This is a genomic window from Cohnella sp. GCM10012308, from assembly GCF_042649185.1.
Classification (GTDB): Bacteria; Bacillota; Bacilli; order Paenibacillales; family Paenibacillaceae; genus Cohnella.
The window spans coordinates 1-166,936 of sequence record NZ_JBHRYU010000015.1 but is presented as its reverse complement, the minus strand read 5'-3'; the positions used below and the strand labels follow the sequence as shown (position 1 = coordinate 166,936).

At 54.7% G+C, this 166,936-nt stretch carries 130 protein-coding genes, 4 tRNA genes and 4 pseudogenes; 30 read left to right on the top strand and 108 right to left on the bottom strand.

The window, feature by feature from the left end:
• A partial coding sequence (locus ACFOTD_RS17725; RefSeq protein ID WP_378121040.1) for a hypothetical protein occupies positions 1-313 on the top strand: 313 nt, incomplete at its 5' end.
• Between the two features lie 27 nt (positions 314-340).
• Here ACFOTD_RS17725 and metE read toward each other — a convergent pair.
• The 10 genes from metE to ACFOTD_RS17675 all read right to left on the bottom strand — a co-directional run bounded on the left by metE (position 341) and on the right by ACFOTD_RS17675 (position 13,613).
• The gene (metE, locus tag ACFOTD_RS17720; RefSeq protein ID WP_378121038.1) at positions 341-2,632 is read right to left on the bottom strand and encodes a 5-methyltetrahydropteroyltriglutamate--homocysteine S-methyltransferase; all 2,292 of its coding nucleotides are present in this window, start codon (positions 2,630-2,632) and stop codon (positions 341-343) included.
• Between the two features lie 169 nt (positions 2,633-2,801).
• Positions 2,802-3,707 carry a LysR family transcriptional regulator gene (locus tag ACFOTD_RS17715; protein WP_378121036.1) on the bottom strand — a complete coding sequence of 302 codons (906 nt, stop codon included), beginning with the start codon at positions 3,705-3,707 and terminating at the stop codon, positions 2,802-2,804.
• A 265-nt stretch (positions 3,708-3,972) separates the two neighbouring features.
• Complete coding sequence (gene efeB, locus ACFOTD_RS17710; RefSeq protein ID WP_378121034.1) at positions 3,973-5,208, bottom strand: iron uptake transporter deferrochelatase/peroxidase subunit; 1,236 nt, start codon at positions 5,206-5,208, stop codon at positions 3,973-3,975.
• Positions 5,209-5,233: 25 nt separating this feature from the next.
• Positions 5,234-6,433 (bottom strand): iron uptake system protein EfeO, encoded by a 1,200-nt coding sequence (gene efeO / locus ACFOTD_RS17705; RefSeq protein ID WP_378121033.1) that lies wholly within the window; start codon positions 6,431-6,433, stop codon positions 5,234-5,236.
• Between the two features lie 53 nt (positions 6,434-6,486).
• Positions 6,487-7,914, bottom strand: a complete 1,428-nt coding sequence (locus tag ACFOTD_RS17700) for an FTR1 family protein (protein ID WP_378121032.1) — start codon at positions 7,912-7,914, stop codon at positions 6,487-6,489.
• A 237-nt stretch (positions 7,915-8,151) separates the two neighbouring features.
• Complete coding sequence (locus ACFOTD_RS17695; protein ID WP_378121031.1) at positions 8,152-9,054, bottom strand: metal ABC transporter permease; 903 nt, start codon at positions 9,052-9,054, stop codon at positions 8,152-8,154.
• On the bottom strand, positions 9,051-9,974 hold the full coding sequence (locus tag ACFOTD_RS17690; RefSeq protein ID WP_378121030.1) for a metal ABC transporter permease: 924 nt from the start codon (positions 9,972-9,974) through the stop codon (positions 9,051-9,053). The genes ACFOTD_RS17695 and ACFOTD_RS17690 overlap by 4 nt, the downstream gene beginning before the upstream one ends.
• Complete coding sequence (locus ACFOTD_RS17685) at positions 9,971-10,708, bottom strand: metal ABC transporter ATP-binding protein (RefSeq protein WP_378121029.1); 738 nt, start codon at positions 10,706-10,708, stop codon at positions 9,971-9,973. Before ACFOTD_RS17685 ends, ACFOTD_RS17690 begins: the two co-directional genes overlap by 4 nt.
• A gap of 1 nt (position 10,709) precedes the next feature.
• A complete protein-coding gene (locus ACFOTD_RS17680; protein WP_378121028.1) occupies positions 10,710-11,669 on the bottom strand; it encodes a metal ABC transporter solute-binding protein, Zn/Mn family in 960 nt (319 codons plus the stop codon).
• A 957-nt stretch (positions 11,670-12,626) separates the two neighbouring features.
• Entirely contained in the window at positions 12,627-13,613 is a 987-nt protein-coding gene (locus tag ACFOTD_RS17675) for a metal ABC transporter substrate-binding protein (protein ID WP_378121026.1), read from the bottom strand.
• Positions 13,614-13,870: 257 nt separating this feature from the next.
• Between ACFOTD_RS17675 and ACFOTD_RS17670 the strand changes: the two genes are divergently transcribed.
• Both ACFOTD_RS17670 and ACFOTD_RS17665 read left to right on the top strand, forming a co-directional pair.
• A complete protein-coding gene (locus tag ACFOTD_RS17670) occupies positions 13,871-14,914 on the top strand; it encodes a permease (protein WP_378121024.1) in 1,044 nt (347 codons plus the stop codon).
• A 21-nt stretch (positions 14,915-14,935) separates the two neighbouring features.
• On the top strand, positions 14,936-15,841 hold the full coding sequence (locus ACFOTD_RS17665; protein WP_378121022.1) for a TIGR03943 family putative permease subunit: 906 nt from the start codon (positions 14,936-14,938) through the stop codon (positions 15,839-15,841).
• 78 nt (positions 15,842-15,919) lie between these two features.
• On the opposite strand, the gene ACFOTD_RS17660 is transcribed toward ACFOTD_RS17665, so the two are convergent.
• The 7 genes from ACFOTD_RS17660 to ACFOTD_RS17630 form a co-directional block, all read right to left on the bottom strand.
• The gene (locus tag ACFOTD_RS17660; protein ID WP_378121020.1) at positions 15,920-17,008 is read right to left on the bottom strand and encodes a HAMP domain-containing sensor histidine kinase; all 1,089 of its coding nucleotides are present in this window, start codon (positions 17,006-17,008) and stop codon (positions 15,920-15,922) included.
• Positions 17,001-17,699, bottom strand: coding sequence for a response regulator transcription factor (locus ACFOTD_RS17655; RefSeq protein WP_378121018.1), 699 nt, complete (start codon positions 17,697-17,699; stop codon positions 17,001-17,003). Before ACFOTD_RS17655 ends, ACFOTD_RS17660 begins: the two co-directional genes overlap by 8 nt.
• A 40-nt stretch (positions 17,700-17,739) precedes the next feature.
• Entirely contained in the window at positions 17,740-18,795 is a 1,056-nt protein-coding gene (locus ACFOTD_RS17650; protein ID WP_378121016.1) for a D-alanyl-D-alanine carboxypeptidase family protein, read from the bottom strand.
• A 174-nt stretch (positions 18,796-18,969) separates the two neighbouring features.
• The gene (locus ACFOTD_RS17645) at positions 18,970-19,884 is read right to left on the bottom strand and encodes a Crp/Fnr family transcriptional regulator (protein ID WP_378121014.1); all 915 of its coding nucleotides are present in this window, start codon (positions 19,882-19,884) and stop codon (positions 18,970-18,972) included.
• Between the two features lie 76 nt (positions 19,885-19,960).
• Entirely contained in the window at positions 19,961-20,917 is a 957-nt protein-coding gene (locus ACFOTD_RS17640) for a diacylglycerol kinase catalytic domain-containing protein (protein WP_378121012.1), read from the bottom strand.
• Positions 20,918-20,920: 3 nt separating this feature from the next.
• A complete protein-coding gene (locus ACFOTD_RS17635; protein ID WP_378121010.1) occupies positions 20,921-21,964 on the bottom strand; it encodes an SPFH domain-containing protein in 1,044 nt (347 codons plus the stop codon).
• Positions 21,965-23,019: 1,055 nt separating this feature from the next.
• Positions 23,020-23,952, bottom strand: a complete 933-nt coding sequence (locus ACFOTD_RS17630; RefSeq protein WP_378121009.1) for a helix-turn-helix transcriptional regulator — start codon at positions 23,950-23,952, stop codon at positions 23,020-23,022.
• Positions 23,953-24,093: 141 nt separating this feature from the next.
• On the opposite strand from ACFOTD_RS17630, the gene ACFOTD_RS17625 reads away from it, so the two are divergent.
• The 6 genes from ACFOTD_RS17625 to ACFOTD_RS17600 all read left to right on the top strand — a co-directional run bounded on the left by ACFOTD_RS17625 (position 24,094) and on the right by ACFOTD_RS17600 (position 34,438).
• Complete coding sequence (locus tag ACFOTD_RS17625; RefSeq protein WP_378121007.1) at positions 24,094-27,504, top strand: glycosyl hydrolase; 3,411 nt, start codon at positions 24,094-24,096, stop codon at positions 27,502-27,504.
• Positions 27,505-27,560: 56 nt separating this feature from the next.
• A complete protein-coding gene (locus ACFOTD_RS17620; protein ID WP_378121005.1) occupies positions 27,561-29,381 on the top strand; it encodes a sensor histidine kinase in 1,821 nt (606 codons plus the stop codon).
• On the top strand, positions 29,356-30,966 hold the full coding sequence (locus tag ACFOTD_RS17615) for a response regulator (protein ID WP_378121003.1): 1,611 nt from the start codon (positions 29,356-29,358) through the stop codon (positions 30,964-30,966). The genes ACFOTD_RS17620 and ACFOTD_RS17615 overlap by 26 nt, the downstream gene beginning before the upstream one ends.
• Before the next feature lie 127 nt (positions 30,967-31,093).
• Complete coding sequence (locus tag ACFOTD_RS17610) at positions 31,094-32,620, top strand: ABC transporter substrate-binding protein (RefSeq protein WP_378121001.1); 1,527 nt, start codon at positions 31,094-31,096, stop codon at positions 32,618-32,620.
• A 90-nt stretch (positions 32,621-32,710) separates the two neighbouring features.
• Positions 32,711-33,592 (top strand): carbohydrate ABC transporter permease, encoded by an 882-nt coding sequence (locus ACFOTD_RS17605; RefSeq protein ID WP_378120999.1) that lies wholly within the window; start codon positions 32,711-32,713, stop codon positions 33,590-33,592.
• A gap of 18 nt (positions 33,593-33,610) precedes the next feature.
• The gene (locus ACFOTD_RS17600) at positions 33,611-34,438 is read left to right on the top strand and encodes a carbohydrate ABC transporter permease (RefSeq protein ID WP_378120997.1); all 828 of its coding nucleotides are present in this window, start codon (positions 33,611-33,613) and stop codon (positions 34,436-34,438) included.
• Positions 34,439-34,466: 28 nt separating this feature from the next.
• On the opposite strand, the gene ACFOTD_RS17595 is transcribed toward ACFOTD_RS17600, so the two are convergent.
• The 4 genes and pseudogenes from ACFOTD_RS17595 to ACFOTD_RS17580 form a co-directional block, all read right to left on the bottom strand.
• Positions 34,467-34,874 (bottom strand): thiovarsolin family RiPP, encoded by a 408-nt coding sequence (locus ACFOTD_RS17595; protein ID WP_378120995.1) that lies wholly within the window; start codon positions 34,872-34,874, stop codon positions 34,467-34,469.
• 175 nt (positions 34,875-35,049) lie between these two features.
• Positions 35,050-36,282 carry an MFS transporter gene (locus ACFOTD_RS17590; protein WP_378120994.1) on the bottom strand — a complete coding sequence of 411 codons (1,233 nt, stop codon included), beginning with the start codon at positions 36,280-36,282 and terminating at the stop codon, positions 35,050-35,052.
• Between the two features lie 78 nt (positions 36,283-36,360).
• Positions 36,361-36,525, bottom strand: a pseudogene (locus ACFOTD_RS17585) (LLM class flavin-dependent oxidoreductase); the annotation flags it as partial.
• Positions 36,526-37,032: 507 nt separating this feature from the next.
• Positions 37,033-37,120, bottom strand: a tRNA-Leu gene (locus ACFOTD_RS17580).
• A 173-nt stretch (positions 37,121-37,293) separates the two neighbouring features.
• Here ACFOTD_RS17580 and ACFOTD_RS17575 point away from each other — a divergent pair.
• The 4 genes from ACFOTD_RS17575 (at position 37,294) to ACFOTD_RS17560 (ending at position 42,031) form a co-directional block, all read left to right on the top strand.
• Positions 37,294-38,448 (top strand): polysaccharide deacetylase family protein, encoded by a 1,155-nt coding sequence (locus ACFOTD_RS17575; protein WP_378120992.1) that lies wholly within the window; start codon positions 37,294-37,296, stop codon positions 38,446-38,448.
• Between the two features lie 103 nt (positions 38,449-38,551).
• Entirely contained in the window at positions 38,552-39,880 is a 1,329-nt protein-coding gene (locus ACFOTD_RS17570) for a spore germination protein (RefSeq protein ID WP_378120990.1), read from the top strand.
• Positions 39,873-40,958, top strand: coding sequence for a GerAB/ArcD/ProY family transporter (locus ACFOTD_RS17565; protein ID WP_378120989.1), 1,086 nt, complete (start codon positions 39,873-39,875; stop codon positions 40,956-40,958). Before ACFOTD_RS17570 ends, ACFOTD_RS17565 begins: the two co-directional genes overlap by 8 nt.
• A complete protein-coding gene (locus ACFOTD_RS17560; protein WP_378120987.1) occupies positions 40,955-42,031 on the top strand; it encodes a Ger(x)C family spore germination protein in 1,077 nt (358 codons plus the stop codon). The genes ACFOTD_RS17565 and ACFOTD_RS17560 overlap by 4 nt, the downstream gene beginning before the upstream one ends.
• 20 nt (positions 42,032-42,051) lie before the next feature.
• On the opposite strand, the gene ACFOTD_RS17555 is transcribed toward ACFOTD_RS17560, so the two are convergent.
• The 8 genes from ACFOTD_RS17555 to ACFOTD_RS17520 all read right to left on the bottom strand — a co-directional run bounded on the left by ACFOTD_RS17555 (position 42,052) and on the right by ACFOTD_RS17520 (position 51,335).
• Positions 42,052-43,182: a GGDEF domain-containing protein gene (locus ACFOTD_RS17555; protein ID WP_378120986.1), complete on the bottom strand. Its 1,131-nt coding sequence runs from the start codon at positions 43,180-43,182 to the stop codon at positions 42,052-42,054.
• Between the two features lie 157 nt (positions 43,183-43,339).
• The gene (locus ACFOTD_RS17550) at positions 43,340-47,347 is read right to left on the bottom strand and encodes an alpha-helical endospore appendage domain-containing protein (protein WP_378120984.1); all 4,008 of its coding nucleotides are present in this window, start codon (positions 47,345-47,347) and stop codon (positions 43,340-43,342) included.
• A 15-nt stretch (positions 47,348-47,362) separates the two neighbouring features.
• Positions 47,363-47,701 (bottom strand): alpha-helical endospore appendage domain-containing protein, encoded by a 339-nt coding sequence (locus ACFOTD_RS17545; RefSeq protein ID WP_378120982.1) that lies wholly within the window; start codon positions 47,699-47,701, stop codon positions 47,363-47,365.
• Positions 47,698-48,822, bottom strand: a complete 1,125-nt coding sequence (locus tag ACFOTD_RS17540; protein WP_378120980.1) for a glycosyltransferase family 2 protein — start codon at positions 48,820-48,822, stop codon at positions 47,698-47,700. The genes ACFOTD_RS17545 and ACFOTD_RS17540 overlap by 4 nt, the downstream gene beginning before the upstream one ends.
• Before the next feature lie 121 nt (positions 48,823-48,943).
• Positions 48,944-49,204, bottom strand: coding sequence for a hypothetical protein (locus ACFOTD_RS17535; RefSeq protein WP_378120978.1), 261 nt, complete (start codon positions 49,202-49,204; stop codon positions 48,944-48,946).
• Positions 49,191-49,538 (bottom strand): alpha-helical endospore appendage domain-containing protein, encoded by a 348-nt coding sequence (locus tag ACFOTD_RS17530; RefSeq protein WP_378120976.1) that lies wholly within the window; start codon positions 49,536-49,538, stop codon positions 49,191-49,193. Before ACFOTD_RS17530 ends, ACFOTD_RS17535 begins: the two co-directional genes overlap by 14 nt.
• Before the next feature lie 173 nt (positions 49,539-49,711).
• Positions 49,712-50,350 carry a YkoP family protein gene (locus ACFOTD_RS17525; protein ID WP_378120974.1) on the bottom strand — a complete coding sequence of 213 codons (639 nt, stop codon included), beginning with the start codon at positions 50,348-50,350 and terminating at the stop codon, positions 49,712-49,714.
• A gap of 175 nt (positions 50,351-50,525) precedes the next feature.
• On the bottom strand, positions 50,526-51,335 hold the full coding sequence (locus ACFOTD_RS17520) for a helix-turn-helix transcriptional regulator (protein WP_378120972.1): 810 nt from the start codon (positions 51,333-51,335) through the stop codon (positions 50,526-50,528).
• A gap of 136 nt (positions 51,336-51,471) precedes the next feature.
• Between ACFOTD_RS17520 and ACFOTD_RS17515 the strand changes: the two genes are divergently transcribed.
• Positions 51,472-52,959, top strand: a complete 1,488-nt coding sequence (locus ACFOTD_RS17515; protein WP_378120970.1) for an alpha-N-arabinofuranosidase — start codon at positions 51,472-51,474, stop codon at positions 52,957-52,959.
• A 72-nt stretch (positions 52,960-53,031) separates the two neighbouring features.
• On the opposite strand, the gene ACFOTD_RS17510 is transcribed toward ACFOTD_RS17515, so the two are convergent.
• The 8 genes and pseudogenes from ACFOTD_RS17510 to ACFOTD_RS17475 form a co-directional block, all read right to left on the bottom strand.
• On the bottom strand, positions 53,032-53,307 hold the full coding sequence (locus tag ACFOTD_RS17510; RefSeq protein ID WP_378120968.1) for a DUF6171 family protein: 276 nt from the start codon (positions 53,305-53,307) through the stop codon (positions 53,032-53,034).
• Between the two features lie 182 nt (positions 53,308-53,489).
• A tRNA-Leu gene (locus ACFOTD_RS17505) sits at positions 53,490-53,577 on the bottom strand.
• 98 nt (positions 53,578-53,675) lie between these two features.
• The gene (locus tag ACFOTD_RS17500) at positions 53,676-54,773 is read right to left on the bottom strand and encodes a GerAB/ArcD/ProY family transporter (protein ID WP_378120966.1); all 1,098 of its coding nucleotides are present in this window, start codon (positions 54,771-54,773) and stop codon (positions 53,676-53,678) included.
• Positions 54,774-54,812: 39 nt separating this feature from the next.
• A complete protein-coding gene (locus tag ACFOTD_RS17495) occupies positions 54,813-55,037 on the bottom strand; it encodes a hypothetical protein (RefSeq protein ID WP_378120964.1) in 225 nt (74 codons plus the stop codon).
• Positions 55,038-55,058: 21 nt separating this feature from the next.
• Positions 55,059-56,234, bottom strand: a complete 1,176-nt coding sequence (locus tag ACFOTD_RS17490; RefSeq protein WP_378120962.1) for a Ger(x)C family spore germination protein — start codon at positions 56,232-56,234, stop codon at positions 55,059-55,061.
• Positions 56,235-56,238: 4 nt separating this feature from the next.
• A complete protein-coding gene (locus tag ACFOTD_RS17485) occupies positions 56,239-57,765 on the bottom strand; it encodes a spore germination protein (RefSeq protein ID WP_378120960.1) in 1,527 nt (508 codons plus the stop codon).
• A gap of 186 nt (positions 57,766-57,951) precedes the next feature.
• Positions 57,952-58,251 (bottom strand): annotated as a pseudogene (locus ACFOTD_RS17480) (S-layer homology domain-containing protein); the annotation flags it as partial.
• 126 nt (positions 58,252-58,377) lie between these two features.
• A pseudogene (locus ACFOTD_RS17475) lies at positions 58,378-60,930 on the bottom strand (sugar-binding protein); the annotation flags it as partial.
• A gap of 2,383 nt (positions 60,931-63,313) precedes the next feature.
• Between ACFOTD_RS17475 and ACFOTD_RS17470 the strand changes: the two are divergent.
• The gene (locus ACFOTD_RS17470; protein ID WP_378120958.1) at positions 63,314-63,571 is read left to right on the top strand and encodes a tyrosine-type recombinase/integrase; all 258 of its coding nucleotides are present in this window, start codon (positions 63,314-63,316) and stop codon (positions 63,569-63,571) included.
• A gap of 316 nt (positions 63,572-63,887) precedes the next feature.
• Here the strand turns inward: ACFOTD_RS17470 and ACFOTD_RS17465 are convergent, their stop codons facing one another.
• The 3 genes from ACFOTD_RS17465 to ACFOTD_RS17455 form a co-directional block, all read right to left on the bottom strand.
• Positions 63,888-65,045, bottom strand: coding sequence for a hypothetical protein (locus ACFOTD_RS17465; RefSeq protein ID WP_378120956.1), 1,158 nt, complete (start codon positions 65,043-65,045; stop codon positions 63,888-63,890).
• Between the two features lie 433 nt (positions 65,046-65,478).
• A complete protein-coding gene (locus tag ACFOTD_RS17460) occupies positions 65,479-65,910 on the bottom strand; it encodes a hypothetical protein (RefSeq protein WP_378120954.1) in 432 nt (143 codons plus the stop codon).
• Positions 65,911-65,934: 24 nt separating this feature from the next.
• Positions 65,935-66,822, bottom strand: a complete 888-nt coding sequence (locus ACFOTD_RS17455; RefSeq protein ID WP_378120953.1) for a hypothetical protein — start codon at positions 66,820-66,822, stop codon at positions 65,935-65,937.
• 92 nt (positions 66,823-66,914) lie between these two features.
• Here ACFOTD_RS17455 and ACFOTD_RS17450 point away from each other — a divergent pair.
• Positions 66,915-67,067 (top strand): annotated as a pseudogene (locus ACFOTD_RS17450) (IS256 family transposase); the annotation flags it as partial.
• Positions 67,068-67,268: 201 nt separating this feature from the next.
• Here the strand turns inward: ACFOTD_RS17450 and ACFOTD_RS17445 are convergent.
• The 6 genes from ACFOTD_RS17445 to ACFOTD_RS17420 all read right to left on the bottom strand — a co-directional run bounded on the left by ACFOTD_RS17445 (position 67,269) and on the right by ACFOTD_RS17420 (position 74,428).
• Positions 67,269-67,925: a HEPN domain-containing protein gene (locus ACFOTD_RS17445; RefSeq protein WP_378120951.1), complete on the bottom strand. Its 657-nt coding sequence runs from the start codon at positions 67,923-67,925 to the stop codon at positions 67,269-67,271.
• 332 nt (positions 67,926-68,257) lie between these two features.
• Complete coding sequence (locus ACFOTD_RS17440; protein WP_378120949.1) at positions 68,258-68,875, bottom strand: hypothetical protein; 618 nt, start codon at positions 68,873-68,875, stop codon at positions 68,258-68,260.
• A gap of 549 nt (positions 68,876-69,424) precedes the next feature.
• The gene (locus tag ACFOTD_RS17435; protein WP_378120947.1) at positions 69,425-71,251 is read right to left on the bottom strand and encodes a recombinase family protein; all 1,827 of its coding nucleotides are present in this window, start codon (positions 71,249-71,251) and stop codon (positions 69,425-69,427) included.
• Between the two features lie 213 nt (positions 71,252-71,464).
• Positions 71,465-73,342 (bottom strand): C40 family peptidase, encoded by a 1,878-nt coding sequence (locus ACFOTD_RS17430; protein ID WP_378120945.1) that lies wholly within the window; start codon positions 73,340-73,342, stop codon positions 71,465-71,467.
• A gap of 18 nt (positions 73,343-73,360) precedes the next feature.
• Positions 73,361-73,768 carry a DUF6075 family protein gene (locus tag ACFOTD_RS17425; protein ID WP_378120943.1) on the bottom strand — a complete coding sequence of 136 codons (408 nt, stop codon included), beginning with the start codon at positions 73,766-73,768 and terminating at the stop codon, positions 73,361-73,363.
• Positions 73,769-73,996: 228 nt separating this feature from the next.
• Positions 73,997-74,428, bottom strand: a complete 432-nt coding sequence (locus ACFOTD_RS17420) for an RNA polymerase sigma factor (RefSeq protein ID WP_378120941.1) — start codon at positions 74,426-74,428, stop codon at positions 73,997-73,999.
• 786 nt (positions 74,429-75,214) lie between these two features.
• On the opposite strand from ACFOTD_RS17420, the gene ACFOTD_RS17415 reads away from it, so the two are divergent.
• Together ACFOTD_RS17415 and ACFOTD_RS17410 are read left to right on the top strand one after the other, a co-directional pair.
• Positions 75,215-75,757 carry an RNA polymerase sigma factor gene (locus ACFOTD_RS17415; RefSeq protein WP_378120939.1) on the top strand — a complete coding sequence of 181 codons (543 nt, stop codon included), beginning with the start codon at positions 75,215-75,217 and terminating at the stop codon, positions 75,755-75,757.
• A 386-nt stretch (positions 75,758-76,143) separates the two neighbouring features.
• Positions 76,144-76,482 (top strand): helix-turn-helix domain-containing protein, encoded by a 339-nt coding sequence (locus ACFOTD_RS17410; protein WP_139603220.1) that lies wholly within the window; start codon positions 76,144-76,146, stop codon positions 76,480-76,482.
• A gap of 53 nt (positions 76,483-76,535) precedes the next feature.
• On the opposite strand, the gene ACFOTD_RS17405 is transcribed toward ACFOTD_RS17410, so the two are convergent.
• From ACFOTD_RS17405 to ACFOTD_RS17225, 36 genes are all read right to left on the bottom strand, one after another.
• Positions 76,536-78,860, bottom strand: a complete 2,325-nt coding sequence (locus ACFOTD_RS17405; protein ID WP_378120936.1) for a VirB4-like conjugal transfer ATPase, CD1110 family — start codon at positions 78,858-78,860, stop codon at positions 76,536-76,538.
• Complete coding sequence (locus ACFOTD_RS17400) at positions 78,857-79,213, bottom strand: PrgI family protein (protein WP_378120934.1); 357 nt, start codon at positions 79,211-79,213, stop codon at positions 78,857-78,859. Before ACFOTD_RS17400 ends, ACFOTD_RS17405 begins: the two co-directional genes overlap by 4 nt.
• A 39-nt stretch (positions 79,214-79,252) precedes the next feature.
• A complete protein-coding gene (locus tag ACFOTD_RS17395) occupies positions 79,253-79,561 on the bottom strand; it encodes a hypothetical protein (protein WP_378120933.1) in 309 nt (102 codons plus the stop codon).
• Positions 79,562-79,585: 24 nt separating this feature from the next.
• Entirely contained in the window at positions 79,586-79,783 is a 198-nt protein-coding gene (locus ACFOTD_RS17390; protein ID WP_378120931.1) for an aspartyl-phosphate phosphatase Spo0E family protein, read from the bottom strand.
• Between the two features lie 162 nt (positions 79,784-79,945).
• The gene (locus ACFOTD_RS17385; RefSeq protein ID WP_139603215.1) at positions 79,946-80,785 is read right to left on the bottom strand and encodes a VirB6/TrbL-like conjugal transfer protein, CD1112 family; all 840 of its coding nucleotides are present in this window, start codon (positions 80,783-80,785) and stop codon (positions 79,946-79,948) included.
• A gap of 51 nt (positions 80,786-80,836) precedes the next feature.
• A complete protein-coding gene (locus tag ACFOTD_RS17380; protein ID WP_483862638.1) occupies positions 80,837-81,133 on the bottom strand; it encodes a glutamyl-tRNA amidotransferase in 297 nt (98 codons plus the stop codon).
• Between the two features lie 14 nt (positions 81,134-81,147).
• The gene (locus ACFOTD_RS17375; RefSeq protein ID WP_378120929.1) at positions 81,148-82,908 is read right to left on the bottom strand and encodes a VirD4-like conjugal transfer protein, CD1115 family; all 1,761 of its coding nucleotides are present in this window, start codon (positions 82,906-82,908) and stop codon (positions 81,148-81,150) included.
• Positions 82,895-83,086 carry a hypothetical protein gene (locus tag ACFOTD_RS17370; protein ID WP_139603213.1) on the bottom strand — a complete coding sequence of 64 codons (192 nt, stop codon included), beginning with the start codon at positions 83,084-83,086 and terminating at the stop codon, positions 82,895-82,897. Before ACFOTD_RS17370 ends, ACFOTD_RS17375 begins: the two co-directional genes overlap by 14 nt.
• Before the next feature lie 49 nt (positions 83,087-83,135).
• A complete protein-coding gene (locus ACFOTD_RS17365) occupies positions 83,136-84,041 on the bottom strand; it encodes a hypothetical protein (protein ID WP_378120927.1) in 906 nt (301 codons plus the stop codon).
• Entirely contained in the window at positions 84,038-84,991 is a 954-nt protein-coding gene (locus ACFOTD_RS17360; RefSeq protein ID WP_378120925.1) for a PcfB family protein, read from the bottom strand. The genes ACFOTD_RS17365 and ACFOTD_RS17360 overlap by 4 nt, the downstream gene beginning before the upstream one ends.
• On the bottom strand, positions 84,957-86,321 hold the full coding sequence (locus ACFOTD_RS17355; RefSeq protein WP_378120923.1) for a relaxase/mobilization nuclease domain-containing protein: 1,365 nt from the start codon (positions 86,319-86,321) through the stop codon (positions 84,957-84,959). The genes ACFOTD_RS17360 and ACFOTD_RS17355 overlap by 35 nt, the downstream gene beginning before the upstream one ends.
• Before the next feature lie 17 nt (positions 86,322-86,338).
• Positions 86,339-86,677 carry a plasmid mobilization protein gene (locus ACFOTD_RS17350; RefSeq protein WP_378120921.1) on the bottom strand — a complete coding sequence of 113 codons (339 nt, stop codon included), beginning with the start codon at positions 86,675-86,677 and terminating at the stop codon, positions 86,339-86,341.
• Between the two features lie 297 nt (positions 86,678-86,974).
• Entirely contained in the window at positions 86,975-87,136 is a 162-nt protein-coding gene (locus tag ACFOTD_RS17345; RefSeq protein WP_378120919.1) for a hypothetical protein, read from the bottom strand.
• Positions 87,137-87,214: 78 nt separating this feature from the next.
• Complete coding sequence (locus ACFOTD_RS17340) at positions 87,215-88,159, bottom strand: DUF3991 domain-containing protein (protein ID WP_378120917.1); 945 nt, start codon at positions 88,157-88,159, stop codon at positions 87,215-87,217.
• A gap of 98 nt (positions 88,160-88,257) precedes the next feature.
• Entirely contained in the window at positions 88,258-88,422 is a 165-nt protein-coding gene (locus tag ACFOTD_RS17335; RefSeq protein WP_378120916.1) for a hypothetical protein, read from the bottom strand.
• 14 nt (positions 88,423-88,436) lie between these two features.
• Positions 88,437-95,699, bottom strand: a complete 7,263-nt coding sequence (locus tag ACFOTD_RS34580; RefSeq protein ID WP_483862637.1) for a helicase-related protein — start codon at positions 95,697-95,699, stop codon at positions 88,437-88,439.
• A 13-nt stretch (positions 95,700-95,712) separates the two neighbouring features.
• On the bottom strand, positions 95,713-95,979 hold the full coding sequence (locus ACFOTD_RS17320) for a helix-turn-helix domain-containing protein (RefSeq protein ID WP_139603206.1): 267 nt from the start codon (positions 95,977-95,979) through the stop codon (positions 95,713-95,715).
• Positions 95,980-95,988: 9 nt separating this feature from the next.
• Positions 95,989-96,474, bottom strand: a complete 486-nt coding sequence (locus ACFOTD_RS17315) for a hypothetical protein (RefSeq protein ID WP_378120914.1) — start codon at positions 96,472-96,474, stop codon at positions 95,989-95,991.
• A gap of 24 nt (positions 96,475-96,498) precedes the next feature.
• Positions 96,499-100,332, bottom strand: a complete 3,834-nt coding sequence (locus ACFOTD_RS17310) for a DUF5704 domain-containing protein (RefSeq protein ID WP_378120912.1) — start codon at positions 100,330-100,332, stop codon at positions 96,499-96,501.
• Entirely contained in the window at positions 100,325-101,437 is a 1,113-nt protein-coding gene (locus tag ACFOTD_RS17305; RefSeq protein WP_378120911.1) for a stalk domain-containing protein, read from the bottom strand. Before ACFOTD_RS17305 ends, ACFOTD_RS17310 begins: the two co-directional genes overlap by 8 nt.
• A gap of 145 nt (positions 101,438-101,582) precedes the next feature.
• On the bottom strand, positions 101,583-102,206 hold the full coding sequence (locus ACFOTD_RS17300) for a WxL domain-containing protein (RefSeq protein ID WP_378120909.1): 624 nt from the start codon (positions 102,204-102,206) through the stop codon (positions 101,583-101,585).
• Between the two features lie 72 nt (positions 102,207-102,278).
• Positions 102,279-103,319, bottom strand: a complete 1,041-nt coding sequence (locus tag ACFOTD_RS17295) for a hypothetical protein (protein WP_378120907.1) — start codon at positions 103,317-103,319, stop codon at positions 102,279-102,281.
• Between the two features lie 20 nt (positions 103,320-103,339).
• Complete coding sequence (locus tag ACFOTD_RS17290) at positions 103,340-104,974, bottom strand: RCC1 domain-containing protein (RefSeq protein ID WP_378120905.1); 1,635 nt, start codon at positions 104,972-104,974, stop codon at positions 103,340-103,342.
• A 29-nt stretch (positions 104,975-105,003) separates the two neighbouring features.
• On the bottom strand, positions 105,004-105,978 hold the full coding sequence (locus tag ACFOTD_RS17285) for a hypothetical protein (protein ID WP_378120903.1): 975 nt from the start codon (positions 105,976-105,978) through the stop codon (positions 105,004-105,006).
• Entirely contained in the window at positions 105,965-106,513 is a 549-nt protein-coding gene (locus ACFOTD_RS17280) for a hypothetical protein (protein ID WP_378120902.1), read from the bottom strand. Before ACFOTD_RS17280 ends, ACFOTD_RS17285 begins: the two co-directional genes overlap by 14 nt.
• Positions 106,510-106,902 (bottom strand): hypothetical protein, encoded by a 393-nt coding sequence (locus ACFOTD_RS17275; protein WP_378120900.1) that lies wholly within the window; start codon positions 106,900-106,902, stop codon positions 106,510-106,512. Before ACFOTD_RS17275 ends, ACFOTD_RS17280 begins: the two co-directional genes overlap by 4 nt.
• A 66-nt stretch (positions 106,903-106,968) precedes the next feature.
• Positions 106,969-107,448, bottom strand: a complete 480-nt coding sequence (locus ACFOTD_RS17270; protein ID WP_378120898.1) for an ABC transporter permease — start codon at positions 107,446-107,448, stop codon at positions 106,969-106,971.
• A gap of 71 nt (positions 107,449-107,519) precedes the next feature.
• Complete coding sequence (locus tag ACFOTD_RS17265) at positions 107,520-109,589, bottom strand: hypothetical protein (protein ID WP_378120897.1); 2,070 nt, start codon at positions 109,587-109,589, stop codon at positions 107,520-107,522.
• A complete protein-coding gene (locus tag ACFOTD_RS17260) occupies positions 109,586-111,451 on the bottom strand; it encodes an ATPase, T2SS/T4P/T4SS family (RefSeq protein ID WP_378120895.1) in 1,866 nt (621 codons plus the stop codon). Before ACFOTD_RS17260 ends, ACFOTD_RS17265 begins: the two co-directional genes overlap by 4 nt.
• The gene (locus ACFOTD_RS17255; protein ID WP_378120893.1) at positions 111,448-112,281 is read right to left on the bottom strand and encodes a hypothetical protein; all 834 of its coding nucleotides are present in this window, start codon (positions 112,279-112,281) and stop codon (positions 111,448-111,450) included. Before ACFOTD_RS17255 ends, ACFOTD_RS17260 begins: the two co-directional genes overlap by 4 nt.
• A gap of 14 nt (positions 112,282-112,295) precedes the next feature.
• Positions 112,296-113,003 carry a hypothetical protein gene (locus ACFOTD_RS17250; protein ID WP_378120891.1) on the bottom strand — a complete coding sequence of 236 codons (708 nt, stop codon included), beginning with the start codon at positions 113,001-113,003 and terminating at the stop codon, positions 112,296-112,298.
• Between the two features lie 11 nt (positions 113,004-113,014).
• The gene (locus tag ACFOTD_RS17245) at positions 113,015-114,142 is read right to left on the bottom strand and encodes an SAF domain-containing protein (protein WP_378120889.1); all 1,128 of its coding nucleotides are present in this window, start codon (positions 114,140-114,142) and stop codon (positions 113,015-113,017) included.
• 42 nt (positions 114,143-114,184) lie between these two features.
• A complete protein-coding gene (locus ACFOTD_RS17240; protein WP_378120887.1) occupies positions 114,185-114,793 on the bottom strand; it encodes a hypothetical protein in 609 nt (202 codons plus the stop codon).
• A gap of 2 nt (positions 114,794-114,795) precedes the next feature.
• Complete coding sequence (locus ACFOTD_RS17235; RefSeq protein ID WP_378120886.1) at positions 114,796-114,966, bottom strand: hypothetical protein; 171 nt, start codon at positions 114,964-114,966, stop codon at positions 114,796-114,798.
• Positions 114,967-115,031: 65 nt separating this feature from the next.
• Entirely contained in the window at positions 115,032-115,982 is a 951-nt protein-coding gene (locus ACFOTD_RS17230; RefSeq protein ID WP_378120884.1) for a ParB/RepB/Spo0J family partition protein, read from the bottom strand.
• Positions 115,930-116,757, bottom strand: a complete 828-nt coding sequence (locus tag ACFOTD_RS17225) for a ParA family protein (RefSeq protein ID WP_378120882.1) — start codon at positions 116,755-116,757, stop codon at positions 115,930-115,932. The genes ACFOTD_RS17230 and ACFOTD_RS17225 overlap by 53 nt, the downstream gene beginning before the upstream one ends.
• Before the next feature lie 820 nt (positions 116,758-117,577).
• Here ACFOTD_RS17225 and ACFOTD_RS17220 point away from each other — a divergent pair.
• The 3 genes from ACFOTD_RS17220 (at position 117,578) to ACFOTD_RS17210 (ending at position 122,925) form a co-directional block, all read left to right on the top strand.
• Positions 117,578-119,551 carry an ATP-dependent nuclease gene (locus tag ACFOTD_RS17220; protein ID WP_378120880.1) on the top strand — a complete coding sequence of 658 codons (1,974 nt, stop codon included), beginning with the start codon at positions 117,578-117,580 and terminating at the stop codon, positions 119,549-119,551.
• A 58-nt stretch (positions 119,552-119,609) separates the two neighbouring features.
• Entirely contained in the window at positions 119,610-121,628 is a 2,019-nt protein-coding gene (locus ACFOTD_RS17215; protein ID WP_378120878.1) for a UvrD-helicase domain-containing protein, read from the top strand.
• Positions 121,629-121,692: 64 nt separating this feature from the next.
• Positions 121,693-122,925 (top strand): hypothetical protein, encoded by a 1,233-nt coding sequence (locus tag ACFOTD_RS17210; RefSeq protein WP_378120876.1) that lies wholly within the window; start codon positions 121,693-121,695, stop codon positions 122,923-122,925.
• A gap of 356 nt (positions 122,926-123,281) precedes the next feature.
• On the opposite strand, the gene ACFOTD_RS17205 is transcribed toward ACFOTD_RS17210, so the two are convergent.
• From ACFOTD_RS17205 to ACFOTD_RS17185, 5 genes are all read right to left on the bottom strand, one after another.
• Positions 123,282-124,214, bottom strand: coding sequence for a hypothetical protein (locus ACFOTD_RS17205; protein WP_378120874.1), 933 nt, complete (start codon positions 124,212-124,214; stop codon positions 123,282-123,284).
• 306 nt (positions 124,215-124,520) lie between these two features.
• Positions 124,521-125,243, bottom strand: a complete 723-nt coding sequence (locus tag ACFOTD_RS17200; protein ID WP_378120873.1) for a Cthe_2314 family HEPN domain-containing protein — start codon at positions 125,241-125,243, stop codon at positions 124,521-124,523.
• 311 nt (positions 125,244-125,554) lie between these two features.
• The gene (locus tag ACFOTD_RS17195) at positions 125,555-126,205 is read right to left on the bottom strand and encodes a hypothetical protein (protein WP_378120872.1); all 651 of its coding nucleotides are present in this window, start codon (positions 126,203-126,205) and stop codon (positions 125,555-125,557) included.
• On the bottom strand, positions 126,177-132,455 hold the full coding sequence (locus ACFOTD_RS17190) for an ATP-binding protein (protein WP_378120870.1): 6,279 nt from the start codon (positions 132,453-132,455) through the stop codon (positions 126,177-126,179). Before ACFOTD_RS17190 ends, ACFOTD_RS17195 begins: the two co-directional genes overlap by 29 nt.
• Before the next feature lie 50 nt (positions 132,456-132,505).
• A complete protein-coding gene (locus ACFOTD_RS17185; RefSeq protein WP_378120868.1) occupies positions 132,506-133,411 on the bottom strand; it encodes an ATP-binding protein in 906 nt (301 codons plus the stop codon).
• Positions 133,412-133,756: 345 nt separating this feature from the next.
• On the opposite strand from ACFOTD_RS17185, the gene ACFOTD_RS17180 reads away from it, so the two are divergent.
• From ACFOTD_RS17180 to ACFOTD_RS17170, 3 genes are all read left to right on the top strand, one after another.
• On the top strand, positions 133,757-134,350 hold the full coding sequence (locus ACFOTD_RS17180) for a hypothetical protein (RefSeq protein ID WP_378120866.1): 594 nt from the start codon (positions 133,757-133,759) through the stop codon (positions 134,348-134,350).
• Positions 134,351-134,601: 251 nt separating this feature from the next.
• Complete coding sequence (locus tag ACFOTD_RS17175) at positions 134,602-134,865, top strand: helix-turn-helix domain-containing protein (protein ID WP_378120865.1); 264 nt, start codon at positions 134,602-134,604, stop codon at positions 134,863-134,865.
• Positions 134,866-134,941: 76 nt separating this feature from the next.
• Complete coding sequence (locus tag ACFOTD_RS17170; protein WP_378120863.1) at positions 134,942-136,168, top strand: tyrosine-type recombinase/integrase; 1,227 nt, start codon at positions 134,942-134,944, stop codon at positions 136,166-136,168.
• A 43-nt stretch (positions 136,169-136,211) separates the two neighbouring features.
• Here ACFOTD_RS17170 and ACFOTD_RS17165 read toward each other — a convergent pair.
• From ACFOTD_RS17165 to ACFOTD_RS17115, 11 genes are all read right to left on the bottom strand, one after another.
• A tRNA-Leu gene (locus tag ACFOTD_RS17165) sits at positions 136,212-136,299 on the bottom strand.
• Between the two features lie 225 nt (positions 136,300-136,524).
• Complete coding sequence (locus ACFOTD_RS17160; RefSeq protein WP_378120861.1) at positions 136,525-137,223, bottom strand: carbohydrate ABC transporter permease; 699 nt, start codon at positions 137,221-137,223, stop codon at positions 136,525-136,527.
• Positions 137,224-137,354: 131 nt separating this feature from the next.
• Positions 137,355-138,146, bottom strand: a complete 792-nt coding sequence (locus ACFOTD_RS17155) for a carbohydrate ABC transporter permease (protein ID WP_378120859.1) — start codon at positions 138,144-138,146, stop codon at positions 137,355-137,357.
• A gap of 167 nt (positions 138,147-138,313) precedes the next feature.
• Positions 138,314-139,654 carry an ABC transporter substrate-binding protein gene (locus ACFOTD_RS17150; RefSeq protein WP_378120857.1) on the bottom strand — a complete coding sequence of 447 codons (1,341 nt, stop codon included), beginning with the start codon at positions 139,652-139,654 and terminating at the stop codon, positions 138,314-138,316.
• A gap of 105 nt (positions 139,655-139,759) precedes the next feature.
• Positions 139,760-141,337 carry a response regulator gene (locus tag ACFOTD_RS17145; protein WP_378120855.1) on the bottom strand — a complete coding sequence of 526 codons (1,578 nt, stop codon included), beginning with the start codon at positions 141,335-141,337 and terminating at the stop codon, positions 139,760-139,762.
• Positions 141,327-143,228, bottom strand: coding sequence for a sensor histidine kinase (locus tag ACFOTD_RS17140; protein ID WP_378120853.1), 1,902 nt, complete (start codon positions 143,226-143,228; stop codon positions 141,327-141,329). Before ACFOTD_RS17140 ends, ACFOTD_RS17145 begins: the two co-directional genes overlap by 11 nt.
• A gap of 102 nt (positions 143,229-143,330) precedes the next feature.
• Complete coding sequence (locus ACFOTD_RS17135) at positions 143,331-145,898, bottom strand: discoidin domain-containing protein (protein ID WP_378120851.1); 2,568 nt, start codon at positions 145,896-145,898, stop codon at positions 143,331-143,333.
• A 402-nt stretch (positions 145,899-146,300) separates the two neighbouring features.
• Positions 146,301-146,388 (bottom strand) — tRNA-Leu (locus tag ACFOTD_RS17130).
• 128 nt (positions 146,389-146,516) lie between these two features.
• Positions 146,517-146,789 (bottom strand): hypothetical protein, encoded by a 273-nt coding sequence (locus ACFOTD_RS17125; RefSeq protein WP_378120849.1) that lies wholly within the window; start codon positions 146,787-146,789, stop codon positions 146,517-146,519.
• 117 nt (positions 146,790-146,906) lie between these two features.
• Complete coding sequence (locus tag ACFOTD_RS17120) at positions 146,907-147,233, bottom strand: hypothetical protein (RefSeq protein ID WP_282907922.1); 327 nt, start codon at positions 147,231-147,233, stop codon at positions 146,907-146,909.
• Positions 147,234-147,342: 109 nt separating this feature from the next.
• On the bottom strand, positions 147,343-147,915 hold the full coding sequence (locus ACFOTD_RS17115) for a xanthine phosphoribosyltransferase (RefSeq protein ID WP_378120847.1): 573 nt from the start codon (positions 147,913-147,915) through the stop codon (positions 147,343-147,345).
• A gap of 222 nt (positions 147,916-148,137) precedes the next feature.
• Between ACFOTD_RS17115 and ACFOTD_RS17110 the strand changes: the two genes are divergently transcribed.
• Together ACFOTD_RS17110 and ACFOTD_RS17105 are read left to right on the top strand one after the other, a co-directional pair.
• Entirely contained in the window at positions 148,138-148,746 is a 609-nt protein-coding gene (locus ACFOTD_RS17110; RefSeq protein ID WP_378120845.1) for a hypothetical protein, read from the top strand.
• Between the two features lie 104 nt (positions 148,747-148,850).
• The gene (locus tag ACFOTD_RS17105) at positions 148,851-149,918 is read left to right on the top strand and encodes a YkvI family membrane protein (RefSeq protein ID WP_378120843.1); all 1,068 of its coding nucleotides are present in this window, start codon (positions 148,851-148,853) and stop codon (positions 149,916-149,918) included.
• Between the two features lie 50 nt (positions 149,919-149,968).
• Here ACFOTD_RS17105 and ACFOTD_RS17100 read toward each other — a convergent pair whose 3' ends face one another.
• The 3 genes from ACFOTD_RS17100 to ACFOTD_RS17090 form a co-directional block, all read right to left on the bottom strand.
• Complete coding sequence (locus ACFOTD_RS17100) at positions 149,969-153,379, bottom strand: AAA family ATPase (RefSeq protein WP_378120842.1); 3,411 nt, start codon at positions 153,377-153,379, stop codon at positions 149,969-149,971.
• A 121-nt stretch (positions 153,380-153,500) separates the two neighbouring features.
• Entirely contained in the window at positions 153,501-154,781 is a 1,281-nt protein-coding gene (locus tag ACFOTD_RS17095) for a metallophosphoesterase family protein (protein ID WP_378120840.1), read from the bottom strand.
• A 43-nt stretch (positions 154,782-154,824) separates the two neighbouring features.
• Positions 154,825-155,967 (bottom strand): glycosyltransferase family 4 protein, encoded by a 1,143-nt coding sequence (locus tag ACFOTD_RS17090; protein ID WP_378120838.1) that lies wholly within the window; start codon positions 155,965-155,967, stop codon positions 154,825-154,827.
• Positions 155,968-156,123: 156 nt separating this feature from the next.
• Here ACFOTD_RS17090 and ACFOTD_RS17085 point away from each other — a divergent pair, with 156 nt between their 5' ends.
• From ACFOTD_RS17085 to ACFOTD_RS17075, 3 genes are all read left to right on the top strand, one after another.
• On the top strand, positions 156,124-157,290 hold the full coding sequence (locus ACFOTD_RS17085) for a GGDEF domain-containing protein (protein ID WP_378120836.1): 1,167 nt from the start codon (positions 156,124-156,126) through the stop codon (positions 157,288-157,290).
• An 11-nt stretch (positions 157,291-157,301) separates the two neighbouring features.
• Positions 157,302-158,696: an RsmB/NOP family class I SAM-dependent RNA methyltransferase gene (locus ACFOTD_RS17080; protein ID WP_378120835.1), complete on the top strand. Its 1,395-nt coding sequence runs from the start codon at positions 157,302-157,304 to the stop codon at positions 158,694-158,696.
• 175 nt (positions 158,697-158,871) lie between these two features.
• Complete coding sequence (locus ACFOTD_RS17075; RefSeq protein WP_378120833.1) at positions 158,872-158,967, top strand: YjcZ family sporulation protein; 96 nt, start codon at positions 158,872-158,874, stop codon at positions 158,965-158,967.
• 78 nt (positions 158,968-159,045) lie between these two features.
• Here ACFOTD_RS17075 and ACFOTD_RS17070 read toward each other — a convergent pair whose 3' ends face one another.
• The 5 genes from ACFOTD_RS17070 to ACFOTD_RS17050 all read right to left on the bottom strand — a co-directional run bounded on the left by ACFOTD_RS17070 (position 159,046) and on the right by ACFOTD_RS17050 (position 164,607).
• Positions 159,046-159,855, bottom strand: a complete 810-nt coding sequence (locus ACFOTD_RS17070; RefSeq protein ID WP_378120831.1) for a Cof-type HAD-IIB family hydrolase — start codon at positions 159,853-159,855, stop codon at positions 159,046-159,048.
• A complete protein-coding gene (locus ACFOTD_RS17065; RefSeq protein ID WP_378120829.1) occupies positions 159,855-160,751 on the bottom strand; it encodes a pseudouridine synthase in 897 nt (298 codons plus the stop codon). The genes ACFOTD_RS17070 and ACFOTD_RS17065 overlap by 1 nt, the downstream gene beginning before the upstream one ends.
• 31 nt (positions 160,752-160,782) lie before the next feature.
• Positions 160,783-162,411, bottom strand: a complete 1,629-nt coding sequence (locus tag ACFOTD_RS17060) for an RsmB/NOP family class I SAM-dependent RNA methyltransferase (RefSeq protein WP_378120827.1) — start codon at positions 162,409-162,411, stop codon at positions 160,783-160,785.
• Between the two features lie 211 nt (positions 162,412-162,622).
• Positions 162,623-163,426, bottom strand: coding sequence for a GTP diphosphokinase (gene yjbM, locus ACFOTD_RS17055; protein ID WP_217593872.1), 804 nt, complete (start codon positions 163,424-163,426; stop codon positions 162,623-162,625).
• A 74-nt stretch (positions 163,427-163,500) separates the two neighbouring features.
• Positions 163,501-164,607, bottom strand: coding sequence for a quinone-dependent dihydroorotate dehydrogenase (locus ACFOTD_RS17050; RefSeq protein ID WP_378120825.1), 1,107 nt, complete (start codon positions 164,605-164,607; stop codon positions 163,501-163,503).
• 185 nt (positions 164,608-164,792) lie between these two features.
• Between ACFOTD_RS17050 and ACFOTD_RS17045 the strand changes: the two genes are divergently transcribed.
• A complete protein-coding gene (locus tag ACFOTD_RS17045; RefSeq protein ID WP_378120823.1) occupies positions 164,793-164,936 on the top strand; it encodes a hypothetical protein in 144 nt (47 codons plus the stop codon).
• A 10-nt stretch (positions 164,937-164,946) separates the two neighbouring features.
• Here the strand turns inward: ACFOTD_RS17045 and ACFOTD_RS17040 are convergent, their stop codons facing one another.
• A complete protein-coding gene (locus tag ACFOTD_RS17040) occupies positions 164,947-166,485 on the bottom strand; it encodes a L,D-transpeptidase (protein WP_378120821.1) in 1,539 nt (512 codons plus the stop codon).
• Between the two features lie 30 nt (positions 166,486-166,515).
• The gene (locus tag ACFOTD_RS17035; RefSeq protein ID WP_378120819.1) at positions 166,516-166,791 is read right to left on the bottom strand and encodes a hypothetical protein; all 276 of its coding nucleotides are present in this window, start codon (positions 166,789-166,791) and stop codon (positions 166,516-166,518) included.
• Between the last annotated feature and the right edge of the window lie 145 nt (positions 166,792-166,936).

The window sequence follows — 166,936 nt, the reverse complement described above, 5'->3', positions numbered from 1 at the left end:
AAAAGTCGCCATCGACCAAAAACGCAAACGGGACGAAGCAGGAAACTCCCCTGCTTCGTCCCGTTTGGCTATTTCGGCTTCATTTCAGCTTGTTGCTTCAACTTCAAAGGGCTTTTGGGACAGCCCCATTCCATCACGTGTCGCGCATCGGCAGAAAATACATGTACAAATGCAGTTTTTTAAACCGTCTAACTTTCGAGAGGATGGCGTCTTACATTGTCAACGAACGGCCGCGAAATGTATTCTTGCATGTAAAAAAGAGAGCGCCATCGCGCTCCCTCGATTATCTTTCTTTATATATATATATATATGATATAAGTTCTAAAACGCTCCGCAGTTCTTATCCCTGCTTGACCGCGTACCGTTCGCGGGCGGCTTCTGTCGCCTCTACCATGTTGCGCAGCGACTCGACCGTCTCCTTGCGTCCGCGCGTCTTGAGGCCGCAGTCGGGATTGATCCAGAACAAACCCGGATCGAGCACGCGAAGCGCGCGGTCGATCATCTGCGTCATCTCGTCCGACGATGGCACGCGAGGACTGTGAATATCGTAGACGCCGAGCCCGATGCCCTTGTCGTACGTATGCTCCTCGAAAATGCCGATCAACTCGCCGTGGCTGCGCGACGTCTCGATGGAGATCACGTCCGCATCTAGCGCGCTTATGGATTCGATAATATCGTGGAACTCGCTGTAGCACATATGCGTGTGAATCTGCGTCTCGTCCTTCACCGTCGAAGTCGACAAGCGGAACGCGCGCACTGCCCAATCCAGATAGTGCGCCCATTGCTCGCGCTTCAGCGGCAGGCCTTCGCGGAGCGCCGGCTCGTCGACCTGGATCATGCCGATGCCCGCAGCCTCAAGCGCCTCGACCTCGTCCCGGAGCGCCAACGCGATCTGGTAAGCGACTTCCTCGCGCGTCTTGTCGTCGCGGACGAACGACCAGTTCAGGATCGTGATCGGACCGGTCAGCATGCCCTTCACGGGCTTCGATGTCAGCGACTGCGCGTAGACGGTCTCGGCGACGGTCATCGGTTCCGGCAGCTCCACGTCGCCGTAAATAACCGGCGGCTTCACGCAGCGGGAGCCGTAGGACTGCACCCAGCCCTTCGCCGTGAAGGCGAACCCTGCAAGCTTCTCGCCGAAAAACTCCACCATGTCGGTGCGTTCGAACTCGCCATGCACCAGCACGTCAAGCCCGATCTCGTTCTGAATGTCGATCCACTCGCGGATCTGCGCTTGAATGAAGGATTCGTAGCTCGCAGGCGACAGCTCGCCCTTGCGCCACTTCTGCCGCGCGCCGCGTACTTCCGGCGTCTGCGGGAAGCTGCCGATCGTCGTCGTCGGCAGCGGCGGCAGCTGCCATTTGGCATCCTGGACCGAGCGGCGGGATTCGAAGACGCTCGCGCGCGCCGCCGGCTCCGACGCCAGGGATGCCATGCGCGCACGGACGCGCCCGTTGGTACGCGCGGAGGAGCGCTGCAGCGCGTCGCGGCTGCGTTCGGACGCTTCCAGATCGGCTGCGATCGCTTCGACGCCTTGGCGTCCGGCCTTGGCGAGCAGGACGAGCTCCGCGAGCTTCTCGTCGGCAAAGGCAAGCGCGCCTTGCAGCTCCGCCGGCAGCGCGGTCTCGCGCGCCGCGCTGACCGGCACGTGCAGCAGGCTCGAGGACGGCTGTACGACGATCCGTTCCGCCGCGACGGCGCCGCGGAGCGCGCCGAGCGTCGCCCATTTGCCGCGCAGATCGGCTTTCCAAATGGCGCGGCCGTCGATCAGGCCCGCGCCGAGCGTCTTGTCGGCCGGGAAGCCCTGCTCGCGTACCGCCGCGAGGTTGCGGCCGCCGTCGTGTACGAAGTCGAGCCCGATACCGTGAACAGGCAGCGAGACGACGAAGCCGTAAGCGTCAACCGACTCAAAGTACGTTTGCAGCATGATGGAAATTCCCGGCGCTTCGCCAGTCAACGCTTCATAGATGCGCCTTACGCGGGACAGGTCGTCCTCCGTCAAGCTCGTGGCCAGAATCGGCTCGTCCACCTGCACCCAAGCGACGCCTTCGGCTTCGAGCTCGCGCAGCACCTGCGCATACAACGGCAGGAGACGATCGATCCACGTGTCCAGCTCGCCGGCGGCATAACCTTTGGACAGCTTCAAGTACGTATACGGTCCGACGATGACCGGGCGGCCTTCGATTCCCAGCTCCGCCTTGGCTTCGCGATAGGCCGCAAGCGGGCGGTTGACCGTCAACTGCGGGCTGACGCCTGCGCCAAGCTCCGGCACGATATAGTGGTAGTTCGTGTTGAACCACTTGGTCATCTCGCTCGCCGCCGACTCGCGATTGCCGCGCGCTATCGCGTAGTAGGTCGGCAGATCGACTTCGCCGCCCCCGTAGCCGAACCGCTCGGGCACGATGCCGAACATCGCAGACGTGTCCAGAATATGGTCGTAGTAAGTAAATTCTCCGACGGGGATAACGTCGATCCCCTGGTCCCGCTGCTTTTTCAGGTTATCCAGGCGGATCTCCTTCAGCGTCGCATGCAGCGTCCCCTCGTCCAGCTTGCCTGCCCAATAAGCTTCCAGCGCTTTTTTCCATTCGCGGTCTTGCCCGATGCGGGGATACCCCAGATTGCCGCTCTTCATATATGCCTTCTCCTCTGCCTTCCAAATATGGAGCAAAGCGTCCGCGCCGGTCGATCCGGCACTCGCTTTGACTGCTAATTGAAAGATAGCACAGGGTTGTTGATATAGCGTAACTTCAAAATACTATGACCGGCTATAGCCGCTGGCTATATCAAAGACCGACGCGGGCTCACTCAACCGCGATCGCTTGCTGCAGCGCCTCGACGTAAGCCATGCCCAGCTTCGATAGCGCGGCGTTCTGGTGGCTGATCCAGCCGACATGCAGCGTCTCTTCGCTCGCGAGCGGCACCGGGATGATCTCGTTGCCGTTGAGATCCGCGCTCAGCACGCCCGTCGAGATGGTGTAGCCGTTTAGTCCGATGAGCAAGTTAAACAGGGTTGCCCGGTCATTCACCTTGATGCTTTTTTTGTGCGACAGCGTACTCAGAATCTCCTCGGAAAAATGGAACGAATTGTACTCGCCCTGCTCGAAGTGCAGATACGGATAGTCGTCGAGCTGGTCGATCGTCACCACGGGATGCCTCGCAAGGGGGTTGTTCACGCTGACGAAAATATGCGCTTTGGCGGTAAACAGGCTCGTAAACTTCAGGTTCGCATCGCGCAGCAGCCGCGTGATCACCTTGGCGTTGAACTCGTTGATGTACAGGATGCCGATCTCGCTGCGCTGGCTTTTGACGTCCTGGATGATCTCGTGGGTCTTGGTCTCCCGAAGCGCCAGCTCGTATTCGTCCTGACCGTGCTCGCGGACAAGCTGGACGAACGCGTTGACGGCGAACGCATAGTGCTGCGTCGACACGGAGAAATGCTGCGGCGCCGGCTTCGCGCCCAGATAGCGGTTTTCCAGTAGCTCGGCCTGCTCGATCACTTGACGCGCATAGCCTAGAAACTCGGCGCCGGCCTTCGACAACGTGATGCCTTTGTTCGTGCGTTCGAAAATCGTGATGCGGATCTCTTCCTCCAGATCCTTGATCGCGTTCGAGAGACTGGGCTGAGAGATGAAAAGGCGCTTGGCGGCTTCGTTCATCGAGCCGCGGTTCGCGACCTCGATGACATAGCGCAGTTGTTGAAGCGTCATGGCATCGTTATCCTTCCTGCAAGGGTCCGGTTTGCCTATCATCATACCACAAGGCAACGCGCCGCCGGCGCCTTCGAATCGAAAAAGCGGCAGGCCCGAAATGATTTACGCCTGCGTTGCGGCGCACTTTCGCGAATGTAGCTCTATCCGGTGTCTCATTGCCATAGCCCGCGGACTAAGCCGCTAACGCAAACAAAACGAAGCAGGAAATGCGCCCGCCTCGTCCTGTTCTATTAAGCTTATCTCATTTTTTTCAAATACAACCTTAGCCCTCAAGCACGCGCTGGCCAAAATAGAGGCCGGGCTGCAAGCCCGCAGGGCAGGCGAACATCGCGCTGGCCACGTGGGAAACATAAGCGTTCAAGGCGTCGCTCTTCTGCATCAAGCGGAGCATCGGCAGAAATTGCGTGTCGGGGTCCCGTTGGTAGCTGATGAACAAAAGCCCCGCATCGACGTTGCCTGTCCGTGGATCTACTTTGTCCGTATAGGAGTATGCGCGCCGGTGAATCTGCTGCTTGCTCTCCTTGGCCAATCGCACGTGCGATTGCTCAGGCAGCTTAACAGCGTCGACGGCATCGAATTCTCCCTTCGCGCCGAATGCCGCGCCGGATACTTTGCTTCTGCCGAAGGTCGCTTCCTGATCGGAGAGCGACGTGCGATCCCAGCTCTCCAGCTTCATCTGGATCTTGCGGTACGCCAGATAGGAGCCGCCGCGCATCCATGCCGGCTCGTCGCTCCCCGCCCATACGACGTCGTCATATCCCTGCGCGGAGTCGTGCAGTTGATTGGCCGTGCCGTCCTTGAAGCCGAACAGATTGCGCGGCGTCTTGCCCGGCGTCCCGCTCGCAAAGCCTTCCTGCATCCACTTGAGCGAGGCGCGGCCGGTCGACAACCGGATCAGGTTGCGGACTGCGTGAAAGGCGACCTGCTGATCGTCCGCGCATATTTGCAGGCAGATGTCTCCGCCCGAGATGCTCGAGTCGATATTGTCGCGGGCCATACGCGGGATATCCTTGAGATGCAGCGGCATGCCGCCTGCCGCTCCGAAGCGATTGACGCCGTCCCGGACGAAAAACGAAGGACCGAAGCCAATCGTAACCGTCAGTCTGGACGGCGGAAGCTCAAGCGTCTCTCCCGTATCGGTCGGCGGCACGAGCGGATTGTCGCCCAGGCTCATCGTACCGCCCTTCGCGCTCAGATCGCAAAACCGGGTCCAATCCTTGAGCATCGCGATCAGATCTTTTTTGCTGCCGGTCGTAATGTCGAACGCCGCCAGATACAAATACGTCTGCTGCGGCGTGACGATGCCCGGCTGATGGTCGGCGTACATCGGAATGATGTCTTCTTCCGATTGGGCGGAAGCCTTGGAGCTGTCCGCCTGGGGCTTGGGAATGCCAAGAATCGCGCCGATGCCCGAGGCACCGATCGCGATTCCGGCACCGACGGTGGCCGACAGCTTCAGAAAATCCTTGCGCGTCATGCCCGTCCGGTTCGGTTCCATAATAAGTCTGGGCTCCCTCCGTGATTTAGAGGATGGCGGCGGTTTGCGACATCAGTTCGGACAGCGCGCTGAGGCGGTCGCTGATATCGCGGATCTGATCCGTCGTCAACTCGGTATAGGCAACGTACTGGCCGTCTTTGATGAAGCCGGACAGCGCCTTTTCCATCTCCTGAAATGCTTGGTCGAGCTTGTCGGCCAATTCGACGTTGCTCTCGTTGAGCGCCGGAATAATCGACAGGTAGACCGTCTTCGAGCCGTCGACATTCGAAGCGAGGTCGACGAGATCGATATGCGAATAAAGCTCTTCTTCGCCGGTAATCTTGGAGGTAGCCGCTTCGTTCAGCAGCTCCATCGCGCCGGCGACGACCGTCTTGGGCTCGAGCTGAAGCTTTTGAACCTCGGCCTGCAGCGCCTTAACGTCGGTTATCAGCTGGTCTGCGAATTTCTCCTGACCTGCCAGCGAGTTGTCGACCCACAGCGCCTGCTCGATCTCGTGGAAGCCGGTCCAGGTGCTCGGATCGTCCACGTCGGCCAGCCGGGCGTCGATCTTGGGATCGAGGTCGCCGAAGCTCTCGGCGATCGGCTCGATGCTCTCGTAATAGACGCGCGCCTTAACGTATTCTGCCTTGGATTTATCGATGTCGCCCGCCTTGACGGCGTCGACGAATACTTGCGTCTGATCGGTCAGCTTGTTCGTCTGGTCGACGACGTATTGCTGATATTTTTTAACGGCTTCAATCAGCAGCTCGGACGAGCTGGCCGTCGAAGGCTTGGCGTTTTGCAGCTTCGTGAGCGCGTCGACGAGGCCGTCGGCGTTGGCCTTGAGCGCGTCGAAGTCGATCTTGTCGTACGCCGAAGCGGAGAAGATCGGCATTTCGTACTTTTCCACGTCCGTATACTCGAGCGGGAACGTTTGACGCACGGCGTTTTCGAACGAGAGCCAAGTTTCGTTAATCGTCTTGCCGAGGGTTTTGACGCCGTCCGCATCGTTCTTCTCGATAAGGCCTTGCAGCTGCTTGGTTTGACCGAGCATTTGAGCGGTACCCGTCTGAATCGCGCTGGATCCGTCGGCGCTTGCCGAAGCCGAGACCGGAGAAGCGGCCGCTGTCGAGGCCGGAACGGAAGCCGAAGCGGATGCGCCGTCGTTGTTCGACCCGCTGTTGCAGGCGGACAATGCCAGCATGCCTGCGATAGTAACAATACCAATAGACGTTTTCTTCATCATTATAACGATCTCCAGTCATCTGGCGCTACGCGCAAAATTAGGTTTTTTCAAACTTAGGAAAGAGGGACATCGCGACGGCGCCTGCTCTTCAGCAAGGACCAAACGACCGCGGCGCAGCCGCAAGCCAGGAAAACGAGCTGCGGCAAGGTGCTGTACCACGAGGGATACAGGCTGAGCGTCGAAAAATCGGGCAGCGCTTCGTTCACCGTAGACGGCAGCACGCCGGCCATCTGCAGGCTGTGAATGCCGGAGCCCATGAATTTGAAGCAAAGATAGAACACGATAAGGCTCGATCCGAGAAAAAACGGACGAATCGGCAAGCGCGATCCGGCCTTGACGATAACGAACGCGACCGCCGACAAAACGAGAAACCCGGCAGCGATGCCGGCGACCAGCTCCGCCGCGGACATTTTCCCGGACATGCCGATCAGGAAAATGACGGTCTCGAGTCCCTCGCGTACGATCGCGAAAAAGGAGAGCAGCGCGAGCGAAAACATATGCCCGCCGGATAGCGCGCGCGTACTCCGCTCGGCGAGCAGCCGGTTAAAGCGCTTGGTGTCCGAATGGCGGTGCAGCCAGTAGCTGACGTAGAGCAGCATCACGCTGGCGCATACGCCCGTCCAACCGTTGATGAGCAGATTGTTGTGGCCGAACGCGCTCGAGGACAGCAGCAGCACGACCGCGAACCCCGCGGCGATGCTCGCTAGGAGACCGGTGACGGAGCCGCCGACGACCCAGCGCTTTGCAGGCTTGGAGCCCGCCCGCTTGGCGTACATGAGCAGCGCGCCGACGACGAGCAGCCCCTCCAGCCCTTCGCGAATCGGGATAAGCGCCGCGTCCCACCACGAATACTTCGCATCGGCGAGCGGCGCCAGCCCTTCGATCAACCGGTCGATCACGGGAGCGGCAAGCGCTCTTTGATCGGGATTGCTCAAGTAGCCGTCCAGCATCACCAGATCGCGTTCGGTGTCGTTGTAAACTCGCTGCGATTGGCTCACGACGTCGCCTTCGACGGATAGCCATTGCTGCTGCAGCTGTTTGACCCGTTGCCCCGCCGCTTCCCAGTCCTGCTTCTTGGCCAGGTTGCCGGCCTCGCGAAGCTTGAGGATGTAGGTCGATAGCGTCATCTGGCTTTTCCCGCTGTTGTCGGCGTAGGCGCCGTCCTGCAGATTGATCACTGAAAACCTTAGATTGCCGGCCTGCGACGAGGCCTCGTCCATCTTCCCGCTTAGCATCGCGAGCGACAGGGCAGCGATCTGGCCGTCGATCTCCAGCGCAAGATCCAGCGACTGCTGCTTAACGGCGATCTTGTCCTTCGCCCACCATTTCTTGATCGCAGCCAGATCCTGCGCGGCCGCATCGGTGTCGCCGGCATCCAGGTGCGAGACAAGCGCTTCCGCCTGCAAGGACGCATCGGCAGCATGCGTCGAATCGGTCGCAGCGAACAGGGGTGCGAACGGCGCGAGCGCCCACCCGAGCATGGCAAGCAATACGATCCTTGCGAAAAGGGTCCTTGCGGAAGGCCGTCTATGCCGCTTCAATGTATGTGGTCGCCTCCATAAGCCTGGTTCCAAGCTATTTGAAAATGATTCTCAATATTAAGCATTATAGGAGCGTTCAATTTGAGTGTCAATGCATTTTAGTAGAATGAAAAAGGCTGCGTGGCGTCATCTTGCCGACGCGCCGCAGCCGCGGTACATTTTCGTTGTCATACGGGGTCAATCCGCGCCTTCTGCCGCCATCGGCTCGCGCTTGGAAGCCCTCACCCTCCGTAGCCGGGATAACGCGCCGTAACGAGGGGAGCCAAGGAAGCTCGCCGCGAACAAGAGGCCCGTGGCGAACGCCATCGAACCCGAGATCGACGTATCGAGCCAGGTTGCGATCCCGTAGCCGATCCAGGCGGACAAAGCGCCGAAGGCGGCGCCCAGCGCCAGCATAACGGACAATCGGTCGGTCCACAGGTAAGCGGCGGAAGCCGGCGTGATAAGCATCGCGACGACCATGATCGCGCCGACCGCGTCGAACGAAGCGACCGTCGTCACCGACACGAGCGACATGAACGCATAGTGCATCAGTACGGCGGGAATGCCGAGACTTGCGGCCAGCGCGGGGTCGAACGACGTAATTTTCCATTCTTTATAGAATGCGATTATCGCGGCAAGGGCGACCGCAAGCACAAGCGATAGCAGCGCGACCGCCTCGGGCACTTCGCCGACGAGCGGGAGCGTCATCGTTTCCCAAGGAATAAAGGTAATCTCGCCCATCAGCGTATGCTTGACGTCGAGGTGCGCGTTGCCGACCTGCGTGGCGATCAGCACGACGCCGACCGCGAACAACGTCGTGAACACGATGCCGATCGACGCCTCCTGCTGTACGCCGCGAGACTGGAACCATTGCACCAGCACGGCCGTCAGCAACCCGGCGCACACCGCCCCGATCAGCATGTGCACGCCGCTTAGCTCGCGCGTGACCATGTAGGCTACTACGATGCCCAGCAGCACCGTGTGGCTGATCGCGTCGGCCATCATCGCCATGCGGCGCAGGATGAGCAGCACGCCGATCAATCCGCAAGAGACACCGACAAGGGAAGCGGTCAGGAGAATCCAACCGGAATAGCTCATCGTCCCGCCCCCTCGCTCGCCGCGATCGGACCGGCTGTCTGTGACGACAGCCGCCGCCTGCTCGCACGCTGTCCGAGGTATAAAACGAGCAAGCCCTTGCTCGCACCGAAAAACAACGATACCGCGAATGTCGCCGATGCCGCCAGCACGATAAACGGTCCCGTCGGCCAGCCTGCGCCCATGGCGCTGAGCAAGGTCCCCGCGGCGCCGGCGCCGCCTCCGAACGCCGCCGACAGACCGACCGTCCATTTAAACGAGTGGGTCCAGTAACGGGCGCTGACTGCGGGGATGATCAACAGGGCCGCCATCAACACGACGCCCGCCGCCTGGATGCCGACGACGATGACAAGCACCAGAACCGCCAGGTAGATCCCGTTCATCAAGCGCACGGACAATCCGAGTCCCGCGGCGTAGGCGGGATCGAACAGGAACAGCTTCCACTCCTTGTACCCGAGCAGCGCGACGAGCAGGACGACTGCCGCAGTTCCCGCCATCAGCTTGACGTCGTCCGACACCATGGAAGCGGCCTGACCGAAGATAAAACTGTCGAGCCCGCTCTGGCTGCCGCCTGCAGTTCGGTTCACGAATGTCAGCAGCATGATGCCGAGGCCGAAAAAGACCGATAATACGATGCCCATCGCGGCATCTTCCTTGATGCGGGTCGACGAACGGATCCAATCGATCAGGAGCGCGCCGAGCAGCGCGCTGACGGCGGCTCCTGCGATCATGACGGGCAGGTTTTTGGTGCCGATCAGCACGAAGCCGACGATCACGCCTGGCAGCGCGGCATGCGACAAAGCGTCGCTCATCAGGCTCTGCCGTTTCCAATACGCGAGGCTCCCGATGATGCCCGCCGCCATCCCGAGGATCAGCGTGCTAAGGAGCACCCACTGCGCGTTGTGCGAGAGCAGCGTATTCATCCAGATTTCCCCTCCAGCCAGCGAAGCATGCCGCCGTAGGCCGCGCTGAGCGACTCGCGGGTAAAAGCCTCCGCCGTCGTGCCGTGGGCGACGACCGTCCGGTTCAGCAGCAGCACCCGGTCAAAGTAATCCTCCACCGTCTGCAGGTCGTGATGGACGACCATCACCGTCTTGCCCTGCCGCTTGAGCCGCTGCAGCGTATCCATAATCACCCGCTCCGTCACGGCGTCAACGCCCGCCAGCGGTTCGTCGAGCATATAGAGATCGGCATCCTGCGCGAGCGCCCGCGCCAGGAACACCCGCTGCTGCTGTCCGCCGGAGAGCTGGCTGATCTGGCGGCCCGCATAATCCGCCATGCCCATCTCGGTTAGCGCGCGCATCGCTTGCTCCTTGTGCGTCCGGCCAGGTCGTCGCAGCCATCCGATCTTGCCGTACAATCCCATCGTCACCACGTCCAGCGCGTCGGTCGGGAAATCCCAATCCACCGAGCCTCGCTGCGGCACGTAGCCGATGCGGGACTTGACCTTTCGGAAATCCGATCCGAAAAACGCAACTTCGCCCGAAAGCCGCGGATGCTGATCCAGCAGCGTCTTGAGCAGCGTCGACTTGCCCGCGCCGTTCGGTCCGACGATCGCCGTCAACGTACCCGGCCCGATTTCAAAAGTCACCCTTTCCAGCACCGCGTTTTTCCGGTACGCAGCGTTCAGGTCCGTTACCTCGAGCACCGTCGCCATATCAACCCTCCTTCGAGGCAAGCGCCTCGCCGATCGTGTTCACGTTGTGCCGGTACATGCCGAGGTAGGTGCCTTCCTCCGTGCCCCCGTCTCCCATCGCGTCCGAATACAGTTGACCGCCGAGCTGCACGTTAAGGCCCCGCTTCTTGGCCCCTTCGATGACCGCTTCGATCGACGCGGGATTGATGCTGCTCTCCACGAAAACGGCAGGTACGCCGCGATCGACCAGCAGGTCGATCGTGTCCTCGATGTCGGACAGGCCGATCTCGTCTTCCGTGCTGAGCCCCTGCAGGCCGACGACCTGCAGCCCGAGCAGGCGCCCGAAGTAGCCGAACGCGTCGTGCGCCGTGACGAGCACCCGCCGCTCCTCCGGAATGCGCTCGAGCTTTTCCAGCGCTTCCGCCTTCAGTTCGTCGAGCTTTTTGAAATATTCGGTTTTGTTCGCCTCGAAATACGCCGCATCGGCCGCGGAATATTTCTTCAGCTCCTCCGTCGCCGCCCCCAGCGCTTGCTTCCACAGATCGATGTCGAACCAAATGTGCGGATCGGTCGCGCCCTTCGGATCCTTCAGCAGCCGTTCCTTAGGCAGCGTCTCCCCGATCGCCAGCACCGGACGCTCCTTGCCGATCTGCTCGAACACCTTCACCATATTCGCTTCAAGATGAAGTCCGCTGTAAAACACGATGTCGCCGCTCTGCAGCTTCTTGATGTCTCCTTGCGTCGCCGCGTACAGATGAGGATCCACGCCCGGCCCCATCAGACTGTCGACTTCGACCCTGTCGCCGCCGATGACGGCAAGCGGCTCCGCGATCTGCGCGATCGTGGCCACGATTCGGATTTTGCCGGACTGCCCGCCCTCGACATCCGACTTCCCGCCATTCGCGCAAGCGGTGTTGATCAGAACGAAAATCGCTAAAAACAACAATACCATTGCAACTCTCTCCAGCCTTTTGGTCAGCATTGCGGTCCTCCCCGTAATGGTCGTTCCTCCTGCGGCAAAACCTTTACGTCAAACTGTGCGGCAATTGTGCGTACGGCAATTACTTGTACGACAACAATTTTGTTTCCTACGGGAAACTTTTGTTGTTATATACAAAATAATTACCCATGGGCAATTTGTCAATCCTTTTTTTGGGCGGTTTGTCCGGGAGGACGACCAATATCGCCGCTTCACAAGCGCCTTTCCTGTGCCTACTATGAGTAGCGCCACCGAGAGTAACTCCACTTTTGGCGCTTCGGCGTTGCTATCGGACTCAGCAGCCGTTATTTTCGAGTTTGCGCGCATGGGACGGATGTTTCGGACCGAGGAGCCGTTATTTGCAGAAAAGCGGGGCTTTTGCACACCGAAAACGGCGAATAACGGAACCTGTGTCCGCGGAACAGGATAAACGGGCGATTGGAGAAAAATAGAGGATCGTAGGTCCGCAACACTGTCACTCAGTAACATCGCAACCCTGCATCACGTTGCTCAACAGCCCACAATCCGACAGCCCGCAATCGGGTAACACTGCCGCCCAGATCGCCGCTCCACTAGCGCCTTTCCTGTGCCTACTATGAGTAGCGCCACCGCCAGTAACTCCACTTTTGGCACTTCGGCGTTGCTACGGACTCAGCAGCCGTTATTTTGAGATTTGCGTGCACGGGGCGGGGGTTTCGGACCGAGGAGCCGTTATTTGCAGAAAAGCGGGGCTTTTGCACACCGAAAACGGCGATTAGCGGAACCTGTGTCCTCGGAACGGAAAAAATGGGTGATTGGAGGAGAATAGCGGAACGCGGGTCCGCAGCACCCTCCCCAAAGAGGAAAGGTTTAGCGCGCCGGTCCCTGATTGTCGCGGTTCACAAAAAAAACGGGAAGAAGCAGCGTTTGCATCTGCCTCATCCCGGTTTGTTGCCGCCGATATTCCGACTTTTCGCTTTTTTACGCGTTTAACGCCTTCACCAGCGCTTCGAGGTTCTTTTTCATGATGCCGATGTAGTCGAGTCCGTCTTTCTTTTCCTCGTCCGTCAGCCCCTCCAGCGGATTCAGCACGTCCGTCTTCGCGCCGATCTCGTCAGCGACGGTCTGCGCGACCTGGGGATCGACCAGCGTCTCGAAGAAAATCGTCTTCACTTGATGCGCCTTCGCGAACTCTACGATCTCGGCCATCTTGCCGGGAGACGGCTCCTGCTCGGGCGACAATCCCGCGATCGGCACCTGCTGCAGGCCGTAGGCCTGGGCCAAGTAACCGAAGGCCGCGTGCTGCGTCACGAACGACTTTGTCTTGACATCCGTCAGTCCCGCCCGGTAATCCTCATCCAACGCCTTCAATTGGGCAATGTATGCATCGGCGTTTTTTTTGTACGTATCCTTGTTCGACGGATCCGCCTTCTCGAACGCGGCTTCGATCGCGGCGACCTCCCGCTGCGCCAAGCCCGGATCGAGCCAGACGTGCGGGTCCTCCGCGTGCTCATGCGCATGATCGTGCTCGTGCGCTTCTTCTCCCGCTTCTTCTCCCGCGTCTTCCTCTTCTTCCTCCGCCGTTCCCTCCAGCGTCGTCAGTCCTTCGCTCGCCCGCACGACGACACGCTTGTCGTTCGGCGCGCTCGTGAGCGCCGCATCGACCCAGCCTTCGACGATCCCGTTGTAGACGAACACGTCCGCTTCCTTCACCTTTGCCATATCCTGCGCGCTAGGCTCCCAATCATGCGGTTCCGATCCGGCCGGGATCAGCAGGGCGACGTTCGCAAGATCGCCCGCGACCTGCCTGCTGAATTCGTACATCGGATAAAAGGTCGTCACCACGCTCAGTTTGGCGTTCGCTCCGCTCGCTTCGCTTGCGCCGTTCTCCTCGTTTTTGCCGCAAGCCGCCAGCAGCAGCGCCAAGCTCGCCGATATCGCGAGCGTTTTTTTCATCGTCTTGTTCATGTTCGTCATTCCTCGTTTCGTCTATTTGTAATTATTACGATAACGCGATTAAAAAATACGACTTGTTATGTATTTGGTTCACGCCGTCTCCATATTGTAATTATTACGTTTAGCAAACGCAAGTAAAAATTCCAAACGTAACGACGACGCCATCTATTAGTCTCAAAAACTAGCGGAATATGCGTTCTTTTCAACAGAGAATCGCATACGCTGATAGCAGGAAGCACGATCGATTTCGGTGGACGAGGTGAAAAAGCATGACGAATGCAGCTTACAAATGGACGTTAACTCTATCGGCGGCGTTGACGCTGGCGCTGCTCTATTTGATAGCAACGGAGCGGCAAATGCCATGGCCGGCCTTCTTCTCCGGCATCGGCGCAGATCAATGGCAATCGGTCAAAACGGTGTTCGTCAGCCTCTTCCTGGAGGCCCTCCCGTTCGTGCTGCTCGGCGTCCTCGTCTCGACGGCGCTGCACTTTTTCGTCCCCGAGACGGCGCTCGCCCGTCTCATCCCGAGGAACCCCCTGCTCGGCGTGCTATGCGCCGGTCTGCTCGGCGTCGTGCTGCCCGTGTGCGAGTGCGGGATGGTCCCGGTCGTGCGCAGGCTGCTCCGCAAAGGGATGCCGGCCTATATCGGCATGACCTATATTCTGGCGGCGCCCATCGTCAATCCGGTCACGGTGCTTGCGACGTACAGCGCGTTCCGCACAACCCCCGAGATGGCGCTGTATCGGACCGTACTCGGCTTCGCCGCGGCGGCCGCCGTCGGCCTGCTGCTGTCTCGCGCACGCGGCAAGGCCGCCAATCCATTGAAACCGGATGCTGCGAGCCTGCATGCCGATGCCGCGGATCATAACCAGCATGCGTCGCATCGCGTACCCTCGTCCCGTTTACTCTCCTTCTGCTCGCATGCGGCCGACGAATTTTTCGAAATGGGGAAATTTCTGATGCTCGGCGCTTTCCTGACCGCAGTCATCCAAACCTTCGTCAGCCGCGGAGAATTGGTCGAGCTGGGCGGCGGCGTCTTCGGCTCGCACCTGTTCATGATGGGCTTCGCCTACGTAATCTCGCTTTGCTCGACGTCGGACGCATTCGTCGCCGCCTCCTTCTCCGGCGTCTTTCCCGCCGGCGCGCTGCTCGCCTTTCTCGTCTACGGGCCGATGGTCGACTTCAAAAACACGCTGATGCTGTTGTCCGCATTCAAAGCCCGCTTCGTGCTGCGCCTCCTCCTGCTCGTAACGGCGGTCGTACTCGCCGCGTCGCTGCTCGCAGGATGGCTGCTCAGCAGCGCTGCGAACTGATTGGATAAAGGGGATGACTTAATGACGCAACGAACGAACCGAAAAATGATCGCCCGTCATCTGGCGCGCGCCGTCGTACTCGCTGGCATCGGACTCTATGTGGCAAGACTGTCCGCGGTCGGCCACCTGGGTCTATATATCTCGCCTCGCATGGCCGTATACACAAAGCTAGCCGCTGCCGCCCTATATCTGATCGCAGCCGCGCTTGTCTATCAGGCGCTCAAGGAATGGGACGGCCAGCGCGAATCCGGCTGCGGGGAAGCTTGCGGCCATGCGCCGGCACCGTCAGGCTCCTGGCTGCGCCAGCTTCGCGCCGTCGTCCTGTTCGCGCTGCCGCTCGCCTTGTTTTTTCTGACGCCGGACACGACGATCGGCAGCGCAATGGCCGCCCAGAAGGGCATGAATCTGGGCGGTGGGGCCGCCGCGCACGCGAAAAATACCGATTCGGCATCAATCTCCGCGCCGCCTGGCGCCGACGAGCTGGACCGGCTGTTCCCGCACGATTCGCTCACCAAGCCGTACGCGGATTACGGCAAGCTGCTTTATGCCAAGCCGGAGATCGAGATCAAAGATTCGCGTTATCTCGAAACACTGACGACGCTTAATTTTTTTCCCGATTCATTCGCAGGACGCCGCGCGGAGGTATCTGGCTTTGTCTATCGGGACGATACGATTGGACAAGGACAGTTCGTGCTCGGCAGGTTCGCGATCCAGTGCTGCGCGGCCGACGCGATCCCTTACGGCATCGTCGTCGAATCGCCCGATGCGGCGAAGTACGCCAGCGACGACTGGATGACCGTCTCGGGCACGTTCGCCAAGACGACGATCGACGGCGCCGAAGTGCTGCTGCTCAAGGCGGATGCGGCAACCAAAATCGATCCGGCGAAGGATCCGTACGTGTATCCGGATATGGATTTTGGGGTCTAAACGGATAATTGGATAATACCGCCTTTGGCGACGCATTGCCGGCGAACACGCCGCTCGCGCATGTCTGCCGTAATCCGCTCACGTCACCGGCAGCCGCACCGTAAACCGCGTCAGTACCGCTCCGCTCTCCGCCTGAACCGTGCCGCCATGCCGCTCCACGATGTTTTTGACGATATAGAGCCCGATGCCCGTGCCCCCCTCGCGCTGCACGCGCGCGCGGTCGCCCGTGAAGAACATCTCGAACAAATGCGGCAGCTCCTCCTCGGGTATGCGGTCGCCGTAATTGTCGACGCGAATGACCGCCTCCCCGTCGTCCCATTCGCCGCGAACGTCGATGTAGCGCCCGTCTGCCCCGTAGCGGGCGGCGTTGCTGAGCAGATTTTCGAATACGCGCGCGAGCAGCTCCCCGTCTCCCTGAATGTTCAGGTCGGTGATCACTTCCGAGCGGAGCGTCAGCCCGTTTTTCTCGAAGATCGGGAACAGTTCCTCGCCCAGCTGGACGAGCAGCTCGCCGAGATTGATCGGCTCGCGCTTGACCGGCAGCATGCCGTAATTCATCCGCGTGATCTCGAACAGCTCGTCGATCAGCTTCTCGAGCCGCTGGGACTTCGTATAAGCAATCGCCGTAAAATGCCGGATCTGTTCGTCGCTCAGGTCCCCTGCCTGCAAAATGTAATTCAGGTAGCCGATGACGGAAGTGAGCGGCGTACGCAGGTCGTGCGCAAGATTGAGCACCAGCTGGTCCTTGCTCGTCTCGGCGAAGTCCCCGCGCGCGATCGCCTGGCGGAGCTTGTCGCTCGCCATATTGATGTCCTCCGCGATCGTCTGGAACTCGTCCTGCGAGGAGATGCGGACAGGCGTGTCGAAATCGCCGACGGCCAAGCGGTGGATGCCGCTCGATATCCGGTTGAAGTACGTGGCGTAGGGCTTGGTGTACAAAAAGAAAAACAGCACGGACAACGGGATAAAGATGATCAAAAACACGTTGATATCGCCGATGCTGCGCATAATGTTGCGGAACGCGTTCAAAGAATCGCCATAATAAGCATTCTGGCGATAATAAGACTGCAAGGCCCGATAGGCGAGATACGTGATGATGCCGGACGTCAGCAAGCTGAGTCCGAGCAGCAGGATCATTTTCGACCGAAAGCTGATGCCGCTAACCATTAAACGTATATCCCACTCCCCAGATCGTCTTGATCCACTTGTCTTTGTTTTTGTCCTCGCCCAGCTTCTTGCGCAGCGTCCGGATATGGACCATGACCGTGTTGTTGCCGACCTCGTAGTAGGCTTCGCCCCACACCTGCTGGAAAATCTGCTCGACGCCGAAAACCTTGCGCGGGTGGCTCGCGAGCAGGCATAAAATGTCGAATTCCTTGGGCGTCAGCTCGACCGGGTCGCCGTAGATGGTGACGCGGCGCTGATCCGGCACGATGGCGAGTCCGCCCGATTCGATCGCATGGGGCTCGTCCGCCCTCGCTTGATTGAGCCGCGTCGAACGCCGCAGCAGCGCCTGCACGCGCGCGACCAGCTCCATCGGATTAAACGGCTTGGTCATATAATCGTCCGCCCCTATGACGAGGCCCGAAATTTTGTCAAAATCCGAAGTCTTGGCGCTCACGAAAAGAACGGGCAGCCGATGCCGCTCGCGAATCTGCCTCACGACCTCGAACCCGTCTAGCTCGGGCATCATGATATCCAGGACCGCGAGATCGATCGCTTGCGTCTCGATGGCGCGGACCGCTTCTTTGCCGTCGTGCGCGAGCAGGATCCGGTAGCCTTCCTTCTGCAGATGCAGCGATATCAGATCCGCGATTTCCTTTTCGTCGTCCGCGATCAATATGGTGGTGGGGTTCATGTATTATCGCGCTCCTTCACAACCTACATTGTAGCGGATCCTATAGCGCGTTGCCTAATTCGCTATAGACGCTGACCGCATCCGCGATGTCGTATGCCGCCGTCGTTTTGCGATCTCCGGCGGCGCCGGTCGTGACGAGAATATACTCTTTGCCGTCCAACCGGCCCAGGCTGGCGAGACATAGTCCTGCCTTCTCGGTGTAGCCGGTCTTGCCGCCCAGAATCTCCGCGCCGTCGAGGCCGGACTCGCCGAGCTCCTTGAACATCGAGCTGCGCAGCGTGATGCCGTCCGGATGCAGGTCCGTCGGCTCCGTCGCGTGCCGCGAGGCGGTGAACACCTCGCGGAACGTCTCGTTTTTCAGCGCATAAGCGAGCAATAGGGACAGATCCTTGACCGTCGAATAATGCTTGGGATCGTGCAGTCCCGTCGCGTTGACGAAGTGCGTACCCGTCATGCCGAGCGCTTTGGCCTTGGCGTTCATGAGCGCCGCGAACTTCGCCTCCGAGCCGGCGACGCGCATCGCGAGCCCGACGCTGCCGTCCGCGCCCGAAGGGAGCATCGCGCCGTACAGCAGGTCGGTCCCGCTCACGCGCTCGCCCGGGAGAAAGCCCGCCATCGAGGCGTTCTGCTTGCGCAGCGTCTCGAACATGTCCGGATCGAGCTTCGCGGTTTTCTTAAGATCGGGAATGCGCTCGATAGCGACGATCGCCGTCATGATCTTCGTGAGCGAGGCAGGATAGACCCGTTCCTCGATATTTTTGTCCATTAGCACATGCCCGTCGTCCAAGCGGACGAGAATGGCATGGGTACTGTGCAGGCGGTCGGCTGCGAGTACCAGGCCCTTGCTTGCGGCCGCGTCCTCTTCGCTCGGCGCGGTACCGGCGGGCTGACCTGCTTCTTCGGCTTCTTGGCCGGCAGCACCGGCGGATATGGAGTCCGGGGCCGTGCCGGCATCCGCGGACTCGGGTCGTTCAGCCTGCGTCTTGGGCGGATGGCCCAGAATCGCGTCCGCCGCGCGAACGAGATCGGCCTTGTGCTCGATGGCGGCCGCTACGAATCCGACGATGAGCAGCAGAAGCAGCAATCGCGATTTCATTTTTCCGTCCCCCTTTTATTCCCGGACTACAGCATAGGACAAACATTTTAAACAATCCGGGGGACGGATATTAAATATTTCTTAAATCGCCCGCAAAAAGAAAGACCGCACAAGCCTCGCTCATGCCAGGCCGCGGTCCGTATGCGTATTTCCGTATGTATTCCCTTATATATATTAACGAAGCAGCGAACGCAGCTTGATGAGATTCAGCTCGAAGTAGCTCGCGTACATTTTGACGAGCTGCCGGTCCTCGAGGTCGTAGAGCACCTCGTTCAGCTCCTTGATCGTTACGCCTGCCATTTGAGACAGCTCGTGCCTGTCGAGCGGCATCTGGACGACGATCGTATGATCGCTCCGCTCGCCGAACCGGTTCGCCAGCTTGACCATGCTCTTGATCACCCTCGTTCGTACGTCGAAGAACATGAGGTCGGATACCTGGTCGTTGGTATCGCGCATGCGCTGCACGATCTCGGCCATGATGACGAGATTCAGATCGAAGTGGCTTTTTAGCATATCCAGGAAATGCTCCCGGGACATCACGACCAGCTCGGCGTTATCGAGCGTCTGGGCCGTCGCGGAACGCGGCTTCCCGTCGATCAGCGACAGCTCGCCGAAGCTGTCTCCCGCGTTGAACACGGCCAATATTTTCTCTTCGCCTTCCGGGCTCGTCCTGTAGATCTTGACCGTCCCCGACAGGACGATAAAAAACGAATCTCCCGGATCGTTCTCCCTGAACAAAATCGTCTGGGCGTCCTGCTCCCGCTTTTCCATCCGGTCGGCGAGCAGCGCGATATGCTCGGGTGCCAGGCTCGAAAATAACGGAATATGCTTCATCAGCTGCCTGAGTTTCGCTTTCTCTTCAAGCGCCCGTTGGGCAGGATCCATCTGACGGGATTTGTCCGAATCGTAGTCTCCCCCGGGCGCTTCGCCGTCGATATCGATCTCCCGGATCTTATGGCTCCGCAGCATCTGAATATGCTGCTCCGTAATCGTCGTGCCCTTGGCCAGGAGCTTGATCCCGCTGTCCGAGAATATGTCGATGCCGACCTTCATGCCGGCCTGCACATGGTTGACCAAAAATACCGCCACGCCCGCGTCACCTCTATCGCTTCATATAGCCTATTTATCGGAGAACGCGACTTGAACGATTAGCGTCAGCATAGGCCTATACGACCAGTCGCCCCTTCTTCTCCGCTACGCCTATCGACGCCCGTAGTCCCGAACGGAATTCCAGGTAATCTTCTTCGACGCCGTCACTGAAGATGACGCCGTCCTCGGGCATCTGCGACACCACTTCGAGCGCTTGACCGCGCTCGATGCGGCCATACACGAGCCCGGTACCGGTTGTCCGGCTCGGAAACGGCTCCCGGACCGCGAACCGGAGCCAGTCGCTTTCCCATTCAAGCCGCTGGGCATCGACATCCGCTCGTTCGACTGCAAGTCCGCCTCCGGCGATTCCGGCTTGCCTCGCGATACCCGTCGCTCCCGCCAGCACGCTCTTGAGCCACCCAGTGGCGCCTACGCCCGTCGATACGATGATGCCACTCGACGATTGCTGCTCTTCCCGTCCGCCCGCGGCGATCCGGTAGCGGGCCGATACATGCGTCCTGCGTCCGACGTAAAAATCGTTGACGGCGTATAGCGTCTGTCCGTCGCACAGCACCGCCTTCGCCAGCGTCACCTCCCGCACCAGGCGCCGCCCGGCGGCGGTATCCGTTACGATTTTCGGCACGTCGCCCACTTGAAACGGAAGAAGAATCCCGTCCCAGCGCCGCGGATCCGGATTGACGCCGATGAGCGGCTGGCCGTCCAGATACTTCAGCGTACCCGCCACTAATCCATCCTGGCCAAGCGCCACGACCGTATCGGAAGGTCCGAACAAATAATTGGGAACGTAGGTCCGATCCAGCAGCTGCACGATGCCCAATTCGCTCAGAGCTTGCCGGGTCCTTGCGAGCGCGCCGCGATAGACTTCGTCTTCGGCCAAGTAGTCGGAAAAGTCCTCGCCCATCGATTCGATGACGAACTGCGCCTGCCGGACGGAATTGTACCTGACGATCAGCTCCTCAAGACGCGTGCGCCGCTTGACGAGCACCAGCCGAATAGCTCTCGCTTCGCCCATCGATTATCTCTCCTTCCTGCCTGCCACCTTCGCCTCGCCGCCTTGAAGCAAGCCTTGCAGCAGATCGGGCGTTATATTCAACTGCCCGATCTTGTCCGCCTGACCGGCCAGATCCTGAAAGGCGATCGCGATCAACTGGCCCGGATTCATGCCCGCGCGGGTCAGCGACTGCAGCACCTGGTTATCCGCGCCGCCAAGCGCATTCATGACTGCGGTGAGCTCGTAGGCCTTCGCATCCGCCTCGGACTGCCTGTTGCCGGCCGAGCGCTCGAGCAGCGTCTTGCGCTCTTCCTCGTACGCCGTATCGAACTGCAGCTGCTCCTGCTGCATCTCGTTTCGCTTCTGCTGAACGAGACGCTCCGCAGCCAGCTGGCTCTCGCGGATTTGCTTCTTTTTGGCTTCGACGGCGATCTCCGTGCTGAGCTCGTTCTCGCGCACGATCCGCTCTTGCTCGATCGAGGCGTTGCGCCGCTCGTACACCGCTTCGTCGGCTCGACGCAGAATTTCCTCTCTGGCCTGCGCCTCCAGCGCCCGCATCGTCTCCTTGTTCGGCAGCACCGCCAAGATCGAAGCGCCCATCGCTTCGATGCCCAGCTTCGCCAGCTCCGGACTTGCCCCTAGTTCCTCGCGAATGGCGGCGGCCAGCCGATCGCCGGACTGTATCGCGTCCCGCAGCGGCATTCGCTCGAGATGACGCTTGACAAGTACCTTGACCAATCCGATGACGCGTTGGCCGAGCTTGGCCGGATCGTCGGACAAATACGTCTTTTTGCGCAAATTGTACGTGTAATCCAGCATGCGGGACGTTTGCCGGAAGTCCGCGATCCGGAACGTTAGCTGCCCCTGGACCGTCACGCTCTGGAAATCCCGGGTGATCTCCTCGAACATGAACGGCGCCTCGGTTGACGATACGGGCATGACCACGGCCGTCGTTGCGGGCGCATAGTAGTAAAAAGACAGCCCGAGCCCTTCTTTGACGACCTTGCCGCTGCGCACCTTCATCACGTACTCGCTGGGCTGGAACTTGACGAATCGGAATCCGAACATGGAGAATACCTCCGTTTATTATATTATCATTTTAATAATATCATTATGATAATTAATTGAACGAGCATATCTCAACCGCCAATTTTCCTTCTGTTCATCCGAATCGGCCCATTTATTCCGCTTCGCCTCCGCTTTTCCGCTCCAAACCTTCCTTTACTCTCGATTTCTTCCGTTTCCGTGCCATCAGAAAAAATGGTTATCGACGATTCATCCGTTAGCCGCTCCGCCGGGCTGCTCCGATGCGGCTCAGATGGGAGGGATCCGCTGGGCTTCGGCGAGATTCCGATGGGGCTTCGATGAGGCTTCGATGAGGCTTCGATGAGGCTTCAGTGGGGCTCCGACGGTGCTTCGATAAGGCTTCGATGAGGCTTCGATGGGGCTTCGATGGGGCTTCGATGGGGCTTCGATGGGGCTTCAACGGGGCTTCGATGGGGCTTCGATGAGGCTTCGATGAGGCTTCGATGAGGCTTCGATGAGGCTTCGATGAGGCTTCGATGGGGCTTCAACGGGGCTTCGATGGGGCTTCGATAGGGCTCCGGTGGCCCCATGTGGGGCTTCGATGGGGCTTCGATAGGGCTTCGATAGGGCTCCGGTTGGGCCCATGTGGGGCTTCGATGGGGCTTCGATGGGGCTTCGATGGGGCTTCGATGGGGCTTCGATGGGGCTTCGATAGGGCTTCGATGGGGCTTCGATGGGCTCAGATGGGCCGCCCCGATGGGCCGCTTCGATAGATTGGCCGATCGTCGCCCGCGTCGTTCTTTCGCCGCAAAGCCTGCAGATATACATCTTTTTTTGCCGGTATCGCCCCCGAAGGATCAAAAAGATGCGAAAATGCAGGTATTTTCCTCAATCAGCCAGTTTTCCGGCATGTACCGTGAATTTACCTGCACATTTGCAGACATTTCATCAAAGGTGGCGAGTCGATAGAAAATACATGTACAAATGCAGGCTTTTGATCCGTCACACTTCCGAAAAGCACCGGCATGCCGATAACGCGCTTGTCTAACTGCGAATACACCATAGCCGCCTACTACTCCTAACCCGAGGCCGGGCTTTCACCGCCAGGTTTCGTCGCGCTGCGCCAGTCCATCCTGCAGCTCAGGCTCGGGTCGCAGGCGGAACGCCGACGGCGACAAGCCCGTCGCCTCGCGGAAGCTCCGCGAGAAATAATGCACGTCTCCGTAGCCGAGCGACTCCGCGATGTCGGTTATCCGCTCCCCCGTCAGCAGCAGCCGCTTGGCCCGCGCGATGCGCTCGCGCCTTGTATATTCCTTGGGACCAAGCCCCGTCGCCTCTCTGAAAATCTCGGCAAAGTACGTCGGATGGTAGCCGCATAACTGCGCCAGCTCCCGGCTCGACAAGCTGCGCGCCGGTTCGCGGGCAATCGCCGCAAGCGCGGGCGCGATACGCCTCGCGGACGGATCGGGGCGCTCTTGCAGCTGCCGCCGCACAAGCGCGACCAACAGCGCTGTCATATTGCCGCGCATCGCGGCCTCGCAGCCCGGACGCTGCTCCCGGTATTCGTCGACGATCGGCCGGAACAGCGGCTCGAGCTCGGGCGCGTGCAGCACATGCGCCAGCGCGAGCGGCGGGCGGCCCTCGCCGGCGTCGATCCTGTATTCGACCGGCGGCTCATCGCGCTCCGCTTCGTCGCACGCGCGTATGGCGGACGCGGGATGCACGGAGACGGGCGTTCCGCCGTCCCAGTCGAAATGAATGCTGTAGAAGCCAGTCGGCTCGTTCGCCGCCGTCTCGATGCGGTGCGGACTTCCGCCGCCGTAGTAGGCGCAGCTGCCCTGAGACAGCGAATAACGATGCCGGCCAAGCGTTAGCTCCACGCGTCCGAACAGTACGAAGAGCAGCTGGCAATCGGGGATGACGCGCGGCCCCCAGACGAAAGCCGGCTCCTGCACGGCGCGCTCGGCGAAGTGAACGATCGGCCGGATCGACGCCAGGTCGATCGGCTGTACTCCTTTTGTCGGTTGCATCCGCGGCGCTCCTTCCCGTTATGGGCGTATTATAAAGCATCACCTGTCAAAAATGCACCTCATTCCCGGCGCGGCTGCAAAGACAGCCGGCATTCCGCAGGGTAAACTGGGCTGGAACATAGCCAAGGAGGTTGCATCCGCATGATTACATCTGCTTCATCCGCCATATCTTCTGCACCAGCCGATAAGCTCCGGGCGGGCTTCGCCGATCCCGCCGCCATCTACCGCCCCGCCCCGCTCTGGGTTTGGAACGATGACATGGAGCCCGAAGCGATTCGCTTCCAGCTGCGCGAGCTCGCATCGCACGGCTTTGGCGGCGCCTTTGTCCACCCGCGTCCCGGACTGATGACCGAATATTTGTCGGAGACGTGGTTCGAACGCTGGGGCGAGGCGCTCGAGGAAGCGTCCCTGCTAGGCCTGAAGCTGTACATTTACGACGAAAATTCCTATCCCTCCGGCTTCGCCGGCGGACATGTACCTTCTGAGCTGCCCGACTGTCTCGCCAACTCCGTGCTGTTCCACGAATACGGTCCCGACGAGGTCGCGCGCAAGCTGGAAAATTCGTCGCCGATGCTGAACCGTCCCGGCCACCCGATCAAGGCGTTTGCGGTGCGGTCGACGCCCGACCGGATGCCGGCCTGGGAGATCGTGCGCGACGTCACGCTGCTGCCGATGATGGATTGGCAAGCGCACGGCGACCGCTTCTGGGTATTCGAGCTCGGAACGCCGATGACCAACAACTGGCTCGGCGGCTTCGCCTATGCGGACCTGCTGCGGCCGGAGGTGACGGCGCGCTTTCTCGCCGTCACGCACGAGGCGTATCGCGAGCGCTTCGGCGACCGGTTCGGCTCGCTGATCCCCGCGCTGTTCACCGACGAGCCCGAGATCTCGCCCGGCAATTTGTTCGAGCACGGCTCGCCGCTGCCGTTCTCCTTCTGGTTCGCGGGCGAGTTCGAGCGACGCAACGGCTACGATCTACGCGATTATTTGCCCTATTTGTTCCGCGATGCCGCGATAGGCGGCGAGGCAGCGCCCGCCGTCGATGCGCCGAAGGTGCGGTTCGATTATTTTGAAACGATCCGCGAGCTCTGGGTGAATAACTCGGTGCGACCGATCTCCGAGTGGTGCGAAGCGAACGGCATCGCCTATACGGGTCACTACATCGAGCATCAATGGCCTCATCCGTTTCACCGCACGTCCCCGGCCGTCATGTCGCTCTACGCGTACATGCATTGGCCGGCCATCGACCTGCTCGAGACCAAGCTGCTCCGCGCCGACGCGGCAAGCACCACGTTCTTGCCGTTCGCACCGCCGGGCGACTCGCAGCGCGCGCAGGGCGCTTACAACGATCCCGCGGCGCTGTTGACCGTGCGCGAGGCGCACAGCGCAGCCAATCAGTTCGGCAAGGAGCGGGTGCTGTGCGAGGCTTACGGCGCCGGCGGCTGGGACTCTTCGTTCGAGGACTACAAGCGAATCGGCGACTGGCTGTACGTGCACGGCATTAACTTCCTTAACCAGCATCTGACCTACGGCACGATCGTCGGCGCGAGAAAGCGGGACCACCCCCAGTCGTTCGATTGGCGCCAGCCCTGGTGGGACGAATATACGCAGCTGAACGACTATTTCGGCCGGCTGTCATACGCGCTGTCCCAGGGACGGACGGTCAACCGGATCGCCCTGCTCAACCCGACGACGTCCAGCTTCGTCGTGACGGCCGAGGCTGTCGACGGGGATTCCGTCTACCAGCAAGGCATCGTCGACATGTTGGAGCTCGTGCAATCGTTATCCGACGGGCAATGGGACTACGATCTGTGCGACGAATACATCATGGAGGGACATGCCGACGTCGAGGCGTCCAGCCTTCGCGTGGGACAAGGCCGCTACGAGATCGTCATCGTCCCCGCGGCAATGACGCACATGAAGGCTTCGACCGTCGCGCTTCTGCGCCGATTCCTGGAAGACGGCGGCATCGTCGTTGCGGCGGGCCGGGCGCCGGAACGGGTCGACGGCGCACGCTGCGAGGACGCTGCGGAGCTCGCCCGCCATCCCGGCTGGCATTCGGCGGCAGATCCGGCGGGACAGCTCGCGCTGCTGTCGGCCTTCGCAGCGCCGCGCATCCGTCTCGCGAGCGAAGAATCGGCGCCGCCGAGCGGAATCGCGCATCTGCGCCGAGAGTTGGGCGACGGCTCATCCGTATACTTTATAGCCAACTCCCGCAGCACCCGCTTCGACGGCGAGGCGACGCTGCGCGGCCGGCGGGCCGAAATGTGGACTCCGCTGGACGGCACGGCGACAGCGCTCGGATTGTCGCCGGACGACGACGGCCGCTTGACGATCGCGTTGTCGCTGAACGCATCGGGATCGATGCTGCTGCGCGTCTTTGAGGATACGGCGCAAGAAGACGACGCGTTTGGCTTTGCGAACGTTGCGGCCGACGGCGACATCGCGGACCTGGCGGGATCCAGGGGCATCCGGAACGCAAACACGGAGACCGTAAGCACGGGGAACGCAAACACGCCGCCGGACACGGCGCACGGTGCGCCGCAAGCGCCTCCGCGCCAAACTGCCGCACCGACGCGCTTGCCGGTCGCGCTGTCCGCGCCGGAAATCGTGCCGGAGCGGGACAATGTGCTCCCGATTCTCCACTGCGACCTGTACGCCGGCACCAAGCAGTATCTCGGCATGCATACGGTTCACGCAGCCCGATTCGCATTCGAGCATCACGGCTTCGACAACAATCCGTGGGACAATGCCGTCCAGTTCAAGCGGCGGCTATTGGACCGCAATGACGCCTTCGACGAGCGGAGCGGAATAACTGCCGATTATCACTTCCACGTCGACAGTCCGGACGAGATCGGTCCGGTGCGTCTTGAGCTGGAGCGGCCCGCTTGCTATCGGATCTCCGTCAACGGCGTCCCTGTCGAAGCCGCCCCGGGTACCTCGCGGCTGGACCGCCATATGGGGGCCGTCGACATTACGCATACGCTGCAGCCGGGGCGCAACACGATTCGGCTGGAGGGCCGGCCGTTCTCGATCTGGATGGAGCTGGAGCCGCTTTATCTGTTCGGACAGTTCACGGTCGCGCCGAATCCGCAGGGCGGCTGGCGGCTGGAGGCTGGCAGGCCGATCGGACAGGGTGCATGGCTGGACCAGGGCTACCCATTCTACTCGGACGCCGTGCGCTACCGCTATACGTTCACCCTTCCTTCAGAGGCCGGGCGCGTCTTTTTGACCGCGCCGTCCTGGAATGGCGCCGTACTCTCCGCGCGGTTGGACGGCAAGCAAGCCGGTCTGCTGGGCTTGGAGCGAGGCGACGAGCTGGAGCTGACCTCCCTCGTGCGTCCGGGCGCCGCCCACACGCTCGATTGCCGGATCAGCGGCACCTTCCGCAATCTGCTGGGACCGCATCTCGACGCCGCCAAACTGCGCAATACGGCCTGGCCAGGCGCCTGGAAGCGCTCGCCGCTCGAGGGGCCGCCGCCGGCGGACAATTACGACTTGCTGTCCTACGGATTGTTCGCGCCTATTGAGATTTGGACCATTCCCCTATAACATACAACTATCGCAGGGCGGTAGAAGCGCCATCGAACGAAAGGACGGGGAGCGCATTGAAGAGAATATTGGCGTTCAAGCAGAAGCTGGTGCTGACCTACGTCATCTTCATCGTGCTTCCCATGTCCGTGCTCGGTCTGGGCGCCTACCGGCTTTACAGCCAGGCCATGGAGAATAAGGTAAGCGATTTCGTACAGCAAGTCGCCGTGAGCACGTCGTCGAATATCGAGATGTACATCCGCGAGCTTGAGCAGTTCACGCTTATGCCCTACTTCAATCGCGAACTGCAGGATATGCTGACGATTCCGTTATCGAACGAGGAGCAGACGAACAAAGATATCAAGCAGACGCTCGAACAAAACTTCAGCTTCTGGCAGTCGCAGCGGGGCAGCATCGAAAATATTACTTACTTCAGCAAGCCGGGCGAAGGCGCAAGACGCATTTACAGCCTCAGCTTTCAGCCCGGCCTTTCCATTGAGCAAATGCCGTGGTACGAGGCCTTCGACGGCTCCGACGCAATCGTGACCACCATGAGCCTTCACAGGCCCGAAGCCAATCAGCTCGTCCAAAACGGCGAACCGCTCCAGGTCTTCTCCCTGATCCGCAGAATCTATTACGCCACCACCCTGCTGAAAACCGCCGGTTATTTTCAGGTCGATTTTACCCTGGAGGACATTGAGCGCATCGTGAGCCGCGTCAACAGCGAGAAAAACGGATCCTTTTTCGTAATGGACGAGGACAAGCAGGTCGTGTACGCCGACGATCCGGTGAAGCCCGAGCTGCTGGCTTACGTCTCAGGTCTTCAAGCCGGCAGCGCCGGACCGCAGATCATCGACCTGGACAAACGGAAAACGATCGTCGTCCAGCATCCCGTCGGCAAGATGGGGTGGACCGTCGTCGGCTACGTCCCCGTATCCCGCATCGTATCCGGCATCGCGTCGGTCCGCAACTCCATGCTGCTGATCGGACTCGTCTGTATCGCGATCGCTCTGGCGGTATCCACGGGCATTTCCTACAGCATGACCAAACCCATCTATCGGCTGATCTCGCTTATCAAGCGTGTCGAGCGCGAAGACTTCCAGATCGAATACGACAACCCGCCGCGCAACGAGCTCGGGCAGTTGATCCGCAGCTTCATTCGAATGAGCAAAAGACTGGACGAGACCATTCGCCATCTGTACCAAGCGGAGATCGTACGCAAGGAAAGCGAGCTGCAGGCGCTAAGATCGCAGATCAATCCCCATTTTCTTTTCAATACGCTGGAGACGATTAAAATGAGGGCGGAGCTCGACGAAGCCGACGACACCGTCGACATGATCACGGCGCTCGGTAAGCTCGTCCGGTCGTCCCTTCAGTCCGGCAGCGACTTCATTACGCTGCAGGAAGAAAAGGATTATCTGATCAACTACTTCTTGATTCAGGAAAATCGCTACGGCGGACGCTTCGATATCACGGTTCGCATCGAGGAAGCGCTCTTGTCGAGTTATATACCGAGGCTGCTCGTGCAGCCTCTGATCGAAAATGCGTTCTACCACGGACTGGAGATGAAGCAGGGCAAAGGCAAGCTGAGCGTCAGCATCACGGCCGAGCCCGACGGCGTCAAGATTGTGGTGGCGGACGACGGGCTGGGCATCCCGATCGACCGCCTGCTGGAGCTGCAGCGACAGACCGGCGCGGAGACGCTGAAGCCGCTGCATGAAGGCGGCAGCATCGGACTGGTCAACGTAGCGGCCCGGATCCAGCTGTATTTCGGTCTACCTAACGCGATGCACATCGACAGCCGGCCTGGTCACGGGACGGAGGTTATTCTGCTGCTGCCCCTAATTGCAAGCGAAAGCGAGGTCGAACGCTATGTATCGCGTTATCATCGCGGATGACGAATCCTCGATTCGTCAAGGCATCCGCAAAATTTTGCAGCGCTTCGCGCCGCAGTGGGAGCTCGTCGGCGAAGCCGAGGACGGCGAAGCCGCCATGCGGGAAATCGTCCGGCTGCAGCCCGATCTGGTCATCCTCGACTACCGGATGCCCGGACTGACCGGCATCGAATGCTGCGAGCGGATCGCGGCGGAGGCACCGCATATCCACCGGATTTTGCTGACCGCCTATCAGGAGTTCCAGCTCGCCAAGCAGGCGATAGACCATGGCGTGGAGGCTTTCATCACCAAGCCGCTCGATCGCGCCGAACTGCTGCAGACGCTGGACAAGATCGCGCAGGCGATCGATCATGGACGCAGCGAGCGGGCCAGACTGGACGCCCTGCAATTGTCGCTCAAAAAAGCCGCGCCGTTCGCAGAAAAGCTTTACTACCAGCATTTCCTCTTCGGACAGGACGATCAGGAGCTGGTCCAGCTGCTCGTCGAGGCCGGATACGCGCCGCTCGGCGATCGCGGCGGCCGCGAGCTGATCGTCCTTGCCGTCAGTCCCGACTGGATCGAGCCGCAGCGATTCCGCCCTTCCGACGAGGAGCTGTTCCGCTATGCGCTGACCAAGTTCGTACAGGAGTGGTGTGCCGGAGACCCGCACTGCTATGTGCTGCAGGATCATATCGGCCAGGTCGTCGTCCTGATGAGCAGGACGGCCGGCGATGCCGCCTTCGTCTCCGAAGCCCGCGGCCGGGCCGAAGCACTTAAGCAGGCGATCGGGCAGAGCTTCGGCCGCGACGCGACGATCGGCATGAGCGGACTGCATCCTTTCGCGGCAGCTTCAAGCGCTTATCGCGACGCCTCGCTAGCCGTCACCTACAGGCTCGTATGCGGCGGCGGTCAGCTGTTGTCGCTGCCTGAGCTGCGCGACGACCAAAAAATGAATCTGTCCTCAGGCCCGGCGGAGCAGATCGAGCTGTCGCTTGCGCAGCTGCTGCTCGGCGACGCCGAGGAAGCCCTGGCGATCCTCGAAAGGCTGACCGGCGCCGACCGGATGATGCCGGTCGAGCTGCGCCGGATGACGACCCATTATTTGCTGCGTCTTGGGGCACAGCTGCGGCTGATGGATCTGGATCTGTACGCGATCAGCGGCAGGACGCTGGAGGACTGGCTGCAGGCGGCAGAGACGGCGGTGACGCGCGATACTCTGATGGGCATGATCGGCACGCTGCTACGCCAGGTCGCCCATACGATCGCCCAGGAGCAGAGCGAGCGGGACGCTCCGCTGCTGCAGCAGGTTCAGCAATATGTATTGGAATCGCTCGCCGATGGCGTCAGCCTCCAGTCCGTCGCCGACCGCTTCGGCATGAACGCCAGTTATTTCAGCCGCCGCTTCAAATACGAGACGGGAAGGAACTTTGTCGTGTTCCTCAAGGAATGCCGCATGGAGCGGGCCAAGACGCTGATCGAGGGGGGCGAGCGCAATCTCCAGGAGATCAGCGAGCTGATCGGCTATGCCGACCTCAAGCACTTTTACCGCGTATTCAAGGAATACACCTCGTACTCCCCCACCGAGTACAAAAGGCGGCACGGTTACTGAGCTCGGCAAGGTAAAAAAATTCATCCGAAAGTAAAATCTCTCCCACTACCGAGCGCAGCCGGCCTGAACTAAGATGAAGTCAGGAATGATCGCGCTTTCAAAACAATAGCATTCGAGGGGGATGTCCATGAAGACGAACCATTTCGCCAAAACCTCCGCAGCCTTGGTTGCGCTGGGGCTCGTGCTCAGCGCATGCGGCGGCAACAACGCCGAAGATGGACAAGCCGCTTCGACGGCACCGGCAGCGAGCGGTACCGCCGGCAGTACGGCCGGCAGCGCTTCCGGCGAAGCCGGGGGCTGGAAGGGCACAATCACGATTTACGCCCAGGTCTACACCCCCAACTCTAAAAACATCGCCGGCCTGAAGCAGCAGACGGCACTGCAGGATGTCGCCGGCGAATACGAAGCGGCGCATCCCGGCATCAAGATCGCGTTCGTCGACGAGGAATTCAAGGACTATACGCAAACGGTGCGGGTCAAGGCCGCCGCCGGCGAGCTGTTCGACGTCTACTGGGGCCAATGGGGGGATTTGAACAGCACGTTCCCCAAGGGCATCGCGGAGGACTTGACCCCCTACTTTAGCCAGCCGAACCCGTATATTCCAGGCAAAGCCACTTGGGGCGAGGCGATGAACGCCACCGTCGTGAACGAGACGAAGTCTCCGGACGGCAAGAGCTACAACATCAACGGAGACTATGTCGCGACCGCGTTTTTCTACAACAAGGACTTGTTCGCCAAAGCGGGCATCTCCCAGCCGCCGTCCAGCTGGTCGGAGCTGGTCGAGACGACCAAGAAGCTGAAGGACGCCGGCATCGCGGCGATGTCGCAAGCGCCGGACTACGGCTGGTTCCAGCGGCACTTTCTGTCCGACTTCTACGACAAGGAGTTCGAGCAAATCGCCGGCTTCGACCAGAACCCCGGCGTCTCCTCGCTGGACCAGAGCGTCGCGATCGCCAAGGGCCTGCTGAACACGTCCGACCCGCGCTTCATGGGGTGGTGGCCGTTGTTCAAAACGTTGACCGACAACTGGAAGCCCGACTATGTGTCGTCCGAACCCGGCGTCGTCGGCAACAACGCCCGCAACGACTTCTTGGCCGGCAAAACCGCTATATTCTACGACGGCAGCTGGCTCCCGGAAAACGCAAAAGACGCCAAAGTCGGCTTTGAGCTTGGCTCCTTCAACTTCCCGGTGCTGACGCAGGCGGATACGCCTTACACGACCGGCACCGACGCCTCCGGCGCGGTCGGCGGTCCCAACGCAGCCTTCCAATTTGCCGTAGCGACCAAGCAAGCCAACGCCACGATGAAGGAAGCCGGCAAGCAAGCCGCCGTCATCGACTGGCTGCAATTCGTCGGCACGCCGGCCAACCTCGAACGCATCGTCAACGAGCACGGCACCTTCGTTCCGACCTGGCCGGATACGAAGCCCGCGGAGAGCATGACCGAGCTCGCCAACCAGGCGTCCAATGAATTGAAGGCGCTCGGCGTCGGTGACTCCTCGCCGAACTTGAGCAAAAATATGCAGCGTATCTTCAACCTCTACTTGAGCGGCAACATCGATCTCGCCAAAGCCACCTCCGACGTGCAAAAAGAGCTGGACGCGGCAATCAAGGAATACCAATCCAAAAACAGCGTCGATCTGGGAAAATACTAAGGCGCTGCGCGGATGCAGAGAAAAGGGGGCCGCCGCTTCACAGCGCTCCCCTTTTTTCTTCCCCTGAAGCCATGAAAGGAAGAATGCCGCATGACCGGAAAAGCAAAGCTGAAAACCGCGCTGACCGGATACGCCTTTATTTTGCCGACTTTTGTTTTCCTGATCTGGTTTATGTACTACCCGGTATACCAGGCGCTGATCGGCGCCTTCACCGATTGGGACGGCTTCAATGCGCCGCGCTATATCGGACTGGACAACTTCGTCCGCCTGATCGGCGACGAGGTGCTGCGGCAATCCACGATCAACGCCTTGATCTGGGTCGTCCTGTCGATCGTGCTGGCCGTCGTGCCGCCGTTTCTCGTCGCGGAGCTGATCTTCCAGCTGAAGCGCGAGCGCGCACAATACATTTACCGGACGCTGTTCGTCGTACCGATCGTTATTCCCGGCATCGTCACCATTTTGCTGTGGCGGTTTTTGTACCAGGGAGACGGCGCCCTTAATCAACTGCTGGAGTTGATCGGACTCGGTTCGCTGCAGCAGCTCTGGCTCGGCAATCCGAATATCGCGCTCTATTCGATCATTTTGATGGGATTCCCGTGGATCAGCGCCTTTAATCTCCTCATCTTCTACTCCGGACTGCAGAGCATCTCCACCGAGGTGTTGGAGGCGGCCAAGCTGGAAGGCGCGACGGGCTGGAAACGCGTATGGCGGATCGACATCCCTTCTTCCTTCCCGCAACTGCGGCTGATTATCATATTGACCTTGATCGGCAGCCTGCAGAATATCATTCCCCCGCTCATCATGACGAACGGCGGTCCGGGCTACTCCACTTACGTGCCGATTCTGCATATGTACAACGTCTCGACCGTCAACGGCGAGTTCGGCTACGGCATGTCGATCGCGCTCGTTATGTTCGTCATCATCCTGCTGTTGACCCTTGTCAACATGAAGCTGGTCAAATCCGAATCCTGAGGACAGGAGGTCCAACCGATGCGCGCTCTCCGCCTGCCAGGAGCGGGGCAATTGTTGCTGCTGCTGCTGCTTGTGTTCAACCTGCTGCCCATTTACTTTATTCTCGAAAACTCCGTCAAGACGCCGCTCGAATTCGCCTCCAGCACGCTGTCCTTCCCCCAGGCGCTGCAATGGAGCAATTACAGCGTCGCCTGGGAGAAAATCAGCCTGTCGCTGTACAATACGTCCCTCATCATTGCGGCCAGCGTCGTGGCCATCGTCGCTTTCTCCGCGATGAGCGCCTACTCGTTTTCCAAGCTTCGCTTCCCGCTCAAAAACACGCTGTTCCTGCTGGTATTCGGCCTGCTGCTGATTCCGGGCTTTCTGACGCTGATCCCGCTATATTTGCAGATCAAAAAGCTCGGCTTAAGCGACAGCTATCTGGCGCTAATCCTTCCGTATATCGCCGGCGGGCAGGCATTCAGCATTTTTGTCCTTAAGACGTTTTTCGAACAGCTGCCGGACGAGATTTTCGAGGCGGCCCGCATCGACGGCGCCGGCAATATCCGCATCTTCTCGACCATCGTGCTGCCGCTCTCCGTCCCGATCTGCACCACGGTCGCTATCATCAATATCACCGGCCTGTGGAACGACTACCTGCTGCCTTCGCTGCTGCTCAATCGCGCCCATCAGACGGTCACGATGGCGCTCGTCGCGTTCGAGGCCGCTGCTGGCAACTACGGTCTCAGCGACTACGGCGGCATGATGGCCGCTTACCTGCTCGCCGCCATTCCGCTGCTGCTGCTGTTCTCGCTGCTGATGCGCAACTTCGTCGAAGGCATCTCCAGCGGGTCGATTAAAATGTAAGATGCCGCCGGATGCGGGGCTGGATAACCTAAATGCTCGGGCGTTCGAGCGCGACCGCTTTAAAATGTTGATTGCCTTCTGACGATGCGCCATACAAGCCCAAGAGGCTCGATTGGCGGTGCGGTTTCGCGAAGTAGCTCTGTACAACGTCTCTTGAGCTCAATTGACAACGCTGTTCCGCAAAGTAACTCTGTACAGCGTCTCTTGGGTTCGATTGACGACGCGGTTCCGCAAAGTAGCTCTGTACAGCGTCTCTAGGGTTCGATTGACAACGCTGTTCCGCAAAGTAGCTCTGTACAGCGTCTCTTGAGCTCAATTGACAACGCTGTTCCACAAAGAAACTCTGTACAGCGTCACTTGGGCTCGATTGGCGGCGCTGTTCCGCAAAGTAGCTCTGTACAGCGTCTCTTGAGCTCAATTGACAACGCTGTTCCACAAAGAAACTCTGTACAGCGTCACTTGGGCTCGATTGGCGGCGCTGTTCCGCAAAGTAGCTCTGTACAGCGTCTCTTGGGCGCTGCTGTTGAGGCCGGCCACTTGGTCATGTTTGCTGGCGAATAGCCCAATCGTCATTTTCATGACAATTGGGCTGGCCTTGTTTTATTGCGAAGCTACGTTGGATTGGCAGCATTCGCAGGCTCCCCTGCGGCTCTGCCCGTCCGCGCGGCCGCAGCCCGATCGAATCCGCTGGCATGGATGAACCAGGCCGCGCCAAGCAGGACGCCTCCGGTCAACGCGAAGACGAGCGAGATGCCAAAGGCGCTGCCCACGATGCCGCCGAGCAGCGGCCCGAGCACGAAGCCGAGCATATTCGCCGATTGGCTCAGGCTCACGGCTCTTCCCCGGAATTCGCTGTCGGCGAATCGCACGATCAGCGCGTTCAGCGACGGGAAGACGGCCGCATAAAAAAGCCCGTAGCCGAAGCGCAGGCCGGTGAAGGCCGCGACGCCGGGAACAAGCAGCTGCAGCAGGCTTCCGATCCCGCCGCCGACAAGGCCGACGATGAGCGTTTTCCCCAAGCCCCAGCGCCCGCCCATTCGTCCCCAGAAAGCACCGGTCATTACCGTGGCCAATCCGACCGCGGAAAATGCGATTCCCGAGCTAAGCATCGCATTGCTCTCGTCCGCGCCGAGTTCGACGACATAGAGAGACAGAAGCGGCTCCAGCATGTAGGTCGACACCGTGACGACAACGATGATGCCGTAAATACGAAGCAGCATCGGCGTCTTCGCCGCCTGCCGCAAGTTTTGCCGAATGGTCGTTCGGACTGTATCGCGACGTCGATTGGCTTCCCGGACTCCCATGACGGCCAACGCGGATAGGATCATAAGCGCACCGGAGAGGATGAAGCATCCCCGTAGTCCGATCCATGTACTGATCAAGCCGCCGGCCAGCGGTCCGATGATGCTCCCTGCTGCAGTGGAGGTCGACATGACGCCGAGCGCGTACCCGACATGTTTCTCCGGCGTATTGGTCCCGACCAGCGTCATGGATGCCGGATAGAAGCCCGCCATGATACCCTGGAAGACGCGAACGGCCAGGAACGAGATCAGATCGAAGACGAAGATGTTGGCGAAATAAGCGAGACCAAGCCCGATTCCAGAACGGATCAGCATCGGCTTGCTGCCGAAGCGATCCGAGAGCGAGCCCCAGAACGGCGCGCATAAGCCGCTCACCAGGAAGCTGATCGAGATCGCGGCGCCGGCCCACGTCTCGACATGCTGAGCTACGCCAAGATCCTGTCGCAGAAACAATGGGTAAAAGGGCGTGGACAGCGTGGCCGCCATGCCGTTGATAAACAGGCCGCACCAAAGCAGATACATGTTGTGTTTCCAATCGGGCAATGCGACGCCTCCTGTTCGTTATCGCTCTCCCATACGCCTGCTGGAGCGCCGGTGTCGCAGTGCCTTTTCCTTCGTTTGTCAGCTTCCGATACCGGCCCTCTCCTTCACAAACCGGTTTTCCCGGAAGGGCAGGCCGAGATTGCCGCGCAGCGTGTCGCTCTCGTATTCCGTGCGGAACAAGCCGCGCTCCTGCAAGATTGGAACGACCAGGTCAACGAAGTCTTCCAGCCCGCCGGGAACGGCTTCGAAAAAAAATGAATCCGATTGAATCTTAGGATGTCTCCACCCGCTCACATTGCCGCCCACGCCGTGAGCGCCGCGCCGAACTTGATCTGCCTGCGATCCGCCATTTCGATTCTCTCCTATTCACCCTATATTCCTATTATTTCAGTAGGTTTTATTCCATTGTACGTCTCCATGGAAGCGATTGACTAATTAATAAATCCAATTGATGAATTCAAACTTTAAATCGTAATGATCTTAATGGGATAGAGTACTGCGGTGGATATACTTAGCCAGACGCATTGTCCCCACCAGGCTACAAAGCCGAAGGGCCGCGCTCCGCACGAAGTCGCTGCAATATTTGAACCGTATTCGAATGCAGACCGCAGCCGCGCTTCTCGAGACCGGCACCGAATGGACCGTCGCGTAGATCGCCTCCCGCGTCGGTATGGAGCCGTCCTGATAAACAAAACAAAAAAGCTCTTGAACCGTCACAAGGACAATTCAAGAGCTTATTCATCGTTAAAGTGGTGCGGTCGAGAGGACTCGAACCTCCACGGGGGGTTAGCCCACTGGAACCTGAATCCAGCGCGTCTGCCAATTCCGCCACGACCGCATATCTGTCTTGTCTTGTTACTTCCGCAAGACGATAAATTAGATTATATAGGCCTGTTCAACAAAAGTAAAGCTTTTTTTTCGGTAACTTATCGGCGAGGTTTGTCGTCTTATACGGGTACCCATCAATCGGGCGCAATCACGCAAGCGGCCGGTTACGCGAGGAGATGCACCATGCGTTTAAAAGCACGATTTTTCGCATTGTCGGTCGTCCTGGTTCTGTCGATCGCCATGTTTAGTCTATTCTTCGTTCAAGCCTACCATAGCCGATTTCCATATATCCAACGTACGTTCTACGGTGCTGCAGGCACTGCGGTCGTCGCTGGGGAACATGCGAATGCCGATTATTCGCCCTATCCCGGCCTGAAGGCAGGCCATGCGCAACCCGACGGACATTTTTATCGCAATCGCGTGATCGTGCTCATGTATCATGACGTCTCGCCGGATCCGACGGACGTACATTCGCTGTCCGCAAGCAACTTCGAGCGTCAGCTTCAACTAATGAAGGACAACAATTTTCACTGGATCACGATGAGTCAGTACCGCGACTTTATCCTTCGCGACCGGCCCGTGCCCGAAAATGCCGTTCTGTTGACGTTCGACGATGGCTACGCGTCCTTTTATAAATACGCTTATCCGCTGCTGAAGAGGTACGGGGCGCCGGCTGCAAGCTTCCTCATCGTAGGCACGATCGGCAATCCGAAGATGCCTGGCGTAGAGAAGCTGAACTGGGACCAGGTTAAAGAAATGCACCGCAGCGGCATCGACTTTTACAGCCATACGTACAATCTTCATTATTACGCGCCGACGGACGCGCGAGGCAAGCACCCGGAGCCCGCCCTCTCCAGCCGACTATATTTGAAGGAAAAAGGACGCAGAGAGACGCAGTCCGAGTATGAAAAGAGGGTGGATGCAGACCTGAAGCAGGCTAACGACGTGCTGAAGCAGGAGCTTGGCGAAGACAATCGCGTACTCGCCTTCCCGTACGGCGCTTTCTCCGATCCGCTGCTGCAGATCTGCCGCAAGCGCGGCATCGACGTGACGCTGACCGTCAAGAGCGGCCTGAACAAGCCGGGACAAACAAACGGTTTCCGATTGAACGCGGGCGGTATGAGCAATAACCCTGAGCTTCAGCTCGCGCTGATGAAAGAGGCGGAGAAACGGCTCGGGCATACGCACTTCGATCGTTCGCCTACCTATAAGCGCTACGCCATCGCATCATTGACCGTCGCAGCAGCCGCCTTCGCTGCTTGGATTTACGTTGGCTTCGCATTGTTCAGGCAGCGCAGAGCATCGTCAGCCCCTACCAATCATCATTCTCACCACTAACGCTTAGGCAGTCGCAATGCGTCAGCGCCCCCTTATTCATTATCGAGCGTTTACCCGGTCCCTCTAAGGGGATAATGGAAAATGATCGCGAGGGGCGTGACGCATGAATCTGCCGGCTTTTTTGATGTCGAGACAGGAATTGGATTCGGATCTGTTCCTGCACAAAACCGTTTTGGCCTATCAACCGGTCGTACTGGCCGGTTACAATTCTCAGATCGATCTGCCGCAAACGCTCGAATTATTAAGGCAATTATCCTTGAATGCCGCCTCTGCGGATAAACCGCTGTTCGCTCTGGAGAGCGGAATCGGCATTCCCATGAACGATCCGAGCGAACAAGAACTGCTGAACGCGATCGCCGAAGGCAATCTCCTTGTTTATTCGAACGCGGGCGATCGGTGCATAAGGCTGGTCCCGGTCAGGCGGACGTTGTCCCGCCCCATTGAGGCTCCGACGACGGAGAACGTGCTTCGGGGCGCCATCAGCGCCTTCAACGAAGATCTGGATACGAACATCGGACTCATTAAAAAACACTTGTCCTCGGACAAGCTGCGGATTCGCTCTTATGTGCCGGGACGAGAACAGCGCAGAAGGACGGTTCTTCTCTATGTAGAGGGACAGGTTCCCGATCGGCTCATGCAAGCCATCGTGCAAAAAATCGAAGCCTCGCCGGAGCGTGACATTCCCGATCTGGAGGCTTTGTCAGATCTGCTTGGATTTTCAAAGTGGACGCTGATCACCCGTTACAATACGACCGAGCTCCCCCAGGAAGCAGCCTCCGCGTTGAACAAAGGCAAGGCCGTATTGCTGCTTGACCGGTTTCCGTTTGCGCTGATGCTGCCGAGTCTGGTTTCCGATTTGTTCGTCTCGCAAAGCGATCGCAATTTCCCTGCGTTTTTCAGAATATCCTTTCAGGTCTTGCGCGTTCTCGGCGTACTGGCCAATGTGCTGCTGCCCGGTTTATACGTAGCGCTGGTGTCGGTGAATCCCGAAGTGCTGCGAATCGAGATTGCCCTGTCGATCGCCGGCAGCCGCGAGGGCGTCCCCTATCCGGCGCTCGTCGAAACGCTGCTCTTGCTGCTGATCCTCGAACTGACGCTCGAATCCACCATCCGTCTGCCCAAAACGATCGGCCCGACCATTACGATGGTAGGCGGCATCATCTTAGGACAGGCCGTCGTTCAGGCCAATCTCGTCAGTAACGTTCTCATCATTATTTTGGCTGCCTCTACGATCGCCAACTTTACGGTTATCGGCTTTCAGAACGCTACGTCCATTCGGCTCTACAAGTATTTGCTGCTGGTTCTGTCGGCGATGTTCGGCGTATTGGGCTTGTTCGTAGGCATTGTCGTCATCTGCGCTTATCTGGGGCATGTCAGTACCTTCGGCATCCCTTACTTATCTCGCTGGAAAGCAGGACGCCGCTATGGATAAAAGCCGGCAGGTCATCGTCATGTGTCTGATCACGCATATGGGCCTGATCTTTTTCCTCTATCCCGCCGATATCATCGCCAGCCTCTCCGTCGGACATTGGAGCGCCGTGCTGCTTGGGTTTATCGTCCATATCGGTATGATCGCCATCTACACGAAAGGCTTAAGCTATTGCGCGCCGCGAAACGTCATCGACTTATTTCAAGACGCCGGCAACATATTTGCCTTTCTGCTGCTGCTGCCGCTAGCCCTTTACTTTGTCATGATGATCATCATCACGGTTCGCGCATACGCGGAGATCGTCACCGTGATCTTTCTGGGCAATACCCCGCTTTGGACGATCATGCTGCTATTTCTCGCGGTGAGTACCCTGATTTCCTTATGGGGCGTCGAGTCGCTATTTAGAACGGCCATGCTCGTTGCGCTGTTGTTTTTCCCCTTTTTAATTCTGGTCATCGTACTATCGTTTCAAAACGCGGACTGGCATTACCTGCTGCCTCTCATAGACCGCAAGGCCGCTAGTTTCTCCTACGTACTCCACCGTCCGTATTTGCAGAGCATGTTCGCTTTTGTCGGGGGATTTTTGTTTTTGGGCTTTATCCCCGCTCATGTTCCTTACCAGCGCCGCAAGATCGTTTTGTTCAGCTTCGTGCTGCTTCCGTTTTTTCTCATATCGGTATATGTGCCGCTCTTGACGTTCGGCGAAAATACGGCTTCCAAGTTCCCTTTTCCGTTTATCATGGCCGTGGATACGGTGGACGTCAGCTGGCTGATGTTCGACAGAGTGACGATGTTTTTCATGATCAGTCTTCTATGCTTCGTTATATTGTTCCTGGCCTTGGTCATGTGGGAAATGCTGCTGCTGCTCCGATGCGTCTTGCCTGCCGTAAAAGCGCCGGTCGCTAGCGCGCTGTTGGCGGTTTTCGTATTCATCGTATGCCTATCGGTCCCGAATTGGAGCGCCGTCGAGCAGATGTTCTGGTGGAATACGTACCTGCGCTTATACGCAGCCTTCGTTATTCCGCTGGTCACCTTCGCGCTCGGCTTTAGCCGACGCCGGAAAGAGGCGGTCGAATCATGAAAATGCGACTCGCCCGCCTGACGCTTGTTGCGCTGATCGTCGCCGGAACGACGGCCTTGACCGGTTGTTGGGATATTAAAGATATCAATCACCGCTCTCTGCCGGTCGTTATGGGCGTCAAACAGACCGGTCAAACGTATAAAGTACTGCTGCTCGTGCCGGATGCCCGCACTACCGAAACGAGCGCTAAAATCATTTCCGAATCCGGCAGCACTATCAATGAAATATTGGACGAGATCAATAAAAACATGGAGAACAAGGTCGACTTGCTCCATTTGAAGGTCATCGTCTTCGAACAATCCGTAGCGGAAAAGGGATTGGGGCAAAGCATTGAGAGCTTCATGCGGTCGCGGGATATCCCGAACAAAACGTTCACTGCGATAAGCGACGGAATGCTGGAGCCGCTTTTCGAGAAGCTGAGCGCTTCCTCTAAAATCGGCGGAACGGAGATGTACGATTTTTTCGAAAAAAACGCGGGATGGTCGCCGGAGGTCGTGCAGACCCGAATCTGGGAAGTGTTCCGCAGCATGGACTCGTACACGCGGGACGTCGTCATTCCCACCATCAAGCCCGGCAGGACGACGGCGATCGAAAGCAACGGCGCGGCGGTTATCAAAAACGGCAAAATGGTGGGCACCATCGATTCGGAGGAGGCGCTGCTGTACAATCTGTTCAAGGGAGCCGGGACGCAAGGCAAGATCGAGGTCATGCATCACGCGACGGTAAAAATAGAATCCGACAGATTGACGAACAGCAGCAAGCTGCGCGAAGGCCAAGCGACCATGAGCAGTTTGCTGCATTTGAAAGTAACCGTTCTGGAAACCGTGGGCGATCCTTCCGAATCCGAGATCAAACGGGAAATCGACGAGGAGTTATCGGCGCGTTTTCAAGCTATGCTCAAAGACGCTCAGACGAAAGAAGCGGACATTTTAGGTTTGGGGCAGCTTTTCCGGGGCAAGCTCTCCCGGGACGACTTGCAAGCGTGGAGAACGAAATATTATCCCTTTATGAAAATCCAATTCAAAGTCCATGTCATCATTCAAGACGAAGGACTGTTAAAAACGAAAAGCTAACGACGTTCGGCTACAAACGATCAGACGGTCAAAGCCACCGACGCGATCTTGTTTTTTCCCGTACGCTTGGCTTGGTACAGCAGCGCGTCCACATCCTCAAACAGCTTCTCTTTGGTGTAAGGGTTCGCGTAGCTTTTTAATCCGACGCTCACCGTCACGGCTCTGCCGTCCAATTCGGGATGATGCGACTTCGCGAGCTCCGACCGGATCCCGTCGACCAAAGTATGCGCCTCCTCGAACGATTGCTCGAACAACAACAAGGCGAACTCCTCGCCGCCGTAGCGAGACGCGATGTCGGCCGGCGATATGCGATCCTTGATCACGCGCGCGACATTCGCAAGAATGGTATCGCCGACGCGGTGGCCGAATGTATCGTTAATCGACTTAAAGTTGTCGATATCGATCAGAGCCAGATGAAAAGGCGCGCCTCTGTCCGCGAATTCCATCGCCTTATCGTAAAATTCATGGAAGGACATATGGTTGTACAGGTTCGTCAATGCGTCCGTCTTGGAGCGCTGCGACATGACCGTATTTTCCACCAGCAGCTGTTGTTGGGCGATCATCGCGGCTTCAAGATCGAAAACGAGATCGCGTCCGCTGATAATGATATAACTGGCGGCAACCGTGCTGAGCACGAAAAACAGAATGATGGCAATCAAGTCAAAAGCGGTAACAAAAGAACGGAACCCTGCATCCCACTGGTATAAAGCTCCGAACCCCGCGGCCTGCAGGACTGCCGTAAACCAGGTCATGTTCAACCTGAAAAACAAAATCGAGGCAAATACCGGCAGCAGCATGATCGCGGCGATAATTCGTATGTCCATATTTAAATGGACGATAATCATCGAGATAATCGTTCCCGCGAAAAAAATCGAATAAAAGGAATAACGTCCGGCCTTGAAAAGAATGAAGTGGGCGCATGCTGTGACACCGCTCATGAGCAGCGTGGGGTAAAGCAGAATATGTAAATAAAACTCATTCGCACTTGCCTCGTAAGGAAGGAAAAGATACGAAAACAGCTGGGCGAAGAAATGTGCGCCGATCACAAGCCAGTACGTCCATATGAACCATCGTACGTACTGCACCTGCCGCTGCTTTTCGATAGCCGCGAACGAGGGTCTGGAGAAATACCGGTTACGCTTATTTTTCATTTTACACCACACTTACCGAGTCTAGTTGCTGAAGGATGAATACTACATAGTTCGACATATTTCCTGCACTCCCTTCCATCGAATATAAATAATTTGTGTCAAAGAACCTGACGACGCTGTGCGCGCCGTCAGGTTTTTAGAAGACAGACATTCCAATTTAGGTCAATCGATGCATGGACCATACGATCCCGGCCGTCGAACCGCCTAGATTCAACGACGCCGTCAACCCGTTGGCGTCATAGAACAAGCCGATCACGTCTCCTGCGTTAAGCTGCACGTCCCCGGCCAACGTGACCGTGCCGCTGCCGAGGATCGCTCTTAGCGTAAGGAGAAGCGCAATATTAACGTTCAGGATCGGAAATAATCCGGTAATCAACGTCGTCGCTGTGGGCGAGGTCCGTCTGATGAAAAAAGAAGGGTTCACGCCCGCTCCCAGCGATATGGTCAGCGCAGCCGTGGTGCTGTAGTTAATGGTAGCTTTTATGGCGTATTGACCCGTCGTGGGCACCGTATAGTTGCCGGTCGTCGGATTAAACCCTGCGGTCGTGAAATAAGGACTCGCCACCGTGAACCCGGTCAGCTGCGAACTCGCCGTGATCGAAGCGAGGTTCGGAATGAAGCCTGAGAAGCCGTCGGTAGAGATCGTACCGGTGGAACCGGTAGAGCCGGTAACGCCAGTTGCTCCGGTGGTGCCGGTGGCGCCAGTTGCGCCGGTAGCGCCAGTTGCGCCGGTGGTGCCGGTCGCGCCGGTGGTGCCGGTCGCACCGGTTTCGCCGGTGGTGCCGGTTGCGCCGGTGGTGCCGGTTGCTCCGGTAGTGCCGGTCGCGCCGGTGGCACCGGTCGCGCCGGTGGTGCCGGTTGCTCCGGTAGTGCCGGTCGCGCCGGTGGCGCCAGTCGCGCCGGTGGTGCCGGTGGCGCCGGTGGCGCCGGTGGTGCCGGTGGCGCCAGTTGCTCCGGTAGCGCCGGTGGCGCCGGTTATGCCGGTGGCGCCAGTTGCGCCGGTCTCGCCGGTGGCGCCGGTGGTGCCGGTGGCGCCGGTTGCGCCGGTTTCGCCGGTTGCGCCGGTTATGCCGGTGGCGCCGGTAGCGCCGGTTTCGCCGGTTTCGCCGGTTTCGCCGGTGGTGCCGGTTTCGCCGGTGGCGCCGGTTATGCCGGTGGCGCCAGTTACGCCGGTCGGTCCGGTCGCGCCGGTGGCGCCGGTAGCGCCTGTTGCGCCCGTTACGCCGGTGGTGCCGGTTACGCCAGTTGCGCCAGTTGCACCGGTTTCGCCGGTGGCGCCAGTTACGCCGGTCGGTCCGGTCGCGCCGGCGGCGCCGTTAGTGCCGGTCGCGCCTGTTGCGCCCGTTACGCCGGTGGTGCCGGTTATGCCGGTGGCACCGGCGGTGCCGGTTACGCCGGTTTCGCCAGTTTCACCGGTGGCTCCGGTGGCTCCGGTTGCACCCGTTTCGCCGGTTTCGCCGGTCGCGCCAGTGGCTCCAGTTGCACCGGTCGCGCCAGTTGCTCCGGTTTCGCCGGTCGTGCCGGTTGCACCGGTTTCGCCGGTGGCGCCAGTTGCACCTGTAGTGCCGGTTGTACCGGTTGTGCCTGTGTTGCCAGTCGTGCCGGTGACGCCGGTTGCACCCGTCGCGCCGGTGGCGCCGGTTTCGCCGGTCGTGCCGGTCGCTCCGGTGACTCCAGTTTCACCAGTTGTGCCGTTGATGCCAGTTGCACCCGTGACGCCAGTGACTCCAGTGGTTCCGGTTTCGCCGGTCTCGCCGGTGATTCCAGTTTCACCAGTTGCGCCGGTTGCACCGGTGACGCCAGTGACGCCAGTGACTCCAGTGACTCCGTTTGCACCGGTGGCGCCAGTTGCACCGGTCGTGCCGGTCGCGCCGGTTACGCCGGTCTCGCCGGTTTCGCCGGTTTCGCCGGTCGCGCCGGTTTCGCCGGTGACGCCGGTTGCACCCGTCGCGCCGGTGGCGCCGGTTTCGCCGGTCGTGCCGGTCGCTCCGGTGACTCCAGTTTCACCAGTTGTGCCGTTGATGCCAGTTGCACCCGTGACGCCAGTGACTCCAGTGGTTCCGGTTTCGCCGGTCTCGCCGGTGACTCCAGTTTCACCAGTTGCGCCGGTTGCGCCGGTAACGCCAATGACTCCTGTGACTCCGGTTGCACCGGTGGCGCCAGTTGCACCGGTTAAGCCGGTCGCGCCCGTCGCTCCGGTGACTCCAGTGGCTCCGCTTAAGCCGGTAGCGCCGGTTGCACCGGTTTCGCCGGTGGCGCCAGTTGCGCCAGTGGTGCCGGTTTCGCCAGTTGCGCCAGTGGTGCCGGTTTCGCCGGTGGCGCCAGTTCCGCCGGTGGCGCCGGTTTCGCCGGTGGCGCCGGTCGTGCCTGCGGTGCCTGTGGTGCCTGTGGTGCCTGTGGTGCCTGTGGTGCCTGTGGTGCCTGTGGTGCCGGTGGCGCCAGTGGTGCCGGTGGCGCCAGTGGTGCCGGTCTCGCCTGTGGCACCGGTTACGCCGGTCACGCCGGTTTCGCCGGTCGTCCCGGTCGTCCCGGTCGCTCCGGCGGCGCCGATTTCGCCATTGGCCCCTGTTGTACCGGTCGCGCCAGTTGCGCCAGTTTCACCCGTTGGGCCGGTGGCGCCAGTCGCGCCGGTCGTGCCGGTCGTGCCGGTCGCGCCGGTGGCACCTGTTACGCCGGTCTCGCCGATGCCCCCAGTTGCTCCGGTGGAGCCGGTTACGCCGGTGGCGCCAGTGGCGCCGGTTTCGCCGGTTGTGCCGGTTGTGCCGGTGGCACCCGTCGCGCCAGTTTCGCCGGTCGCGCCGGTGGCACCGGTGGCGCCGGTCGTACCGGTTGCTCCTGTTTCTCCAGTCGATCCGGTAACCCCCGAGGCTCCTGTTACACCCGCTGCACCAGTAGATCCAGTTGAGCCAGCAGCTCCTGTAGCTCCCGTCACTCCAGTTTCTCCGGTTAATCCTGTCTGTCCCATCGGTCCGGTTGTACCCGCTTCGCCGGTAGCTCCCGTTGCGCCGATATCTCCGGTGATACCGGTGGCTCCTGTAGTGCCAGTTATTCCCGTGGCCCCAGTTGTTCCGGTCGTGCCAGCCGCACCTGTTGCACCCGCCTCACCTGTCGACCCTGTCGGTCCCGTCGCCCCGGTTACACCCGTCATACCGGTAGGCCCAGTTGTTCCGGTGGCCCCCGTTTCACCTGTCAGGCCGGTTGCTCCGGTTGATCCCGTCGGTCCCGTCAATCCGGTTGCGCCCGTCTCACCAATCGAGCCTGTTGTTCCTGTAGTACCTGATTCACCCGTGGCGCCGGTAAGTCCGGCTGCGCCAGTTGCTCCAGTAGACCCAGTAGCACCTGTAGCTCCCATAGTTCCCGTTATTCCAGTTTCTCCGGTCAGCCCCGCGGCTCCTGTTGCTCCTGTTGGTCCCGTCGGTCCGGTTGTGCCTCTTTCACCTGTTGCTCCTGTTGGTCCGGTCGAACCAGTCGCGCCAGCGGCACCCGTTGAGCCCGTAACGCCAACTTCTCCCGTTGACCCGGTCGACCCAGTGGCTCCTATACCGCCTGTGACTCCCACCGCGCCCGTCGAACCAGTCGCGCCAGTCAACCCTGTCGCCCCTGTCATGCCCGCAATCCCCGTGGCTCCTGTCTCCCCAGTCGCTCCGGTCGCGCCGGTCGCCGGAGACGCGCTCTCGATCCGCACGATAGCCGAGCCTTGCCTCACCTGGATATCCAACGTGTCGGATTCGAATATGAGTTTCTCGCCGGCGCCTACCGTCGCCGACCCGGTCGGACCGATCACGTTGAACAAAAAAGAACCGGGCAGCACGCCGCCTGCCGGCCCTGTCGTGCCAGCCGGTCCCGTGGCGCCGGTCGCGCCTTGCAAGATCGGAATCGAGAGTACGCTGTTCAGTTTGCCATGCAGCTCAAGCTCGGTCTGCGTCACTTCCCGCAGCGTATTTCGTATGCTCTCATTAATCGCTAGAAGTTCATCGATATTTGGCGCAGGCCCTTTGGCGCCAGGTAGCGTGCCGAGCACGTATTGGAGCTTTTCGCCTTCCGCGTTGATGATATGGCTTAGTCCAAGCTCTTCATAGGCGATGGAGGCCAACAGCAGGTTGAGCGCTTCCTCGCGGGACTGCGCGGCGGACGGCGTGATATTGGGGATATCGGAAAATGACATGCGGCTCCCCTCCGGTCATGGATTCCGATCCATCCGGGACCCGTAGATGCCGCCGGCGTATCGTTCCAGGATCTGATCGTACTTCATAAGATGCAGAACTTCCTTGGACACCGTCTCCTGCACCGTGCCCAACACCGAACATCGAACCGCCAGCAACCGATCCTCGGCAATGACAGAGTCCGTACGATTCGCAGTAAAAGAGGAAGTTGCAAGCTCAGCCAATTCGCTTTGACTGTTCAACAGATGCGCCAGCGCCATGTCTTCACGGGCCAGCGATGACAAAAGGACAGCAATCTGCCGCTCCAAGGCGCATTCTGCCGGATTCGTTCGTTCCCGATCGTCATGCCGCTTCATGTCTCATTCCTCCCCGCCTCGATCCGCGTCAGCCGGTTCGTCGCCTTTTCGTGATCGGCATGTATGGCCGCAGCCCGACCGTATGCAGCTGCCGCTTCTACGGAGTCCCCTAACAGCTCAAAGCATCGTCCCGTCAACTCGTAAGCGCGGAAGCTGCCGATTCCCGCCTCCGTAAGCTCCGGACCGCACCGCTCCCCCAGCGCCAGACAGTTCCTGAACGCCTCGACCGCTTCGCCATATTGCCCGTTACGGTATAAGATGACACCCTTGTAAAAACGCAAGCCCGCATCGTCCGGATACAACGCCACCGCGCGATCGATGCCGGGCCATGCGCCTTTTTCGCTTCCCGAGGCGAGCAAGATGGCGTATTTCAACCGGTAAAACGCGATCGGGGGCAATTGTCCGTTCTGTAATGCTCCGGCGATCGCAGCGTTGACAGCTGCAAAAGCATCCTTATAGCTGCCTGCGCCGGCAAGCTCGCCTGCTATGTGATAATCCGTCCACGGATCGGAGCAGCCGCTTTGTTTTTCCTTTTGCAGCATGAGCAGATTTCGCTCGCGCTTCTTTTTCAAATGCCGGATGTCGTCCATATATCCAAAGTGATGGATTCGCGCCGGAATCAAGGAGATCGCGTCATCCGCTACCGGCGCGCCGTCTCTGCGAAGCCGCTCGTGAATCGCGCCTTCGAATGCGTAGCCGCCCCCGCCGGGGAACAGCCTATGCTGCGCCATCCGATAAGCCCGCCTGGGATCCGGTCGGCCGGAGCCGATATAATGAAGCGTCTCGGCGTAGAGCAGTTGATGCCTGCTTGACGCTCTCACAAACTCGCGCAAGGCCTCCGCGTCTCGGGACTCCAATGCTTCATCCGCGTCCATCCACAAGCTCCAAGCCCCCGTCGCCTTGGATAAGCTGTAGTTGCGCGCCTCCGCGAAGCTTCCCGTCCACTTAAAGTCATATATCTCGGCACCATGCGCGCGCGCGACGGCTGCCGTGTCGTCCCGGGACCCGGTGTCCACCACGATCGTCTCGTCTACGATCCCTTTTACGCTGGCCAGGCACCGCGCGAGCGTGTCCGCTTCGTCCCGGACGATCATGCAGAGCGAGAGCAGCTTTTCGCTCAACCGTCCCACCCCCTTTTAAATGGAGTAGAGCGCACGCCTTTTTTTGTTCGGTCCGTGCGAGACGCTGACCAGATAAGGAGCCGCCCCGATTCATGAACGGCAGCCGCATGGCGCCAACCTATCAATCGATCAAACGATCGTAACGGTTTGCTATCGCCTCGTTCAATGCTTTTAATTGCCCGACGGACGCCTGCGCCGCGCTTAAGTCGAATGCCGCCGCGGCACCTTCGAGATGAGAAGCCCGGCTAAACGGACTTAACGCGTCCAGCGCCCTCCGGTAGCCGTCCAGCGCTTCAGCCAGCTCCCGATGAGCTGGCAAGCAAGCATCGCGGACTGTATTTTTGATCTCCGCGGAAAAAAACGCGGCCTCATTCATCGTCATCGTCATGGCCGCCCGAATCGCAGCGCTTGTCGCCGTGCTCCGACCTGTACAGGTCGAGCGTATTGTCGAGCTTGCGCAGCAGCAGCCATTCCTTCATGACGACAGCGTCCAGCAGCCGGACCGATTGCCGTCCTGCTTGCGCCATCAGCTCGCACCTGGCGCGGTGCGAAGCGGCGTGTTGTCCCTGGTGCGCGAGCGCCCGCATCTGCTCCGCCTCCGCGTTGAGCAAGTGCGCGAGCGCGGTTTCTTCCAGCGCGATCGACTTCAGCAGATCCACGACGACCTGATCCAAGCTGGGGCGGTACGGCTCATGCGGTATCGTAGGCATACTCATGGCTGTCATCCTCCTTCGTCCGCACGGTTGCGGAGAATCCGACCCGAACCGGCTATTTGATGGATATGGCTTCGATATTCCTTCATATGCGCCCATATAGGCATTCGTGTCGAAAACGAAAAAAAGAAGCCTATTGAATTCAAGGCTTCCGGAATGGCGAATCATTCTTTTATTTATGAAGCGGCGGGCTTGAAGCCGCCCACCGATCGCTTGAGCGATTGACGCGAATGAATCAGCTGCATCGGTACGAGCTTGTCCTTGCTCCCTTGCGTGCGGAGCCGGCCCGCCGGATGCAGAAATCTGAGCAGCGTCTGCAAATAGGCGGCAGTCCATCTCTCCATCGTGCGCGAGGGCATCGGCCGGCACTCGAAGCCCATTCCGTGTATGAGACCGCGGTGGAGCAGCGTCGTGCCCAGCAGCCCCTTGACCTTGGCCAGCCTGGGGTCGCCTTCCATCGCCTCGGCGATCCGGCTCAGCGAAGCGCGAGCCAGCCGGGCGGTCTTCAACGCGGCCCGATCCGAGCCTACCGTACCGGACAGCTCCAGCATCCGCCGATTGTCCAGGTGCAGCTCGCCAATGCGGTCTCCGTTCTCGATGCGCGTACCGTCCGCGCAGACGATGGGCTCGCCCGAATACCGCTTGACGAGCAGCTTGCACATGCCGTAATCAAGCTTGTCTTCGCTGCGCCACTCCATGCCGACCCATACGACCTTCTCCCATAATAGCCATGCCCTTTGCCTGACCGTAAACCGCGCGCCCGCCTCGGCTCTCCCGACGAGGCCCGGCGCTTCTACCCGCGTACTGCCGTTCATCCCGCTTCCTCCCTTATCCCTCGGCTCTGTCTCTATCATTGTAGCCTCGGCGAGGAATGCCTCCCATCGTCTTGCGTCGTGAACGGAAGCCCTGCTAAAGTCGTGATCTGCACTGGACCACGGTCGGGAGCGGCCAGGGTCGGCGTCGATCGGGGCGGCATGGCGGCGGGCAAATCTACTCCGTTCGTCTGCCGGGCGCGGCTGCGTCGCCTGCATGGCGGTAGTGCTTGGGCGTGACGCGGACATACTTTTTAAACTGCCGCATAAAATGCGTGTCGTTGTCGTAGCCGCATAGATTCGAAACTTCGGAGACGGACAGCCTGCTGTTTTTCAACAAATACTTGGCATACTCGAGCCTGGCCGCGATCATATCGGTCATGACAGGCACGCCGAAGAACTGCTTGTACGAGTGCTGAAAATAAGATTTGCTCATATTGACCCGGGCAGCCAGCTCTTCGACGGTCGTCCGTTCGTGCGGCGCATTGTACAGGGCGCTCCGGAGATCGACGAACGCGCCGTAATAGCCGCTTACTTTTTCCGGTAGAGGCGCAGCTTGCGTCGCGTTTGCCAGCTTCATTAAAAATCCGCGAAGCTCCGTGTCCAGGATACGCCCCGCCAGGCGCCCCCCGTTGCTCTGAATGCGCCGCAGCTCCATGACGCCACGCGAGATCTGCAGGGTATCTACGGCTTTGAGCGGCTCGTTCAGCGCATAATCGAGCTCGGCAAGGAGCTGCTCCATATCGTTGCCGATGCAATGAAACCAATCGTTCACGAAAGGCAGCTCGAGATGACGGTACAAATAAGGCGTATCGGGTCCGAATATGATGTGCATTCCCGGCTCCACGCTTATCGCGCGACCGTCGACGACGATCTCCGCGAGGCTTTTGAAGAAGACAAAGGCATAGTTGCCCGCCCCTCTCGGCCTGTCGATCGTGATCCCGTCCGGGTGAACGTAGTGATATCCACAGCTAAGCAGCTCAAGCATGAGCTCTCCTCCTAAAGCACGATCGGTTAGTTTTTTGGATATTATAATGGATGGTTCGCGCCGACTCAAGCCTCTATAATGAAGCTGAAACCGTGTTCAAGCAATCTTAATGAAGCAATTCGGAAGGGGTAGTCGCATGCTGAAGGCCATCGTGCATACGGACTGGACGACAGGGACGATTAACAAAAATATTTACGGTCACTTTTCGGAGCACCTCGGGCGGTGTATCTACGAAGGCTTGTGGGTCGGGGAGGACTCGCCGATCCCGAATACGGACGGCATCCGCAACGACGTGCTGGAGGCGCTGCGCGAGCTCCAGGTTCCGGTGCTGCGCTGGCCGGGAGGCTGCTTCGCCGACGAGTATCATTGGAGAGACGGCATCGGTTCCCGCGAGACGCGCAAGCATATGATCAATACGCATTGGGGCGGCGTCGTGGAAAACAACCACTTCGGCACGCACGAATTTTTCCGGCTGTGCGAGCTGATCGGCGCGGAGCCTTATATTTGCGGCAACGTAGGCAGCGGCAACGTTCAAGAGATGTCCGAATGGCTGGAATATATGACGTTCGACGGCGAGTCGCCGCTTGCCAACCTTCGCAGGCAGAACGGACGCGAGGAGCCTTGGAAGCTCAAGTACTTCGGCGTAGGCAACGAAAACTGGGGATGCGGCGGGCACATGCTGCCCGAATATTATGCCGATCTGTACAGGCAGTTCCAGACTTACTGCAGACAGTACGGGGACAACAAGCTGTACAAAATCGCCGGAGGGGCGAACTCGGACGACTACCGGTGGACGGATGTGCTCATGCAGAAGGCCGCCGGGCAAATGGACGGGCTGAGCCTGCATTACTATACGATACCGGGCACATGGGAGTCCAAGGGCTCTGCGACGGACTTCGACGAAGCCGGCTGGGAGAACACGATGCGCAAGGCGCTTCATATGGACGAGCTGCTCACCCGCCACGGCACGGCCATGGATCGCCACGATCCCGAGCGCCGCGTCGGCATGATCGTCGACGAATGGGGCACCTGGTTCGACGTCGAGCCTGGGACGAATCCCGGATTTCTGTACCAGCAGAGCACGATGCGCGACGCGCTTGTCGCAGCCGCTCACCTGCATATTTTCCATAAGCACTGCAATCGCGTCCAGATGGCGAACATCGCGCAGCTGGTCAACGTCCTGCAAGCCGTCGTGCTCACCGAAGGGGACCGGATGCTGCGTACGCCGACCTATCATGTGCTGAAAATGTACGCCGTTCATCAGGATGCCGAGGCGCTCGCCTTGCATGGCGAATTCGGCAGCTTCGGCTCGGGAGATGGCCAGCCGCTGCCGCATGTCGGCGCGACGGCTTCGCGGAAGGACGGCGTCATTCACGTAAGCCTCTTCAACATGCATCCCGCAGATGCGGCCGAGCTCCGGCTCGAGCTGCGCGGATCCGAAGGAGACTTCGAGATGGAAGGCCTCGTATTAAGCGGCGACGGCATAAATGCCCACAATACGTTCGATGCGCCGGATCGTGTCGAAGCAAAGCCGCTGGCAGGCATCAAGCGCGACGGCCAAGCCTACTTAGTCCCGTTGGCCGCTGCTTCGGTCGCGACGCTGCGTTTTAAGCCGCGCTCGTAAAACTTCTTCGTAAATCCGTAAAAAGCTCCATGCGCTTGAAAGCGCATGGAGCTCTATTCATTTACCGCACGACTAAACGATCCACCGCCGTCGCACGGCTGATTCAGGATGCGGGCAGCGCCCCTCCTTCAGACTTGCCCGCAGCCGTACGAGGCACCCGCAATGCATGCACGTCGTGCCATAGGCAAGACTGTCGCAGCTCGCGCACGCCTCCAGCCTGTTTTTATACTGGCCGTCATCAACCCGTTCGTCCGGTTTGATCTTCGACAACAAGCGGTCGATCTGGGCTTCCGTTACCTGCACGCTCGAATCGCAGCCCTTGCAGCCCGCTGACGTTTTTACGCTCATGCCGGGACCTCACGCCTTTCCCAAGTCGGTGCATATGTATCAGCTTATGATAGTCCATCAGACGGCTTAGCGCCATTCAACATACTGCTCAAAATACTGACCGATGCTGCTCTGGCACCGTTAGATGCAAAAAAGCTCGCATGCCGCCAAAGGGCGAACATACGAGCTTGAACTTATAAAGGTGGTGCGGTCGAGAGGACTCGAACCTCCACGGGGGGTTAGCCCACTGGAACCTGAATCCAGCGCGTCTGCCAATTCCGCCACGACCGCATATGAGCGTCCCGATCAAAAGCTTTTTTCTCAAGACGATAAATTAGATTATATAGGGAACGTACGCGAATGTAAAGTCTTAATTTCAATTTTTTCGATCACGAGTTCGCCCTCTCCTTCGCCGATGCGCGACGAACCATACCGATCAAGGCCAGACAAGCAGGAAACGCGATATAGCCGGACATGATATAGATGTTGCCCCAAGTCGAGATAAAGGTCAGCAGCGCCTGCATGCTGGGGGCGACCCAAAAAGCGGAAACCACTAGCAGTATACCTACCGGATAGACGAACAGCTTCTCGTCATTGACGCCGGTACAATATGCCGCCCCTACCGCAGCCGTGTAGTAGAAAAGGGAAATTCTAACGAACGTGCCGAGCACCCAGCTGGCCATGACCATCGCTTCGACGTGTTCGATAAAGTCCGCGACGCGGATGTAACGGGATGCCATAAGAAAAGGGTAGTAAAACTGCGCAGCGTCAATGCCGAACAGGAACAACACCGTCATATTGATGAGCACCATTGTCGCCGCTGCGGCGGCTACGCTCCAATAGCCCGTCCGGATCGCTTTGTCTCCATTAACTAAAGGCAGCAGAAAAGTAATCATGACAAACTGGCAAAACCAGCCCTGTACGACAACGATCCCTTTGATCACCGGCAATAGACCGTTTCCGAGCACGGGCAACATCTCGGAGACATCCATATCGGGGATCAGAAGGATGACATTGATAAGCAGCAGCGTCAGCACGACTGGCAAAAAGATCTGGGCGCAGCGTGCGATCGTCTCGATCCCGGCCTTGAGCGCCATGGCGCAGACGATCAGCATCGAAGCCATAAGGACAAGAATCGGCGTCTGTTGAAAGAAGTTTCCTGCAATGAACTCGGAATAATCGCGTATCGTCGCTCCGCCGATGTGCAGATGGAACAACAAAAAGAGAACGCCGGCAGCCCTTCCTGCAACGCGCCCCAGCACTGCTTCAATCACGGCAAAAAAATGCTTGCCCGGATATAACCGGTTAAGCCGGACGGCAGCCCATACCGGCACGAACCCGCCAAGCGAGGCGAATATAGGCGTCAGCCACATATCGCTGCCGGCCATGATCGTCGCGGCGGACGGCATGACCAGAAAGGCGGTGCCGATGACGGACAAATAAAGCAGTACGCCCATTTGCGCCGCAGATATATTTACCTTGGCCATCGCGTCTCATCGCCTCCTTTAGCCATACGCATCATCCCCTCAAGGAGCCAGCCATTTTCCCAGCGGCTCGAACCAAGGTCTTATCCAATCTGTCGGTCCGGGAATGCCCGGCACGAACATATACAGGCTGCACGATACAAGGCCAACCGCCATTACGCCCCCGTATGCCCACCGGTTATACTTGTCGCGCTTCAACTGCTTGACGTCCGCCCAGGCCATGGCTGCAGCCAGCAGCGCCAAGCCTGCGAGATATGCAATTTTCATTGAACCGTCGGCTCCTTCCGATCAATAGGGAACCGAAGTGTTCGATATGCCCGGACGCTTTACTTTCGTGCGGACCTCCACCTCGATTCGAATCTCCTTGAACGTGCGGTCCCAATCGTTCCGCGCCAGTTTCCATTGCTTTGGATAATGCTTGCGAAATTGCTCGGCGACGCCGAATATATCCGCATTGTATTGTCGCTGGCCGGCCTCCGTCGCTTCCTCGATGCGCGACTTTATGCTTTGCGAGGCAGCCCGTTCCACCGTTCGTACCCAAGCTTCGTTTAGAACGCTGCCTCCGGTCGTATTCTGCAGCAGCACGGCATCGTTCTCGACCTTCACTCGCACGGACCACCTGTCTCCACTGATTCGCGGTACAAGGACGGACCTCGAGCGAACGATACGCAGGGACACAGTTCCAGGCATGCCTTCGGGCACGAACGTGACGATCGCCTCCTTCGTATCGTTGCGGAGCCAGAGCAGGCCGCGCGTGAGCCGCATATTCAGCTTGCCGACGGATTTGCCGTTTTTAAATACGGTACTGCCCGTAATATAAGAAACGGTGTTACCCGGTTTCTCGTTGGGCTGATCGGGCAGTTTCTGGATGTAGGGCAGCACAGCCGCCTTCCCTGTGCTCCGCAGCATGTGCAGCAGATCGAACAACGAGACGTTTAATCCGATCTGCAAGATCGTCATCTCCCGAAGCGTCTCTGCAGCGTCCCTTTCGAGATTGGGCATAAGCCGGAGGGCATCGACCGCCATGCCTTCGCTCACGAACAGATTGGCGCGTTCCCTCGTCTGACGGGATCGAAGCAAAAAATCCATATCCTCTTCGATACCGCGTTCGGCACGTTTCTCGCCGAAGATAAATACTTCGTTATGCTCCCAGGAGAGCCTTCTGGACAATGTCGTCTGCAAGCGCGACGCGGCGTCCGCGACGGATATCCCCGTCGATTCTTTCACGATGGTCTGCGAGGTTCCGCTTCCCGAGCTTTGATCTCCTCCTATCGTTTGGCTGCCGCCCGCTTTTTTCGGCACGAAAATTTGCACGGACAGCTTAAGCCGTCCGTCCTCGACCTCGTCGAGCCCCGTCGCCATGACGAGGGCCATATCGTTGATCTCCATCCGGTCCCAGCAGCCCGCGGTCAGCGGAAGCAGCATCCCGAGGGCCAGCATGAAGAAGGCTTTGGTCCGCCTCATGGCTTCAACCGCCTTCGCGCTGCGGCGTCGGCCCATTCTTGGAAAGCCGGACGGCGTTTTCCTGCTGCGTGGTTGCCGGCCGTTCGCTGAGCGCCCATGCCGGCGCGCGTATGAACGTGTCTTTCCAAGGATGTCTGGCGCCTCGACGGAAAAAGACCAGATAAGGCTCTCCGAACGAACGCAACGATGCGAGATGAATGACGAGCGCGATCACGCCCAGGATCAAGCCGAGCAGACCGAGGAATCCGGCAAGCAGCATGACGGGGAAACGAAGGAGCCGAATCGAGATGCCCACCGTATAGTGCGGAATCATAAACGAAGCGATCCCCGTTAGCGCCACGACCATAACCATAGGCGGCGACACGAGCCCCGCCGCCGTAGCGGCTTGGCCGATGACGAGCGCACCGACGATGCTTACCGCAGAGCCCACCTGCTTGGGGAGGCGCACGCCAGCCTCCCGCAGCGCTTCGAAGGAGACTTCCATGAGCAGCGCCTCGACCAAGGCGGGGAACGGGATATCTTCACGCGATTTGGCGATGCTGAGCAGCAGCGTCGTCGGAACCATCTCCTGATGGTAGGTCAGAATCGCGACATATAACGAAGGGAAGAGCAGCGCCAGCAAAAAGAAAAGGTAGCGGAGCCACCGGATTACCGTCCCCAGAAAGAAACGCTGGTAATAGTCCTCGGGCGACTGCAGCAGCGCGAACAGCGATGTCGGAGCGATCAACGCGAAAGGCGTGCCTTCTACCAACAGCACTACTTTTCCCTCCATTAACGAAGACGCCCCGACGTCCGGCCGCTCCGTCGATAGCAGCTGAGGGAACGGGGAGAAGGTCTCGTCCTGTATCATTTCCTCGATGGTCGCGCTCTCGAGGACGCCATCGATATCGATACTTGCCAGACGGCGCAACACTTCTTGCACAAGCGATTCTTTGGCTGCCGTGTCGATATAGCAAACGATCACTCTCGTACGCGTCATTCGGCCCACCGTCATCGACTTCATTTTAAAGCTGGGCGTCCTCAGCCTTCGGCGCATCATCGACATGTTGACGTCAAGCGATTCGCCGAAGCCTTCCCTCGGCCCGCGTACGACCGACTCGGCGATTGGTTCTTCAATTCCTCGCTTCTCCCAATCGGCCATATTAAGAATAAGTCCGCCCTGCTCGCCTTCCACGAGCAAACAAGGCATCCCGACGAAAAGGCCCTCGACGAGCTCGCGTATCGTTGTCGCCACATGCGAATCCGCGATGGGCAGCGTACGGGCGATCCCGGACAAGCCGCCGCCGTCCGCATGCGACATCGAGATGAGCGGCGCCATCGCCATCTTCTCCAATTGCGCCTTATCCGACAGTCCGCACAAATAAATCAAGAGCGCATCCCTGTTTTCGCCTAGCGAAAACGGATGAAAGACGGCATCGGCGCAGTGGAGTAGAATGCCGTCCAGCACCGCTTTGTTCGCGTTCAGTTCTGCGGCGATCGGTCGATCCATCTCCGAATTTGCGTCGATCGGCGGGGAAGTGGATTCCAACATGTACAAGGCCTCCCGTCTTCAGTCGCTATAGCGTTTCCCATTTAGCTGCCAACTATTACCGAATGCTGCCTTAGCGGTATTGAGCGGTCGAATGATGCGAAAATAAAAAACCGGCGGCGCTCGAAGATCGTAGCTTCGAGCGTCCCTCCGGTCTTTCCAGCTTACAGAGTCAAATCAGCGCAAAGATCAGCTCAACGGCGAGGCATTCAACATATTCATCACCATTACGACCGCTTCGGCACGCGAAGTCCGGACGGACGGCCCGAAGCGATTGCCGCCAGTCCCTTGAATGAGTCCTTGCTCGGATGCCGCCGCCACATAGCCTTTCGCCCATACGGCGATATCCGCATCGTCGGCGAACGATGTCCGCGTCCTTGACGCGGCCGATGTGCCCGCGGCCCGCATCGCCATCGCCAGCGCTTCCTCGCGGGTAATGACTGCGTTAGGCCGCAGCGTCCCGTCCTCATACCCCTTCATGATGCCGGCTTGAACGGCCACGCCGAGCGCTTCCCGGCTCCATTCGCCGATCCGGTCCGCATCCTTGAATACGGTTCCGCGATCCGCTTCGGCTTCTGGCTTGAACGCCCGGACGAGCATTACAGCGAATTCTGCGCGCGTGACCGGCGTCCCTGGCTTGAAGCTGCCGTCTGCATATCCTTTCACGATGCCGAGTCCGGCCGCTTTTGCGATCGGGTCGGCCGCCCAATGGCCGGCAATATCGTTGAACGCAGCAGCCTCGGCAGGCCCTTGCCCGTCATCCGCACCCGCGATGCCCAGCACAGCGTACTTGGTGAAGTGATCCGTATCTGCGGCAATGACGCTTCCATCGACAGTGCCGCCGACCGGCACCCACTTGCCCGCCAACTCGTCATAATAGGCGACGACCGGCTTCCGTCCCTCAGTCAGCTTGGCAGGATCGAAGGCAAGTCGGATCGTGACCGGCTTGTCGAACTTGCCTTTCGTATTTTTCAGCAATTCGAAGACGGGACTGAGCAATTGATCATTGGTTCCGGGCAGGCCGGCATCGCCCGTCAGCTTTTCGATCGTAACGCGGAGCGCTTCCGTCGAAGCGCCGGCAGGCAGCATCAATTCGATCTCGTCGCCCAAGCGCGCCGTTCCGGCGCCGCCCGCGGCAATCGTCGCTTCCGTCTTGTTCGGGTTAGGCGCCGTCACCGTCGAAGTCTGGCCGCCGTCGACGGGTGGCCGCGTATCGTCCGCGAGCTCCAGATCGGCCCAGTTCGCCTGATCGTCGCCGTTGCCGACCCACATGATCTGTCCCCATTTGTCCGGACCATGCGTCGCCAGAAGAGTCATGCCAATCCGCTTATCCTTGGCAGGTTCGAACGGAAACGCCTGCATCTCGGACCAAGGAATGGCAACCTCCATGACGTAGCTATTGCCGCTTACGACCGAAGCTGCCTCTCCTTTATCGAACGAAAACTCCTTTAGCCCGGTATTATGACCTTCGCGCATATACAGATGGGGCTTGCCGTCGGGCCCGCTCGCCGTCATCATCACGGCATAGTCGCCGTCTCGGAACGTCGAGCCGTTTTTGTTGTGATCCAGGTCGAGAAACAGCATCGTCGAATCGGACAGGTACATTTTGCCGCCGGTTTCCGTGAATTGCAGCGCATCGCCCTGCCGTTGCTCCAGCAGGTACAAATAATCGTCGTCCCACTTGATCCGGTATTTGGCGTCAAGACCGTCGGCGTTGCTCCATACCTCGCCAAGCTTTTTCACGTCGTCAGATTGGGCGCTGATCTCGATGTCCTGCGCGTCGTCCCATTCGCCGGACCCGATTGCGCCGTCCACCCGGACGGCTGTCGCCGCCTTGGCCGCGCTGTAAGTAGCGGGAGCCTCGACGTTCCATCCCGAACCTTCCTTGTAGAGCCTATAGTACGTATACGGATCGACGACGTCGAACTTCAGCTCGGGATAATGATCCTTCACGTACTGTACGGCATCCGCCACGACGGTTGGCTTCGTCAGCACGAGCCGCAGATTATAGAACTGCTGCCCGCCTTTCAGGAGCGAGGCGAGCTGCTCGCCCATTTGGGCGGAGTCCTTCATCTCCACGCCAAAGCTTTGGACGAGCGAATACGGCGTGCCGTTCACGACATTAGCCTCGTAGCCTCCGTTCGTACCGACGCCGGCCGGAGACAAGCGGCTGTAAACCTCCTGCACGGGAAGCGGGACGGTCCAGGAATTGCCGCTGATCAGGAAGCCGGTAATATCGAGATCGAAGCGGTCGTAATATTCTCGATTATACTGCTCCCACGCGGAAAGGAAGTCCGGCAAGCCGTCCGGACGCTGGTCCGCCTGCAGCATCATCGGGTTTAAATAGCCCGCTCCATTGTCGCCGGCGACGATATAATCGTTGGCCGACATCGTCTCGTACAAGTAATTGAACACCTGCGGCGTTCGCTCCGACAAAGCCGGCGCGATCGGCCAGGCGAGCGGCAGCGTTCCCCGTTTCGGGTCGTCCCAAAATAGCGGCAGCACGCCTGAGGTCCAGGCGGCCGAATCGTAATCGCCCATGTAAAATGAAACATATTTACGGTCCGGTTCATAAGCCTTGCCGTTATCCCCCTTGTCGTTTGCCTGCCGCAGATCGGCATCCAACGGCACCTTCCGGTAGATCGAAGCGTTCGACAAGCCGATATAGCAGCAAGCGTCCGCGTCGAGCTGGGCGTTGTACTTGGAGGCGATATCGACGAAGGTCCATTCCGATCCGACGGGATCGAGGGCGGCCGACGGGTCGTTGTAGTTCGTATATTTGAGGAACCACGGCACGAAGCCGCCGATCGTAATAAATTGTCCCGCCGCCTGCCTGTTCTGCGAACGCAGCAGCTCGATCAGCGTGTCGTAGTCCGAGCCGACCGGCTGATCTTTGTCGTCGACCGGAACGCTGTTCTCGTCGGGGCTTAAATCGAAGAAAAACGCGCGGTTTGCGATATAATAGTCGGCGTTCGGGAGCTGCGAGTTGTAAAGGTCCGGATAAATGAACGTATTATGCGCGACCGGCTCTTCGACCGCGGATCCGCCGCTCCCCGGTCCGGCATGCAGAAAGACTTCGGACGGATCTTCGGAAGGCTGCGCTTCGTTCGTGACGGTTACGACCCTCTTCAGCGTTTCGCCGACCCATGCGACGCCGTCCCGCACCATCGTGGCGCCAAATGCGTACTGGCCGGCCGTTGCCGGCGCTTTGAGCTTAAAATGAAACGTCCGCCGCTCGCCGGCCTTCACTTCTTCGTCGTCGCCGAGGAAGACGCGCTGATCGGCCGGTCCGTTGGAAAATCCGCTGTCTACGCGCCATTCGAATTGATTGTCGACCGTCGATGCGAATCGATCGTTCATCGCCTTGACCCAGCTTGCTTCCCCAGTATTCTCGACCGTTACGGCAACGTCGATCTCCTGGCCGGTCTGCATTTTCGCCGGAATATAAGCGGAATACATGCCGGCATTCAGCTCGCCTCCGCGCGGCATATCCGGCACGGCCTCGCTCGTGACCTTGATCGTGCGAACGATCGAGGCTCCCATCCAGGCGATACCGTCGCGGACCATGCCTGCATCGAACACATAGCTGCCGGGCGTCGCCGGCGCCGTTATTTTAAAGCGGAACGTCTTCCGCTCGCCCGACTTGATTTGCTCGCCGCTGCCCAAAAATACCCGCTGATCGGTCGCTCCGTTCGAGAAGCCGCCGTTCAGGTCCGACCAGACGAATTGATTGTCCGCCTTGGAGGCGAGTCTGTCGTTCGTGTCCTTCGTCCACGTCTTCGACCCGGTGTTTTCGACGGTGACGATCGCTTCGGACTGCTGTCCGGCCGCAAGCTGGTCCGGAATATAGGCGGAGACGATGCGCGCATTCAGCTCCCCGCCTTGTCCGTTCACCCACGACATGCCGTCGATCGCATACGTCATCAGCTTGGCATTCGTCAGGCCCGTGTCCAGGTACAGCGTCTTGGCCCATAAATAGGCATCGTCCTTGGCGCTCCCCGTCGATTGCAGCGTCGTGTCCGGTATATTGCCACGGCCCGTGAATTTGCCGACGAGATTGACTTTGACGGGGAACAGCGCACGCTTCGCGACGACTTCGTCATAGACGCTCCCTTCCTCAGGGTCGTAACGGACCGGCAGCAAGTTTTCCACGCCCGCTATCGTGGACGCGACGTTTGCCGTTGCCGGCACGTTTTCATCCCACAGCACGATCCCGTCGACCCGGTCGGCAAACAAGCCGATCAGCGAGAACAGGTCCGCCGCCGATACGATGTCATAGCCAGCGAGGTATTCGCCTTGCTCCGTCAGCTTATCCATCCAAAACCGGTCCATGTCCATCCCCGCGTTTCGGGCCGCTGCGTTGATCTCGCCATAATAGTAAATATGCGGCGCATCCCGGTTGACGATCCCCTGGAGCGCAGTCGCCAGCTTGAGATAATCGTAAGCGACCTTCGAATCCGGCTGTCCCTCCACAAACGATTTCAAGTCATATTCGTAAAGCGGATTGCCGGTGACCGTCTGCGCGTTTGCATTCTTTACCAATTGGAAAGCGTTTGCAAAAATCATAACGAAAACAAGCAGTCCCGCTATTATATTGCGATTGATCATTGTAAGCCCTCGCCTTCTTCATCTTCCTTATCGTTTCCTCCGTGCAGCGTCATCCCGTTTATGCTCGCGTTGTGTGACCCGACATTTCCTCCCTTCTTTCTTTTTCTTTCAGGTCGTTTTTTGCAGCGCTTTCAAAGCTCTGTACCACCTTACCTCAAACTGCGGGCAACCGGAATTTTGGATTTTACAAAAAGTCATCAATATTTTAAGAGGTTTGCCTTGCGATCACGTTTCTCCGAACGACAAAAAGGCTTCCTCTCTGCTCGAAGAGCAAGGAGAAAGCCTGTCGTTGGTTGAGGTGGTGCGTTCGAGAGGACTCGAATCTCCACGGGGGGTTAGCCCGCTGGAACCTGAATCGCGCACGCTAAAGGGAACTGAGTGGAAATCATGTCCTTTTAGGGGAACCAAAAAACCGCAAAAAGCCTTATAAATCAAGGGATTTCGGCGTTTTCCATCGCCTTCTCCTAGTGCCACAAGGCATCTCGGGATATCATCAAAAAGAGCCCGAAATTGAACGTTTGAGAGAACTGGGAGAGAACGACACTCAAATCAGCCCTGCTCTACTACCATCGACAAATTTTAGTGGAGCAAATATTCATTTACTTTCTGATACGGAAAATTTAATCATATCTAACAATTATTTATTTGGACTTTTTCCAGTTGTCGTTTCTTCGACCTGTTCTATGGCTTTGTCCGGGCTTACAGTAATCGGAATCGACTCGGATTGCACAAAGAAGGAACGCCAATCGCCGTTCTCCAACAATTGTCCCTGTGTCATATGCAAAACCCGCTTTGACACTCTTCATGCAGAACACTTGCGCCGCGGCGCTCCGCTCGTATCTACGACTGCGCGGCGGACAGCAGCACGATGCCATGTGGATCTCAAGCAAAGGGCGGCCCCTTCAACCAGACACGATCAAGCATTTAATCATCAAGCACTGCCATGACGCCGGTGTACACGGTTCCGCCCAATGCCTTCCGGAGAACGATGGCCAAATCTTTCCTGATGAATGGCGGTAATGCTTATGCTTTGCAAGCCCTTTTAGGTCACAGCGACATCACCATGACCCGTCAATATGTGCCGCTCCAGCCCGCCGATGTGCGCCATCGGCACGAAACATGCAGCCCCGTCGAATCACTTCTTCGTTATGCCCAGAAATGCAAAGAAGAAAGGAAGATGTCTCATGAAAAGTTCCGATAAACGTCGTACCAATCTGTTCAGTGACATTATAGTTGGTGTCTAATTAACCTGATAAAATCAACTGTCTTGGGATTTTTACCTGCAGTGACGTTTACATTATAGTTGGTATTTGAAAAAAGCACTCTCATTACACGCTTACATTAAAGTTTGTTCTCCTGATTTACATTTTAGTTAGGACTCGAACTCCTAACTTCTTATCAAATGAGAATGTGATTTAAAATATGTTGGCACGCAATAAGTACTAATCTCAAAACATTCATCGTGAGCCTGAACTCTCTTCGTCATGTAAGTAATGCACCACGGCAAATTGCTTGATTTAGGGAATGAATAGATCATTAATATTTTCGATATAATTCGTCAACAAATCGTCATCAAATATACTTTGTTGAATAACCTCTTCAAATGTATTTTGATTAACAGGATTTATTATTAGTCCATGGCGATATACATTTAGGTGTATATTTTTTCCAGATGTTCTTACCTGGCCAACGGCACTGGCCAACTGGATATAGTTAGGGTTTGCGAGTAGTTTAGGACTGTTTCCAAAAGGAGTTGTCTTAAAGATTGTACGTTCCAAAAATGAATCTTCAACCCATTGACTGATAAAATAAATATTGTGTCCAGACACGCAACTAGAGGGATCAAACCCCTCGGTTAATCCTTCTGGGTCAAATTCTATTCCAACTGATCCGTTATGCTGGAATGTTGTAATATCATGCACACAATGCTCAGTATTAGATAATAAATCTCTCAGAACTAATGCACCATTTACTCGCTCGAAGGAAAAATGATATTCTCGGGACATCCCGCCGCTTACAAACCGCCCTCCTTCTATTTCTTCTCCAAACATTTGAAAGGCAGATCCGATCAAGCCGGAAATATTGAAAATAGGTGAAATACCTAGCTTTTCAAATGATGACGATCCGCATTTGACTAATATCTCCTTTATCTCATTTCGAAGTTTTTCTGCTGTAGGCTTTAATATGAATTCATTTACCTCAACATAGTCATCCAAATTTACTCGTAATAATCCTTCTATATTTGGAATATTTGCGCCGCTACCAATAACTGTGACTCCATCGGACACATGAGAAATCTGCAGTCCTCGCCCCGCTAGACCTCTAATTTGAAATACAATATTTTGATTTGTTACGGTATCAACATAGATGCCAAATCCTCCAAATAAACCAGCAGCAGAATATGGGGTTTGCTCAGTCATATTACGTAGAGAAGAGATTAGTGGTCCATCCTCGTCACACACATTAAGCAAGTTAACTTGATCTATTACTTGCCGTATTACCGGTACTACCATACTCCACATTACTACTGAACCCGCTGTGAAAAATGCAAGCCGATTATCAAACGCAAGAAACTTTGACATTGCATCTACTTGATTTGCTGTGTTAAAGGACACGCGGAAATCCGAAACAAATACGCATTTTTCTTGTTGTTTATAAGATATAAGTATAGTCAAAACCTCACCCCTTCATAAAACAATCTTTGATGGAATTACCATTTAAATCCGTCATAATCGGCAAACCGTTAAGAAATCTTACTACTCACTGAGACATGGCGAATACAGGACACTGATACTTTTACTATCTTATTACCTATATTATTGACTACTAATGATCCTTAGTTAAATCCCGGTGATTTCCAGATTATATCCGAAAAATCGGGTTCATCACTTCTAGAAGCGCTTACCATATTTCATTCTTTAAGCTTTCGACTAGCAGCAACAATACCGCGGCCATACGCCGTTGGACAGATCGGAGTATCCTGATTTCCCTTCAAGAGTACGCCCCAGTTCCAAAGGATTTCCTCAGCACAAAGCCCTCTTCAGTAATTCTCTCCCGAACCGGTAGTTGATCAATATCGATAAATGAGGACACTATGAAAAACATTAATTATTCTTTTGGTTTATCTTTAGAAACTCGTATGAGAGCTCGGAATTCCATTTCTTCAGTATCTTCTTCCTCGTTCCACCCATTAAGTTCTTCGAAAACTTCTATGATGGTTATGCAAGCCGAAATGAGTTCGAACCATTTCCAATCCTCATCGAAATCGGTAGTTATGCCGTGTACGATGAGGTTCCTTTCATGTGAATAATCAAAAGATAAGAAGCCCAATCGTTCGCCTAACCTCAGTTTGCCATGAGGACCCTTAAAAATTGGCGGCCAATCTTCGACGTCCAAAAGTTGAGGAAGTGATGTTTTTTCTTGGACTTCCTTATGGTTATCCATTTTCAATCTTTTGCTTCTCTTATCAAAATAGATATTGTGTTTTTCCGCAATCTGTCGAGCCAGATCCCATACAAGTCCTTCGTTCTCACGCAACATTAACGTTATGGCTGCGCGTTTGAATCAAGCTTTATAAGCATCTATTGCTTCAATGATAGCATCCGCATGGTTTTTATTGTCCGAAGTGAATTCACTATCGTTCAAATACTCTTTCAATCCATTCATTAAACCAGGTATGTGCTTCGTCATGATGGACTTATCATTCGTTATTTCAATTTTTCTATAATCACCCACTGGTAAATGCTGCATCCATAAAAAGCGCTCATCAATTACTTTTGGCGAAAACATCTCAGCAGGGGGGAAATAATCGTTGGAAAATAAATCTAATTGCCGCACTCTGAATGGTGACAACTTTCTGGAGATATAAGCTCTAAGGTTCTTTTCTTCTAAAGCCACTTTTACTTTTTTTATCCAACTTTTTAGGCTCTTCTTATTATTTAGGATAAGCATTTTCTTATAAGAATGATTTACAATAGTTACATTCTGGACTAAGTCTGTGTTCTGTCTTTCGACGTTTTTGTATTCCTTTAACAGCTTATCTAAGTATTCTTTTTGATCTTGACGAGCTTTGCAGAACATCTTGTAACTGAACATAAGGATGCTATCCCTATACTCGTAAAGCGTTGTGCTTTGGTCTTTTGAAAAAACAAATGCCAAGAACCGCTTAATATTGACTCGATTTATGTCCACGAATAATTTTCTAGTAGCTAAGAAACGTCTTATAACTTCATGAACAAACGTCTCTTCGTCATCACCTACATAGAATACAGATTCAGCATGATCCTTCATAGTGAAATGAGGGATAAACTCCGAATTGGTCAAACATGCTTCGCGTTCTTCATCAGTCAGACCATTGATGCAGTCTAGTATTACGATTTGTGCATTCCTGTCTCTTGGTAGGTTTTTCAATAGGTTACGCTTATCTTCTTCAGTAGCCTTTCTGAGCCTCATGGAAATTTTCCTTTCCTGAAAGTGCTCGCCGCGATGCATGCCGCGAGTGTGAACTGATGCAATACTTTGGCACGTATAATTGGATCGCTTGCATCTTCCCGACGGATGAAGCCCTGCTCAAAATGCTTTACCTGGCTACTATGGACGTTGTGCGCAAGTGGACGGGACGCATTCAGAACTGGGGACAAATCCTCCTCCGGCTCTCCGTCTTCTATCCTGATCGCATCGGCCAGCATTTGCCGTGAAAACTATAGAATGTAATACTTTTCGACTCCAACATATTTGACTATTGAATTGAGTCAAGTTATACTCTCATCATTAACGTCGTATATCATGAAAAAATCTGGTGCGTAGATCGTTCTTTTCTGCGTATAACCCTCAAACGCCTGATTCGTATATCTAAGCTGAAAAAATTAAAGTTAACTGAAGGTTCATACTTATTTGAACTACTCACTTATTCTGTTCCACAATCTTGTGTTTATATACATCTTTAAGTAACCTAATAGATGGTTATCGACGGTGTTAACTATTTCCTGAAAATCCTCTAAAAATTCATCAAGCTTTTCCGCAGACAGATAACTTTCTCCTCTCATTCTGACGTTGTGAGCAATATGTCCTCTGAATTCCACAAAATCATTTATTGAAATTTGATCTTCGCTGCTCAAACAATCTAGCATTTCTTCGTATCCTATCAATTTTTTACTAAGTTCTTTTATATTATGAACTTTAGGAGTGTTGAATCCTGAAATCTTTGGTTCAACAACCTCGTTAAGATATAACGTTTTCCAACCTCCATCTGCTAACTTTAATACTTTATTATCTTCTTTATGGTTTTTTACATAATTAGCTATAGTTTTTTTTACTTCCTCAGGTAGATCATCTATTTTCTCTAGTGTTGCAAAATGGGTAGCAATTTCTCTCACTATATCTTCTACATAAGTCTCCCAAGCCCCACATAATAGTAAAATTCCACTTCGAGACAAATGATCTAAACCCACTCTTCCACGCTTATTAAATATATCCCGTAATGACTTATAATCTCTTGAAATTTTTTTTACGTCTATAGTTCGTCTTTGGTAATCGCGGTATGAATACGATGGCATAAATGCACTTCCTTTTAATTATTGAACTTTCAGTTAACGTTTGTATGTTCCCGAACTCGGAAGTCTTAAGGAGAGGAACGCGACCGGGTGGCTGCATGTTTTGGAAAACGAAAAGTGCCGAGTTTTACAGTGGCGTCCTGAATCAAAATACAGCAAAGAGTAAATTTTTACGTGGGTTTGACATGGAGCACTCTAGGGTATGAATCCTTGCGAAAGGGCGAAGTCAAAGGCTTCGCAGGGTTGTCCAGCGTAAGGCGGACCAAGGAGCGAAAGCAACTCAGCTCGGAACATGGTGTTATTTGAAGTCCTCTCTCCATCGAATTGCAATCAAACTATTCTAAAAGTCCTTTATCTATAAGCATTATCCCTCGTCTGGCTATACCAGTTATTTCTATGTTTTGTTTTGATTCAGTTATCTTCTTAAATGTATCCTGATTAATAATGCAAATTGGATTAATAGACGGTTGTGCTCCGGTCTTTACTTTATTTGTATTGATCGGTCCACCATCAAATTCCAAACAAGACTGTAGAATGGATACCGGACAAACTTCCCAAATATGTTTACACATGTCTTTGATTTGTTCAAAACGATTGGCATTAAACATCCATCTATCTTCTTCCACTAATACATCAAACTCAGGAATAATTATTGAACTACGGATCTCGTTCCTACTGTAGCTCCAAAAATGTCTTATTTCACTAAAGGTATCACTCGATAATAATATTTGCTTGTAGTTATTACTAACATGTTCTTTATAGCCAAGTATGAACTTGTTCTCTAGATGTTTTTGATTCCATACAATGATTTCTTCTAATGTGTTTTCTTCGCTATTCCAGTATCCTGTTTTGAAAGGATATTTAGCGAAAATAGCCGAATAAAAATCACTTACAAATGTGCTATTTAAATCTTGGTAAGGAAACGCCAATTCTATAGAAAAATAAGATGGCAAAACTATTTCTCCTTTTGATTTTTAGTTTTCAAATATTACTTACATTATTTTGAATAAATGGATATTTTACATTTCGTTTCACTAGCCCTAGAACAGATAATCTCAACACTTCACTTTTAAGGACCTAGTATAACATGTCAAAAATCATTCTTGGTCTCCCACCGGTTTCAGCTCAGCCATTGCTGAAACCTAAGCTAGTGTTCTGCCCCAATCCGATTCATGTGTTCCCTTCGCGACGATAGTACGATCTGACACTCAGATAAATCTACCATTCCATTCATATTAACACGGTAAAACACAATTGGAAATATCAAACAAAAGGGATGAGTTGAAACCAACCTTGCTCTGCTACCTCCCTGTGCTTACTCTCGCTTTTTACAATATTCTGCCTACATACAACAAATGTCATTTATTCAGAGCTTACTCACCTAAACGTATTTCAACATATCATCCCATGATGTTTGAGGGGAGGTAGATTTGCTGAGATATTCTATGACTATGAATCAATGCAAACAAAGAGGAATCCTGCGAATTATCTGAAGCCTAGCATCATTTGAGATTGCCTTTCCCGTTCTCAACCTCACGATGTATAAGTCTTTGTAATTTATCAGCTATAGTTCCACTTCCGAGATAATTGCTACGCACAGCATACTGTGTTCTACCAAGTTTAATATCGCACTGCTGCCCATAATCAGAATTTTGACCATCACTCATCATAATATCTCCTTGAGTCGTCGAGTCGGCAGACAATAACTCGCTTCTTTGGTATAGACTGAACCTGTAATAAATCTCAATGTGTTGCGTTCGCTGGCCATTTAATTTCATGGCGTCAAAAACAACAACCTTGTCGATCAATTCTGTTAAGATCAGCTTTGTTAATTCCTTTACATCAGTGTATTGCCCTACCGCCTCCTGAAAAAGTAATGAACTTTCAGGCCCGCCTTCGACCTGCTGTAATTGCTCCTCCAGCCATAGGATGCGTTCTTTTATTTGAATCTGCTTTTCTATAAAATCTCGTGATAATATCGCATACTGATCATCTGACACCCTACCTAATGCATTATCCTCATATAATTTCCGCAAAATGGTCTGTAACTCGATGTCCCTTTTTTCCAATCGCTCTTGTTCTTTAGTCACAGCTGCCAATTGATTCTTCTGCTGAATTTGATTCTGCTCCACCAGCATGTCCACAAATTCTTGTTCCCGTTCTTTAACCATTTGAGCATGGTGACGAATATCCGCCAATAAGATGTCGTAGAGATCCACATAGCTAATATAATGAAAGGAGCAATACATTTTACCTCGTACCCGAGACTGATTACAGGCGAAGCTGCCGCGTCCACCCTTGCCCCCATTAGTCTTACTACTACCCCCACGGGCAAAAGACAGCCCACGCCCACAGGTCGAGCATCTCAGCAGCCCCGCAAAAATTTGATGCACGCCATCCTTCGTCGCTCGCTTCCTGACTCTAATTACCTTCTGAGCAAGCACAAAAGTTTCCTCATCTATGAGCGGCGTATGCGTGTTAGGCACCTCAATCCATTCCTCCTGCGGAACAGCAACCACTCGTTTCTTTTTGAAGGAAGGCTTGGTCGCCTTATGGCTGACCATATGTCCCAAATGAACACGGTTTTGCAGAATCACTTTAATTGTCGTTGCCCCCCAATCATAGGGGTGCTTGAAATTGACAACCTTCAAATAACGTTGGTGTTTCTCGGCCAAATAGGCGCGTGGAGTCAGAATTCGATCTGCACGAAGCATTCTACTGATCTGAAAGGGACTGCATCCCTCCACCGCTAAGCGGAAGATTCGCCGTACAATTGCTTCTGTCTGTTCATCCGGCACCAGCTTATGCTTATTCTGCTCGTCCTTTCGGTAGCCATAAGGAGCGAAGGCACCGGTGTAATCACCGTTCAAGGCTCGCTGGCGATAACCGCTCTTGACCTTTCGACTCGTATCGCGGACGAACCATTCATTGAACAGATTTCGCAGCTCCATAAAATCATCTTCACCCTTGGCGGTGTCGATGCTTTCACTAACGGCAATAAATCGCACATGATGCTCAGGGAAGAACACCTGAATGCACAGGCTCGTTTCGAGCTGGTTCCTTCCCAGACGACTCAGATCCTTAACCAGCACAATGTCGATCTCCCCAAGCTCGATATCCCGCTTCATCCGCTGAAAATCGGGACGATCAAAGTTAGTACCACTCCAACCATCGTCCGTATACACCTCCACCACATTAAAGCCGTTTTCCTTCGCATAACGCTCCAGTAAAATCCGTTGATTCTCAATGCTCATGCTCTCGCCGCTCTGGTCATCATCCCGGCTTAAGCGACGATAGATCGCGGTTCGTCTAGCTGGCGTCTTTTTCATGTTAAGTCCTTTCCTAGCAATAAGTCGGCTGATTTCAGTAAATGGGTTGTCGAAATATACAATAGCAATAAATATGTCGATTGAGCAGCTAAGTCGCTAAAAACTGCTAATGTTCACCGTCAACCTAAAAGGATACTCCAGCAGGGAGAGGGGAATCCCCTCTCTCTCCATGTTCTTATGCTGTTTATCTTCTGCGACTTCTTAATACCAAAACTATATTTGAGCATATGGTCTTCCGTACATCACTTGAAGATCGGCGTCGAACACATTCCGATAGACAACCTGTAACCGGCTGGAGGAGGCATCGATAACCTTGCCTTCACCCGCATAAATGCCAACATGCGTTATATCCATAAACCTCCCGTTTGGTTCGTAGCTCCAGAAAATCAAATCGCCCGCCATTAGCTCATCGGAGGTTAGTGAAAGCCCGTTCTCCACGATAAACCGCGCCTGTTCGGCCGCTGTTCTGGGCAATTCAACGCCTAACTGTCGGTATACCCACTGTACAAGATAACTGCAATCCGTATAACGATCCTGTCCTGCTTTTAGCTGGCTGTACGGATCGCCCAATCGGGTCAACGCCAGCTCGACAGCCTGGCTTCCAAGCATACCGGTGGGCAAATCGGTGATCATCGCTGCAACCTGCTCGGTGGTTAACCCGGTATCGCCGTTCTTTCCCAGGATATCCATCATCATGGGACGAAATTCTGCCGACAGAAGCTCCTTCATCAAATCGGCCTGTTCCGTTGAAAAATCATAGAGCGCCGCTTGTTGTTCTGCTGTCCGTGCCGAAATCGACAGTTGCAGGACACGTTCCTCTTCCGTCACCGATTGTTCCTCCACACTTCCATCGCTCTGTTCAACAGCGACGGTCCTCGTATGCTCCAATGTTTCAATGTGCGAGTCGATCCGGTTCATATCCCAAAACACAGCCTGAAGCAGTTCCTCCCGCTGGTGATCCATAGTGACTACATCCATTCCAGCCGCTCTGTCAGTTGAGGTCTTAACCGCATAAACAGCCACTACATCCGTCCAATTATCAATTCGGCTATTGTCTGCACTGCCAACAAATTGGATTTCGACGCGATCCACTTTTCCAGCAGCTTGCTGCATGCTCGCTATGCGGGCGGAAAATACGGCATCAATCTCATCCACGATCTGAACCATTTTTTTCGTATCGGGTTCTGTGTTTTCGTCAGCGACAAAAATACCGAACGGGGAAGAAAGCAGCGCGGCTACAATCATGATGATACACAGCAGAATAATAATCGAACTGCTGATCCCCAGCATGGCCGACAGTCCTTTGACAAGCAACGCAATTGCTCGGATCAGCAATTTAACCATTCGGAGATTCATCTGAGCGGCAGCACGCGACCACTGGATCGAATGGCGCGCTTGGATGGCAGCTTGAATCATCCCCTGCTGTTGAGTTGAACGCTTCTCCCTCTGGCTTGTTCCCTGACCGACAGAACGGCTTACTTTTATGGAAGGAGCTACGCCTTTTAAGGAAAAGCGTTTTTGACGAATATTTCTGTTCCTTTTCAAAGTTCCCGAAAAGGACGGAGCGGTCCCGACCATATGCTTCTGCCGCGGCGCATAGACTTTTGATTTTTCGTCGTAACTGCGTTTGGGTCTTGGAGGATTGGGGCCAATTCCCTTCTTCTTGTCGGCCGGTTGTCTCCTTCTTACATGCCGGGCTGTCTCTTCAACCTGGGGGAGTGTTCTCTTTCGCTTTGCCAGTCTCGGGCCTTTTCCATTGGACGGCATTCGTCGCAAGCGGACTCGAATCATGGTTTGTTGCTGTGTATCCGCCCTAATAGCTGGGTCACCATGATGGAAACGGAGATGCGAACGCCAGCGTCGATTGATTGTCACTAACCTCGTTATCGGAACTCGGATCACCGTTCTCACTGTTCGATGGGCGGCTGCATGGATACGACCCTGTATCCGCTCCGAGGAAGAAGAAGTGCTTTCATTATCCTTGGAACGGGCCGTATGTTTCCGTACAGCTACTGCCCGCGTCAGAACGCGGGCCTGCTTGTTTATCCGTTTGATGGACTTGACCATCATCCTGATTTTTATGGTTTTCAAAGCATTCTCCTCCTTTCCTTACCGGCTGCGTTCCGCCTTGGGCTTAAAGGAAGGGACATGATTGCGGCAATAATCGGGATAGCGGAGACGGATCGCTTCAAAGAAGTAGGGGGCAAAGCCACAATCGAACAACTCGTGCGGAGTGGAATAACGTTCCTCGCCGTCTTGGCTCCAGCCATTCCAGAGATTGAATGCGAGTCGGCAAGTTCGGATCGAGCTTCCCGTTTGCCACGAGGCTGACAAGCTTTCCGGCCTGATGCCGCCATTGGAAAAATCGAAAATATCTCGAATATGTGCGCGGGTGTCTTTCGAAATGCCTAACGTATAAAATAATGATCGATGATAACTATCCATACATTGACGTTCATCCAACATGCGATAGTAAAAGGATTCGTGTGCGGTATCCCGGAACAAGACTGGCAGCATACGATTTCTCCTCTCAAAATGAATTAGGAAGCAGAAAAGTCCAAAACCATAGCGACCTTCTACTTACCGTTTCATTTTGGAGTTCAAATCGGGCAGCAATCGATAAAACTTTTTTAAAATTCCGGCTGCAAAATAACCTCGCGGGCACAAATGCAGTACTGTTGCCGATAACAACATGCGCGGCCAACAGTAGCCGCGCATTGTTACTTGCTTGTTCAATTATTAATCCTACGATTCTTGCTCGCTCTTCAACAATCGGGCCAATTGCTTCAGCCCCCGCTCTATGGACTTTCGCACCGTGCTCTCATCCATCTTTTCCGCTCGCGCTATCGCTACCTTGCTCAGACCCAGCACATAATGCGCATAAATACGCCGCGCCCATTTGTCCGGCAATTGACAAAGCGCCGCGTACAATTCTTCGTTGGCTGCCTTTTGCATGACCAACTCTTCGGGCGAAATTGAGCTGTCCTGGGCTTCCTGTTCAATTCCGTCCTCCCGATCCAAAGAGAAATACGCCCGATTCCGATATCTTCTCAAAATGTATGCGCTTTCAGTTAATTCGAATTGTCTCATCTCAAATGCCAGTTCCTCCTCTACCTCAACCCAAATATCGCTCTTGTAGTAGGGGTAGATTTCTCGCAAATTGATTTTTATTTTCATTGGCTTCTCCTTCCGTTTTGGCTTTTGGAGCAACCAAAACGGAAGGAGGGGAGCGGCAGCCTGTACTGCCCATCAATCGGTCCTTCACTTTTGCACAAATACAAAAAAGACCTTGCCATAGAACGCCCCGTAAATTGAGAGCGCAATATTTCGGCAAAGTCTCCAATTTTTTTCGACGAAAAATTCCATCAGAGTTCAGTCCAGCCGCAGGAACCAGACACGAAATAAAAAAAATCGTACAGCCTATTCGATAACACCGCATACCGGATCAACTCCTGCCACCAGGCAACACCGCCGTGTTAGCAGGTCCCGAGCTGTCCAAGTGCTGACCGAGATGAGTATGATGTACTAGCGAAATTTCGCATAAGTGTCCGTCAAATAACCACCCTTTAAGAACTAGATCGAGGTCCGGATTGAAAAAACAGATTCAAAAGTCCCCCTACTAGAGTTGATGCTCTAGAACTGCAAGATCACATGAATAACAAAAATTGTCGTAGAGTTCGAATGGGAGTGGGAGAAGGAAGTTCTTGTGCAAATTCACTTGTTGAATGTGAAATAAGTCCCAATACCTTTCAACAAATTCCATCTTTGGGTCTAGTTCGGAAAATGGCGAAGAATGGTAAAATATTGAACACAGTTAGTCTTTTATGGCTATCTGTCACTCGTTCAATAGACTCACAAAGTGAAGGAGGGATTTTGAAGATAAACCTTTCATTCGTTCCTGGTCGTTCTGTCCAGCGCCATAGGCTGTTGGTCGTACCAGTAATAAAGGAGGGTGCGTTCGCCATGAGGGTCGGAATTAGCAACGAAGATTTTTTTGAGGAGATTTTTCGCGTGTATTTTCAACGCATCTTTCATTATTGTAAAAAGCTAATGAAAGGGTGTCCGATCACATTAGTGGAGGAATGTGTACAAAATACGTTTTTGCAGGTTCAAGCGAACCTGTCCAAGCTGCGAAATCATCCCAATGTTGCGGGATGGCTTTATGTCACCTCCCGAAATCAGGTGAATGCCATGTACCGCAAGCTCTATCGAAAGCAAAAGCACGAGGTTGCCTTGAGCGATCATTTGGCGAATCGCTTGGCAGCATGCAGTCAGGAGTTGTACGAGGTTCTGCTTTCAACGCTGGATTTCAAGGCGATGGCTCATCACGTCCTGCAGCAGTTAAGCCCTGCGGAAAGTGAATTTTATATCGATTATTTCAAACGCCACCTCTCGGTGCGCGCGCTCAGCCAGAAGTACAATGTATCCGAAACGGCGGTCACGACCCGAATCTATCGCTTGCGGAAAAAAATTCGAAGTACTGCCCGACAAACACTATTTGGCTAATGGACTTGAAAACAATCTCCTCCATATAAAAACGGGAGGAACATGGCAAAATGCCACTGTTCCTCCCATTTTGTGTTGATCAACCGGACTACGATTTGTTGTTTCTGCGATGCCGACTCTCGGCGTACATGGATAGCAAAAGAGCAGACACCCCTAAAGCAGAAAAAATCAGCCGACACGCAGGCGACATGTCCAAAAAAGTCAAAAGCAATGACTCCCCTCCTTGCGGCCTAAAACGGATAATAATGGATCGTCGTTCAACTCATGGAAGATTATACTCTATGCACACTCAAGCTACAAATATATCGAACAACTATAGTTTTAAGACTCTCCACCCCTCTCGACCTGTGCTCTACACTTTAGAATAGAGAGGTTGTGGTGTCGCTATGGTTACTTTTGCACAGACCGTTGGAGCCAAGATACGCCTGCATCGGATGGCTCAAAATCTGACGCAGGACAAGCTGGGCGAGCTGATCGGCATGGCTGGCAGTTATCTGGCTCAAATCGAACGCGGCGAAATCAATGTCAAATTGCAAACGATTGAAAAGATAGCTTCCGGTTTACATATGTCGGTTCATGATTTATTTGGCGATCAGGCGGGCAGCTTGCAGGAGAATCGCTGGATATGGGAAAGTGTGCTGCTGCTCTTGCAGCAGGACGAGGCCAAGCAGCGGCAAGCCCACCGTATCCTCAAAGCGCTGCTGACCGAGGAAGAAAGCAGCTAGGGACGGTATAGACGGGGAGCGGCCTGGATTCCAGCCGCTCCCTTGCTTTTATTTTATTCGCCCGGCTTCGTCGTCATCAGCTTGTACAGCATCGTATCCCGCGGGAACTGATCGGAGAAGGGAACCAGCGAGCTTCCAATCTTCATAAGACCGTTCCCGGCGTCCACATTGGTGATATAGGAGAGCTGCAAATCCGAAATGTTCAGCAACTCAGCCAGCTCCTTGCGATCTGTGCTGGACTGGTTGAGCATCACAATAAATTCGCTGTTGGCCAGCATCGTCCTTGCGGTATGGCTTTGCAGCAAATCGTCCACGTTTTGCGTAATGCCCGTGCAAAAAGCGCCATACTTTCGAACGCGCTTCCACAGTGCGTACAGAAAGTTGGCGCTGTATTCGTGCTGGAACAATAAATAGATTTCATCAATGAAGATAAAGGTGCTCTTGCCCTTCACCCGGTTCTGCGTAATCCGGTTCAGAATGTTGTCCAGCACGACCAGCATGCCAATCGGAAGCAGTTGCTTGCCCAAGTCCAGAATATCGTAGCAGATCAGCCGGTTATGCACGTTCACATTGGTGGGCTTGGCAAAGGTATTCAGACTGCCGGAGGTAAACAATTCAATGGCCAGCGCAATCTCCTGCGCCTCCGGCTCCGCCTGCTTCAGCAACTCAGCATGAAAGTCCTGCAGCGTCGGCGGCTCGCCCCGATAGTTACTCTGCAAAAAGCTGCGATAGACGCTGGCGGTGCATCGGTCGATCAGCGATTTCTCCTTGGCCCCGAGCTGAAACCCGCCCATCAACTGCTCACACAAGGACAACACAAACTCGGATTTCAGGATGATCGGATTCGCCCCATCTCCATACTGCCGATTCATATCCATCGCATTGATATGATTGGACGAGGTGGCCGAGATATGGATCGTTTCGCCGCCGAGCGCCTTCACCAAAGCCGAATACTCCCGCTCCGGGTCGATCAGGATCACGTCATCGTCGCTCGCCAGCACCTGATTGACGATTTCACGTTTCGCCGTAAAGCTTTTGCCGGCACCGGGAACTCCCAGAATAAAGCTGTTGCCGTTCAGAAGCTGCTTGCGATTGGCGAAGATCACATTTTTGCTGATGACATTCTGCCCTTGATAGATCCCGCCCGGATGCATGACCTCCTGCGCGCGGAACGGGATAAAGACCGCCGTGCTTTCGGTCGTCAGCGTGCGAAGGGCATGTACCTTGCGTACCCCATAGGGAAGCACCGTATTCAGACCATCCATTTGTTGAAACGTGAGCGGCGCAAGCTGGCACAGATGCTTGCGGGCCGTGGTAAGCAGCGCTTCGGTGTCCTGGTCAAGTTGCTCCTTGCTGTCCGCCACATGCACCATCGTGAGCAGTCCGAACATCATCCGCTGATCGCGCGTGGTCAAATCGTCCAGAAATTCCTTGCTTTCCTTGCGCTGCTGCTCCATGTTATAAGGGATAACTGCTGAATAATTGTTGTTCTTGTTCTGCCTCCGTTGCCAGTTAGTGATGTTGGTTTCCACGCCGAGCAACCGGTTCTCCACCTCGCGCACCGCTTCGTCCGTCGGGATTGGAATCACATCGAGAGACAGCAGCAGATTCCGGTTCAGGTCGCAAAGCTCGGCAACCATGCTGTCCTTGATGTAGCTGGCGTATTCCCGCAAAAAAATAACCCGGCCATAATGGTCGCCCATCCGAAAATGATCCCGCGCAAACTCCAGCGTATCCGGACAGATATAGTCCTTGAAATCATGCCCCTTGCGCATCGTCTCTGACAAATCGAAATGGAAACCGGCTTCCTCGCCAACGCGGTAAAAATCATGGAGCCTGCGCAAGCGATCCGTCGCATTCAGCTCAAGGCACTTCGAGCCCAGCCGTGAAAAATGCCCCGCCAAATCGGCACCGATACGGGCAAAGTACTGGCGAGCCTCCTCAATGCTCTTTTTCGCTACAGACATGGTGATGTATTTTTCCTGATACGTATCGTTGGAGCCCGTCGCTTTATCAAGCAGCATGCGATTGTACTCTTCCCGGTAGGGGTCCAGCCCATCGTCCCGCAACGGAATGAGAATCGAGTCGGCCAAATCTGCCCGATTCAAGCGGCGATTATTGATTGTGATTTTCGTGGTCGCTCCGCTGTCCAACGAATTGAGCAGCTCGCCGTACGCGAGGAACATTGCTTCCTTGTCTTCACGGGAAGCTACGGCATAATTAATATCTTCAAAGCGAAACGACTTGGAAAATTTCGTGCCAACCAAAAAAATCCCGTCCGGCCAAATGGCCCGGATCGGGATCGTTTGTTGAACGCCTTTCGGAACGACAAACCGTTCCTTGTCCTGGCTGATGATGCGCTTTAGCGTTTTTATCATCGCGTCTCCTCCAAGCCGCGCTGCCGCAGCTTCCCCCGCAGCGCTTCATAGTAGCTGTTCGTGGGATGAAAGACAAGCCGCCTTGGCATCAGGAACTCCGACTTGATATACGCCCAAAGCCATTGCTCGGCGGTCATCCCATGGTGCTGGATGAAGCCCAGCGCAGCGCAAGGGGCGGCTCCCAGGACGCACAGCCAGCTTACCGTTTCGACGCCAAGATGGCTGCGCAGTCCAAAGTACAGACCAATCGCCGCTCCTACCGCGAAGACAGAAAAAAAGAACTGCCGCAAGGACAGTCCGAAGAACAAGCTTTCCGTATAAGCCCGGATCTCCCGGTTAATTTTCACTTCCATGGTCATCCCTCCCGGAGAAGGGGCTGTGGCTGGCCGAAATCATACACCCGGCGGTTCCTTCCCGTCCCGCCAGAGCGACGGGTAGAGCAGCGCTACGGCAAGCTGGATACCCTCCTGCATACCGCTCAAATAAATCTTCTCATTGATGAGGGCTTGCTTTAAGCCGTGCCGATCCTCCCACTCCGAAAATTCGGCCATCCGCTCGGTGTCGATTCCGGCAAACAGCACCCGGAAAGCCCGCTCCTCCTCCATCTTGATTTGCTTCAAATCGGAATGATGCTCCGCCTGCGCGGCCGCCTTGTCCACTCTCTGTTGAATTACTTGCCGAAACCACGGCGGAAATTCCATATGCGCTCCCCCTCACGACCAGGCCTACCGTTCCAGCCTATTCCGCCGCTGCTTCATCCGTTGACAACGAACAACCAGTTCATCGACCTTCTGACTGAGCGCCTGCATTTCCCGATGTTCGGCCAGCGGAATCGATTGCAGCGCCAGTTGCCGCCCCAGCTCGTTCAACCTCTTTCGTTGCGATTCTAGTTCATCTTCCAGCTCTCGTTCCAGCTTGTTCATGGATTTGACCTCCTCTCGGAGAGCCGACACAAATCAGCAACAAAAATATACATAAATGGTACTTGCGATTTCTCTATATGTCAAACCTGCAAATGTAATAATAAATTGAACAAATAGAATATAGTCAGATGAGGGGGAGCCAACAATTTTCAAACGAAAAACCTACAACCCCATCATTTCTCGTACCACGCGATCTGCCATTTTGACGGTTCCCACCAGTACGAGCATGTTAAAAATCAGTTCGCCAATGTAAGTCCAAATCATCGTCACGGCTCCGGTGCCCTCCGCAACCGCAGGTGGCGCTTCGGCGAAGGCCGCGTAAATGATGCAAGCAAGGATGATAATGGCTCCTTCCATGCAGGCGGCTGCATACCCTTTCAGGAAGGAGGTGCCAATCCGTTGGCTTGGCTCTCCGGCGAAGGACGACAAGGGAACAGGCGCGATGGCCGTATACAGATAGATTCGGAAGAAACGCCCATAGACTGAAAGAATCATAATGAAGGACAGAACGGTAATGAACAGACTGCCGAGCAGCGTCACAATCCAGAGCGGAATGCTCTCCCAAAACCCGACATCCTCAATCGCCTGGGCTATCGTCCCCGGCAAGGAAATCGACTCCATCGCTCCGAAGCCCGAGTGCCCCATAATCGTAGAAATAATGCCTTGCGTGATCTTGAACAACCCTATCATCAATTCCAAGCCGTAGGTCACAATCGCTTTGGCGAGGATGAAGCGGATAAACAGCTTAACCGCCAGCTCCGGTCGTTTCAGCTCGGCAAAATTCCCCGCCGTTTTCATCACGCCGACCACGAAAAACAGCACCAGCAGGGCTAGACCCGTTGCCTGCAGGGCGCCGTGAATATCTGTGACCACACGCCAGATGGTGCCGCCCTTAAACGCTTCGGGCGACTGCGTGACAAGCTGCCAAATCTCATTCATCTTCTCGTTCCAGGTGTTCAGCGCATTTTCCAGATTGTCCTCGATCCAACTGTTCTTCGACATGGCTTCACCCTTTGAAACGGAGGGAGATGCGCTCCCCTCCGGTAATCAGTCTCAACCGGCAATCAAGGCCAGGATTTCCTTCGTAAACGTAATAATGACGCCGCCAGCCAAGGTTAAAAATCCGTTGGCCCGTTGGGACGGATCGTGGGATTTGAGCGACAAGCCGATCTGGACGATGCCGAAACCTAAAATAATCATGCCGACCGCCCGGATCAGACCAAAAATGAAATTAGAGAAATTATTGACCGTTTCCATCGGATCGCCTTCGGCATAAGCCGTCGTGGCTCCTGCCACACCCAGCATGAGCAACATGCCGAAGATCAACAACCATTGCGTTTTACGCTTCAATGCCCATCATCTCCTTATAGGAATTGCTCCTCCAGCTCATGCTCGGACAACAGCTCATAATCACCTTCCTCGTGCAGCATTACGGACCGCCAATCCAGCGCATGCTCTGTGCCGCCGTGACGGTAGGCCTCACCGGCTCCATCCGTCGTCAGCGCCACATAGGGATGGCCCACCACATCGTACTTCCCGTCCAGCACCGGCCGCTCGCCGCGAATAAACAAAATGGCATAGCGGTTGTCCAGCAACCGTACCTCGTCCGGCGTCAGCAGCTCCCGACCAGTCTGCTGATAGTTAATGGAATAGCTGCCGCTGCGCCCTTTGCTGAGTCCATACGTGTTCGTATCGAGCGTCTCCTTGCCAAGCAACTCCGACACATACTTGTGGGTGGATTGCTCATTGCCGCCGAGATACAGGAACAGATCACAGTTGCCGACAATCGATTCCCATTCATCTTTGTACAGCGCCTTGAGCTGCGCCAGGTTTTGCAGGATGATCGACACGGATATTTCGCGGCTGCGCATCGTCGAGAGCAGCTTGTCAAACTCGGTTGGCAACGCGACGTTCGCAAACTCGTCCATCACAAAATGGACATGAACGGGCAAGCGCCCCCCATGCCGATAATCCGCTTCATACATCAGACACTGAAACAACTGCGTGTACAGCATACCGACGATAAAATTGAAGCTGCTGTCGTTGTCGGGAATGACGGCAAACAGCGCCGTCTTTTTCGTGCCCATGACGGACAAATCCAGTTCATCCACCACACTCATGCTGGCAATGGTCGGCAGATTGAACTTTTCCAGCCTTACGCCAAGGCCAATCAGGATGGACTTTGCTGTTTTGCCCGCCGCGAGCTTGAAAATATGGTATTGCTTGACGGCCAGATGCTCGGGGTCGCGCATGGATAGCCGCTCGAACAATTCATCCAGCGGGCTTTGATACGTTTCGTCTTCTTCACGAACCTCCGCGGCCGCAATCATTTCCATTACCATCGGGAAATTTTGCTCCTCCGGCGGTGCTTCATAGAGTAGGTAAAGCACAAGCGCCTCCAGCAGCGCCGTTTCGGAGCGTTCCCAAAATGGATCGTTCGTATTGCTGCCCTTTGGCGTCGTATTGCGAATGAGATTGGTTACCAGCTTGAGCACGTCTTTATCGTCCTTCAGATAGGAAAACGCATTGTATCCGTGCGAAAGCTGCGGATTGATGAGATCCAGCACCTTGATGGTGTACCCCTCCGAACGGAGCAAGCTGCCGGTATCACGCAATATCTCACCCTTCGGATCGAGAACGACCAAGGATGTATGGCTTTGCATGACATTCGGCTTGGCATAAAAGCGCGTTTTGCCGGCCCCCGAGCCCCCGACCACCAGCACGTTCAGGTTTCGGCGGTGCTTGCGGCCATCGAGGCCAACTCGAACGTGTTGTGTCAGGATTTTGTTTTGCTCTGGCTGTTTGCTGCGATATTTGGCATTGATCTGCCTCGCTTTGCCCCAGCGGGCGCTGCCATACTCCTCGCGCTTGCGATAGTTGCGCAGCGAGGACACATACACGCCGATACTGACGGCATAGGCCAGCGTAAAGAGCAGCAGACTGCGCGGCGTAGCCGCAACCCAGCGGATGCGAAAGGGATGTTCCACCGCCGCGCTGAGCTGCAACAGCAGGGCCGGCAAACCGTCCGAAAGCGCAGGGGCGGCTTGCAGCGCCAGCCAGACCACCGGCAATAAAAAAACCGCCACGAGTACAAGCTGACTCGTCACGGTTTTAGCGCGCCGCATGCTGGCTCCTGCGCTTTGTCTTTTGATAGGGGGCGTCAATGGCCTTCAGCAGCAGCTCGTCCACGGCATCGGTCGGTCGTCGTTCCCCGATCAAGCCATTGCGCAGATTGTTCAGTGCGTTGATGACTATACCGTGCTCATAGTGATTCAAACAAAGTATGCGCTCGTCCTCTCTCATCGTCCTTCCTCCCACATCTTGGTAAAGGTCGTCTGCCTGACGAGTCACGTCAACGAGCCGTATCGTTTCGACTCGGCTGCTGCTGCCGCATTTGACCCAGCATGTGGAACATCCGGCCGTTCATCGTGTGTGCCGTGTCCCGAATGACCGCCAACTCCGAGCGAATCTGTTGAGGCTCCAGTCCATTGAGCCTTTCGATGGCTCGGTTAAATCGGAATTCGCTAGTCTCCACGCCAAACTGCTTGCTCAGTATATAAGCCACGCTATGCGCCTGGACGTGGTGCTCCGAACGGCTGTAGTCAGCTTTGCCCGTATCCATTTCCGCATGCGCCAATTCCTGCGCAAGCGAGCGGAAAATCTCACCGGCCGACAGCCCGCGGCGAATGACAATTTGTCGTACATCCGGCTGATAAAGCGCATGCATATCCGCTGCCAAGGCGTCGCCCATCTGAATCGGAACTGGCGAACGGTGCATGAGCGCCTTGATCCGGGTACGTTCGTCCGGCTGCGCAGGCCGCTCTGGTTTCTCGCCGATTACCTGGGCAACGTCAAACATCTTTTTCGGGTTATAGTTTACCGCTGTGCTTCCATCTTCCCGCTTGTATTCCTCTCCCGGCTCCAAAATATAAAAGCCGGTTTCTTTGCGGCGAATATGGAAGCCCATCGCCTTCCAGCTCTCAAAATCGGCAATGCGCGTGGCTTCCGACCGCTGTGCCAAAATAAGCAGCGCATTGGAAACACTGTATCGGCCAAAGCGGCTTTGTACATCCAAATACTGCTGAAGCCGTTCGGCGGTTTGCGAAACGGCTTCCGTCGTCGCATCAATCGTGTCGTAGGTCCATTGGCGCAACTCCTGCTTTTTCTGCACCCAAGCCTCTTTGTCGAAGGGCTGGTTTTGCGGAGCGGCTGACACCCGACGCGGCTCCGGACGGAATAAATCATCCCACTCGCTCATTTGGTTTTCCCTCGCTTTCGACTGCTGCGCTTCGGCGGCTCGGCCTGTGCGGTGACGGCCCCGCTTGCCCTGCCCCTATCCTTTCGTTTCGGCAAGCCCGGCTCCCGTTCTTGCTGCCGTTGCTGTCGCAGCTTTTCCGCCGCGCGGTTCTCCTCCCGAATTTCGCGCAACAATTGCCGCACAGACACCTTCGCCTTCGGTTGATCAAGAATCGTTTCGGATGCCCCGTTGTGCGCGTAGGTAGGCGCGGACGGAGAGAGGGGTTCCGCTAGGTTCCGGCTCTCGGCTTGGCGGGGCAGCAGGGGCCGCTCCGGCTCCGCCGCTTCGGCCAGCGGTTCCTCCTCGTCTACCGGTCGCTCGACTTCCAGCACTTCGTTTTCCTGCTCCGCCTCCTCTAGCCGCTCCGGCTTTCCCAGCAGCTCGTCCAAAAAATCCTCGCTGATCGCCGCTTCAGGAGCCGCTGTCTCCTTTGCTTCCGGCTCAAGATGCTCCACCGTTTCCATCGCTCGTTCCGCGTCCATGCTGTCCGGTTGCTTTTCCTGGCGGGCTTGTTCAATTTCCTGCTTGATGCTGGCGGTATCCACCGTGGCCAGCCGGAAGCGCTCCACGATGCGGTTGATCTTGGAGGCATCCTCGGCGCGCACCATCACATCGCACAGACCGTCCACATTCTTTTTGTCTCGCAGCGCGCAGTACAAGACACCATAGCGCTTTGCTTCCTTGCAAAAGGTGGGCAAGTCCTCATTCCGAACGGCAAACACCTTCAATTCCTTCCCGCTGCGAAGCAAATTCTCAAGCCGCGTGCGGCCGCGCGTCTGTTTTTGGCCCTGCAACACCGCGTACAGATAAACCGCCAGATGCTTAGCGCCTTCGCCGGATATTTTCGCCATCATTTCAATACCGCGCAGACTCATGCTAACGACCTGATCGGCCGCCTCGTTTCCGCTCATGGGCTTCTACCTCCTTGCCGAATGTTCCATCACGATGTTGCAGCTTGTCTTTGATCGTATCGGAGCGCGCCAAAATGCCCTCGCAAAGCCTCACCTCCTTTCGAAGCTGGGCCAGTCGACGGGAAAACGTGGCAATCTGCTCGCGGTAGGCTTCGATCTGCTCCGGCTGTCGGCAGCTTCGCAAGCGTCTGCGACAGATTTTGCGTTCAGTCCGTTTCTCTTGCATCTCGGCCTGCCGGGCCTCAGCAAAGCTAACCAATTGCACGTGACTGGAGATGTGATAACGGCAGAGCAGTTTCGTTTGTTCGATAATAACCGCCAAATGACGCAAGTCTTCACGCAGCAAAAAAGACGCTCGCCTCGGGGACGAACGGTAACGGGGCAGAACTCCCATCGCGTATAAATAACGCAGATACAGCGCTCGAAGACCGGAAAGCTTCCGATAGGTGGCCGTGCGTGTCCCCAGAACCATCACGGCGCGTTTGCGACGTGGACGCGGTACGGCTGCTTTTTTCTCAGACAAGTTGCTGCCCAAAATTCGTTGCTTGATCGCTTCCTCCGCGTAGGCTTCGCCAAGACCACGCAGCCGTACAAACCTCTTTTTGCCTGGCGGACGAACAGCCAGGTGCTTGACATGAGTTTTAGTGTCGTAGCCCTTTGCTTGTAAAGCCGCATAAAATTGGCTCATCGTCCTTGCCGCGGCGACAGCAGCATCCACATCCTCGCGAATGGTGCCGCGCCATGTCGGCTTGCTTTCCTGATCGGCCCGCCATTCCCCGTAATGCTTCACTTTTCCGCGCTCCGGCTGCTCGATGACGGACAAGGCATGTTCCCGGCACAGCCGGTCGGAAGTTTGCCGCATCAGCGAGTAGGACGCCTTATTGTCGTAGTAGCGTTTGCCGTCCACGAACGAGACAGAATTGAGTACAAAATGATTGTGCAAATGATCTTTATCCAGGTGCGTGGCGACGACCACTTCAAACCGTTCTCCCCAAAGCGCCTGCGCCAGTTTCACGCCAATCGCATGCGCCAGCTCTGGCGTGGTTTCCCCCGGAGCAAAGGACTGATACCCGTGGAAGGCGACAATGCCGCCCGTCTTCTGAAACCGCTGCTTGGTGCGCTGCATTTGCTCATAGGCGCTGCCGGGATCGCAATTGATTCCCCTCACATAAAGCTGTCGCTCTGTTTTCGCGTTCGAGCCTGTATAGGCAAGCGTCTGCTGCAAGCCGTCCGCTGCCATGCGCCCCTGATGCGTTTTATCCGGATTGAAGGCGTAGTTCAATACACGCTTCAAACGATCGGTCACATCCCATATCGCAGTCGCAGCCATTGCCTGTCCCCATCAACTCAAGAGGAAGATTGGCGCGGCTCCGGCGCTGTCACCGCTTCTTGTATCTGTTGGACAGCGCGGCGCAAATCATCCGCTTCACGCTGGAAAGAAGTGCGGTCCAGATGACCGGTCGCATGTGCCTTCGCCGCAAGCTGGTTCAGGTTATTGCCGATGGCATGCAGCTCGCGTAGCATGGTGTAATAGTCTATCGAAGGTAGCATTTTGGGGACATAGCCGTTGATTAAGGCACGAAGATAAGCTTCGCGTGACAGTCCCGACTGCTTCGCATGCTTTTGAAGCTTGCGATCTTCTTCCTGATTGACCCAAACTTGAATACGGAGGCTTCGTTTCCGCATACAGAGGCTCCTTTCCGAAATGAAGGTACTCCTGAGAAATAAGGCATCTTCATAGAAACTCATTCTTGATAAATCCACCATTCGATAAAAAAACGTCGATCCGTCGGGAGGGGGTCTTAGGGGCGAAGCCCCTAACAAGCGAATTTGGGAGACCAAATTCAGTGCTTGCTGCAACGTTACACGTTGCCCCAAGGCACCTGCCGGGAAAAAGAGGGGGGACCGCGAGCAAACAAAAAGACGCCGTGCGAACAGTGTCTTCGTGAAAGCATCATTCCATTCAAATCGGCCATAACCGACTCAACGTTCCTTCAGATTGATCTGGTTACGTAGATCACTCATGACCTGATGATGGTCATATCGCGTCTTGTCGCTCAGCGCTTGCTCCTCTGCCTCCATAAGTGCTCGGACAATCTTTTCCTCATCCAGACATGGCTCACCCTGCTCGTCCGTCGGTTTCATCCGCTAACCTCCAATCCCCTGAAATGGTTACCTTCTTATTATGGCTTGCGAGGAAATCACAGGCCATTGTACGACGCCCTAACGAGAGGCAGCCTCACGCTGTTTTCTATACGCCATCAAGTCGTCGTTTACATCTTTCCTTGCGGGCGGCGCATTCACAGTCAAATACGTCTGACCAAGCTGTTGTTGAATCATCGCCGCAGCTAATCGCCCCGGCTCATCATTGTCCAAATGAAGCGCTAGCCGTTGAATTTGCGGATAGCGGTTTAAATAGGAAAGGAGCGCAACTGGAATCGCTGATTTGTCCTTATCCACAGCGGGGCCTTGTACACCGGCAAGCGACAAGTGATGATCTTGACTCCAATCCTTTCCCTGGAGCTGCGCCAACGTACAGTACGACAGCAGGTCAATGGCGCTTTCAAACAAATGCAGTTCGGCACAGTCGCCGTCTGCCGGAAGCGAAAAGGCATACCGCTTATCGCTGCCCGGCACTTCCCCCATATAACGAGTGCTCGTCGTTCCGCGAATTGCGGCGTAGCGGGGAGTGTGCTGTTCATCAAAACCGACGAATACCGCATTGTGATAATTCCGGCTCTCGTACACGCGGCCTGACTGTATGCAAGCATCGAGGATGTCATGGGCAATCCCTCGCTTTCGCAAGTAGGCCACGACACGCTTGGCATCCTCATAAGGCTCAGGAAGTTCGAATCGGGCAGGGGGACTCGCCTGTAAATCGGCTTGTGGTTCGGGGGAAGACACCGGAGTTTGCTCGTCGATATGCAGCACAGCATCGGTAAACGTCATTCCCCGTACCTTTATGAAATAATCCAAGGCCGAACGTCCGCCAAAGCCTCGAGCCCACCAGAACCATTTTCCGTTGGATATTTTTAAGCTGCCGTGGGTGCGCGTCGTATAAGCATTTCGCGAACAGCGCACCAATTCGTAGGGTTCGAAATATTGCAGGTACGTCAGCAAATCCCATTGCTTAGCACGTTCGATCTGCTCCTTGCTCACATAGGCCATCGACTCGCTCCTTCCGTCAACATCTTTATTCCACACCAATAAAGCCTGCTACCGGGTGGCAATAGACTTGTCAGTTTCAGCTTATTCATTTTAACGGGCTAAAAGGCCCCCATTTTTTTCAGGTACGCATAACAGTCCGCGCGTCCTTTCCAATAGAACGCCATTCGCTCCATTTGCTCGGTTTCGTCCGGCGTCATGCGAACCTCCAGCCATGCCTGATAGTCCTTATCAATTGGAAAAATACCGGCATCGCCGTCCATCATGGCTTTGATAAATCTCAGCGTTCAGGTTCGTTCGTTCTTCTGCGCTCCGGCTGCTCCGGCTCATCCTCCGCCATGTCGGAATCAATCGTCTCGTTTTCCCGCTTATCCATATTCAGCAGCGCGTTCAGCTCGGCAAGCCGCGCCGACTTAACTTGCAGCTCATCCTCCTGCTTGAAGGGCGTTGCAATTTCCGCCTTCGCCGTTTCCATCTGCTTCCGAAGCGTGACAAGCTGGTCCTGACTGTAGGCAAGCTTCTCCGGCAGCGCAACAAGCGCATTGTTCAGTCTCGTCAGGTTTCCCGCTGCATCGGCCCCCAAAGATACTGTATGACCCAACGCGCCGCGCAGCGTCGCCTTGTATTCCTTGTTGAAGCTGTCGAACGAAAGCCACAGCGAAAAGCCCTGATAATAGCCGATCTCCTGCGGATCGGGAGAGGTCATCCCCTTGCAGGCATCGAGCAGCGCCGCCCCAGCCGATGCGCGTTCCTTGTACATAAATTCCTTGACCCTCATCCCGGCAAAGGCAGCTTCCTCGCCGCTTTCCTTCACGCCGTCCTGACGGCCATACAAGGCCACATCCTGCTCGTACCCGGCTATCCGTTCCTCCGTGGACTTGATCTGCTGCGGCAACAGCTTGAGCAGCCGGTCCTCCAACGCATACCGCTGGCTCAGATGGTTGGCCTTGAGCAGCTTGAGCTTGGAAACCTGAATGTCCAAATCCATCTTTTCTTTGATATACGGGTTACCGGTCGCCAGCGCCTTCACCTCAGCATAGGAAAGAGCCGCCTCGTCGATGTCCTCGGCGGAACGAACCGGCGACTTGCTCGTCATGATCTGCGAAATAAAGCGCTGCTTGTTTTCAAGCGTCTGGTAGAGATAGGCATCAAACGTATTCTCTGTGACGTAGCGATATATATGGGCTTCGCTGTTCTGATTACCCTGACGAATCACGCGACCTAACCGTTGCTCCAAATCGCGCGGTCGCCAGGGACAGTCAAGGTCATGAATGGCAACCAGCTTCGTTTGCACATTCGTACCGGCCCCCATTTTGAACGTCGATCCCAACAGAATGCGAACCTGTCCGGCTCGCACCTTGCCAAACAGCTCCTTTTTCTGCGCGTCCGTATTGGCGTCGTGAATGTAGACGATCTCCGCCTCCGGAACGCACTTCTCCATCAATTTGCGTTTGATCTCATCATAGACGTTGAAGGTGCCGTCCGCCTTGGGCGTAGACAAATCGCAGAAAACCAGTTGAGTGAGCCGCTGCTCCTTACCTTCCTGCCAATGCCGATAAATGTTATCCGCGCAGGCGCTGATCTTGCTGCCCTCGTCATCTGGCAGCAGCGGATTGGACAGCCGTTGATCAAGCGCCAGCTTGCGCCCGTCGTTGGTAATGAGCAGCATATTGTCCTCATGCGGCTCGACAGCCTTAGCTCGAACCTGCTCCGCGCGGCGGGCAAGATCGGCGACCATCTCCCGTTGAAACTCGCTTGGCGGTACCGCGACATTATGAAAATGTGCCTGCGGCACCGGTAGCTGGAGCATATCCGCCGTTTGGATGTCGGCCACTTCCTTGAACATATTCATCAGTTCCGGCAAATTGTAGAACCGGGCGAAACGCGTTTTCGCCTGATACCCCGTCCCTGCCGGAGCCAGTTCAATGGCCGTAACGGTTTCGCCGAAGGTCGAAGCCCAGGAGTCGAAATGCTGCAAGCCTTGCTTCTGCAAGCTCGCATACTGCAAATAGCGCTGCATCGTATACATTTCCGTGATCGAGTTCGAAATCGGCGTCCCGGTGGCAAAGATGATGCCCCGGCCATCGGTTAGTTCGTCCAAATACCGACACTTCATGAACATGTCCGACGACTTCTGAGCTTCGGTTTGCGACAGTCCGGCCACGTTGCGCATTTTGGTATAAAGAAACAAATTCTTATAAGAGTCGGCTTCGTCCACAAACAGCCGATCTACGCCCAGTTCCTCGAACGTCACCACGTCATCCTTGCGGCTCGTATCAGTCAGCTTTTCCAGCTTGATCTGCAGCGTCTTTTTTGTCTTCTCCAGTTGCTTGATTGCGTAGCGCTCGCCCTTGGCTTCCTTCAATTCCCGAATACCGCTGGTAATCTCGTAAATCTGTTCTTCAAGCTGCTGTCGTTGGCGCTCCATCGAAATCGGAATCTTCTCAAATTGCGAATGCCCGATAATAATCGCGTCATAATCCCCGGTGGCGATGCGGGCGCAAAACGTTTTGCGGTTTTTCGTCTCAAAGTCCTTTTTCGTCGTCACGAGCACATTGGCCGACGGATAAAGCTGCAAAAACTCGGCGGCCCACTGCTCAATCAAGTGATTCGGGACAACGAACATACTTTTGTTGCACAACCCCAAATGCTTGCTCTCCATCGCCGCGGCAGTCATCGCGAACGTTTTGCCCGCACCGACGCAATGGGCAAAGAGCGCATTGCCGCCATAGAGCGTGCGGGCGACCGCATTCACCTGATGCTGTCGGAGCCGGATTTCCGGGTTCATTCCGGTAAAGCGGATATGGCTCCCGTCGTACTCGCGCGGCCGAATGGTATTGAACCGGTCATTGTACAGGCGCGTCAACCGTTCGCGACGCTGCGGATCTCGCCAAATCCATTCGCCGAACGCCTCCTTCATCAGCTCCTGCTTTTGTTGGGCGATGGCCGTGTCCTTCCGGTTCAGCACCCGCTTTTCGACCCCGTTTTCGGTCACGGTATCGAAAATGCGCACATCCCGCAGATTGAGCGTATCCTCCAGAATTTTGTAGCCGTTGATCCGGTCGGTGCCGTAGGTGACGTTGGCCTTGATGTTGTTGCTTCGGTCGTCGCTCTTGCCGCGCACGTTCCACGCCGCCGTATAGTCGGAATATAACACTTGAATGGAGGGGCGGAACATCGGCGGCGTATCCAGCAGCTCGAACATAAAATCGCGAATCACGTCGGGAGGCAGCCAGGTCGCTCCCAACCGGACATCGATCTCGGAGGCCGTCAAATCCGGGGGCTGCACCGCCTCCAGCGCCTTGATGTTTACGGCGTACCGCTCGGCATCATAGCTTGCGAGCTTCTTGGCGATAAGCAGCTTGTCGCGTACAGGACCGGACAAATACGCGTCAGCCGTTTCGTAGAGTGGCCCTCCGTTCTCGTCCATTTGCTCGGGATTGGGGAAGATGACACCGCGCAAGTCCTGTACCAGCTTATCCTCGGGAATGCCGGTCAACTCGCTCATATAAGGCAAATCGACCCTGGCCTTGACGCCAATGGACACCGCCAGCGCCTCGGAGGCGGTATCCACTCGCTCGACCTGCGTCCGTTGCCGAATTGTGCGTTTCGTGAACATGTCCGCCTTGCGCAGCATGCGACCTTCATCGTCGAGAATTTCCAGCGAACAGAGCAGAAAATAAGAGCTGTCGTCCGAAAAGGCGAGACTGTTGGCGCGGCTGTTTATCAGCCCGTACTGCGCCGCGAAGCGATCATATTGCACGTTCAATTTGCGCTGCTGCTCGCGGATCGCTTCCTCGCTGCCATCCTCGGTCTGGTATTCGATCAACTCTCGCACAGTGTCCCGAAGCTGAATCATGCCCTTGATGCGACCCGCCGCCGTCGCGGAGGTTTCCACCGGGTGCATGCGGCTGTTCTCGCGAAAATAGATACGCCCCTCCACCAACGCAAAGCTGAAATTGCGCACGTTCGGATCGGCCGGCAGCGAGGCGACTTCTTCCTCCGGCTGTTCCTCGCGTTCCGTTTCCACCCATTCGGCGTGGATGTTGGATAGCGCTTCGCGCAGCAGTTCGTCGAGCAAAGCATCCGGGAACGGGCGGCAGGTGGTTTCCTCGCGATTGCCATACATCCGATCATCGAATGCCATTGTACCCAACACCATATCCGGTTGGGCGGCAAAGTAGGCGTTGATCGGTACGCCGTCAGCCGTCTCAGCCAGCGCCAGCCACGGCTCGCTTTGCTCGCTGACGGTCACCATGCGGTCCCGCTTTTGCAAAAATAGAAGGTCAGCGGTCACTTCCGTTCCGGCATTGGCTAGAAACGCATTGCTTGGCAGACGAACCGCGCCGAGAAGTGCCGCCCGTTCCGCGATGTACCGGCGCACGGCCGGATTTTGCTTGTCCATTGTGCCCTTAGAGGTAATGAAGGCGATAATGCCGCCGGGCCGCACCTTGTCGAGCGTTTTGGCAAAAAAGTAATCGTGAATCAAAAACTTGTGTTTATCATATTTTTTGTCCGCGACGCCATAGCCGCCGAACGGCACATTGCCGATGGCAAGGTCAAAGAAGCTGTCCGGCAGACTCGCCCGCTCGTATCCGCTGATCGCAATGGACGCCTTCGGGTAAAGCTGCTTAGCGATGCGCCCGGTTAAGCCGTCCAGCTCTACGCCAAACAGCCGCGAATCCTGAAACGATTCCGGCACCAATCCAAAGAAGTTACCAATCCCGCAGGAAGGCTCCAAAATGTTGCCGTTGCGAAAGCCCATCTGCTCCAGGCATTCATACATCGCCTGAATAACGGTAGGAGACGTATAGTGGGCGTTCAACGTCGAAGCGCGGGCAGATGCGTATTCCTCCGGGTCCAGCAGCGCTTGCAGCTCGGCATATTCGCTCGTCCATTGGGCGTTTGCGTCATCAAACGCCTGCGGGATACCGCCCCAGCCCACATAATGCGCCAGTACCGCTTGCTCCTCCGCATTCGCTTGACGATTGTCCTGCTCCAACTGTTGGAGCAAACGAATCGCTTCCACGTTGCGGCGGAACTTTGTTTTAGCGCCCCCGTGGCCCAAGGCATAATCCGTAATGCGGTAATTGTTCGCCGATTCACGAGGGCGGGCAGCGGCCTCGGAAGCAGGCGCTTCGTCTTGTGCCGATTGCGCCGACGATGTTTGCTCCGGTTTTGCTGATTCTGCTGGTTCTCTCGGCTCTTCCGATTCATCCGTTCGTGCATCCGTTTCACCGGTTTCCCAAAACGCTTCCGCTTCGGACAGCGGTTCATCCGTCAGCAAATGATCGTTGAGCGGATTGTCGAGCAGCAGACGTTCCAGTTCCCCGCGGCTCAATTCCTTAGAGAACAGCGGGAACTGCTTATCCTGCAACCATACCTTGCGTGCCTCCAGTTGCACGATCTCATATTCATCCGCGCCGATGAAAACCGGACTGCCCTCGGCATACGCATGGCGCAGGTTTTTCCGGTCGCGTGGCGGGGCATCGGGTGGCGCGAGCGGCGACTCCGGCGACGGAAGCCGCCGTTCGCTCATTTCGGCTTCGCGCTGCCTGCGTTGCTCCTCCAGCCGCTCGGCATAGGCAGGCAACTGCTCCGCTTCCAGGCGATTCAGATAACGCCCCGCGGCCAGCAACTCGCCGATCCGCTTCTGCACCTTCGTCCAGGGCAGCACCAACCTATCTTCCTGTGCTGCTCGAAACCCGCGTGCCAAGGCAATGCCCTTGCTGTCGTGATGTTCGTGGATATTCGTACCGGTCAACACGGGAGCGCGGCCGCCTGTCCCGTATTCCCGTTTCAAAAACTCGATATTGTCTTGCGCCGACAGCGATTGCTGAAAATGAAGGGCAATCCGCAGCTTGCCGTTCTCAACGCCGCTGCCGTTTTGCAGGACGGCATCAATCACCGCCTGCGGCCAGACAAAGGAAGCGGCTCGTTCCTCCGCGGCTTCCTCAAGCCACATCGTTTGCTGTTGAACGGACGGCTCCGGCTGCTGCGTTCGGTCCCATTCATTCAGCAACAGCATGCTGCGGATATGACCTACAATCACGCCCCAATCGTAGAAGCCTTGCGCCATCCAGTCGTCCGCTTGGCCCGTCCACATATGCAGCACATTCTGGTAAGGCTCCACCCCGAGCCAGTTGTCCGGCTCCAGTTCCAGCTCCGTTCGTCCCGGGGGAAATAGGCTCCTGACATACAACGCGCGTTCGCGCGGATCGTCGCTGCCATCAAAAAAAGCTGCGATCTCCGCCTTGCTCTGCAAGAGCGGCGCAGTTCGCAGCATGTCGTTGATCTTGTCCGTGTCATGAAAGAACGGAAGACGGTTGTCCTCCGTTCCCCGGTCGTGCCATCTTAACGATACACCAGCTCGGTCAGAATCAGTTCCTCCGCCTGTTGCTTCAGATTGTTCATGTGGCCCGTCCAGCCCATCGGGTCGGTCGCTTTGTCCGGGGCTGGGTGCTGCTCCAGCAGCTTTGTCAGCGTCCGCTCGATCTGCTCTTTCGCCGTCCGGTCGATCTCCGCCAGATGCGTGTTCAACTGTTCCGAAAGCATCAGGTGAGCGTAGGTGCCTTTGCGCTCGGTTTTCAGAAACGTCTTGCGCAGCAGGCCGTATTTCCCGATGCTCATCTGCTCGGGCTGCGCCAGATCCGGCAGCAGGTAATCCCCATTCAGCGTGTACGTCAGTTCCATGTTCGATCATCCTTTCGCGTGGTTTATCCTCATTGTGCGGGATCGATTCCGGCGTTGCAACGGTGCGGGGAAGCGGACGTTCCTTGTCTCGGCGTACCTCGCGGCGCAAGGCCCGCACCGTGGTTTCGATTTCCCGCAGCATCGTTTCCGCCACATCGCTGATCGCCGCGCCCAAATGCGAAAGGGAGGGCAAGGTATTGAAATACCCGATACCGGACAAGTCGTCGCTACTGATATAGTGGGACGGCTCCTGGCCGCAGCGGGCCATCACCATATAGGCGATGGCCTGTTGCGCAGCTTCCCGGAACAGCAACTCGACATGCAAGAAATCCAACTCTTCGAGCAGGCTGTTGTCGCGCTCGGCGAGCAGCAGACGCACATAATCGGCGCTGTGATCCTCCACCGCGTTCCGCGCCGCGGCCAGCAGGGAGGCGTGCAATTCCATGCCCGGCTCCCGTTCGTGACCGAAGGCGTTCTCCAGCGTTTCAAGCACTGCCTCCGTATCCGCCTCGTCCATGCGCCAGAGCGGCACGGCGCGCGACTGGCGGCTTTGCGTATCCGATACGTCAAACACATGGCGCAGTCCCAGACTGCTGCCTCGATCCTCAATCAGTGCGATGCCCTTCGCGCCGCGCTTGACCCATCGGTTCAGCTTGTGGTTCCAAACCTCAATCGGGGCGCAGGCGGTGGCGTCAGGGCGCTGCGCGTAGATCAGCAATTGATCCTGAAACGGATACTTGTAGTTCCATGCGGCGGTCCGCAGGAAATCGGCCCATCGTTCGGTATCGCTTACCACAGCATGCGCCGTGCGGGCCGACAGCTCAACAATGCGCTGCAGCTTGGCTGTCACATGGGCACCCCCTTCACAGAAGCGTAATTTTGTTGGTCAGCCGAATGCCTTCCTCAGAATACCGGGAGGTGCGATGAATCAGCCCGCTTTGCTCCAGACGATGCAGATTGCGGCGAATGGCAGAGGTGGAGAGTCCGACCTCTGCCGCCAGACGGCGGGAGGACAGCCACACCGTTCCGTTTCGTCCGCCCGCCAAATCGAGCAAATAGCTGTACAGCAGCTTGGCCGCCGGGGGAAGCGAGGCTTCCGCCAGCAGCCGATAACGCGTTAGATCGTTCATGGCGTCCTCCTATCGGTGCGGCTCCGTCTTGTTCTTCTGCGCGGCGGGAGTGGAAGTGACTTGCCGCTGCTGCTCGGCCACGCGCTCCGGGCGCGCGTAGCAATACAAGTAGAAGTTGTAATCCCCGGCAAAGGGAAAGCAGCGCAGGAAGTAACGGTGCTCGGGCGTCTCCATGCGGAAGCCGTATACATCCGTGCTCCATGCGCCCTTGATGCGTGCCTCCGGGTGCTTGCTGCAAAAGCGAAGCATTTGCTGACGGCTTTTCAGCACGTCCTGATCGCCGATGGCTTGAAACACCTTGCCCAATTCTTCCTTAAAAGCCGTCGTTTCAAAGGGAGATCGCCGGGGAAACCAGGTCACCCAAAATTCCTCGCCCGAGCGCCCGAAATCCCCGCGCAGGTGGCCAATGCAGCTGCGCCCGACTTCGTCATCGGCAGACGCGGAATAAAAATAAGCCGCTTCCTCGCTAGCGGCGCTTTGCAGCTTTTCAAACATGTCCATTCCTCCCGACTGATGAAGTTAATGGGTGCCGCCTGTTCCAAAATCGTCGTAGCTGGACAAGTCCGCATGATAGAATGCCACATCGCCGTCCAGCAAAGTGAACTTGGCTCCATATGGATCGACAAAGCTACGACTAAATCCCTCCAACTGCCATTGGTTATCCAGCGGCGCATTCTTGTACTGCAAATGCGGTTGACTGGTGTTCCGGTTGCGGATGGTTTCGATATTGAAATTGACAACAAGGTATCCGTCTCGCAGAAAAATTGGAGATTGGTCATCCAGCTTGTGCGTGCGTCCATACTCGGCCACATCAAAGCCCGCAGGCACCGCGTACGGCGCGGCGGGCAGGCTGTATTCGCCACGCCAAAGCTGAGCGGCCGCATTGGCCCGCGCCGCATCGACGCCGCTTGGCACCTGCATGCTGCCGATGAAGGTCCGTAGCTGCTGCGGCAGCAGCATGCCATCGTAGCTGCCAATATAAATCTTCTTTTGCGCCGCATCCTTCAAAAATTGCTGCACATACGCAGCCTGATTGCTCGTCGCGCCATTCAGCCTCCAGAGGGAATTGGCGGTATTCGTCAGTTCTTGCCGCGGCATGTTACGCAGCCGGGTATCCAGCGTCACCAGCCGCTGCTCCGTGTCCTCCGCAGACCCGATGCGAATAAACCGTTTGTTGCCTGAATGATAGTACAGGTCCACCGGCTGTCGGTTTTGCCCCTTCTTGTCCACGAAATAGAAGGTCGGCGTGATCAGGATGCCGTCGCCCGAACCGAACATATTGCCGAGCGTCTTCACCTCGAACTTGAAATGATAGCCCGTCTTTATTGCCACGTTTTTCTTGCCGCTTTCCGGGTGGCTGCCCGGCCGGATCGGCAGTACAAAAGGGGCGGAATTGCCCCGCGCCGTGCCGTCGACGCCGTTCGGCCCGACCCAATAGCTGTTGCCGGTTGGCGTAGCGCTCCCCTTGGCCGTGCGGAATACCGTCTCCCACTGGTAGTCCGCAATGTCGGTGATGCGGAAATCGAACAACCGCCCGATCACCTCGACCGGCACCACCTGTGTCGCCACATGATGGTTTACTTCCAGATTGGCATTCGACTGCGACGTAAACGAGGCCGGACTGTTTTCGGCAAAGGAACGGAAAAGCACCTCATAATTCCCTTCATCTACCCATACGGGCAGAAAAAACGTCGTTTGTATCTGACCGACCGGAATCGAGGTCCAGGTTTCCTTCGGGATAAGCGTGGTGCCGTCGGCCTTGTACACATCGAAGGGGAAGCGCACCTGCTTGTCCCGAATGTACTTGGCGTAGTCCCGGGTGCCATAGCCCGTAATGTCGCGATGCTGGCCGCTGGTCGGAATCGTGACGGTAAAGGGTCGGTTCAGGATGAGGGCCGAGCGTCCGGCAGTCGGCACCGTTTTCTGGTTGTGGGATTGATCGTTAGACACCGCGGCGAAATTGACGACCGGCGTATGCACCGTTACAGGGTTGATGCCGGAAATCGGAAAAGTTTGCTTGCTTCCGCCGCCAATGCCTTTAATCAGGGAGTAAGCGAGCGTTCCGCTGCTCGGCTGAGACGATTTGTTGCTCTTGTTCGAATCAATAATAAAGCCGCTGCCATACAGCACGTTTTGCCCGATCATTGGCGCAGCCGGAATCGTCCCCGGAGTTGGAGCGGTTTCTTCTACCGCGCGATTGTCCATAATGGTTTGCCCGTTAAAGACAAGCGAGTCGCTGCGCACCTTAATTTTCCCGATTGCCTGCTCCGCTTCCGCCTTCCAATTCTCGGAGGGCACGGAGGGACGGCTGGAGCCGCCGTTCAGCGACTTTCCTGGCAGAATGACATTGCGATAAACCGGATCGGTTACATGTGCGGACGGCGAAGCGTCATGGTCGGCCGACACGTTTGGCGGTGTGTACCCGTTCGGTTGCAGCGTCACCTTGCTACCCGGCAAGGCATAATTGGCTACCTCTGCTTGCTGCAGGCCGTATACCTCCAGCCGGTCGATCAGCCAATAACTGAACTTGCGTTCCACCGTATAGCTTTGCGTGACCGTTTGCGTATCCGAACGCGATACCGAAACGGTCGTCGGATGGCCTTCGCTGTCCGGCGGGCCGGGGATACGCTCAGTCCAAGACAACGAATACGTGCGGCTGACGGTGATCGGATACTGCTTCGTTCCTTTGATCTCCGTAAACTTGTTGCGGTATAAGTAAGATTTGGCGCTCGCATTGACGTACAGACTTTCGGATGTTGGGATGCCCTTGGTCACATCAAAGCGCTCCGCGCCGCGCGCATCCGCCTTGATGACCGCTGTTGCGGAGGCATCCATGGCTTCGCCATTCTGCTCCGAACCGGTCTGCGAGGTATCCTCGCCGCCATTGATGGTCACCGTGTGATCGGAGGTGGAATCTCCCGTTTGGCCTGCCGCATCCGTCACGACGACTGTGATCTTCACCGTGACGCTATCGCTACTGCCGAGCGGGATACGGATCGGCAGCGATTGGCTGGCCGACTTGCCGTTCAACGCACAGGTTTGTTGACTGGCACTGACCAGTTGCGCATTTTCGATGCGCGTGATTTGGTACGACTTGAGCGGGTTCGGCGACTTGGCTTCAAAGACAAACTCCCCGGTGACCGCCGTTTCCGAGGACGATGCCTCTGTCGGCGCGTCGATGCGGGAGGTCACCGTCACGGGCGAAGGCACCTTGTAGATGCCGACAAAGTTGGAGCCGCTCTGGCCGACGAGAATGGAGCGTTCCCGCAGCTTGCTGTCGCTCTTCTCCTGAATAAACAGCTTCTCCGACGGATTGCTGTTGCTGGTAATATAGGAGCGAATGATCTCATACGTTTGCCCGCCCTTAGTGATCGTCGCCTCAAAGGTGTGATGGGCTTCCTCTCCGGCCGCAAATTCTCCCTTGTCCACCTCCTGTAGTACCGTTCCATCTTCCTTTTGGTAGATGGCCTTCACAGGACTGGCGGCTTCCTCATATTCGGCAATGACGTCCGAACCGCCAAGCGCCACCGTGAAGCTGCGAATCCGAACTTTATCGTTGGTCTCGGGATTTTCCTGCAACCACTTCTTCTGCGTCGTATCCTGTTTCGGGGTCATGTAGGAGCGCACAATTCGATACGTTTTACCGCCGTCGGTCAAGGTCGCTGGAAACTCGTGGTCAATCGTTTCCCCGATTTTATACTTGCCCTTCAAAAACGTCACGTCCGGATTTTGAATGACCCGGCCATCGACGGTTTTGGCCACTGCATCCACCGGAAATTCAGCGCTGCGGTATGGAATATGGAGGCCGAAATAATCATCGAGATCGTCTGGATGCAGCCAGCCCTCGGCCTGCTTGATGCCCGATAACGTATAAAAGGGACCTTTGCGGACCGAACCGTCTCCATTGATGGAGACCATGATTGCGTAAAAGTACAGATCGTCATTGTCCTGAATTCCATCCATGCCTGCCGCCCAAAGCCGCTGAGTAACGGCTGTTTCCGGCACTTCATAAAAGCCGGTTAGAGGTTGACCGGGAATGGGTGGATTGGGGCTTTGCCCGGTCTGAACAATTTCATCATCCGAAAAAATGGCATGCGGCCTGCTCCTCGGATCTGCGCATTGTTTCCCTGATGCAATTTGCAAACACAACTGTTCTCTGCTCACAACCCAACCAACCGTCTTGTAACGAATAGAAGTGCTTGCCGCCGTGCTGGTGATCTTCAGTTGCACAATTCCGTCTCGTATCGTAATATCTGGCGCCGCGTAGGATGGATCAGTCTCAAAAAATGAAAATAAAAAAATGCACGCCATAAGCGTGCATATCCAACGTGTAACCCTTCGCTTCTTATTCATCTTTTTCAGCCGCCTTCACAAACATATAGTTGGAGAAGAGACTGGCCGTTGGAGAGACTTTTAATGTGCTTCCCCAGTCTCCGCCGACATTGGTGCTCATCTGAATATCGGTATACCCTTCATACCATTTTCCTTTCTCAAAACTGTGATCGTTCGGGAACCATTGATCGTACAACAGACGCTCCGATTTATCATAGGAAACAAAGCGAAGCCGGAAATGAGCGCGAATGTTATCGGAGCCAAATCCATCATAAAAGATCATGCTCGGTTCCGGGTCGAGATACCCTTCTATGTGGATATGGTTTTCCTTTACCCAACTGACATATTCTCGAATGCGCCGCAATTCTCCATCCGAATTTTGCATCTTGGTTGCGAACAGCGCTTGCGCCCAAGAATCGTCAATTGTCCGATAATCCACATTTAGCCAAAGGCTCCCGAATGTCTTGACACGTTCTATCCAAATATCCTTGTTTTGTTTGCTATATTCGGCTTGGCTCGCAACGGTCGCTGACACCTTGCTTCTTTCCTCATGATGATAAGGATACGCCAGCTCGTACATCTCATTCGGAATATCCGCCAGAATGTAGGGGTAATCCGCTGCGTTGCTCGGCAGATCGGTGGTGCGAATCAATCGGCCCCACGGATCGGTCTTGCCATCCAATGGTTTTGTGGAAAGCAGCACCGTATTCGTTTTGCCGTCCCACTCCACCGCCACGCCGAGAATCTCGCTGACAAACCGCAGCGGGACAAAGGTTCGACCGCCTTGCATCACCGCCTGGGTATCGAAAGCTACGTCTTCGCCATTCACCGTTGCAACCTTACTGCCAATGGTCAACCGAATACGCTGATCGTCCTTTTGAATCGGAACCGATTGGCTCTCCGCCTCCCAGCCGACCTTTGCGCCAAGCGCCTCCGCTACAAATCGGACCGGCACCAATGTCCGCTGGTTGTCATCCACGAACGCCTGCGCATCCGGGAACCAAAGCTTCATCCCATCCATCATGACACCGACAAACGTGGGTGGTTTGGATGCCGCGCTCGCCGTCAGCGCAAAACCGTTCACCAGCACGGCCATCATTAAAACAAACAGGATTCGTTTTTTCAACCGCTTCACTCCTTCGCGTATGAATCTTCTATTTGGTAAAACTTTCTTGTCCCTACATGATAGGGGATCACGTTGTAGCTTGTCCAGATTGCAACCGGAAAACGGCTCCCATTCTATTGAAGGAACAGGAGCCGTTCCGTGCGCCTTATACGCCCGAGCCGAGGGTGAAGGTCAGTGTTGCCGTATAGGTTGTCGCTACTGTGCCGACCGTATCGTTCACATGATAGCTGCTGGAGCCGCTGCTTACCGAAGCGACCGTAACGGATTTCGGCACTGCCAGCGAATAGGAGACGCCAGCGGTATACTCGCCCATGCCGTAGCCCGGAGCGGCCTGCAGCAGCTTGAGCGGTGTGGAGGACAGCGTACCGTTATATGCCAGCGGCCCGTGGGTCGGATCAACCGCTTGACCGCTCAAGGCCACGACCGGCGTGCCGACAATGATTGAAACGGCGCTGGCCGGAATTTTGACGGTATACGTCCCCGTGGTCGTCGGGTCGGGCAAGGAGCCGCTCACAAAATCAGTGGACGAAACGGATACCGACCAGCCGGCACCGCTGCCGCGGCTGTCTCGAACGGTAATCGCATTGGAGGCTGTCGAAATCTGATTTGCGGTTACGTCCAGCGTGACCGAGCTGAAGGAAACGGTCGTTTGCGACGATTGATTCGTGCCCGCGATGATAGACACCGTTTCGGCATGGGCGGCGGCGGCAGGAAGCAAAAGCGCCGTTGCCAAGGCAAGGGGAAGCAGCTTGCGCATCAATTTGAACATGGATCAGTTCTCCTTTACCAAATAAATGAGTGATCTATATGAACATGCCGCGTCCGGCCGCAGCATGGGATTTTAACGCGGTTCCTTGGAACGCCCTCTGTCTGCTCGCCTGCGCCGCCACGTTACGATTCCCAGCAGGAGCAGCAGTCCGGCATACACATAGATGCGCGACGAGCCAAGCCACGGCGAAGGCAACGGAGAGCCGTCCTCCGCCACTTCAATGATCTCGCCGGAGGATGTCGTGCCCCAATGGGTACGCTGTGCCTCATCCAGCACCTCGAAGGGCAGTTCCTTTTGCTCCGTCCTTCCATTGACCGTCGTGGTGACCTCTGCGAGATAAGCGCCCTGAGCCAGCGGCCGACTCAGCTCTGCCCGATGCTGCGCCACCGTCCCCGCATAGATGGAATCAAAGTGAGCATCCAGCTCCAGCACCGGCTTGTCCTCGTCCTGGCGTTTGACCTGCACCGTCATTTCCGGCTTGGACAGGCTGCCCCCCTCGTTCATCAGCAGGATGGATAGAAAGGCGCGCCCATTCTCCAGCCCATATGTGACCGAATGCGGAACCGCCTGCGGCGGATTTGCCTCGTCCAGCTCATAGCTCAGCACGACCTGCAAGCCGGTCTTGCGAACCATGCGGGTCACAAATTGCGTTTGTTCGTTGTCCGACGTTGTGAGCGTCTGCCCCTGATCGTCGTAAACAGCGATCACCGAAACGTATTGCCCCGGCTCGACATGCTCCGGGATGCGCATGCTCACGGTATAGCTTTGCGTCTCGCCCGCCCGCAGCGTGATCGGGCGATCCGGTGTCGTATACCAAGCCGACGAGCCAAGCTCCGGGTCGTCCGGTAGCGTAAAATCCTTGCCTCCGCCCAACGCAGGGACGGCATCGGCCGTGTAGAGCAGGGCCGTGATGTCCTTGTCCGTTGGATTGGTGACCTCCACCGTATACTCGCGTTCGTCTCCGGGAACGATCTCTTCCACGTAAGCGCCGAGCTGCGGCTGGATGCGCGCCGGGTCGCCGCTTACGATTAATTGTTGCCCCTCCGCTGGGGCCGAAAATCCCGTTGCAACGCAAAAAACCGTTGCCAGCAGCAACAGTCGAATCCATATCATGCGTCATTCGCTCCTTTGGTTTAGAGTCCACTGGTCAGCGTCAGGGTGAGCGTACATGTATATGTTCCGGCCAACAGGCCGACCATGTCGCCATGCTTGTAAAAAGAGGAACCCGCAGCCTGCACAACCTGTACGGTCTCCGGCACCGCCAGAACCAGAGACAAATCCGTAATATAGATTCCCGTGCCGTAACCGGCATCCGCCTGCATGATCGGGACTGCGGTCGCCCCCAGTGTTTGTCCCGGCAGGTGCCTGGGGCCGTGAACGGCGTCCACCTCCATGCCGCTCATCACCGTAATCGGCGCTTGCCCGTTTACCGTCAGGCTAGAGGCTGGAAAGCTTACGGCCAGCGTGCCGTCTCCGGTTGTCGGATCAGGTCCCGACCTGTAGAACGGCGTGGCGGACACGCTCAGCGTCCAGCCCGCATTATAGCCGCGCACATCCGCAACCGTTATCGGCAAGGCAGCCGAGCTGTTCAAGGAGGATGGCAAAACCACTGGCGAAAACGAACCGATGCCCTTGGAGTTCACCAGCAATCCTATCACCAAACCGGGGACGGATCGGGAACCACCGTTATATCCAAGCACACTGCCCGAGTTATTTCCCCAGCTATAGAGCAAATCACCGGTTGTTCCGGCCAGCACAAAGTCGGACTTCGTGCTGCCGACAAATTGCACGTCCTCCAACTGAACGCGAACCGGCGCGTGGCGATCTGTGCCCGTCCCGTCTCCCAGCTTGCCGCCCCAATTCGAGCCCCAGCCCCACAGCTCACCATTCGCCAGCCTCGCATGGGTGTAATCGCCACCGGCATGAATCGAAGCGACATTCGATAACGCCGTAAACAGCGTCGGTTCATAGCGTCTGGCGGTATCGCCAAAGCCCAGTTGCCCATACGTATTCACGCCCCAGCACCAGATTTGACCGTTGCTATCCAAGGCAAAGGAGGAATCGTTTCCTGCCGACACGCTGACGATGTTGACCAGGGCGCTCTGCCAATACGGCGTCGTCACCGGCGGCCCGGCTCCGCCGTTGCCAATGCCGCCATAGCTGTTGCTCCCCCAGGCGTACACCTGACCGCTCGTTGTCACGGCCAAGCTGTGAGCGCCGCCAGCCGCGACAGCCCGAACCGCAGCCAAACCCGATACCTGCACCGGGGACGTTTTGCCGATCGTTGTTCCGTCGCCAAGCTGCCCCTGCTGATTCTCTCCGGTTGCCCATAACGTCCCGTCCTGCCGGACAAACAGCGCAAAACGGATACCGGCGTCCACCTGAGTCACGCCGGAGAGCGAAAGCATTGTCGGCTCATTTCTTTGCTCCGTGTCGCCAAGGCCAAGCTGCCCCTCCGCGCCGCGTCCCCAAACCCACACGGTGCCACCGGTTTGCAGCGCATAGCCCGATGTCGCGCCGCAAGCAATACCTGTGATCTGATGCAAGGATTGAATGCGGGTTGGAAACGAAACGAATCCACCGCCGGAATCATAACCTAATTGTCGCTGCGGATTGCTGCCCCACGACCAAACCGTTCCATCCGATTTTAGCGCCAGGGCAAAATCGCTGCCGCCGCAAGCCTGGGTATATACAGGCCCGGCCGCTTGCGCGGCGGGCATTTTGACGGCAAGACACAGCAGAATCGCGATTAATACGCGTATATACACATCGGACAGCCTCCTTTCTTGAATGCGAGCTATGATGTGCAGGGCAGCGGCATATACCCTTTGCGGGCCGCAGTTTGCTCGCTGGCAAAGACCTCCTCACGCGGGTAGTCATAGCTGCAGGAGCTGCGGAAATACACCTTCATCGTGCCCTTGCGTGCGCCGATAATGGACTCCTGCTTGAGCACCCGGCTCCCTCCCAGCGCATAGTTGTTGTACTGTTTCGCGCCTATCGGAACGCCCTGCAAAAACGCGAGAACGCCTACGTCGTCAATGCTGTTGCTCCAGTCCTCGTCCGGGATCAGTGGCAGCGTAAACACGTATGAAAATCCGGATCGGGAGACGACCTCGTTGTATTGGTTTATCCGGTACGCCAGCTCGTCCTGCATGGCCCGGACAATCGTGCTGCGGCGAACCTGTTCAAAGCGTTCGGCATCCTGCAAAAGTGGAATCGACGTTTGTTGCCGAATGTCCTGCCGCAAGCCCTCGTGCCAGCTTCCGCTTGCCGCGTCGTAGGCCAACACCTCCTGATCCAGCGTAAACGACAGGCTGTTGCCCGCCGTATCCGCATAAGCATACGGCTGCTTCGCTCCCCAAACCGGCTTCATGATCGTTTTTCCGTCCGCTCCCGTCCATTCCTGCTCGCTGTAGACGTAGAAGCCGTCATACCCGATGATGACAAGAGCGGGAATGAAGCGATGCAGCATCCCCTGTGCCACCGGATCGCCCGTAACGCCGAAGCCCGCATCAAGCGTTTGGTAAAACGCCGCAACCGCGTCTTCCTTATTGAGCGCCATCCGTTTGTCCGAGCCGTACTGCGCCTCTTTCTGCTGGCTGGCGTTGCCGATCAACTGGCTGGCTGCATCGTCCACCGCCGCATCCAGCGCGGCGTCATACCGCAATTCGGCCAGCAGCGTCCGGCGCAGCGCATCCGTCTCGATGCGGTTGATCGTCGCAAACGGAAGAAACAGCAGCGCGCCGACAATGGCCCATTCAATCCATCGCATGGCGCACCGTCCCTCCGTAGGGAATGACGATCTTTTCATTCGGGCTTATCGTGTTGTTCAGCATGTCAAAGATCAGCGTCCCCGCCGTCCGGTTCGTGTTGACCACCATAACCGAAAAGGAATCGCCTACCCGCATCCGGTATCGGCGGCTCGGATCATCCTTGGCCAGCGTATTGTTGGGGAACAGCACCGGCAAAATCTGCGCGTTGTAGAACGAATCGTAGTGAATCTCGTAGGTGCCGCGGAACGTTTCCGGCCGGGTCGGGTCCTCGTAGACCGGCACATAGGTTTTGCCGCCATGCTCCATCTCGACGGCAAAGCTGTTGCCGGTTGCCGCCAACGCGGCCATAAAATCGTTGTACATCGCAGGTGTAATGCCTCCCTTGTCACGCACCGCATCCACAAATGATGTCGTCGCCCGCATCGCCACCAGCTCGGAAATATCGTCCTGTTGGTCGAAGGCGGCGGAGAGGGGATACAGGTAAAGCAGCAGGAGCGCGATCAGCACCGCAAACAGCTTGAGCAGCGTGTTCATGGCACCCGCCTCAAGACCAGACGCAGCAAACGCCCCTCCGCATCGCGTTCGTATTCAGGCACATATTTCTTCTGCAAAGGAATGCCTGCCATGCGAAGCTGCTCACGTTCCAGCGGCGCTGCGTACCGCATACCGTCCACGAGCATTTCCGCATCGCCTTCCTCCAGCCGAGCAAGCGCGTGGAGCACCTCCGCGCCGCTCATTGTGCCGTCGCCGACCGTTGGATTTGCGGTCTGGTGCAGGCTACGATCTTGGGCTTGGCCGGAGACGTAGGCTAACGCATTCAGCGAAGCCCCGTTTTGAAACAGCAGCAGGCCCGTTCCCACCGCCATCAGAAATGCCAAAAAAGTGACACTCATCTCCATCATCGTTCTCGGGGCGTAATCCATCCAGTTTTCCTCCTTTCAGACGGAAACGTCCGGTTTCCCCGGACGCTTCCGGTTCTTCCTCCGGTCTTACTGCTGCCGGAACACGATGCCGCGAATGACATTGCTGCTGTCCAGCACCAAATTCGCGCGGAACTTGCCGCTCGGGTTCACGTAGTTGATGTCCGCCTCGTCCACTGTCTGCGCGATCAGGCCCGGAGCCACTCCGACGACGGTGCCGTAGGTCACGTTGTCGAGCGGCACGCTCGTATTGATTGTTTTGCCGTACCATTGCCCTGCCGGGTTTTTGCCAGTGTAAATCTGAATGCCGAATTGATCGACATCGCGGAATTTGCGCAACGCGTTGACGACCTGGCTGCCTGACAGCGTCGTATTGTCGTACACGGTAAAGGCCGTTTGCGACAGCTCGGTTTGAATGTTGCTGAAATTGCTTTGCGCCGCCTTGGTGGAATCCTGGGCCGAAACAAACAGCACCACGGCCAAGGTAATCAGCGCGATGGCGAGGAAAATGCCCGCCGCCATCACCAACGCTTTTTGTGCGTTCGACATGGATTTCGCTCCTTATGATTGGGATCAACAAAAACCTTCCCCGAGAAGAAAAGGAAGGTTAATCGCGCCGCTTACTGAATGCGTTGAAGCTGCTCGTAGTAAGCGGTCATTTGCTGCAGGCTGACAACAATGAGCGGGATCACCAAATACCCGAAAATCAGCGTCATTAAGGGGGTAAAGCCAATCCAACGGCCCCAGCCTGCCTTTTGTTCAATCAACTGCTCGTACTCCTGCTTGCGCTGCTCCCGCGCAAAAGCCTGCTCCGCTTCCAAGTCGTCGAATGCTTGGCGGATCGTCAAATGCTGCGACGCGAGTTCCAGCTTCTGCACCGTCCGCACGAACGGCAAAAACGGTGCGTCCTCCTTGAGCTGCGCCAGCGCCTGCTCCTCGCCCTGCTCAAAGTGGAGCAAGCATACCTGCAACGGCTCTTTGAACACACGGGCGAACTGCTCCATCCAGATGAGCAGTTGCTCGACCGACATGCGTTCCATCCCGGCCAGCATGGCGATCACCGCCTGCAACTGATCGACCTCGTGCTTCATCTCCATCCGCCGCATGCGCCGTTCAAACCATCGGATGCCGACGGGCAGCGCATACCCGCCCCAGCCTGCGGAGATGGCCAACAGCACCTCCCACCACAGCAGACGCGGCCGCTCCAATTTCTCCAGCTTCTCGATCACCCGCCGCGCGGTCAGGCGAAGCTCTTCCTCCTGTTCTCCGTTGACTGTCTGCTGACGGAGCAGGTTCATGACCATGCGTTCGTTGCGCGGCCTCACCTCCTTTACTTGTTCGATGATGCGGCGGTCCAGCGCCGCGGCTTCCCGCGCCTTGACTTCTTCCTCGGCCGACAACTGCCCGAACAGCATTCCCGGCTTGACCGGCGCATTGAGCAATTGATGGCGCTCTGCGGCATGCAGGGATACGAACAGCCCCAGCACAGCAGCAAAGGCCAACGCGCCCGCGACCAGCCGCTGCACATAAAACCATTCCAGTCGCAGCGGCGATGCGGTGTCCTTGAGAAGCCGGGTCACCCGCTTCGCTTCCCGCGAATCGGGAGCCGGCCCCAGCCGCTGCACGAGCCAGCGCATCCAGGGCCAGCCATACACGCGTTTTTCCCAGCGGTTACGGCTCGTATACCGAGCGTCACCATCCAACTCCGCAAGCGCGCGGAGCAGCGCATAGGACAGCCAGACGACCACGAGCAAGGTCAACTTCGCCAGCCAACCAAGCGCTCCGGCGTAGAAGGCATCCATTGAAGGAAAGAAGTGGCTCGCCCATGCTTCAATCGGGCGGGTAAAGAGCAGCGGCACCAACGCAATCACTGTCAGTCCTTGCAGCAAATAGCTGAGCTTCTCCCGCCGCAGCAGTTCTAGACTCAGCTCGCCGGACAGCTTTTCCAGCCCCTTGAGATACACCGAGCCGCTTTCCGTTTGTCGGTCGCCATGCTCTTTAATGAGATAAGACAATCCGGCTAGCCCCTGCAAATAACGATTGGGGGCCAGCTCCACGTATTGCGCCAGCTTGTCCTCCGCATCGCTGTCCGTCAGCATGTTGTACAGCTCTTGTCCGTGCAGCGCCATTTCATAGGGCGCGCCGTCCGCCGCCTCATAGATCGCTTCCTCGACCATACCGTGGCGATGGTAGTGATGCCGCACATCGCCGAAGAACGTGCGAAGCTGTCGGAGCAGCCGCAGCTCCAGCCGCTGCACGCCCATGTCGGCCAACACGCCGTGGCCTACCCACAAGCCGAGCAGCAGCATGCCCCAGGTGAACGGATCGCGCACCATGACGGCAAGCGGGATGACGAGCAAGAGAAGGATGCTCCATACCCGCAAAGCAGACTTGATCGTTTCCAGTCGCAGCTTCCACTCGTCGCCCAACCGAACGATCAGGAGCCGCTTGCGCAGATGATGCAAATAGGCACGCAGGATCGGCACCTGCTCGCACACGCTGTACAACTGTTGCAGGAAACTGTACATCGCTTGTCTGCGCGACGCCTGTCCAGGCTTGCGCAGCGATTCGTAGCGCCGAATGGCGGCAATATCCGAATCGCGTCGGGACAGCCATAGGAACGCCGCCACCGCCATCAGGAACAGAACCGTCGATATGCCGAGCAGTGGAGAGAGCCATTCCCGCATCATGACTCATCCTCCCAATGGCTGTCCAGAAAGGCATCGAAGACAGCCTGATCCGGGCCGCTCAAATAGGTTGCCATGTCCCGGCGGCTTTTCTCGGACAACGGATGAACAGCAACATACCGTCCTTCCCGGTATTCGATCAAGTTCCGGGCAGTGTACAGCGGACGATCCGTCGAGCGTCGGAAAAATTCCAGCACCGTTTCCATAAAGGCGGCCAGCCGCACATCCTTGGTCATCTTGCCGGTGAAGTCAGTCGGATAGTCCGCTTCCTGCGGCACCGGCATACATTCCGTAATCCGTTCAATGTATCTTCGCCCGTCCAAGTCGCGGCGCAGATGAATGTCGAAATTGACGACGCTGACGACCTGCTGCTCCGCCACGCGCTCGCTGCTGAACACGCCGGTCTTGAGCAGGGAATTGCGCAGCGACAGCACGAGATCGCGGAACGTTTTTGCGTGGTGGGTGAACAGCGTAAACAGGGATGCGACCTGCGCCATTTGCACCATCCAGGCCGCAACCGGGTCGGTCGCCACCTCGCCCAAAATGTTCACCGAGCCGTCCGTTTTCTTCTGAATGTCCAGTCCTTGCTGGCCAGTAATCGTTTCCGTTTCGCGCAGGCTAACGATGTTGCGGTTCGGGTAAATCTTGCGCAGTTGCAGCTCAAAGCTCATTTCCTGAACCCGGATCGGCAGCACGGCCGGAATATGGCGCACCATCGCCATCAGCAGGGTCGTCTTGCCGCTGCCCTGCGCACCGGTGATCGCCGTAATCCGCGCACCCGCGACCAAATAGCGGATGAGTCCGATCGGCAGCTCCGCATTTTCGTCTTGAATCAACTGCTCCAGCGTGGCACTCTGCACATCGAATTTGCGCACAAAAAAAGCCCACGATTCCGCAAACCGGGGGCGCAAGACGACGACGCGCGAGCCGTCGCCCATTTCATTGACCTTATAGCCGTTGGCCTCGGACAACTGGCCGGGAAAATTATGCTTGTAGATGATCTGACAGACGCGGCGCAGCTCCTGCTCCGAGCCGAACGAGAGGAAGCTCAGATGAATGGACTTGCCCTTGTAAAACAGCCAGACGCTATCGTGCGAACGGGGCAATGCCTGCCATTGCACATCCTCCTCGAACGCCCATTCGCCCTCCCACATCAGCGGCGGCAAACCGGACACCCCGCCGGAAACGCCGTCGATTCGCATATCGCGCAGCTCGTCGATGACGCTAAATCCCTTGTAGTGCTGGTAAATCCGCTGCACGACAATGCGCAGCTTATCCTCCACTGTCAACTGGGGAGCGCTTTGAGCATAGATGCTCTGAATGTCTTCCTCCGTGATCCGGTAAGCCTCAAGCTGCCCGTCGTCATCGAAACGTTGCCGATCCAGCTCATACGCCTGAAGCATCTGCTCCAGCGCCCGTAGCCCGAATTGCTGCCTGTAGCGATCCAGCAGGATGTCAAACTGATCTTGGGCAGTGAGGGCATCCGGCTGATGGAACGGCAGCAACAGGTTCAGGTGTTTATCGTCCAATTCGTATTGCTGTATCAGCAAATCGGCGATTACCTGCTTCACGTATTCCTTGTCCCGCAAATCGCCGGAGGTGCAGCCGCGCAGTGCCTTCTTTAGCTCTGCCCGCTTGTTCTTGCGGCGGCGGTATTCTTCCTCGGACAAACCGAAATCGCTGAGGTGGCTCGTTGTCATTTCGTGCAAGGTGTCTTTGACGAACGCCGTCATCGCTTCCAGCGTGTACAACACGGTCTCACCATCCGTTCGCTCCGGCAGGCGGCGGCTCATGCGCATATACAAGAAAAATGCCGCCAGCAGCAGAAGCGCAAGCACAAGCAGGGTATTCAGCAGCGTCATCATGGCGTGTCCTCCTTGCCGCCGAACAGGGGCCGATTAGCGCCAGTCCCCTCCATCAGCGCATGCGCCAGAGCGCGCACTTGCCGGACAAAGCGATGGTTCTCGTGCTGGCGCGACAGGCTGCGATTGCGGAACCAATACGGGAGCCCCTCTCCTTGCTGCACCGCATCCAGCCAGCCGGTATTATGCACGACCGGAAAGGCCGGCTGCTGCCAGCGGAATCGGCGCTGGAGATTGTTTACAGTAAGAGCCGATGCCGGATCGAACTGTCCAAACACCAGCATCGCTTTCCGTCCGTTTAACCGCTCGATTTCCGGCGATTGAAAAAAGCGTTCCAGCAGCAAGCGATTTTGCGGCAGGCAAACGACGACGAGATCCGCCCGATTCCGAAGTGTCTCTCGCCAGCCCGAAGCCCGCCCGCTGCCGCCGTCCAGCAGCACCAGATCGTAAGCGCGCTTGGCCGTATCCAAAAGCGGCTCCAGCCATCGCTCCGCCAGCATGGCAAAGCCTTCGTTCGACTTTGCCGAGCCATGCAGCACGTCCAGCCGTTCCCGCAGCAGCGGCTGCGCATAATCCCGCAGCATCCTCGCTTCCAGCTTCCGGTTTTGCAACAGCCGCAGCAGCGCGTCGATGCCGCTATCCGGCAACCGGGACGGATTTTTTTCCGGCTGGTAAAAGGCCCGCTGCACCGCCTCATCCTCCTCGCGAAGAAGGCCGAGGAGCAGCAGCCGGGCCGAGTATTCCAGCCCCAAACACGCAGCCGTTGCCAGCAGATTGGTTGTCGTTCCGGCCTGGCCGGGGAAAGGACTCCAAAACACGACGATCATTCCCATGTGCGTTCTCCTTTCTACCAGACTCGCCATCGCTTTTGGGCCATCGCCCAAGCGCGCCGCGCGGCCTTGGCGTCGCATTCGGCAAGCTGTTGCAGCATCGAGAGCAGCCCCTGCCGAAACGCTCCGCTCACGCCGCGAAGGTCAAGGCGGTGTTGATGCTGGTTATGCACATCAACCGTGGCATCACGTTCATCCAGCGGGAAGTGAAAAGAAGGCTTCAGCCACTCCACATGGCGCAGCCGCGTTTCCGCCTGCCACGCGGGCAGTCTGCCCGGCAAGGCCGGAGACAGCCATTCATAAAAAGAGAGCGGCGCTTCCGCTTCGTGCAAGCACAAGCGCAGCAGCAGCTCCTCATTTTTTTGCAGCGACAGCCGCTTGCCGTCCCAGCACCATATCCGTTTTTCATAGCCGGGTAAATCGCGGCCCGTTACCATTTGCGTATGGTCGGTGTCGAGCAGCAGCACATCATAAGCGCCTGCGGTTCCCGCCTGTTCCAGAGCACGCTCCAGTTGCATGGCTGTCACATAGCCGTAGGCCACATCCATGTCCTCAAACTCCTGCACGGCGCTGCCGGTGAACGCAGGCGGCAGATATCCCTGGACGGCTTGGCCCATCGTGGAATCCACGAGCAGCACCTTCTGGCCCAGGCCGGTCCATAAACGACCGAGCGCCAGCAGCACATGGCTTTTGTCCGCCGAGCCGAGAAATACGATTTTTTTCATAGCCGTCTCCCTTACTGATTTAAGATATCCTCCCAACGGTCTTCTCCCGATGGGGCATTTATTTCCGGGGTTGCTTCCGTTTCCGTTGAAGCCGGAGGGGCCGTAACGGAACCTGTCGGGACCGAAGGAACCGACGGTTGCTGCGGTGTCTCCTCGGAAGCCGGTGGCTGTCCCGCCCCCGAAGTGGTGTCGTTGGGTGCCATCGTCTCCGAGTTCCCGCCCCCTAATGGCGTCTGCGTCTCAAACATGGCATTGCCTTGCCGGATGGTCGCCCGCTCATTTTGCAGTTGCTGCTGGACCGTGACATTGCCGCTGGACGCCCTCAGCTTGTCCGATTCGCTGACCGCCTTCAAATTGGTGTCCAAGGTTTGGCGCAGATTGCGAGCCAATTCCGTTTCGGCCGTCTCGAGCAGATTGGGATCGATCTTCATCAAATCCAGAACCTTCGGATTGGCAGGGTAGTTGACGACAGCCGCCTCCTGCAAGCCCGGCTCGACGTAAGGCAGCGCGTAAAGCCGCGCGCTCTGCAGATACGCATCAATGATGGCGCTGGAGGCTTGCAGAATGTCCTTTTCGTTCATTTCCAGCCAGACCACATTGCCCGACAACTGCCGCACCTTCTTTTTGGACAGCAGCACAAAGTCTTCACCCGTGGGGAAGCCAATTCGCACGTCGATGAACTGCTCGGCCTTGAGATTGGAGGGAAGCTGAATCACCTGAAATTCCTTGAGCCGCACATCCTTTGGAACCGGCTGTCCCTCGTACAGCAAGGAAGCGAGCAGCGGCGTTCCCGGCTCCAGCGATACCTTGGCATGCTTGCCGATAATCTCCTTCCGATTGGTCAGAATACCGGACGGAAGAAGCTCGGCGGGCATCGGAACCGCCTTGAGATCATCGGCTGTCAGCACAGCGCCAGCTGCAACAGTCCGGCTTGCTACCCACGCCTCCCTACTCTTCCTTTCCTGTTCCTGCTTCAACGTTTCAAGCTGCTGTTCATAGTATTCTTGCAGATGTTGCTGCTGTTGCTTCTGCTCGACATGCTGCACCAGCATGTAAACCGCCGCCGCTACCAGCAGCGCCATACTAACCGCAATGGCCCCAATGACCAACGTCTTGCGGTTGCGAGAAGTCCACGACATCGAGAACGACTCCTTTCTTCATTGGAAGGGATTGGACTTTCCTTAGCGGGCTTCGTCTCGCGACCGCGGCTTCTGTTGCTTCTCTGCTTGAAGCAGCGCCAGCTTCTCGGCTGCCCACGCCGGTGTATGCTCCGGTTTCAGGAAGCCCAACAGGTCTTCGCGGTTATAGCGGCATTCATCGCCGGAATAGAGCCTCATCGCGAAAACTGCACGGCCGCGTGAATGTCCTGATGCGCCGAAGCCGCCAATCACCCAGACCACTTGATGATCCGCCGTGCGAAACTCCGGTCGCAGCCTTTCCGGGCGAATCACAACCAGCCTGCCGCTCAGTTCATCCTCGCCCTTGATGGGCAGGCAATAGGCAGATAGAACCGGAGCCATTGGCTCTGGAAGGGCCGAACGCTCGGTCTGGAGCTTCTCGATCTCCCACTGCATCAGCTTGGTAAATTCCTGCATCGCCTGCAGATAGTCCACATATCCTTCTGCGCCATAATACTGGTCGATGCCAAACAAATTGTTCTGGTCGCAGTAGCAGACCAAATAGGGCTTCTCGGGATTCGTCGCGTCGATGCCCAAAATAACCTCGACCCGGCCAACGGGCAACGCCTGATAAACCTCGTAGTCGCCGGCCATTCGTTTCTCCTGCTCCATCGTCAGTCCCCCCGACTTCGTTTGCGTTCAGGCTTCTTGGGCACCGTACCAACGCTTTGTGCCTGCTTGCTAGACGGCCGTTCTTCCTCCTCGGACGGCTCGCTGTTTGTAAAGCCGGGCTTTTCCTTCATCAGCCGCTCATATTTCCGTCGTTTTCCTTCGGTAAAGTCCATCTTTAAAGCTCCCTTCTGCAAAATGGGCATAAAAAAAACCTCTGTCTGAGAGACAAAGGGCTGTATTAACGGTCGTGTTCCCGTTCTCGCTGTTTCCGGCGATACCAGTTTTCCAATAGTTGCACGAGCAGGTCTTCCTTTTGCTGCTCACTGAAATCTTGCGGAAAAAACTTGTCAATTCGTTCCTTGCGAATCGTCAGTTTTTCTTTCTGATTGGGTTTTTCCTCCGTCATAATGCCAAGGATAACGTCTCCGTTCAACTTACCATCCTGACTCAGCTTCTTCATGCGTTGTGCCTGCGCCAGCGAAGGCGTACAATCCTCGGCTTGCATCGTTTCCAGCAGGGCTTGCTGTTCTTTCTCGGCCAAGTAAGAGATTTCAACGGCAGGACTAAAAGCAATTTGCTTGTCGTCTACCATTTCGAGAATCTGTGGAACGAGTTCGGTTAAGCGGATATAGCGAGATATTTGATTTTTACTTTCTCCGACTTGTTCAGCCAGTAATTCTCTTGATTCTTTTCCGCCCAACTTCCGCCCAAGTTGGGCGGAAGTTATATCGGTACGTTGCCCCTGCCTTTTCATGGCTTCCAGCTTCATTTTGTATGCAAACGCTTTCTCGCTAGGTGAAACATACTCCCGCTGTAAATTACTGTCCACCATAATAATGGTCGCCTGATCGTCGTCCAGTTCGCGTACAATGCAGGGGATCGACTCCATACCGGCCAACTCGCTCGCCTTTTTCCGACGATGCCCGGCAACCATTTCAAAGCCGCCGTCCGTTTTGGGCCGTACCAGAACGGGCACCAGCACCCCGTATCGCTTCACGCTTTCCGCCATTTCCAGCATTGCATCGTCCGCCTTTACCTTGAAGGGATGATCGAGAAAGTCGCTAATGTCCGACAACGGGATTTCTTTGATTTGTTCCTTCTGCTGGGTATTCCGGGCTTCTTCTGTTGTAAACAAATCATCGACTGTGGTCAGCTTTATGCTGGCGCGCCGGTCTTCTTTCGCCGTCAATGCCCTGCACCTCCTTCGTTAATGCCACATAAGCCTTGGCGACTTGCCCGTTTGGGTCATGCGCATAAATGCTCTTGCCGCGAGCGCTCGTTTCCGCCGCGCGAATGGAAAGGGGGATTTCCGTTTGAAACACCCGCAGCTTGTCCCCATAGTCCCGACGCAGGACGAACGAAATATCTTTCGCAAAATTGGTGCGACTGTCTACCATCGTGAGCAATACGCCATCCACCACGAGCTTTTTGTTGATCTGGCGGCGAACGCGGGCAACCGTCTGCAATAACTGCGTCATCCCCTTTGCGGGCAAATAATGGGCCTGGACGGGAATAATGACGCTATCTGCCGCTGCCAAAGCATTAATCGTCATCATGCCCATGCTCGGCATACAGTCGATCAGAATGTAATCGTAGTTATCCGTTACAGAATCGATGTACGTGCGCAGGATGGTTTCTCTGCTCATCGTATTGACTAGCGCCACTTCAACGGCCGACAACTCGATATTTCCCGGCATCAGGTCGATCCCTTCGTGATGCTGCAAAATACCTTCTTGCGGATCATAGCTTTCTTCCGCCATGCATTTTTGCAGCATCGTCGCCAGCGATACTGGAAGATTGTCCGGCTCTTGGAAGCCGAGCGAATCCGTCAGATTTCCTTGCGCGTCGGCGTCGAGCAGCAATACCTTTTTTCCTTCCGCCGCCAAACCAATACCCAGGTTGACCGCTGTAGTCGTTTTGCCTACGCCGCCTTTCTGGTTAGCGAGAGCGATCACTTTGGCCATGTATTCAAGTCTCCTTTCAATAGAAGAAAGCCGGTCGCTCTGAGGAATCTGAGCACCGGCTTTTCAAGAGTATCTATATAAAAAGAGAACACCCCGCAAGGATGGCCTCTTGGATATTCGACCTCATCGTTACTTTCATGCATGCCTGTAAGAATCCTTGCGTTCTTGGTCAAGCTTGAACACTGCTTTTACGGCAAAAATGTTCGACATATGAGAGGCTTCTTGCATGTACTGAACGATTGCTAAGCTCTCACATGATTACGGGTTGCTCAATTATCTTGGAATCGCGGAGTAGGCTAGTTCGAATTTGAGCATGAAAAATTTATCCGGCGGACAGCGGCTGACTGTCCTCATAGGCGCTCAATTGCACCTCCCCCAGGATCGCTGCAGGCCGCCCCCATTGCGATGAGCTGTGGCTGGACGGAAGTATCATAATCCCGCCATGCAGATCATCGCCGAAAATGGAACCACCATTTCGCTATGCTTCACGGAATCGCTCTCATGTTATCCTGCATCTTGAAAAGGCATACAGAAGCAACATGGTCATGGCGCGTTTGCATACTGGCTTTCCTCTGAGGCTGCATGGGGAATGTACCGGACAAATTTGTATGTAGTTTTCAAGGAACAGAGCGGAGGGACAACGCTCCCTCTACAAGCCGTTTCATTTTTCGGGCAAAATCGGGTAGTTTGAAAAAAAGATTTTTAGAAAGGGGATCTTCGGCAGCTATTTAGAGGGAATTTGCGTTCTCCTGTCGAAATATGGAATATCAGACATACGGCGGAATACTGCTAGCTACGAGGGGAATGGAGATGAGTTGAAATGTATCTTTCTGAATTGAAAATTGAGAATTTCAGGATGTATGGCGAGGGAGATCAATCATTTGTTCTCCCTCTTCATCCTGGATTGACAGCGCTTATTGGTGAGAATGACGCCGGAAAAACAGTTGTTATTGATGCTCTTCGTCTCGCGGTGGGGACTCGTGATCAAGATTTTATTAGAGTGGACGAAGCGGATTTTCATCTGCCACGAGACAGCCACACACGTCGAACAGAGATTAGAATTCGATGCAAGTTCGATGGCTTGACACTGCAAGACAAGGCAGCTTTCGCGGAATATCTTACCTATGAAGATCGCAGAATTACAAAAACGCCTGTTTTATTTGTCAATTGGAAGGCACTAAGAAATTCAAGACAAAATCGATATACTTCAGTTGAAATTAGATCCGGTTTTTCTGGCGACGGACCGCCGATCGATCCTGAAGCAAGAAATCTACTTCGCGCTACATATTTGCGCCCGCTCCGCGATGCTGAGGGTGCTCTTTCATCAGGACGTAGTTCACGGTTAGCGCAAATTTTAAAACATACAAAAGAAGTTAAAGAGAATGGGAAAGATTTCAACTCTGATGAAGGGCTCGAAATTAATCCGCGTGAACTGAGTATTCTAGGTATCGGAGATTATACAAATGAATTGCTTGCTGAGCATCCAGCAATAAAAAAAGTCCGAGATCGACTCAATACCGATTTTTTAGAAAAACTTTCGTTTCACAAAAATAAATTGCAAAGTTCAATATCGGTAAGCGGGTTTACAAGTAGTTTAGATGTTCGATTACGCCAACTTCTTGAAAAACTAGAGCTTGATTTGCATGATGAAGGTATGCCCAAACCACCACCAAGTCGTGGGCTCGGATCAAATAATCTCCTTTTTATGGCTTGTGAATTATTATTGTTGGATTCACAAGATGAAACATTCCCTCTGCTCTTAATTGAAGAACCAGAAGCTCATTTGCATCCACAGCGTCAATTGCGTGTTATACAGTTTCTTCAGGAAAAAGTAAACGAATCACTTTCTAACGGCCAAAAGATGCAAATCATTATTACAACTCATAGTCCTAACTTGGCATCTGCAATTGATTTGGACAATCTTGTATTGTTACATAATGAAAAGGCATATCCTTTAGCACTCGGACATACACAACTCGAACGATCCGACTACGCATTTCTCAAACGATTCCTGGATGTCACGAAATCTAATTTGTTTTTTGCTAAGGGTGTAATTATTGTTGAAGGTGATGCAGAGAATATTTTATTGCCTACACTTGCACGATTGCTAGGTCGGGAATTTACAAGACATGGTGTCTCTATAGTTAATGTTGGTGGAACGGGACTACGACGTTTTGCTCGTATTTTCCAACGCAAACAACCAGATACAGAAGGAATAATGAATATTCCTGTTGCTTGCATCGCAGACTTAGATGTTATGCCAGATTGTGCACCGTCAATTATCAAAGGTTTGCATTCAAAAGAAGATTGGCCTGAAATTTCAAAACGTCGGTGGCGCGTAGAATGCGACTACACCTTAGAAGAACTCCAACAACATCGTGAGACTATTGTATCGAAAGCTTCAGGTCAGCGAGTTGCTACATTTGTTGCTGATAAATGGACACTGGAATATGACTTAGCTTATTTTGGCTTGGCCCAGGAGATTTGGATTGCTGCTCACCTAGCTGATGCAGATGAGCAAATCCATACAGGGAAAAAGACCAGTACAGCGGTCATACGTGCTGCAATCAAATCTTTTATTGCATTTAATAAAATGGATATATCCGTACCCGAAAAAACGTCGTATGTATATAAGTTCTTGTTAAGGTCCTCAGTTTCCAAAGCCACCACCGCTCAGTATCTTTCTAGTATTTTGGAGGCAAGACAAAGAAAAGGGCGACTTTCATCAGATTCTTTACGATCAAAGCTACCACCCTATCTTATCGATGCCATTAATTATGTAACTTCTGGCTAAAGTAAATGCATAAATTTCTAATTACTTAAATATGCTCTTGGATTGCGAGGGATCGCTTATGATTGGATCATCTCTAATAAATGAACTTCATGTATCAGACGATGATATTTCATGGGTCTGTAATCTATTAAAACTGCCTTCAACTGCGTTTTGCGGCGAGGATGGAAACGATCCTCGCCTTGAAATCCTTAAATCAAACGAAACATTAGATGTAGAAGCTTGTCCTGGAAGTGGAAAGACTACTCTCTTGGTTGCTAAACTAGCAGTTCTCGCCCGAAAATGGACGAGTACAAAAAGAGGACTTTGTGTTCTTTCACATACTAATGTGGCTCGACGAGAAATAGAACGTCGTTTAGGCAATACCACAGAAGGAAAACGACTGTTGTCCTATCCCCATTTTATTGGGACCATCCATGGCTTTGTGAATGAATTTCTGGCCATTCCCTGGCTTCGCTCTAAACCATACCCAATCAGAATGATTGATAATGAGGTGTGCCAAACAAAGAGATGGAGAAAGCTCCCAATTAGAACTCAAAGAGCTCTAGAGTACAAACATCATAATCAATCAATTTTAAGGATTCAAAATGTTGACTTCAGTATTGGAGATGTCAGTTGGGGAAGAAATTCTCAGCTTGGAAAAAACACGGATACTTATAAAGCTATACAAGATGTGTGTAAATCCACAGCAGAAGAAGGATTTTTCTGCCATGATGAAATGTTTGTCTGGGGCAAAGAACTTCTTGAAGACATCCCGGATATCCGATTAGCTTTTAGAGAACGTTTCCCGTTTCTATTTATTGATGAAGTTCAGGATACCAGCGAACTTCAATCAGCATTGCTTTACCAGCTCTTTATGGAAGGGGATTCCCCGGTTACACGACAACGCTTTGGGGATAGTAACCAAGCCATTTTTCAATATCAAGATGAGGCTCATGCCACCACAGACCCTTTTCCCGTTCAACGAATTCGTAGGGATATTCCTAACAGTCATCGTTTTGGCCAGAATATTGCCGATTTAGCTAACCCGTTGGCTCTTCGTCCACAAAATCTAGTGGGATGTGGACCTTCCAGCAAAATACCTAAAACCGCCACAGAGCATTACAATGCAATCTTTCTTTTTAATGAGGAGACGATAAGTAATGTTATACCAACCTTCGCTGAATATTTATCGGAGTTGTTTTCTGATAATGAACTAAGGGCTGGAACATTTGCTGTGGTTGGTGCCGTTCATCGTCCAGGAAATGCTGATGATCAGCTCCCCCGTTTTATTGGTCAGTACTGGCCTGAATATGATCATGAACTCACACCCACAGAACCAACACCCAAGACTTTCATTCAATATATTTTTTCGGGACGAAAATGGAGTGAGTCATCGGGGGAAGTCTATCACTTAATTGAAAAAATTGCTGAAGCAATTTTACGTTTAATAGGGCTTTCAAATCCAACTATGCAACAGGCTACTCGTAAGCGAAAACATCAACTATTGCTAAATTTATTATCAGAAAAGGTTGAGGGCTTGAATTTGTACATTTATCTTGTGAATTTCTTTGCTGTGGAGGGAAATCTCCCAACGATAAACCAATGGTATGGAAGATGGGTCGATATTATCAAAAAGATTGCTTCTTCGGTATTAGATGGACCAGTTGATGAACAGGTAGCAAGTGATTTTCTAACATGGAGTGTTACTGCTGAGCATAGCGAGGAAGTCGCTACTCCATCGCGAGATAATTTATTTCGTTATCCTGTTGATAACCCAAAGGTGCTCATTAAAGTAGGTTCAATACATTCAGTAAAAGGAGAAACACATACAGCAACACTTGTTTTAGATACTTTTTATCACGAACACCATTTAGTAAAATTGAAACCTTGGATACTGGGTACAAAATCAGGAGGACAACGAGAAGGAAGTCGTAATCTTTATCGATTGAAGCAGCATTACGTGGCGATGTCCCGTCCCAGCCATTTACTATGTCTTGCTATGAGAGAAGACGGTTTTAATAACGAAGAATTGACACAACTGAAAAACACAATTTGGCGTCCTGCTCGTGTTACTTCTAAAAAGCCAGAATGGATGTGACAGTTGAAATATGATTTGGTTAAACTCCCTACAAAACACTGTTGAAAAGAAGCCCATTGTAATCATGAAATTTGAAAGTGATGAATGGGAGCGTCTAAAGGAAACGCGAAGAGGGGTTAATGAATTTACTGTAGCACGTCCTCACTCGATTATCGATGCAGTGAGCGTACCTACAGTCTGCTTGATACAAGGAAACAATCAGGATGGTTCAACTTGCTTATACATTGGTTTGCTTGACTCTCGAAAAACAATAACTACCTTGGATTCCCGATTAAAAATTAAACGCTCACTGCCAATAAACCCCAACACAATTTTTGAGCTAATCCAGTTGGTAGCAAAAAAAAATCATAAAAGCTATTTGCAAAAAAAACTTGATACAAACGCTCCTGTGGTCTTACTCTCTCCCAAGTTAAGCAGTTACTTGATTAGGAGGATTGCATCTATTGAAACAAACCTCGGACCTATGCGAACCGTTGCTGAATCGCTATCTGTTCCTAAGGCATTTGATGGCCCAATAGCTTTACAAGAAGATGCAGTCCGAATGGCTCTAAAGGCATTTGGATTATCAACAAGTGACCAAGCTCAATCTTTAGAACTTGTCGAGGGAAAGAATACTTCTTTGGCAAGGGTTAGTATTACCGAAGACTCGGTAATTGAGCATGACGCTCGAAAAATCTCTGGCTACGATCTTGCTCAAAGTGACCTTACAGGTCGCGCTATATTCAAAAAAGATGGGCAATGGCTCGAAGTCTTCACAGCCAATCGCAGACCTTTGGAACATGTATTTGGTGTTGATTTGATTTATCTAAATGTCATAAAACAAAATATTGTGATGATTCAATATAAGATGTTGGAACCAAACAGAACTGCAGGTAATTTCGATTGGATCTACAGACCGGACGTACAGCTAAATGAAGAAATGAAAAGAATGCAGAAATTTAATATTGATCACGCTCCAGGTAAATTTGAGTATAGACTGAACCCTGGAATATTTTACCTAAAGTTCGTCAAACGAGATGGTTCCATGAAAAATAGTAGTATCATCACACCCATAGAGCATTTTGAGAAAATATGTATAGACCCTTCATATAGGGGACCTAAGAATGGTCTAATTATAAGTTATGACAAACTGTCCGGATGTTACCTACGCGAGAGTACATTTCTCGATCTAATTCATTCGGGTTACATTGGAGGTCACTCTACAACCACTAATCATCTAAGAACATTAATAGAAGAAGTGCTTAAGAATGACAGAGCAGTCGTCGCGGCGATTCAAAGTTCAGTGAAAATAGAGTAATATTAGATCTCTTAAGTGGGATATAGTTATGTCCGGGAGATAAATGTGGTTAGCAAGAATACTCGGTTTAATTAGGGCTTACTGCACGAATAGAAATTCCAATGTTTACAAGTGTTTAGCACCTCTTGTGTCGAAATTAAGTATAAGGAAAACGGGGACTTATTCGTTGCACTTGGAGGCGTCGAATTGTAACAGCGAACCGAAAGCCAAATGATTCTGCCAGCCCCCTTCCTTCCGTTCGGCGGAAAACTCGCAGAAGATAACCGTTGGGTGTTGCTCGCTCAAAACCGCATTTTTGATGGGCCAAAAATGGTTCGCATAATACATTGTTAGGCGGAGTCAATGGCTTCTTCGATCTATAAAAATAAAAGTTCTTCAAATTCATTAATTGACAGTATCCGATCACACTCTATAAAGTAAATTATAATTCTTGATAGCAAATCTCTTACTTCTATAATATGTTCTTGTATCTTATCCTCAGTTATCGCACTTCCGTGAACCGCTTTCGATCTGAAGTCATATAATTTCTTAATTTTTTGATGTAACTCGTATCTATTCCTGCCTCTTGCTTCAAGTAAGGAGGCTATTTGTGCTGATAATCTAAATCTTAGTTCAGATTGAACACCAAAGATCGCTTCGATTCCTGACCAGAGTAATGCAATAGTCATTCTTGTATTATGTTGTAAATGATGTGTTGTTAGGCTATCTATCGAAGTTCTAAATCTAGTGTCGGAGAGTAATTTAGCAAAGTTAAGATAATTATTATTAGTCCATGAAATATCATCAGATGAAATACTAGAATCTATCGAATGTCTTCTAGCTTTTGGATAATCCTCTATCACCCTAGTTTTAACCGATTTTTTTGGAGCTGCTGCAATGGTAGACCAAGAACGATTCAAAGCAACAGGAACAATAAAATCAACATTTGCCTTAATCCTTAAAGATGTGATAATCCACCAAGCAATATCAAAAACCCTCTCGTTGTACACCTCATTTGCTTTAACAAACAGTTCGTAGGACAAATCTCTTGAGTATCGTCCAACCAAAGAAACTTGATCACTTCGTTCTAACGCTGAAGCCAATTCCACCTCACCTGGGGGTTCAATAATCTTCTGAATTCTGCCGACTTCTAATTCCATTAATTCAAAAGCAGCAACAAAACCAAATAATCCGAAATACCAACCATCTTCACTGTATCTTACCTCCTGCGATCTTGATTCAGCACGAGATCTACGACTATCGAAGTATTGAAGTGATTCTTTGATTTCTTGAAAGTCCTTCTCTTTCATTTAGGGTTCCCTTCCTGAATTACTTGATATATTTTTCTCAGTTGAATTCGTTCAACACAGCATTACGTATTTCATATAATTCTCTCTAAACCAGTAATCTCTATATTCCGCTTTTTGTACAAAATCAAAATCGATATACTCACTAAACCCGACGCCTCTCGCCTTATTGACCGTCCCTAGGTTGCCAGTTAAGCTTCGCGAAATATTGCAATTTTCTATGGGTCTATCAGCTTTTAAGCTCAACACCGTAAGGAAGCAAATATCTTTCGAGTCCGAAGCATTTGCGGTGTTATGTGATGGTTCACTTCAGTCATTTAACACACTATTAATGACCTCTATAATCACTTCGTCTAACCAAATAGTCGCCTGTTTATAGTCTTCTAATACCCTTTTTAAAAGTAAAGATGGATGAGTTTTTAGGTTCAAATCAAAATTAGATAGCACAGTTTCATCAGGTGAATTACGATGAGTCATTTTATTTCTATAGTTATTTACTTCTTTATGATTTCCAATCCATCTCGTATTCCCTTCATAATTACCATCAGGAGTTTCGTTAAAGTAATCAATTAAGCTCTGAGCAGTTACTTTTGCAATTGAGTTTTCTGATTTCGAAAGCTTCTCAAAAAATCTATAATAATGAATTTTATTATTGTCTAGATCGCATTGATACAACAGGTTGTATATTTGAGCCAATATATCCCACAAAGTAGCTATTCTAAATATCCCATTTTCTATATAATAATATGCTTTGAATTCATCTTCAGAACCAGACTTAAACATTGAAAAACTGTCATAAACGTCTGTATTGTAAATTAACTCAATTGCTTTCTCAAGAGAATAGTTTATCTTTTTACATAGATTCAAGAAGGTTATTGTTAATGCTTTATATTCAAAAATAATGCTATACTCATTATCTCCCATTATACCCATAACCACTTTATTGTCCCCAAATTGCATCCCAAACTCATATTTATCAAAGTCAATGTCAAAAAGTTGACTTTTTAAATACTCAATTTCATGCTCTCTCATTAATAATCCTCCAAATCTTCTATCATCATTGTAACTAACTGTCACATAACTTGAAATTTACGTAATAATTCTCTCTAAGTCAGAAATATCTGTATTTCGCTTGTTATACAGATCTGGAGAAATGAACGCCTACCATGTTGCAATCAGACTTCCCGTGGCTCCAACTCAACCGTTACCGACTCTCTCGCCAATGCCTTTGTACCATTCTCATCTTAACACGACAATTGGAAATATCACACAAAAGGAGGTACAGGAATCAAATCAACTCTACTACCTCCCTGTGTTCCTATACACTTGATTGTTGCTAGACACTAAGCATCCTTCGACATAATTTCAAGTTCTCTTTCGAAAATTGCCATGAGCTTCTTATTAAAATCATTAAATGATTGAAGCTGTTGAATTCTCGAATTAATCAGCTCTCTCTTATTACTCTCACTCGTCATCTCGTTATCTAAACCATCCTCGGTTAGAAACTTCACAATAACCGAGCTTTCCTTTTTATCTAAACCAACAGTGTTTTTAATCCAACTCTTTGTTTTATCGTCAGTTGCACATAATGCTGCTTGTTTGAAAACATAATCGAGCCAAATTCTAGCGACTTTATCAATGCCTGACGCAACATCTAGCCAATATTTCACATCCTCTGACACGTTTCCTTTAGGGGAATCATCAAGATTTGCCCAAAAAAATGGTTCGTCCTTTTCTGGGTCCAGTCTTTCAAGCGCTCGAAAAATGGGTTCAAAATTTTCAAAAGGACGTCGTCCACGAGGAAAACTCTCTTGATGTTCCCATAGTTTTAGAATAGTTTCGAAACAGTTCTTCTCTGCAATAGCTTTACTATTTGCAGTTGCAGTTTCAGCAACAACTATCTGCTCAGCCACATAGTGAGCCATCCAACGAGCAAACGTATCGACACTGTTATCTAAGCCAAGTTCAGTGACTAACGCCTTTCCCAAATTCATAATACGATTCCGAGCTTCTAAGTCTTCCATCGGCTGAGAGGATAAAAAGCTTGTTGCGCGGCGGGGTATACTCGTCACTGTGCTCCCTCCTCGTGTACGGCTTTTGCTTGTATTCTCGATCAATCTGGACTTCAAAGATAATCTCACACTTAAAAATACTACATACTTTCCGCAAAAAAGAAAGGGAAGCACTGAGTCGATTTCCCTTATTCGATGGATCTTGATCCGGAACTGATCTACTGGCACTCCAAATCTCACAGTTTACACACGGATCGTTACTTTCTGGAGAAAACCACATTCGCTGTTCGTAATCACACGTTAAATTCATTTTTTCAACAATTGTTTGTCCAATTACATATGGTGGAAAGTCTATATCTGCTGCAAGAGGATCAAAACGATCTAGACCCGCAGAAGTGTCAGACCTCAATACCCAACCTTTAAGTTCAAATGGATATTCGGTAAATTCCATATCCTCCTCCTGATACTCAGGGAGTTTGAAATCATGAGGGCTTGAACATGCGATTAATGCATTCATTAATGATTGTGAACCTTCAGGTAAAACAAGCGCGCTGGTAACATAAGAATGTGCTTTACGCTCACTATCGCTCACATCCCTAGAACCATATACATTTAACCAAATCTCTCCATCTCGTTCGAAGACGACTTCATCAAAAAAATCATACGTTGATACTTCAGACTTCCAGTTTTTATCATCTGATTTCAACAACCATTCTCGCGGAAAAAGTGGCACAGGATCACGTCTGTCAGAAAGCCAATATCCATCTTTTCGTGTTAACACATGCCGTTCGAGCCAACTTCCCCACTCATTTTCACGCCATTCCCTTTGATGAACGATGGGCATTTTCTCTAAGACCTTGGCTGCGACTACAAACATCGAATGATAGGAAAGATAAAAACGATAATTATCTATGTGAGGGTAACTGTAATGACTATGCCAAGTTCCTCGCCCATTTTGTTCAGAACGCCATAACGCAGCACGTGGATCGTTATCGTTCTTTATTCGCCACTCCTTGACGATAACTTCCGTTGCCAGTTCCTCAACCTGTTTTGACTTTAGGCCAAATACATCACCAAGTGGCTCAAACCAATAACTATCAAAATCATACCCATGATGAAATTTCAAACTTTTATCAATCAGCCCAGCACGATGCCAGTAGCTGTCGAATAAATCATTATAACCGACATTCTTAATAGGAAATGAACTGACTCCTACTTTATTCAGTTGCTCAACAGTATCGCCATTATAGGTTCCTGGATAAGCCCTCTCGATATTTAGAGCAACTTCACTAGAAAACTTTTGAATAAGAACATGAACAAAGTCCCCCAGTGCATGTCGAAGGAAAACCGCATGATGTTTCTTTATGATTGATGGCTTACTAATAGATACCCGTGCAATCGCTATTAACAAATACAATCGCGCATGTAAACTATAAAAGGGAAGTTTATTATTGCCATAGGCATCCACTTTATTTCGCTCTAACCACAGAATTAAAGCATCGATCTCTGCTTCACAATCTAATGCTGCTAATCTGCGCACCGCGTGCGCGGCTCGCCATCGTATTTCTGCTCGAGGTGATCCTAGAGCCGCCCAAATGAATCCAGCAAACGCTTCATTTTTTTCTAAAGGCGGTACCAGCCAATCTGACCAAGGACCATCTGCAAATTCATCATCCACATGCAATTCGAAACGGCTTAATGCAAATGCAAGTGTTCCTTTCGCTTCCTCCGGTGAGATTAGACTTGAAGCCATTTGTGCAAACCCAAAGAACGTGCTGGCATTTATCAGATCCCCACTAGTGGACAAGCCTTCAAATATCCCCTTTTGCATCGACTCCTTAGTGTGTTCATCCGTATAAATCTTCTCTACAAAAAAGTCCAATGTGCCTCGTTCAGTGAATCGATAGGCAAACCGCCGCGCAACATCTTCCAGTACACCAGACCATATTCGCTTGACACTGACTTTGTTCATCCACTCTTGAGGTACAGTGGAAAGTGCAGCTTGAATGTCATATATATCAGCACAATCCACCAATACTATTTCGTTTAAGACTTTGACCGCATCGCTATTATCAACGCGCGAATACAATTCATTCCAAAAGTCGCGACGATTATACGGTCTAGCTGTAGCTTCATTGAATCGATTTAACGCAATTTGGATTCCCGAATATGAAGTTAACTCCACACTATCGAATATATTTTCAAAATTAGTTTGTTGTTCACTTTGGTGAACAGTGTGGGGGTCATTTTTTACCTTTTTTTCTGTCCTTGATTTATGGTTTTCAGCATGAAAAGCAATTATCTTGTCTAATTTATCACTCTTCATACTATGTTTCCGTGCTACCCTTTCAAGAATACTCCAATTCGTTTCTGAAGCTTCACTAAGTTCAAGGTCATTTATCACTGCCTCCAGTATGCTTTGACGCTTTTTTTCGTCCTGTTCATTCTCTATGCAAAGTTCCGCAAAGCCGGCAATTCCATAATCAACAAAAAAGGCAGACAGCGACCATGCGACTGAAGGAGAAATGGATTTACTTATTACGATTTCTTCGGCTAAAGCTGGAAGCTGCCGATCAAACCATCCGACTTCCCGATCACGCCATCGACTTAATGCAGCCAGAGCTGAATGAGGATTCAATCTAACGCAAATTTCAATAGCACCGTTTCGATCCCAATGCTTCTCACGTACAACGTTCTCTCCAATCAGTTCAGCACAACGAATAAACCGATATGCATGTTCCGGAGACACGTGCTCGCTTTCCGCACTACGGTTAGCCAACGCTACTAACGCCATCCATCTTTCGACGATTTCATCTCCAAATTTTGAAACAGCTTCTATGGCATCATTAAAATAAACTGCAGCATCATCCATGTCGGCAGAAAGGACCGCTCGAGCCAGGTCGATCAGCAGCTCGGCCCTTGTTTCGGTTTCCAAACTTGAATCTGAAATAATCTCATTGATAGCGGCTTGTTCCAAATTGATTTTTATTCCCGAAAGATGTTCATTACGTATTGCCGAGCGTAAAGCTCCAATTCGATCTTGAATGAGTATTTGCCGGTTTTCTTTCAAATGATCCACAAAATATTGATTTACTTGACTGGTATCTGCTTTGGATAAATACATCAATACTTCTATCTTTACTCTAGATATTTCATAAGGAATAGCGTCATATCCTTGATATCTTTGGCCGTGAGCTTTTGTTGAAAGACTATTTGCATTCTCTATCGCTTCAGACATATTTGAGTAATCATTCAATAAAATGCGTATGCGGACAAAGTACCACGGTAAAAGCCTTCCAACTATTCCCTTAAACTCTTGCACACTTTGATCAAAATTGCGTCCTTTCCTTTCTTCCAGAATCATACTCGGAATTAGATTATTTATATCCAGTTCAAAATTATTTAAGAGTGCACATTTTAAGGCTACAGCTCTTAAATAAGCTTCGCGCTCTATTGATTGATGATTACTTGTAAGAGCCATTGGAGCTCGTTCTGGACTATAGTGCCTAAGTACTCTAAGTATTTGTTCCTTAGGTAATTTATTGGCTGCACATACTTCCAAAAAAGATACAATGGCCGAAAGGGTTGTATCGTTATAGGCATATTCCGGTCTTGGTATACGAGCCGGATCTGATGTAAGTAAAATTAAACTTTCTTTTAAACAGGATGCATGAGGAACATAGCCCACTTTAAGTAGCTCGTGTACCGTCGCAATCACTAAGTATTGTTCACGCGGAGCAACCTTTATCAAGCTTTGAGCCACTTCTAATTTCCCAGCATCAATAAGCCGCTTCACAAACGGTCCTGTTATTCGGTAAGTGACATTGTTAGGGCTCCAGCCCAAAAGGAATTCCGCAGCATCTTCTATTCCGAATAGATGAAAATGGGCATTTGCCAACTCTACAATATCATCATATTCTAGACGTTCTTGGTTGAATTCTTCTTTTCTTTTGCGACGTTCTTCAAAATACAAACGAAGCCAATTGTGTGCTGCCCTAATATATCCCCTTGCTTCTCCTTTTAAATGCGGTACGGTAGCCAAAAGAGACGCCGAGTATATGTTGCTGGAGCCGTCCCATTTACCTCTTATACTGCGTCGAAATGCGTATTCTTGCACCTTCTCCACACTTTGCAATGGCGCAATTAAATCAACGTTCTTTCTCAGTATTTGAAGTTGTCGATTCATCCCTGCGGTTTCTTCACCCGCACGAACTGCAAGCTTAATTGCATCTGCATACCGTTCTTGCCTTAAAGCAGCTTTATATGCGAACTGTAACCGATACAACCGAATGCTTCGTACGTCAATTGGATTGTTTTGGGGTAATAGTCGATCAGAAAGAGCCAGATCCATTAACTCATCATAGTTTCCCGACTGTAAAAGTAAAGAAGGAAGTGCCGTAGCCACATACGAGCTGCCTGCAGCAAGTGGCCTCAGGTGATCGACGTAACTATTTATCAATTCCTTTGAAGCGGCGAATTTCTCTCTGAACCAAGTTTCAGTTGGCTCATCTCTAAATTGCACGGATGTATCTGAAATCCAGAGCGGTCTCCCTAAATCCGCCACAAAGCTTCTGACAGTTGCTTTATCCGTTTCAGCTGCCGCCGCGAGTACATCTAGAGGTATGAATGGCGGCAATGTAGCAAGACCACTACAAATCGATTCAATATATTTCTGATAATCCTGGGGATGCCTATCTACAACTGTAGCAATAGCAATATCAAGCTGATTACTAATTTGATCTTCAACCGTTGTTCCCGAAGGACCAAGGCTTTTTAAAACCTCCGTCAACGTACTATGCCCAGCATTTAGTGCATTCGCTTGAACACGGGGATTCGCACTTGTTAATCGATGAAATTCTTGACCGTCATCGTGTGAAGCGTGTGAAAAGAAACTTCTCAGATGCAATAATGATTCTTCTTCGGAAAAGGCAGGTAGCTCAAATTGCGGGATAGATGCTTTAGGACGCAATAGATGTATTCGTTCTGTTCTACATAAAGCAACCAAAATACAACCTTCAGGAATCGATTCTCGCATTAGTTCATGAACAAAACACGGCTCATTAACTTCCGCTGCAGCCATCTCTGCATTATCAGCTGCATCCAGAAGGATAATCATCTGTGCATCATTCTTGGTTTTCTTCAACACCTCTAACGTAAATGTAAGTCTATCCAGAAACTTTCTCATAATATCTTTTTCACTCGCACCATGCTGTACAATTAACGGGTCACATAATCCTTGTGCCGCTAATTCGTTTACGATCTGGACCAATGCATCACTATGCTGATGTCGATGCTCACTTCGATTTCGATAGCGCCCTCCCCCAAAACAATCATATATGATACCAATAGAGCCGGTTGGTAACATCTTTACAACTGTACGCGCAAAAACAGTTTTTCCAATACCACCTGAAGCATGGACGATCACCGGCGAAGTCTGGCTCATCATGAGATTAAGCAATTCGTTATACTGAACTCTCGGAACCATTTCTCTCAGCTCTTCAAATTCAGGTGGAGCAGGAAACAGTTCTCTCTCCGATGTTACCTCAAAATATCTAAGGACTTCTTCACGAACAATCGGCTCCTTGTTATGAGGCAACGCCTTCTCTTGAACTAATGAAGTAATATGATTAATTTGAGAATTGTTAACGGTTCCCGCGAGTAGTTGAGATATCTCCACGCGAAGTTCATGCTTTTGAACGTTATAATCTCCTTCGCTATCAGCAAACTCAAGATTCAAACAAAATTTCTTAAGCTCATCATCTTGTAAATTCACGTATTTCGAAAGTGTATTTAAAAAGCGCTTGTCGACTTGATCTCCACTTATAACGTTTTTTATGTTCTCTTTTACTTTTTCGGAAACTGGTCTGTTTGAAACCAACACAAATGATATGTTTACAGAAGCCATTAAATTATCTTTAATATGTTCATTGTAACGCTTAGCAAATCCCTCTATAGTTCCTTTTAAATCGCTCAGATTAAAGGACTGATCCTTTCTAACGGTTGTGTGTTTCAGTTGATAATAAAATATTCTATCTAAATTACCTTCCAATGAATTTATATATTCTGATACATCAATGACATACTCTCCTGCCATTTCCCGTTCTTTTGAGCCCTCAATAAATATATGGCGAATCAGTGATTTAGGAGATATCATTCTAAGGCAGCGACGAGCAGCCCAGCGGTAGTGAAAAACATCACCTGCCCGTGAATAACGAACCAAATCCTGATCCACTGTCCCTGCCCCCTTAAAAGAATGTATTAATATCCCTTGTAATGTTATTGTTAATTTCTGATCCTACGTTTTAAATGAACCTTATGAAGGACATTTCCTCTTGCCCAAACTTGCCCGTCATTCAATTCTGCCCGATACTTATTACCAAGTGTATCTTCCAGTAGTAATTCAAAATTAAAAGTCTCATTTGTATATCCATTTTCATTTAAACCTAATGTTACGCAATTTGTAGAACCTAAATCCACAATTAAAAAACCTGTTTTTTCGGAGAACCTGGCTAATTCTATTTGAAAATCGACACCTTCATAATGATCGAATCCATATACCTGATGCTCTGTTAATACACTTCCTGTAGAATCTTTAATAAACAGTTTCCCATAGTCTATTAGTATTGGTAGGCTTGTTAAGTTCCGCAAGGACAATTTAATTGATGCGTTACCATCACGATCATTGATTGAGCTTAGTAATGGGTCTAGAAAAGTAATCTTGAATTCTTCTCTGTTTGAGTAAAATAAATCAAAATCGCTTCTAACAGCTAAAGTGTTTATACTTCCTTTTCTTATAAAGCAATGACCGCTATGCAGGTTTCTGTAATCTTTTTTCATCATGTATGGTTGTTTAGTATTATTATAAAATTGAAACACTCCCAGTTTTACTTGATTAAAGTCTATGATTAGGAAGTTAAAGTTAATGTAGGGATCCACATTTTCAAATATAAACTGCTGATATTCTGCACAATCCTTGATCTCCGTTGGTGGGATACCTACAACCTCTCTTGAAAGCCCTGGTGTATCCTTCACTCCAATTATGATGTATTTGTCACCGGAATAATGCGAATTTGCCATTGCAATAAAATCTTTTAGTAAAGAAACTTTATCACTATACTGCTCAGCCTTGAAATCAAGATACTCGCTCTCTACACCATTCAGTATGAGTTGTGATAATAATTCTTCCATAATTACTCCCTCACCACTTTGCATTATTTCATCAAAGATTATCTACACTGGTATTGAATAGAAACCAGGTTATCTACTCTCTATTTGAATTACCGCAGCACTGTCTTCAGATATCGATTAAAATATCGTCTACTAGAAAAGACCTAGAATGATTTATAACTAACGAACTAACTTCTATACTCCAAAGTTCGACACAGCCCTTTGTTATTCCTCCCTAATATCTCCATTTCTCTACTCACTGCTTCATGTGGCTGTTTGCCACATCAAATGCAGGAAATCTTCTTACTTTCGTCGAAGTACATTGAATGTTAAAAATTATTCTAAAAAAGTTTTTAAGAGGTGCAAATGAATAAAAGTGTGGCCATTTTTGAAAATATGCTAAAATCACAAAATACTCATATAAATTTGATTGAAAACTTCACTCATCTTAGAGGATATCATGGTTGCCGCCCTACTTCTGTAGAAAGCTATTATCAAAATGGAATAATACCCATTGAAAAAGAATTCGCAAAGCAAGACGCAATCATTCGTTTGTGTAATGAACAAGTTTCAGTAAGCAAAGTATTGAGTACGTTTGAAACAGCTTGGAGTACACTACCTCCTTCAGATAAATCAGTGTGGCTTACATTTTCTCAAGAAGAGCTTATAAACTTTTGTGGACATTATTTAATCTACGGGAGTGAATTCCTATGCGGGATAGCAGCACAATTATTCTGTCAACATAATTTAAAGAAAGTCGGCACACCTACTATTTTCTTCTGTGACATCCCACTTTCAAACATTCCAGTAAATTATTTATCAGATATTGAGCAGAAATTTAGAAGACGGGACGCATCTGGTGGTTTTCGAGTCAATAATAAAGTACTGCCTAAAGAAATAGTCGGTCATTCACACCCAACCTCTATTCCCGACCCAATAAATGGTGGCATCTATCATTAACATCGACTCACTATAACGTTGGAATGGCGAAAAGCCTTATAGGACGAGGGGCTTCGGCATTTCGATGGGCCAAAAATGGTTCGCATAACACAGAGTATTACGAAAGACCACCTTCATTCTGAAAGTGGTTTTTCGATTTTTTCTCTTGATTACCCGATTTCACCCAAAAAATGAACAGGATAATGAAGGCTTATATATCGCTCACTCCAATTTGTGAGAAAACTTGAATCAACCAATTAAGGAGAACCTTCATGTCACATGAGGAGAATCAATCCATTTTAGAATCTGATCCGTATCTTCTCCTTTTTCAGTCCATGCCTGATGTCGTAACGGTCGAGCAAATGTGTATGATGCTAGGAGGCATTAGTACCAAAACGGGCCGTAAATTACTCCAATCGGGGCGTATCGCTCATTTTCGCATCGGTCGGTTTTACAGAATTCCGAAACTGAGCATCATAAATTATTTACGGGAAATCATTACCCCCAGCAATTGCTTCGATGCTTTAAAGCATTGAAATATCTTTTCATTGCCTGTTATAATTAAAGCGTCGATGGTAGGTTGCCGGGGCTGCTATCCTGGAGGGATATGAAATGGTAGCAGGCCACTTGCAAGAAAAGAAAGGCAATTATTACATTGTTCTGAATTACAAGGATGAGGCGGGCAAGCGAAAAACCAAGTGGATTGCAACAGGGCTGCCAACCAAAGGGAACAAGAAGAAAGCGGAAGCAATGCTTCAAGACGCACGGAAGAGTTTTGAAACTCCTTCAGAATCCGCTGATAAGGAAGCTACGGTCATTGAGGAAAAAACAACACCAGCGGAGGATAGTCCAGCCGGTATTCTTTTCGCCGACTTTATGGAGCAATGGTTGGAAATGATGAAGCATCGTGTCGAAGTCACGACTCATGCCGCATACACCTTTGGTGTTAATGGTCGCATCGTTCCTTACTTCCGCGAAAAGGGCTTACGACTACAGGAGATTCAACCAAAGCATCTGCATGACTTCTACCAGTACGTATTGAAGGAATTCAAGCTCTCTACAAGTACCGTCCAGCACTTCCATGCTTATATCCGTCAAGCGCTGCAACACGCGCTTAAAATGGACATGATCTTAACCAATCCGGCTGATAAAGTCGAGCGGCCCAGAAAGAGCCACTTCACAGGGAGCTTCTATCGGGATCAGGAGCTCCATGAGTTATTCGAAGTAGTAAAAGGCGATCCCATCGAGCTCGCCGTTCTGCTGGCCGCTTTCTACGGGTTGAGGCGCGGTGAAATCGTCGGACTCAAGTGGCAAGCGATCAATTTTCAGAATCAGACACTAACGATCCAGCATACGGTCATTCCCGTATCTTATGAGGGTAAACTAATCACGGTCGTTAAGGACCGAGCAAAGAATAAATCCAGTCACCGAACGCTCCCACTCGTTCCAGCATTTCAGGAACTACTTCTGCGACTGCTGGAGGAACAACAGAGAAATAAGCTGCTCTACAAAAAATCGTATTCCGATGAATACGCAGATTACATCTATGTGAACAAGCTGGGGGAGCGAATCAAACCGGGGTATATTACGCAACACTTCCCGATTGTACTGGAGAAACACGACTTGCGCAGAATTCGGTTTCACGATCTTCGGCATAGTTGCGCCAGCCTTCTGCTGGCAAACGGTGTAGGGATGAAGGAAATTCAAGAATGGTTGGGGCATAGTCATTACTCCACAACAGCAAACATCTATGCTCATCTGGACTACAGCTCCAAAATGTCGTCGGCGCAGGTCATTAGCAACACGTTGCAAATTCCCGGCATGCAAAAAAGATCTTGAACACCGTCTAAAGAGACGAATTCAAGATCTTAGATATTTAAGGTGGTGCGGTCGAGAGGACTCGAACCTCCACGGGTGATTAGCCCACACGGACCTGAACCGTGCGCGTCTGCCAATTCCGCCACGACCGCAAATTTTCGCCTCAGCCTGTGTCTCGGATAAAAGAGAGAACTACAGGAGAGAATTTAAAAGTGTAAAGCTGATAAAACCGCGTAACCACGGGCATCTCGGAGAAATACAAGCGCCCCACGCACAAGTACCTGAATCCAGCGCGTTATAGAAAACCAAGTGAACCGTCTTCCGCCAGCAAGAAGGGAACATTTGCTGCTTGATCGGAGCTTCTGTTCAGTAAGCTCTCATCCCTTGACAGCGCCCGCCGTCATACCTTCGACGATGTATTTTTGCGCAACGGCATAGGCGACGATAATCGGAATCGAGGCGATGATTAATACGGTAAACACCTTTTCCCAGGAGGTATTGTAGAGTGAATTGAAGGCATATACGGACATCGGGATCGTGTACTGAGACGAGCTTTTCAAATAAAGCAGCGGTCCGATAAAATCGTTCCATACCCCGAGCAAGCTAAAAATCGATGCGGTGGCAATGATCGGCGTGAGCTGCGGAAATATGATTTTAAAAAATAGCTGCCAGACCTTGCACCCGTCGATAATCGCCGATTCGTCCAATTCTCGCGGGACCGTTTTTATAAAGCCGGTAATCAGAAATACAGCGATCGGAGCGCCTCCGGCAATGTAGATGAGGTCGATGCCGACAAAGGTTCCGTAAAGCCCCAGCGCCTTTAGCGTGTAAATCGTGGGAATCATAAACCCTGAAGGGATAATGCCGAATACAAAATAATTGTACGCCAGCTTGGTAAGCGACGATTGCCTTCTGTCAATAATAAACGCGGTCATGGAGGCCAGAAATAGCAGACTTCCGACGCTTGTTGCGGATATGATCGTGCTGTTTTTCAAACCCCGAAATAAATTCGCTTCCTTGAACACTGTCGCATAGTTATCGAATCGAAGGCTGCTCGGCCAATTAAAGTTCAGCATCGTTGCTTCCCCGGGAGATTTTAGAGAAGTCAGTATCGCAAAATAAAAAGGGATTAGGATGACCAAGCTTAATAAAATCATGGACGTTTCGCTTAAGCGAAAGGCAAGCCGCAGATTGTTTCTCTTATTCATTATAACTGTACCTCGTTTTTCCTTAATACTTTAAGTAACGGAAACGCCAGTAAACAAACGATAATGAATAAGACCAAGCTAATAGCTGTCCCATAGGCGTACAATTGATTGCCCATCTGGAAATAGACTAGAGAATTGATTACGTATGCCTGATTTCCCGAGAGCAAGTACGGCAGATCGAAAACCTTTAAGCTGCCGACAAGCGACAGCACCATGCTGATCGTTACCGCAGGCGCAATAAGCGGCAGCGTGATATGTCTGAAGTTTTGCCAGGCATTCGCTCCGTCGATCCTGGTTGCTTCCTTTAATTCGCCGGGTATCGATTTTAAGCCGGCCAAATAAATCGTGGCGGTAAACCCCAGAAACATCCAGATGTTGATCGCGCTGATGACGTAAATGTTGATGCTTCGATCTGTCAGCCATGGACGAATGAAATCGCTCATTCCGACGGCCGTCAGGAAACGGTCGAACGGTCCGCCCGGATAAAAAATAGCGGAAAACGTAAAGCAAATGATCAATGCGCTGAATATGCAAGGAATAAAAAAAGCGCTCCTGATGAACCCCTTGAATTTAAATGGCAGATTAAAAACAAGCGCGAGGAGCAGGCCGAAAATATTCAAGAAAATCGTAACTGCGAACGCATATTTAAACGTGTTCGCAAAGGCCATTCCTTCGCTTCCCGACGCGCCCATCAGTTTGGTTTGCGCATAAATATTTTCAAATTGATACAAACCGACGAATTTCACCTTGAAGATGCTTCCGCTTGCCGCCGTCCAATCGGTAAAGGACATGAACAAGCCCATGATTGCCGGAATTAAGGAAAAAACAGAGTAAATCACGAGCAAGGGAAGCATATAGCGATAGGCATAATATCGTTTGGTTATGATGCTGAAAACCACCTTTTTTGTCCTCGAGAAGAGTAATCGGAGGATTACTCTTCTCTGCCGACCGTTTAATATTAGAAGCCGGGAATATGGTTATCTTTGCCCGATTTTATATATTGCAGCTGCGCCTCCTGCAAAGCCTTGTCCACGGATTTGATGCCCAGGATGACGCCCGGCAGATCGAACCCGATATTGATGCCCGGCGTGACCAGATTCGAATAGAAAGGAACCGTGTTCCCCGCTTCAACATACTGCACCATTTCTGCCGTTCCCGGATCGAGCGTCGCATCTACGCCATTATATGGAGGCAAGGATTTTAATTTGCTGTAGTAGCCGTTCAGCACTTCATCCGAAGTAAGGAAGCTGAGGAAATCCTTTGCCGCATCTTCATGTTTTCCCTTGGCAATCGCAATGCCCCGTGCCAGATCGACCGGGACTACAGAATCGTCATCCCACGGCAGTCGGAACATCCCGATAAAGTTTGCGGCATCCGGGAACTTTTGCAGCACTGCCGGTATGAAGGAGTCGAACTGGGTAACCATAGCGGCCTTCCCTTGTCCGAAGGCGGCAATTTCCATGTCATAGGTAGCGGAAGCCGCATCCTTATTCATGTAGCCCTTCTCAAACAGCTCATGCTGTCTGGTCAACAGCTTTTGCGCCTCGGCCGACTTGGTAAAATCAAACGTACCGTCATTCATCTGCTGAATGGCGCCTTTCTTCGTAAACTCATTGGCGAAACCGATGAAATTATAAAGCAAAGGCGGCCAGCTATCCTTCAAGCCTTCGACAATGGGCGTAACCGAGGCATTTTTCAATTTCTCGCACACCGCCAGAAATTCCTCATAGGTCGTAGGCACTTGAATGCCGTTTTGTTCAAATAGCTGTTTGTTGTAAATGACCCCGACCGTATTAAAGCCGCCTACAGGCACTTCATAAACCTTCCCGTCGGCTTTCAGCCAAACCCCGCTATCCATAATCGATTTCGATATTTTCCCGATATATGGCTCGTTGGACAAGTCGACCAGCAATTGATCCGCTTTCATTTGTTTCAACGAGGCCTCGCTGCTGTAAAGAAACAAAATGTCCGGCAATTCGTTCACTGCCGCCTTCGTGGTCAGGGCATCGTTAAACGCTTGACCGCCGGGCGTAATTTGGACATCCAGCTTATTGCCGGATTTCGCTTGGTACTCGTCCATCACCCATTTAATCGAATCGTCGTACCAGTCCTTGTTGATAATGACGCTTAAGGTAACGCTTTCTTTTTTGGCCGGCGCAGAAGCCGTTTCTTGACTCGGCGAACTGTCGCCGGACGCAGAGGAGCTAGAAGCGGCGGGCGAGTTTTTGCTGCAAGCTGTCAGCGCCAGGGATGTGAGTAAGGCAAGAATGACCATCCTGCTAATCATTTTTTTGCTCATTTTGACCCTCCATTTTATAAAGTGAGTGGGCAAGCTTGCCACTGACTTCAGTATAAGAAGTATGTTTGATTCGATAAATGGAGGATCTCGACTCGCCTGTTTGTATTAATCTGCAGCAGGCTGACCGTTCGTACATAACACAAGCCTGTACTCGCTCGGGGTTTTCCCCGTTATCGACTTGAAGACGCGGCTAAAATAATATTGATCGCTGAACCCGGTCATTTCCGCAATATCCTTCAGCATTATCTCGGGATAATCCTTCATATAGGTTTTCGCCTTATCGATTCTCAGCTTGATCAAGTAATCGATTAGCGAATTTCCCGTCATTTTTTTAAATAATTTGCTTAAAAACGACTCGGTTACGCCAAAAATCTCTGCCGTTTCCTGAAGCGATATTTTCTGATCCAGATGGTTGGACAAATATTCCATTACCTTTTCCGCCATCCGTTCGTATTTTTGCAGATCTGTATCCGCTTCTGCTTGTCCGTCCGGTTTTAGCAGCGCAGGAATCATACTTAAAAACTCTGCCAGCAGAAGGTCCATCCGGTTGCACAGCAAAAAAACTTCATCAAGCTTCTCTTCAAAATGCGAAAGCGGGCGTTCCCTCATGATCTCGCTATTGTGATAGCAGATTCTGATCACTTGCGTGAAATGGCTCTCCAGCATCCGCTTCGTCACAGACCTCGTGTTCCAGGCCTCGAATTGTTGGATCAGCTCACGCTGAATCAGCTCGGCTTTCCCGCTTCTGCTGAACAGAGTCAGCTTCTTTTCCAGCTCCGGGCGCAAAATAACCGCGTCCGCCCCGGCTGCATTGGCTTGCGTGTCCGTTAGAACTTGACTCGCACCTACAACAGCGCGCTCCAAAATGAACTGTCTTAGCTTGTGCACGGCGGCTGCGAGTTGATTTTTCTGAATGTCAAACGGTTCAAAAGCAATCGTTGCATAATCCTCGCCGCCAACCAATTTTTCTAAAATATCATTTGCAAATGTATGGAGCCGCTGCTCGCTCTGCTTATCCGGGCGCAAAATGACGATTTTTTCGTTCGGAAATTTCCCGTCCAAAATCCAATACTTGTGCTTATTGTTGATTAGCCTGTTTTGCAATAGCTCATCGAAATTCAGATCCCACATCAGATGATGAATTTTATAGAGATACTCCTCTGAGCCGCGGAAATGGGTTAAAGGATTATTGATGCAAATAAAGGAAATTTCATAGCGATCCGATTCAAGCCTCTCCAGCATGGAAGCATCGGCATTGAAATTGATGACTTTATTGAAAATATTTAAAGATTGCTGATGTCTTAGTTCGATCAGCTTGGCTTCCAGCTGCCCAAGCGCCTCCGCCAGCTTATCGAATGACAGCGGTTTCAATAAATAGTTTTCAACGCCGAGTCGGATCGCTCGCTGGGCATATTCGAACTCATCATAGCCGGTGGTTATGATACAGTGGATATTCAAACCGCAGCTCTTTAATTTTTTGATTAGTCCCAGTCCGTCCAAAATCGGCATTCTAATATCCGTAATCAAAATGTCCGGCCGCAATCGCATCATTTCTTCGTAAGCTTGCTCGCCGTCGAATGCCTGCCCGACCACTTCGTACTCGCTGCCGAGCCGTTGAATATTTTTGACCAGATTCCTTAACAAAGGCGGTTCGTCCTCTGCAACGAAAACTTTATAGCTCATCCAAGCTCCCCCCAAAGGTAACGGTAAGTCCGCCTTCATCATTATTTTCAAGCTTGAAATAAAAGGAGTTAAACATTTCCTTTAAGCGGATCAACGTGCTTGTCAGTCCCAAGCCCGGCTCTTCTGTGCTCTGGCCGGCATTGCCGTAAACTTTATTCCGGATCAGCTCGATGCGGTCAGAAGCTAGACCGCACCCGTTATCCGCGACGCTGAGCTCCCACCTTCGTTCCTCCAGACTGCCGCAAATGGAAATTTTCCACGGCGGTCTGCTGCTCTTGAAGCCGTGATTAATACAATTTTCAACCAACGGTTGCAGGGTCAGCTTGGGCAGCACCAAGTTCGACATAGCGCTAGGAATATCGATGTCATAAATCAGATGATCTTCGTATCTGAACTTCATCAGCTTGAGGTAATCAATCGTATAATCCAATTCAAGCTGCAAGCTGACCTGATAATCGGCAAGTTTAGTCACATATTTTAACATGGAGGATAGCTTCCTGCACATGTCGGAAACATGCTCCATCCCATTCTCTTCACTTGTAGCCGCAATAACCGAAAGCGTGTTATACAAAAAATGCGGGTTCATTTGGGCCTGCAAAGCCATCCAATGCGCTTTGGCCTCTTTGGAACGCACCTCTATGTTTTCGTTCATCGTCTTATTCAGGCGAAATCGTACCTCGTTAAAGGCATTGTATATTTCCGAAACCTCGATAATACTGGTCTCCAGCCTCGAATCCGCGGACTCATTTTGCAAATTCGACAAATCCGTTTTTTTAATCATTCGGTGCAGCAGCTTCATGGGGTACGTTACGCTTCTGGAGATGAAGTAAGAAAAGATGATCGTTGCAGTTAGGATGACTACCAGAAATGAAATAAACATAATCCGAAATTTGTGGGCATCCCCATAAAGCATATTGTCTCCGACTGCAAAAATCGTCGTCCAGCCCGTGTAATCAGAATGATTGATTAAGAGCGTTTCATATTGTTTCGTATTCGGATTTAGCACATGCCTCTGATCGGTTGGTTTGGCAGCCGCCGATTCCATTAAATAGGCAAGAGAATAACGGTTGTCGACAGCCTCGTCAGCGCTTGTGCTGGCCGGAAAGATTAAATGACGATCGTCGTCAAACACGTAAAAGGAATCGGCTTTGTCTGCCGCCACCAGCTTCATCATGCTCTCAAGCTTCGAATAACGCTGCTGGGTCTCAATGATGCCAAATTTCGTACGGCTTACGGTATCGGTAAATGCTCTCGCCAAAGAGATGACCAGCTCCGGGTCATCGTTCCACTCGCTGCGATGGGGGCCCAGCATCACTTTGCTGCCATTTTTCTTGATCACCCCATCGATCCAGGCCGTGCTTGCAATTCTTCGCAGCATTTCTTGCGGATCCACCGTACTGCTTGTAGGCGCCCCAAAAAACGTGCCCTCTTCATTAAATAACACGATCTCATCCGCTTTCATTTCCGGCCCGTTAATAGAGTTGATTACATTGGCGATATTGCGGTCTTGCAGAAGCTCATAAATATTGTATTTCCCGTCCGCCGCCCCTTTGTCGAAAGGGTTAAAAAAGAAATAATCGCTCATAAAATCGGTTCCGGGCTTGGGGACGTCGGAAATATTAAAGCTGTTTTGCAAATAGTAGAACATGTCGCTATCATAATAAACCCGCGAGAACAGTATATTGCGGGACAGATTATCCATATCGCGGACAAATAAATCCAGTTGATTGGAGGTGGATTTTACAAGGTTGTTATACGTGCCTAAAACATTGTTTTGAATAACGGAGGAGGTATAAATAAAAAAGGAAAACCCGGAGACCAGAGAAAAGATGATAATGGTCGTTATCTGGCTCATAAACAACTTTTTCTGGAGACTCCGAAACTTAAACATGAGCAGATCCTCCAATAACCGATCTCCCGGCATGAAATCGCAAAGCCGGACAAGCCGTTTTTCCGGCCTGTCCGGTGCCTTTTATGAGTCGAAAACCACGCTTTATTTTAAGACCATCTGCGCGATTTGCAGCGCATAGTTATTAATGCCGTCGTTCGATAGCTTTGTCGCATATACTCTGAAATACTGGGCGGTTACCGGACTTGTGAAATTAAAGGCTTGCACGCTGCTTCCCGGGGCCGGATAGCTGGTAAAGGACATGCCCGAGATATCGGTCCAGGTCGTGCCGTCATTGCTCGATTGAAGCTTGAAATTAACCGGGAAGCCAAAGCCGTCGGGACGAGGGGTGAGGCTGATTCCCTTGATCTGCTGCACGCTGCCCAGGTTAATGCCGGCCCATTCGGTGAATGCCGCCGATGCGTGAAGCGAGCTGGAATAGACGGTATTGACGTCATAATCCAGCATTCGATACGATTCCCAGCCCGGATACGCTGTGGAGTGAAAGGTCGACACCGGCAGCGTGTAAGCCTGAATCTCGCCAAGCTGCAAATAATGGCCTCCGAACGAATCCATCCCCAGTGAAGTGGCGTAGATCCTGATGTACCTTGCGTTGAACGGCTGGGGATAATCGACTACGTATTTCCCCCAGGTATCGTCGTCGATGATCGAATAGGCGTATGTTCTATAATCGGTATCAAACCAGGTCGTTGCATCGTTGCTGATTTGAATCTTCAAATTATTTCCGTACTGGGGTGCGTTTTGATTATCCGGCAATCGGGACGTAATGACAAGCCTGCCGATGTTTTTGTTGGAGCCGGCATCTACATAGATCCATTCCGTGGCGGTCGCAGCATTATGGGACTGACTGGAGTAGGCAGTCGTCACATTCCCGTCTACCGCTTTACTGGCCTCCCAGCCCGTTAATTGGGAGGAAGCCGCGGCCGTCAAGCTTATCGCAGAATAGACTTGGGGAATCGCGCTCGCCTGGGCGCTTGCACCGCTCGTCCCGTTGGCATTGACGGCTTCCACGGCGACGTAATACCTCGTCCCGTTCGTGAGGCCGGTGATGCGATAAGGACTGGCGGTGACGCCCGTGATGGTTGTCGTGTAGACACCGGATGCCGTGCCGTATTTGACATTATAGCTGGCAGCCGCCGAATCCGTTTGAAATTCCAAGCGGATCTGCCCGTTATTCGGCTGTACGGAATAGATGTCCGGCTTCGCAGGCAGGTTGTTATTGGATAGCGAAATGGGATTGAGATGCAAGTTCCATGTGCCCCATGAAGGGCCGTAGGCGTATCCGATGAAATTGTTTTTCGTTATGTCGATATGGCCTAATTTGTCGCCGCTGATGCCGCTGTTATGGAGATAAGGCTGGAGATCGACGGTTCCCATATTGGAAGGATGAAAGCTGAGCCCGTCCGTCGACTCCCATATTTTCACATAGGATTTCGGACCCAGCCTGCGCGCGGTATTGACCGCAATGAATTTCCCGTAAGCGTCCACATATTTAACGTCAAGGGAATCCATGCCCTGATCCTCGCGCTTTAAAAGTGCGACTCCGTGATCGGTGAGGCTTCCCGGCCAATTGGAATTGGTCGTTGATGCGGTTTTAAGCATGGTTAGGGTAACAGGTCTGTTATTGGCATCCCGGGTGACGAGCGAGTAGTAAATGTACAGGGTATTGTCCAGAACGACAAAGCTCGGTTCGCCGGCTCCGTAATAAATGGGGTCCCCGGTGTACTTGATAAAGGAAACCGGGTTGCCGCCCCAGCCGCTGCCGTTCCACTTCTCCCACGGACCTGTAGGCGAAGTGCCGCGGGCTACATATACTTCGTTGGCGGTGGCCCTATTATCTTTGGTGGAAGTATAGCCCATATAATAGTAGCCTCCGAATTTAACGACCCCCGGATCGCAAGCGGCGTAATGGTCGTCGCTCAAAAGCGTAGGCGCCAAGGCGACGCTTTCCGTTCCCCAGGTTGCGCCGCCGTCGGTCGAGCGCTTGGTTCTAATATTGTCCCAACTATTATAGTTGATCTGCACCTCATAATCTCCCGTTACCGTCGAGCCGTTGAAATAATTGACGTTGCCCGCTGCATGGCTCCCTTCATATTTCCAAACGCCGACGCTGTTCACGGTATTGCTGAAGGTCCATAAGTAGGTTCCCTCGTATAAGGTTTGAGTCTCCAAATTGATATACGAATTATCAGGAATATTGGAAAAAGCTTGCGTTGCCAGCGGGGTGCCCGACACGGTCGTATTATAATCCGTATTCCATTTAAACAGCTTCAGGGTTCCGCCGGAGGCGGTATTGTGCCAAGTCGGAATCAATACCTGTACGCCATGGAAATCCTTCGTCGTCGTAAACTTCTGGGCCGCGACATCGGTACCCGCCACTGCAATCGCCGAATGAACGCCTGTTCTGGTAAAATTCTCGTATAAAAAATAGTAATTGCCGGGGGAACATGTCCACATATCGATACTGCCGTCATCGTTCACGATATAGGCCGGCCCATATCTGTAATCCCCCGGCCCGCTTGTCCAGATATCCCAGCCTGCCGAAGATGTCGCACTCACCGCCGCATTCGCTTTATGTTGAGGAGCGAAGCCGATCAGCAAAAAAAATACGGCAACCCATATCATATTAGTCGCATATCGCTTTCTAATCATTGTACAACCTCCCGCAATCGATTTTTAACGTGAATACGCTTTCAATTATTGCCTACTCAGCTCCTCCCTTTGAGAAATCAATGGGCAGGCCCGCCATCGCCTTAAGTATAAAAAGCGTGTTTGCTTTAATAAATGGACAATATCAACTCGATGATTTGTATTATTTTGCAGACTGCTTTGTTCAAGATCGCACTCCGTTTCCTATGCGGACTATATTTACGCGGGCGCAACGGTCGGAGCATCGTTATTGCTCCGCAACAGCAAACATCTATGCTCGTCTGGACTACAGCTCCAAAATGTCGTCGCCGCAGGTCGCTAGCAACACGTTGCAAATTCCCGGCATGCAAAAAAGATCTTGAACACCGTCTAAAGAGGTGAATTCAAGATCTTAGATATATAAGGTGGTGCGGTCGAGAGGACTCGAACCTCCACGGGGGGTTAGCCCACTGGAACCTGAATCCAGCGCGTCTGCCAATTCCGCCACGACCGCAAATGATCTTGCCGTGAACGATGTACGCTTGTCCGTTAGTGGCGCCGCGCCTTATGTTCCGCAATCACGAGACTCATAATAGCACGGCCCGGGAAACGAAGTCAAGCATGTCCTTAAAGTTCTAATTTTCAGTCATTTGCATCGTCCGGCTCGCCGATATCCTCGAGATCGAAGGGCGCTCCGTCAAGCGCCGGCGCCTGTCTCGGCTCCGATGCGGGACCGATTGCGTAGCTTCGCCGCAGCTGTACGACACGGCGGTTGGGTCTGCGGATGAGCACGTAATCGTCGTCCCACGCCACGACGATGCCGCGTACATCGTTGATCTGCAAAATGTCCCGCACGACGCGGACCTTGATTCCCTCGACCCGGTATTGATCCAGTTGTTCGTCGCTGATTGCCATGACGGCCTCCTTGTTCTTATGCTTAAAATGTATAATGCTTAAATTCTATAAAAAAACAGGACCCGGACGAGACGGCCGTCTCGTCCGGGTCCTCCCGCTATTCAACGCTGCAGCTGCTTAGCCGACATGCTCGCGCGATTCGTTGGTCTCGTACCAGTAGTCGAGCACCTTGCTCGACATGACGCGGCCTCTTACGTACTCGGCCTGACGCTCCGTGAATTGCTCCGTCCACGTGATCTCCAGCTCGTCGCACAGCTTCACGATCGTGAGAAGCTCCGACCAAGCGACGTATCGCTTGTACCAGAAAAATTGCGGATGTTCGATCATATAAGGATACAGGTCGTCGAACTCCGTATGCTTGCAGTCGAGCGCGCGCTCGAAATGGATCTTGGCTTGCTCCAGCTTGTCGACGAAAAACTGCTGCGACACGTTCATGTCTCCCATTTGCTGCTCGCCTCCCTCTGCACTTAGCCTTATTATAGAACAAATGGCAGCCCGACGGGAAGACCTCTCTTTAAGGTTGGGCTTGGGATTATCTTACAAAGATAAGAGACTAGTCCTCGAACGTTATGGCGTTACCTTCCAATGAAGAGATTTTGACGAGCGATTCGACCGGGTAGCCAAGCTCCCGCAGCGTCCTGCCGCCTGCCTGGAACGACTTCTCAAGCACGATTCCGATGCCTGCCACCGAGCTGCCAGCTTGTTCAAGAATCTTCAGCAAACCTCTGGCAGCGTCTCCGTTGGCGATAATATCGTCGATGAAAAGCACCCGGTCCTCGGCCTTAAGCAGGTGTCGCGATACGAGCAAGTCGGTGACGATGCCTTTGGTGAAGGACGGCACGCGCTCGCAATAAGCATCGGGCTCGTTAAGCAGCGTCTTCTTGCGGCGGGCGAATACGAGCGGCAGGTTCATCACGAGCGCCGTAGCGAACGCGACCGGAATGCCCGACGATTCGATCGTCACGACCTTCGTAATGTCTTTCCCTTCGAAGCGGCGCGCGAATTCCTTGCCGAGCTCCATCGTCAGGCCCGGATCGACGCCGTGATTGAGCAGCGAGTCGAGCTTCAGGACGCCTGCGCTTACGACGGTCGCTTCCTCTAAAATCCTTTGTTTCAAAATATCCATGACATTCTCCCCGTCCACTCTTTTCCGAATAAAATACCATATCCCATCGCGTTCACGCAACACCGGCCGAAGAGCAAATATTTCTGGGCCCATATACCTCCATCGACTTCCGCCTGCGACGCAAGGCCTATGCGGAACTGCTCAAATCCGATGCATAGAGCAACTTTATCTGCATCAAGCGGGTCAAACTAAATATAGAAAAGAATGTAAGGCGGTGTCCGAATGTACAACAGCAAACGCAAAGAGCGCCACCTGCTTCTCGGCGCGCTGGCGGCCGGCGTCATGCTGCTGTCCGTCGCATGCGGCAGCGAGCAAGACGTTCCGTCGGCGGCAACTTCGCTCCCCTCTGCCGAACCATCGATCGCATCCTCAAGCCCGACGCCCGAAGTAACGATTCATGCGCTTGGCGGCGAGCCGTCCCATACGCCCCAAGCGGCAAGCCAGCCGGAGCCCAGGATCGGCGGCATCTCGCTCGGCATGACGCTGGCGGACGCCGAAACCGAGATTGGCGGACCGGCAAGCGACAGCTATACGCTGCCCGACGCGGGACACAAGGTCGAGCTCCGGGAATACGACGGATTAACGGTAGGATTCGATACGTCCGAGCATGTCGTATATGTAGAAATTACGTCGGCCGCCGTTCCCTCCGGCCTGCCGAACGTCGAAGTCGGCAGCTCAACCGAAGACGCCGCGCGGAGCTTGTCTCTGAAGGCGACCGCGTCCTCCTCGTCGATGACCACGGACGTCGACGGCGGCATCTTGCGTCTGGACCTCGATCCCGTCGCGGACGAAGTCGTCACGATCAAGCTGATCGGCTCGGCCCTTGTCTAACCGTTAGCCTCCCATCCTTTCCCCCAGGCTTGTCATGGCGCGTCCGGCACGCTCATAGACTGAGAGTGGACAATCATGGACGAGTCGGGGGAGGTCCGCCGAAGATGAGGCGATGGGGCTTAAGCCTGCAGGTTGCATTCACGTTCATCGGCACGGTCGTCGGCGCCGGGTTCGCTACCGGACGCGAAGTGCTGCAATTTTTTACGCGGTTCGGCAATTGGGCCGGTCCGATGATTCTCGTATCCACCGCGCTGTTCGTCTGGCTCGGCGCCAAGATGATGCTGATGGCAGCCTCCATGCGCGCCAGATCGTACGAAGACTTGAACCGGCACCTGTTCGGACCTAAGGCAGGCGCATGGATCAGCCATCTGATGCTGCTCGTGCTCCTGGGCGTGAACGCAGTCATGCTGGCAGGAGCCGGATCGCTTTTTTCGGAGCATCTGAACCTGAACTATCAGAGCGGCCTGCTCATTACGATGACGGCGTGCTTCATATTGCTGCGCAAGGGCATGAGCGCGATTCTTGCCATCAATACGCTGGTCGTACCCGTCATGATCGTATTCACGGCCGTGCTCGTCATCGAGACGCTGCGGGGACCGGGCGCCGACCGCTGGATGACGATGCCGATGGAGCTGTCCCCATGGGCGGCCATTCTGTCTCCCTTTCTGTACGGCGCCTTCAACCTCTCGATGTCGCAGGCCGTGCTCGTACCGCTCGGCTCGCGGATCGGCGACCCCGTCGTCCTGCGCAGAGGCGCGTGGATCGGCGGCATCGGCATCGGCGGGATGCTGCTCGCCGGGCATCTGGCGCTCTCTTCGCGCATGCCCGGCGTCGAGCAGTTCGAAATTCCGATGGGCGGCATCGCGAGGGAAATCGGACCTTGGATTCACTGGATTTTCGTGTTCCTGATTTTCATGGAAATATTCACGACGCTCGTCGCGGACATTTACGGTCTGTCCCTGCAGCTCCAGGAGCGGGTGAAAATTCCGCTCAACGCGCTCGTCGTCCTGGTGCTGCTGCTCTGCTTCATGGCCGGCCAATTCGGCTTCGGTCCGCTGCTGACGACGCTTTACCCGATCTTCGGCATGCTAAGCCTTGGCTGGGTGATGCTCATGGGCAGAGACCGGGTGCGCCCCGCGCCGCCTCCCGCCCCGCCGGAAGGCTTTTCTTGAACCGCGCCGCTTACTTAAGTCGGATATCCTTGATATGAAAAATTCCGCGTCTAGGAGCCGCTCAGGCCGCTTCCCTGCGCCGTCAGCTCCGGCAGCTTAAGCAGACGCGAGCCCGGCATGCCTTCCGTGAGCGTATCGGCTACATGCCTGTGACAAGTAAACAGCAGAATCTGCCGGTTATGGGACAGCTCGTTCAAGACGTTCACGCAGCGCTTAAGCCGGATCTCGTCGTAATGAACGAACAGGTCGTCCAGGAGCAGCGGCAGCGCCTGTTCGCGCGAAGCGGCGGCCGCCAGCGCAAGCCTCAGGGACAGGTAGAGCTGCTCCTGTGTCCCGCGGCTCAGGAAGGCGCTGCCGACGATCCTGCGATCCGCCGTCTCCGCGAGCAGATCGGGCATGTCGCCTGGCGCCGCGATGCGCGTGTACCGCCCTCCCGTGAGCGCCTCAAAGTAAGCCGAAGCTTGCCGCAGCACGGCAGGCTGGCGTTCTTCCTCGAACGTGACGCGCGTCCGCCGGATGAGCTCCGCCGTCGTTGCCAGCAGCGCATACCGCTCCGCCAACCGTTCCAGCTCGGCTTGCATTTCCTCCAGCTCGAACGACGTCTCCTCCGTCTCCGCTTCGCGGCGAAGACGCTCCAGCTGCTCGGACAAGCGTCCTCGCGCGTCCAGCGCCTCCGCCCGCTCCGCTTCGCAGGCGCTCACCGCCTCGCGCGCCTCGTCTGCCAACATCGCCAGCATGCCTTCGTCATTCGCTTCCAGCAATCTAAGCAGCGACTGCAGCTCCGCTTCGCCGCGGCCGGCGGACAGCCGAAGCTCGGCTTCCGCGCGCTCCCGGCGCAGCTCCCGGCGGCGGCCGTCCGCGTCGAGGCGCAGCGCGTACGCGTCTTCGCTGTCCGCGCCGGCCGCGCGGACGACTGCTAACGCGGCAGCCTCCGCGGCCTCGAACGCGGACACTGCGGCGGCCTCCGCCTCTGCCGCCTGCCGAAGCCGCTCCTCCAGCCCGCGGGCCGCGGCAGCCTGCTCCAGCTGCTCCCGCGCTTCGCGGTGCAGCAGCTTCACCGCGAGCGCCGCGTCGCCGCCGCTATGCGCAGCGGGCGGACATTCCGCGAGCAGCGCCGCGGCAGCCGCCTCGAACGCGTCGCGCTCCGCCCGCAGCGCATCGGCCCGCGCCGCGAGTCTGGCCCGCTGCCGCAGCTGCTGCAGCGCCTGCTCGGCGAGTTGGCCGAGCTCGGGGAGCGCGGCCGGCTGCAGCTGGGCGGGCAGCTTGCGCGCCGCCAGCCACGCGGACCAGTCCGCGCGACCGGCGCCGATGGCCGCCTCCGTCTCCGCGAGCTCGCCTTCCACGCCTGCCAGCTCGCGCACGAGCGCCTCTCGGCGCGCCTGCCGTTCGGCGTGGCGGCCTTGCTCCGCCTCCGCTTCCCCGAGCCGATCCAGCTCCCTGTAGACGTTGTCCCGCAGCCGGAGCCGAAGCTCGCCCGCGGCGCCGGCTTCATGCGGCCCGTCGCCTAAGTCGCCTCCGGCAGCTTCGCGTTCCTGCGAAGCCGCCGCTTCGGCTTCGGCCTCGCGCTCCCCAAGCAGCAAGCGCAGCGCTTCGCCGGCCTGCCGCCGCGTTCGCTGCTCCTCCTCTCGGGCTGCGGATAACCGCCTTAGCAGCGAAGCCGCAACGGCGGGATCCGTATTGGCGCCACCTGCAGCGCCCGGCTGTCTCCGACCGGCCCATGCCGCGGTGCCCGCCCCCAGCGCCAGCACGGCCGCAAGCGCCGCATAGGCGATCCGCCCTTCCTCCGATGCGAGGGCAGCGATCAGGGCAGCTGCGGCACCAGCGCCAAACAGCAGTGCGATCGCGTATGAAACGCTAGCGCCAGGCGCGATGCCGCGACGACTCGCTCTCCCCCTGCCTCTGCCGCGTCCCGCGGTCCGGCTGCCGCCTCCTCGGCTGGCTCGCATGCTCGCCTCGCCGTCATGCCCGTATATGAGAACGTTAGCCGCCGAAGCGTTCGCGTCGATCCCCGCCGCCTCTGCGGCAGCAGCCGCCCAGGCATATTCGCGCCGCGCGGCTTCCGCAGCCTGCAGCGCGTCGTCAAGCCTATGCCAGGCATGCAGCAGTCCGTCGCGCGTATCCGGCTTAAATCGGCCAGCGCCGCGCTGGCTCGCAGCAGCCTGACCGGTACGGCGCTCCGCCTCCTGATCGAATGCCGCAAGCTGGCGGCGCAGCCGCTGCGCCTCTGCGGCCAGCAGCTCGCGTCTTCGCTCTTCTTCCGCCAGGCGCTCGCCGATGACGCGCGCCTCCTCGCGCTCTCCGAGCGCGGCGACGGCCTCCGCGTCCGCCGCCCGCCAGCCCGGCCCGAGGCGGAGCAGCGCGGCGGCAGCCGCCTCCTCCGCGAGGCGCATGTCCGACTCAAGGCCGGCCAACTCGCCCCGCCTCGCCTCAAGCGCGTCGCCGCGCAGATCCATCGCCGCCAGCTCGCCCGCGCGGGCGACCAATCGCTCGTCCCATACGAGGGCGGCATACGCCGCCTCGAGCCGCCCCCGCTCTGCCGCCGCCTGCCTCGCGGCGGCGCCCGCCAACGCTTTGCGCTCGCTAAGCTGCCGCCATTCCGCCGCAGCCTCGGCCGGCAGCGGGTCGGCCGAGCGGATCGCCTCGGCGAGCGACGCCGCGATCGCTTCTTCTTCGCCGCGGAGCGCGGCGGCGCGCAGCCACCATTCGCGGCCGCCCTGCGCCCCCTGCGCTTCGGCGGCTTTGACGCGGAGCTGCGGCAGCGCGCGATCCAGCTCTGCCGCGCGCTCGTTTAGCGCCGCTAGCCGTTCGAGCGCTTCCTGATAGGCGCCGAGCCCTTGACGGCCTTGCCGAAGGCGGCTCTCCAGCTCCCGGATCCGCGCCAGCAGCTCGCCCATTTCCTGTACGGAGCCCTTCGGACGGTACAGCCGATCCATTTCGGCCCGTAGCCGTTTGCCTGCCGACGTCAATGCCGCGCCGCCAGCCATGCCTGCGTGGTACAGAAAATTGCCGATCTCGTCGCCCTTTAGCGAACGAAGCTCGTGCAGCTCGTCCAGGCTGACGGCGTACAGCTGCCTGAACAGCGTCTCCGACACGCCGCCGAGCAGCAGCCGCTCGATCTCCGCCTGCGTGAGCCGTCGTTCGGCGCCGTCCGCTTCCCGCAGCGTCGCGACAGGCGCGCCTTTGCGCTGCGGGGCGTCCGCGTACCGCTCGAGAACTCGCTGGCGGCCCAGCTCGTCCCGCAGAACGAGACGTCCGCCGTGACGGCCCCCGCCGACGGGCTCGCCCCGCTCGGGCAGCTGCGCGCGCGTCGCGAAGCCGTAAAGCATGCTTCGCATGAACCGAAGCAGCGTGCTTTTGCCCGCTTCGTTAGGTCCCCAGACGACCGTCGTCTGCGCGTCGAACCGAAGCTGCACGCCGGACAGCGGACCGAAGCCGTCGATATGCAGTTCCTCTATGTGCATCGCTTGCGCCTCCCTGTCGGATTACGCCCGGTTCTCTTCAGCGGCAACAACTGCCATGCTTGCCACGCTAGGCTTCCCGTACGCATCTGCCATGCATGCCACGCCCGGCTTCCCGCACGCGTCATTCGCCGCTATCCCGAAGCAGCGCCGCCGCCAGCTCGCCAGCGCGCGCGATCAGCTCGGACCGCTGCGCGTCGCCGCGCCCGTCCAGCCACTGCCGCAGCTTCGGATGGTGCCGCAGCGGCTCGGCCGCTTCGCGCAGCAGCGCCCTCGAAGCGGCCGGATCCGACGCGGAAGCGGCGGAGAGCCGCAGCAGCTCGCCCAAGAACCCGTCCTCGGGCGACGCGACCTCCGCGCGCGAACCGCCGCTTGCCTCGACCGCAATACGCTCGACCCAGACCCAGTCGTCCCGCTCGTCGGGCGCCCCCAGCCAGCTCCTCAGCTCGCCTTCCCATTCCTCCGCCTCGCCGTCCCGCAGCAAGCGTTCAAGCAGCGCACCGCTGCCCGTTAGACGCAGACGAAGCACCAGGGGTCTGCCTTCGGCTTCGCGGCGCGCGTCTTCGGCGGCCTCGAGCAGCCTGTCCTGAAGCGCCTGCTCGCCGTCTTCTTCGCCGATTCGCACCTCGCGCACGAGCCATCTCACTTCCGACAGCTCGCGAAACGATAGCGCGATGCGTCCCTGCTCCGAGACGTCGACGCGGTACGCGCCTTTCGGTCCCGTTTCGCGGATGCTCCGTCCCTGAATATTGCCCGGATAGACGACATGCGGGTACTCGTGCAGCACGCGTCGATCGTGTATGTGCCCGAACGCCCAGTAGTCGAAGCCGGACGCCGCCAGCTCCGCGAGCTTGCACGGCGCATAGTTGTCGTGTCCTTCCAGGCCGTCGATGTTGCCGTGCAGCACGGCCAGATGAAAAGGAGCGCCTTCGCTCACCCGGTAGCGCAGCGCAAGGTTGTCCTTGACCGCCGACTCCATATAAGAAATTCCGTATACATGCGCCGCCAGCTCTCCTTGGCGCGTATAGGCCGGCCGGCAGCCGACCTCCTCCGTCCCGAACACATGCACCGAAGCGGGCCAATCGAGCCGCGCGGACCGTCCGCCGGACGGATCGTGGTTGCCGTGCACGACGAACGCCTGCACGCCCGCCTCCGCCAGCCTGCCCATCGCCTTCTGCATGCGAAGCTGCGCGCGAAGCGAACGGTCGGCCGCGTCGTACAGATCGCCCGACAACACGAGGAAGTCCAGTTCCTCCCGCAGCACCGTCTCGACGAGATTGTCGAACGCGTTCAACGTGGAATTTTTAAGCCGCTCGCGGACCGCAGAAGGAACTTTGGACAGTCCGCGGAACGGACTGTCCAAGTGTAGGTCGGCGGCATGCATGAACCGAAATGGCGGCTGCATCCTCTCAACTCCAATTTCAAGATGGTTCCCGGCGCCCTTCGCCTCAGGTCGTCTCTTCGACCGGCGGACCGAGATCGATATAGATTTTTTTCAGTTCCTGGATGACGCGATTGAGCGAATACGTCTTTTTGGCCTTGTTCCAGGCGGCGCGCGCCAGCTCGTAGCGGTAGTGCGGATCGAGAATGAACTTGTCGATGGCGTCCGCCAGCGCCTTCGGGTCTTCGCCCGGGACAAGCAGGCCGTTGACGCCGTCCTCGATCTGCTCGGCGATGCCGCCGACGTCGGTGCCGATCAGGGAAAGCAGGCAGAGCGCGGCTTCGGCGAACACGGAGCCAAAGGCTTCGGCTCGCGACGGGAGCACGAAAATATCGAAAAACGGCAGCATTTCCTCGGGATGAAGCATGTATCCGTAAAAAATCGTGTCGTCGTATATGCCCTCCGCTTGCGCCAAGCTTTCCAGCTCTGGACGGATCGGGCCGTCGCCGATAATGTGCAGCACGAACTTCCGGTCCTTTTTGCGAAGCTCGGCGCAGGCCTTGATGAGCAGGTCGATGCCCTTCGCCGGGACGAGACGGCACACCGTAACGATCTGGGCCACCTCGTTGTCGTGGGAGATCGGCTTGAAGCGGCGTTCGTCGTACCCGTTCGGAATGACGCCGACGAGCGCCGGACTTTTCATATAGGCGCCCATATAGCCGGCGAACGATTGCGATACCGTCAGCATTTTGTCCGTTTTGGCCTCGAGCTCGCCGTAAAGCGACGTTAGAAACCGGTGCTCGGGACCGTTCGCCGCGATGCGTCCGTTCAGGATCAGCTCGCGCTCGAAGCTGGAGTGCACGGTCATGACGAGCGGCGTGTCCGGGTAAATCTTCCGAAGCGCGAGCGCAGCGACGGGATGGTGCGCATGGATCAGATCGTAGCCGCTCTTCAGCCGCAGCTTGGTCCACCATACGTAATCTTTTAGCGTCTGCATATATTTGTCCACGACCGGGTTGCCCGCATAGAGACGCCAGTCGAACGTATCGAATTCAAAAGGTTCCTGCCCCTTGTTCCGGATTCGCTTCGGAATCGAGAACAGCTCTATATCCCATCCGATCTTGCGGAAACGCTCGCCGATATAGGGCACCATGGAAGATACGCCGCCCGGTTGCTCCGGGGGGAAAAACAACGCCTGTAAAATATTCATCGGCGATTCCTCCTTATAGCCCTACTATCTCGTATTGTCTAAATTATGATATAGTGGAACATATGTTTCTGCAAGCGAGGGCAGGCGCCGTCGGTCCGAAGCCGCCGGCCGGCACCGCTTCGCGCGGATTCTAGGACCGGATGCAAGGGGATACGCATGGACGTTCAAGACTTCTGGAACAATCGCGAGCTGCTGTTCGCTTCCTCTTCCGCCGCATCCGCCGTGATCATCGGCCTGATGATGTTTATGGCCTACCGGCTGATCGCCGGCAATCGCAGCAGCGCTTTTCGGCTGCTTCTGCTCGCGCTGTCCATGCTCGCCGTCTATCACGGACTGGCGCTCGCCGACGGCTTGAATCTACTGGAGGGGCGTTCGGTTCCCCAACTGAGCGGCATCCTTTACATAGCCGCGTTCGTTGCGCTTAACTTCGCCTTCTTCGAATTATACTACAGGAAGCGGGCGCGCACGCGCGCCTGGTTTTACGGCTTGCTCGCCGTCGGCGTCACGATCGCGGTATGCAATCTGCTGTCGGCGACGGGACAACCGGTCGCCGGGCTGGCGGACGCGGTAACCCGGGAACGGACGAACCTGCTCTTGGCGCTCGAAGACGGCTACGTGCTCCTGCTGTCGGCCCTTTTCGCGGTGATGTTCGCGCCTCATCTTAGGCAGCGCACGCGTTATGCCGTCAGTCTTTGCTTTGCTTTTTTCGGGCAGCTCGCCGCGTTTTTGACCCGCGATTTCGGCGCCAGTTCGCCTATTCTCGATCTGATGTCCGCCATATTGCCCGTGTTCTATTATATCGTTCTGTTTATGATTCTTTTCGAGCGCGTCGTGGAGCTGATGCAGACCGCATACCGGTCCTCCATTACCGATGGATTGACCGACTTGTACAATCGGCGTTTCTTTACCGCCCGTCTGGAGAAGTCGTTGGAGCATGCGGGTCAAGACGCTGTCGGCGCGATTTTTTGCGATATCGACGACTTCAAGAAGCTCAACGACACCAAGGGACACCAGGCTGCGGACGTCGTCCTTAAGCAAGCGGCCGCTATCCTCCGAGAGGAGACGGAAGGCATCGGTCTCGCAGGCCGCTATGGCGGCGAAGAGCTGGTCGCATTTGTCCATTCGGCCTCTCCCGACGCCTCCGCCGTGGCCGAGCGCATCCGCTCTCGCATCGCCAAAGAGACGATCGTGACCGTGAGCGTCGGCTGCGCGCTGTCTAAGCCGGGCGTCAAGGCCGAGCAGCTCATGAAAAACGCGGACGAAGCGATGTACCGCTCCAAACGCTCGGGCAAAAACCGCGTATCGTTATACGATCAACTGTAAGGAGCTATCACATGCCAGCGCTGCCTTCAACCTATATCGAACGAATTGCCGCCCAGCTGGGCGAGGAGACAGGCGCCTTTCTGCGCAGCATGGAGGCGCCCCGTTCGTACGGGCTTCGCCTTCATACGATCAAGCTCTCCGCCGCGGACGACCATCAGGCATGGCGATCGCTTGCGGCCGAGTTCGGGCTCGTTCCCGTTCCATGGTGCGGGACGGGCTTCACCTACGACGGCGCGACCCGGCCCGGCAAGCATCCGCTTCATCATGCCGGCCTCTATTATATTCAGGAGCCGAGCGCCATGATCGCCGCGGAGCTGCTCGACCCGCGGCCCGGCGACATCGTGCTGGACCTGGCCGCGGCACCGGGCGGCAAGACGACGCAGATCGCCGCCAAGCTTCAGGGCGACGGTCTGCTCGTCGCCAACGAGATTCATCCGGGCCGTGCGCGCATTCTCTCCGAGAATGTCGAACGGCTCGGCATCGCGAACGCCGTCGTCGTGCAGGCGACGCCCGGCGAGCTCGCGGGACGTCTGCCCGGAGCCTTCGACAAGATCATGCTCGACGCGCCTTGCTCGGGCGAAGGCATGTTCCGCAAGGAGCCCGAAGCCTGCGCGGAATGGTCAACGGACGCAGTGGCGATGTGCGCGGCGCGGCAACGGGACATTCTGCCCGACGCGGCCGCTATGCTTAAGCCCGGCGGCAGGCTCGTCTACTCCACTTGTACGTTCAACCGCGAGGAGAACGAGGAGACGATCGCCTGGTTTTTGGCGGGGCATCCGGCATTCAAGCTCGTCTCGACGCGGCGCATGTGGCCGCAGCGAGGGGAAGGCGAAGGACACTTCGCCGCCGTGCTGGAAAAGGCCGCCAGGAACGAGAACGATCCCGGTCAACCGGAAAAGAGACGCGCCAAAGGCGGCAAAGCGCCGCGCGCCGACGCCGCAGGCGCACTGTCCGCGCTTAAGCTTTACCAGTCGTTCGCCGCGCAGTCGCTGCCGGGTTACGCTTTGCCCCCGGCGGGCGTCCCGCTGCTGTTCGGCGAGTCGCTGTATTGGTACCCGCAGCCCGAAGGCTCTCCGCTTCCGGCCGAATCGCTCGGCGGGCTTCGGACGCACCGGCCCGGCCTTCACCTGGGCGACATCAAAAAAGGCAGATTCGAACCTGCCCACGCGTTGGCGCATGCCGTCCGGGCAGATCAAGCCGCGCTGACGCGCGATTATCCGGCACGCAGCCAAGAAGTCGTTGCCTATTTGCGCGGGGAAGCTTTGTTCGACGAACAGGGCGAACGCGAAGGCGCGCCTGCGCTCGGATGGGGTCTTCTATGCGCGGACGGTTACCCGCTCGGCTGGTTCAAGGCGAGCGGCGGCCAGCTGAAAAACCATTATCCCAAAGGTCTGAGAATGAATTGAACGCGAGCGCGGGACAAAAAGATCCGCGCCCAAAATAAAGGCGACCCGGGCATCTGTCCAATCCGCACCGGCAATTTGTCATACTATACATTATTCCGAGCGGCGACGCGGCAAACGGGAACGAAGTTCCCGCCGCTCCCTCGGAGCCCGATTGAATGACAAAGGAGGAATTCGCATGTCCGGTGTTGCAGGTGGCTACGGTTCGTCCGCTGCGTTCGTTCTGGTGCTTTTCATACTGCTCGTGATTATCCTTCGCGCAGGCTTCTTCTAATCCCCATGTCCTTTAGCAACGCTAAAAAGCCGGCCCTCGGGCCGGCTTTTTCTCTTTATCCGCAGCTTTACCGCGACGTTACCGCGAAGGCGTCGATGCGCCTGCCAGACAAGCCTCGAGCACCAGCGCGACCCCGTCCTCGTTGTTCGAGGCCGTTACCGCGTCCGCGACGGCTTTGACCTCGGGCGGAGAATTGTCCATCGCTACGCCGTATCCGGCATACTGCAGCATGCCGACGTCGTTATAATAGTTGCCGATCGCCAGCACCTGCTCGCGCGGGATGCCCCGCTTTTCCGCCCATTGCTTGAGCGCCGTTCCTTTGGAGGCTTCCCTGTGCTGAAGGTCGATAAAGTAGTCTCCGCTTCGGATCGTCTGCAGCTCGTGGCGCCACGCTTGCCAATGCGCCTCCAGCTCGTCAAGATCTTCCTTGGGTGCGAACAGGGATATTTTGACGGTCCGGTCGGGATAACGGTCCTCCCGCGACCTCAAAATCGGCTCGGATAGCATACGCGCGTACATGGACGCGGTCTGCTCGTTTAATTGCTCCACGTAGATGTCGAACGCCGTATTCAGATCGAAGTGAATGCCGCGCTCTCTGCACAGCGCCAGATAGCGGTCTATCTCGTCGGCGCCGATCGGAGACTCCTGCAAAATTTCACGGGATTCGCCGTCCACGATCGAGGCGCCATTGTGGGTGATGACCGTCCCGGACAATCCGAGCTGCGCCAGCACCGACAGCGCGCTCGCCGAGCCTCTGCCCGTGCACAGGACGATCTCGGCGCCTGCGGCCGCGGCCGCGGTTACCGACCGCTTCACTCTCGTCGTCAGCTCATGGTCGTCGTTAATAAGCGTGCCGTCGACATCCAGCGCGATCAGCCTGTATTTCATTAAGTTCGGTCCTCCGTTTTCTTGTAATTGCGCAAGCGTTCGAGCTCGTCCTCCGCCAACTCCCGCCACTGCCCCGGTGCCAGCGTCTCGTCGAGCGGAAGCGGCCCCATCTCGGTTCTGCGCAAATAAAGCACTTTTTTACCGACTGCCTCGAACATCCGTTTAACCTGATGATACTTGCCTTCCGCGATCGTCAGCTCGATCCAGCTCAGGGGTTCGCCTGCGGCGACCGCTTCCTGCCAGCTCGTCCGGTTCGTCAACAGCGCGGGGAACGTATCGAGGCGCCCGATCGCCTCGTCCATCGTAAAAGTAGACGACGCCCGCATGTTACCCGCGATGCCGTCGGCGGCGAGATCCGCTTCAATCTTCGGACTTGAGAGCACGCGCAGCGCTGCCGGCAGCGTCACATAGCCGTCGTCCAGCGTCACGCCCGTGGCGAAGGTCGCGATGTCTTCCGAGCCGACGAGGCCGGCTACGAGCGCCAGGTAGGTCTTCGGCACATGCTTGCGCGGAGACAGCAGATCGTGAGACAGCTTGCCGTCGTTCGTGAGCAGCAGCAATCCCTCCGTGTCCTTGTCCAGACGTCCGACCGGAAAAGGCGAAAACACGCGCAGCTCTTCCGGCAGCAGCTCGAGCACCGTGCGGTCGCGATTGTCCTCGGTCGCGGACACGAAGCCGGCCGGTTTGTGGAGCATGACGTATAGCGTATCGCGGTAGACGATACGCTCCCCTTCCAGCACGACCTCGTCCGCGTGCGGATCGATCTGCATGCCCGGTTCCTTGACGCGGGCGCCGTTTACGGTCACCGCTCCTTTACGGACGAGCGCCTTCAAGACGCTTCGCGTACCGTAACCGAGATTTCCGAGCATTTTGTCCAATCTCATTTTCGTTTTCATGGCTTCTCCTTCGTTTCCGTCAAGAAAATCGCTACATCTGCCGCCAACCCGGCAGCAATTCGTTTTTAAGCGTCGCTCCGTCCCATCGGCCCCATCCAAGCGGATAACCGTCCAGGCAGACCAGCGCCCAGCCCCGCTTGTCCGCCGCCGCCGGCTCGCCGTTAAGGCCGACGACCTTCGCTGGTGCCGGCTGCAGCGTTTCTCCCTTTAAATACCGGATCGCATCCTCGTCCTCGCCCGCGAGCTGCAGGCAGAGCGCGGCCTGGTGTGGCTTGAGCCCCATAGCAAGCGCTTGGGAAGGCTCGAACCGGTGCTTGGTCGCCAGGCCGAGCAGCCAGCCTCCGCGCACGAGGCGCAGCCCCTGCATGTCCCCCGCGAGCTCGGAGACGGCGTACACGTGGTCGCCCTTGATCCGGATCGTTCCGGGCGGCTTCCAGCCAGGCAGGCTTTCCCGCAAAAACGCCTCAAACCGCGCGACCGTATCGGAATCTCCGCCCGCGCGATCATGAAGACTTGCCGGACGTCCGCGCCCGTTTGCGTCGGCCCCGCGCCGATCCGTTGTCGTCCGCTTCCCGCGCTTCGCATCCTTGACCGATGAGCCGCCCGCATTACCGCCCGCCTTGCCCCTTTCCGCGGCTGCGATTCCAGCGGATTCGCGCTCCGGCGACGGTTCAAATACCGTCATGCCCGTCTGAGCCGTCCGTTCGAGCAGCGCGGCAAAATGGCCTTCGCCGCGTACGCGATGCGGCCACAGCCTTACCGTCCCGGCCAAGCGCGCCGCACGTTCAGGTCCGAGCGCGGCGGCTTCCTCCGGGCTCAGCCATTCGGGCCTGCCCGGCGCGAATCCCCATTCCGCGGGCGATTCTGTCGCCACGACGTCGAAGTCCGGATGCGCGGCTAAAAATCGGGCGATCGTCCCCTCGTTTTCCACGGGAGAAAACGTACAGGTCGAATAAACGAGACGTCCGCCCGGCGCGACCAATCTGGCCGCCTCCCGCATGATATCGTCCTGCATGGCCGCATATCTGGCCGGGGCATCCGCGTCCCACTGCCGGACCATGTCCTCGTCCTTGCGGAACATCCCTTCGCCCGAGCACGGCGCGTCCACAAGCACCCGGTCGAACGTCGCGCCGAATGCCGCCGCCAGCTTCGCAGGCGCCTCGTTCGTGACGACAGCGCCGCTGATGCCCGCACGTTCGATATTTTTTGCCAGCGCCTTCGTGCGCTCCGTGGCCAGATCGTTCGTCACGAGCAAGCCCGTGCCGCGCATCTTGGCAGCCAGCTGCGTCGACTTGCCGCCTGGCGCCGCGCACAGATCGAGGACGCGCTGCCCCGGCTGCGGATCGAGCAGCTCGGCGGGCAGCATCGCGCTCGGCTCTTGTATATAGTAGAGACCGGCGTAGTAATAAGGATGCTTGCCGGGGCGCTCGGTCTCATCCGTATAATAAGCGCCTGCCGCCCATGGCACCGGATCTCTGCCCTGAACGAAGGACCGTCCCGCCGAAGGCTTGCCCGCTTGCCCGAAGGCGCCGGGCTCGTCCTTCAGCCCGTTCAGCCTGATCGCCGTTTTCTTGGGCTCGCCGTAGCTGTTCAGAAAAGGCTCGGCCTCTTCGCCCAGCAGCTCGCGCATCGTATTCACGTATTCCTTGGGCAGCGCCATCGCCGCCTCCTTCTCTCCGCCTGTGGGAGCAGCATTTCCGACGTTTCCTCGTATAAAAAAAGAGAGCCTCCGGGCCGCATGCAACCGGCCCGAACTCTCCTTTAAGCCTTGCCCGGCCATGAGCGGCCGGCAGGCAGTCCGCACCGACCGCAACCGCATCGCGCTCGCAAAAATCCTCATGCCTGCGAGGCGGCGGCGCGCGGCCAGACCGCTACTGGCTGCTGTTCTTGCCCGCCCTGGCGAGCGCCGCCTGAATCTCCTGCGACAGCTCCGCCAGCGCCCACATATCCTCCTGCTCCCACAGCTCGTTGAACCGCAGCTGGAACTGCGCAGCCTCTCGGACGCGGCGGAAGAAGTACAGACCCTGGATATCGTTGAGCACCTTGCGCACGATGCCCGACTTCTCTTCGAAGTCCTGCTGGGCATCCACGATCTCCTGACGGATGCTCGACATCTCGCGATCGAGGGCGAAGGCGGCTTCGGCGGCTTTGCGCAGGCGCTCCCTGACATGCTCCGGCAGCTGCTCGCGGTATTTATAGTTCAGGGAATGCTCGATCGTCGCCCAGAAGTTCATGGCGAGCGTGCGGATCTGGATCTCCGCGAGCACCGGCATCGAGCCCAGCGAAGTCTGCACGGGATATTCGACGATGATATGGTAGCTCCGGTAGCCGCTGTCTTTATAATTCGTAATATAATCCTTTTCGTAGACGAGCCGCAGATCCTTGCGGATCCGGATCATGTCCGCGACTCTGTGAATGTCCTCCACGAATTGGCACATGATGCGAATGCCCGCGATATCCTCGATACCCGTCTCGATCTGGTCGATCGGTACGCTGAGCCGCTTCGCCTTTTCCAGGATACTCGAGATCCGCTTGACCCTGCCGGTCACGAACTCGATCGGCGCGTATTCGTCGCGGGCCTTCAGCTCGGTGCGCAGCGACTTCAGCTTGATCTTAAGCTCCTCTACGGCCTGCTGGTAGGGCAACAGGAACTTGCTCCAGTCTCTTCCGTCCATACGTCTACGCATCCTTTCCTGCCGCATTGCCGCGCTATCGTGTTACTTGCGAACGGATGCCTTCGCAGCCGCGACTAACGCCGGTGATCGGCGCCGACCGCCTGGGTGATCCGGGTGAATCCGTCTTGCTTGAGAAGGCGCTTCAAGCCTGCGGCGATCTCTTTGACGACGCCCGGGCCTTTGTAAATCAGCGAAGTGTATACCTCCACCAAAGACGCGCCGGCGCGAATCTTGTCGTAGGCGTCCTGCGCCGTGAAAATGCCGCCCGACCCGACGATCGGCAGCCGGCCTTCAGTCATGCGGTACAAGGAGCGGATCACTTCCGTGGAGCGCTGCGTGAGCGGGCGTCCGCTGAGGCCGCCCGTCTCGGTCTTGTTCGCGTGCGTGAGCCCTTCCCGGCCGATCGTCGTGTTGGTGGCGATGATGCCGGAGATGCCGCTCTCCAAGATCGCCTGCGCCATGTAGGAGAGCTGCTCCTCGTCATTGTCCGGCGCGAGCTTGACGAGGATCGGCTTGGGCAGCTCGCCGTGCGCGGCGGCTTGGATCTCCATCTCTTCCTTGACCGCGGCCAGCAGGTCGCGCAGCTCGTCGCCGTGCTGCAGCGCCCGCAGATCCGGCGTATTGGGCGAGCTGATATTAACGACGAACAGATCGCCGTACGGATACAGCTTGGCCAGACAAGCCCGGTAATCGGAAGCCGCGTCTTCATTAGGCGTCGCCTTGTTTTTGCCGATATTCACGGCCAAGGGAACCTTGCGCTTGCCAAGCCGCGAGAGCCTAGCCGCCATGGCGTCCGCGCCCTCGTTGTTGAAGCCCATCCGGTTGATGAGCGCCTCGTCGGGCGGCAGGCGGAACAGCCGCGGGCGATCGTTGCCCGGCTGTCCCTTGGGCGTCACGGTTCCGACCTCGAGGAACGACAGGCCGACGCTGCCGAAGCCTCGGACGGCCTTCGCGTTTTTGTCGAGTCCCGCCGCGAGTCCGACGGGATGGCGGAACTGGAAGCCGAGCAGATCAACGGTCAGCTCCGGCGATTCCGGAACTCCCCATATGCCGGATAACAGCGCCGGCACGCCAGGAACCCGGGAAGCGGTGCCCATGCCGTCTACCACGAGGTGATGGGCGTCTTCGGGATCCATTTTGAAAAACAGGGGTTTAACCCACTTATACAAGCGTTTCAGCATCCTTTCAAATCGCGGCGTCAAACGGATAAGCCGCATAAAACCCTCGCGTATCAGTTTAGCCTTTTCTGCGCCAAAAGAAAAGGGAATATCGCCCTCGCGAGCGCCCGTTTCATCTGGCGTTTTAAAGATCAAGCGTTTACAATAGTAGCATATGTCGATTATGTAAATTGGAAAGGTTGATTCCCATGAGCGCGCCAAAAAAACAAGCACCGATTCACCGCAAACCTGAGGTCAAGGAGCAGGTCAACAAGCGCGGGATCATCATCGCGGGTACCATTTTCGGCGTCATCGTCATCGCGGTGGCCGTTCTCCTGATCGTCAATCCATAGGGAGCAACCGTTAACTTAGCCATTCGTATTTTTTGGAGGGGTTGGTCTCGTTCTGCGCGGGCTTCAGCTTGAAGCGCTTTTCCGGCGCGCGCAGTTCGACGGGCAGCCCCCCTTTGCTTATCGTCACCTTCGTGCCTATCTGCACCAGATCGAACAGCTCCTCGACGTCTTCCTTGTTCATCCTCGCGCAGCCGTGCGATTCGTCTTTGCCGACGCTCGTAGGCTCGTCCGTGCCATGAATCGCATACAGCGTGTCCGACAGCGTCATCCCTCTGCTTCCGAACGCTCCCGTCGCGCTGCCGTTCGGATTTCTTACTTTTTCGGTAATGACGAAGCTTCCTTCCGGCGTCGGCGTATCCTTCGCGCCGAGCCCCACTTCATAATTACGCAGCAGTACGCCGCCGCTGATCACTGCCAAGCGATGTCTCGTCTTGTCGATGACGATCTCGATCGGCTGCTCGGCAAGCGATGCCAGCGTGCCCGCCGGCGCTCCGTTGCCTGCGGCCGGCCCCGTCTTATTGGGCCATCCCGCCCGCGCGCCCGCAGGCGCAGTCTTGGCCGCGAGCGCCGCCGACAGCTCGCCGAACCATGCCGTCTGCTCGGCGTTCCAGCCCGACATGGTATTGGCGGGGTAGGCTGCCGCCAGATCCTTGGGCGAAGCCGGCCACTTGCCCGTGCGCTGCTTGTAGGCGATCATCGCCGACCGCAGCACAAGCTTGCTTTCCTGCAGCGGCTTCCAGGCAGCGATCCGCGCCGCTGTCGGCTTGGCGTCCTGCGCCGTGCCGCACGGACACCAGCCCGAATCGTACCAGTCGACGCTCGCCGCCGCCCGATTGGCTGGCGCAGAGACCTGCGCGATCGGAGCGCCGGCCTTCACCCAATCGATCCATTTGCCCAGTCGCGGCGACTTGAACAAAGTCGAAGGTCCCGCCTGATCTTGCGCCAGGAGCAGGTCGCCCAATACGGCCTGCCCGGCGCCGTCCCGATCGGCCGCGGCCGCCATCAAGCCGACCGGCTTCGCCGAGCCGCCGCCTTGTGCTGACGTTGCGCCTTTGCCGCCGCTTGCTTGATCCGTTGAAGGCGAGGCTTGGCCTGGCGATGGCCGGCCTCCCGCCGGAACGGCCGTATCGGTCTGTCCGGCGGCGCTTGCCAGCTCCGTCTCTTCCGGCGCGGCCGCCCGTTCTGCGTATGCGAACACGCCGAGAACAAGCAACGCTGCTCCGCCCGCCGCCGCCAGCCAGCCGGCACGCCGCCTGCGAACGGAGCTTGCCTTGGCTGTTTTGCCCGGGGGAACCGCGTTCTCCCCCGCGCTCAGCTGCGGACTTTTTTTGGACTCGAACGCTTCGTACACCGCGCCGGCTTGCGCAAAGCAATAGTTCGCCTTAGCCTCCTGTCCGCGGGACAGATACTGCTTGCCGAGTAAATACCAAGCCATTTGGTTATTCTCGTGCTTGAGCAAATAATCCTTGATCGGGAGCGCATCGTGCACGTCCGGCCCGAGCTCGTAGAACTGATTGATTTGTTCCTCGAGACGATCGTCTTTAGACATTATCCTTCCCCCCCGCTATATCCGCTATCGTTAATGTCGGTCCGACGCTGCATTCGCGTTAGGCCTGGCGGATAATCGGCCATCCGGCAGGTCGACATTCCCCCGCCAGCGTCGTTTTTTCGCCGCAAAGCCTGCAAATATACAGCTTCTTTTCTGATGTCGCCGCATTTTTCCCCTTGCTTTAAAGCCTGCGAATATACAGCTTTTTTTGCCGATATCGACCCTTCTGTGCAAAATAGATGCCATAAGGCAGTTATTTTCTGCCATCAGCCCCATTTCCGGCATGCGCTTTGAATTTACCTGCATATTCTCCTAGGCCCCCTAATCAAATTGGAGTCCCCCCCTACAATGTTTTAAACTAGGGATGAGGGAGATGAGCGGGATGGGAAAAAGGTTAAAGGAAGAAGCACGGCTTAGAATTGTTAAGGAAGCATTGGCTGGCGTTAAGGTG

What these genes read in the sequence shown, in the direction of transcription:
- ACFOTD_RS17690 (WP_378121030.1), bottom strand. Translation starts at nt 9,974, where the DNA reads ATGAATACGCTGCTCTCGCACAACGCGCAGTGGGTGCTCCTTAGCACG.
- ACFOTD_RS17155 (WP_378120859.1), bottom strand. Translation starts at nt 138,146, where the DNA reads ATGTCCTTTACCGATTGGACGGCGGCAAGCGGAAGCATCTTCAAGGTG.
- ACFOTD_RS17510 (WP_378120968.1), bottom strand. Translation starts at nt 53,307, where the DNA reads ATGAGCGTAAAAACGTCAGCGGGCTGCAAGGGCTGCGATTCGAGCGTG.
- ACFOTD_RS17680 (WP_378121028.1), bottom strand. Translation starts at nt 11,669, where the DNA reads ATGCTGACCAAAAGGCTGGAGAGAGTTGCAATGGTATTGTTGTTTTTA.
- ACFOTD_RS17120 (WP_282907922.1), bottom strand. Translation starts at nt 147,233, where the DNA reads ATGGGAGACATGAACGTGTCGCAGCAGTTTTTCGTCGACAAGCTGGAG.
- ACFOTD_RS17425 (WP_378120943.1), bottom strand. Translation starts at nt 73,768, where the DNA reads ATGCTGCCAGTCTTGTTCCGGGATACCGCACACGAATCCTTTTACTAT.
- ACFOTD_RS17285 (WP_378120903.1), bottom strand. Translation starts at nt 105,978, where the DNA reads ATGCGATGGATTGAATGGGCCATTGTCGGCGCGCTGCTGTTTCTTCCG.
- ACFOTD_RS17445 (WP_378120951.1), bottom strand. Translation starts at nt 67,925, where the DNA reads ATGCCATCGTATTCATACCGCGATTACCAAAGACGAACTATAGACGTA.
- ACFOTD_RS17180 (WP_378120866.1), top strand. Translation starts at nt 133,757, where the DNA reads ATGAATAAAAGTGTGGCCATTTTTGAAAATATGCTAAAATCACAAAAT.
- ACFOTD_RS17410 (WP_139603220.1), top strand. Translation starts at nt 76,144, where the DNA reads ATGGTTACTTTTGCACAGACCGTTGGAGCCAAGATACGCCTGCATCGG.
- ACFOTD_RS17615 (WP_378121003.1), top strand. Translation starts at nt 29,356, where the DNA reads ATGTATCGCGTTATCATCGCGGATGACGAATCCTCGATTCGTCAAGGC.
- ACFOTD_RS17420 (WP_378120941.1), bottom strand. Translation starts at nt 74,428, where the DNA reads ATGAAAATAAAAATCAATTTGCGAGAAATCTACCCCTACTACAAGAGC.
- ACFOTD_RS17560 (WP_378120987.1), top strand. Translation starts at nt 40,955, where the DNA reads ATGAAAATGCGACTCGCCCGCCTGACGCTTGTTGCGCTGATCGTCGCC.
- ACFOTD_RS17470 (WP_378120958.1), top strand. Translation starts at nt 63,314, where the DNA reads ATGACGCCGGTGTACACGGTTCCGCCCAATGCCTTCCGGAGAACGATG.
- ACFOTD_RS17630 (WP_378121009.1), bottom strand. Translation starts at nt 23,952, where the DNA reads ATGCAACCGACAAAAGGAGTACAGCCGATCGACCTGGCGTCGATCCGG.
- ACFOTD_RS17145 (WP_378120855.1), bottom strand. Translation starts at nt 141,337, where the DNA reads ATGAGCTATAAAGTTTTCGTTGCAGAGGACGAACCGCCTTTGTTAAGG.
- ACFOTD_RS17495 (WP_378120964.1), bottom strand. Translation starts at nt 55,037, where the DNA reads ATGAAAATTGCATATCTCGCAGGCTTGGCGCTGCTGGCTGCAGCCATG.
- ACFOTD_RS17080 (WP_378120835.1), top strand. Translation starts at nt 157,302, where the DNA reads ATGCCAGCGCTGCCTTCAACCTATATCGAACGAATTGCCGCCCAGCTG.
- ACFOTD_RS17455 (WP_378120953.1), bottom strand. Translation starts at nt 66,822, where the DNA reads ATGAGGCTCAGAAAGGCTACTGAAGAAGATAAGCGTAACCTATTGAAA.
- ACFOTD_RS17150 (WP_378120857.1), bottom strand. Translation starts at nt 139,654, where the DNA reads ATGAGCAAAAAAATGATTAGCAGGATGGTCATTCTTGCCTTACTCACA.
- ACFOTD_RS17460 (WP_378120954.1), bottom strand. Translation starts at nt 65,910, where the DNA reads ATGTTGCGTGAGAACGAAGGACTTGTATGGGATCTGGCTCGACAGATT.
- ACFOTD_RS17365 (WP_378120927.1), bottom strand. Translation starts at nt 84,041, where the DNA reads ATGAGCGAGTGGGATGATTTATTCCGTCCGGAGCCGCGTCGGGTGTCA.
- yjbM (WP_217593872.1), bottom strand. Translation starts at nt 163,426, where the DNA reads ATGGACGGAAGAGACTGGAGCAAGTTCCTGTTGCCCTACCAGCAGGCC.
- ACFOTD_RS17500 (WP_378120966.1), bottom strand. Translation starts at nt 54,773, where the DNA reads ATGGCCAAGGTAAATATATCTGCGGCGCAAATGGGCGTACTGCTTTAT.
- ACFOTD_RS17390 (WP_378120931.1), bottom strand. Translation starts at nt 79,783, where the DNA reads ATGAACAAGCTGGAACGAGAGCTGGAAGATGAACTAGAATCGCAACGA.
- metE (WP_378121038.1), bottom strand. Translation starts at nt 2,632, where the DNA reads ATGAAGAGCGGCAATCTGGGGTATCCCCGCATCGGGCAAGACCGCGAA.
- ACFOTD_RS17160 (WP_378120861.1), bottom strand. Translation starts at nt 137,223, where the DNA reads ATGCTGAACTTTAATTGGCCGAGCAGCCTTCGATTCGATAACTATGCG.
- ACFOTD_RS17090 (WP_378120838.1), bottom strand. Translation starts at nt 155,967, where the DNA reads ATGAATATTTTACAGGCGTTGTTTTTCCCCCCGGAGCAACCGGGCGGC.
- ACFOTD_RS17435 (WP_378120947.1), bottom strand. Translation starts at nt 71,251, where the DNA reads ATGAAAAAGACGCCAGCTAGACGAACCGCGATCTATCGTCGCTTAAGC.
- ACFOTD_RS17340 (WP_378120917.1), bottom strand. Translation starts at nt 88,159, where the DNA reads ATGGCCTATGTGAGCAAGGAGCAGATCGAACGTGCTAAGCAATGGGAT.
- ACFOTD_RS17360 (WP_378120925.1), bottom strand. Translation starts at nt 84,991, where the DNA reads ATGAGCGGAAACGAGGCGGCCGATCAGGTCGTTAGCATGAGTCTGCGC.
- ACFOTD_RS17535 (WP_378120978.1), bottom strand. Translation starts at nt 49,204, where the DNA reads ATGACGATGAATGAGGCCGCGTTTTTTTCCGCGGAGATCAAAAATACA.
- ACFOTD_RS17355 (WP_378120923.1), bottom strand. Translation starts at nt 86,321, where the DNA reads ATGGCTGCGACTGCGATATGGGATGTGACCGATCGTTTGAAGCGTGTA.
- ACFOTD_RS17070 (WP_378120831.1), bottom strand. Translation starts at nt 159,855, where the DNA reads ATGAAATACAGGCTGATCGCGCTGGATGTCGACGGCACGCTTATTAAC.
- ACFOTD_RS17715 (WP_378121036.1), bottom strand. Translation starts at nt 3,707, where the DNA reads ATGACGCTTCAACAACTGCGCTATGTCATCGAGGTCGCGAACCGCGGC.
- ACFOTD_RS17255 (WP_378120893.1), bottom strand. Translation starts at nt 112,281, where the DNA reads ATGGGAATGATCGTCGTGTTTTGGAGTCCTTTCCCCGGCCAGGCCGGA.
- ACFOTD_RS17660 (WP_378121020.1), bottom strand. Translation starts at nt 17,008, where the DNA reads ATGGTTAGCGGCATCAGCTTTCGGTCGAAAATGATCCTGCTGCTCGGA.
- ACFOTD_RS17635 (WP_378121010.1), bottom strand. Translation starts at nt 21,964, where the DNA reads ATGTTCGGATTCCGATTCGTCAAGTTCCAGCCCAGCGAGTACGTGATG.
- ACFOTD_RS17060 (WP_378120827.1), bottom strand. Translation starts at nt 162,411, where the DNA reads ATGGCGCTGCCCAAGGAATACGTGAATACGATGCGCGAGCTGCTGGGC.
- ACFOTD_RS17175 (WP_378120865.1), top strand. Translation starts at nt 134,602, where the DNA reads ATGTCACATGAGGAGAATCAATCCATTTTAGAATCTGATCCGTATCTT.
- ACFOTD_RS17570 (WP_378120990.1), top strand. Translation starts at nt 38,552, where the DNA reads ATGAATCTGCCGGCTTTTTTGATGTCGAGACAGGAATTGGATTCGGAT.
- ACFOTD_RS17370 (WP_139603213.1), bottom strand. Translation starts at nt 83,086, where the DNA reads ATGAGAGAGGACGAGCGCATACTTTGTTTGAATCACTATGAGCACGGT.
- ACFOTD_RS17260 (WP_378120895.1), bottom strand. Translation starts at nt 111,451, where the DNA reads ATGATGACGCTGCTGAATACCCTGCTTGTGCTTGCGCTTCTGCTGCTG.
- ACFOTD_RS17675 (WP_378121026.1), bottom strand. Translation starts at nt 13,613, where the DNA reads ATGAACAAGACGATGAAAAAAACGCTCGCGATATCGGCGAGCTTGGCG.
- ACFOTD_RS17300 (WP_378120909.1), bottom strand. Translation starts at nt 102,206, where the DNA reads ATGTTCAAATTGATGCGCAAGCTGCTTCCCCTTGCCTTGGCAACGGCG.
- ACFOTD_RS17065 (WP_378120829.1), bottom strand. Translation starts at nt 160,751, where the DNA reads ATGAAAACGAAAATGAGATTGGACAAAATGCTCGGAAATCTCGGTTAC.
- ACFOTD_RS17320 (WP_139603206.1), bottom strand. Translation starts at nt 95,979, where the DNA reads ATGAACGATCTAACGCGTTATCGGCTGCTGGCGGAAGCCTCGCTTCCC.
- ACFOTD_RS17335 (WP_378120916.1), bottom strand. Translation starts at nt 88,422, where the DNA reads ATGATGGACGGCGATGCCGGTATTTTTCCAATTGATAAGGACTATCAG.
- ACFOTD_RS17605 (WP_378120999.1), top strand. Translation starts at nt 32,711, where the DNA reads ATGACCGGAAAAGCAAAGCTGAAAACCGCGCTGACCGGATACGCCTTT.
- ACFOTD_RS17515 (WP_378120970.1), top strand. Translation starts at nt 51,472, where the DNA reads ATGCTGAAGGCCATCGTGCATACGGACTGGACGACAGGGACGATTAAC.
- ACFOTD_RS17275 (WP_378120900.1), bottom strand. Translation starts at nt 106,902, where the DNA reads ATGGATTACGCCCCGAGAACGATGATGGAGATGAGTGTCACTTTTTTG.
- ACFOTD_RS17350 (WP_378120921.1), bottom strand. Translation starts at nt 86,677, where the DNA reads ATGCGGAAACGAAGCCTCCGTATTCAAGTTTGGGTCAATCAGGAAGAA.
- ACFOTD_RS17095 (WP_378120840.1), bottom strand. Translation starts at nt 154,781, where the DNA reads ATGCAGCCGCCATTTCGGTTCATGCATGCCGCCGACCTACACTTGGAC.
- ACFOTD_RS17195 (WP_378120872.1), bottom strand. Translation starts at nt 126,205, where the DNA reads ATGAATTTGGGAAAGGCGTTAGTCACTGAACTTGGCTTAGATAACAGT.
- ACFOTD_RS17525 (WP_378120974.1), bottom strand. Translation starts at nt 50,350, where the DNA reads ATGAACGGCAGTACGCGGGTAGAAGCGCCGGGCCTCGTCGGGAGAGCC.
- ACFOTD_RS17240 (WP_378120887.1), bottom strand. Translation starts at nt 114,793, where the DNA reads ATGGAGCAGGAGAAACGAATGGCCGGCGACTACGAGGTTTATCAGGCG.
- ACFOTD_RS17700 (WP_378121032.1), bottom strand. Translation starts at nt 7,914, where the DNA reads ATGCTCGGGTGGGCGCTCGCGCCGTTCGCACCCCTGTTCGCTGCGACC.
- ACFOTD_RS17295 (WP_378120907.1), bottom strand. Translation starts at nt 103,319, where the DNA reads ATGATATGGATTCGACTGTTGCTGCTGGCAACGGTTTTTTGCGTTGCA.
- ACFOTD_RS17050 (WP_378120825.1), bottom strand. Translation starts at nt 164,607, where the DNA reads ATGCTGAAACGCTTGTATAAGTGGGTTAAACCCCTGTTTTTCAAAATG.
- ACFOTD_RS17210 (WP_378120876.1), top strand. Translation starts at nt 121,693, where the DNA reads ATGAAATTTGAAAGTGATGAATGGGAGCGTCTAAAGGAAACGCGAAGA.
- ACFOTD_RS17185 (WP_378120868.1), bottom strand. Translation starts at nt 133,411, where the DNA reads ATGGAAGAATTATTATCACAACTCATACTGAATGGTGTAGAGAGCGAG.
- ACFOTD_RS17395 (WP_378120933.1), bottom strand. Translation starts at nt 79,561, where the DNA reads ATGGAATTTCCGCCGTGGTTTCGGCAAGTAATTCAACAGAGAGTGGAC.
- efeO (WP_378121033.1), bottom strand. Translation starts at nt 6,433, where the DNA reads ATGATGAAGAAAACGTCTATTGGTATTGTTACTATCGCAGGCATGCTG.
- ACFOTD_RS17650 (WP_378121016.1), bottom strand. Translation starts at nt 18,795, where the DNA reads ATGAAATCGCGATTGCTGCTTCTGCTGCTCATCGTCGGATTCGTAGCG.
- ACFOTD_RS17415 (WP_378120939.1), top strand. Translation starts at nt 75,215, where the DNA reads ATGAGGGTCGGAATTAGCAACGAAGATTTTTTTGAGGAGATTTTTCGC.
- ACFOTD_RS17565 (WP_378120989.1), top strand. Translation starts at nt 39,873, where the DNA reads ATGGATAAAAGCCGGCAGGTCATCGTCATGTGTCTGATCACGCATATG.
- ACFOTD_RS17035 (WP_378120819.1), bottom strand. Translation starts at nt 166,791, where the DNA reads ATGCAGGTAAATTCAAAGCGCATGCCGGAAATGGGGCTGATGGCAGAA.
- ACFOTD_RS17105 (WP_378120843.1), top strand. Translation starts at nt 148,851, where the DNA reads ATGAGGCGATGGGGCTTAAGCCTGCAGGTTGCATTCACGTTCATCGGC.
- ACFOTD_RS17695 (WP_378121031.1), bottom strand. Translation starts at nt 9,054, where the DNA reads ATGAGCTATTCCGGTTGGATTCTCCTGACCGCTTCCCTTGTCGGTGTC.
- ACFOTD_RS17045 (WP_378120823.1), top strand. Translation starts at nt 164,793, where the DNA reads ATGAGCGCGCCAAAAAAACAAGCACCGATTCACCGCAAACCTGAGGTC.
- ACFOTD_RS17555 (WP_378120986.1), bottom strand. Translation starts at nt 43,182, where the DNA reads ATGAAAAATAAGCGTAACCGGTATTTCTCCAGACCCTCGTTCGCGGCT.
- ACFOTD_RS17200 (WP_378120873.1), bottom strand. Translation starts at nt 125,243, where the DNA reads ATGAGAGAGCATGAAATTGAGTATTTAAAAAGTCAACTTTTTGACATT.
- ACFOTD_RS17310 (WP_378120912.1), bottom strand. Translation starts at nt 100,332, where the DNA reads ATGAATAAGAAGCGAAGGGTTACACGTTGGATATGCACGCTTATGGCG.
- ACFOTD_RS17670 (WP_378121024.1), top strand. Translation starts at nt 13,871, where the DNA reads ATGACGAATGCAGCTTACAAATGGACGTTAACTCTATCGGCGGCGTTG.
- ACFOTD_RS17345 (WP_378120919.1), bottom strand. Translation starts at nt 87,136, where the DNA reads ATGAAACCGACGGACGAGCAGGGTGAGCCATGTCTGGATGAGGAAAAG.
- ACFOTD_RS17205 (WP_378120874.1), bottom strand. Translation starts at nt 124,214, where the DNA reads ATGAAAGAGAAGGACTTTCAAGAAATCAAAGAATCACTTCAATACTTC.
- ACFOTD_RS17140 (WP_378120853.1), bottom strand. Translation starts at nt 143,228, where the DNA reads ATGTTTAAGTTTCGGAGTCTCCAGAAAAAGTTGTTTATGAGCCAGATA.
- ACFOTD_RS17315 (WP_378120914.1), bottom strand. Translation starts at nt 96,474, where the DNA reads ATGTTTGAAAAGCTGCAAAGCGCCGCTAGCGAGGAAGCGGCTTATTTT.
- ACFOTD_RS17280 (WP_378120902.1), bottom strand. Translation starts at nt 106,513, where the DNA reads ATGAACACGCTGCTCAAGCTGTTTGCGGTGCTGATCGCGCTCCTGCTG.
- ACFOTD_RS17640 (WP_378121012.1), bottom strand. Translation starts at nt 20,917, where the DNA reads ATGGGCGAAGCGAGAGCTATTCGGCTGGTGCTCGTCAAGCGGCGCACG.
- ACFOTD_RS17085 (WP_378120836.1), top strand. Translation starts at nt 156,124, where the DNA reads ATGGACGTTCAAGACTTCTGGAACAATCGCGAGCTGCTGTTCGCTTCC.
- ACFOTD_RS17100 (WP_378120842.1), bottom strand. Translation starts at nt 153,379, where the DNA reads ATGCACATAGAGGAACTGCATATCGACGGCTTCGGTCCGCTGTCCGGC.
- ACFOTD_RS17400 (WP_378120934.1), bottom strand. Translation starts at nt 79,213, where the DNA reads ATGGAAGTGAAAATTAACCGGGAGATCCGGGCTTATACGGAAAGCTTG.
- ACFOTD_RS17245 (WP_378120889.1), bottom strand. Translation starts at nt 114,142, where the DNA reads ATGTCGTGGACTTCTCGCAACCGCAAGACGTTGGTCATTGGGGCCATT.
- ACFOTD_RS17520 (WP_378120972.1), bottom strand. Translation starts at nt 51,335, where the DNA reads ATGCTTGAGCTGCTTAGCTGTGGATATCACTACGTTCACCCGGACGGG.
- ACFOTD_RS17110 (WP_378120845.1), top strand. Translation starts at nt 148,138, where the DNA reads ATGTACAACAGCAAACGCAAAGAGCGCCACCTGCTTCTCGGCGCGCTG.
- ACFOTD_RS17115 (WP_378120847.1), bottom strand. Translation starts at nt 147,915, where the DNA reads ATGGATATTTTGAAACAAAGGATTTTAGAGGAAGCGACCGTCGTAAGC.
- ACFOTD_RS17665 (WP_378121022.1), top strand. Translation starts at nt 14,936, where the DNA reads ATGACGCAACGAACGAACCGAAAAATGATCGCCCGTCATCTGGCGCGC.
- ACFOTD_RS17075 (WP_378120833.1), top strand. Translation starts at nt 158,872, where the DNA reads ATGTCCGGTGTTGCAGGTGGCTACGGTTCGTCCGCTGCGTTCGTTCTG.
- ACFOTD_RS17375 (WP_378120929.1), bottom strand. Translation starts at nt 82,908, where the DNA reads ATGCGGCGCGCTAAAACCGTGACGAGTCAGCTTGTACTCGTGGCGGTT.
- ACFOTD_RS17215 (WP_378120878.1), top strand. Translation starts at nt 119,610, where the DNA reads ATGATTGGATCATCTCTAATAAATGAACTTCATGTATCAGACGATGAT.
- ACFOTD_RS17685 (WP_378121029.1), bottom strand. Translation starts at nt 10,708, where the DNA reads ATGGCGACGGTGCTCGAGGTAACGGACCTGAACGCTGCGTACCGGAAA.
- ACFOTD_RS17250 (WP_378120891.1), bottom strand. Translation starts at nt 113,003, where the DNA reads ATGAAAAAAATCGTATTTCTCGGCTCGGCGGACAAAAGCCATGTGCTG.
- ACFOTD_RS17385 (WP_139603215.1), bottom strand. Translation starts at nt 80,785, where the DNA reads ATGTCGAAGAACAGTTGGATCGAGGACAATCTGGAAAATGCGCTGAAC.
- ACFOTD_RS17125 (WP_378120849.1), bottom strand. Translation starts at nt 146,789, where the DNA reads ATGGCAATCAGCGACGAACAACTGGATCAATACCGGGTCGAGGGAATC.
- ACFOTD_RS17625 (WP_378121007.1), top strand. Translation starts at nt 24,094, where the DNA reads ATGATTACATCTGCTTCATCCGCCATATCTTCTGCACCAGCCGATAAG.
- ACFOTD_RS17235 (WP_378120886.1), bottom strand. Translation starts at nt 114,966, where the DNA reads ATGGACTTTACCGAAGGAAAACGACGGAAATATGAGCGGCTGATGAAG.
- ACFOTD_RS17265 (WP_378120897.1), bottom strand. Translation starts at nt 109,589, where the DNA reads ATGATGCGGGAATGGCTCTCTCCACTGCTCGGCATATCGACGGTTCTG.
- ACFOTD_RS17655 (WP_378121018.1), bottom strand. Translation starts at nt 17,699, where the DNA reads ATGAACCCCACCACCATATTGATCGCGGACGACGAAAAGGAAATCGCG.
- ACFOTD_RS17135 (WP_378120851.1), bottom strand. Translation starts at nt 145,898, where the DNA reads ATGATTAGAAAGCGATATGCGACTAATATGATATGGGTTGCCGTATTT.
- ACFOTD_RS17485 (WP_378120960.1), bottom strand. Translation starts at nt 57,765, where the DNA reads ATGTTGGAATCCACTTCCCCGCCGATCGACGCAAATTCGGAGATGGAT.
- ACFOTD_RS17545 (WP_378120982.1), bottom strand. Translation starts at nt 47,701, where the DNA reads ATGAAGCGGCATGACGATCGGGAACGAACGAATCCGGCAGAATGCGCC.
- ACFOTD_RS17220 (WP_378120880.1), top strand. Translation starts at nt 117,578, where the DNA reads ATGTATCTTTCTGAATTGAAAATTGAGAATTTCAGGATGTATGGCGAG.
- ACFOTD_RS17530 (WP_378120976.1), bottom strand. Translation starts at nt 49,538, where the DNA reads ATGAGTATGCCTACGATACCGCATGAGCCGTACCGCCCCAGCTTGGAT.
- ACFOTD_RS17575 (WP_378120992.1), top strand. Translation starts at nt 37,294, where the DNA reads ATGCGTTTAAAAGCACGATTTTTCGCATTGTCGGTCGTCCTGGTTCTG.
- ACFOTD_RS17610 (WP_378121001.1), top strand. Translation starts at nt 31,094, where the DNA reads ATGAAGACGAACCATTTCGCCAAAACCTCCGCAGCCTTGGTTGCGCTG.
- ACFOTD_RS17040 (WP_378120821.1), bottom strand. Translation starts at nt 166,485, where the DNA reads ATGTCTAAAGACGATCGTCTCGAGGAACAAATCAATCAGTTCTACGAG.
- ACFOTD_RS17225 (WP_378120882.1), bottom strand. Translation starts at nt 116,757, where the DNA reads ATGGCCAAAGTGATCGCTCTCGCTAACCAGAAAGGCGGCGTAGGCAAA.
- ACFOTD_RS17550 (WP_378120984.1), bottom strand. Translation starts at nt 47,347, where the DNA reads ATGTCATTTTCCGATATCCCCAATATCACGCCGTCCGCCGCGCAGTCC.
- ACFOTD_RS17490 (WP_378120962.1), bottom strand. Translation starts at nt 56,234, where the DNA reads ATGAGGCGGACCAAAGCCTTCTTCATGCTGGCCCTCGGGATGCTGCTT.
- efeB (WP_378121034.1), bottom strand. Translation starts at nt 5,208, where the DNA reads ATGGAACCGAACCGGACGGGCATGACGCGCAAGGATTTTCTGAAGCTG.
- ACFOTD_RS17270 (WP_378120898.1), bottom strand. Translation starts at nt 107,448, where the DNA reads ATGTCGAACGCACAAAAAGCGTTGGTGATGGCGGCGGGCATTTTCCTC.
- ACFOTD_RS17405 (WP_378120936.1), bottom strand. Translation starts at nt 78,860, where the DNA reads ATGATAAAAACGCTAAAGCGCATCATCAGCCAGGACAAGGAACGGTTT.
- ACFOTD_RS17600 (WP_378120997.1), top strand. Translation starts at nt 33,611, where the DNA reads ATGCGCGCTCTCCGCCTGCCAGGAGCGGGGCAATTGTTGCTGCTGCTG.
- ACFOTD_RS17170 (WP_378120863.1), top strand. Translation starts at nt 134,942, where the DNA reads ATGGTAGCAGGCCACTTGCAAGAAAAGAAAGGCAATTATTACATTGTT.